Origin of the sequence: Corynebacterium sp. P4-C1, from assembly GCF_030503595.1 — a bacterium.
Classification (GTDB): Bacteria; Actinomycetota; Actinomycetes; order Mycobacteriales; family Mycobacteriaceae; genus Corynebacterium.
The window spans coordinates 1029215-1259900 of record NZ_CP129966.1 but is presented as its reverse complement, the minus strand read 5'-3'; the positions used below and the strand labels follow the sequence as shown (position 1 = coordinate 1259900).

The window sequence follows — 230686 nt, the reverse complement described above, 5'->3', positions numbered from 1 at the left end:
TACGCCGCTAGAACGCCGAGGTGGAGATCTGTCCGTTTTTCAGGAGATTCGACTAGCTTCTCGGCGACATCGGCTAAGTTGCTGCGGACCGGGTCGGACATGTCCACCTCGGTGGCCAGCCAGAGCACCGATTCGACCCTCGAGTCCCAGGGGTCGTCGTGTTGTCCGTCGAGGACGTTAAGAAGGGTTTCTGCGGAGAGGCGCTCCGGCTTTCGCTCCGTGATGTCTGCCGGCAGCTGCAGGGGAGCAGCCGGACCATGCTCTGACCAGTACTCGGCCATCGCCTGGCTATCTAGACCGTTGTCCAGGACTGATTCGGCATCGTCGGGAATGCCTGCGGCGAGCACGCGCAAGAAATGCTCACGCGAGCCTCCTATGCGGTCTTTTGCTTTTGCTGCTTCGGCAACCTTGAGCCCCATTGTCGTGCGCAGCTCTTTGGGCATGAAATTGGACTCCCACTTATGGAAGTTCGGGAACCCGGCCGTGATCAGATGCGCTTCAACAACAGGAGCTCCGCTGGCCGCTGCGAAAGCTTCACCGGGCTCAGGCGACCACGGTTGCGGGCCGTTGTCGCGGAGACGCTCGATGAGGGCGTCGAAGACAGGCTCGAGATCCGTGCGTGACGGCGTGATTTCCCGCCGGTTTTCAAGCTCGAGAGCATGGCCGTCGATGGTGATGGGGTCTCCTCCGTCGGCACGCAGGACCATGAACCTGTTCCCGTAGTGCTGTCCGCCAGGCAACGTCAGCGGCGGGAATTTCGTGTGGATTTCTCGGTAGCGTCCGTTGTCCAACAGCTGGTCGATGATCAGATGCTCAGCCGATAGCAGGTTCGTATCCCGCAGCAGCACCCACAGTTCTTTGAGAGCTTGGGCCTCTTCAAGTGTCCGGCCCGGCATTGCCGCGAGCGCGAGCAATGCGTCGGCGCAGTCGAGCAGCTCCATCCAGTTGTTTTCACTGACCTGCCAGGAATCCGGCTTCGGCGGCAGTTCTCTGTCGGTCAAGCCGAGCCGTGCTGCCCCGTGCCAGACGCTGAGCGCATCAATATCGTCCCACCGGTGGACCATGGCCGAAAGGAGAATGCCATTGTGTTTTTGAATAGCAAGCGTTCTGGTCACAGCAACATCCGGTGATATCCCAACCTCCGGCCATGACTGCGCCAGGGCTGCGGCATGCTGTGCGATAGCGTGGTTCACCACGTAGTCATCGATGTCCAGCAGGTGTCCGACGGTATCGGCCAGATCGCCGTCGACGTGGAGCTTAGTGAAGCGCTTGATCACGATGCGGAGGTCATCGGCGGTGACCTCGCGCAGCTTCGAGCTGACCTCGGGGTCACGGTGCTTAGTGTGGTGCCACCACATCGCGCTATTGAACCCGAGGCCGTAGGAAAGGGTGGGCATGCCATCCGCCGGGTCGATCACCCACGTGCCCTGTCTTGATCTCACTAGAATCCGTGGCTGTCCGTTGGGCAAACGAATGACACCGAAGACCGAGCGGGCGAGTTCGCCCGTCACTGTGAACTCGGTGCCGTCCGCGTCGACAATGAGAGCGAACTCCGGGTCGCCCTTCCGGTTGAAAACCGCATGCCGGTGGTAGCCATCTGCTGTGGAAAACGGGGATTTCTCCGTCTCCTCGCAAACGGGCCGCAACTGGGAGGTGAGAGGATTGAACTCGAGGTCGGGGTGGCGGCGGCACTGCTGATCAAACCAGTCAGGCATCGATTCGCGGCCGAGCGCACCTGTGTCGGGGTCAATCTCGATGAACTTCTCTTCGTCATTGAGCACCCAGAAACGGCCGCCTTCAACGAAGAACTGCCTGATGTTGAAGCTCCATGCGGGCTGGTCTGGGCGTACGACCACATTCTCTCCGAGGAGACGACCGCCGGGAACGGGGACAGAAGCCGTGAGACCTGCAGCGTGAGAGAAATGCGACACCTTGATATCTAACGGTTCACGCGCGCCGGACCAGCTGATTTTGGTCCCGTTGGCGGAACGGTGCCGCGTCACAATAGCGATTTGGCCGTCGGCTTCGGTGACTCCTGCGATCTCTTCACCAGTCCAATTCTGGATCTCGGTGGTGGACTCGCCGACGACAAGAGCGAGCTGTTTGTCGTTGTGCACCACGACTCCGGGCCAGCAGTCTTTCGCTGCGACCCAGTTATTCGGGTCATTTTCGTATTTTTCCCCGTAAGCAACCTCGAATTCAGGCCAACCCAGCTCTTCTGGCAGGCCGCGGCGCAAAGTCTCCGCCAACACTTCGGCGAGGTCTCCGTGGTATGCCCTCACGCGGTCGAGCAGACCTTGGATCTCGGTGTCGTCGACGAATTCGAAGTGACGGACGTAGTCGGTCACCTCGGCCAAACGATCTGCTGTTGGCGGCGCCGACTCCAGGGACTCGATCCGTTCCGTGAGTAGCGCGACCACCACCGGATGGAGGTGCGGGTCGGTGGAGATAACGGTGATCTCGTCGGAGTGCTCAAGCGCTCTTTCGATGCCCTTGAACAGGTATTTCCGCATTTGTTCACTGGCAGCAAGATGGGGTAGTGGAGCCCGATGTTCGTTGCCCGCCCAGGTCTTGAGGTCGATGTAGGCCAGGATAAAATAGTTAGTGAAATCGATGGCCACGTCATGGCTCAGCAACTTCTCCCACGCTTCCGCAGGGATGTTGTCCAACCAACCGTCCGGCACGGCGATAGCTGTGCAGCCGGCGTGCGGAAGAATCTCGTCGAGCAGCGGAGCGAGTTTCTCATTGCTATCCGTGTCCCACATGATGCGAGTGGCTAATCCCAAGACGCGCCGGACGAAATCAGGGTGATCGCCCTGCTTGACGAGCTCGATAGCTCCGCTACTGCGGAGAATATCGATCCAGTCGTCGACTTTGATCTCGTCCGGCGACATCGTCAACAAGTGGGCTTGCAGCGTCTTGTCCTGTTTGGCTGCTTTCCGGATAGCGGTCTTGTAATCCTTCCAGAACTTCTGGTTCGCGCGCTGGATGGAGGGCGCCCGCAGCAGAATTGCGGCCAGGGCAGCTTCCTCGTCGGCGGGTTTCAAACCCGCCGCTTTGGCCAGCTTCGCCAGGTCTTTCTTCATCCCGGAATAGGGAGTCAGCCCGCCGCGGACTCGCTCCAGGCAGAGTGCGCGGAACCGCTCGTATGCCTCAGCAGGTTCCATCCGCTCAGCCAGGTGCGTGGACTCCGCAGTGAATTCCTTCGCGGAGACCGCCCCAGCAAAGGCGAACTCCATCATGACGTCGCGGTGGCGCTCTTCGTCGATAAGCAATGCGTGCCGACGCTCAACCTCGCGCGCCTTCGTGAACATCTGCGATGCGTACGACGTGTTTCCCGCTTCCAAGAAGATGCGGCCGGCTTCTTCCAGAAATGTCGGCAGAAAGTGTGGGACGGCTGCGTCGAGATCGTCTGCGAGCTTGTTGACCTCTGTCTTCACCGCCGCCGGCTTGGACCGTGCCCGGACAGACAGCCGTTTCAAGTCGTCGACGAGATCGAGCGCGACCTGGGCGTTATCGGGGTCGTTGAGGATCGGCCACTCGGGGAAACCGACTGCGCGGCGGCGCACATGTCCGACATGAGTCTGCTCTTCCAGCTCAAGCCCTACCACTCCGAGGGTGGCTTTCTCTGCTTCCAAGAGCGGCTCGGGTGTGAGCCTGACGACGGGGCGGCCAGGCAAAAGTGCGTGCGCGTATGTGGCTGCGGCGAGGGGAAAGGAGCGTTCTCCAGCTTCCTGCGTGATGCCTCCCTGCTCGAGGCGGGTGCGGGTATCACTCATTGTCGCCCTCCTCGATGGTGCGGCCAGCGTGAATGTGCGCGGCCATGCGGACACCCTCGCTGTACGCGACAGGGCCGACCTCGCGTACAGGGAGGATCTCCCCGTCGATCATCCAGAACAGTTCGCCGGTGAACGTTTCCGCTTCGGGGTACTCGTCCGCGCCGATCCAGTAGCGGGCTTCCACCAGCTTGCCGTCTTCGTGGATCCGGGTAGAAGCGAAACCAGCCTTGATATTGAAACCGGCGGATTGGGCACGCGTCGTCGCGAAGCGAGCCTGCTCAAAACGGGCGTTCGCCCATTCGCTCAGGCTTGTCGACGATTCATGCGGCAGCGGATCGGGCATCGAGTACACCGCGCGCTGGAGCTGGTCGAAGCGCTGTTCCACGCCGATATCCGCGGCGAATTCGCGCAGCTCGTGCAGATCATCCAACAGCACCGGGTGCGGGATGAGGATCTCAGCCGCGTCGATGGTGCGGGTTTCGCCGTCCAGGTCCACGATGCCGAGCTTCACCTGGCCGTCCTTGTCGGTCGCGTCACGGAGGAAGCCCGCCTCCGCGCCGCCGTGTGCCTCGCCGGAGTCGTCTACAGGCTGGATGATGAGGTCGCGCAGCCAGGACTGCCACGCTTCGTCCGGCCACACTGCGGCGATGACTTTCGCCGGCACGGGGAGGGAGCGCAGCAGCCACGTCTCTACCTGGGTGCCGCACTCTTCGTCGTGGGTTTTCAGCCAGGTGAGCAGGTTGTCGAGCTCGAGGTATTCCTCGGTCTTTTTCACCTTCGCGGGCACCGACTTCAGCTGTTTGCCTTTGGCATTGCGCGCCCGGATTACACCGTCATCAATGGTCAGGGCGTAGCCGCCGGTCACGTCGATCCAAGTGGGTTCTGCTGGGGCACTCATGCCCGCGAATGTACTCTAAGTCACTTTTTTACGCAGTGGGGCAAAGCTACCGGTGTCTCAAGATCGATGCTGAGGGTGTTGACCTAGATGTGAACCCCCAGAAGGATGTTAACCCCAAAACTTAGTTACCCCAGGTGGCGATTTTTAGGCGGTTTTCGATGACCAGGAGAAACTAAGTTTTGGGGCTAACAACAAGGAATTGGGTGGTTTAGGGGCCGACTCGGCCCCGGCACCGGCCCAGCCGCAGCCTCAGACCCAGCGTCGGGAGCTGCTAGCGCTCCAGCTCGTCGACGATGCGGTTGAAGGTCTCGGACGGGCGCATGACCTTGGTGGTCTTGGCGTCGTCGAACCAGTAGTAGCCGCCGAGGTCGGCGGGGCCGCCCTGGACGTCGAGAAGCTCCTGCAGGATCGTCTCCTCGTTGTCGCGGAGCTCTCCGGCGATCTTCTCGAAGCCCTTCGCCAGCTCAGCGTCGTCGGTCTGCTTCGCCAGCTCATCGGCCCAGTAGCGGGCGATGAAGTAGTGGGAGCCACGGTCGTCGATCTCGCCTGCCTTGCGGGACGGGGAGCGGCCCTCGTCGAGGAAGGTCTCGACGGCGCGGTCCAGGGTGTCGCCCAGGACGCCTGCGCGGGCGTTGTCGTTCTTGTCCTGCTCGTGGCGGAAGGACTCGGTCAGGGCGAGGTACTCGCCGAGGGAATCCCAGCGCAGGTGGTTTTCCTCTTCAACCTGCTGGACGTGCTTCGGGGCGGAGCCACCGGCACCGGTCTCGAACAGGCCGCCGCCGGCCATGAGCGGCACGACGGAGAGCATCTTGGCGGAGGTGCCCAGCTCGAGGATGGGGAAGAGGTCGGTGTTGTAGTCGCGCAGGACGTTACCGGTCACCGAGATGGTGTCCTCGCCGCGGCGGATGCGGTCGACGGTGATCTTGGTGGCCTCTTCCGGGGAGGCGAAGGAGATGTCCAGGCCGTCGGTGTCCATGCCAGCGAGCTGCTTCTCGGCGATCTGCTGGATATTGGTGTCGTGGGCGCGCTTCGGGTCCAACCAGAAGACGGTCTTCATGCCGGACTTGCGGGCGCGGTCGACAGCCAGCTTCACCCAGTCCTCGATGGCGGGGCCGCCGGTGTGGCAGGAGCGCCAGATGTCGCCCTTTTCCACGGTGTGCTCCATCAGGACGGTGCCGTCGGAGGTGACGATCTGCATGGTGCCGTCGAAAGGCATCTTGAAGGTCTTGTCGTGGGAGCCGTACTCCTCGGCCTTCTGCGCCATGAGGCCGACGTTCGGGGAGGTGCCCATGGTGGTCGGGTCGTAGGCGCCATTGGCGCGGCAGTCGTCGATGACAGCCTGGTAGACACCGGCGTAGGAGGAATCCGGGATGACGGCCAGGGTGTCCTCTTCCTGGTCGTCGGCGTTCCACATGTGGCCGGAGGTGCGGATCATCGCCGGCATGGAGGCGTCGACGATGACGTCGGAAGGAACGTGCAGGTTGGTGATGCCCTTGGCGGAGTTGACCTGCGCCAGGGAGGGACCCGCGGCCATGGCGTCGTCGAAGGCCTTGCGGATCTCCTCGCCGTTCTCCAAGTCGGACAGGCCACTGTAGATGGCGCCGAGGCCGCTCTCACCGTCGAGGCCCGCCTCGAGGAGCTCGTCGCCGTACTTGTCGTAGACGTCCTTGAAGAAGGCGCGGACGACGTGGCCGAAGAGGATGGGGTCGGAGACCTTCATCATGGTGGCCTTGAGGTGGACGGAGAAGAGAATGTTCTCTTCCTTGGCGCGCTTGACGGCGTCGAGGAGGAAGGTGTCGAGGGCCTTGACGGACATGAAGGTGCCGTCGATGACGTCGCCGGCGGCGACCTTCACATCGTCGCGGAAGACGCGCTCCTTGTCCTCGCCGACGAGCTTCATCGTCAGAGTGTCGTCTTTGTCCAGGATGACGGACTTCTCGTTGTGGCGGAAGTCGCCGCTTGTCATCGTGGCCACGTTGGTCTTGGAATCAGCGGACCATGCGCCCATAGAGTGCGGGTGCTTGCGGGCGAAGTTCTTCACTGAGCGCGGTGCGCGGCGGTCGGAATTGCCCTGGCGCAGGACCGGGTTGACGGCGGAGCCCTTCACGGCATCGTAACGCGCGCGGATGTCTTCCTGCGTCTTGTTTGTCGGGTTGGCCGGGTAGTCGGGGATGTCGAAGCCGGCGTCCTGCAGTTCCTTGATGGCCTTGCGCAGCTGGACCAGGGAAGCAGAGATATTCGGCAGCTTCACGATGTTGGCTTCGCGCGTTCCGGCCAGGTCGCCGAGCTTGGACAGGTAGTCGGGTACCCGCTGGTCTTCACCGAGGTAGTCGGGGAACTGCGCGAGGATGCGGCCAGCCAGGGAGATGTCGTAGGTCTCCACATCCACGCCTGCGTTGGAGGCGAATGCTTCGACGATCGGTTTGAGGGAGTAGGTAGCTAGAAGCGGGGCTTCGTCCGTTTTGGTCCAGATGATTTTGGCCATGGGTCACCTCAAATAATCAGAATGTTCTATTTCTCAATGTGTCAGCCCACCAGCGTACCCACTTAGCTTTTGGTCCGCCGACTAGGCTCCGCGCACCGCACGGTAAGGTTGGCCCGCATGAGCCTCAATATCGCATCTGTCAACGTCAACGGCATTCGCGCGGCAACGAAGGTCCGCAACGAGAACAATCCGGGCATGCTCGCCTGGTTTGAGGAGACAACGGCTGATGTTGTTCTGATGCAGGAGGTCCGCGCGACGCAGGAGCAGGCGGAGGCCGCGCTCGCGCCCGCCATCGAGCAGGGCTGGCACGTCTATTTCGCGCCGGCCGCGGCGAAGGGGCGTGCGGGAGTGGGCATCGCGTCGCGCACCGAGCTTGACGACGTCCGCGTCGGCATCCCGCAGTTCGAGGATTCCGGCCGCTTCATCGCGGGCACGCTTGACGACGGCACTGTGGTCGCTTCCCTCTACCTTCCCTCCGGAAGCACCGGCACGGAGAAGCAGGACGAGAAGTGGCGCTTCCTGGACCAGTTCGAGCCGCTGCTTGACGAGTGGGCCGAACTGAACAAGGACATGGTAATCGGCGGCGACTGGAATATCTGCCACCGCCGCGAGGACCTGAAGAACTGGAAGGGCAACCAGAAGTCCTCCGGCTTTTTGCCGGGGGAGCGCGCGTTCATGGATTCAGTCTTCGGCTGCTACCCGGATGACGAGGCCCAGGACATCGATTCCAAGAATGAGGCCGGCTTCTTCGGTGCTGTGGACTACGTCAGTGATCTCCGCCGCGCTGCTTGCGCTGAGCCCCGCTGGTTCGATGTGGCTCGCCGCCTGCAGCCCGATGACGCACCGTATACCTGGTGGACCTACCGCGGCCAGGCATTCAACAACAATGCAGGCTGGCGCATCGACTACCAGGCTGTCACCGCCAGCATGCTCGAGCGCGCTCAGCGCACCTGGGTAGAAAAGGCTGCGACGGTGGAGGAGCGCTGGTCCGACCACTCCCCGCTGCTCGTCGAGTACAGCTAGGGGGCTACCGGTTCGCCGCAGCCCCCGGCGAAATGACTGTGAGGCCGCTGCTCTCTGCGGCCTCGGCCATGCGGTGGTCGTACGTCACCATTGTCGTGCAGCCGCCCAGCATCGCGGCGGAGATGTGGATAGCGTCGAGCGACCTGAGATGGTTTCCGGGGAGGGTGCCGGCGTGTTGGAAGGCCAGCCGATCGAGGTCGAAAATCTGAAGGCGGAATAGCAGATCGTTGACCGATGATGCGTCGAGCGAGGCGCGTCTTTGGCGGGCGCGGTTGAGCTCGGTGACGAGCAGCGTCGACGACGTGAGAAGCGGTTTCTCAGTGTCGATGGCCTCGACAAAGGCCGGAGATTCCTCCTCGAACACGAGTAGTTTCATTGCCGCAGATGTGTCCAAGTACCAGGTATCCATGGCGGTTAAAGCCTTTCTTCTCGGAGACCATCGAGCAGTTCTGCGGTGCTGATATCGAGCTTGATCATGTTCTCCGTATTGAAGACCTGCGGCTTCGACGGCGGGGTGTAGGTCAACCGCGAACGGTAGGGGCCACCGAGGCCGGTCAGGCGAGCGACTGGGCGCCCGCGGTTGGTGATGATGAATTCGGCGCCCTGCTCTACCTCGCGGAGGATCCTTCCGCTGTCGTTGCGCAGTTCACGCTGCGGGATTGTGCGCGGCTCAGAAGGGTAGCTGGGGCTGTCGGACTTCGGAGTATGTGGAGTGGATTCGGACGGATCGGACGAGTTGGGAACTGGTGCGGCAGACATGCTACGAGTGTAGCAACAGGGGTGAACCATAAGGAAGGGTTCGTTGGCGGTCCCGGTGGACAGCGCGGGGCCAAGAGACCATGACAGGCGGTGGTTCGCGCGGTCGCTAGACTGTTGCCCATGACTGCTGCTGACAATGCTTCCGCATCCGAATCCCAGAACCAGACCGGCGCACGGACCCAGCGCGTCCTGTCGGGAATCCAGCCGACGGCGGACTCGTACCACCTGGGAAATTACCTCGGTGCGTTGAAACAGTGGATTGACCTGCAGGATGACTTCGAGGCGTTCTACTTCATCCCGGACCTGCACGCGATCACGGTGGAGCAGAACCCTAAGGAGCTGCGCGAGCGCACGTTGAAGGGCGTGGCGCAGCTGATCGCGCTGGGCATCGACCCGGATAAGTCGACGTTGTTCGTCCAGTCGCACGTGCCGGAGCACGCCGAGCTGACGTGGGTGCTGCAGTGCCTGACGGGCTTCGGTGAGGCAAGCCGCATGACGCAGTTCAAGGACAAGTCGGCGAAGCAAGGCCAGGACCGCACGTCGGTGGGCCTGTTCACATACCCGGTGCTCATGGCGGCCGATATTCTGCTGTACTCACCGCAGCTCGTACCGGTGGGCGAGGACCAGCGCCAGCACCTGGAGCTGACGCGCACGCTGGCGGAGCGCTTCAACGGCCGCTACGGAAAGACGTTCGTGGTGCCGGAGGGTTTCATCCCGGAGGGTTCGGCGAAGATCTACGACCTGCAGGACCCGACGTCGAAGATGAGCAAGTCGGGTTCGAACCCGAAGGGCATCATCAACCTGCTCGATGAGCCGAAGACCTCGGCGAAGCGCATCAAGTCGGCGGTGACGGACAACGACGGCGTGATCGCGTTCGACCGAGAGGGCAAGCCGGGCGTGTCCAACCTGCTGGCTATCCAGTCGGCGCTGACGGGCGCGAGCATCGACTCCATCGTCGCCGGTTACGAAGGTCAGGGCTACGGTGCGCTCAAGGGCGATACGGCGGATGCGCTGGAGGCGTTCACCACGCCGTTGCGCGCGCGTTATGACGAGCTGATGGGCGACCGCGCCCAGCTCGAGGACATTCTCGCCCGGGGTGCCGCCCGCGCCCGTGAGATCGCGCAGCTGTTGCTCGCCGACGTCTACGAGAAGACGGGCTTCCTCGCTCCGCGTCGTTAAAGCACGCTTATCGACGGACGCGGAGCGCCCGCCTGCCCCACACCGGCCCGACACCTGCTTCGCCACAACATGGCATTACGGCGCAGGTATCTGGCCGGTGTTTTACGATGTATGGGCAAAACTTAGGAAAGGACTGGATCACACACCATGGCAACGGCCACGTCGCCCCGAGAGGGCTTCACGGATGCGCAAGGCATTGAACGCGCCCACCCGACCCAACAAGATGACGGTGCGATGGAGAAGGTGAAGGAGAAGGCTCCGCCGGTGGCGCACCTGCTGCGCATGAACGAGCGCTTCGGTGAGGAGGGCGGAAACCAGTTCGCAGCCGGCATCACCTATTTCTCTGTCCTGTCGATCTTCCCGCTGGTCATGCTCTTGTTCGCCGGCATCGGCTTCGTTCTGGCCGCTCGCCCGGATTTGATGGACCAGCTTCAGGAGCAGATCACCAACTCCCTGGAGGGTGACACGGGTGGGATGGTCAATGAGATCATCACCACGGCGATCGATCAGCGCGGCGCTGTCGCCGGCATCGGTTTGCTGACGACGCTGTGGTCGGGACTGGGGTGGATGAACCACCTGCGCACCGGTATCTCCGCGATGTGGGCGCTGGATGCCGACGAGGGCGGCAATTTCGTGACCAAGAAGCTGTGGGACCTGGTCGCCCTTATCGGCCTGCTGGTTTTGCTCATCCTCGCTTTCGGCGTGACCGCTGTCGGTTCGTCCAGCCTGACCACCACGGCGATGGAGCACTTCGGCATCGGTAATTTCCCGGGCGCGCGTTTCGTGGTGTGGCTGGCGGGTCTGGTCGCCGGTGTCCTCGCTAACTTCCTGGTGTTCTGGTGGATGGTCGTGTTCATGCCGCGCACCAAGGTGCCGCTGAAGTCGGGCTTCAAGGGTGCCCTGGTCGGTGCAGTGATCTTCGAGCTGATCAAGCAGTTCTCCACCGTGATCATCGGTTCGGCCACGAGCAACCCGGCCGGTGCCTTGTTCGGTCCGATCATCTCCCTGATGGTCGTGCTCTACTTGGTCTGGCGCGTGGTCCTCTACGTCTCCGCGTGGACGGCGACGACGGAGGAGTCCCTGGCTCTGGAGGAGCCAGCGGTTCCGGAACCGGCAGTGATCAATATCCGTGCCGGCGTCAACGATAAGGACAACACCGGCCGCGATATCGGCATCGGTGCTGCCCTGGGCGCTATCGGCGTTGCCGCCGTTTCTTTGCTGACGCGAGACTGAGCCATGTAGCGAGTCCCGCGAGGACGAGCACGCCACCGAAGACGGCGATTCCTTCCCACGGGAGGGTATCGCCGTCTTCGGCGTTTTCACTGGCTTGACCAGCTCTGCTGTTCTTGCCGTCCTGGTCGGGTGCGTCGGTGACGGGGGTGCCGGTGTTGGAGGGGTCGGCGGGGGCGTCGGCAAGCGATGCGACGGCGTCATCCGAGCTGAACCTGTACCCCTCGTGGATGAGGTCCTGTGTCTGCTCCCACGCGCGCCCCTTGTCGATGGTGGTGTCCAGCACCACGGCCATGAGGCGGCGGCCGTCCCGGTCGAGCGCGCCGACGAACGTGTGCTTCGCGTCGTCCGTGTAGCCTGTCTTGCCGCCAATGCCATCCGGGTCGTTGAGGTAGAGCTTGTTGTCGTTGTAGACGTCGAATCCCGGGACATCCTCACCGTCCGGGCCCGGGTAGCCGGGGAACGGGTACATCTCAGTCGCGATGATTTCGCTGAACGTGGGGTTCTTGTACGCCGCGGAGTACGCGATGCCCATATCCCACGCGGATGTTGACATGCCCGGGCCGTCGAGACCGGAGTAGCTCGCGGCGCGGGTGTCCTTCAGGCCCAGCTCGGCGGCTTTGTCGTTGACCTTGCGCAGTGTCTCCTCGTCGCCGCCGAGCTCCTGCGCTAGCGCGTGCGCGGCGTCGTTGCCCGACACCATCAGCAGACCGTGCAGCAGGTCGTCGACGGTGTACTTGCCGTTCGGGCCGAGACCCACCGCGGAGCCTTCCTGGCCGGCGGACTCTTCACTGACGGTGACGACCTTGTCCAGCGGCAGCTCGTCAATCGCCACCAGGGCCAGCAGCACCTTGATGATCGACGCTGGGCGGTAGCGCCCGTGCGGGTCCTTCATCGCGATCACGTCGCCTGTGTCCGCATCCGCGACCAGCCACGAGGTGGCCAGAACCTTATCGCTGACGTTGAAGCCGTCCGGCGCGATGACGCCGCACGGTCCGTCGTACGTGACCGGCAGCGGTGCGGGGGAGCTCGCCCCGGGTGCGACGCGCTCGGAGGTGCTCACGGGCTCCGGCGGCAGTGTGGCATTCGGGCACTGGTCCGTGTTCGGGGCCTCCTCGCGCGGGTCCGGGTAGTGCGGGGCATCCTCGTCGGTGGCCTCTGCCTGGGCGTCAGCGCCGGCTTCGCCGTCGGTTCCGGGCGCTGCTCCTGGTTGGGGGGCCGCGGTGGCGGCGGATTCCGCTTCCTGGGCGGATGTGTGCGGGATTACGGATGCCGGGAGGATTGCGGCGGGGGCGATAGCTGCAGTTAGCGCGAGCGAGAGCGTCTTTTTCATCGTGCGATAAGTCTAGGGCCGCAGTCTTTCAATCGGTTTTCCGACCCGCTCACAATGTGGAAAATGAAGCGTAGCCTTACCTAGAAAATGCCCTCTCACCTGCGGTTAGTTAGTGCTAACTTGCTTGCGGGGTGGGGAATCTTTCGCGTACAACCAAAAACATGAGTGATAAAGAAAACATTGCCGCAACTGATACACGCCCGTCCGGAGCTGCCGGCGCCTCCGGGTACATGAAGCAATCCGATTTCCCGGAGGTCGAAGTTGAGACCCACGGTATGGGGGAGAAGCTGAACCGGCTCCGCGCTGCGGTGCTGGGCGCCAACGACGGTATCGTGTCCACCGCCGCAGTCGTTGTGGGTGTGGCCGGTGCTACGTCGAGCACCCGGGAGATCTTCACCGCTGGCCTGGCTGCCCTCGTCGGCGGCGCGATCTCGATGGCACTGGGCGAATACGTCTCGGTGTCCTCCCAGCGCGATGCGGAGAAGGCAGCCGTTGAAAACGAGCGCGAGCTGCAGGCCAAGGACCCGGAGGCAGAATTCCAGCACCTCGTCCAGGCGTACAAGAACGACGGACTATCCCCGGAGACAGCTGTGGCGGTCGCGCGCGAGCGCACCCAGAAGGATCCGCTGGCGGCCCACCTGGAAGTCCACTACGGCATTGATGAAGCAGACATCGTCAGCCCCTGGTCGGCTGCGATCGCCTCGTTCCTCTCCTTCTTCGTCGGCGCGCTGCTCCCGCTCGCCGCGATCATGCTCGGTGCCGGCACCACCCGCGTCGCGGTGTGCGTCGTGGTCACCCTGATCGCCTTGGCCGTCACTGGCGCCATCTCCGCCAAGCTCGGTGGGGCGAAGCCGGGCAGGGCAGTTGTCCGCCTGGTTGTCGGCGGCGGGCTGGCGCTCGCGGCGACCTTCCTAGTCGGCTCGCTCTTCGGCACCGCGATCGGGTAGCGCTGGGGGCCGCAGTGGTAAGGGTTGGCCGGGGTAGCCCTGGTTGTTAGATCCAGTTGTTAACCCCAAAACTTAGTTATCCCAGGTGGGCGTTTGAGCTCCGTTTCAGCGACCAGGGGAAACTAAGTTTTAGGGTTAACATTTAGGTTTCGGCCCGGCGGCCCTAGAACTTGGAGAAGCGCTTGACCAGAAGCTCCTCGAGCTCGCGCCAGCCGTCGGCCTTGTCGTTGAACGGGGCGGACGGGACGTAACCGGCAGCCTCGGTGGACCCCAGCATGTAGGCGAGGTAGTCCTGCATGCGGGGGTTGGCCAGCAGGTAGGAGTTCAGGGAGTCGTCGTCGGCCCAGTCAGCGGCGTCGGCCATGAGCTCGTAGGCCTTGGACATCTGCTGGGTGTCCACGGCGTCCACGCCCTTCTCGATGTCGGAGGCGATGCCGTTGAGGGAATAGGAGTTGTCTGGGTGGACGGTGACCTCGAGCTCGCCGGCGTTGGCGAGGTTCTGCAGGTCGGTCCAGGTGCTCACGCGGGCGAGCTCGTGGTCGTCGTTGTCGACGATCCAGCGCAGCATGTGCTTTGCGGTGGGGAAGGTGAAGATCTCGCCGAACTTGCCCAGGAACACGGGGGCGTCGCCGATGTAGGTGCGCATGGTGTAGACGCCCTTGCCCTGGACTGTGATCTTGACGGGGTCGATGCCGGCCTCGGCCCAGGCGGAGGAGTCGTAGGGGTCGGCGGCGGCGCGGGCTTCTTCGGCTTCCTTCTCGGCCTTGGCGCGCTGCTCTTCGCGCGCGTCGGTCGCAGCGGCGATGTCGTCCGCGGCGGCCTTCACGCGGCTGGAATCCAGCTCATCGTCCGCGACGAGGCGGACGGCATCATCCAGAGAGGCGACGACGCTTTCCCAGTTGGCCAGCACGGCGCGGCCGACCCCGGACCACTCGTCGAGGCCGGTCTCGCCGGCATAGTGCTCGTGGCCGCGGTGGACGTTGTTGAGGATGGAGTGGGACGCGAAGAAGATGGACGCGTCCTGGGCGCTGGCGACCTCGGCGAGGGAGCGTGCGAGCTGGAACGTGCGGGAGACCGCCGAGACGTTCTCGTGGCTCGGGCGGCCGGCCAGGAAGTGGGGCAGGCCGACGATGTCGTAGGTGTTCTTCTCGCCGGGCACGACGCGGTCGTCGCCGCCGGACTGGAAAGCCTCCCACTTGGGGTGGTCGGCGAGGTCGTGGTCCTTGTAGTCCTCGAGGTAGACCAGCAGTGCCTCGGGGCTGTCGAAGACGAGGACGTCGTCGGCGTCGCCGAGGAATGCCTGCCATTCGGAGCCGCCTTGGCGCCAGGTCGGGGCCCAGAGCGTGTAGTAGTCGCCCTCCGTCAATGAGATCTTCACCGGGAGAATCGCGCGCGTATTCATGGGCATTCACATTACTAAACCCGTGTCTGAAACACCGAGCTAGGCTGTGGGACGCCAGAACCCCTTGAACGGCATACCAATATTGGTGGTGCGCACTGGGTTCATCTGCACCGGGTCGCCAGCTTCGACCATCATTCCGTCGCCGGCGTACATGGCCACGTGCCCAGTCCAGACGACGAGATCGCCGGGCTGCAGATCCTCGTAGCTGACTTGCTGGCCGACGGCCTGGTTCTCGGCGGTGCGCGGGATTTCCACGCCGGCTTGCCGGTAAGCCCAGGAGGTCAGCCCGGAGCAGTCGAAGCCGCCGGGCGCGTTGCCGCCCCACACGTATGGGGTGCCCACCATGGATTTCGCGGCGTCGACGGCGGCGCGCCCGGCCTCGCTGCCACCTGTGGGGGCCGTTTCCGGGGCGGCGGGGGCGCCCGGTGCCTCGGCCGCCGCGGTGTCCAGGGAGGCGGGCTCAGTGGACATGGCCCGGAGCTCTTCTTCAGCGGTTTGCGCACCGGCGGACGGCACGAGGGGCTCGCGGGATACAGCGTCGGCCACCAGGTCGTCGAGACGCTTGACCAGCGGGTCCAGCTCTGTTTCGAGATCTCTCAGGCGCGTGTCGACGTCCCCCAGCGCCCCTCCCGCCAGCACCGCCAGCTCGAGGGCGGCGCCGAACCCGGCGGGGCCGCTAAGCAGACCGGGAATGAGCGGGGCAGCGTCGAGAAGGAATTGCTGCCCGGTGGAGATGATGTCGGTGGCGGCGCCGGCGATGACGGGCGCGGCGTCGGAAAGCACATTCTCGATCTCCCCGCGGTCGGCCGCCAGGTTCTCCGCGGCTGTGAGCAGGCGGTCGGGATCGGCGCCCACGAGGTCGGCGAGGGGTCCGGCTGCGGCGAAATCGGGTGTGGTGCCGATGGTGATTTCCGGTAGGGGAGCAGGCACCGACTCGAGAATGGAGCACAGCACCGGCTCGATCAGCGTGGACCCCGCCGCGGCGAGCAGCGGTAGAAGCCCCAGCTCCAGAGAACTTTCAGGTGAGCTCAGCGCCGCGGTCATGGGAGGACGCCTTGGAAGGTGTGGGCCGCCGCGGCGTCGATAAGCGAGGCCTTGCCGCTGAATACCGTCATGTTGTCCGCCACCCGGCGTGCCTCATCGCCGAGCAGGACCGCTTGGTCGTTGGCGGCGGCGACAGCGCTGGTGACTGCGGAAGCTAGCCCGGCGAGCGGGCCGGACGTCGGCAGAGACGGCAGGGAAGTGGGCGAGAGGGCATCGGCGTCGGCGCGTAGTGAGTCGAGGTCGGTTTCCGTGGCGGCTGTGTCCAAATTCAAAATGTGCATGCCTTATTGGACTGGCCTAACGCCCGTCTGGTTCCATCGGCACGGAAAATTCCGCGATAGCATTGGTGGCTATGGAGATCACGATCATCGACCACCCGCTTGCCCAGGCACGTCTGACCCGCTTGCGCGACGAGCGCACGAACAACTCGGGATTCCGCGCCGCCCTGTCGGACTTGGGGGCGATGCTCGTGTACGAAGCGTCGCGCGACCTCGAGGCGGAGACTTTCGACTGCACGACGCCCGTCGGCACGGCGGAGGGCACGCGGCTGAAGAATCCGCCTATCATTGTGCCGGTGATCCGTGCGGGCTTGGGCCTGGTGGATCCGGCGCTGTCGATGATCCCGGACGCGCAGGTCGGCTTCATCGGTCTCGCGCGTGACGAGACGACCCATGAGCCGGTGCCGTACCTGGAGGCGCTGCCCGACGACCTGTCCGGCCAGCCGGTGTACCTGGTGGATCCGATGCTGGCGACGGGTGGTTCGCTCGTGCACGCCATCGAGTTGCTGACGGCCCGCGGCGCGGACGACATCACTGTGATCTGCGTCGTTTCGGCGCAGCCGGGCGTGGGCCGTTTGGCGGAGATGGGGGTGCCGCTGCGGCTGATCACCGCGGCTGTGGATCCGGCGCTGAACGACGATGCGTACATCGTTCCGGGGTTGGGGGACGCGGGCGACCGTCTGTATGGTCCGAGAAATATTCACCTATAAAAATTTAATTGTGGCAAGGCTCACACCTATGGTCTAACCTCCAACTTAAAAGAAAGCTTAAAAACTTAAGGGGGGACTTGAAGGTGGATGAGGTTTTGCCGTCAACGCACTGGGCGAGTTTCGGATATAGCCTGTCCACGCGCCTGCGGCAACTGCGCGTCATGAGGGGGATCAGCCAGGTCAGGCTGGCTGAGCTGGCGGGGTTGTCGCGCAGTGTGGTGTCCAACTTGGAGCGCAACCAGTCGGGCGGGGCACGCACGTCGGATCCGACGATGAGCACGATTTACCGTCTCTCGTACGCGCTGCGCGTCCCGCCTGCCGTGCTGCTGCCGGCCGCGGGGGAAGAAGTCGGTGGCATGTGCTGGGAGGCAGTCGAACGGGCGGTGGAGAAAAAGGGGCATGGATTGTCCACGAAGCTCTCGTGGCCGGTGCGTCCGGAGGATACGCAGCCTTTCGCCCCGCTGGCGTGAAGGGGCCGGCGCAGAGGATTTTCCGCCCCGACTGTCTGTACAGCTTGGTCTAGTTGTACACTTCTTCGCATAGCGTTAACGCGAAGATGATCGTCGAGAGTGCCCGTCGAGGCGGAAGGGGAGTGCAGCGTGGGGTTAGCGGCTCAGGTGGACGCATGGTTGGCGGCGCACCGCGACGAGGTCATCGGTTGGCGCCGTCATCTGCATTCACATCCGGAGTTGTCCCATGCGGAGATTGAGACAACCCAGTTCATCGCCGGCATCCTGAAAGAGCGGGGGCTCGAGCCGCAGCTCTTCCCCGAGACTGGCCTGTACGTGGACCTGGGGCCGGAAAGCGACGAGCGGCTGGGCTTCCGCGCCGACATCGACGCGCTGCGGGTCGAGGAGGTCTCCGGCCTGCCGTTCGCCTCGCGCACCCCGGGCATTTCGCATTCGTGCGGCCATGACGTGCACACCACGATCTGCCTGGCGCTCGCCTGCGCCCTGTCCGAGATGGACCTCCCGTTCGGCGTGCGCATCATCTTCCAGCCCGCTGAAGAAGTGATGGACGGCGGCGCCCGCGACGTGATCGAGTGGGGCGGACTGAACGGGGTGGCCAGCATCTACGCCGTTCACGCTGAGCCGAAGCTGCGCGTCGGCCAGGTCGGTGTGCGCACCGGCGCAATCACCTCGGCAGCGGACGTGCTGCGTATCGATGTCACCGGCCCCGGCGGCCACACTTCGCGCCCGCACTTGACCTCGGACGTGGTGTACACCCTGGGCAGCCTGGTCACCCAGCTGCCGGGGCTGCTCTCGCGCCGGGTCGACCCGCGCACGGGCACTGTGCTGGTCTTCGGCCAGATCGAGGCCGGGTTCGCGGCGAACGCGGTGCCGAAAACGGGGCGCATCTCCGGCACCATCCGCACGCAGGACATCGGCACGTGGCGCACGTTGGAGCCGCTCATGCACGAGCTTATCGACGCAGTGGTCGCCCCCACCGGCTGCCAGTACGAATTGTCCTACACCCGCGGCGTGCCGCCCGTGATGAACGACGACGTGGCCACCGCGGCCCTGGCCGGCGCCGCGCAGTCGGTGGACCCGCATTCGGTGGTGCAGGCTCCGCAGTCGAGTGGCGGCGAGGATTTCTCCTGGTACCTCGAGCACGTGCCCGGCTCCATGGCCCGTCTCGGCTGCTGGCAGGGCACCGGTCCGAAATTCGATCTGCACCGCGGAGACATCATCGTCGACGAGCGTTGCATCGACGTCGGCGTGCGCCTGTTCGGCTCCCTGGTCGAGCGCTATGAGGGTGGGCTCGCCGAGTCCACCTCGCTCTAAGCTACCCAGCCCAGCTCAGCGCGCGTTCTGGTCTCTACCGGCAGCCCGGTCGGCGGCATGTGTGCCTGGCAGCTACAGTGGTCTTCCGGTAACCCTGCAGACGTGAAGCGCAAAAAGGAGACACGCGTGTCCAAAAAGATCGTGATTATCGGCGGCGGCCCGGGCGGCTACGAGGCGGCACTCGTCGGTAGTTCGTACGGTGCGGACATCACGTTGGTCGAGGATCTCGGTGTCGGCGGCTCCGGCATTCTGCGCGACGTGGTTCCGTCCAAGGGCTTCATCGCAGGCACGAACATCAAGACCGACCTCCGCCGCGCTGATGCCATGGGCCTCAAGCACGGCCTGGGCGATGTGAACCTGTCAGTCCCAGCACTCAACAACCGCGTGGTCGCCCTCGCCTCCGAGCAGTCCCGCGATATCCGCAACCAGGTCCAGCGCGCCGGCGTGCACCTGATCAACGGCCGCGGCCGCTTCGCCGAGAAGCAGGAAGGCCACACCACCCACCGCGTCGAGGTGGAGCACAACGACGGCACGGTGGAGACTATCGACTGCGACATGGTCCTGATCTCTACCGGCGCCTCCCCGCGCGTGCTGCCGAAGGCGAAGCCGGACGGCCGCCGCATCCTGAACTGGCAGCAGATGTACGACCTGATCGAGATGCCGGAGCACCTCGTCGTGGTCGGTTCCGGCGTGACCGGTGCGGAGTTCGTCTCCGCCTACGCTGAGCTGGGCGTGAAGGTGACCATGGTCGGCTCTTCCGACCGCATCCTGCCGCACGACGACGCGGACGCCGCCGACGTGCTGGAGCAGGTCCTGTCCAACCGCGACGTGACCTTGGTGAAGGACGCCCGCGTGGACAGCGTGGACAACACCGGCGACGGCGTCATCGTCCGCACCAACGACGGCCGCGAGATCACCGGCTCCCACTGCCTGATGTCCATCGGTTCCATTCCGAACACGAAGGACCTGCAGCTCGAGTCCCAGGGAGTCGACGTCACCCCGTCCGGCCACATTCACGTCGACCGCGTTTCCCGCACCAACGTCTCCGGCATCTACGCCGCCGGCGACTGCTCCGATCTCATGCCGCTGGCATCCGTCGCCGCGATGCAGGGCCGCATCGCCATGTATCACGCGCTCGGCGAGGGCGTGGAGCCGCTGCGCATCCGTACCGTCGGCAACGCCGTGTTCACCCGCCCGGAGATCGCTGCGGTGGGCATCACGGAGCAGCAGATCCACAACGGTGAGTACTCCGCCGACATCATCAAGCTCGACCTGGCCACCAACCCGCGCGCGAAGATGCGTTCGCTCAAGACCGGTTTTGTGAAGATCTTCGCCCGCAAGGGATCCGGCCAGGTGCTCGGCGGCGTGATCGTCGCCCCGACCGCCTCCGAGCTGATCCTGTCGCTGACCATCGCCGTGACAAACCACCTCACGGTCGAACAGCTGGCCAATTCCATGGCGGTCTACCCGTCCCTGTCCGGCTCCATCACCGAGGCCGCACGCCGCCTGGTGCACAAGACCGACCTGAACTAAGCGCCGAAAAGGCCAGGTAGAGCGGAAATATAAGCTGTATAAACCCCCGGCGAAATATAAAAAGTATAAACTTTCGCCGTAAATAGTCCTCTCGCTGCGGTGGCCCAATTCGTGACAACGTTGACAGGAGGTTTGTCAGAAATGACAAAGAGGGAAAAGGGCCTTAACCTCATATGGCTTCTGGCCCTGTCAATACCTGCTGTAGGTTTGTCATACTCTTGCATCGTTAACGCGGAATCTGGTGTTGGCTCTGCGTTAGGGTTTGTCACTGATGCAATAGTCTTTGGGCCACTATTTTACTTTGTTCCAAAGCATGCGCGAAACGCTCCGAAAGACTTCATGAATAAGTCTTTCCTCGTATTCTTCGTGGCTTACATACCTAGCGTTATTGGGTATTTTAACGGTGGAATCTCATTAGCTTCCCTAATCTACCCAATTATTCTTTACCTTTTTGTCGCTTCGAGCGGGCGACTTCATAGGTGGGCTCGGGAACCTGCAGCGTAGTCATTTGTGCGGCAGATCGCGGAGTGCACTCGGCGCGCTGAGCCGAAAGAGTAGTGGAGGTCACAGGGCCACGGCCACACCCAGCCTTTAGAATCGTTGGGTGGTAATGCACCTATCTATTTTAGGGGAGAAATCCATGACTGGTCCTGACCACACGGCCGGAACCGAATCGGCGCACCTGCCCACATTCAACAAGATTCTTGTCGCCAACCGCGGCGAGATCGCGGTGCGCGCTTTCCGCGCGGCCTTTGAGACGGGAGCAAACACCGTCGCGGTCTACCCCCGCGAGGACCGCCACTCCTTCCACCGTCCGTTCGCGGACGAGGCAGTGCAGATCGGCGACGAGGGACAGCCGGTCCGCGCCTACCTGTCCATCGACGAGATCATCCGCGCCGCCGAGAAGACTGGCGCAGATGCGGTCTACCCGGGCTACGGCTTCCTCTCCGAGCGCGCCGACCTGGCGCGTGCGTGCAAAGAGCGCGGCATCACCTTCATCGGCCCGACCGCAGAGACGCTGGATCTGACCGGCGACAAGGCCGCGGCAGTCCGCGCCGCCGAACAGGCGGGCCTGCCGGTGCTCAAGGACTCCGAGGCCACCACCGATATCGACGAACTGGTCAGCTGGGCGGACGATTTCGAGTTCCCCGTCTTCGTCAAAGCTGTGTCGGGCGGCGGCGGAAGGGGCATGCGCTTCGTCGAAAAGCGGGAGGACCTGAAGAACCTGGCCGCTGAAGCGTCGCGTGAGGCCGAGGCCGCGTTCGGCGATGCGAATGTGTACCTCGAGCGCGCCGTGATCAACCCGCAGCACATCGAGGTGCAGATCCTGGGCGACGCCTCCGGCGATGTCATCCACCTTTTTGAGCGCGACTGCTCCGTGCAGCGCCGCCACCAGAAGGTCGTGGAGATCGCGCCTGCGCAGCACATCACCGAGGAGCAGCGCGAACGGATTTGCAGCGACGCGGTGAATTTCTGCCGCCACATCAACTACCAGGGCGCCGGCACCGTCGAGTTCCTGGTGGATGAGAAGGGCAACCACGTCTTCATCGAGATGAACCCGCGCGTGCAGGTCGAGCACACGGTGACGGAGGAAGTCACCGGCGTGGACATCGTGAAGTCCCAGATGCACATCGCCGCCGGCGCGACGCTGGAGCAGCTGGGCCTGCGCCAGGAGGACGTGACCGTGACCGGCGCCGCACTGCAGTGCCGCATCACCACCGAGGACCCGAACAACGGCTTCCGCCCCGATTCCGGCGTGATCACCGGCTACCGTTCCCCGGGCGGTGCCGGCGTGCGCCTCGACGGCAGCATTTCTGTCGGCGGTGAAATCACCCCGAATTTCGACTCGCTGCTGGTCAAGATGACCTGCCGCGGCAAGGATTTCGAAACTGCTGTGGCGCGTGCCCGCCGCGCGCTCAATGAGTTCTCCGTCAACGGCGTGTCCACCAATATCGGCTTCCTGCGCGCGCTGCTCAGCGAGCCCGACTTCATCAACAAGCGCATCGCCACCAGCTTTATCGCGGACCACCCGCTGCTGCTCGAGGCCCCGGCGGCCCCGGACGAGGCCGGCCGCATCCTCGATTATCTGGCGTGGGTGACGGTGAACCAGCCGAACGGTCCGCGCCCGACGAATATCCGTCCGAGCGAGAAGCTGCCGCCGCTGGACTACGAGTCCACCCCGCGCGGCGCGCGCGACGACCTGCGCGAGTTCGGCCCGCAGAAGTGGGCTGAGAACCTGCGCAACCAGACCGCGCTCGGCGTCACCGACACCTCCTTCCGCGACGCGCACCAGTCCCTGCTGGCCACTCGCGTGCGCACGAACACCCTCGTCGCCGCTGCGAAGCATGTCGGACACCTCACCCCGGAGCTGACCTCCGTCGAGGCGTGGGGCGGCGCCACCTACGACGTGGCCATGCGCTTCCTCCACGAATCGCCGTGGACACGCCTGGAGGAGCTGCGCGACGCGATGCCGAACATGAATATCCAGATGCTGCTGCGCGGCCGCAACACCGTCGGCTACACGCCGTACCCGGATTCCGTGACCACAGCATTCGTGAAGGAAGCGGCGTCCACCGGCGTGGACATCTTCCGCATCTTTGACGCGCTTAACGACGTTTCCCAGATGCGCCCGGCCATCGACGCTGTGCTGGACACCCAGACCACCGTGGCCGAGGTCGCCATGGCGTACTCGGGCAACCTGATGGACCCGGACGAGGACCTGTACACCCTCGACTACTACCTGCGCCTGGCCGACGAGATCGTCGCCACCGGCGCCCACGTCCTGGCGATCAAGGACATGGCGGGCCTGATGCGCCCGGCGGCGGCCGCGAAGCTGGTTTCCGCCCTGCGCGAGCGCTTCGACCTGCCCGTGCACGTGCATACCCACGACACCGCCGGCGGCCAGCTGGCCACCTACCTCGCCGCCGCTAACGCCGGCGCGGACGTGGTGGATGTCGCGTCGGCGCCGCTGGCCGGAACCACCTCGCAGCCGTCCATGTCCGCTCTCGTCGCGGCCTTCGCCAACACCGAGCGCGACACGGGCCTGTCCCTCGAGGCGGTCAGCAACCTCGAGCCGTACTGGGAGGGCGTGCGCCAGCTCTACGCTCCGTTCGAGTCCGGCATCCCGGGCCCGACCGGCCGCGTCTACCGCCACGAGATTCCGGGCGGCCAGCTGTCCAACCTGCGCACGCAGGCCGTGGCGCTGGGCCTGGGCGACCGCTTCGAGCTGATCGAGGACTACTACGCAGCTGTCAACGAGATGCTCGGCCGCCCGACCAAGGTGACCCCGTCCTCCAAGGTCGTCGGCGACTTGGCTCTGCACCTCGTCGGCGCAGGCGTGGACCCGGAGGAGTTCGCGCAGGATCCGCAGAAATTCGATATCCCGGATTCCGTCATCGGCTTCCTCCGCGGCGAGTTGGGCACCCCTCCGGGAGGCTGGCCGGAGCTGCGCGACCGCGCGCTCGGCGGCCGCAAGGAGACCCCGGCACTCACCGAGGTTCCGGAGGATCTGGCGCAGGACTTGCAGTCCGATAACCACCGTGTCCGCCGCGCCGGCCTGGACAAGCTGCTGTTCCCGAAGCAGTACAACGAGTTCCTGGAGCACCGCCGCACCTACGGCTTCACCGACCAGCTCGCCGACAAGACGTTCTTCTACGGCCTCCAGGAGGGCGAGGAGACCATGATCTGGTTCGGCGACTTGGAGAAGCAGCAGACGCCGCTGGTGGTCCGCCTGGATGCAGTGGGCGAGCCGGACGAGAAGGGCATGCGCCGCGTGATCATCAACGTCAACGGTCAGATCCGTCCGGTGATGGTCCGCGACGAGAACGCCGAGTCCTCCGTCGCAGATGTGGAGAAGGCCGATCCGGGCAACCCGAACCACGTGGCCGCCCCGTTCGCCGGTGTCGTCAACATAACCGTCAAGGAAGGCGACACCGTTTCCGCCGGTGACCAGGTCGCGTCCATCGAAGCGATGAAGATGGAGGCATCCATCTCCGCCCCGAAGGACGGCGTGATCGAGCACATCGCCTTCACCCAGGCCACCAAGGTGGAGGGCGGCGACCTCGTCGCGGTGATCCGCTAAGAACCGCGGACGCAGAGCACACAGAAAAGCCGCTGGGTTCCGTCCACCATTGTGGGGGTGCGGAACCTAGCGGCTATGTGTTGTGGAAGGGGGAGTGGGAAGCAGAGCCAGCTACTTGAGAAGCTCTTCCATCTCCTTCATTTCCGCGGTCTGGACGTCGACCATCTCCTGGGCCATCTCGCGCAGCGGGGCATACCCGCCGTTGTCGATCTGGTCCTGCGTCATGGGGATGACATGCTCGTGGTGGTAGTGCATCATCTCCAGGAAGGTGGTGCGAAGCTCGTCGCCTTCCAACGTTGCGAATTCTTCGAGCTCTTCCGGCTGGAACATGCCGTTCGCGATGTGGGTCGAGTGCATCTCCATGTCGTCCTGGATGCCCCACTCGTCGGCCCAGGCGCGCATCTGCTCGTTCTCGCGCTCCTGGCCGTCCTTGATGCGCTGCGCCAGGTCGCGGACCTGCTCGTCGTCGACATCGGATTCGAGCAGCACATCGGACATGTCGATCGCCTGCTGGTGGTGGGGCACCATCATTCCGATGAAGTGGACATCCACCTCATTGTGAGCCCCTTCAGCCTCGTCCCCGCCGCCGCTGAAGGCCCCGCGGAGCGTCGGGCCGAGCGCGGCGATGAGCAGCACGAGCGCGGCGATGACGGCGAGGGCGATGATCCAGGGCTTCCGGTTCGGCCGCGTCAGCTCGTCGGTTTCAGCGTCACGGACATCAAGTCCATTATTGAGTTCTCTGTCTGCCATTGGCATTCCCTTTCAGTGGTTCAGGGTAAGCCTAGCGGTTAGTCCCAGGTAAACGCCACAAAAGTGGGGCAGGCCACTTATCCCTTCACGCCGCCGGCGGTCAGACCGGAGACGATGCGGCGCTGGAAGACCAGCACCATGAGAATGAGCGGCACCGTCACGAGCGAGCCGGCGGCCATGATCGCGGCGTAGGGGTACTCGAAGGCGCTCGGGCCCGAGAAGCGGGCAATGGCTACAGTGACCGGCTCAGTGGCGTTGGTGGACAGCTGGCGGGCGAGCATGAACTCGTTCCACGTCGCGATGAACGCGATGATCGCGGTGGTGAAGATGCCGGGTGCGGCGAGGGGGAGCAGCACCTTGCGGAAGGCCTGTCCACGGGTGGCACCGTCGACACGCGCCGCTTCCTCGAGCTCCCACGGCAACTGGCGCAGGAAGGAGATGAGCGTGTACACCGTGAGTGGCAGAGCGAAGGAGATGTTCGGGATGATCATGGCCCGGTAGGTGCCGATCCACCCGATGTTGCCGAAGAGCTGGAACAGCGGGGTGACAAGCGCGATGCCGGGGAACATCGACGCGGCCAGGATGATGCCGGTGACAATACCCTTGCCTTTGAAATTCAGGCGTGCAAGCGCGTAGCCGGTGAAGATGCCCACCATGACGGCGAGCGCGGTGGTGATCAGGGAGATGATCAGTGAGTTTCCGATCGCCCCCAGGAAGTCGTTGCCCTTGTCGGTGGCCAGCGCGTCGCGGAAATTCTCCAGGGTGACGTGCGTGGGCCACGGGGTGGTGTCGAAGGTGTGGCCCTTATCGCGCAGTGCGGTGACGAGCATCCAGTAGAACGGTGCCAGCCCCCACACGAGAATGAAGATCACTCCGAGGACGTGGCCGATTTTTCCGAGGTTCTTCTTCATCGTGCTGCCTCCGTTACCGCCGCGTCAGCGGTGGCTTTCTCCTTGTTCTTCGCCCGCCGTTTCGCGGCGCGTTTTTCTCTTCTGCTCTGCGTGTCTTCACCGCCGACATCTGCGCCGCCGAAGCGGACCATGAGGAAGGCGACGGCGAAGATGAGCAGGAAGATCAACGTCGACAGCGCGGAGGCGGAGTTGAAGTTGTTCTGGCGCATGTCTTCGACCACCAGCTGGGAGATCGTGGCGGTGGGGGAGTTGGAGGACCCGGAGATCATGATGACCGGAAGGTCGTACATGCGCAGGGCGTCCAGGGTGCGGAAGAGAATCGCCACCATGAGCGTGGGCCGCACCAGCGGCAGAGTGATGCGCGTGAAGCTCTGCCACGCCGATGCGCCGTCCACGCGGGCCGCTTCGTAGACATCCTTCGGGATCATCTGCAGGCCGGCGAGAATCAGCAGGGCGACGAACGGGGTCGTCTTCCACACATCCGCGATGATGACGGCGATGCGCGCCGCCCACGGGTCCGTGGTCCAGGCGATGCTCTGCCCGAGCAGCGAGTTCACGATGCCGTTGGGGGCGAACATGAACTGCCACAGTTTCGCGGTCACAGCAGTCGGGATCGCCCAGGGAATCAGCACCGCCGCGCGCACGAGGGAACGCACGCGGGAGGGGTGGTTCATGATCAGGGCCATCACCATGCCCAGAACAGCCTCGAGCGAGACCGTGACCACCGTGAAGAACAAGGTGATGCCGAGGGCGGGCCAGAAGTCCGTCGCCAGCACGCCGGGCGGGCATTCGCCGACAGTGCCCGTCGGGCTCATGCAGCGGTTCTGGACCCAGTACAGGTAGTTGTCCAGCCCCGCGAAGCCGCCTTCGACGAACACGCCGGTGGCGGGGTCGAGGTGGCGGTTCGCCTGGAAGGACAACCAGATCGCGCGCACGATCGGGTAGCCGATCACGATGGCCAGCACGATCAGTGCGGGCGCGACTAGTGCGTACGCTTTGCCGGAATCGCTGCGGGAGCGTGATTTCTTTGCTGCGGGCTTTGCCCCTCCCGCAGAATCACGCCGCTTGACGACGGTACTCATGAACTCTCCTAACGCTCAGCGCCCAATGCTCTGAGCGCACTTTGCAGCCTAATAATGAATATGGCCGCAGACGGAGTGCAAACCGCTGCGGCCGTGTAGTGTCAGTGCCCTCCCACAGAGATGGGGGTGGGCACTGACGGTATGTGGTTGTTACTGGGCTGCCTGCTTGATCGCCGCAGACATGTCCTTGGTGGCATCGTCGACGCTCTTGCCGGAGGTCAGTGCGGCATAAGCGTTGTCCTGGACGGCCTTAGAGATCGCCGGGTAGAACGGGGAAACCGGACGCGGCTTCGCGTTCTCCAGGGACTCCTTCAGAGCCGGCAGGTACGGCTGCTCCTTGATCAGCTCCTCGTTGTCGTAGATGGAGGAGAGCACCGGCGGGAAGGACGCCTTGGCGAAGGAGAGCTGGTTGTCCTCGCTGATGATGAACTCGATGAAGTCCTTGGCGGTCGCCTTGTGCTTGGAGTTGACGTTGATGCCATTGTTGTAGCCGCCGAGCGTGGACACGCCGACTCCCTTCTCGCCGACGAGCGGCTGGACCTCGAAGTTCAGGCCCTTCTCCACGGCGTTGGCGTACATGTACGGCCAGTTGATGGCCAGGGCTGTGTTGCCCTCGGTGAAGGCCAGGTTGGTCTCCTCCTCGGTGGCCGCAGTGGAGCTCTTGGCGATGGTGCCATCCGCGTAAGCGTCGACAAGCGCCTGAAGGCCGGCCTTCGCCTCAGCGGACTCGACAGTCGGCTGGCCCTGATCGTCGATGACGGTGCCGCCCCAGCCGTTGATGAAGCCCACGGCGTTCACGGTCAGGCCCTCGTACTGCTTGAGCTGGGTGGTCAGGCAGTCGCCCTCGACGGACTTGCAGGCATTCTTGATGTCTTCGAAGGTGTCCGGCTTGGAATCGATCTTGTCCACGTTGCGGAAGAGCAACTGGCCGTTGGTGTTCTGCGGCAGAGCGTAGAGCTTGCCGTTGTAGGTGGCAGATTCGACGGTGGACTGCAGCAGCTTGGAGGTGTCGATGGCGAAGTCGCCCTCGAGCGGTTCGAGCCACTGGTTGGCGGCGAAGTCCGCGGTCCAGACCACGTCGAGAGCCATCACGTCGTAGTCGGAGTTGCCTGCCTGGAGGGACTGCACGAGGGTGTCGCGCTGGTCGTCCGCCTCACCGGCGAGCTCCTTCAGGGTGACCTGCTCATCCGGGTGCTGCTCGTTCCAAGCGTCGATGATCGGGGTCAGCTTGTCGGTGTCGTTGCGGCCCATGGCGAAGGTGATGGGGCCACGCTCGCCAGCACCCTCGGAGGAACCGCCGTTGGAATCGGCGGAATCGCTGGAGCAGGCTGCGAGAGCGGTGGTGGACAGGGCGATGGCGCACAATGCCGCGCCAGCCCGTCGGGTTGCGTGAAGTTTCATGCGTACACCTTTCAGAGTCGGAGGTTTCCTCAATCTTAAAGAATGCGTGCTTAAAAGCGTGGGTAGCGTTAATTTCCCATGAACAATCCTGCGGAAATGCCTGTGTGCCTACCCCCGACCCGGGGGTATTTCTGTCGTTAAAGTCCGGTTTCCCCCACATGTAGGGTGCGTGGTTCGGTGGGATCCAGCATGGCCGGGCACAGAAAAGCCGCCGCCCCGGATGCGGGGAGCGGCGGCAGGTTTCTGGGGCGCGGCGCGCGGCCTGGTCTGCGGTTAGGCCAGGTCGCGGTACATGACGTTCGGGTTCGCCTCGGTGGGGACGAAGCCGAATTTCTCGTAGACGTAGCGTGCGCGCTTGTTCTCCGGCATGACCTCGAGCGCGATGCGCTTTGCGCCCTGGTCGATGGCGAGCTCGCACACGGAGTGCAGGAGCACGGCGCTCAGGCCGTAACCGTGGGAGCGCTCCTCGACGGCGAGAATGAGCTCCGGGACGTCCGGGCCCAGGTTGGCCTCACTGGTCGTGTCGCCTTCTTCCCAGTAGCGCAGCCAGATGCCGCCGGCCGGAGTCCGTTCCTGGTCGTGGGCGATCCAGCCGCCGTCGTGCTCGGGGGACCAATCGTCGACGAATGCCTTCACCTTTTCCTGGCCACAGCCAAGCGGCTTGGACTCGTCCCCGAAAACATCCGCCAAGTAGTGCAGGCGGCGGATGTAGGTGCGGTCCGATTCTGTGGCGGGCTTGAGATTGAATTCCATGAACACCAATTGTAACGAAACGCACAACTTATAGACGTGAGTTATGGGAATCTCACTACCTGTAGATTCTTAAGAAAACTGCCCCCGGTTCGCGTCGCGGGAGCGGCGTTAACCGGGGGCAGTGGTGGGGCAGATTCCTCAGGCGTTTCCGTACCCTATGCCTCGAAGTAAAGCTGCTTGTTCACGAACTCGTCCATGCCCAGCGGGCCGAGCTCGCGGCCGAAGCCGGAGCGCTTCACACCGCCGAAGGGGATCTCCTCGCCTTCACCGGCGGGGGTGTTCACGTTGGCCATGCCGGAGTTGATCTGGCGGGCGACCTTGCGTGCACGCTCGGTGTCCTGGGAAAAGACTGCGCCGCCGAGGCCGTACTGGGTGTCGTTGGCCAGCTCGAGGGCTTCCTCGTCCGAGGAGACCTTGAACACCAGGGCGATCGGGCCGAAGAGCTCCTCGTTGTACACGGAGTTGTCCTTGCCCAGGTCGGTCAGCACTGCCGGTGCGTAGTAGGCGTTCTCGCCCAGGCCGCCGCCTGCGCGCAGGGTCGCGCCCTCCTTGACGGCGCGGGTGACCTGCTCATCGAGACGCTCAGCGGCGTCGCGGGAGGACAGCGGGGCGTAGATGCCGTTCTCGCCGGCCTCATTGGGCGTACCCGGCTTCGCCTGCTCAGCGAGTGCGACCAGCTCGCCGACGAACTCGTCGTAGATGTCCTCCATGACGATCATGCGCTTGTTGCCGTTGCAGACCTGGCCCATGTTGTAGATGCGGGTCTCCCAGGCCAGTTCGGCCGCGGCCTTCACATCGTCGGTGTCCAGCAGCACGTACGGGTCGTTGCCGCCGAGCTCGAGCACAGCCTTCTTCAGGTTCTTGCCGGCGGTCGCGCCGACGGCGGCGCCCGCGCGCTCGGAACCCGTGAGGGAGACACCCTGCACGCGCGGGTCCTCGATCATGGTGGTGATCTGGTCGTGGGAGGCGTACACGTTCTGGTACACGCCCGCCGGAACACCGGCATCCTCGATGATCTTCTGGATCGCGGCGGAGGATTCCGCGCAGATCTCAGCGTGCTTGAGGATGATGGTGTTGCCGTTCATCAAGTTCGGTGCCGCGAAGCGTGCCACCTGGTAGTAGGGGAAGTTCCACGGCATGATGCCCACCAGCGCGCCGAGCGGCAGGTGGCGGATGACGGCGGTGCCGCCGTTGAAGCTCTCGATCTTGCGGTCGGCGGCGAACTCCTCGCCGTTTTTCGCGTAGTAGCGGAAGATGTTGGCGGACAGCTCCACCTCGTCGATGGCGTGGGGGCGGGACTTGCCCATCTCGCGGCCGATGATCTCGACGAGCTCGTCCTGGCGCTCGTCGAAAAGCTCCGCGATGCGCAGGACGTACTTCTTGCGCTCGGCGATGTCCAGTGCGGACCACTCGTTGAAGCCCTTCTCCGATGCGGCGAGAACCTGCTGGATCTCGTCATCGGTGGCGGTGGGGTAGGTCGCGACGACCTCTCCCGTCGCCGGGTTTTCTACTCGGTAGGACATATCTTTGTCAGCCATGTCGTCTCCTTGAAGGCGTTGATTCGGATAAGGATTCGTTGATTTCATTGTGCGCCCGCCAGTGTAGGTACGGGTCCTGTGAACGGCAGCCAGCCAGCTGGCAGGCGACTCAGCCAGCTAGCTAGCTAGATGGTCAGGACCTCGCTGCCGTCCTCGTCGTCCGCGGTGACCCGCGGAAGGGTCTCGTTGCGGAAGAACTCTGGGTGCTTCAGGCGGGTGAACAGCATGAGCACCACGCCGAGGAGCAGAATGCCCATGCCGAGCACGAAGACGGTGCCCAACCCGAAGATCGAGGAGCCCGAACCGTAAGACGGGTCGATGGAATCGAATGCGGTGATGAAGAACATCGCCAGCAGCATCGTTCCGCCGATCAGCGGCAGCAGGAAGCGGAAGATGAATCCGCGGGCCGAGCGGGTGATCTCCTTGCGGAAGAACCACACGCACGCGAATGCGGTGATGCCGTAGTAGAAGCAGATCATCAAGCCCAGAGCGGTGATTGTGTCCCACAGGGCATTCTCCGACGCGATCCTGGTCACGGTATAGAAGCCGCCGGCCGCGACGGCGGAGGCGACGGTGGCCACGCCGGGGGTGTGGAACTTCGGGCTGATGTGCGCGAAGACTGGGGGAAGGGCCTTGTAGAAGCCCATCGCCAGCAGGGTGCGTGCGGGGCCGACCATGGTGGACTGGAGTGAAGCGAAGGAGCTCGCCAGCACCGAGATGGACATGAGGATCGCCCACGGACCCATGACAGGGCCGGCCAGAGCGGCGAAGATAGACTCCTGGTTATCCGGGTTCCCGGCGCCGAGACCGGTGTCGCCGGTGCCCGCCCACGCCACGATCGCGACAGCGGTGAGGATGTAGACGGTGATGACCACCAGGACGGTCAGCGTGGCTGCGCGACCGGGGGTCTTCTCCGGGTCCTTGGTCTCCTCGTTCATGGTCAGCGTCACGTCCCAGCCCCAGAACATGAAGATCGACAGGGAGATGCCGGCGGCCACGGTGGAGAAGTCTCCGATGGTCAGCGGGTTGAACCAGTCGGCCTCGACCGGGTGGAAATCGTATCCGCCGCCGTGGTAGGCGTTCCACAGAGCCATCGACCCGAAGAGCACAAGGGTGAACAGCTGGAGGGCGACAAGGAAGTACTGGAGCTTCTCGGTGGATTCGAGGCCGCGGTAAGAGATGTAGGCCGCGATGGCGAGAAGCAGAATCGTCGTCGGAATATTCACCCACAAATTGCGGGTCAGCTCCGCGAAGGAATCATTTCCGGTGAGCTGCGCTAGCAGGATGTAGAAGAAGTCGACGGCGACGGCCGCCAGGTTCGACAGGACCAGGATGGTCGCCGTGATCAGCCCCCAGCCGCCCATCCAGCCGATCCATGGCCCGAACGCCTTGGTCGCCCAGGTGAACGAGGTACCGGAGTCCGGCACGCGGTTGTTCAGCTCGCGGTAGGCGAATGCGACGAGCAGCATCGGGAAGAACCCGAGCAGCAGGATGGCGGGCACGTGGTCGCCGACCTCCGAAATCGTCGGGCCGAGACCGGATGTCAGGGTGTAGGACGGGGCAATGCAGCTCACGCCGATAACCACGGCACCGAGCAGGCCCACGCGCCCAGCGACCAGGCCTTTTTCGCTTTGCGACGGCTGATGCGCCAGGTCTTCAACCTTTTTACGTCTGCTCATTTGCGGCCTCCCCTGAATCATTCTTCTGGTCCTGCACCGGCGTGATCAGAAGTGGAATCGGCAGCGAGCGCAGCACCTTCGCGGCGCGCGGGCCCATGAAGATGCGGCCGGCGGCCGCGAGCCTTGAGGAACCGGCGAGGAGGATCTCGTCGTCACGCCACTCCAGCTCGGTCGCCGCTTCCGCGACGGTCTTGCCGGTAACGACCTCGGTGGTGGCGGAACCCGCAAAGACGAGTTCCTGCGCCTGCTCCGCGAGGTAGTGGTTGGCGTTGGCTTCGAGGTTCTCCAGCACCTTGTGGTTGACTTCCTGCGTGATCGCGCCTGCGTCCTCCTCCGTGAGGAAGGAGATGAGGCGCAGCTCGCTTTCCGTGTGCTTCGCGATGCGCAGCGCTGTGTCGATCAGCGGGCGGGAGCCGGCCAGGGTGCCGAACATGCAGGAGATCCGGCTGAAGTGCTCCGGCGCTTCGTAGCGTGGCGGGGCGAGGGCGATCGGAATGGACGACGAATGCAGCAGGGCATTCGCCGACGACCCGATGCTGAACCGGCGGAGCAGACCGCCGCCCCGGGTGCCCAGGACGATCGCGTCGCACCCCAGTTCCACGGCTGTCGCGTGCAAGGAATTGGCGGCGTGTGCTCCCGAAACAACCCGGCCGGTGGCAGTGACGTCGTCCGGCACGCGGTCGAGGGCGTCCTCGAGCCATGCGCTGAGCTGCCGGCTGATCACCGTTTCGTGTGCGGTGACGCGCGGGTAGGCGCCCGAGTAGTTCTCCGAGTGGGGAACCACCATGGCGATTTCCAGCTCGGCGTTCCAACTGCGGGCCAGGGCGATGCCCAGGTTGAGTGCGTCGGTGCCGGATGGTGTGGCGAGGTATCCGACGAGAATTCTCGACGGGCCTCTGCTTGCGGAGGTCTGCGGCGGTTGGTTCATTATCACCCCGTTCTAATTGGTGTTCTAATCGTTGCCGAGGATGGCGTTGGCGGCGCGCTCGCCCTGGCGGATGGCGCCGTCGACGTGCTGGTAGCCCTCGTCGGCGATGTCGGAGCACGCGAAGTGGATCGGGCCGACCGGGAGGTTCTGCAGGTGGCCCCAGCGGGACAGGCCGCCCAGGTCGTAGCTGGTGGCGTAAGCGCCGCGGGTCCACTCCTCGGCAGCCATGTCGGAGAGGTAGAACGCGATCGGCTCCATGGTTTCCGGGCCCAGGTACTCGGCCATGGCCGACAGGATGCGCTGCTTGCGCTCCTCCTCCGGCAGGTGCCACATTTCCTCGGCGTAGACGTCGGAGACGAAGCCCACGAGCGTGCCGTAGGTGTCTTCCTCGCCAGCGGCGCCGCCGGCGATGTTCTGGCCGCGGTTGGTGTTGTCGTAGACCTCCTGGACAAGGCGGCCGCCGCCGAAGCCGGTGCCGGACAGGCCCTTCTCGCGCCAGAACGGGGTCTCGTAAATGGCGTGGACCTTGATCACCAGGCCCATGGAGATGTGCTGGTGCGCGATGTGCAGGTCACGCGGCATCGGCGGGACGTAGGAGATGCGGTTGTACAGGTTCGGCGGAACGGCGACGACGACATTCTTGGCGTGGACGGTCACCTGGTCGGAGACGACGGTGACGTCGCCCGGCTTGCCGTTGTCGGGGATGCCGTTGCGCACGTCCGGCTTGACGTTGTTCAGGCTGTCCTCGGTGGACGGATCCGGCTGCGCCCACTGGATCTCGCGGACCGGGGTGCCCAGGAAGACATCGTCGCCGAGCTCGGCGGCGAGAGTCTCGGAGACGGACATCATGCCGCCCTCGACGCGGCGGTCGAGGATGAAGTCCTCGTCCACGAGGTTGGAGAAGGAGCCAGCGGAAGCGGCCATGAGGACCGCTTGCAGGGCGGAGAAGGTGAAGGACGGCTTGGTCAGCATGCCGGAAGCGACGTAGATGGACACGTTGTCGATGGCCTCGACATCGTCGGACTGCTGCTCGAGCCAGTGGCGGAAGGAGATGGAGTCGAGCTCCGCGGCCTTCGGGTGCGCCCACGGCTCCTTGGCGCCGATTTCGGCTGCCAGGTCGTCGAGAATCTTGATCAGCTTGTCCATTTCCGCCTGGGTGCTGTCCGCGGCGGGGAAGACGGGGCCTTCGTACTCGTGGCGCTCACCGTTGGGGGAGAGGTAGATGGACTTACCCTCGCGGTAGCGCTGGAAGGTGGTCAGGCCGAGTTCGTCGACAAGCTCGATGAGGCGGGTCTGGTCCGGGGAGATCCACTGGCCGCCGAGCTCGACGAAGTGGTCCACGCCCTTCTCGTCGCGCACGCGGCCGTTCCAGGTGCGGCCGCCGACGCGGTCGCGGGCCTCGAGGACGGCGACGGACTTGCCGGCCTTGGCCAGGGTGCGTGCGGCCATCAGGCCTGCAGGGCCAGCGCCGACGACGACGACATCGCGCTCGATTTCGGTGTGGGGTGCGCTAGTATTCATGCTTCTGCTCCTGAACTTGAGGCCGGATGGACCCGGCCGTCGTGAGTAATGAACGCCATTCATTAATGGTGTGATTCAGCGTACAGTCCATCGCCGTTTGAAGAAAGAGTCACATGGGTAAAGAACGTGGTCGCCCTACTGAATCGCTGGTCAGCCGCGAAAAAATAGGTTTTGCGGCGCTAACTATTGCCTCCAATCGGGGCTACCAGGCGTTGACGATGGCCGCGGTGGCCCGCGAACTCGGTGTGGCGCCCAGCGCGTTGTACAACCACATCGCAGGCAAGGAAGAGCTGTTGTATTTGCTCCAGGACGCGGTCATGCAGCTTGTCGACGTCGCGCCCCTGAACCGCGCCATCTCCTCCGGCGGCGGGTACCGGGAGGCGCTCGAAGCCTGGGCACGGTCCTACCGCGATGTCTTCGCCGTCCACACCCCGCTGATCCCGGTGATCGCCCTGCAGCCGATCGGCGACTCCCCGCGGGCCCAGGAGATGTACGAGGTCGTCGCCCGCACTGTCGCCGCCGCCGGGTGCCCGCAGGAGCAGGTGATGGAGCGCATCATTGCGCTCGAATCCTTCATCTACGGCTCCGCCTGGGACGCGACAGCGCCGGCGGACCTCTTCGATCCGGCGGCGATCGCCCCGGAGCACACCGCGCTTCGGGCCGCCGCCGATGCGATGCGCGTCCGCGCAGCAAAAAAGGGTCAGCGTGACGCTAACCCTTATGCGGACCAGGCCTTCGCGGCCGGTCTCAGTGAATTGCTGGACGGGATTACCGGCGCCCCGTCCAGCTAGCGGCCCTTAGGCGTTGTTGCGCACTGCCTCAGCCATGACGCGCAGACCGTCGCGGAGCAGCTCCTCCGGGATGGTCAGCGACGGCAGGAGACGCACGACGTTGCCGTCGAGGCCGCAGGTGAGGATGAGCACGCCGGCGGCCTTGCACTCGGCGGCGACCTTGGCGGTGAGCTCGGCGTTCGGCTTGCCGTCCTTGGTCACCAGCTCGACGGCGATCATGGCGCCGCGGCCGCGGATCTCGGCGATCTCGTCCATCTCGGTCAGCGGGTCGAGCTCCTCGTGGATGATGTTGGCGATCTCCTTGGCGCGCAGCGCAAGGTTGTGCTCCTTCATCTCCTCGATCGCGGCGATAGCGGCGGCGCAGGCCACCGGGTTGCCGCCGTAGGTGCCGCCCAGGCCGCCGGCCATCGGGGCGTTCATGATCTCTGCGCGGCCGGTGACGGCGGACAGCGGCATGCCGCCAGCGATGCCCTTGGCAGTGGTGATCAGGTCCGGCTCAATGCCGTCGAAGCTGGAGGCGAACCACTCGCCGGAGCGGCAGAAACCGGCCTGGATCTCGTCGGCGATGAAGACGACGTTGTTTTCGCGGCACCAGTCGACAATGGCGGGCAGGAAGCCCTCGGCCGGCTCGATGAAGCCGCCCTCGCCCTGGATCGGCTCGATGACCACGCAGGCGAGGTTCTCGGCGCCGACGTTCTGCTCGAGGAAGCGGATGGTGCGCTCGGCGGCCTCCGGCCCCTTCAGGCCGTCGCGCAGCGGGTAGGACATCGGCGCGCGGTGCACCTCGCTGGCGAACGGGCCGAAAGTGGACTTGTACGGCTTGTTCTTCGCGGTCATGGCCATGGTCAGGTTGGTGCGGCCGTGGTACGCGTAGTCGAAGACGGCCACGCCGGTCTTACGGGTGTGGGAGCGCGCGATCTTCACGGCGTTCTCCACTGCCTCTGCGCCGGAGTTGAGCAGGACGGTGCGCTTTTCGAAGTCGCCTGGGGTGAGCTCGTTGAGCAGCTCCGCAACCTGCAGGTAGCTCTCGTACGGGCTGACCATGAAGCAGGTGTGGGTGAAGTGGCTGGCGGCCTCGGACACGGCCTCGACGACGCGCTTGTTGGACGCGCCCACGGAGGTCACGGCAATACCGGAGGCGAAGTCGACGAAGGAGTTGCCGTCGGCATCCACGAGCACACCGCCGTCAGCGTCGACGATGTAGCCCGGCAGCCCCGGGCTCATGGCGGAGGCGACGCTGGCTGCGCGGCGCTTGTCGAGCTCGGCACTCTTCGGTCCCGGCAGCTCGGTGTCGATTCGACGGACCTGGGGGAGGCGGTACTCGAGATCCTGCATGGTGCGGGTTCCTTTCCTATCCAATTCGTTGCGGAAATCTGCCCGGATGGGGCAGGGGTTCATGGCTGTAGTATCCGTCGCCCTCCCACCCCTTAAGCAACCGACACTGTGTCCATCTTGTCTGCTGAACTTCTACACTGTGTCTATGAGCAAGGATGCGCTTGACGGCGCCCGTGGCACCCGTAGCGGCCAGGACGAGCTGGACACCACGGTTGAGCTGCTGGATCTCAGTTGGCTCTACGGAATCAGGACGCTGAATCTGGTTCCCGTGGGCGAGCTGCGGCGGGGAAAATTCGAGTCGGTCCAGGCCAGCGAAATCGTGGAGACAGCGGAGTTCTTCCGGCCGTTCTCCATCATCCTCACTCTAGGCCTGCGTGTTCGCCCCGGTGACGGGGAAGGCGTCGCCGCCTACGTCGACCGCCTGAAGGAAGCCGGCGTGGCCGCGCTCGGCTTCGGCACCGGCCTCCAGCACGCCGAGATTCCCGGCACGCTCGTCCAGGCGTGCGCCGACGCGGAACTGCCGCTCTTCGAGGTGCCGCGCGCCACCGCGTTCGCCCTGATCTCCAAGGTGGTGGGGGAGGAGCACGCGCGACTCCAGGCGGTGGCCGCCAACGAGATCCTCGAAGCGGCGGAAGGGCTGAACCGCGCCGCGTGGAACGGCGGTGTCGATGCGCTCGTCGGGCGCACCAGGACCGCAGTGGGAGCCGATGTGCTGATCGGCGACAACACCGGCCGAGTCATTTCCTCGGCACCCGCGAAGCCCACCGAGCGCGCGTTGAAAGCCCTGCACCTAGCCGTCGCCGACAACGGACGCAGCCGCGCCTACCGGGCGGAGAACCGCACCATGATCGTGCAGCGCATGCGGGCCATGGGCGGGAAGTTCTTTGTCGCCGTGGTGGACTCCCCGCACCCGTTGCCGCCGCTCGCCCGCAGTGCGGTGAAGCATTTCGTGGGGTTGGCGGAGATCGTGCTGCGCGACCCGCTGGCGCTACGCAGCGCGGAAACACAGCTGCACGGCTCGGCCCTCGAGATGTTCCTCGAGGGGTCGGAGGCCTCGCCCGGGGCGGCGCGGCTGCTCGACCGCGTTGCGGACGCTGACGGCGCAGTCGTTCCCGTCGCGATCGCCGCCGCGAATAAGGCGGCGTCCAACCGCGCGCTTTCGCGTCTCGACGAAGGGCTCAACCTGCGCCAAAACCCCCTCGCCCACGTGCGTCTCGCCCCCGACGGCTTCGTTTTCCTGTCCCGCCGGGTGGTCACGGAGACGACGGCCGCCGATCTTTTCGGCGGGTTCGGGGCGCGCCTGAGGATCCTTTCCGGCCAGCGGCAACCGTGGCGCGAGCTGAGCCTCGACGATCTCCACGCCTTGCTCGACCGGGCACGGTCGCTGCCGCCCGGCACGGTCGATGAGTACCTTCCGCGCCGCCTCGACTGGGCGGAGGACGCCGGGGTTCAACTCGCCCTCTCACGGCGCTACAAGGAGGTGCTCGCACCGCTTGCCGACGACGACCCGGCCCTCCTTGAGGCCGTGCAGGCCTACCTGGTGCACGGCTGCGAGATCCGCGCTGCCGCCGAGTCCCTGGGTGTGCACCGGCACACGCTGAAAGCGCGCATCGACCGCGCCGAACAGCGCTACGGGCTGCCGCTGGGCGACCCGCTCGGGCGCGCCGAGATTCTCGTGCTGCTCAGCACGTCCCGGCCGGATTGATAGCACACAGCGACCATGTTTTCAATGCCCCAAAACGGGGGCGTGCAGCCGGCGCTGTCTGAGTAGCCTGCGGCGGTATAGCGTTGTTCCAAGAGGAGGCTGGCGTGAACCAGCCGGTTGAATATCAACGAGAAACAAACCACGAAAGGCATGATCATGGCTGATTCCAACGGCAGCGTCGACACCGGCAAGCTGCTTAAGTCCCTGCCCACCGGGCTGTTCATCGGCGGTGAATGGCGCGACGCATCCAGCGGCGAGACCTTCGAGGTGCAGAACCCGGCCACCGGCGAGGTGCTAGCCACGCTCCAGTCCGCGAATAGCGACGATGCAGTCGCGGCTCTCGATGCCGCAGTGAAGGTTCAGAAGGACTGGGCACGTACCCCGGCCCGCGAGCGCAGCGAGATCCTGCGCCGCGCATACGAGTTGGTCACCGAGCGCACCGAGGAATTCGCCGCCCTCATGACCCTGGAAATGGGCAAGCCGCTGGCAGAGGCGCGCGGCGAGGTCAAGTACGGTGCCGAGTACCTGCGGTGGTTCGCCGAGGAGACCGTCCGCCAGTACGGCAGCACCCAGGAGGTGCCGGAGGGCGGCATCCGTATGGTTACCCGCCGCAAGCCGGTCGGCCCGTGCCTGCTGATCACCCCGTGGAACTTCCCGCTGGCCATGGCCACCCGCAAGGTCGCTCCGGCAGTGGCCGCTGGCTGCACGATGGTGCTCAAGCCGGCGGAGCTGACCCCGCTGACCGCCCAGTATTTCGTCCAGACCATGGTCGAGGCTGGCCTGCCGGCCGGCGTCCTCAACGTCGTCTGCGGCACCGACCCGGCTGCGATCTCCGAGCCGCTCATCGCCGACCCGCGCCTGCGCAAGGTGTCCTTCACCGGTTCGACTGCCGTGGGCAAGATCCTCATGAAGCAGGCCGCCGACGGCGTTCTGCGCACCTCGATGGAGCTCGGCGGCAATGCCCCGTTCATCGTCTTCGAGGACGCCGACATCGAGCAGGCGATCGCAGGGGCCATGGCCGCCAAGATGCGCAATATCGGTGAGGCCTGCACCGCGGCCAACCGCTTCCTGGTGCACAAGGACGTCGCCGACGAGTTCACCGCGAAGCTCGTCGAGGCCATGGAGGCCCTCACCGTCGGCAACGGCCTCGACGAGGGCGTCAACGTCGGCCCGCTGATCGAGGAGAAGGCGCGCAAGAACGTCGCCAGCCTGGTCGAGGACGCGAAGCAGAACGGTGCTGAGGTCCTCACCGGCGGCGAGGCAATCGACGGCGATGGCTTCTTCTTCCAGCCGACCGTCCTGCGCGGAGCAAGCACCGATTCCCGCATCTTCCGCGAGGAGATCTTCGGCCCCGTCGCCTCCATCTACGAGTTCTCCGACGAGGCCGAGGCGATCGAGCTGGCTAACTCCACCGAGTACGGCCTGGCCTCCTACATCTTCTCCGAGAACTCGGACCGCATGTGGCGCTTGGCCGACGGCCTGGACTTCGGCATCGTCGGCTTCAACGCCGGTGTCGTCTCCAACGCGGCAGTCCCGTTCGGCGGGGTGAAGCACTCCGGCCTCGGCCGCGAGGGCGGTGCCGAGGGCATCGACGAGTACACCGATGTCCAGTACATCGGCGTCCGCGACCCGTACGCTAACCAGTAGAACCAGCGCGTTCCGCGCAGCTGACGACGCACGGATCGGGGTGACACCTGGGGCACATAGGGCCTCAAGTGTGACCCCGGTCAAGTTGTTGCTACATTCTCGCTATGTCATCAACCACTTCTGGGCACGCGCCGTTGCGCGACGACGAATCTGCCCGTTCCGATGAAGCGGGCCACGCCCTCGGTTTCTGGCAGGGCGTAGCCCTGATCTTCGGCACCAACATTGGCGCCGGAATTCTCTCCCTGCCGTACGCGGCCCGCAACGGCGGCTTCCTCGCTCTAGTGGTGGCGCTCGCGATCGCAGGCACCCTGACTACTATTTCCATGCTCTACGTCGCGGAAGTCTCCCTCCGGACTAAGGAGCCGCTCCAGTTGTCCGGCTTGGCGGAGAAGTACCTGGGCCAGACCGGCCGCTTCCTCGTCTTCACCGCGATCATGGTCAACAGTGTCGGTGCATTGATCGCGTACGCATCCGGCTCCGGCAATCTTATGCACAACCTGTTCAACCTGCCTTCCTTGGTGGGCACCTTGATCTTCTATGCCCTGGGTGCCTTCATCATGTGGAAGGGCCTGCAGGCCACAGGCAAGGTGGAGGGGCTGATCACCAGCGGCATGGCGATCATCATCTTCACGCTGGTGGTGTGGACAATCGCCGGTCCCGGCATTGAGCCCGCGAACCTTTGGGTGCTCAAGCCCTACTTCATCATCCCGATCATGAATCTGGCCGTGTTCACATTCCTGGCCCAGTACGTGGTGCCGGAGATGGCGCGCGGCATGGCAGCCACCAAGCCGGAGATGCTGCCGAAAGCGATCATCGCGGGCATGTGCATCACCGCGTTCACCCTCGCGGCTGTGCCGTTCGCGGCGCTCGGCCTGCTGGGCACCGAGGTGACTGAGGTGGTCACCATCGCCTGGGGCGAGAAACTCGGCACTGCGGCTTACTACATGGCCAACTTGTTCGCGCTGCTGGCCATGTTCACGTCCTTCTTGGCCATCGGCTTCACTGCGATGCGCAACGTGCTGGACATCTTCCACTGGCCGGAACACGGGTGGCAGCGTCTCGCCGCAACCGGACTGACGGTGCTTCCGCCTCTCGTGATCGCCGTGGCGGGCCTTGGCGGCTTCGTCTCCGCGCTGACTTACGCAGGCGGGTTCGCCGGTGCCATCATGTCGGTCGTTCCCGTGTTGCTGCTGCGTCGCGCCCGGGCGAACGGGGATCAGGCTCCGGTGTGGCAGGTGCGCGGAGTAGACAGCACCGTCATCCAGGCGCTCATCATCATCGTCTACGTGGCGGCGTTCATCTACTCGATTATCTCGCTGCTGGGGCTCGTCCCGGCTGGCTGGGCATAAGAAAACCCGGGGGAGGATCTTGAACCCTCCCCGGGCAGCGGTGCGACCCGTACGTCAACCAGTAGTTAGCGGATTTCTAGGAGCACGGCGGTCTTGTTCACCTGATCGCCCTGCTGCACAGCAAGCCCCTTCACGGTGCCGGACTTGTGCGCCTTGACGGGGTTTTCCATCTTCATAGCCTCGAGGACGAGGAGAATATCGCCCTCGTTGACGGTATCGCCCTCGGCGACATTGACCTTGACCACGGTTCCCTGCATCGGCGCGGGAACCGCATCGCCGGACAGGGCGGCACCGGAGGAGCGGCGCTTCTTGGACTTGCGCTTGCCACCGTTGCCGATGACGAGGGAAGCCGGAAGCGCCACCTCGATGCGGCGGCCGTCAATCTCCACGGCGTATGTGCGCTTGGTGCCCGGTTCCTCGCCCTCGTCCTCGTCTTCCTGGTAGGGCGGGATATCAGCGCTGAACTCCTCCTCGATCCAGCGGGTGTAGACGCTGAATCCGTTCTCGTCGCCCACGAACGCCGGGTCCTTCAGCACCGCCTGGTGGAAAGGGATCACGGTGGGCAGGCCTTCGACGACGTACTCGTCGAGGGCGCGCCGGGCGCGCTGAATAGCCTCGTCGCGGGTCTCGCCGGTGACGATCAGCTTGGCCAGCATGGAGTCGAACTGGCCGCCTATGACATTGCCGGTGCGTACGCCGCTGTCCACACGGACACCGGTGCCGGAGGGTTCCAGGTAGCGGGAAATGGTGCCCGGGGCCGGCATGAAGTTCATGCCCGGGTCCTCGCCGTTGATGCGGAATTCGATGGCGTGGCCGCGCGGAGCCGGATCCTCAGTCAGGCGCAGGGGCAGGTCGGATGCGATCCGGAACTGTTCGCGGACCAGGTCGATGCCGGCGGTCTCCTCGGTCACGGGGTGCTCGACCTGCAGGCGGGTGTTGACCTCCAGGAAGGAGATGATGCCCTCCGGGTGCTGCTCATCAGCAGGGCTGACCAAGTACTCGACGGTACCGGCGCCGTAGTAGCCGGCCTCCTTCACAATGGCCTTGGCGGAGGAGTGGATGGCCTCGCGCTGAGCATCAGTCAAGAACGGGGCAGGGGCTTCCTCCACCAGCTTCTGGAAGCGGCGCTGCAGGGTGCAGTCGCGCGTGCCAGCGACGATGGCGTTGCCATGGACGTCGGCAAGCACCTGCGCCTCCACGTGGCGGGCGCGGTCCAGGTAACGCTCGACGAAGCACTCGCCCCGGCCGAATGCCGTGACAGCCTCGCGGGTAGCGGACTCGAAAAGCTCCGGAATCTCCTCGCGTGTGTGGGCGACCTTCATGCCGCGTCCGCCACCGCCGTACGCGGCCTTAATAGCCACGGGAAGGCCGTGCTCGTCGGCGAATGCCACAACCTCGTCGGCGGTGCTGACAGGTTCCTTGGTGCCTGGCGCCATCGGCGCATCGACCTTCTCCGCGATGCGGCGGGCCTCCACCTTGTCGCCCAGCAACGCGATGGCCTCCGGAGACGGGCCGATCCAGGTCAGCCCCTCGTCGATGACGCGGCGGGCGAAGTCGGCGTTCTCCGACAGGAAGCCGTAACCCGGGTGGATCGCGTCGGCACCAGACGCCTTTGCGGCCTCGATGATCTTGTCGAAGTTCAGGTACGAATCAGCCGCGGTATTGCCGCCGAGAGCGAAAGCCTCGTCGGCGAGCTCTACGAACGGGCTGTCCGTGTCCGGCTCGGCGTAGACGGCTACCGACGCAATGCCGGCGTCCTTCGCGGCGCGGATGACGCGCACAGCGATCTCGCCGCGGTTGGCGATGAGAACCTTGGAAATAGTCAAGGGTGACAACACTCTGAACAACGCTTCCTGTCGGTGGGCAATGCAATACAAGACGGTGGCCTGAACACCGCCAAGCCGGTGATCCTACGGGCACATGCTCACACAAGGGTAGAACACTGCACACCCGCGGCAGGGAAGAACACCGCTGCGGGCGTGCAGGAAACCTCGAGCTGGACGTGCCGTGAAGGGCTCCGTTAGTTCTTATCGATCGGCATGCGGACCATGTTTCCCCACTCGTACCAAGAACCGTCGTAAAGGGAGACTTTTTCCAGACCGAGCACGTGGCGGAGGATGTACCACGTGTGGGCGGCGGACTGGCCGTTGCCGGAATATGTGATCACCGGTGCATCGGACGAAATTTCACCGTACGAGGCGGCGATTGCCGCGCGGTCCTTCACCCGGCCGTTGGGGTGCACCGCATCACCCCAGGGATGGTTCACCGCACCCGGAATGTGGCCGTGGCGCAGAACAGGGGAGACGCGCAGGCGGTCCGCTTCCAGATCGGTCTCGGAGCCGGAGAAGAATTCGGGCCCGCGGACGTCGATAAGCAAGCTCTTCTCGTCGCGGTCGCGCACCTCGTCGACGAATGTGCGCCACGGCTTATCCGTGCGCTCAACAACCGGGTAATCCTGCGACGGGTACTCCGGAACTGCGAAGGAAGTGTCGCGCTCCTCGCCCATCCAGGCGTCGCGGCCGCCGTCGAGAATGCGCACGTCCGGGTGGCCGAAAAGCTCGAACACCCACGCCGTGTAGGCCGCCCACCAATTGTTGTGGTCGCCGTAAATGACCACCGTGTCGTCACGGCCGATACCGCGCGCGTTCATCAACTCCGCGAACGCCTCACCATTGATGAAATCACGCACGACCTCGTCGTTGAGGTCCTTGTGCCAATCAATGCGCACCGCGCCCGGGATGTGGCCGATGTCGTACAAGAATGCGTCTTCGTCGGACTCCACCACGCGCAGACCATCAACGCCGAGACGGGCGGACAGCCACGAAGCCGACACGAATTTTTCCGGGTGCGCGAAGTCCTGGAACTGCGGGAACGGATCTGCGGGAATTCCCATGATTAACCTCTGCGAACGTGGTGTTAGGACAATGGACAAAACAATGGCAAAAGCAGGCTGCACAACCCCGTGCAGCCAATCACCTGCCACACTACCTGCGAACCTCTCACGGTCGTGAAGGCACTGTGAGGTTTCGTGTTTGTGAGCTTAATTACTATCCATTTCACTTGCCCGGCATGAGGGTGAGAAAGCCCCTAGTCTGATGAAGGGAACTCTCGGGATTGGAATGAGCGTTCCTCCCGCATTGAAAGCACTGATCTAAAGGGGATTCACCGTGCACAAGGCAATCGTCGTCTTCGAGGTTGAAGGCGGTTCCGACAAGTACTTCGACGGGCACCGCAAGGACACCATGCCCATCGTCAACGCCATCAAGGAAAAGGGCTGGAACGCCGAGGTCGTCTATTTCCGTCCCGAGTGGGCCGATGATCTGTTCAAGTACGTCTCCGAGAACTTCGACGCCTACATCTCCCGCGTCAACCCGGGCAATATCCCGGGCGGCGAGAAGGGCTACTTCGACCTGCTCACCCGCCTTTCCGAGGCCGGCCTGGTGGGCATGTCCACCCCGGAGGAAATGGTCTCCTACGGCGCAAAGGATGCCCTGGTCAAGCTGAACAAGACCGACCTTGTTCCGGAAGACACCGCCGCCTACTACGATGTCGAGTCCTTCCACGACACCTTCCCGACCTCCCTGTCTTACGGTGAGCGCGTGCTGAAGCAGAACCGCGGCTCCACCGGCTCCGGCATCTGGCGCGTCCGCCTTGCCGACGAGTCCCTCGCCGAGTCCGTCGAGCCGGGCAGCGCCCTGCCGCTAGACACCAAGCTGAAGTGCACCGAGGCCGTGGACAACCACACCGAGGACCGCGAGCTGGGTGAGTTCATGGATTTCTGCGACCAGTACATCATCGGCGACAACGGCATGCTCGTGGACATGCGCTTCATGCCGCGCATCGTAGAGGGCGAGATCCGCATCCTCCTCGTCGGCCCGCACCCGGTCTTCGTCGTGCACAAGAAGCCGGCCGAGGGCGGCGACGCATTCTCCGCGACCCTGTTCTCCGGCGCCAAGTACACCTACAACAAGCCGGAGGAGTGGCAGGAGCTCGTCGACATGTTCGCTGAGGCCCGCCCGGTCATCGCCGAAAACCTCGGCGGCGACAACATCCCGCTGATTTGGACTGCCGACTTCATGCTCGCCGACGACGACGAGACCGGCGAGGACACCTACGTCCTCGGCGAGATCAACTGCTCCTGCGTTGGTTTCACCTCCGAGCTGGACATGGGCATCCAGGAAATGGTCGCCCAGGAGGCCATCAGCCGCGTCGAGGCCAAGCACGCCTAAAGCGGCGGCTGGCTGCCGATCGACCCTGCTGGTGCGGTTTAATTCGCGAGAGCCCCAGGCAGGGAATGAACTGCTCCCCTTTAGTTGGACTGAGAAAATCAGTTACCGACTAGTGGGGAGTAGTTTTCATTGAGAGCTCGAAGTTCGCTGAGTGAGCATCAGCCGGATCCCATTCAGGCAACACAGGGAACCGAGTTTCCGGAATTAGATCGAACGCAACGGATGTTGTGGCCACCCCCTGAAAGAATTCAGAGAGAAACATGATCTATGTGGTTTTTGGTGCAGTGGTCGCGCTATTCATCTCCTTATGCATCATGACAATCGGGTACCTAGTCCACCTTTCAGCTAAGCGGAAGGTGCTTTCTCCATACCGTTTCTTAGTCGTGATGGTTTTACTAGCACCCGTTTTTCTGATCTACGACATACTTAGCGATGAGATGTGTAGCGGCCTTTTCAATTATGCGGTCAGCGGTTACTTAATTACCGCAGTCATCATTAGTTCTCTGTGGCGCAGTATTGCGGATGGCCTCAGCGAAGCGCGGGAGTAGGAGCAGTCGCTAGGAGAGGGTGTTTATCCAGAGCTTCCTGCGAGGTATTTATACAATGTGGTCCGCCCGATCCTGAGTCGGCGGGCCACCTCAGCTTTCGGTATACCATCGTCCACCCAACCCGGGCCTGGGTTGCGTCCGTTAGTGTGGTGTAACGCTTGCTGATGGTGGACCCTGTGAAATAGTGGGGCGGCCATCGTCAGTAACCTTTCGACTCAGCTGCTCGTGGGTTTCGTCATGGAAACTCTCCACAGGAATGTCTTTAGTTTTCCAGGGGCGGAAGCTCGTGCGCGAGACGCGTCGGGGGTTCAAAGCTGCTCCCTCATATTCTTTTGAGAAATAGAAAAATGACGTGTTTGCAGCGCTTTAGAGCGCACAAGCGACCAACAATACCGATAAGACGAGCGATTATCCGGCGAGAACCGTAGACTACGTAGAGTCTGACCGCGAAAATTAGCAAAGGATTGCACATGTCTACTCCGTACAACCCTGAGAACTCCTCTAACCCGGAGGACGGCCTGAACCCGTCCAACCCGTCGGGCTCCGACCACTCCACCGGTGCGCACTCCGGCTCCTACGGATCGTCCGACACCTTCGGTTCCTACGGCGCGGGCTCCGCGGGCTCCACCGGTGCCGGCGCATCTGACAGCACCACCTCCTTCGGTGCTCAGAACACCGGCGCCCAGGGCTCCTACGGTGCCGGCGGCTTCGGCTCCGGTGCCCAGGGCTCCTACGGCGCAGGCGGCTTCGGCTCCGGCGCCTCCACCAACGACACGAACTCCGCCACCGGCGGGGCGCACACCGCGGATTCCGCTTCGGGCACCGTCGCTAGCCACGATGCTTCCGGCTTCGGCTCCTACGGCCAGACCGGTCAGCAGGCTGCCTACGGCGACCAGTACGGCCAGCAGCAGTACGGCCAGCAGGCACCGGGTGCACAGGGCACGCAGTACGGCCAGGGCCAGAACCAGGGCTTCGGCGCTTTCCCGCAGGATGCTCCGGTTGCGGGCAAGAAGAACGGCTTCTTCAACGCGCTGTTCGACTTCTCCTTCCGCAACTTCATCACCATTGACTTTGTCAAGGTGCTCTACATCATCTACATCGTATTCGCGGCTCTGATGTGGCTCGGTGGCCTGATCGTGGCCTTCAGCGGCTTCGGCGAGAGTGCGGGCGTCGGCCTTCTGATGCTCTTCGGTTGGCTGATCTTCGGCACCCTGTGGGCGCTGTTCCAAATCGTCATCTCGCGTGTGATGCTCGAGGTGCTGGTGTCCGTGGTCCGCATCGCGCAGAACACCACCGATCTCGTGGATCAGGGCGAAAAGAAATAAGCCCTTTCCGCCTACAGGCGTAAACACGTAGGCGCATCACAACACGCCCCATTCAACGCCCCGGCCTTTCCAGCTCACCTGCAGCTGGTTGGCGGGGCGTTTTGTGTATGCGGGTTTACACTCTATTTCCGTGACGTTTTTCATCCTGCTTATCGTGATCATGCTCGCGGTCATCGCGCTTGCCGAGCCGCTGGGGGAGCGCATCGGCGTGGTTGCGCCGGTGCTGCTTCTGGTGCTCAGTGCGGCGGTGGCGTTCTTGCCGCAAGTGCCGGACGTGGTCGTCGACCCGGAGATCATTCTGCAGCTGATCCTGCCGCCGTTGCTGTTCGCGACAGCGATGCGGATGCCGGTGCACGATTTCCGGCGGAATTTCTCCTCGATTTTCCTGCTTGCTGTGGTGCTGGTGGTGCTCACGGCGGTGTCGGTGGGCTGGGTGATTCACCTGCTGGTTCCCGCTATTCCGCTGCCGATCGCCATCGCGGTGGGCGCGGTGGTCAGTCCGTCGGACGCGGTGGCTGTGGGCATTGTGAAAAAGGCGGGGGTCAACCGGCGCATTATCGCGATTCTGGACGGCGAAGGCCTGATCAACGATGCGTCTGCCCTGGTCACTCTCGGTACGGCGTTGCTGGCGGCGCGCACGAAGGTGACGGCCGGCGAGGTCTTGCTCAACTTCGTGTGGGCGGTCGCCGGCGCAGTTATCGTGGGCTTTTTGGTCGGCCAGTTGGCGATGTTCATGCGCCGGCATGTCCACCATCCGACATCGAACACGGTGCTGTCACTGGCGATCCCGTTTGCGGCATTCCTCCCGGCCGAGGTGATCGGGGCATCGGGGTTGGTCAGCACCGTCGTCGCCGGCCTCGTGGTGGCGCGGAAGGCGGTGGGGGTGCTGGGGCCGTCGATACGCATCTCCGACGCCCAGACGTGGGACACCCTCGGCCTCGTCCTTGAATCCCTCGTGTTCGTGCTGATGGGCTTGCAGATGCCGGAGCTCATCGACGACGCACGGACCTCGGGCTACACGTTCCTGATGTCGTTCGGCGTGGCGATGGCGTGCTGGGCGACGGTGCTGGTGGTGCGCACGGCCGTGGTCATGCCGATGATGTCGGTGATGCGCTCCAACGCGCGGCGCACAGTGCGCCGTATGGAGCGGCTCGACGCGATGGGCAGCCGAATCGAGGAAGCATACGGGGACCCGCGGATGCACGGGGACGAACGCTACCAACGCCGCCTCGACTCGGCGCAGCAGACGCTGGACCGCCGTTACCGCGACGCACGCTATTTCGCGGAGAAATCACTCGGGTTCCGCGCCGGTTCCGTTATCGTCTGGGCCGGCATGCGCGGAGCCATCACACTAGCGGCGGCGCAGACGTTACCGCACGACGCGGAGGGCCGCGGCTTCTTGGTGCTCGTCGCGTTCATCGTCGCGGGAATGTCGCTCATCGTGCAGGGCGGCACGCTCCGATTCCTCGTGGATGCGGTCAACCCGGGCAAGGACGAGCCGAGCTCGTGGGAGGACCGGAAGCATCAGCGCGAAGTTCTCAGCACAGCAGCAGAAGCGGTCGAGGTCCCGGCGGATCTCGAGCGTGCGCTGCGCGCCGGAGGGTTGACCCGGGAAAAGATGCGCACCACACAGGTCCAGGATTTGGTGGGGGCGTTGCGGTCGCCGGGGTACTTCCAGATGGACGGCGGGGCGGACGACATCGATGCGAGCGCGATTCCGCAGCAGCTCGCGGACTACGGCATTGCGCGTGTCAAGGCGCAGCGTGACGCCCTGGTCGCCGAGCGCAACGCCGGGCGTATCGACGCCGACGATTTCTCCCACCTCCTACGCCGCCTAGACGGTACGCAGCTGTCGATTGAGGCGCAGTCGGAGGCATTCATGCGCACGGGATTCATGGGCGGAAACGACCCGCACGAGCGCGATGAGCGCCATGAGCAACAGCTTTAGCGCCACAGCTCGGAGGCGTCCACCCCGAAGGAGTACAGCGCTTTGCGCAGCAGGGGCAGGGAGAGGCCGATGACGCTGGTCTGGTCGCCCTCGATGGAGTCGATGAACCAGCCGCCGAGGGCCTCGAGGGTGAAGGCGCCGGCGCATTCGAGGGGCTCGCCGGAGCGTGCGTAGGCCTCAATGTCGGCGTCGGAGGCGTCGCCGAAGTGGATCCGGGTGGACACGGTGTCCACGACCCATGTTCCGTGGTAGCCGATGGCGTGGCCGGTGACCAGCTCAGCGGTCTGGCCGCGCTGGGCACGCCAACGGCGGATGGTCTCCTCGACGGTGTGGGGCTTGCCCTGAAGCTGGCCGTCCAGCAGCAACATCGAGTCGCAGCCGACCACGATGTCGTCGGGGTATTCGGGTGCCACCACATCGGCTTTCGCGCGGGCGAGCGCGGAGACCACCGCTGCGGGTTCGGCGCCGGAGAGGGATGCGATGATCGCGTCTTCGTCGACGTGCGCCGGGTGCTGGACGGGGTCGACCCCGGCATTGTTCAGGATCATCCGCCGGGATGGCGACTGGGAGGCGAGGACGAGGCGCATGGTGGGAGAAGGGGGCTCAGAACCTAGAACCTAGAACAGGGTCTGGGAGTTGAACGCGGACGGGTTGAACACCACCGGGCCGTGGTCGCGCGGGGTGGGGCGGCCCCACAGGTTGCGGTAGCCGCCGGAGGTGCGGGATTTCGCGGCCTGCTGAAGGTCGGTGAGCACCTGGGTCAAAGCGGCGAGCTCCGCTTCGGTGGGGGTGCCCTTCACCACGGTGAACAGGGGTTGGGACATGAGAGGTGATCTCCTTGCGGTACCGATTTACAGCGGGATGTTGCCGTGCTTCTTTGGCAGGGCGTAGACGACCTTGCGCTCCAGCAGGCGCAGCGCCTCGAGGACCTGCGCGCGGGTCTGGGAGGGCTCGATGACGATGTCGACCAGGCCGCGCTCGGTGGCCACGTACGGTGTCATATTGGCCGCGGCGTATTCGTCGATGTCAACGGAGAGCTGCTCGGCGGCGGTGGTGGCGTCGGCAAGCGCGATCTGCGCTGTCGGCCACGCCAGGACGATGTCCGCGCCCAAGTCCTTGGAGCCCATGGTCACGTACGACGGGCCGATGGCGCGGCGGAGGATCACGGTGATCTTGCCCACCTGTGCCTCGGCGTAGGCGAAAGCGAGGGCCGCGCCATAGCGTGCGGAAGCCAAGTGCTCTTCCTCCTCGGAAGGGAAGAAGCCTGGGGAGTCGACGAACTCGACGATCGGGATGTTGAAGGAGTCGCACACGCGGATGAAGTGGGCGGCCTTCTTCGCCGCGGCGTGGTCGAGGCAGCCGGCGAGGACGCTCGGCTGGTTGGCCACGATGCCCACGGCACGACCGGCGATGTGGGCGAAGCCGGTGACGATGTTGTCGGCGTAGCCGCGGCTCAGCTCAGTCAGACCCTTGTCGGTGACGCGGGTAATGATGTCGCGGACATCGTAGGACTCTGCGTTCGAGTTGGGGATGAAGGTGTCCAGGTCGGCGGTGTCCGGCTCGGTGGTGCTCTCGTTGATGGGGGAGGCCGCGCGGTTGTTCTCCGGTAGGAAGCCGACGAGGTCGCGCACGGTCGACATCGCCTCGAGGTCAGTGGCGACGGTGAGTTGCGCCAGCCCGGTGATCTTGGAGTGCACGTCGGAAGAGCCCAGGGATTTCGGAGTGGCCACGCGCCGGGTCACCTTGGTCACGGCGCTGACGGACGTCAGGTGCATCGTCGCGTCCTTGACCATCACGGTGATGTCGCTGACCGGGACGAGCAGCGCGGGCAGGGAGGCCACTTCGCCGGCCACGACGGAGATCTGCGGCACGACACCGGATGCCTCCGTCGCCTTGCGCAGAATCTTCGCGGACATCGCCGCGGTGACCACGCCCTCCTGCAGGCGCCCACCGGTGGAGTCGTGGATGGCGATGACGGGCACTCCCGTCTTGATCGCCAAGTCGTAGATCTTCAGGATCTTCTCGGCATAAACCTCGCCGATCTGGCCGTCGAAGATGGAGGAGTCGTGGGAGTAGACGGCGACACGGCGGCCGTCGATAAGCCCGTAGCCCGTGACCACGCCGTCGGTGGCGGGCTTGGTGCGCCCCATGCCGTACTCCTCGACGCGGTGGCGCGCCAAGGCGTCGGTTTCGACGAAGCTGTCGTTGTCCAGCAGCGCCTCGACGCGCTGGCGTGCGGTGGAGATCCCCGCCTCGCCCGCGGCACGTGTCGCTTCGCTGCCCATCGGCTCGCGCGATTCAGCGAGCCTGTTGCGCAGGTCCTCGATTTTGCCGGCGGTCGTGGTCAAATCGGGCTTCTTGTCGGTCATAGGCCTCCACTCTACGGGCTACACATCGCATCATCAGGTTCCACACCGCCTATCGGCACCCGCGTCCCCGATGTTTCGCCATGCTTATCGACGCTCGCCGTACGTCCCGAATCCCCGGCCCCGCAGCGGGAGAAACTCAAATTCCAGGGCAAACCGGCGAACGCTATTTTTGCCCGAGATCGAAAGGCGTGAGACCGGAAAGGCTGTTCGGATCGAGCCGCGTGGTGATGCCGATCCTGTTCCACGCGTTGATCGTGACAATCGCCATCAGCAGATTGCGTGCTCCCTTTTCGCCGTGGAAGCGCTCAACGCGGTTCCATAGCTCATCAGGTACGGAGTCCTCGCCGTGGATCTTCGTCACCGCATCGGTGAGTTCTAGTGCCGCACGCTCCTCATCGGTGAAGGCGTCGGGAGTTTCCGTCCAGTTCTCCACACGGCTGATTTTTTCTTCCGTCCAGGCATCCTTCCTGGCATCGCGGCGGTGCATGGCAAGGCAGTACGTGCACTGGTTGATTGCAGAGGCCCGCAACTGCACGAGATGCGAGTAATCCTTGTCCACACGGGCTCGCACGTACGTCTCCATGCCGAGCATGGGCGCGTAGGCGACTTTCGGGATTGGTTTCCGGCTATTCGGTGCCATGCAACAACTCTATGCCTCGCCCAGACCACTCGCAGCAGTCAATTTTCCAGACCAGCCGATGGCCTAGCGGGAAAGCAACGGCAGAAAAGCGCTGTTTGAGGCTACTGCCCGAGCATCTAGTCGTAGTGGCCGAGCATGTACTGGTCTTGTCCGTACCAGTACTGGTTGAAGGCATCCACATCTCCGTCGACTGCTTCGATGTGCCCGTTGTCGTAAGCAAGGGTGACGCTGTTTTCCAGCTTCACGCTGCCCATCAGGTCTTGTTGCCGTTCGTGCCAGTCGAAGCTGATGGTGTCGCCGTCAAGGGAAACGTTGTTGATCTGACGGAATGTGCGCATCTCTCCGTCCGGCTCGCCGTTGATGTAGAAGGCGATGCCCTGCGAAACGGAAGCACCGGTATTCGCCGGGCCGTCCGTACCGCCGCGTCCACCGTAGAAGATGATCCAGCTGACGGGCGCGCACGGGTCGTAGAAGTTGTCGATGTCCTCGATCCAGTAATGGGTGTCATAAGGGTTATCGCCCACCTGGGGCATGCGCCCCGGCGCACTTCCGTCCTCGTACTGCTCCCGCGGGTCCTTCGGCAGGGAGGCGCACTTTTTGTCTTTCTTCGGCTTTTCCGACTTCGATTTCGACTTGGTCTTCTCCGCCGGCGCTTCGTTGGTCACCGTCTCGGTGACGACATCATCGTCTGCACCGTTGTCTGCTGACGGTGCCGACACTGTGCTCATTGCCGGCTGCGACTCGGGCTCCGCAAGGTTCTCGGAGGAACAGCCGGCGGTGAGAGCGGCAACAGCAGCCACAGCTGCCAGGACAGAAGCGCGACGGGATCTCATAGTGTTTGAGTGTAGTGGCCGCGCCGGACCACACGTTTAGTTTCCGTGGCCGAGAACGAATTTCTCCGGGAAGTTCCACCGCTCCAGGAATTTCTCGGTGTCGCCGTCGACGGGGACGAGGGTGCCGTTCTTGGTTTTCAGCGTCACTGTGTAATGGTCGGTGATGCCCGCTGCGGTAGTCTCTCCGCGCTCACCCCAGGAGAAGCTCAGGTTCCCCTCGTCGATCCTGTGCACCTCTTCCATGGCGTCGAAAAGTTTCATCTGCGTGATCGGTTTGCCGTGGACGTAAAAGGCGATGCCGTCGGCGATGGATGCGCCAGTTCCGGCGGGACCCTTCGAGTCGCCGAGGCTGCCGCGGAAAATGATCCAGCTGATCGCCGCGCAGGGGGCGTAGGCGTTCTCCACGTCCTCGATCCAGTACTGGTAGTCGTCAGGGTTATCGCCCGCCTGGGGCATGCGCCCCGGTGCGGAACCGCTGGGGTACTGCTCGCGCGGATCGTTGGGGAGGGCGGCGCAGCCTTCCTTTGGGGTACCCCCGTTTCCATCGTCTCCACCTGTTCCGGCAGTTTCCTGACCGTTCCCGTCCGCCGTGGCTCGCTCGGTCACGGTCTCTGTCACGGCGCCGCCGTCGCCGCCAGCCGTGTCGGCAGTTGGCGAATTGGACGCGGCGGACGGTGGGGGAGCGGGCAGGTCGGGTTCGTCGGAGGAGGCGCAGCCAGCAGCCAGTGCCGCGACGGCTGTCATGCCTGCGATTACTGTCATGCGTGTGTGCTTCATGCCACAAAAGTTAATTGACGGGGCGAGCAAAGTGAACAGCTACATATGCATCGTTATTGCTCTGTCACACAGATGCCCACCGTGGAAAACGTGCCCAAAACACGATAAATATGCAGATTTTGTCATGCATAAAGCGGGATTCAGCGCAGTGCAGGAATAGGGTTTAACTAACTCCGGTGCCCGCATCACGAAAGGCCGACCATGTCCACTGCCTCCGGCACACCTACCCCGAACACGTCCTCCGACAGCACCGACGAGCTGCCGGAGCTGCACAGCGTGGAGCACCTCGAGCAGGCCCGCGACGAGTTCGAGCTCGACCACCTCTCCGACGCCGACCGTGAGCAGTACGAGGAGCAGGTAGCCAGCGACGAAGTCCCCGACGGCACCGTGATGGCCTGGGCCATGACGCTCTTCGGCACCGGTGTTGGCGCGGGCATCCTGTTCCTGCCGCTGGACGCCGGAACATTCGGGTTCTGGCCGCTGCTCATCGCCACCTTCTTCATCGGCCCGCTGGTGTTCTTCTCCCACCGCACCTACGCGCGCATTGTTTCCGGTTCGCCGATGCCCGGCCTGGATGTGCTGCAGGTGGTCACCGCGCTCACGGGACGCAAGAGGGGATTCGTCACTGCATTGGTGTACTGGTTGGCCGTCTACCCGACGGTGCTGATCTACGGCGTGTCCATCACCAACACCATTGACAGCTTCATCGCGAACCAGTTCGGCGGCCCGGAGATCAGCCGCTGGGTGCTCGCGCCGATCTGCGTCGGCATTCTCACCGGTGCGTTCGCGTTCGGGCAGAAGGCGACGCTGGCGATGGCGAACATGCTGGTCTACCCGCTCATCCTGTCACTGGCGGGTGTGTCGTTCTACCTGATCCCGCGGTGGGATATCGCGAGCTTCATGTCCTACGAGTCCGATACCCCACTGTGGCAGTCGCTCCTGCTGCTCCTTCCGGTGCTGGTGTTCTCCTTCAGCCACATGGCGGCGCTGTCCCAGTTCGCCCGCGACGTGCAGAAGAAACACAACGACGATGTGGCCAAGACTGAGAAAGACGTGACCAAGATCGAGCTCATCGCGGTGATCGCCCTGGTGGTCTTCACCATGTTCTTCGTCTGGTCGTGCGCTTTCGCCTTGGGCGCCGACGGCCTGGACGAGGCCGCCGCGCAGAATATCCCGGTGCTGTCCTACCTGGCCAACGAGACCGGCACGCCGCTGATGGCCTGGATGAGCCCCATCGTGGCCATCTGCGCGATCGCGTCCTCCTACTTCGGGCACATGATGGGCACTGAGGAGGGCACCACCTACTTGCTGCGCGTCGCCGCCCCGAATTTCGCCCAGCGCGTCAGTGAAAGAACGATGCGCTGGGTGATCAACGCCTTCATTTTCATCACCGGCACCTTGGTCGCGGTGTTCAACCCGTCGATCATGACGTTGATATCCGTGGTCGGCGGCATCTTCGTGGCCTTCCTGGTGTACATCGTGCCGTCGCTGCTGTTCCGGAAGGCCACCGCGTACAAGCACTACGCCAACCGCCCCGACACCATCTTCGTGGGCGTGATGGGCGTTGTCATCGTCGGCGTGACCATCTGGAACATGGTGCGGTGACCGCGCCGGGTCACCGCGGCGGCGACCCGGCATACCGCGTGAATGCGGGTCAAGGCAGTAGCAGGGTGTGGAACAGCGTCGCCTGCTTGTCGCTGAAGTTGTCGTCGGTCACGGCGACAAGCGGGCGGCGGCCGTCGGCATCACGCGGACCCCAGGCGATGCCCTCGACATTGTCGGGGTGGGGTTTGACGGTGCTGAAGTCGAAGACGAGCTGCTTTGACACGGTGCGCTCGGAACCGGCGAGAGTTTCTTCGCCTAGGACATCGTCAGCGCCGGTGACATCGAGTTTGTAGATCTCTGCCTTGTTCTCGCCGCCAACGCCCAGGTTCTTGAAGAAGCCGCGTTCGAGGAGGTAGAGGTTGTCTTTTTCGTCGGCAAGCAGCGATACTGCGCCGCGTCCGGCGTTGACGCGGGCGACGTACTCTTTCGTCGGCGTGCCGGATTCGAGGTCGTAGAAGGTGACGCGGTTGAGTGAGGAGTGCTTGTCGTCGTTCTTGCGACCGTCTTGTGCCAGTGCGTTCTCTTCGACGGTGACGATGGTGCGGCCGTCGGAAAGCAATGCCATCGCCTCCGGGCCGTTGTTGTCGTAGATGCCTCGCTTCTCCCGTCCGTCGGGGACGTGGTAGGCAGGCGTGTTGATGCGCCGGATCTCCTTGCCGTCTGGGGTGGATTGGATGATCTGCGGCGGGACGACGTCACCCCGCTTGGCTTTGCCTTCGGTGGTCCACAGAAGGTTGCCGTCGGGGAGGACGCGGATCTCCTCGGCGTCGATGTAGTCGGTGTAGGGGGAGCCGTCGGGCTGCGTGAAGTGAAGCTCACCGGCGGGCGTGAACGTCCTCAGGTCGGAAGAGGCGAAGCGGTAAGCGCGGATCGGGCCGTGCTCGTTCTTGTCGTCGGAGATGACAACGTACTCGCCCGGTTTCATCTGGTCGATGCCGCTGAATCCGCCCATTGCCTGATCCGGGCGCACTGGGGTGAAGTCGAAGCGGTTGAGGTACTCGGCCTGCGGGTGTGTCTGCTCACCGGTGGCAGGGGTGCTTTTCAACGGCTCTGAGGAGCCCGAACCGCTCGACAGCCCCTTACCGGTATTGCCGGTCACCGCGTTGACGATGGCGTTGATCACCACTGCGCTGACTGCGCCGAGCGCCGCAAGGGTGCCCAATGCCCCCGCCAGCGCAGCCGCGCCCGTGACCTTCACTCCGTTGATGTCGAATTCCTGGCGCAGCAGGTTCGCCGGATTGTCAGAGCCGGTCCACGCGCTCTCAAGAACACGCACCATGTCGTCCGGGGAGGTGATAACAACGCTTCTCGGCTGCGCCGGCGCGCTGGCGTTTGCCACGGCTGGCACGCCGGCAACAGTAAGCGAGAGGGAGGTGGCAACGGCGACCGCGGCGCGCACCGGGCGGCGGGATGAGGAAAGCGACATGGCGGGGGACTCCTTTGACGGCGGTGGGGCAAGGGGGGAAAGCGTATCCACCCCCATGAAAGCGCACATTCGCGGGCACCGCTCGGTGAACGCAATTCGGCTATTCAGTAGGTGATCCGACTGATCGGGATGTAGAACTTGAACTGTGCGTTTCCGATACCTCACCGCCAGCATCCTTGCTGCCCCGTTCATTCTCGCTGGGTGCGGATCCAGCGACGGCCTCGGCGAACCGGAGCTGACCGAGGTCAGCTCGACCATCAGCACGTCGAGCACGAGCTCGACGACGACTACGAGTTCCACCGTGAGTTCAACCACCACGGTGGAATCCGAGCCAACTGAGAAGGCGATGCCAGCCAAACCGTCGTTCGTCGAATGCTACGAAGACGGCGCTGCGCTCCTGTCGGACGGCAGCATCGTCGCTGACTCAGTGAACTGCGACCTGGGCTCCCCACAGGGAAAGTACCAATGCCCCGGCACTGACTCCTATGTGCCCGACGCCAGTTATTGCGCGCCGGAACAGAACTCTTATGACGCAGACCAAGAGTGCATTGGTCCCGCAGCTGAATGTGGGTACGGATACGACGAGTACGGCAACCGCAACCCGTCATCGGGCGAGCTTCAAGCCCAGTGGGGGTGCCAGCAGGGCTACATCACGGACCCCGACTTGTGCGGCGGTGGCCGATCTCTAGTCCGCACCTCGAGTACGTTGGGGACTCGCTGACCTAGAAAAGAATCAAGGAACGACTGCTGTGAGGAGGCCGCGATGGACGAGCAGGCAAAGCTGGAGCGGGTGTTCGGCTACCGCTTCGGGGATATCTACGGCAACTACGTGGCCAAGGTGGAGCGCAAAGGTCACACAGTTGACGAGCTTGACGACGTGCTCGGGTGGTTCACCGGGCTGAGCCCCGACGAGCTTCACGCCGCTGCTGAGTCCGACCGGAACCTGCGCGATTTCTTCGGTGACGTAACGCTGAACGCGCACGCGGACCTCATTACCGGCAAGGTGTGCGGCGTGCGTGTGGAGGACGTCGACGACGAGCTCATGCGGAAAATTCGCCGAATGGATCTGCTTGTCGACGAGCTCGCCCGCGGTAAGAAGATCACCAGCATCAAGCGGGGCTGAGCCGCCCACCGCGTCACCGTAGTGCCGTATCGGGTCGATGGACCTCTCCCATACGGAACGAACGCACCGAAAAATGGGGTCCGGCAGGAGGATTCGACGGCAGAGCACAATAAAAAGGAACGTTCGCACCGAAATGTCGGACTTGGTGGGTAGGATAAGGCGCTGAGCGAACATTCCGGAACGATCGATCGTTCTGCATACGCAGGCTCCGCGAATTACAGCGCGCGTACGACTTCCGCGAACTGATCCTGGCCGCGGTGACGGAATACCGCAACGGTTCGGCGCCGCGCGGCATCCGGTTCGAGTGCGAGAGCCGAGTTGATCGCATGCAGCGCAGCGGTGGGATCAGCTGCCAGATCGGGTGACAAACCCATGTAGTCCAGCAAGTGGGGCAGATCAACCGTCTCTGCGTCATCGAGAGAAAACTCCTCGAAAACTGCAGCGGGTGCCGGGCGAACGTCGAATTGGTTCGGGGAATACCGCAGCCAAATGCGATCTCCTTCTTCAGCATTTAGCTCGAGAAGGAAGCGGCGGATAGTCGATGTCGATGACTGCTTGAGTTTGTTCACTCGGACGAACTGGTCGCCGAGACGGCTAGCAACGCTTACTTCGCCACCAACGGGCACTTGGTAAATTCCGGCCACTCCGCGTGGAACTTGGAACCCCGAACCACGGAGATGATCGAAGCTGACGGTGAGAAGCATCTCCCAAGCGCCGTCATGCCAGTAGAGGTCACGGTAGTCTTGTGGATCCTCCTGGACGACCTCGTCAGTGCCGGTGGAGAGTGACACCATGCCATCGACCAGATCAAAGTCACTTCCTGCGGCGTAAGCGCGTACAGAGTTCTCACTTACATTGAAATTCGGGGCGTCAGCGATCAAATCCTCCAGGGAGACGCTGCCATTCTCGGAAGCCTTGATGCGGTTTGTGATCCAGGAATTGATAGAAGAAAACTCTTCGCGGTTCCACGCGGCTAAGGCATACAAGTTGTTCCCTGCCCGGACGATGCGGTCATCAACGGCCAATTGATTGGCGAGGGATCGCGGGTTCACCTCAATTCCCAGCGCATCGATGATGTCTTCCACCCCCAGCGGCTCTCCCCTCATGGAGAGCACGCCTACCGCGCGGTCCTGATGGTTAGAAGCGACGATCAGATGCTTACCGTCAGGCAGCAGCAATACACCGGAGAGTTTCTGGAGCCATTCAGAGAACGGTTGTTCACATACGCCGAGAGCATTCGCGACGTCTTCGAGCCTCGTGACATTGGTTTCGTTCGCGCATTCAGCAATCACGTCACGAGCTGTGGTTTCAAAATCTGGCGCCAGCAACCATTCCTCATCGATCGTCCAGAGTTTCCACATGAGGAAGAACTGCTCATACGTGCCGTGGAACGGCTCTGCTGTTGCGGTCAGTTCGGGGAAATCTCGGAGGACTTGTTCACGGCGGGCAATGGGCAGAAACTGAGCTGCCAATTCACTTGCAACCCAGGTGCTAAGCGTTGACGGCGCATCGAAATCCTTCTTTAGTTCTGACTCAAGCTGGCGGATGCGCTCCCGACTAACACCGAAAACCTGCCCAAGTTCATCTAAAGTTGCGTTGCCCATATAGCGTGACGTAACGATTCGATGTTTACGTTCATCGTCTCCGCAGGCGGTCGAGAGTTCATCGGCGCATCGTGCAAACAAAGCGTCCAGAGGTTCGCGTTCATCGAAGCGTGCATCGACGTTCGGCAACACTGCTTTGAGTGCTTGCGGCACCTCGTGGATGCCACTAAGCGCGAGCCATCCTCTCAAGATGTCGATTTCTTCAGCGGGAATGGTCGATTCATTTTCGATCGGCTCAGCTCCGTAGGGGTCACCGAATTCACTCATGTAGTCGTCCATGGTGGCCGATTCCTGTGATTCTGCATCTATGGCAGCAAGAATCACTGCTTCGACCATGCGCTCAAGTCGCTTCACACCGACGCCGGGAAGGTCACGGAGATCCTCAACGGTAGCGGTGAGCATTGGATCGAATCGGTCGGCCCAGATTGCTCCGGCTTTACTCGCACTAGACCCAGAGAGATCAATGATCACATTTCCGGTGAGCACGGGTGAGATCTCTTGCAATTGTGAGGTGGGGAAGTGGTTGATCCACAGTGATGCGATCTCGTTGTTCTGGAGATCGAAGTCGGAAGAATTAGGCAGAATCGTCGACACCCAACTGAATCGGACTGATCGCGGTTCGAGATGCGAAACACCTTCTTCGTTGCTTATGTCGCGATTGGAGGAGTCAGAGTCATTCGTCATCTCCCATTCGGCTAACAGCGAGGCAAAATGTTTTTCACTAATGATTGGAATGCCTAGCTCGTTGGCTCGGCGAGCTTTTCCGCTTCTGGAGTCTGGATTAGCGGCAACAACGAGGACAGTTTTCTTACTCACACCACCTGTTTGCAGTCCGTAAGCGGCAGCGCGTGCTTCCCACGTCTCACGAGGTAGATCCATCGAACCGGTAAGTGCAATTCGGTCGCCTGGCTTGAGCTGGATCCAATTCTCCGGCGATCCAGTCTGAGGGGAGGCAAGCAGCTCGCGCGCAGTGGTCGGACGAACATTTAGTTGTTCGGCCAAGTCGATGAGATCCGACTTTTCAGCATCGGTAATGACACCGTCCATCCATGCTTCGATAGCTACCTGGCGTAGAAAATCCTCGTGGATCTCATTGATGTCCTCGCTGGTTAGCCCTTCAGACTCCGCCGTTAGGGCCAGTTGACTAATTTCCTCGGAGGTGAGTCGCCGATCCGAAAGCGCCTTGCGCAGCAATTCCTGGTAGGAAGAGCCCCCAGTAGAACCACTGGTAGGTAATGATTGGGCGATGCGGGATAGCCACTGTTCGCCTTGTTGGGCTTGAGCGCGGCTAACTAAACGCGGTTGTTTCGTGCTTCCTGGCTCAACCATGAAACTGAGCGGCATACCCGTGAAATGCGCCCCCCATGTCGTGTGGAGCTCCCGCAATAGCTCGGCTGTAGCCATCGCATCAGGTAACGCCGCATGCGGAAGATCGTTCGTCAGGCCTGCAATCGCTAGTGCCTCGGACAGTTTCCCGCGGCCGAGATGCTCTGATGCCAGAACCCGCGTATCTACCCATCTCGCATTGGCAGCGTTGGTAGCGATATTGACACGTTGGAATTCCTTTGTGAGGAACCGCTGCTCGAACGATGCGTTGTGAGCGACTCCAATTCGTCCGTTTAAGAGCTGCGCAACAAGTGGAGCAATCTCTTCCCATGTCGGTGCATCTCGGAGATCAGTCGGGGTCAGTTTATGGACATGACTATTGGAAACATCTCGGTTCGGCTGCACGAGAGTTTCCCACGTCCCTTCCAACTCGAGATCGGGAGACAGAAGTGCAATACCTACCTCAATGATTCGATCCGCTCCACCAAAACCAGTGGTCTCCAGATCAATGACTGCGTATCCGTTGCGCGTGCTCATGCCACCAAAGTAATTCACGTCCCGGACACCGGCAGCGCATCTGTCGAGCGGTTGTGCGAATCCTGAAGCGGGTTAATAGTCCGCCCCAGCGCGCGTTGACCCGTTAGGCGTTCAGCTCAAGTTCTGTGTCGCGTGGGCCTTCTGCAACGACATCCGTGAGTGGTGCTACGCCCCCGTCCTTTTCTAAAGCACCTGCGGCGGGTGCTGGCAAAACGTCGCGACTTGTGGGCATGAACATTCCTCACATGGCGGTGAGCGACAGTACCCTTTGACACATGCCTACTTCTGCACCGTCAACTGCATTCGCACCAGGCCTCATGGTCCGTGTGCGCGATGAGCTGTGGCTAATCACTAGCGTGACCCAGTCTGTCGACGGCTACCTGCTCAAGGTGCGTGGCCTGTCCGATTATGTGCGTGACACCACGGCGAGCTTCTACACAGCGATCGACGATGTAGAGGTCTTCGACCCCGCCAAGGTCGAGGTGGTGCCGGACCACTCGCCGGGCTACCGCACCACGCGTCTGTGGTTGGAGACGACACTGCGCCAAACCCCGGTTCCGCTGTACCAAGCAGAGCTCTCCGTCGCGGAGCAGATGCTCATGGATCCGCTGGATTACCAGCTCACCGCGGTAAAGAAGGCCCTGTCCGACGACAACCTCCGCCCCCGCGTCCTCATCGCCGATGCCGTTGGTCTGGGCAAGACCCTCGAGATCGGCATGATTCTCGCGGAGCTGATCCGCCGCGGCCGCGGGGACCGCATCCTCGTGGTCACACCGAAGCACATCATGGAGCAGTTCCAGCAAGAGATGTGGTCCCGCTTCGCTATTCCGCTGGTCCGCCTCGACTCGGCTGGGATCCAGCGTGTCCGTCGAATCCTGCCGTCGAGCCGGAACCCGTTCACCTACTTTTCCCGCGTGATTGTCTCGATGGACACGCTCAAGAGTCCGAAGTATCGCGCACAGTTGGAAAAGGTCCGCTGGGATGCGGTGGTCATCGACGAAATCCACAACGCCACCAATGTGGGCACGCAGAACAACGAGCTTGCCCGCACTCTGGCCCCGACGACTGAAGCACTCCTCCTCGCATCGGCGACACCGCACAATGGTGATCCCGAGTCCTTCAAGGAGATTCTCCGCTTGCTGGACCCGACGGCAGTCATGCCGGACGGGACGATTGACAAGGATGCGGTGAGGCGACTCCTCATCCGCCGCCACCGGCACAGTGATGAGGTAGCCACAGTGGTGGGGGAGAAGTGGGCCGTCCGGAAAGACCCGCTGAATATCCCGGTGGAAGCATCGAAAGAAGAGAATGCCGTCGCTGCGGAACTTGAAGCTACCTGGATCCACCCGGATGACGGCCAGATCCCAGCGCAGGACCGGCTCTTCCCGTGGACCCTGGTCAAAGCGTTCCTGTCTTCGCCTGCCGCGCTCGAGGAGACGATCTCAAACCGCCTGAAACGCATTCCCACCAGCGAGAAAGTACAGCGGGAGGCGCTCGAGCGACTCCACGAGCTCAACTCCAAGGTCACCCGCCAGAACTCCAACAAGTATGCGGCGCTGATCAATTACCTCACTGAGATCGGCGTGGGCAAGAAGTCCGACACCCGCGCCGTCATTTTTTCCGAGCGCGTCGCCACACTCACCTGGCTCCAGGAGAATCTGACCAAAGACCTCAAGATGCCCAAAGACTCCATCGCAGTCATGCACGGTGGTCTCTCGGACGAGGAGCAGATGAGGCTTGTCGACGAATTCAAGCGCGAGGACTCCAAACTGCGCATCCTGGTCACCGGCGATGTCGCCTCTGAGGGTGTCAACTTGCACACGCTGTGCCACCACTTGGTCCACTACGACATCCCGTGGTCGCTCATTCGTATCCAACAACGCAATGGCCGCATTGACCGCTACGGGCAGACCGAGTCACCTCAGATCACGGCGCTTCTCCTTGACACAGCGCAGGGCGGTTACGTCGGTGAGCTCCACGTGCTGCAAAAGCTCATCGAGCGCGAGCACCAGGCCCACGAGATCCTCGGCGATGTCGGCTCACTCATCGGCCAGCACTCGGTCAAGGGCGAGGAGGATGAGATCCGCAAGATCATTCAGAACCAAGCCGGTTTCGATGAGGTGGTGAAGGCCCCAGAACAGATCGCTGAGGAAACGGCGGAGTCTGAAGAAGACCTCCTTGATCAGTGGATGGCCGGATTCGGTCTTGAACTCGATGAAGACGGAAACTTTGATCCTGCGGCCTCGAACAATGCATTCATCGACACCGCGTCCGCATCCGCGGGCGGGATCCGCGGCAGCCTCTACACTTCTGAGGTCGCCTACTTGGAAGACGCTCTGAGCGAGGCTTTCCGTGGCGCACCGGAAAAGGACCTTGCCGCCAACGGCGTGGGGTATGTGCGCCACCAGAACCAGGTCGCGGAGCTCACCCCGCCGGAAGATCTCCGCCGCCGCCTCGAAGTTCTGCCGCAGGACTATTTGGCCGACCGCAAAGTGCGGGAGTGCTTCCAGCTGGCCACGAACATCGACGTGGGCAACGAGGTCATGCGTCGTGCTCGCACAGGGCAGGACGGATCCACCTGGCCGAAGGCCCACTTCCTGGGCCCGTTGCACCCGGTGACCGATTGGGCCACCGACCGCGCGCTCGCCTCGCTGTCCGCTGGCCAGATCACTGCCATTTCCGGCGACGTCCCCGCACCGACGGTGCTGCTCATGGCGACATTGACCAATAAGCGCGGTCAGGTCGTCTCCCGCGCCTTCGTGGCAATGATGGACGGCATGATCCCGCAGGATGTGCCGGATCCGATCACATGGCTCCGCGGAGTTGGACTGACCGAACGAGCGATCAACCCAGGCACGCTCACTCTGCCTGATAATGCCCAAGAACTAATTGCTCAGTCAGTGCAGGTAGCCAGCGGTCAGCTGCAACCGATGATGTCCGCCGCTCGCGCACATGCGCACGACCGCATCGGGTACTGGGTGCAGCGTGCAGAGAACTGGGACCAGGCGAAAGAAGACGTGACTAAGACCGCCAAGGTCGGCCGCTCGGCATCGCTTATCAGCGAAGAGAAGTCGCTCATCTCCTCACTCGAACCCGACCGCGAACTGATCCGCCCACTCGTACTCATCCTGCCCGCCGACACCAACGCCGAGCCACACGCAGACACCAACTAGGAGACGCACACCAATGGCTGCATACGATTCCATCCTCAATGTCGACGAGTGGATCAGCGACCACTACCTCACCACCGACGAGACCAAAGGCGAGTCCTTCACCAAACGCGTGAAAAACCGCACCAAGGAATGGTCGGAGCTGGAAAACGAAACCGGAACACTCTCGCCTGCTAAGCGCTTCCAGCAGTACCGCGGTGATCTGCAAAAGGCTTTCGCAACAAACGCCAATGCCGACAAGACCGATTCACTGATCCGCACCGCATTCGGGTTCGGCGCGCCAGAGCGTAAGACCTACACGCGCGCCGGCGAAGAGCTGACCTACGACGGCTGGCACGGCAACGCCGGCACCTTGATCGTCGTCAGCGCAGCACTCGCAGCCGACAGCGATGGCGGGGAAGAAAACGGAGCAGACGATAACGCCACCGACGTCACCGAAGATACTCTCATTTCCCTCCCGGTCGCTGGGGGAGTGACCCCGGCGGGTAAGGAATCGCAGCCCATCAAGGTGTCGAAGCTCATCGGTGATCTGTTTCTCTCGCAGGACCCGCCAGAATTCGTCGTGGTCATTGCGGGAACGTGGGTGCTTCTGGCAGAGCGGGAATCGTGGCCGCTTGGCCGCTACCTGGCGGTGAACCTGCAGCTGGCCGTCGAGCGTAACGATGCGAAGAAAGCCGGCGAGCTCGAGCGCATTGCAGTCATCCTCGCCCGGGAAAACCTTGAGCGCGCCGCCGACGGCACCACGTGGTGGGCCGAGACCCGCGAGGAATCTCAGCAGCACGCGGTGAAGGTCTCCGGCGACCTGCGCGACGCGGTGCGCGAATCCATCGAGATCATCGGCAATGACGTGCTGGACCGCCGCCGGGAGCAGGACCTGCCCATCGACACTATCGACGGCAACGAGCTCGCCCGCCAATCTCTGCGCTACCTTTACCGCATCCTCTTCCTGCTCTTTGCGGAGGCTTCCCCGGAACTTGCCATCCTGCCCACCGGCGCACCCGAGTACGTCGATGGCTACGGCCTAGACCGCCTCCGCGACCAGATCCTCAACCCTCCCGTCACCGATAAAGCTCGTCGCGGCACACACCTCTACGACTCGCTGCAGCTCCTTTTCACACAGGTCAACGAGGGCCACGACCCGCTCGAGACACCAAGCGCCGACGCGGATGCGCAGAACGAGGGCCTGAACTTCCGCAACTTGGAAGCAGACTTGTTCAAAAGCGAAGCGACTTCGCTTATCGACGACACCAAGCTCTCCAACGCCGCCCTCACCCAAGTGCTGCAGAACCTCCTTTTGTCCAAGGTCTCAGCCGGCAAGGACCGCGGGTTCATCTCCTATGCCACGCTCGGCGTGACCGAGCTGGGCCAAGTGTATGAGGGCCTGATGTCCTACCACGGTTTCATCGCCCAAGAGGACCTGTACGAGGTCGCGCCGAAGGGCGACGCCTCCAAGGGTTCCTGGGTGCTTCCCACCCACGCCGCTGACACGGTCCCGCAGGACAGCTTCGTCATGGAGACCAAGCAGATGGAGGAAGGCGGCACCTCCAAGGTGCGCCGCGAACACCCGGCTGGCTCGTTCGTGTTCCGCCAGTCCAGCCGCGACCGGGAACGCTCCGCGTCCTTTTACACCCCGCAGGTGCTCACCGAGTTCACCGTGGGACAGGCCATCGAGGTCCTGCAGGAGGAAGGCCGCATCACCTCTTCCGAGGACGTGCTCAGCCTGACCATCTGCGAGCCCGCCATGGGCTCCGGCGCCTTCGCCGTGGAGGCCGCACGCCAACTCGCGGAGCTCTACCTCAAGCTGCGAGAGGACGAACTGGACACCCAGGTCGAACCTGAGCAGCGCACGATCGAACTACAAAAGGTCAAGGCCCACATCGCCCTGCACCAGGTGTACGGCGTGGACCTGAACCCCACCGCGGTGGAGCTCGCCGAGATCTCCCTGTGGCTAGACACCATGACCAGCCAGCTCAAAGCCCCGTGGTTCGGCCTCCACCTGCGGCGCGGTAGCTCACTCATCGGTGCACTGCGCTCCACGTACTCCACAGCCCAGCTGAAGAAGCGCGAGTGGCTCACCGCCGTCCCGCGCCGGGAGTCCGTCCAGAACCTCGCCGAAGCTATCGACGCTGGCGAGCCCCGCGACATCAACGCCGCCGGCCGCATCCACCAGTTCCTCCTGCCTTCTGCCACCTGGGGCGATGCTGCCGACGCGAAGGACCTGAAAGCCCTCGCCGCCGACGAGATCGCCGCCATGAAGACGTGGAAGAAATCCGTCACCGGCAAGGTGCCTACCAAGCAGCAAGCGAAGAAACTGACCAACCTCGCCGCCCGCGTGGAGTCCCTGTGGGCCATCACGCTGTCCAAAATGCGCATTGCGGAAGACCAGATCCGCCGCGATATTGACCTCTGGGGCCGGGACACCGAACACACCGCGAAGAATGTGCGCCGCGAGCAAATCGAGCAAGAATTGCTACACGACGCTGAAGGTGCCTACCTCCGCCTCCGCCTCGTCATGGACGCATGGAACGCGCTGACCTTCTGGCCACTAACCGAAGCGGACCAGTTGCCCGATCTCGACGAGTGGCTCGCCGCACTCACCGACCTCCTCGGCGTGGACACCCAGGCCCGCGACACCAACCAGATCCGCCTGGCCAGCGCCACCAACTGGGACGAACTGGTGGAGCTGGAACGCACCGAGATCGGCCTTTCCGGCGCCCGCGCCGTGGACACTGTGCTTGCGAACCACCCGTGGTTGCGCGTTGTGCAGTCCGTCGCCGCCGACCAAGGCTTCTTCCACTGGGACCTTGACTTCGCGGCCGTCTTCGCTCGCGGCGGCTTCGACCTGCAGGTGGGTAACCCGCCGTGGGTGCGGCCGCGTACGGACCTAGATGCGTTGTATTCCGAGGCAGACCCGTGGTTCTCATTGGCGCACAAGCCTACCCAGGCCGTGAAGAACGAGCGACGTCAGCAACGGAACGACGATGAAGCGACCCGCGAGACGGTTTACCGCGGCCTCAGTGAATCTGTAGCGACAGCCGCGGTACTCACGGACGTCACCCGTTACCCGCACCTCGTCGGCCAACAACCCGATCTCTACCGAGGGTTCATGGAGCGCACGTGGTGCAATGCGTCGGAAGATGGTGTGGCCTCATTTATCCATCCTGAGTCTCACTTCACCGAGAAGAAGGCTGCGCCTCTACGTCGGGGTGCGTACTTGCGTTTGCGACGTCACTGGCAGTTCAACAACGAGCTCAAGTTGTTCGACATCGATAATCACGTCACCTACGGGGTTCATCTTTATGGGCACCTCAGAACCTCCCCGAAGTTCCACAACGCCGCTTCGTTGTACCACCCAGCGACCGTGCAAGAGTCTCTCTCCCACAACGGCGCCGGTGAGCTTCCTGGACTGAAGGATGACTCTGGAAATTGGGACCTACGACCACACCGTGATCGCATTCAGACGGTTAATCTCAATGCGCTTGATGTGTGGCACTCCATTCTTGAGGACGAATCGGTTCCAGCCATCGAATCCCGCATGGTTTACACCGTGAACACCGCAGCAGCGGCTGTGCTCGAGAAGCTTGCTGCTGCGCCGCGCATCCGCGAACTCGGACTTCAGTTCTCCAGGGGATGGGACGAATCCATTGACAAGAAGAAAGGCTACTTCGACACGGGATGGGCGCACCCGGATTCATGGGACGACGTGATCTTCCAAGGGCCGCACCTTGGTGTTGCGACCCCAATGATTAAGCAGCCGAACCCTGGCTTAAAGAGCAACAAAGATTGGTTCGAGATCGATATCGAAGCAATGCCCGCCGATTTCATTCCTGCGACGGCCTACCAGCCTGACCGACTTAAACAATCAGATTACGATTCCGATTACCCGACGTTTCGGTTCGGCGACGAATTGAAATCGGCGAAGAGCTTATTCCGGGTTGCTTGGCGGGAGATGGCAGCTACTACCGGTTTTCGTACTCTGTATCCAGCCTTGATTCCTCCAGGGTCTGCCCATGTGCATGCGGTGAACTCATGCGCAGCGGAATCGAACGAAGGGATAGCTTCGGCTGGGACAGTGATGAGCTCGTTGCTTGCTGACTATGTCGTTCGCTCCGCCGGTTCCGCACATATCCCAAATGCGATCATTCGGGCGATTCCTTTACCTGCCGACAGTCCATTGATGAAGGAGGCTCGGAATCTCTACCTCCGGCTCAACTGCCTCACCGAGGCATATGCGTCTTTGTGGGAGGAGGTGATGGGGGAGGCGTGGGACGTCGATAAGCCTCTGCGAAAGGATGAGGAGCGCCGGACTGCGCAGGTGGAAATTGATGCGATTGTGGCGTTGTCGTTGGGTGTGACGGCCGATGAGTTGTGCATGATTTACCGGACGCAGTTTCCGGTTATGCGGCGTTATGGCCAGGAGGATCGGTTTGATGCGAATGGTCGGAAGGTGCCGAAGGGGATTGTGAAGGCGGACGCGAAGTTGAAGGACGGTGCGGAGTTGTCGGTGGCGGATCGGACGTGGGTGCATCCGCAGTCGGGTGTGGAGTACGTATACGAGTATCCGTTTAGGCAGTTGGACCGGGAGGCGGATATGCGGGAGGCGTATGCGCGGTTTGAGGGGATGGGTTAAACGCCCAGCAAGGAGAGAAGCACGAGCGCATCTGGTTCGTCGAGATCAGTGTTGGGGGCGAGCATCTCGACCTGCACTGTCGAACAAGCGTTCTACAGCGCAGGTCGTTGGTAGCGCGCTGTTGGCTATTATTCGGGACTAGAACGATAACCCAGCGAGCTGAGGTGATTGAGATGGCAGTTGAAATTAAGACCACCAACAACAAGGAACTCTGGGAGAAGAAGCGAGACTATCTCGCCGCTCTCCGCAGGTCTACACGCCAGTCTTCTGCGAGCATTGAAGAACTACGTACGCTCGCCCACTCGGGCATGCTAGATAAGTCCGAACGGGCCCTGTACGACGATTTAAGCGTCGTATTGATGCTGTTGGGTGAGGGACAACTTGAATCTGCGTGACGAGGCTGAGCTGTTTCTCGATGAGGTGAGAAGCACGCTTATAGATGCTCTCCCACTCGCATCTGAAGGGGATATCGAAACGGAGGCGTGGCTTAACGCCGATACGAACATCGTTGTCGGTGAATTTGATGCCCCGGTTATCCACGGTGCCGGTCAGCTCGAAAGCGAAGTTGAAAGCCAAGACTACAGCCAGCTATTCCGCGTCATCGTCCGCTACGAATTAACTTCCGATTCCACCGGCAAGTTCCTCGCCGTGGAAAGAAGCAAATTCGAGCTGCGGGTAGCTACGTCCCCAGGCATTCGGTTTGAATACGAACGGGGGTACACCAGCGCTCCATGCGCCCACATTCATTACTCGGGAGTCACTGGATTGCTGAGTCCGGCTCTAATGCAAAACTTCCAAGGGAAGTCTGGAAACCCGAGGAAGAAAGGACGGCTGGAAGAACTGCACTTACCGGTGGGTGGCAGACGGTTTCGTCCGTCGCTCGAAGAATTCCTTTACTTCGTTATCGCTGAGTGCGGGTTTCGGGGAAAACCGGGCTGGGAGCCGACCTTGCTGCGACGGCGGCAAGAATGGTTGTTCAAGCAAACGGCTGCCGCAGCACGGGACTACCCGGAAGCCGCGGCAAAGTCGCTGGAGGAGCTCGGTTTCTCAGTCACGCCTCCGGCAGGGTTCTCTCCACGAGTGATTGACGCAAAATGGTAGGGAAATCTCGGTCTGAGAAGAGTAGATGATGTCGGAGGAGGTTGTGGGGGAGGCGTGGGGCGTCGATAAGCCTTTGCGTAAGGTTGAGGAGCGGCGTGCTGCGCAGGTGGAGATTGATGTGATTGTGGCGTTGGCGTTGGGGGTGACGGCGGATGAGTAGTGCATGATTTATCGGACGCAGTTTCCGGTGATGCGTCGGTATGACCAGGAGGATCGGTTTGATGCGAATGGTCGGAAGGTCCCGAAGGAGATTGTGAAGGCGGACGCGGCGTTGCGTGAGGGTGAGGAGTTGTCGGTGGCGGATCGGACGTGGGTGCATCCGCAGTCGGCTGTGGAGTACGTCTTTGAGTATCCGTTTAGGCGGTTGGAACGGGAGGCGGATATGCGGGAGGCGTATGCGAGGTTTGAGGGGATGGTGGGGTGAATGATGAGTTCAAATCAATTTGGAGAGAGTACCGATTGCGGTGGATATCATTTCCCTCCCGAGGTGGAGTCTGACCCGCAAGAGCGGTATATGGCTTGCGAGTACTTGTTTCAGGGGGTGTGATGATTTTGAACAGCTGCGAAACGGAAATTGAGGCTTTCAACTTCAGCCGCATGCTCGGCCAATCGGCTGAGAAAGGTTGGAGTGCGGGACAAGCGAGGGTGTCAGGAAGTTTGTGTGTGAGGCTCTGATCTGAAGGAGTTTCACTGATAATGACTGCTGTGTCACCGAAGAAAGGCCATGACCCGGCGAGGGTCAACGAGATCAGCGAGAAGCTGATGGAAAATCCTGAGCTGGCCAGCCTGATCAGCGAGCTGTCGGCCTCTGCTGATGATGCAAGCGACCTGGTTAAAGGCCTGTTGCAGGCATCGATCAACGCTGGTCTGCAGGCGGAGATGGATGCGCATTTGGGCTACGGCCATGCCGACCGTAAGGCGAAGGCCCGGGTGGAAACCGCACAGGAGAGCAATCACCGCAACGGGTCGTACACCAAGACCGTCAATTCTGGGTATGGCGCGTTGGAAGTGACTATGCCGAGGGATCGTGCTGGCACGTTTGTTCCAAAGATGGTGCCGAAGGGATCCCGTCGGCTGACAGAGCTCGACGACATGATTATCTCGTTGTACGCCGGCGGGATGACCGTGCGCGATATTCAGCACCATCTCGCCGGCACCCTGGGGGTGGATATGAGCCCAGATACGATCAGTACCATTACCGATGCGGTGTTGGATGAGGTGCTGATCTGGCAGAACAGGCAACTCGACGAGTTCTACCCAGTGATCTTCCTTGACGCGCTGCGAGTGAAGATCCGCGATGGTCACCGGGTGGTCAACAAAGCCTGCTACATAGCCATCGGTGTGGATATCGACGGCATCAAGCACATTTTAGGATTGTGGATCGCAGACAATGAAGGTGCCGCATTCTGGGCATCAGTCTGCGCAGATTTGGCCAACCGTGGCGTCCAGGACGTGTTCATCGTGTGTTGCGACGGGCTCAAAGGCCTGCCGGAAGCCGTGGAGGCAACCTGGCCGAATTCGATGGTGCAGACCTGCATCGTGCACCTGATTCGAGCTGCGAACCGGTGGGTGTCCTACCAAGACCGCAAACCCGTATCGAGGGCGCTACGTGAGATCTACACGGCCGCCAACGAGGACGCCGCCCGTGCCAGCCTGGATGCTTTCGAGGCCTCAGAGTTGGGCCGTAAATACCCGCAGTCGGTCAAAGTCTGGCGCGACGCCTGGGACCGGTTCGTGCCGTTTTTGCAGTTCCCGCCGGCGGCCCGGCGGGTGCTCTACACCACCAATTCGATCGAATCGCTGAATGCTGAACTGCGTAAAGCTACCCGTAACCGGGGCCAATTCCCGAACGATACCGCGGCGCTGAAGACCCTATGGTTGATGATCTGCAACATCGAAGACAAGCGCGCCGCCCAGCGAGCGAAGAAGGCGAAGCGCGACATCGAATGCAACGGCTATATTGAAGGAGCGAAAGCCAACGGGTGGAAACAAGCCATCAACCAACTAGCCGTGGCGTACCCCGACCGATTCGCGGACTACTTGTAAACCAAACCCCGCACACAAACAATCGGACACTCTCGGACAAGCCAGTTCGAATGCATTGAACGGATTAGTCGAAAATCTAGCTCGACGTAGTGGCTTCGAATTGGTTGCCAGCCGCGTGGGTCAAGGGAAGGTGGACACCCTAAAACCGATGCTCAAGCACGAAGCTCCTTCGAACTCTATTAGCTCTAGATATGGATATGGGGAACAACCGCTTCACACGGACGGTGCTCACCACCGAGACGTTCCGGACTTAATACTTCTCTGGTCAACAAGGCCGAGCCCAGTAACTACAAGGTTGTGGCGACCGGGGACGATTCCGTTCGAGGAAACGCGCGGTATGTTTGCGGTCCGGAACGGAAGAGAAGCGTGGCTTTCTTCAGCATATGACCTCGATGGTGGCCTACGCTTCGATCCGAGCTGCATGAGCCCACTGGATTATTTCGCTAGGCAGCTTGCGCGGCGTTTGTCAGCTCCCCCACCTAATGAGGTGACTGAGTTTCGTTGGGACCGGCCTAATCTAATGTTGCTACTTCGTAACCGGCTGATCCTTCACGGGAGATCACGCGTGGCAGTTGACCAATCATCGAGAGAGATACAACGGGTGATGTTGAGGAAGGTCGTACGATGAACCCCTTTGCAGCCGATGGTTTCTGGAACAAGGCAGTTCTTTTCATCAACCGCGCCATTGAACCAGGCGAAGGACGAAGTGAGGATGAACGAAGGTTCTGGGCAGCGCTCTCCCTTGAGCAAGCCGCAAAGTGGGCTCTGGCAGAGATCTCACCTGCGCTGGTGGTTGATCCCCAGAGGGATGGGGGATCTCAATTGCTTCAAGCCCTAGAACTGAAGGAATCAAACAAAGCAATCACTGCACAAGCCTCCACAATCTTCACTAGGTGTGGGAACGCGCTGCGGCCTTTCAACCGCGAGGAAGCTTTGAAAATCGCGGAGGCTAGGAATGATTATTTACATGGAGCTGGTGTAGACATACTCCTGCTACCCAACCAAACTTGGTGGCCTAGACTCTGGTCTCTTTTTAATGTTCTTCTGCTGTCCGGCCAACGAACATTCGAAGATTTCGTTGGTTTGTTAATGGCAACCGAGATTGAAAAACAGCTCGCGGCAAATAGGCGAAATCTTGAGGTTCATTACGAGGCACTTCTTTCGTCTGCTCAGTCGCGGTACCAACGTCGTCAAAGCGGAATGGCCTCTGTCGGAGAGAATGCTCGGTGGGAAGCCAATAGGAGATGGGTTTCCCGTTCGTACTACGAGACCGAAGCGCAATGTCCGGCGTGTGGGAGTTACGGTACGGTCGGCTCCGATGAAGCTGAGAGTAAAAACTTAAATCTGGAAGACCCGGAGTTTCCCGTGGTAGAGGTTAAGTTTTTACCGGACCGATTCTTTTGCGACGAGTGCTACTTGATATTTGAAGATTACGACTTGATCGAGCTTGCAGGGTTAAACGAGTCGTTCGAAACATTCTCAGATGAGGATCCCGTCGCCTTCCCTGAATACGGAAATGACTGAGGATTGATTTGTCCAGGTCATCGGAGCAATTCCCGGGTGAGCCATGAGTCTCCGGCTCAACTGTCTAACCGAGGCGTATGCCCCATTGTGGGAGGAGTTGATGGGGGAGGCGTGGGGCGTCGATAAGCCGTTGCGTAAGGATGAGGAGCGTCGGGCTGCGCAGGTGGAGATTGATGCGATTGTGGCGTTGTCGTTGGGGGTTACGGCGGATGAGTTGTGCATGATTTATCGGACGCAGTTTCCGGTGATGCGTCGGTATGACCAGGAGGATCGGTTTGATGCGAATGGTCGGAAGGCGCCGAAGGAGATTGTGAAGACTGACGCGGCGTTGCGTGAGTGAGGTTACCACTCGTTTAGTGGACACCCTGTTTGTGCGGATCTTGTGTCCGTAGGAAAGGATGTGCAGCGTGAGTTAGGTTGCGTCCCTTAGTGTGGTGTAACGCTTGCTGATGGTGGGCTCTGGGAGATGCGGGGCGGCCACCGCCAGTTACCCTTCGACTCGACTACCACATCTCACCGAAAGGCGCATGACCGAAGCCGTTCAACACGGCGGAGAAATCGCTAGATGCTTACAATCTTCGGTATGGAAGAAAATGCAAATTTGCGTACCGCCGACGTATTTGTACCTGGCATGGATCCGAAGTACACCTACAATCCAAGAGAAGACGTGGGCTTGGAGGACGCTCTAAAAGAGAAAGTCGATGACGGCGGAGCAATAGTTGTCCTAACAGGGCCTACAAAGAGCGGCAAAACAGTTTTGGCGCGTCGCTGTTTTGAAGATCCAATTTGGATCGACGGCGTGCAAATTGACGGCATCGAAAAGCTGTGGTTGCGATTAGCTGTAGCGACCGGGGTTCGAGTGGTTGATGAGGTTGAAAAGTCTCGTCAAGTAACGAATGAAGTCAAGGGTAGCTTGAATGCGGCCATCGCTGCTGGAGAGGGGGGACGATCTGAAGGTTCCGTGCAGAGTTTCCACGAAAGCCTTCCGATCTCGCTGGAAAACGAGGTGACCAATAGGATTAAAGAAAATAGGTTCACTCTCGTAATTGACGATTTTCATTTCGTTTCTAAAGAGTTGCAAGAGCAGGTAGTTCAAGCGCTGAAACCATTGGTCTATCTAGGTCTCAGGGTTGTCGTTATTGCGATTACTCATCGTTGGAACGATGTATCTGAGGCCGTAGATGATATGGGGGCGAGAATTGAACACGTAATTATCCCTAGGTGGACCCAAGGGGAGCTGGAACAAATCGCTAGCGCTGGTTGCTCAATCTTGAATGTGACTATGCCGACCGATATCAGGCAGAAATTGGCAGCCGAAAGCTTTGGCAGCCCCCACATTATGCAAAAAGCGTGCCGCACGCTTGTTCGCAATGTCAACAAGGTTGAAAAGACCTCACCATTGGAGGAGGAACTTAAGGCTCCGTCGGATTGGGATGAATTTTTCAAGTCGCAGGTATCAATGGATGCAGGGAAATGGGTTAAACGGCTGCTTGATGGGCCCAAAACCAAGGGCACCCCGCGAAAGCTGCGGATGTTGAACAACGGTGAAACCACTGACACGTATGGATTGGTTCTTGCTGGGATTGCCTGTTCTCTTCCAAAACTCGATCTATCGATGAACGAATTGCGGAACAATATTGCCTCAATTACAGCCGACGGCATACCGCGGGCTGACGACATTTCGCGAGTCGCTGGTTTCATTAACGCGATTGCATCCACCAGAATTGGTGAGGAGCAGGAGGTAGAGTTCGATGAGCAATCTGATGAATTCCTCTTGTCGAGCAGTGAGCCCGTAGTGGAGGTCGTTGGACGCGATACTCCTCAGGCGCACATTTATGTCGCGGACCCGTTTTTTGCGTACTTCCTGCGTTGGGGAGACAATGTGTGGAACAACGGAGTGCGGAGTGAGACAGCGGAACTAGAATAAACGAAGTGTAGGAGCACCCTGCTTCCGCGAATAGCTGGCTGAGATGGTTTATTTTGATCGGTTAACCTAGAGCGATGTCTACCCTCATCCCCGTCCACGCATCCGAGCACGTCCTAGGGGGTGTGTCTGAATATCTGGCAACGGCGTTCTCGCTGGCTAATCCGGAGACATCCAATGCGCTGAAGGCGTTCCTTGAAGACACGGAACGCGGCATGTTCCACGGGCCGTATGTGCGGGTGCGGCTCCCCTACGCCCGCGCGATCGGGTGGGACGGGATTCTGGACTGGATGCCGTCGTGGTTCACGCCGTACCACCACCAGGCGGAGGCGTTCCGTAGGCTGCGCAGCCGGGATGAGCATGGGGAGCGCCGCCCGGATCCCACCCTGGTGATCACGGGTACAGGCTCGGGTAAGACGGAGTCCTTCCTGTACCCGGTGTTGGACCACGCGGCGCGTGCCCGGGCGGAGGGGCACACAGGTGTGAAGGCGCTGCTGCTGTACCCGATGAACGCGCTAGCGAATGACCAGGCTGATCGGTTGGCCAAACTGATTACTGATGAGCCGGCGCTGGCGGGGGTCACGGCCGGTATCTTCACCGGTGAGGCCACGGGGAACGTGAAGAAGGTGACAGCGCATTCGCTGATTACTGATCGTGACGAGATGCGCCTGAACCCGCCGGACATCTTGCTCACCAACTACAAGATGTTGGACCAGTTGCTGCTGCGCCCCGAAGACCGGGAGATCTGGCGCAAGTCCGCGACGTCGCTGCAGTACTTGGTGTTGGATGAGTTCCACACCTACGACGGTGCGCAGGGAACCGACGTTGCGCTCCTGCTGCGCCGTCTCGGGTTGATGGTGAAGGAGCACCAGCCGGCGGGCTTCGTGGGCGAGTACGCGTCGAACCCGTTGGGGCGGGTCACGCCGGTGGCCACCTCGGCAACGCTCGGCGGCGACGATGACCGCGCCAAGGTGCTGGAGTTCGCGGGCACCATCTTCGGGGAGGCGTTCACGCCGGATGCGTTGGTGAGCGAAAAGACGCTCACCTACGACGAGTGGACCGAGGAGATCGCGCAGACCTTCGGGCGTGGCGCCGCTGTCCTGCCGCCGGACATCGATGAGCTGCGCGGGATTGTGGACGCGGTCGCGAACGATACCTCCGGGCGCGACCATGCGGACGTGGTGCTGGACATCTTCCGCACGCAGCTATGGGGGCTGGACGCGGGTGCGGACCTCGATGCGACGATCGCGGCGTACGCGGTGCACCCGATCACCAAGGCGCTGCTGGATGGGGATGGCAAAGCTAAGCCACTCATTGAGCACGAGGGCGAAGAGGCGAAGACACTGCCTTCCGCGATGTTCGACCCGATTGTGCTGCGCAGTTTGGGCGAGGACACGGCGCGGGAGTTCGTGACGCACATGCTCACCGCCGTGGCGCACGTGCGCGCGCTCGCAGGCGAGGAGTACGGCTTCGGCGGCAAGCGCCTGCCCGGTGTGGAGACGCACCTGTGGGTGCGTGAAGTCTCCCGTATCGAGCGCGCTGTCACGCCGACGGAAGACGGTCAGGTGTTCCGCTTCGGGGACGATGGACAACTCGGTGCCGACGATGCCGCGGTGTGGCTGCCCGCGATCTACTGCCGTGAGTGCGGTCGCGCCGGGTGGATGACGGCGCTTGAGCCCGGCACCGATGCGGTGGTCTTGGATGGTGGGGCGATCAGGAAGGCGAGTGTCGATAAGCCTGAGCTCCCGCGTCCGCTCATTGATGCCACGAACGAGTACCGCCGCGCGGTCGCCGACGGAGCGGAGCTGAGCGCGTTCGATGATGAGGACGGCAAGCGCGCGCTGATGTGGTTCCACACGTCCACGCGCACGCTGAGCACCACCGAGCCGAGCGAGGAAGCGGGTGCGGAGGGCAGCTCCGTTCCCGTGCTCACATACTCGGGCCTGGGCGCGGAGGACTACGCGCGCGACCAGGTGTGCCCGAACTGCGGGGAGCCGGACGCGGTGCGCTACATCGGCTCGCGCGTGGCCACGCTGTTCTCAGTGGGGCTGTCGAACCTCTTCGGCATGCCCTCGCTTGCCCAGGAGGAGAAGAAGACGCTGGTGTTCGCGGACTCGGTGCAGGACGCAGCGCACCGGGCGGGCTTTGTGCAGTCGCGGGCGCGGGCGTTTGGGATTCGTACGTTGATGCGGGCGGTCGCAGGCACTGAGGAAGTGTCGGTGGCGCAGATGCCGCTACGGATCCTCGAGCGCGCTGATGCCGCAGAGGACCCGCTGCGCGCCCGTTTTGAGCTCTTGCCGCCGGAGATCGCGGATGCGCCCACGTTCATCCCGTTCTGGTCCAAGGACGCGGACGAGAACGCCCGGCGCGAGGCCGCGACTGCGGTGCTGCAACGGTTGGAGCTGGACGCCGCACTGGAGTTCGGGCAGCGCGCGCATCTGCCGCGCTCGCTGGTGTCCACGGGTGTGCTCGCGCCGTCGGTGGCGGTGGATGATGCGGTGTTGGTGGAGGCTGCACGGGAGGCGCTGAAGAGCATTGACGCTGGGCTTTTCGATGTCGTCGATGCGGATGCCGAAGAGGTGCAGCTGCGGTGGATGCGCGGACTGTTGGAGCAGGTGCGCGACCGCGGCGGCGTGTACACGCCGATGTTCGATAGTTACTTGCAGGATGACGCGAACTCGTGGCGCCTGCACAACCGATACGCCAAGGCGCGCGGCATGCGGCGCTTTCCCAAGGGCGGTGCGCCGGAGTTCCCGCGCTCCGGCCCGGCGTTGGACGACAAGGACCGCGGTGTCACCCCGCTGGGTAGCCCGCGTGGGCGCTATGCGCGATGGACGTCGAAGGTGCTGGGGATGTCCACGCACGATGCGGCGCTGGTGCTCACCAACGTTTTCCGCGAGTTGGCTCGGCGCGATGTGGTCATGGCCGTATCCACCGACACCGGTGCCACCATGTACGCCATTGCGCCGCAGCACGTGGCGGTGCGGCGTGAAGAGGAACCGGCGCTGTTGCAGTGTGAGGTGTGCAATGCGACGTTGGGCGCGGATGAGCATGCCCGCGATTTGCTTGATGGTGTGCCGTGCCCTACGCCCGGATGCCCGGGAACGCTCGGCGTGGAGCGGATTGCCGCGAACTACTATTCGCAGCTGTACTCCTCGACCACCCCGCGTGCGATTGTGGCGCGGGAGCACACGGGGTTGATTCCCAAGGAGGAGCGCCTGGCGCTTGAGCGCGCGTTTCGCGGCGGTGGGGACACGAACGAACCCAGCGCGCCGAACGTGCTGGTGGCCACGCCGACGTTGGAGATGGGTATTGATATCGGGGACCTCTCCACCGTCATGCTCGCCTCCCTGCCCAAGTCCGTGTCCTCGTACGTGCAGCGCGTTGGGCGCGCTGGGCGTCTCACCGGCAACTCGCTCGTACTCGCGTTCGTGCAGGGTCGCGGTACCACGCTGCCGAAGCTGAACCAGCCGTTGTCCGTCATCGCGGGCAATGTGGTGCCGCCGGCGGCGTTCCTCTCCGCCACAGAGATCCTGCGCCGCCAAGCCACCGCGTACCTGGTGGACACGCTCGATTTCAACGCGCATGGGTTGCATGCGCAGAGGGCGAGCGATGTGTTCAGCTTCCACAAGGCGTCGCTACTCGATGTCCTGGCGGACGAGATCGGCCAGGGCGTTGAGGCGCGCGTTGAGGCGTTCGGTGCAACTATTGCCGGGTTCGTGGACGAGGCCACTGTGGACGGTGTGCGCGAGTGGGTGTGCGGACAGGGGCCCGATTCGCTCACCGGGGAGATGCAGCGCACCCGCACGCTGTGGGATGGCGAGGTGAAAGAGTTCACTGCGCGCCGGGACACACTGCAGGAGCGGTTGCTCGAACTCGAGGCAAAGGTGGACCCGAACGCGGGTACTGAGAACGCTGACCCGGATTTGGAGCGCGAGAAACGCAGCACCAAGGCGGCCTACAAGCGGATCTCGCGGGATCTCAACTCGATTCTGCTCAATGAGCACTGGATTTCCGCCATGGAGCGCTACGGCCTTCTGCCTAACTTCACGCTGCTGGACGATGCGGTGGAGCTCGCCGTCGTCGTGTCCCAGCTCGACCCCTCCACGATGCAGTTCAACCCGGAGACCTTCGAGCTCTCGCGCGGTGTGTCCTCGGCACTTACAGAACTCGCGCCGGGCAACACCTTCTACGCCCGCGGCATCGCCGCCAAGGTGGACGCGGTTGAGCTTGGCATGAACGGCGCCGATATCGAGCAGTGGCGGTTGTGCCCAGCCTGCTCTTACGGCGAGCAGGTCGATGCTTCGACTCACTCTGGGGCGTGCCCCGAGTGCGGGACCAGCGCCTTTGCCGATAAGGGGCAGATTGTGGACACCGTGCGGATGCGCCGCGTTTCCGCAGAGGTGGACAAAGCACGCGCGCTTATCGACGACTCCCGCGACTCCCGCCACGAACTGCGCTATCACACCGCCTTGAGCTTCTCCGTGCCTGAGGGCGGGCGCGGTGCCCGCTGGTTCCTCTCCCAGGGCTTCGGAGCGGAGTACCTGCGGTACGTGAACCTGAGCTGGTTCAACCTAGGCCGAGGTCCATCGGCGAAGAAGGTGTTTGCGGATAAAGAAATCGACGCACCGCTGTTCACCGTGTGCAACTACTGCGGACACCTCGATTCACAAAATGGCGAGAACTCGAAGTGGGATCACCGCCCGTGGTGCCCGAAGCGCACAGCGCGGGAGGAAGAATCGGTGACGGTGGCGCTGAACCGCACTCTGCAAACCCAGGGTGTGCTGCTGCACGTGCCGGTGCAGTTGACCGCCGGCGACAACTCGACCATTCCCAGCCTCACCGCTGCTATTCGGTTGGGTTTCAAGGAGGTGCTCGGCGGAGATCCGGATCACCTCGGCGTGGTCACGGTGCGAGTGCCGGATCAAAAAGGGGACACAGTCGAGGCGTTGTTGATGCACGACAACGTGCCCGGTGGAACGGGATACCTCTCGCAGTTCGCTTCCCCCGAAGATGTGCATCGCCTGCTCGAGCAGGCCTTCATCCGGGTCAAGGGATGCTCCTGCGCAAGCGATGAACGCCTCGCCTGCCCGGACTGCCTCTTGCCCTACACTCACTGGACCCAGATAGAGGTCACTTCCCGGGCAGCAGCTGAACGTGCCTTGCGCTCCATCCTCGCCGACCAAGATCACCCGGCGCCCGAACTCGACCCCTTGACGGTTTCATGGGAAGCGCAGACTGAGGCACCAGAGCACGATAACGGCTCCCACCTCGAAGTGAAGTTCCGCGAAGTGCTGCGCAAAACGCTGGAAGACCGAGGAGCGACGGTCAAGGACGTGCCGAATGCTGGCCAAGTCGAGTGGCAAATCAGTTTCACCAACGGCGAATCGTGGAAGATGCGCGAGCAGGTGAACAAGGGCTACACCACACCTGACTTCGTATTCACACATCGCACGAATCCTGGAGTTCGTCCAGTTGCTGTGTACACCGATGGTGCAGCGTTCCATATCAGCGAGGCGCACTATCGCTTCCCGGATGACATGGCGAAGCGTAACCGCCTTCACTTCGAAGAATCCTGGCTGCCGTGGAGCGTCACCGATGCAGATATCGAGTGGTTCAAAGCTGAGCAAGATCGGGTAGCGGAGCTGCCATTGTGGGCGCGCGTGAATAGGCATCCGAAGTTCGAAGAATTTGGAACGAACGGATGGAGCTTCCTCAGCTCCTCGCCGGTGACACAGCTATTGGTCTATTTGGCCAACCCGGTGACGAGCATGTACGAGATGTCGGCGAAGGCGCTCTGGCTGCTTCTCAAATCCAAGCTGCACCCGGAGAAAACCCCCAATGGGCCACGGCTCACGTTCAACAAACAAATCCACGTCGGCGGTTCCGTCACTGGAGGGCAGTTCCACGCGAAGCGGTTCTACGTCGATGCATCAACGGCTGGTTCCGTCACCGAGGGCAATTGGCGGGACTTCCTGCGCTTCGCCAATATTCTGTGGCTAGCGGATTCCGCGGTCACCATTGCCACCTCCGAATTCGATGAGGCCCCGGCAGCTCAAACCACGCCGGAAGTTCCGGCAGACGCGTCCATTACCGCGGACAGCGCTGAACTTCCTGCTGTATGGACGGATGCCATTGAGGAATTCGAAGACGAATCTTCCGTCGTAGCGGCACTTCGACTGCTCGCACGTGCGGGAGCAGAAACCACCGAGGAGATCGGCGAAGAGGTGGGCAGCCTACCCACCGCAGTAGCCTGGCCCGACCGAAAGATTGCGCTGCTGATCGACCGCGACGATTCCTACACCAACGCCGAAAACAGATTGCGGCAAGACGGCTGGACGCTCCTGTACCCGGATACACTCGATGAGCAAACAATTCCGGCGGCGTTGTTGGGTAAGGAGTGAGGAAGATGGTGACTTTCAGCTTTTACAGCGGGCTGAAACTTGACGGTGCGTTGTACAAGCCGGTGATGAACTTCCTGCAGAAGCTTGCGGAAGACCCGGCCAATCCGTCACTTCGGATCAAGACTCTCAACAACGCCGTGGACAGGCGCGTGCGCACCGGACGCGTCAACGACCAATTCCGGGCAGTTCTCTTCGAGATCAAAGATGCAGAGACGCACCACTTCGTGCTCGTGGACGTCGATTCCCACGATGAAGGCAACGCAAAAGCAAAGCGCCTTGATCCGGCTCGATTGCGCTTGACCGTCAACCCGGTCAACGGCCTCACCCAGCTCATCGAGGAAGAGGCTCCTTCGTCCATGAGCGCCGGATCCACTGGTGAGTCCGAGTCTGAGCGCAAGGCCAAAGCCGCAACCGAAGCGGCACGACAGTTGGCTGCCCAACAGCAATCCGAGGCCGCGTCACTGTCGGAGAAGGCGGGGGTGAACGCGGAGGTCGTCGATAAGCGAATGCCCGCGCCGCGCGTCGAGATGGAGCGAAACGGCTACACCCCGGAGAGCTTGTACAAGGAGCTCGGTGTCGATCAAACTCTCGCAGAGGCTGTGTGGCGCGCCGAATCCGAAGACGAGCTTCAATTGCTTCTCGACGCCCGACCCACCTGGGAACACGACGCCATACTCGGCCTCGTTGCCGGCTACACCGTGGAGCAGGTCCGAGAGTCTCTCGGGTTGGAGAAGCTTGAACCTCAGGAAAGCGCCGTTGACGAAGACGCGCGTTTGCTGGCCGGTCTGCGCCACCCCGCAGCAGAGCTCGATTTCGCCTACGTGGATGACGTGGACACCGATTCCTTGCGGGCAGTCATCGAAGCTGGCTCCTTCGACCAGTGGCGCGTGTATATCCACCCGGAGCAGCGCCGCATGGCGGAGGGGGCACGCAGCGGATCTTCACGCGTGTTCGGCGGAGCAGGCACAGGCAAGACCGTGGTGGCTGTACATCGCGCGAATAACCTCGCACGACGGGCCGTGCCGAACCAGGAACCAGGCGAGCGGGCGCCACGTGTGTTGTTGACAACATTCACCAAGGGGTTAGCCCAAGGGTTGAAATCACAACTCAACGCTTTGAACTCGCGCTATCCCGAGGCTGCGAACCCGGGTGAGGACGGCATTTGGGTGGACAACGTGGATGCAGTCGTCCGTCAGGTGCTTACGTTGGCCTCTCCGGCAGAGACGGAAGCAGCGACGGAACGTGTGCTCGGGGTGCCAGCCTCGCGGGTGCGTCCGTATTTGGAACGCGACGCTGATCAGGTGTGGGAGACCGCGCTTGAGTCTGCCAGCAATGAATTGCCAAGGACGATTGCGAACCGAATGTTCCTGCAACAGGAGTATGAAGGTATCGTCCTTGCGGGAAGAATCACCTCCCAGGCGGAGTATTTGAAGGTGGCACGCACTGGGCGTGGCACCCCGTTGAGCCGCAAGCAGCGCAAACTCGTGTGGGCTGTCATCGAATCAGTCATGCAAACACAGGCTGTGGACGGGCAGCTGTTTTGGCCCACCATGTCCGCTGTCGGTGCCGAAGTGCTCAACGTGCGTTATGAAAACGGTGGTGGTTCACTCTTCGACCATGTTGTTGTGGACGAGGCGCAGGATTTCAATGCCGGGCACTGGCGTTTTCTCCGCGCATGTGTCGCTGAAGGCCCCAACGATATCTTCATCGCGGAAGATTCCCACCAGCGTATCTACGGTCAGCCGCTGACACTGTCCCGCTTCGGAATCTCCACGCGTGGTCGCGCATCCAGCAGACTCACGCTGAACTACCGTACGACCAAAGAGAACCTGGAGTACGCGCTGCAAATCCTGGTGGGTGAGGAGGGGCTTTCCTACCTCGATGCCGAGGGAGAGACCGATTCCGTTGCCGGCTACCGTTCAGCCCGAACCGGTCCGCGACCCTACCTTGTCCGTGTGGGATCTGAAGATCAAGAATTCGATGTGGCAGAGCACTTCATCTCGCAGTGGATGGATTCCGACCGTGACGTCCATATCGGTGTCATGTGCCGCACACGCGGCCAGATCTCTCGCGTGGTCTCAGGTCTAGCCGACAAAGGCATTGACGCTGTAGCTACACGCAATGCCGAGCGCGCATCACACGAGCAGGTGTCCGTTATGACGATGCACGGTGCTAAGGGTATGGAGTTCACCCACGTTCTCCTCATGGGGGTCGGTAAAGAGCTCATGCCCCTGCGGTTCCGGTTGAAGGATCTCTCCGAAGAGGATGCCCGCGAAGCTCTGCAACGGGACCGGTCGCTGCTTTACGTCGCTGCTTCGCGTGCCCGTGACGAGCTTGTCATTACCGCGACTGGCGAACCGTCGGAGCTGCTGCCCGAGTCGGGAAGTGGCGCTGAGTCTTGATGAACCGCTCGAACAAAGATCCGACATAGTGGCGTCCGATGTCGTGCGCGCAGCATAGGATCCGAACTGTTGCTTCCAAAACTGAAGAAGGACGGATGATGAAGCGGATTATCGGTGCCACCTTGGCTAGTTGTGTTCTTTTCCTCGCGGGATGTTCGGACAGCGCGGACCACGCAGAGGAAACCGCAACTCAGGAAACGACTACCGAAGAAACCAATCCAGAGTTTGCACAGATCGGTGACACAATTCCGGTGGATTGCGCGGGCAATGAATGCTCGGGGGAACTGAAGGTCGAAAAGATCCAGCTCGGTGGTGAGTGCGAAGTACCGCTACTTGCGGAGGACGCGCCTGAAGGAATGCAGCTGGTTCAGATCAATGGCGTTCTTACCGCTACGAAGGAAGTGACCGACGACACCGGTGCCGAGCTTGGGGTGTTTCCCGAGACGCCAGTTGCCTGGGATTCTGAGGATTTCAAGACGACAGCTGAATGGGCAGAATTCTGTGATATCCCACAACAGCAGGAGATATGGAATTTCCTCCCTGCGAAAATGGGCGAGAAAGTGAGGATCTACGGTTCCTATCTCATCCCGCAGGGCGCGAAGGAACTCGGAATTGCTAATTCAAAATTCGATCTCTCGAAGGTAGAAAAGCCTGAAGATCAGTCGGCTTCGGAACCGACTTCCAAGAAGACCACGGAGAAGTCAGCGCAGCCGATTGAGGAGACTACCGTTGATCAGCCGTCAGCTGCTCCGGCTGAATCTGAAGATGACCCAGTCGTCGGCTACACCGAGGCGCCGGGTCAGGAGGAGCCGCATGTGATGGAAAAGCAGATCGCTTCTTGTGGTGACCCGAGCATCCACGAGACTGGCACGACCTTCTTCACCGATGGAACCAGCGGCTGGACTCAGAACTGTGCCAATCAGATGATGTAGTTGCCGGTCAATATGAAACCGCAGGGACTCCGCAGTGCGGAGTCCCTTTTTCCTTGCACTCGGTCATATTCAGTGCCACCGCTCCTGGTGCTCAGCGTGGGTGGACAGGTAGGCGCCGGGGTTGAAGATTTCGTCGTAGTAGTCGGTGTCGAGGTGCTGGGCTTGGAGGTAGTTCATGATCCAGACAGTGGGGATGGTGCCGGGGAATTTGCCGAAGGTCTCCCAGATGTAGGTGGCCTGGAGCTTCATCAGTTCGGTGAAGCGCTCGTCGGGCTTGGCGGCCTGGGAACGGATGGCGCGGCTTTCCGTCCACGGGCCCGGGGTGTCGGGGTGGAAGGGGCCGCCGGGGCCGTACTTGCGCTCGAAGAAGGCTTCGACGGCGTCGGCCATCGTGTCGTAGTAGGGCGGGCGGTAAGTCTCGAAGACGTCCTTTCTGCCGATGGCGTCGGGAAGCGGCCACCGCTCGTCCTCTTCGACATCGAAGCCGAGGCCCGGAACGTCGTCGCGCCCGGAGCCGCCGAGGAACGTGAGCCGGTCGATGCCGTCGAAGCTCCACCCGCCGAGGCCGAGCGCGCCGAGGACGAGGTGGCCGAGCAGGGTGGAAGACATCAACTCCGCAGTGGCTTCCGTCTGGGAGTACTGCTCGAGGAAGGAGAGGGGCAGGGGATCGTCGACACGCGCGATGTCGCCGAACTCCTTGATGCCGGGGATCTCGCGGCCGTTGATGTCGTCGTAAATGACGTATTTGTTGCGGGCGAAGAATGCGAGGTTGGCGAGAGTGTGCTGCGCCAGATCGGACACCGGCGCGATGAGCAGTGATCCGGGGTGGTTGGCGATCCAGGTGTTGTGCCCCTCCAGGTAAGGCTCTTCGCGGGGGATGTGGAGGCGTTCGTCGCTAAGCTTGCGCACTCGGCGCAGGACGGAGTTGAGGCGCGCTTCGGTGAAGCCCTCGTTCTCGTTGAAGGGGACTTCCGGAGTGGCGTCGCGCGTGGACAGTGCGTAGGTGCCGGTCTCGTCGGTGAAGAAGAAGTCCGCGATGTGGAAGCCTGCCGCCGACGGGAAAGTGCGGCCAGCGGCACTGCCCGAATAGTCCGGCAGCTTCGGCGCGTAGCCGGGGTGGTGCGTGATGCTGTGGTGCCAGCCCGTCACGCCCGCGACGGTGGCCAGCACGATCGCGCGCTCCAGATCGTTGAGCGGTTGGATGTCGTGCTTGCTCTTGTACGCCAGCGGGCCGGCCGGCACATGGCCTCCTAGAGGGAAGCGGCGGGACCGGCGCCCGTTGATAGCGTCCAGAAGCGGAAATTCGGCTAAGCGGTCGAGGTTTTCGCGGTCTTTATCGGTCAGTTTGATCAGCGGCACATCAGTCATGAAAGTAGACCTTTCAGTCTGGATTGGTTTACTGGTTCTGACTTTCAGGCTATGTGTGCTGCTTGTTTGTGGATAGGGTTTAGATTCAAGGCGCCCTGCAAACTGTAGACCGTTCGGTCTCCGGTGTTGTGCGATGAGAGGGGGCTGAGTTAAACCGTGAGCTGAGAAAAATCGGGGTCATCGAAGTTGTGGCGTGTGCGGTGCTGGTGGCTCTCTTCGTCCCGCACCTCTTTGACGTATTCGTCTGTCATCTCGGGGATCTCGCCACTGTAGTAGCGGTCGTGTTCAATTCGCGCTGACATGAGCAGGTGGAATGCTCCCGATTCGTCGGGGAAGGTGTCTTCACTGCCGCTTCGAGTTCGGGGTTGATCTCCATCAACCATGGTGTCTTCCTCCAGCCATCCGGGTCCTGGATTGTCCAGAGGTGCGCGTAGTACAGGTAGTTATATCCCTTGCTACGCTTTTCGATCTCTTCGAGGTACTCGCCCAAGTACCAGTCGATTGTGGCCTTGCGGGCTTCCTCCTCGATGAGGGGGCCTTCAATGATTTCGGCGATCGGCCAGGAATCGATGCCGGCTGCCTCGTACTCCTCCTGCTTGCATTTCTTGCCGTGCTCGGCGCGCTCTTTCCACTCCTTGTTCATGAATGCGTGTGTGTCGGTGATGTCATGTTCCGGGGTGTAGGGGTTTCAGGTCTTCATGACCTTTTCAACAAAGTCGTACTCGATCATCTTCAGTTCCTTCCTGCCGTGAAGCGGTTGAGAATTGATGACGTCTACGACGCTATTGAGCGGGGCAACCACGAAAATTCTTCTGTCGAACGAAGTGTCGATACGCGGAACATTTTTCCTGCTAGTCGGTTTCGTGCGGACATCATCGGCGGGCAGGGCTTGGGTGGAGGGTGAAGATTGCTGCGATGGCGATGGGGAAAAACAGCTCATTCCGGTGTGCTCCTGTGCTGATTGCGGTTTCGGAGTAGTCATATCAGTAGCTCGCAGCCGCCACTAGGCCGGAACCGGCAGGAAATGCGATCGTTCGTCGGGGTGGCTAGTCCATCTGCAGAACCGTGCGCAGCTCCGCGAAGGGTGCGGGGCAGACCTCGTGGGTGACGGTTTTTCCGCGTCGGGTTTTGGTGAGTAGGCCGGCGTCGGTGAGCTTCTTCAGGTGGTGGGAGACCGTGGGTTGGCTCAGTCCGGATTGCTCGGCGAGTTCGGAGACGCTGATGGGGCCGCAGCCGTCTTCCGCGAGCTGGGAGAGGAGACGTAGGCGTGCCGGGTCGGCGAGCACCTTGAAGAGCTGGGCGTAGCGGTCGGTTTCCTCGTTGGTGAGTGGACCGGCGCTCAGCGAACAGCACGCTGTTGGATCTGCTGCTGGTGGGATGTTCGGGGCGACCATGATTCTCACTCTCTCATATTGACAGGTATCGATAATAGCATTACCTTTCGTATTGATAGTCGTCGATACGAAAGGTGGGCAATGTCCGACCCAGTTGCCGCGCGGGAACCTGCGCGCATGTCATTTCTCGACCGATTTCTCCCTGTGTGGATCATCCTGGCGATGGCGCTGGGGCTTGGGCTGGGGAACTGGTTCCCGGGCTTGAGCGGTGCGTTGCAGAGCATGGAGGTCGGAAGGATCTCCCTGCCGATCGCGCTGGGTCTGCTGGTGATGATGTACCCGCCGTTGGCGAAGGTGCGCTACGACAAGACGAAGGAGATCGCCACCGATAAGCGGCTGATGGTGGTCTCTATCATCCTCAACTGGGTCGTCGGCCCGGCTGTGATGTTCGCGCTGGCCTGGATCTTCCTCGCCGACGAGCCGGAGCTACGCACCGGCCTGATCATCGTGGGCCTGGCGCGCTGCATCGCCATGGTGCTGGTGTGGTCGGACCTGTCGTGCGCCGACCGTGAAGCCACGGCGGTGCTCGTAGCGATCAATTCGGTCTTCCAGGTGCTCATGTTCGGTGTGCTGGGCTGGTTCTACCTGCAGATCCTGCCCAATTGGCTGGGGTTGTCCACCACGTCGGTGAACTTCTCCTTCTGGGCCATCGTGTCCTCGGTCCTGGTCTTCCTGGGCATCCCGCTGCTTGCCGGTGTGCTTTCGCGCATCATCGGGGAGAAGACCAAGGGGCGTACCTGGTACGAAGAGAAATACCTCCCGGCGATCTCCCCATTGGCGCTGGTTGGATTGCTGTACACGATCGTGCTGCTGTTCTCCCTCCAGGGCGAGCAAATCATCGCCCGGCCGTGGACGGTTGCGCGGGTGGCGGTGCCGCTGCTGATCTACTTCGTGGGCATGTTCGCCCTTGGCCTGATCGTGTCCAAGGCATCGGGAATGGGATACGCGCAGTCCGCGTCGGTGGCGTTCACCGCGGCGGGCAATAATTTCGAACTGGCGATTGCGGTGGCAATCGGCACCTTCGGCGCGGAATCGGCGCAGGCGCTCGCAGGCACCATCGGTCCGTTGATCGAGATTCCGGTGCTCGTCGGGCTCGTTTACGTCATGCGCGGCCTCGGCCCGAAGTTGTTCGCCGGCGACCCGACGCTGCCGGAACGGCAGTCGTCCCTGGCAGGCGTATCCGCGTAAAAAGGAGCACATGATGCCAACTACTCCGAAGATCCTGTTCGTCTGCGTCCGCAACGGCGGCAAATCCCAAATGGCTGCCGCGCTCGCGGAAAAGCACGCGGGAGACAAGCTCGAGATCCACTCCGCCGGAACCGAGCCGGGAACGTCGATCAACGCCGAATCGGCGGCGTCGCTGGAAGAAGTCGGCGCGGATATGTCAGGCGGCCACCCGAAAGCCATCGACCCGGAGCTCCTGCGCGCCGCAGACCGCGTGGTGGTCATCGGTGAGGAGGCGCAGTTGGAGCTTCCCGACGATGCGCGCGGGACTCTCGAGCGGTGGGTGACGGACGAGCCGTCGACACGCGGCATCGAGGGCATGGAGCGCATGCGTTTGGTGCGCGATGACATTGACGCGAGAGTCCGCGCACTCGTTGATGACGTGCTCGGGAACGACTAGTTTCCCTGCCGACGCAATCCCTGCCAGGTATTCCTCGGCGTTGCGCGGATCTCCTCTGAAGGGTGCGGCTCCCTTTTGATCTTCGGGTATCCCGGGACCGGCTTGTCGGAGAGTTGAATGACCCCGTGGGGGAAATCGTCGGCGAACACCACATCAGTCCATCCGACTGGGGCTGATCCATAGAACTCAACGGAGTTGTCGCGGGTATCCACGATCGCGGGGCCGTGGCCGAGGACTACGAACTCGGGTTCAGTGTCGAACTCCGGGCACCAGTAGCCGACGACGAGAAAGTCCTTCTACCACTGCGCCTCAGGCAGGAAGCCAGGCCAATTGACATTCGCTTCTTGGAGCGCCTGAATGATGGCCTGTTTTTCTTCGTCTGTCAGGTCGGGCAGTGGCATGGGTGTTTCCCTCGTCTCGGTTCCTTGAACTCACTCTTCCACACGCTCGGGGCATTAGAGACGGACGATGTCCACCCCGGACCACTTTTCGGCCAGGTACTCCGCAGCCACGATGCGGTGGCAGGTGGAGGGGTCGGCCTCGGAGCACAGCAAGGCCGCGTGGTCGAAAGTGGCCTTGGTGGGCATCTCCCGGTCGTCGAATTGTGCGCGGAGCTTGTCCGCGAACTCGTCGAAAGGCAGGCCCTCCTTGCGGTAGGCGTGCATGAGCTCCTCACTCGGTGCGAGTTCCAGAACGTGCTCGTAATCGATGTCAGCGATGGTTGCGAGGAACCACGCGAGATCGTCTTTCTTGGTGAAGCCGGCGAGCTGATTCGTGTTGTGCCGCCGGATGTCCACCACCCGCTTCACACCGTTTTCGCGCAGCAGGTCAAAGAACTCTTCCGCGCTCTTCTGCGAATACCCGATGGTGAAAAGCTTCATGTCCGACATGGCGCCCAGTGTAGGTCTGGTGGTGTGTCTGCGGTGCTTCTGCGGAGTTCTTGCGGAGTGGATGCAAAACCGCAGGGACTCCGCAGTGCGGAGTCGGCTCAGGAATCGTCGTCGGGCAAATCTTCGGTGGCCAGGCTCGGAATCGGTTCGTCGGCAAGCTTGACGCGTCCTTGCGGGTAGTCGTCAGCTGCGAACCATGCGGGACGTCCGTCGAGGGTTGAGCCGAAGAAGTTCACCGAGTAGTCGCGCGTGTCCACAATGACAGGGCCGGGGCCGTCGAGCTGGTAACCAGGAAACTCGTCCATCACGGGGCTCCAGTACTCGGTCACGACATAGGGGCCGTAACGTTCCGCATGATTGTTGAAGCCGGGGTAATCCATAACGTCGTTGGACTCTTGAAGCGCTCGGATGACTAAGAGCTTTTCTTCTTTACTCATGCGTGGCGGGGCCATTGCATTCTCCTTGGCTGCAGGGTGTTTCTGTAGCCGCTGTCCCATTTCACCTCGACATCGTTGTTGCGAGAAGAGGAACGGAGATTCGATTCAGCGCAGGTGATTTATAAAACCGCAGGGACTCCGCAGTGCGGAGTCGGTGCAGTAGTGGTTGCCGTTGAACTTCCTGAGTGCGGTGGTGACGGTGCACGCCTTGGTTCGATGTCTCGATATTCTGGTGCGCATGACAGTTCAGGACATTGCCCGCATCCAGTCCGAGATCGCCGAGTGGTGGAGCGACGTTCGCTTCGTCGAATCGGCGACGTCGACGAACACGGAGCTGCTGGCGTCGGGCGCGCCGGGGCACGTGCTCATCGCCGACCGGCAAACCGGTGGCAAGGGGCGGCTCGGGCGCGTGTGGGAGGCGCCCGCAGGGGCGAGCCTGCTCATGAGCGTCGCCGTGGAACTCACGCACACGGACGATCTCGGCTTGGTGTCGCTGGCCGCGGGCCTGGCCGTGACGGATGTGGTGCCCACCGCGCAGCTGAAATGGCCCAACGACGTGCTCCTGAACGGCAAGAAATTCGTCGGGATCCTCGGGGAGATCGACACCCAGGCCACCCCGCCGCTGCTCGTTGTGGGCATGGGAGTGAACATCGCCTGGCGGGCAGAAGACCTGCCCACGGATTGGTCCACGGCGCTCAACCTTGAGGGCGTGGACGTCGACTGGGACGAATTCGCCGTCGACCTGCTGGGTGCGCTCGGCACACGCCTTGCGCAGTGGCGCGACCGGGACGAAGCGCTTCTCGACGACTACCGCGCTGTGTCGGCCACCATCGGTCAGACGGTGCGCCTGGACACGGTGGACGGGATCGTTGAGGGGGTGGCGGGGGACGTCGACAAGCACGGCGCGATCGTCGTCGACGGAACCAGCTACTCGACTGGCGACGTGACGCACCTGCGCCCCACCGATTAATGTTTGGCCCGTGGCAAAGATCAAGCTCGGTAGGGGAGAAGTCGTCCTGGCGGACATGGCGCCGCCGCTGCGCGGCGCGATCTATCCCTTCCTCGAGCTGATCATCGCGACCGCCCTGTCCTGGATGCTCATCGGGTGGATGGATGCCGCCGCCGTCGACGCAGGCATCCGCAACGCCGTCGTGGGCATCTGGTTCCTCATCGTCATCTGGCGCTTCTTCTGGCCGCTCATCCGCCAACAACGCCAGCGCTTCGTGGTGACCAACAAGCGCGTCATGTATCTCCCCGGCGGCCGCGGGCGCACAGAATCCATCCCGCTCATGCAGATCCGCAACGTGCGCCGGCGCCGCGGCGGCATCGACATCGGCATCCTGGGCTACGGCGAGCCCGTGCATTTCCCCAACGTGGGCAGGGCGCGGCGCGTGGAGGCCCTGATCGTCGAGCAGCTGCGGTAGCGGCACCGCTGTCATAGCGGCACCTCTGTTACTGCGGGTGCTCCTCGCTGTAGCGCAGCAGGGTCTCCGCGACGAGCGTGGCCCCGAGCTCGGCCTCGTCGCGCAGCTGCGCATCGGAGTACTCAACCCCTTTAATGATCCGGTGCTCGGCGTTGATGACGGTCCCGCCCGGCTGCTCCGCGCGGAAGACCACCGGCCACAGCGCACGGTTGTTGAAGTCGCTTATCCAGTTGAGGTCCTCCCCTGCGGACTGGCGCGCCTGGATCATCCCGCCGATCCCGATGTTCTGGTCCTGGTCCACGATGTAGACCGGAACCCCGTTCACCTCGGTCAGCAGGCCACCGGTGGACAGCGGCGAGCAGCTGAAGCCCAGCGCGGAAAGCGCTTCCCCGATGGATTCGACGGAAGCTTCGCGCAGTACCGGTTTCTTCTTTCCGAACAATCCCATGGCTCTACTCCGTTCCTTTAAGCAGTGATTCGATCTGGTCGAGGGCGTTGAAGCCGACCTGCAAGCTTGCGTCGATAAGCGTGTCTAGCTGTGATTGGGACACGCCCTGGGTGAAGTTGAAATGGTTGCGGAAAACGACTGTCGGGCGATCCTCGATGACGTTGGGTACTACTTTGCCGAAGGCGAGGTTGTCGTTCATCGCGTTAATGGCGATCATGGCTGCCGGCATGGCGTCGTCGGCGACTGTCATGTGGGACTGGATGCGGATGGTGAAGTAGTCGCCGTCGGGAACGAAGAAGACGGTGCCTTGCGGAAAGTCCGCGCCCCAGTCGCCGTTGTCCTCCGCGGCAGCGATCTGCAACGTGTCCAAAGCGCTGACGAGCATGCGTGTGGAGAAAGCGGTGATGTCTGTGTTTGAACTCATTGTGCTCCTTGTGGCTTGGTGCGGGCGGGCGGACGTCAGCTCTTCACCTCTGTGGTGTGAATCTGCTCGTCGATATCGTCCGGGGAGAGGTTGCCTGCGGCGAAGTCAGCGGTGAGCGGCAGGTGCAGCTCCATGTCGGTGCCGGGGCACAGCTCGATCACCGCGTCGTCGACCGTGTAGTCGAGCACGTGGCCGCCCGACGTGCGCTCCTCGTCGATGAAATGCACGTGGCAGCCCGGGATGCCGATGCCCTTCGCGTACTTCGGGGTGCGGAAGCCCCCGATGATGCCGCGGACGTCATTGAATGTGATCTCCTTGTCGTCGCCCACCGCGTCACGCATCGGCGGGTACGGCTTGGATTGCTTCGTCACCGTGCGGGTGACAACGCTGCTGAACGTGCCCGTGATGCGCACCGCGTGGAAGTAGTTGCCCGAAGGCTCCAGGTCGTCGATGAATTTGGACAGCTCAGCGCGTTTCATGCCCTTCGGGGCTGGCTCCACGATCTTCGGCACGAAGTTGGTCACCTGCGCGAACGGGCTTTTCTGCTCCAGGTCGGCGATGGTCGCGGTGCCGTCGCTACGCAGCTGGTAGCAGGTGCCGTCAAGAATGATCATCTCCCCGTCCAGTCCGTCGAAGGTGCCCAGGCCGAAATTGCCCTTGGACAGGATCTGCCCGATGGTCATCTCCCCGTCGTAGATTCCGTCGAGTAGCGCGGACATCAGCGAATTCTGGAAAACGGTGTGGCGGCTGAAAGCGTTCATGTGGCCGATGGTAGCTATCTCCGGTGCCCGGGCACGTGCGGCGGGGCGTCGATAAGCGACGTGCGGCAGGCGCTGCTGCGGCGGAGTGCGGCGCGGGCGGGGACTGTGACGGCTAATGGTGGGGCGTGCCTGCTTGTTCACTACAGTGGGCAACCGTGAGTAACGCACAAAGAGATGCCCAGGGAATGCCGATCATCGCGGTGATCGGAGACGGCCAGCTGGCCCGCATGATGCACACGGAGGCGATCGAGCTCGGGCTCGCGCCGCGCGTGCTGGCGGGATCCGAGGACGCGTCGGCGGCGCAGGTCTTCGGCGACGTGCGCATCGGCGACTACACCGATCTGGACGACCTGAAGGCGGTCGTGGAGGGGGCCGCGGCAGCCACCTTCGACCACGAGCACGTGCCTAACGAGTACCTCGATGAGCTGATCGCCGCCGGCGTGAGCGTGCAGCCGCAGCCGCGCGCGCTGATCTACGCGCAGGACAAGCTGGCCCAGCGCCGCAAAATGAAGGAGATCGGTGCGCCGGTGCCCGAATTCGCGCCGATCGAGTCAGCCACCGACGCCGGTGAGTTCTTCGATTCCGTCGACGGCGAGATGTGCCTGAAGGCCACCCGCGGCGGCTACGACGGCCACGGTGTGTGGTTCCCGGGCACGCGCGAGGAAGCGGAAGAGCTCGTAGCGGAGCTCCTGGGGAACGGCACCCCGCTGTACGCCGAGCGCAAGGTCGATTTCGGCCGCGAGCTCTCCGCCATGGTCGCGCGCACCCCGTCCGGCGAGGTCCGCGCCTGGCCGGTCGTGGAGTCCCGCCAACGCGACGGCATCTGCGTTGAAGCGATCGCGCCCGCGCCGGGCATGTCCGACGAGCAGGCCGAGTACTGCCGCGAGCTGGCCATGAAGATTGCCACCGAGCTGGATGTCACCGGCGTACTGGCGGTGGAGCTTTTCGAGTGCGCGGATGAGGAAAAGAGCGTGATCGTCAACGAACTCGCCATGCGCCCGCACAACACGGGCCACTGGACGCAGAACGGTTGCGTGACCAGCCAGTTCGAGCAGCACCTCCGTGCGGTCTTGGACTGGCCGCTGGGGTCCGTCGACACGACCGCGCCAGTCACCGTCATGGTGAACACCTTGGGCGCGGACACCGAGCCGTCGGAGCCGATGGAAGAACGCGTCGTCGAGGTCATGCGCCGCTACCCGGACGCCAAGGTCCACCTCTACGGTAAGGGCCACCGCCCGGGCCGCAAGATGGGGCACGTCAATGTCTCCGGCACGGACTTAGACACCGTGCTGGAGCGCGCCACCGCGGCGGCGGACATCATTGTCAATGGCAGTGGTGCTGCTGGCGGTGCTGGCGGCGGGCAAGAATAGGACATTGCAGGACACATAAGGAGCGCACATGGAACCGCAGGTAGGAATCATCATGGGGTCCGACTCGGACTGGGACACTGTCGCACCGGCGGCGGAGATTCTCGCCGAGTTCGGCATCCGCTTCGAGGTCGGGGTGGTCTCGGCGCACCGCACCCCGGAGAAGATGCTCGCGTACGCCAAAGGCGCGCACGGGCGTGGCCTGCAGGTCATCATTGCCTGCGCCGGCGGCGCGGCGCACCTGCCGGGCATGGTCGCGGCGGCGACCCCGCTGCCGGTCATCGGCATTCCTCGCGCGCTGAAGGACCTAGACGGGCTTGACTCGCTGCTGTCCATCGTGCAAATGCCGGGTGGGGTGCCCGTGGCCACCGTGTCCATCGGCGGCGCGAAGAATGCCGGCCTACTCGCGGCGCGCATCCTCGGCTCCTCCGAACCGGAGATCCAGCGCCGCATGGTCGACTACCAGGAGAACATGGCCCGAGAGGTCGAGCGCAAGGATGAGGCGCTGCGCGAGCGCCTGCTCGGCGGCGGTGAGTAGCAGCCCCAGCCCCGTGGTGGTGCTCGGGGCACGCATTATCGACGGCCGCCCGTCGCGCATGCTCGAAGCACGCTTGACGACGGCACTGGCACTGGCGCACCGCCACCCGCAGGCCCCCGTCGTGGTGACGGGGCAGGGAGAGTCGGACGTGATGGCGCGGTGGCTCATTGAGCGTGGTGTGCCGGCCTCCCGGATCGTGGAGGAGCCCCGGGCGACGTCGACGAACGAGAACCTGGAGAATTCCCGCGCGCTGTTCCCGTCAGTGGCACGGTTGACCGTGGTCACCAACGGCTTCCACGTTGCGCGCACCAAAGTGTGGGCGGCGCACCTGGGTGTGCCCGTCACGGTCGTGGCCGCACCGACCCCGAAGAAATCGCGGTTGAAGAACTACGCCCGGGAGGTCGTTGCGGTGCCGCACTCCGCGGCGCGTGTCGTGTGGCGCAAGCTCGTGCGCCGGTGGTTTGGCCGCTAGGCCAACCGTTTGGTCACCTTCTCCGCCTCGGCGATCTGCCTGATGCGCTCGGCGGAGGCGACCCCCGCGATGACGACCACGGAACCGCCCGCGGCGAGGGTGGCCATTACGGTGGTGTCGAAATCCTCGCGCGTGCGCCAACCCGGAATGAGAATGCGCTCGGCTGTTTTGCTGGTGCTGGCATTGGCGCTGGTGCTCGTGCCTGGCGCAGCAGCCCAGTCGGCGAGGTCGGGGGACTGGCCGTAGTACTGGTCGCCGTAGAAGCGGACGGTGGGGCCGAAGTCGACCACGCCGGGCGGCAGCGTGCCGCCGGTCTCCGTCACACCACGGCCGAACGGGTCGTCCGAGACCGCCACGACATCTGCGGACCTCGGCCAGTTGCCCACCTCGTCAACGCTGGTGAAGACCAGCTGCGGGTCGTTGCCGTTGTCCGCGGACTCCTTCGTGTTGAAGGTGAGGCCGGCGTTGTAGATGCCGATGGGCAGCACCGCCGCCTGCCAGGACAGGGGGAGGTCCACCACGATGCGCGGCGCGGCGGCAGGGTCGTCGAGCTCGAATTCCTCGACGAGCATATTGGCGATCTTGTTGGCCCAGTTATCCAGTGTCACACCGGAGAATTCCATGCGCGTTCCGGCGGACTCGTCGTAGACGGTCAAGCGCGGGCTGGCAGGGTCGGTGGACAGGATCGGGGCGAGCAAGCTCATAGCGCCCCATGGTAGGGAAAACCCGGCGGGCGGGTTTTCGGCCGGGAAGGGAGCGCGGCTAGTTCAGCTAGTTCACGCAGCGGGGGCCGGAACCGCCGGCGTTGAACTCGGGGCCGACCTCGGCGGCGCCGAAGTCCTCGCCCGGGGTGCCCACGGTGTCCTCCTGCGTGACATCCTGGGGTGCCTCATCGGCGCCGGGGCCGGTGTAGTCGTCCGCGGTGACAACGATCAGGGAGCCGGGTTCGAGCGACTCGTTGACGGTCACGGGCAGGCCGCCGAGCAGCTCCGCTAAGGCCGTGGCGGCCGGGTCGTCGGCGGAGGCGGCGACAACTTGCGAGGAATCGTAGACACCCGGGGTGGAGTTGCCCACGCTCTCAATGGTGAGCTGCTTTTCTTTGAGGAACTCGGAGACGGCACCGGCCATGCCGGCGCTGCTGCCGGCGTTGAGCACGGTGAGGGTTGTGCTGGACAACTCAGCCGGGATGGCTGCGTCAACGGGGTCGCCGGAGCCCCCGGGGTTGTCGGCGTCAGTGTTCTTGGCACCGGGGTTCTCGCCTTCGGCCTGCTGCTGCTCGCGGGCGAGTTCGTCCATGAAGTCGTGGACCTGCTGCGGGTCGACGGTGATGATGGATTCGCCGTAGTCGCCCACACCGTTGACGGAGGTGACCGGGATGGTGGAGAAGGAGACGTTGCCGGCCGCCAAGTCGGACATCTGGCTGAGCAGAGCCATGACGTTCCAGCCGGAATCGACGTTGACGGAGCGCTCCACCGCGTTGGACAGCTCGCGCAGCTTCGCCGGGTTAGACAGGGTGCCGGCCGAGATCGCCTCATTGACCAGGGAGGCCATGAAGACCTGCTGGCGCACGATGCGGTCCAGGTCACCGCGGGGCAAATCGTGGCGCTGGCGGACGAACGCCAGAGCCTGGGTACCGTCCAGGGTCGAGCGGCCAGCCGGGAATTTCGCGCCGGAGAGCGGCTCGTCGACTTCCGCGTTGAGGCAGACCTCCACGCCGCCCACAGCGTCGGTCAGAAGGACGAAGCCGAGGAGACCGACCTGCGCATAGTGGTCGACTTCGACGCCGGTGAGGTCGGCGACGGCGTCGATAAGCCCCTGCTGCGCGGCTTGGGCGACTTTCTCCTCGAGCTCCTTGCCTTCCTTCTCCCCGTCGGCGAGAAGCTCTTTGCGCTTGGCATTCGCGTACTGGCCGTACACGCCGTTGATCTTCGTGTTGCCGTACGTCGAATCGTGGATGTATGTGTCGCGCGGGATGGACACGGCGGTGGCCCGGGAGCCGTCGTTGGGCACGCGGATGACCATGATGGTGTCCGTGTTCAGCTCGCCGTCGGCCTCCCCGGCGTTCAGGCGCGCCAACTCGTCCTCGCTCAGCGGGTTTCCTTGGGCATCCGTGCGCGAATCGGAGCCGACGAGGAGGATATCCACCGCACCGTCCGAGCCGTCGAGCTCGTCGTCGGACAGGGACAGATCGGACGAAGAGAGGTTCCCGCCGAGCCGGCCCACGGAGTAGTAGCCCAGGCCGGAGATGAGGATCACCAGGGCGGACAGGACTGCCAGGGTCGTCTTCAACGCCGGGTGCCCGGACTGGCTGATGTCCCGCACACGCGACGGGGCCGGCTGGATATCGCGCACCGGCCGGTATTTCTCGCTCACGGAAAACTGCCCCTTTTGATCGTCCGCTTTGTTCTCCGGCGCGCGGGCGCACACTGCCGCGCTGGCGGCCCGGCAGGAACAGCGCGCGGAGAAACGTTCACATTAGGTGGAAAGTATAGTGCACGACCCCGCGCGCGCCGGGATCCAGCAGCGCGGGACGGCGGTAAGCTGCCATACTGTGAGTACGACTTTTGGACGAGACTCCGCGGCGGCGGGGAATGATGCCCCGTTGGCTGTGGTCACCGTGACGTTCTCGCCGGGGAAGCACCTGGCGGGGCTCGTCGATACGCTCGGCGGCGCGACCGCGCGCGACACGCTGATGATCTGCGCGGACAACGGCTCCACCGACGGCGTGCCGCAGGCGATGGCCGCCCGGCGCGGGGATGTGGAGTTCATGCCCACCGGTGGGAACATCGGCTACGGTGCGGCGATCAATGCCGCCGCCCGGCATCTGGCCGCCGCGCGTCGCGCAGGGGAGATCGACGACGAGTACTTCCTCATCGTCAACCCCGACGTGGAATTCAGCCCGGGCTCCCTCGATGCCCTGCTGGACTGCGCCGCCGGTCACCCGCGCGCCGGTGCCGTCGGCCCGCGGATCGAGGAGCTCGACGGCACCGCGTACCCGTCCGCGCGGGAAGTGCCCACGCTCGTCACCGGCATCGGGCATGCAGTGCTCTACCCGGTGTGGCCGGGCAACCCCTTCAGTAAGGCGTACAAGGCCGGGGAGAACCTCGCTACCGTGCGCCCTGCGGGCTGGTTGTCCGGCTCCTGCCTGCTTGTGCGCTGGGATGCCTTCGATGCCATCGGCGGATTCGACGAGCGCTACTTCATGTACTTCGAGGACATCGACTTCGGCGACCGTCTCTCCCGTGCCGGCTGGGACAACATCTTCTGCCCAGATTCCGTGATCTTCCACGACCAGGGCCACTCCGCCAAAAAGCACTCGCGCGTGACCGTGCCTGCGCACCACCATTCCGCCTACCGTTTCCAGGCTGACCGCCACCCGCACCTGTGGCAGACCCCCATCCGCGCCGTTTTGTGGCTGGGACTCAAAGCCCGCGCGGTGATCGCCCGGGCGTGCGGCTGACGAAACTGTGAATTCCGGGGAAGTTCTACGACACGCCCCAGCCGCCCATGCCCCGTCAAAGCCCGCCTAGTCGCGCGTGAGGGGTTAGGTTAAGGCGCGAACACTTTCAACCGCTGACAGAAAGGCCACGCCATCATGGCATCTCAGCCATCCACGGTAGACCCCTCTCAGATCGACGCTGTTGTGCTCGTGGGCGGGCAGGGGACAAGGCTGCGCCCGCTGACGGTGTCCACGCCGAAGCCGATGCTGCCCACCGCCGGCTACCCGTTCCTGGCTCACCTGCTGGCGCGCATCAAGGCCGCGGGGATCCGGCACGTGGTCATGGGCACCTCGTACAAGGCGGAGGTCTTCGAGGAATACTTCGGCGACGGCTCCGAGATGGGCCTGGAGATCGAGTACGTCGTTGAGGAAGAGGCCCTGGGCACCGGCGGCGCGATCCGCAACGTGGAGTCCCACCTGCGCTACGACACCGCCATGATCTTCAACGGCGACGTGCTCTCCGGCGCGGACCTGGGCGGGATCCTGGAAACGCACCAGCACAACGAGGCGGACGTGACGCTGCATTTGGTGCGCGTGCCGGATCCGAGCCAGTTCGGTTCTGTGCCCACTGCCGCCGACGGCCGCGTCGAGGCCTTCCTGGAGAAGACGGAGGCGCCGCCGACCGACCAGATCAACGCTGGCTGCTACGTCTTCGAGCGTGACGTGATCCGTTCGATCCCGGCCGGCCGGGTTGTCTCCGTCGAGCGCGAGACCTTCCCTGGCCTGCTCAAGTCCGGCGCCCGCGTTTACGGCCACGTGGACACGAGCTACTGGCGCGACATGGGCCGCCCGTCCGATTTCGTGCAGGGCTCCTCGGACCTCGTCCGCGGCATTGCGCCGTCCCCGCTGTTGGAGGGGCGCACGGGCGAGGCGCTTATCGACGAATCCGCCGGCGTCGCCGGCGGGGCCATCTTGGTCGGCGGCACTTCTGTGGGCCGCGGGTCCACGATCGGTGCCGGCTGCCGCCTCGACGACTGTGTGGTCTTCGACGGCGTGACCATCGAGCCGGGGGCGATGATCCGCGATTCCATCATCGCCTCCGGCACCCGCATCGGTGCGAATGCCCGCATCCAGGACTGCGTGATCGGCGACGGCGTGAGCATCGGCGCACGCTGCGAGCTACAGGGCGGGATGCGTGTGTGGCCGGGCGTGGATATCCCGGATCTGGGAGTGCGTTTTTCGCCCGACGCGTAGCGACACGCCGGGGAACCAGGGGATTAGTTGCCACCCGAAACGGTCGCTACTACATGTAGTACCCCCGCTGGCTACCCCCGCTACGGTTGTGTTGTGACTCGTGTGACTCATGTTGCGAGTGACGGCCGAAACCCGCATTAATGCCCAGCGAAGCGATTGTTTTGTCCCGCTTCGTGTTGACGCTATTTAGTGCGCGAGGGTTGAATCACATTAGTGTAATCAGCGGCGGCCACGAGGTGCGGTGCTGACGGCATTGAACTTTGGCGGGCATTGGCAATAGGTGCCACGACAGCAAAACGGCGACAAACAAGACTCAGGAAGGGGACGGCGTGGAAGACATGGTTTCAGGCGCCACTCTCCGCGGCGCGGCTGCGGGCGGAATGACCCTCGACGAACTGTTCGGCACCGTCGAGCAGGAGTGGCAGGACCAAGCCCTGTGCGCTCAGACCGATCCGGAGGCATTCTTCCCCGAGAAGGGTGGCTCCACGCGCGAGGCGAAGCGCATCTGCCAGGCCTGCGCAGTGCGCGATGAATGCTTGGAGTACGCGCTCGAGCACGATGAGCGATTCGGCATTTGGGGCGGTCTCTCCGACCGTGAGCGCCGCCGCCTGCGCAAGCAGATCGGCTAACGCTCAGCGGGGGCGGAGAGCGCGGATCAGTACTGGAAGCTCGGGTCGATATCCCGCGGATCCAGATTCAGATAATGCGCCACGAGTGCCGTGAGCACCATGGTGAGTAATTCTGCGCGCTCGACTGCGTTGACAGCGCGCTGCTCGACCGGCATCCGGAAAACCACGATGCGTGCGCGGGTCGGGTTTCCGGCGCGGTCCACGCCCGCCTGAAGCACGCGGCCTAGGGGGACGGGGCCGTCGGCGAAGATCTCATCCGGCATGATCATGTCGGAACTCAACCGCATGCGCGGAATCGTGTCTACCGCCAGGTCCACGCCAGCGAGCTGGTGCAAGAAGCGGTTGTGCAGAGGGGCGTACGCGTCGAGCACTGCCCGGTCGAAGTCCATGGAGCGGCTGCGGTAGCGGGGCACGGCCACCGGCATGACGGGGCCGCGCACACCGCGGCCGTGGCGGTCGCGGCGCAGCGGCAGTCGTGCGTGGTCGGCGTTCGTCGTCGCGTCGTTCATAGCTATCAATGTAGGACTGCGCGCCGTGCGGGTGAGCGGGGACGCGCCGCGCGTCGCGAGCCAAAATTTAAACCTTGGGTTTAGACTATTGCCCCGTGAGTACCTTCCGTCGTTGCTGTCGCCCCGGCTGTGGCCGCCCCGCCATCGCCACGCTCGTCTACGCGTACTCCGAAAAAACCGCCATCGTCGGCCCGCTCGCACCGTCGCCGGACCCGCACGCCTGGGACCTGTGCCAGCGGCACTCCGAGCACATCACCGCACCAGTCGGGTGGGAGATGGTGCGCATCGACAACATCGAGCTGTCCGACGAAGAGGAGATCACCGCCCTGGCGCAGGCCGTCAGCGAGGCAGGGCGCGTGACCACGGGCCTGGTGGACACAACCCAGGACCCCATCGAATTCGACAACGAGCGCGACTTCACCAACCCGGACACGTCCAACCACCCCGTCTACCGCACCAAGCGCGTCGGCGAGCACCTCGCCGAGCATAAGGCGGCCCGCCGCGCCCACCTGAGCGTCGTGCCGGATCCGGACACCGAACCGGACACCGAACAGGGTGCTGAGTCCTGACGCTGGGTACTCACGCTGGATCCTGAAGCGCCTTTAAGTGATCGCTGTCAGCGTTCGCGGGTGCGGCCCTTTGGGTCACGAGGACGTTTAAGATCGGTTGGCATGACTGAACAAGCGTCACAGCCCACCAACACCCGCACACGCTCACGCGAGGATGTGGAGGCCGCGATCAAGGCCTACGACATCCGCGGGGTCGTCGAACCGGCGGACAAGGCCACTGTCGACGAGGACTTCGTCTTCGATGCCGGCGCCGCATTCGCCTCCATCCTGCGCGGGGAAGGGGAGACCACCGTCGCTGTGGGCCACGACATGCGCCCGTCCTCCCCGGCGCTCGCCGCCGCATTCGGCCGCGGCGTGGTCAGCCAGGGCGTGGACGTGATCGAGCTCGGCCTGACATCCACCGACGAGCTGTATTTCGCCGCCGGCGTGATCGGCTGCGCGGGCGCAATGTTCACCGCGTCCCACAACCCGGCCCAGTACAACGGCATCAAGCTGTGCCGGACCGGCGCTACCCCGGTCTCCCAGGACAGCGGCTTGGCGGAGATCACCGACATGCTTATCGACGGCGTGCCGGCCTTCGACGGCGAGCCGGGCTCGGTGAGCCAGCGCGACATTCTGGGCGACTACGCGAACTTCCTGCGCGAGCTCGTCCCGGTCCCCTCCGACCGCGCACTGGTGGTGGCGGTCGACGCCGCCAACGGCATGGCCGGCCACACTGTCCCGGCCGTGCTGGGTGAGGAGGACAACCTAGATGTCCGTCCGCTCTACTTCGAGCTCGACGGGACGTTCCCGAACCACGAGGCCAACCCGCTGGACCCGAAGAACCTGGTGGACCTGCAGGACTTCGTCGTCAAGCAGAATGCGGACATCGGCCTCGCCTTCGACGGCGACGCGGACCGCTGCTTCGTCGTCGACGAGAACGGCGACCCGGTCTCCCCGTCGGCGATCACCGCGCTGGTGGCTGAGCGCACGCTGGAGTCCTCGCCGGGCGCGACGATCATCTACAACGCGATCACTTCTCAGGCCGTTCCGGAGCTGATCGCCCAGCACGGCGGCACCGCGGTGCGTACCCGCGTCGGCCACTCCTACATCAAGGCGGAGATGGCGGACAAGGGCGCGCTGTTCGGTGGCGAGCACTCCGCGCACTACTACTTCGCCGAGTTCTTCAACGCGGACTCCGGCATGGTCGCCGCACTGCACGTGCTCGCGGCCCTCGCCGAGCAGGACAAACCGCTGAGCGAGCTGATGGCGCAGTACAACCGCTACGCCGCCTCCGGCGAGGTCAACTCCGAGGTCGCCGACCAGAAGGCGACGATGGAGAAGGTCGTCGAGGCCTTCGCCGACCGCACGGAGAGCGTCGACCGCCTCGACGGCGTGACCGTCTCCCTGAAGGGCACCAAGGCGTGGTTCAACGTCCGCGCCTCCAACACCGAGCCGTTGCTCCGCCTCAACGTCGAGGCGGAGACCCAGGACGAGGTCGACGCACTCGTGGACGAGGTCCTGGGCATCATCCGCGGGTAGGGAGCGCACGCCATGGCTACGGACCGGAGCTATTACGACGGCGCCGCCGACTACGACGCGGACGCGGTGCGCTTCTTCGACATCGCCCATGAAGGTGCCCACGTCCGCGCAGTGGCGCAGGCTGCCGGGATACTCGAGCGTCTGCAGGGCTCTTCGCCGCGCAGCGTGGTCGTGCTGGCCACCGACGCGATCTCCGAAGCCGCGGCCGAGTGCGCGGTGGCGCTGGTGGAATTCGACCGTGCGCCCGTGATGGTCACCCGGCGTGTGCCTGATTTCGTCGGCGCCCTCGATGTGGTGGTGCTGGTCGGCGACGCCCCCGATGCGGAAACCTCAGTGCGCCAGGTCTCGGCGGTGGCCGGACGCGGTGCTGAGGTGATCCTCGCCGGCCCCGCCGGCGGGCCCGTGGTGGAGGACGCCCCGCGCGGCGCCGTGGTGCTGCCCGCGCCACCGACCGCGGACGGGGCGTCCCCGCTGCGCACCATCGCCGCAGTGATCGGGGTGTGCGGTGCACTTTCGGGCACGAGCGCGCTTGTCGACGGCGTGGCCGATGCCGTCGACGAGGAGCTCCGCCAACTCTCCCCGGAGCGCGAGGTGACGGTGAACCTGGCGCGCCAGCTGCGCGAATTCAGCGAAGGCGCCCGGATAATCCACACCGGCTACACTGCCGCCGGCGCCGCCGTCGCCCGGCTCGTCGCAGCACTGTGGTCCGCCCGCGGAATTCCCAGCGGCTTCGTCGGCAGAGAGGATCTCGGCCCCGCACTGGAGGCCGCCGCCGGCAGTGGCGCCGGTGCGGGTAACTCTGCTGGGGGAGCCGACGATATCTTCTATGACCCCTTCATTGACGGGCCGCCAGCCCAAGTGCCGGTGAAGACCGTGGTGTGGGGTCAGCGCGAGCCCCACCTGCCCGGCGCCCGGGCAGAATATGTGGGGGAGGCCGAAGACGGGGCCGGCGGGGACCTCGCCGCGGCACTGCGCCTGATCGTGCGCGGACTGGCGGCGACGGCGCTGCACGCGGACTGACCGCGGGCTCGAGACTACAGACCACAGACGTACCCGATGAACCCGAAGAACCCGAAGCGGACGCACGAAGAGAAGAGGCGAGAAACGTGGAGCTGCTCACCCCGGCGATGCAGACGTATCCGTGGGGATCGAGAACCCTTCTAGCGGAGTTGCGCGGGGAGGAATCCCCGTCGGCGGCGCCGCAGGCCGAACTGTGGTTCGGTGCCCATCCGGCGGCACCGGCCACGGTCGGGGGAGTGGGGCTGGACGAAGTCATCGCGGACGACCCCGCCGACGCGCTCGGTGCAGCAGTTCGCGGCGAATTCGGCGACACCCTGCCGTTTCTGCTGAAGATTCTCGCCGCCGACGGCCCGCTTTCCATCCAGGCGCACCCCACCGCGGCGCAAGCCCGCGCCGGTTTTGAAGGGGAGAACGCGGCCGGCATCGCGCTCGATGCCGCGGAACGGAACTACAAAGACCCCAACCACAAGCCAGAGCTGCTCGTCGCCCTGACCCGGTTCAAGGCCCTGGCCGGGCTGCGGCCGGCGCGGCAGACGCTCGAGTTCTTCGAATACCTCGACTGCCCGGAGCTGACCCGGTACTCGGCGATGCTCCACTCGGACAACGAGGAAGAGGGGCTGCGCGCCTTGTTCACCACCTGGATTTCCCTGCCACGCGCCAAGCGGGTGGAAGTGATCGAGGGGGTGAAGGGGAGCGTCGACAAGCGTTCCTTTGCCGGCGTCCCCAGCTGGATGGGCCAGGCCGCGCGCTGCTTCGTGGAATTGTCGGAGGTCTACCCCAGCGATGTCGGTGTGCTGGCGTCGCTGCTGCTCAACTACGTGGAACTTGCACCCGGTGAGGCGCTGTACTTGGGTGCCGGGCGGCTGCACGCCTACGTGGGAGGGATGGCCGTGGAGATCATGGCTAACTCGGATAACGTGCTCCGCGGCGGGCTGACCACCAAGCACGTCGACGTTCCTGAACTGGTGCGCATCACGGACTTCTCCACGCTGCTCGATCCGCGGGTGGACGCCCGGGTGCGCGACGGCGTGTGCGAATTCGACGTGCCCGCCCGCGATTTCCGGCTCACCCGTTACGAGCTTGCCGCCGGGGACGGATTCGACGCGGACTGCTCCGGCCCGGCGATTGTGCTGTGCACATCGGGTTGCGTCACGTGCGGTCCGCTTGAATTGGGCCCGAGTGAGGCGGCGTGGATTCCCGCTTCCGACCCGGATGCGCGCGTGGCAGCGGGTCTGGCCGACAGTGCCGACGGGGCGGGCGCGGAGGTGTTCTACGCGCGGGTGACTTCGCGCTAGCTTTCGGGCTGCTCGGCGGCGGCCTCGGTGCCGACCGGGGCATTGTCCTGCCCGGTGTTCGGCGCCGGAGCTTCCTCGCCCGCGGCCTGGCCCTTCCCGTCCGGAATTCCGGGCACGCGCGTGGAAGCGGAGAACGGATCCTCGGGGCGCTTCTTCGGCTGCGCGTCGCCGCCGGCAGCCTCCCGGGCCGCATCGAGGGCCTCCCTACCGGACTGCAGCGCTTCCTCGACGATCTCAGAGCCACTCTGCAGCTCGGCCTCGGTGTTCGGCTTCGGTGCCTGTTCACTGTTGTGCGCTTGGCCGGTCGGGGACGGACGGGAGGGCTCCTGCGGCTCCGGCGGGACAACCGTCGGCGATGTTGCACGCGGTGCCTCGCCCGGTGCGGTGGACTTGGCGGAGCCGCCGGAATTCGGCTGCTGGGTCTGCGCCGGGGCAGAGCTGTGCGCGTTCTGCGGAGCAGGTGACGCGTTCGTCGGGCGGTAATAGGATGCCTCTTGGGTGCCGCCTTGGTTGCCGTCCAAGTTCGCGTTCGGCGGGGCCAGCGGATCGTTCACGGCGCCGGCGGACTGGCCGTCGCCGCTGTCTGCGCTCCCCGCCGCAGTGTCACTGTCGGGGTTCTCAGTGGAGGACATCCCGGAGCTGGAGGACTCCGGCGAGGACGTCTGATTCGAGCTCGAGTCGGCCGCGGCGACCGGCTGGCCGGCGAACTCCGTTTCCTGGCTGTGAATATTCACGCCCGAATCGGAGACCTTCCACACCAGCAGGCCGACGACGACGGCCAAGGACAGGCCGGAGACCAAGTAAATGGCGAAGCGACGGTTAGTCAATTCCATTTCCGGCATCTCCTTCCCCTATCCGGCAGCGGGTTGCGCTACCGCACGTGGCTGTCCTGTGTGATCCTCATGTGGCGGTTATAGCAACTCATATAACAACTCGGTAACAAGCTATCAGGGATTCGGCGGATGCACCACCCCCAATTCCTCAAATTTGTGCGCGGGCCCCTCCGCGGTGGTATTTGTGACGCGCCCCACCCCGGGGGCCGTCCAGTCCCCGCCGAGCGCGGGTTCCGAGCGCGGCTTCGCTGCCGGCTCATGGTGGACATCCGGCCAGCGAGACAGTAGAAGTGGACCTGACTGGAACAAGCACCCAGAAAACCACTGGACACGCAGGACGAGCCGGAAGGAGAACGGCGTGAGCACCTGGGACATGGCCATCTTCAATGAGGATGCCAACGTCGATTTCCTCGACGACATCGCGGACCTCGACCACGAGGACATGGTGGAAGCAGTGCGCGACGCGTGCCTGCTGGCCATGGACAAGGACAACGCCACCGAGGAAGAACTCTTGAACGGCCAGGCCGCGGCCACCATCGCCGCAATCTGGGCGGGAGCGCCGTTCAGTGCCGGCGAGACAGCCGACACGTACCCGTTCCTGCGCACCGCCGCGGCCGACGTGGACGAGAAACTCGTCGAGGCCGCGGTGGCCATCCTCGAAGACGTCGACTCCGAGCAGGATGTCGACCAGTTCATCGAGGCCTTGTCCTGAGCCGTGCGGCTTAACCGCTTAAGCTAGCTACCGTATCCGGTCCGGCGCAGATCCGGGCCGATTGAGCGCCGCCGACAACGGCGCACCAACGACCACCAACACCTCGACTGCGTGCCAAGCGGCGCGCCACCAAGGAGAAAGAGTTCATGAACCAGGACGCCAGCCAGGACTTCAAGGTCGCCGAACTGTCGCTGCACGAGGCAGGCCGAAAGCAGATCGATCTGGCCGAGCACGAGATGCCGGGCCTGATGCAGCTGCGCCGTGAATACGCCGAGGAGCAGCCGCTGGCTGGTGCCCGCATTGCCGGCGCGATCCACATGACCACCCAGACTGCGGTGCTCATCGAGACCCTGACGGCGCTCGGGGCCGAGGTGCGCTGGGCGTCCTGCAACATCTTCTCCACCGAGGACCCGGCGGCGGCCGCCATCGTGGTGGGCAAGGACGGCACCCCGGAGGATCCGAAGGGCGTGCCCGTGTTCGCGTGGAAGGGCGAGACCCTCGACGAGTACTGGTGGTGCATGAAGCAGATCTTCAGCTGGGGCGAGCGCGACGGCGCGAAGATCTACCCGAACATGATTCTCGACGACGGCGGTGACGCCACCATGGCCGTGATCAAGGGTGCGGAATTCGAGAACGCGGGCGCGGTCCCGTCGGCGTCCGACACCGACTCGGACGAGCAGGTCGCCTTCTTCGCCATGCTGCGCGAGACGCTGGCGGAGGACGCTTCCAAGTGGACCGAGACCGCCAAGAACGTCAAGGGCGTGACCGAGGAGACCACCACGGGTGTCCACCGCCTGTACCACTTCGCCAACGAAGGCACCCTGCCGTTCCCGGCGATGAACGTCAACGACGCGGTGACCAAGTCCAAGTTCGACAACCGTTACGGCACCCGCCACTCCGTCATCGACGGCCTCAACCGCGGCACCGACATGCTCATCGGCGGCAAGAAAGCGCTCGTCTGCGGCTACGGCGATGTGGGCAAGGGCGTCGCCGAGGCCCTCGACGGCCAGGGCGCGGTCGTGTCCGTCACCGAGGCCGACCCGATCAACGCGCTGCAGGCGCTCATGGACGGCTACAACGTCGTCACCGTCGACGACGCGATCGCGGACGCGGACATCATCATCACCGCCACCGGCAACTTGGGCATCATCACCTTCGACGACATGCTCAAGATGAAGGACCACGCCGTTCTGGGCAATATCGGCCACTTCGACAACGAGATCGACATGGCCTCCCTGCTGCACCGCGAGGACGTCACCCGCCTGAACATCAAGCCGCAGGTCGACCTGTTCACCCTGCCCAGCGGAAATTCCATCATCGTGCTCTCCGAGGGGCGCCTGCTCAACCTGGGCAACGCCACCGGCCATCCGTCGTTCGTGATGTCCAACTCGTTTGCCGATCAGACCATCGCGCAGATCGAGCTGTACACGAACAACAGCCAGTACGAGAACCAGGTGTACCGCCTGCCGAAGATCCTCGACGAGAAGGTGGCACGCATCCACGTCGAAGGTCTCGGCGGCACCCTGACGGAGCTGACCAAGGAACAGGCCGAGTACATCGGCGTTGACGTCGCCGGCCCGTTCAAGCCCGAGCACTACCGCTACTAAGCCTGCGCCGCCATGATCATTGCTCTCGAAGGGATCGACGGAGCGGGCAAGCACACACTGGTCCAGAAGCTGATCCGCGAACTAGCGGCCGCCGACGGGATCGACAGTGTGGCGACCATGTCGTTTCCGCGCTACAACGAGTCCCTCCACGCCCAGCTCGCCGCTGACGCGCTGCACGGGAAAATGGGTGATCTCACCGAATCCGCCCACGGCATGGCAGTCATGTTCGCCCTCGACCGGTACGGGGCGAAAGAGGAGTTGGGGCTCTGGGCAGCGTCGATAAGCGATGTGCTCCTGCTCGACCGCTATGTCGCCTCGAATGCGGCGTACACGTCGGCGCGCACGGGGCGTATCGACGACCGCGCGTGGGTCGCCGAGCTCGAATTCGACCGGCTCGGCCTGCCACGGCCGGACCTGCAAGTCCTCGTGGACACCGCGCCGGAGACCGCCCGCGAACGCGCCGCGAAACGCGAAAGCCTCGACGCCTCGCGCACCCGCGACCGCTACGAACGCGACACCAGCCTGCAGGACGCGACGTTCGCCGCCTACGAGGACATGGCGCGCACCAGCTGGGAGGGCCGGTGGATCCGCGCGACCGAGGCAGCACCTATCATTCAAGCTGTAAAGGCCCATTAGGGTCCACCCGCCAGCTAACGTGTGCGGTAACGCAACGCAGCAAGGAGCACCGAGATACCGATGATGCCCAAGATCCTCGTCGTGGACGATGACCCCGCCATCTCCGAGATGCTGACAATTGTGCTGGAGGCGGAGGGATTCGAAGCCAAGCCTGTCGTCGACGGGCTCGAGGCCATCCCCGCTTTCCGCAGCTACCAGCCGGACCTGATCCTGCTGGACCTGATGCTGCCGGGCATGAGCGGCGTGGACATCTGCAAGGAGATCCGCAAGGAATCCAACCTGCCGATCGTCATGCTCACCGCCAAGACGGACACCGTCGACGTTGTTCTGGGCCTCGAATCCGGCGCGGACGACTACATCACCAAGCCGTTCAAGCCGCGCGAGCTCATCGCACGCATCCGCGCGCGCCTGCGCCAGACCAACGAGGAGCCTAGCGAGATCCTGGAGATCGGGGACCTCACCATCGATGTGCCGCAGCACATCGTCACCCGCGGCGAGACCGAGATCAACCTCACCCCGCTCGAATTCGACCTGCTGGTGGAGCTGGCGCGTAAGCCGCAGCAGGTGCACACCCGCGAGGAACTCCTCGAATCGGTGTGGGGCTACCGAAACGCTTCCGACACCCGCTTGGTCAACGTCCATGTGCAGCGCCTGCGCTCTAAGATCGAGCATGACCCGGAAAACCCCGAGATCGTCCTCACTGTGCGCGGCGTGGGCTACAAGACTGGACGGTCGGGGGTGTAACAGACCCTGGCTACCTCACTCAGACGGGCCAGGGAGAGCCTTGGCCAGCGGTGGCGGACCTCGCTGCAGGTCCGGTTCGTGGGCACAGTGCTCATCGTTTCCGCAATCGTCATGGGCGTGCTCGCCTTGGCGCTCGCCTCAGTGGTGACGCAGCGCCTGGTCAACCTGAAGGTCGAGAACGCCCAGAATGACCTCGAGCGCGTCCGCGCCACGGTCGAGGAGCAGCTGCGCAACACTTCAGCCTCCGGCGCATCGCCGCAGAGTCGCCTGAACACCGCCCGCGCGGCCCTGGCGCAGCGCTCCCAGCAGGACCAGCCCGCCGCCGGCGCCTACGAGCCCGTGCTGGTGCTGCCGCAGAGCAACGGGATGATCACTTCGCCGGAGGATTTCACTATTCCGCCGCGGCTCGTGGAATTCGTCGGGCAGAGTCAGGTGGCCTACCAGTTCAACCCCGTCAACAGCGGGGGACGGATTTACGACGCCCTGATCATCGGCACCCCGACGAATTCCGATATTGAGGGGCTGCAGCTCTACCTGGTCATGGACATGCAGTCCGAGCGCCAGACACTCGCGCTCATGCGGGGCCTCCTCACCTCCGCCGGCATCGTGGTCGTCGTCCTGCTCGTGGGCATCGCATGGCTGTCCTCGCAGCAGCTGGTTGCCCCGGTGAGGTCCGCCTCGCGCATCGCGGAGCGCCTCGCCGCCGGCCACCTGCGTGAGCGCATGGCTGTCGAGGGTGAGGACGAGATGGCGCGCCTGGCCCTGTCCTTCAACGACATGGCCGACAACCTGTCCAGCAAGATCACCCAGCTGGAGGAGTACGGCGACCTGCAGCGGCAGTTCACCTCCGATGTCTCCCACGAGCTGCGCACACCGCTGACCACCGTGCGCATGGCCGCCGACATGATCGCCGGAGACGAGGAAAACCTGGAGCCGCACACCCAGCGCGCCTCCCAGCTGATGATCCGCGAGCTCGACCGCTTCGAGGCCCTGCTCGCAGACCTGCTGGAGATTTCACGCCACGACGCCGGCGTGGCCGACCTGTCCTCCGCCACCATGGACGCGCGCTCGCCGGTCGAGTCCGCGTGGGCCCAGACATCCGTGCTGGCCGAGGAACTCGATGTCGCCGTCGAATTCGACATGCCCGATGAACCGGTGCAGATGGTCGGCGATGCCCGCCGGATCGAGCGCATCGTGCGCAACCTGCTGGCCAACGCCATCGACCACTCCGAGGGCAACCCCGTCTGCGTTGAGCTCGCCGCCAGCGACGATGCCGTGGCCATCACTGTCACCGACGGCGGCGTGGGCTTGAAACCGGGGCAGGAGGAACTGGTGTTCAACCGGTTCTGGCGCGCCGACTCCTCCCGCAAGCGCCACTCCGGCGGCACCGGCTTGGGTTTGGCCATCGCACGCGAGGATGCCCAGCTGCACCACGGCACCCTCGATGCCGCCGGCACCGCCGGTGTCGGCTCCCAGTTCCGCCTCGTGCTGCCGCGCGATCCGGAGGTCGGTTTCACCAAGGCGCCGCTGCCGCTGCGCGCTCCCGGCGCGCCCGAGGACCAACCCGCGCTGGAGCTCGTGCACACCAACCGCCATGAGGAGCCGGAGTCTCCGGAGATACCGCAGGACCCCGAATCCGCGGGCACGGCCGAAGCGGAGGAGCCGCACGGTGCTGAAGCCGCCGCCCCGGATGAAAAGGAGCGCGAGCAATGATGGGTTCCCGTCGACCGTTGAAGAGGAACACGGCGCGCGCTGTGGCGTCGCTGTTCTCCGCCGTGGCGCTGTTCTCCGCCGCGGGATGTGCCACGCTGCCCACGAGTACCGAGCCGCATGTGATCGAGACTTTCGAGGGCCGGCCGGATCCGCAGTTGGATTTGGAGCCGACGAAGGACGCGGAGCCGGACCTGCTGCTGCGCGAGTTCTTCGCCGCTTCCGCCAACCCGTCGGTCAACTACGAGGCCGCGCGCCGGTACCTCACTCAGCCGATGGGCCAGGCGTGGGAGCCGAGCGAGGACATCCTCGTCCTGGACACATTCGAGTTGACCTCCCGCCCCATGACGGATCAGGAGAAGCGCTCGTACCAGGTGGAGGGCCGCATCATCGGCCGTCTCGGCCCGGGCGGCGTCTTCCACCCCGAGAACCAGCTGTACCAGGCCACGATGGAGCTCGTCTTAGAGGACGGCCAGTGGCGCATCGAGAGCTTGCCTAACGACGTCGTCGTGGACCGCATCGAGCTGCGCAACCACTACGAGCCCCGCAACGTCTACTTCTACGATTCCACAGGGCAAGCCTTAGCCCCCGACCGCCGTTGGGTCTACTCCGCAGGGGTCTCGCGGGAGGACGCGATGCTCAACATGCTCATCGAAGGGCCGTCGAACGTCATTGCCCCGGCAGTGACCAACGCCGCTGCGTCCGATTTGACCTACACTGGCTCCAACGACGGCGTGTACCGCTTCACCGGAGGTGCGGACACCGACGACAAGACCCGCGCACGTTTCGCAGCGCAGGTGGTGTGGACCCTCGCCTCCGCCGGCGTGCCGGGGCCCTACCCGGTCACCCTCAACGGCGTGCCGCTGGTGGGGGAGAAGACCGAACTGACCACCGACGAGTTCCGGGACCTCGACCCAGTCAAGACACGCGATGGTGGACCGGAGCTGTACACCCTCAGCGACGGCGCAGTGACAAGCCTGTCCAACCTCGGTGACGGTGAAGAACCCGTCGTGGAGCCCGTCGAATCCTTCAAGGAGCTAGGCAGCATCTCGTCCGTGGACATCGGGGACAAAGGTAACTACGCCGCCGTGAGCAACGTCAGCGACAACGAGCAGGCCCTGATCCTCGGAGTCGTGGACAGCGGCAGCAAGGAAGTCCAGCGCGCCGGGAGCTTCACCCGCCCCACGCTGGAACCGGACCACGCTTCCGCGTGGGTCGTCGCCGACGGCAAGGGCGTCATTCGCGCGGAGCGCTCCACCGCGACCGAAGAAGTGAATGTGAGCAGCGTCCAGGTGGAGCTGCCGGAGGACGTAGACGGGGAGATCACGGTCCTGCGGTTGTCCAGCAGTGGCGCGCGCGTGGCCATGATCGTCGACGGCCATCTCGTTGTCGGTGTGGTGGAGCGGCGCGAGAACGGACAGCGTGCGGTTGTCAACACCGCCAAATACGCGGAGTCGGAACTCGGCGGCGCCGCGGTGAGCGTGGACTGGCAGCCGGACGGCTCGTTGCTCGTGGGCACGTCCGCCACCCAACGCCCAATCGTCCGTGTGGAGCAGGACGGGTCCACGGTGACGGCGTTGCCGTCTGGGAATGTCGGCGGCCCGGTGGTCGCGGTCGCCGCCACCGCAGACATGATGTACATCACCGATTCGAAGGTGCTGATGCGCATGCCGCTGCCCACGAGGGACTCGCTGAACTGGCGTGAGGTCCCCGGCCAGCAAGGTGTGCGCGCCGCACCGGTTGTGCCGCGGCCGTGATCGCCGAACTGCTCTTCCCGCGCCAGTGCGCCGGATGCCGTGCACCCGGGCAGAAACTCTGCGGGCGCTGCCGGAAGCAGCTCGCGTCGCCGCCCTTCCGTGTCTCCCCGCGCGTTCCGGTCCACGCTCCGGTGTACGCGCTGGGGACGTATTCCGATCCGCACCGCGGAGTGATCCTGGCGATGAAGGAGCGCAACAACCTCGCCGTCCGCCGCGACATCGGCGCCGTGCTCGGTGCCGCGCTGTCTCACCTCGAGGCGGCGGGGGAGCTGCCGAACCGCACAGCGCTGGTGCCGGCCCCGACGCGGCCGTCGTCGGCCCGCTCCCGCGGCGGCGACCCAGTGGCCGCGGTCTGCGGCTTTTCCGGCCGCCGGGTGCACAACGTGCTGCGCCTAGCGGAGGGGACACCTGACCAGGGCGGGCTCGATGAAGCCGGCCGCAGGCGCAACCTCGAAGGCAATGTCTTCCTCGGAGGAGTTCCGCGCGGCCCCGTGGTCGTGGTCGATGATGTGGTGACGACGGGGGCGACGCTCCAAGCGAGCGTCGAAAAGCTGCTTGCTCGGGGTGCCGACGTGCGGGCGTGCCTCGTTCTCGCCGCCGCCTAGAAGACGCGTTACTAACGTGTGAACTCATGGAAACGGGCGAATGAAAGGCGGTATAATTCTAAGTAGAGCGAGCCATCGCGTTCGACGTGTCCGACCAGAAGGAGGAAAGCAGATGACCTCTGCAAACGAGCACAACAACGAAGCCCTGAGCCCCAACGCGCAGGTGACCATCACGGGCCGAAACGTCGAAGTCCCGGAGCACTTCCAGGAGCGCGTGAACGGGAAGCTGGCCAAGATCGAGAAGCTTGACCCGACGCTGACCTTCTTCCACGTCGAGCTGCAGCACGAGCCGAACCCGCGCCGTGAAGCGCAGGCTAACCGCATCCAGATCACCGCCACCGGCAAGGGCCACCTCGCCCGCGCCGAGGCCAAGGAAGACAGCTTCTACGCTGCACTCGAATCCGCGGTGGGCAAGATGGAGCGCTCCCTGCGTAAGGTGAAGGTCCGCCGCGAGATCTCCATGGGCGGCCACCGCAAGCCGAAGTCCACCGGCCAGATCGCGGCCGAGCTCGCCGCTGAGGCTGAGCAGGCCCGCGCGGCACAGGAGCAGGAGGCGACGGCTGACCCGTACGCGGGCCAGATCGAAGAGCAGCTTCCGGGCCAGGTCGTGCGCACCAAGGAGCACCCGGCCACCCCGATGAGCGTCGATGACGCCCTGTCCGAGATGGAGCTGGTGGGTCACGATTTCTACCTGTTCATCAACTCTGAGAACGACCGTCCGTCCGTGGTGTACCGCCGCCACGCATACGACTATGGCTTGATCACCCTGGTCCCCGAGGAGGGCAACGCCGAGTAGGTGACTGGCCGCGGGGGAGCCGAGCCGTTCCTCCGCTGAACTTTCCGCCCGTTTTCCCGTGCGCGATGCCGGGAAACGGGCTCCGGCATTTTCACAGCCGACTAGCAGGACAACAGCACGCCTGAAAGTGGTTCTGAATCCGTGCGTGCGTACAATGGCGGTTTGAATAACGAGCAGGGCTGTCTCTTTTTTCTTCATTGCAGTTCTCCGCTCGCGACAGATGTATCCAACGGGTAAAGGAAGCACAACGTGTTCGGACTGTCCAAGCTGCTGCGCGCCGGCGAAGGCCGCACAGTCAAGCGCCTTTCCAAGATCGCGGACGACGTTCTCGCCCTCGAGGACGAATACGCCGCGTTGACTGACGACGAGCTCAAGGCGAAGACCGCCGAGTTCAAGGAGGCGCTCGCGTCGGGCAAGAGCATGGACGACATCCTTCTCGACGCGTTCGCCACCGCCCGTGAGGCGTCGTGGCGCGTGCTGGGGCAGAAGCACTACAAGGTCCAGATCATGGGTGGTGCCGCGCTGCACTTCGGTTCCGTCGCCGAGATGAAGACCGGTGAGGGCAAGACCCTGACCTCCGTGCTGCCCGCGTACCTCAACGGCCTCGAAGGCAAGGGCGTTCACATTGTCACGGTGAACGACTACCTGGCCAAGCGCGACGCGGAGATGATGGGCCGCGTCCACCGCTTCCTGGGACTCGAGGTCGGCGTGATCCTGTCCGAGATGCGCCCGCCGGAGCGCAAACAGGCCTACAGGGCCGACATCACCTACGGCACGAACAACGAGCTGGGCTTCGACTACCTGCGCGACAACATGACCAAGTCGGTCGACGACATGGTGCAGCGCGGCCACAACTACGCCATCGTCGACGAGGTCGACTCGATTCTTATCGACGAAGCCCGTACCCCGCTCATCATTTCCGGCCCGGTCGACGGCTCCAGCCAGTTCTACACCGTGTTCGCCCAGCTCGCCCCGCGCATGCGCGAGGGTATCCACTACGAGGTGGACACGCGCAAGCGCACCGTCGGTGTCTCCGAGGAGGGCGTGGAATTCGTCGAGGACCAGCTCGGCATCGACAACCTGTACGCGCCGGAGAACTCCCAGCTGGTGAGCTACCTCAACAACGCGCTGAAAGCGAAGGAACTCTTCGAGCGCGACAAGGACTACATCATCCGCAAGGGCGAGGTTCTCATCGTCGACTCCTTCACCGGCCGCATTCTGCCGGGCCGCCGCTACAACGAGGGCATGCACCAGGCCATCGAGGCCAAAGAGGGCGTGGAGATCAAGAACGAGAACCAGACCCTCGCCACGGTCACACTGCAGAACTACTTCCGCCTCTACGACAAGCTCGCCGGCATGACCGGTACCGCCGAGACCGAGGCGGCCGAGCTGAACCAGATCTACAAGCTCGGTGTCGTGGCGATCCCGCCGAACAAGCCGAACATCCGCCAGGACAAGGACGACCTGATCTACAAGACCCAGGAAGCCAAGTTCGCCGCGGTGGCGGAAGACATCGCCGAGCACGTGGAGAAGGGGCAGCCGGTTCTGGTGGGCACCACCTCCGTGGAGCGCTCGGAGTACCTGTCCCAGCTGCTGACCCGCAAGCACATCAAGCACAACGTCCTCAACGCGAAGCAGCACGAGGAAGAGGGCCGCATCATCGCCGAGGCGGGCCTGCCGGGCAACGTCACCGTGTCCACGAACATGGCCGGCCGCGGCACCGACATTGTGCTGGGCGGCAACCCCGAAGTCCTGCTCGACGCGAAACTCCAGGAGCAGGGCCTCGACCCCTTCGAGGACGAAGAGGCGTACCAGGAAGCGTGGGACGAGCAGCTGCCGAAGGCGAAGGAGCGCTCCAGGGAACTCGGCGACCAGGTGCGTGAGGCCGGCGGCCTCTACGTCATCGGCACCGAGCGCCACGAGTCCCGCCGCATCGATAACCAGCTGCGCGGCCGCTCCGGCCGTCAGGGTGATCCGGGTGAGACCCGTTTCTACCTCTCCATGCGCGACGACTTGATGGTCCGCTTCGTTGGCGCGTCCATGGAGAACATGATGAACCGCCTCAACGTCCCGGATGATGTCCCGATCGAGGCGGGCATGGTCTCCCGTTCCATCAAGGGCGCCCAGTCTCAGGTGGAGAACCAGAACTTCGAGACCCGCAAGAACGTCCTCAAATACGACGAGGTGCTCAACGAGCAGCGCAAGGTCGTCTACCGCGAGCGCCTGGAGATCCTGAAGTCGAAGGACATCAAGGACCAGATCCGCAGCATGATCGACGACACCATCGGCGCGTACGTTGACGGCGCCACCTTCGACGGCTACGTCGAGGACTGGGACCTCGAGGAGCTGTGGAATGCACTCGACTCGCTGTACGGGCCGACGATCACTCCGCAAGAGCTTATCGACGGCTCCGAGTACGGCTCCCCGGGCGAGCTCACCTCCAGCCAGCTGCGCCAGGCCGTGCTTGACGACGCCCACAGCTCCTACGACAAGCTCGAGGAGAACGTCGTCGCCATCGGCGGCGAAGCCCAGATGCGCAATGTGGAGCGCATGGTGATTCTGCCGATCATCGACACCAAGTGGCGCGAGCACCTCTACGAGATGGATTACCTCAAGGAGGGCATCGGCCTGCGCGCGATGGCTCAGCGCGATCCGCTGGTCGAGTATCAGAAGGAAGGCGGCGACATGTTCAATGCCATGAACGATGGCGTGAAGGAAGAGACGGTCCGCCAGCTGTTCATGCTGCGCAAGCAGTTCGATCAGCAGGAGCAGCCGGAGAGCGGCACCGCGCAGGCGTAGTCCCGGCTGGAGTCCGGCTACAGGCTCGTGTCCTTCACAGAACCCGGAAGGACACGAGCCTGTTCGCGTTGACGCGGGCGACCCAGGCGTAGCGCTCGCCCTCGGACTCGGCTGTGCCGTAGTACTCCTGGCCGCGCCTCCGGCTGCTGGACACCTGCACAATGCCCGGCGGCAGCCCGCCGGTGCGGCGGGCGCGCACATAGGTGCGCACCATCGGGGCGAATGCGCGCTTCTGCAGCGTCTTGATGTCCCGGATGCCGAATGCGGCGTCGAGCGCCATGCGGATCAGCGGGGAGAACGTCGGTGTGTCGCCGGACGGCCCGATGAACGGTGCCGGTGGGGCGGCGCGGTTGTCCGGGGCGGGCAGTAGCACCTTCAGGTGCGTGTGGCCGGGGACTGGGTAATACGTGTTCAAGTGGAGGCCTCCGTTGTGCAGGCGGCCGGCGAGCGTGTCGCGGCCGCTCACCCCGGGGGCGGACGCGGCGTGGGCTAGGTAGTATTGTGCCAGGATTCGGACTGGTTGTCCGGAAAAATCGGTCACCCGGTGTCTACTTCAGTAGACACCGGGTGGGCAGCGAAGAACGAAACGAGGAAACGGGGTCGTTGATGCAGGGTTTGATCATTGATTACGTCGGGGTGCTCGACGCGGACGCGGAGGACATCAAGCGCTGGCACACACTGCTAGCGGAGCTCAAGGCCCACGACGTCAAGACTGCGATCCTGTCGAATGACCCGGGCGGGCCCGACGCTGACCAGATCCGTGAGTGGGAATTCCGCGGCCACGTCGACGCTGTCGTGCTCTCCGGTGAGATCGGCGCGGAGAAGCCGGAAAAAGCGGCGTTCCAGGCGGCGGCCGATGCCCTCGGGCTGACGCTGGAGGAGTGCACCATGATCGACGACGACATCCTCAACGTCCGCGGGGCAGTCGAGGCCGGCCTGATCGGCATCTTGCACACTGCATTCGACCGCACCGCCGTCGAGATCCAGTCCCTGTTCGGCATCGAGGGCGAGTTCTAGTGCGCGTCTACATTCCCGCCACGTTCGCGATGCTCAAGGAACTCGACGCGGACGGCACCGTCCACGCCCGCGGCGGCTGGGGCTTTGCCGCCACGCCGGCTCTCACCGAGTTCTTCACCTCCGGCGACGAAGAGGAGATCGAGGCCGTCGCGTTCGACGATGCCGCGCTCGCTTCCCTCCGCCTGTTGGCCATCGGCGATGAGCCGGACTTCCCGCACCGCCGCGTGGTCATCTCCGCCGATGTCGAGGCCGCCGCGGAACCGGAAATGGGGGAGTCCGTGGTCAAGCTCTCCGTTCCCGTCTCCCTCGAGGATGTCGCCGCAATCCACGTGGACATCGCCGACGCAGAGGAGGCCACGAAGCGGGCCACCGAGCTTATCGACGCTGCCGATCTCGGCGACCAGGACGCCGAGCTCGCCGTGGGCGATGCGCAGGACAACTACTTGGCCTTCTACGATCCGACTGAGCTGCCGTTCCTCGTCGAGCTGCTGTAACTGTGCTGACCAGTTGGTGAATCCTGAGATGGGAGCCCTGTTCCTGCAGACTGTGGGGGCTGGTGGCGTTGGCTGAGCGCGACGTTGGCATGTACGCCTACGACTGGGAATTCATGCGCTGACGAGCAAGCTGACAGAGCAGTGCGGCCGCAGCAACGGCCGCCGCGGAACCGCACAGCATTGCCGGTGTCGCATGTGCAGCGACCAACAGTGAGCCAATGACCGCACCCAGGGCCGAGCCCAAATAGTTGGCCGACGCATTCGCAGCCACAGCCGTAGCACCATCAGAAGGATTCGTTTGCAGCAGCACATGCTGCTGGGGTGCGAGAGAAGCCCAGCCGCACAGCCCCCAGACGAACAGACTGACCACCACGATCCCAGGGACCTGCCCCAGAGTCATACCGATTAGCGCACAGGTGAGGCCAGCGAGGATGACAACGCTCAGTCGCAGCGGATTACACCTGTCTACGAAACGCCCGATGCCCAACGCTCCGACCGCACCGCCGAGCCCCCAAACCCAGATCGCCATGGTCTGATGCGAGGCAAGGCTTCCCGCGGACAGTACGACGGTCAGGTAGGTGTAGAGCCCTAGAGAAGCGCAGCCGGTCAGTAGCGTCACCATGACCGTGAGGAGATTCTTCGGGCGGGCGATGGACCTCAATCGGTCTGCAGCACCAGACGCCGCGATTGTTGGCAGTTCCCCGCCGCGCAGTGTTATTCCTGCGAGTGCAGTGCCACCGATGGCCACGATCAACAGGATCGCGGCACGCCAACCCCACCGCTGCGCCAGCGCTAGGCCGATCGGCACTCCGAACACAGTACCCACTGCCAAACCGGCAAGTACCAAAGCCAATGCACGCCCCCGACGATCCTGCCCTACGAGCTCTGCGGCAACTGCGGACGACAGTGGCGAGTACACGCCCGCTGCCGCTCCAGCCGCCACACGAGATCCCAGGAAAAGCCACACTGTCGGCGACAGAGCTGTAGCCAAGTTCGCAACTGTGAACACCAGTAAAGCGGTAATCAGACTACGCCGTGACCGTTGTCCGGCCCGCCCGGCCAGCAGAGGTCCAGCGACCGCGTAGGAGCCCGTGAAAGCCGCAACACCCAGTCCGACAGTTGCTTCCCGCGCACTCAACGATGAGGCGATGGCAGGCAGTAGACCAGCGACGACGTAGGCATCCAGGCCGAGCGCGACGCTCCCCAACACGAAGGGCCACAGCCGACTCATCATTCCTTACCCACCTCGGAACCTGCGTTGGCGATAACAGCTGCGAGCACACCGGGGAACAACTGGTCCAGATCGTCGCGCCGCAACCGAATCAGGCACGCGCGTCCCTCGCCCCGGGTCCACGTCACTCCTGCTTCACGCAGCATGCGCGTGTGGTAGGTCAGCGTCGACCGAGGAAGATCGTCCGCGAGCCCGCGGCTGTCGTGCTCCTGCCCGTCGGCAAGCCGGCGGATCATCTCCAGCCGGGTGGGGTCGCTCAATGCGGCTAGCACCTTGGCCAAAGTGATTTCGTCGGATTTCGGGTGCTGGTACTCGCGTGGTGACATTGAACCTCCTTGAATCGTGCAGTAATTCCTGCATCATAACCGTGCAAGAATTACTGCACAAACATGAAGGCTTCCTGAGCCTCAATCAACGGCTCCAGTTGGTGGATCTAGCTGGCTTAATGCCAGTCACTAGTCATAGGTCGTTTCGTTGATCCGCAGCGCCACGAGCAGGCGCCGCACCGCTTGCACGCGCCGTCCGATGACGGAATCTGGGTCGAATTCGTCCCATACGCATTCCGGATCTGCTGGCGGGCCGGCGTGTGTGCAACCGCGTGGGCAGCGCTCGGCCGCTTCCGCCAGGTCGGGGAAAGGTGCGATGACGTCGTCCGGTGAGACGTGCGCCAGCCCGAAGGAGCGGATGCCTGGGGTGTCGATGATCCAGCCGTGGCTTTCCGGCAATGCCAGCGCCACCGACTGCGTGGAGGTGTGCCGTCCCTTGCCCACGCCGGAGACCTCGCCGGTCTCCCGGTTAGCATCCGGAACGATACGGTTGACCAGCGTCGATTTGCCCACGCCGGAGTGGCCGATGACGGCGGAGAGGCGGCCGTCGATACGCTTTAGCAAAGTCGTGAGGTCGTCGTCGATGCCCGTGCGCAGCACCTCCACATCGAGGTCGGCCAGCTCCTTCTCGAACTCGCCTGGGTCCGCCAAATCAGACTTGGTCAGGCACACCACCGGGGTGACTCCGCCGACGAAGGCGGCGACGAGAGCGCGTTCCACGAAGCCGGTGCGCGGCGGGGGATCGGCCACGGCGCAGACGATGAGCAGGACCTCCGCGTTCGCCACCACAATGCGCTCGTACGGGTCCGTGTCGTCGGCTGTGCGGCGGAGCTCCGAGGTGCGCTCCTGACGCTTCACAATGCGCGCCAGCGTGTCCTTCTTGCCGCTGGTGTCGCCCACGACCCCGACGCGGTCACCGACCTCGATCGAGGTGCGGCCCAATTCACGGGCGCGCATGCACACCACCCGGGTGCCGTCCTCCAGCACGACGCCCCAGCGGCCGCGGTCCTTGGTGATCACCAGGCCCACCACGGCGTCCTTGTGCTTCGGGCGGTCCTTCGACCGCGGGCGCGACCCCTTGCCGGGGCGGACCTTCACGTCCGACTCGTCGTAGCTGGAGAAGTCCCGTCCGCCGCGCCTAGCCATGCAGCATGTCCGTCCACATCGTTTCAAAGCCGGGCAGCGTCTTCGCCGTCGTGCCGATGTCTTCGACCTCCACGCCCTCGGTGGTCAGTCCGATGATCGCACCGGCGGTGGCCATGCGGTGGTCGGCGTAGGAGTGCCAGGTGCCGCCGTGGAGTGCGGCGGGGGTGATGCGGAGGCCGTCGGGCAGCTCTTCGCACTGGCCGCCGAGTCCCGTGATCTCCGCGGTGAGGGCCGCCAGACGGTCAGTCTCGTGGCCGCGCAGGTGCGCGATGCCGGTCAGCTCGCTCGGGGTGCTCGCCTGCGTGGCCAGCGCGGCGACGGTGGGGGTGAGTTCGCCGATATCGCTCATGTTCAGCGCGATGCCCGTCAGCCCGCCCGGTGCGGGACCGGTGACCGTGAGAGTGTTGTCGGTACCGTCGCCGTCCAGGCGGACCTCGCAGCCCATGTGCTCGAGGATCTCCCGGATGACGTCGCCGGCCTGGTTCGTCGAGGACGGCCAGTGCGGCACGCTCACCGTTCCGCCGGTCACCGCCGCGGCGGCGAGGAAGGGGGTGGCATTGGACAGGTCCGGCTCAACCACCCAGGTGCCTCCCTTGATCGGGCCCGGGTGCACGGTCCACTCGGTGGGGCTCGACTCAACCCGCACACCGGCGCTGCGCACCATCTCCACCGTCATCTCGATGTGCGGTGCGGACGGCAGCCGCTCACCGGTGTGGACGATGTGCAGGCCGTTGCGGAAGCGTGCGCCCGCGAGCAGCAGGGCCGAGACGAATTGCGAGCTTGACGACGCATCCATCTCAATCCTCCCGCCTTCCGCCGACCCCGTGCCGTTGACGGTGTAGGGCAGCGAGTCGCCCTCCACGTCCACGCCTGCGTCGCGCAGAGCATCCAGCACCGTTGCGACGGGGCGCACCCGCGCCTGCTCATCGCCATCGACATGGACCGCGCCCTCCGCGAACGCTGCGACCGCCGGAATGAAGCGCATGACCGTGCCGGCCAGCCCGCAATCGATCGTGGTGCTGCCGGTGAGCTCACCCGGAGTTGCGGTGAGGCGGTCGCCCTCGGCGGTGAATTCCACGCCCATCGCCTCCAGCGCGCCCTGCATCAAATCCGTGTCGCGGGAGCGCAGAGCGCCCACCAGTGTGCTCGGACCACTAGCCAAAGCTGCGAGAACATACGCCCGGTTAGTGATGGACTTCGAGCCGGGCACCACCACAGTGCTGGTGAACGGTTCGGGGTGGAACGGCGCTGGCCACAATTGCGTCATGCGGGCCATCCTACCGAGGCAATCCCCGGCATAATGGAAAGGCATGTGCGGACGTTTCGTTCTCTTCACCACCGGCGACGACCTCATCAACGCTGTGGGTTCACTACCCGGCATCACCGAGGTCCTTGCACCCGACGGCACACCGCCGCCGCGCTACAACATTGGACCCACGCAGCAGGTTCCACTCATCCGCTTCAACAATGCCGAAGCGCAGATCGACTCCGCCCGCTGGGGTCTTTTGCCTACGTGGAAGAAAGACGAGACGGGCCCGCCGCTGTTCAACGCCCGCGGCGAGACGGTCGCCGAGAAGCCGTCGTTCCGTTCCGCCTTCGCATCCCGCCGGGGCCTGATGGTGCTGGACGGCTACTACGAGTGGCTGCAGAACGATTCAGGCGGAGCAGGCAAGAAGAAGCAGCCGTATTTCGTGCGGCCTGAAAGCGGTCTGTTCTACGCTGCGGCGTTGTGGGACACCGGCCTGGACAAACTGTCCACCACCATGGTCACCACCGACGCCACGGACAATATGTCGTGGCTGCACCACCGCCTGCCGCTCTTTCTCCTGCCCGAGGAAGTGGAGCAGTGGGTGCACGGCACCCCGGACGAGGCTCTCGAACTCGTGCACCCCTCCCGCGCGGCGCAAACACTGCAGTGGCGGCCGGCCGCCCAGGAAGTGGGCAATATCCGCAACGAATACGCCGAACTCACCGGCGACGGCCCCATGACGGACAAGCCCGCTGGGGTAGGAGACGGGCAGGCTAACTAACCGCGATGTCGGCGAATTCTGCACTGCATAGTTGCGCGAGGTCCACCGGGGACATCGCGATGGACAGGCCACGCTGACCCGCGGAGACGGTGATGGTGCCCGTGTGGGCGACGGAGGCGTCGATAAGCGTGGGCAACTGCTGTTTCGTGCCCAGCGGCGAGATTCCTCCCACGATGTATCCGGTGAGGCGCTGTGCCGCCTTCGGCTCCGCCATCTCCGCGTTCTTCCAGCCCAGCGCCTTCGCCGCGTGCTTGAGCGAGAGGTGCCCGGCGACGGGGACGCAGCACACCGCGTAGTCGCGCTCGTGGTGGATGACCAGCGTCTTCAACGTCGCTGCCGCGTCCAGCCCCAACTCCTCGACCGCGTGCTCACCGAAATGGTCCGTGCCCGCCGTGTAGCTGAGCACCTCGTGCTCCACGCCCGCGTTCTGCACGATTTCCAACGCCTGAGTCTTCGCTGCCATAGGCACCAAGCCTAGTCCCGCACGATCGCCGCTAAGATGGCACCCATGGCCGAAACCGATCTCGAACAGCGCTTCAACGAGGAGGCGATGCCGCTGCTGGACCAGCTCTACGGCGGCGCGCTGCGCATGACGCGCAACCCGCAAGATGCCGAAGACCTGGTGCAGGAGACCTACCTCAAGGCCTACAAAGCGTTCGACTCCTTCAGGGAAGGCACGAACCTCAAGGCGTGGCTGTACCGGATTATGACGAACACGTACATCAACTCGTACCGGAAGAAGCAACGCCGCCCGATCGAGACCTCCGCCGAGGACGTGACCGACCGCCAGCTGTACACGACCAGCTCCCACGACTCGACCGGCCTGCAATCCGCGGAGGTCGAGGCCCTGAAGAATCTGCCCGACACACAGATCGCGGAAGCCATGAACTCGCTGAGCGACGACTACCGCATGGTCGTCTACTACGCCGATGTCGAAGGCCTCGCGTACAAAGAAATCGCCGAGGTGATGGACATTCCCCTCGGCACCGTCATGTCCCGCCTCCACCGGGGAAGAAAACAGCTCCGCGAGCTGTTGAAAGATGTGGCGAATGAACAAGGCATTGGTCTGGAGGAGCAGAAATAATGGGCGACTGCAACATCGAACCAGCACGGGCACACGCACTACTCTGCGAATATTTCGACGCAGACACCCCCGTCGAGCGCGTCGCCGAAATCCGCGAGATCATCCAGACCTGCCCTGAAAGCTTCGCCTGGCTCAAATCGGAAACGGAGATCCGCCAGATCGTCCGCCGGTGCAACTGCCAGGACCAGGCTCCCGAAGGTCTGCGCCAGCGGATCGTGCAGTCCATCTCCATCAGCTACCGGCAGTATGAATAATTCGCTCCCTCCCGTGAAAGCGGGTGGCGCGGGTGTTGGGGGAGAATAAACAGGCAAAACAAAACTCCTCTCCGCCGGTTGTTTCCCGGTGGAGAGGAGTTTCTCGCTTTGCCTAACTCTTAGGAGTTGGGGCGCTTGCCGCGGTTAGCGCTCTTCTTGCGGCGGTCCTTGCGCTTACGACCACGCTTGCTCATAACGACCTCCTTGGGCCAAAGATACGGAACTGAAACTAACTGTCAGTCCACTTTATCGGGGACCGGCCCGGCAGCGGTAATTGGTCCGCTCATGCACTCGGCCGGCCGGCGGCGGTGGATGCTATTTACGCGGAGACGCGCTGACGGTTGCGCTGCTTGTTGCGGCGCTTAAGGGCGCGGCGCTCCTCCTCGGACAGGCCACCCCAGACGCCGGCGTCCTGGCCGGTCTCCAGAGCCCACTTCAGGCACTGGGAGGTGACGGGGCAGCGGTGGCACACAAGCTTGGCCTGTGCGATCTGGGACAGTGCGGGGCCGGAGTTACCGACCGGGAAGAACAATTCCGGGTCTTCGTCGCGGCAGATTGCTTCGTGGCGCCAATCCATGGTGATCAGTCTCCTTCTAGGTCTTTGAGGTCTTCGAGATCGTTGAGATCTCAGTGGTTCGGATGTCGTGAAATGTCATGAAGCGTGCACACCACTAGCAAGCCCGTCGATAAGCGCAGGAATGCTTCGCGCATGGCAGCGCGACAAGAAAACCTGGCTTAAATCAGGGTTTGCGCAAGCAGGCGATTTCCGGTTGCGAACGGGCGGTGTTCCCGGTGGCTTCGGGACCCGTCTTCCGTTTACCGGAAGTTAACTCCGTGGTGGCTTGGGGTTAGCGGCTAGGTAACTAGCTCGTTGTTTTTGCTACCCGAGAATAATGGCACGTTTACATACATTGCGCTAGGGGTAAACGCCAAATTGTGACGCGAATCATATAATTTCCCGGATTTTTAATGGAAACGGGGGCTGGGCTGTTGGCCGGAGGGGTTCCTTACCACCCGTCGGACCTACTGTGAACTGGGCATTTTGTTCAGTCAAGTGAGATGTGACCAGACCCACTACGTCAAATCGCGTCTATGTGCGATACCCGGTCCGCGCCGGTTCGGCGCGCAATAACGCCGTTCAAGGCGGTGGCTTTAGGATGAAAGCGTGAATGCGAACGCCCCGGAACCGAAGAAGAACCTGCCCAGCCCTGAGGATGCCCGCGCCACGGCGGCAGCGCCCGCGCCAATGAAGGCGGCGGCCGTGATGGCCGTGCTCGAAGGCATTGTGGCGATCGGCTACGGCATTTACCTCGCCGTCGAGCAGGTCACAACGGGTGCCGACGAATCCCTCGTCCAATCCGACACCTCCGCCTTTGCCTTGGTCGGCGTGGGCACCGCGCTGTTCATACTGTGCACATTCGGGCCCATGGCCTACGGCGGCATCAATATCCTGCGCGGCAACCAATGGGGGCGCAGCATCATCGTGTTCATGAACGTGCTGCTGCTCGGCATCGCCTTCTACATGTTTAGCGGAGGCGCGACTCTGCTCGGCGCGGTCACTCTTCTCGCTGCCGCGATCACGCTCGTGTGCGCGCTCCACCCCGTGTCCACAGAGTGGGCCACCGCCGCGTTCGACGCGCGACGCGGGAAGTAAGGCTGATTGGCCCCAGGTATAAGGCTGGTTGGCCCCAGATGTCTGCGGGCTGGTGAATCTGTTTGCAAACGCGATATGCGTGACTGGCTATAGTTCCTGCTCACGGCGTTTTCGATCTTGCCCTTCCGGGGCGATCATGCAAACAGATTCACCAGCTGTGTCTCCCGGTGGCTCGCGGTCCCCTGGCGGCTCTGGTGGCTCGCAGCGGCTCCTGGCTCACGGAGCGGAAGGGAGCTACTGCACGAGGTCGAGGACCGCGATGTCGGTGCCGCGCTTCTCCACGACGGTGGCGCCGGCGGAGGCGATCGAGACCGGGCCGGTGTGGCCGTTCCGATTGACGGGGATGACGCGGTCGATGGACTTGGTTTCCCAGTTCGCCACGGCGATTCCCTGGGCGGTGGGGTAAACCAGCCGGTCGCCAGCACCGAAGCCGGTGCCCAAGGCATCGGCGAAGATGGTGGTCACCGCGAGGGTATCCGGGTCGAGCAGCATGAGGTTCTTGCCGTCGTAGTAGCTCATGTGGTGCGGCAGGTCGGCGATCTGGGGGTTGGCGATGCCGGTGGGGGAGTCGGCGAGCAGATCGCTCTGGGGGACCGCGGAGCTGGCGAGCTCTTTGCCGTCCTGGTTGAAGGAGGTGACCTGGGACGAGCCCGGGTCGTAGACGGCGGCGGCTTCTTGGCCGACGGCGACAAGGTAGGAGCCCTCGCTGATCTCCACGGACTCGTAAAGCTCAGGCTTTCGGGAATCCTCCGGGGCGGCCTTCTGCATGCGCAGCCACGCACCGTCGTCGCAGACCTCGGTGAGAGCAAAGAACTCCGTGCGCGTCATCGCGGAGGTGATGCGGCAGCCGGGGTTCGGCTGGAACTCGGGCTCCTGGGGCGCTTCCACCTCGCCGTACTCGGCGGTGCGCACCAAATCGGAGCGCCAGATCTCGGTGCGCGACGGGGCGACGGTGCCCACGCGGTCGTTGGAGGAGATGACCTCGACCTCGTCCGGGGCGACCGAGGAGCGGGTGTGGGAGTACTGGCCGGTGGTCGCCTTGATGGCCACCACGTCGCCACAACCGACATTGGTGCGGTAGACGGCCACGACATCGTCCCACGCCTCAGCCATGCCGCACAGTTCCGCGCCGCGCTTGTAGGTCCACTGCTCCTTCCCGTCGGGGGTGGAGCCGGTGATCGTGCGGCTGTCCTTGTCGTATGTCACGATGCGGCCGGCGACGGTGAGGGGGCGGGGGTCGGGGGAGTCGTCGTGAAGCGTGGCTCCCTCCTGCAGTGACTGCGGGGCGATGGCGAGCACGCCGCCGTTCGGCAGTTCCTCAGCGGCGGGCGTGAGCTTGTCCTGGCGGATCGGCGCGGTGAAGAACGCGATGAGCAGGGCTAGAACCGCCACGGCGGCGATTACGCCGGTGGCAATGAGGTCGCCGCGGGTGCGGCGCAGCGGAGCTTTGCTCATCGCCGCTTCCTCCTTGAATTAGAACGGGAACGGGACGGCCGTTTGCCGGAACGGCCGCGGCTCTCGCGCTGGGGGCCGGACTTTTTGCGCGTGCCGTGCACGCTGCGGGCGGGGCCGACGGTGGAACTTGCGCTGTCGGGAATGCCGAGGGCCTCGCGCAGCTCGGGCGAGGTGGAAAACCAGGTGGGGGGCTCGGGGGTGTCGAGGGAGAGCTCGTCGCTGATCAGCTTCCACTTGGCACCTTCGTCGAAGCCGACGAGGGTGACTGCGGTGCCGGTGCGGCCCGCGCGCCCGGTTCGGCCGATGCGGTGAACGTACGTCATCGGGTCGTCCGGGGTCTGGTAGTTGATCACGTGGGTGACGTCGTCCACGTCGATGCCGCGGGCGGCGACATCGGTGGCGACGAGAATCTCCACATCGCCGTGGCGGAAGGCGTCCAGGGAGCGCTCGCGGGCCTCCTGGCCCAGGTCGCCGTGCACGGAGCCGACGGCGAAACCACGGCCGGCCAGGTCCTCGGCAACTTCGGCCGCGGTGCGCTTGGTGCGGGTGAAGATGATGGTCTTGCCACGGCCGCTGGCCTGCAGGATCCGGACAGTGACCTCTGGTTTATCCATCTTATGCGAGCAGAACACGACCTGTTTGGTGGTGTCGTGGACCTGGGAGGATTCAGTGGCCTCGGCGCGGATGTGCAGAGGTTTGTTCATCATCGAGCGGGCGAGGGTGAGGATCTGGCCGGGCATGGTCGCCGAAAAGAGCATGGTCTGGAGCGGCTGGTTCAGCGCGCCCCACAGCTTCTGGATGTCGGGCAGGAAGCCTAAGTCGAGCATCTCGTCGGCTTCGTCGAGGACGAGGATGGCCACCTGGCTCAAGTCCAGGTCGCCGCGCTGGTGCAGGTCCAGAAGACGGCCAGGGGTGCCGACTACGACATCGACCCCGTCGTGGAGGGCATCGAGTTGTTCGTCGTAGGGGCGGCCGCCGTAGATCGTCGATAAGCGGACGGGCGTGTTCTTCGCCGCGAGCGTGAGGTCCTCGCCCACTTGGACGGCGAGCTCGCGCGTGGGAGTAATGACCAAGGCGCGCGGGGTCCCGTCGAGCTCGGCGATGTCCGCGTCGTCGAAGACGCGATCGAGCAGCGGAACGCCGAAAGCGAGAGTCTTGCCCATGCCGGTGCGGGCCTGGCCGATCAAATCGCGGCCGGTCAACGCGATCGGGAGGGTGAGCTCCTGGATGGAGAAAACTCGCTCGATTCCATTGTCTGCGAGCGCCCCGACGAGCTCCGCGGCAACGCCGAGCTCGGCGAACGTCGGCGGCTGCGGTGGCTGCTGTACGGAACGATCGGGCACGTGAACATCTTAACCACCCCTCGTTACAATATGACCAACGCCGGCAACGGCACTGTGTCCAATGGGCGGTGATCAGAGGATTAGACGCCCGGCGGACGATGAACCGACGCATTAATGCAGAAGAAATAGAGATAAGGACGGCACGCATGGAAATCAAGATCGGTCTGGCGGACTCCCACCGCGAACTCTCCATCACCTCCACCAAGGAGCAGGACGAGCTACTCGGCGAAATCACCTCGGCGATTGAGTCGGGCGCGCCCACGGTGGCCCTCGACGACGAGCGGGGAATGAAGTACGTCGTGCGCACCGAGCGCATCCTCTACGTGGAATTGGGTAACTCCAGCCCGCGTGCTGTCGGCTTCTCCGCCTAGCCCCGCGATAGATTGAGGGACATGACCTACCACCCGGACGGCCGTATGGACGGCGCGCATCACCCCGCCCAAGGCCACAGAAAGGCCCAGCGTTCCGAGCTCGGTCGTTTCGTGGACACATATGGGTGGCGCGCGTACGCCATTCCTGTCCTGGTTGTGGTGACGGCCCTCGTGATCTGGAGCATCGTCAACACACCGGAGGGCGAGACAGTCGGGGCGACGTCGCGTGCGCCGCAAGGCACGCAGGTCAACGGCGATTCGTCGCGCGAGACGGTGCCGGATATGCCGGAAGGCAAAGTGGCCATGACCGAGCTGCCGCCGGGCGGCCCTTTCACGGAGCAGGGCAAGGGTACCTACCGCCCCGTCGGCTCGCTGGGCATGACGGCCGGTGAAGGCAAGGAAAAGGTCGTGCGCTTTTCCACCGAGGTGGAGGACGGTATCGACACCAGCAGCTTCGGCGGCGACGATTCTTTCGCCGCGCTTGTCGACGCCACGTTGTCCGATCCCCGGGGCTGGACGAATGACCCGAAATTCCGCTTCGAGCATGTCTCCGCCAGCGACAACCCGGATCTGCGCATCCAGCTCACATCCGTGGGCACGACCCGCGAGACCTGCGGCAATGACCTCGGGCTGGAGACCTCCTGCCGGATTTTCACCGAGAAGGACGGCGACCGGGTGATCATCAACGAGTCCCGCTGGGTGCGCGGCGCGGCACCGTACAACGGTGATTTGGGGATGTACCGCCAGTACCTGATCAACCACGAGGTCGGCCACGCCCTGGGCTACGCCGCGCATGAGCCGTGCGACGGCGACGGCAATCTGGGGCCCGTGATGATGCAGCAGACCCTCAGCCTGAACAACAAGGAGCTGTTCGAACTCGCGCCGGAAGAAGTCTACCCGGACAACGAGGACACCTGCCGCGCCAACCCATGGCCGTATCCGCGTCCGACGCAGGTCTAGGAGGTGCACTGTTGGGGATCCCGGGTCATGTGCTGACATCATTCCAAGCCGACGAAGCCCAGGCGCAGCCACTCGGCCCCGAGTGGGGCAACGGTGTGCGCTTCGGTCGGATCGTCATTTCCGCGGCGTTCCGGCACGCCGCCTGGTCGTCGAAGATGCGGGAGAAAGTCACCGTGCCCGGTGTGCGCGTCGCCCGCCCGGTGCGCGCCACCGACGGCCGCTTCACCGTTGCGGGCTACCACGCCACGGATTTCGTGGAGGGCGAGCCGGGGCACCGCGTGGATGAGGCGGTCGCCGCGGCGCTGCGCTTCGACGACACCATGGCGCATTTCCCGGTCCCCGCCCTCGACCGCGACGACCCGTGGGCGCGCGCGGACCGCGCCGCTTGGTCGGGCCACCAGCTTCCAGGGAAGAAACTGCAGGTCGTGCACGCTGATTTCCTCGGTTGCTGCCTGTTCGCCGGCTCGCTGCCGCCCGCGTTGACGGACTTCGTCCCTGCCGCGGCTGCGCGGCCTCACGGTTACAGCGCGGCGCTGGCGCTTATCGACGGCCTCCTTGCCGACGCCGTCGATGACGCCGTGCTGGGCAGGTGGTCCCATATCCCGGACTTGGCCTACATGTGCGAGCGCGCGCTGGATTACCGTGCGGCGCTGAACACCGAATTCGGCGATCCTTCGAACATTAGTGCGAAAATTGAGCGGGTGCGCGGCCTGCTCGTGTCCGGGGCGGATGCCACACTGTAGGGCATGACACAGACCCAAGACACCCACGTGGCAGGTGTGACGCTACCGCCGCACCCGCAGGCTTACCTGGTCGGCCGGGAACGTGTCGTGGCCGACCGCGAATGGCCGGTTGAGCTGCCCGTCCGCGGCACATGGAAAGTCACCGGCAAGGCCGGCTCCGGCGTGACCAGCTTTCTCATCGACACTGCGGTGGAGCGGATCCGCGCCGGGGCCGATCCCGCTGGTGTGGTGCTCCTGACCGCCTCCAAGGAATCGGGTGCGCGCGTGAGGGCGGAGCTGTCCGACCGGCTCGCAGTGTCCGGCTTCGTCGCCGATGAGCCGATCGTGCGCTCCATCCACTCGCTCGCCTTCGCACTGGTGCGTCTGGGTGATCCGGCTGCGGAGGAGAACCCGGCTGACGCAGAGCCGATCCGGTTGATCTCCGGCGCTGAGCAAGACTTCGCCATCCGCGAGCTCCTTCAGGGCCACGCCACGGACGGTGGAGGAACCTGGCCGGCGGAGCTGCGCCCGGCACTGCCGATGGTGGGTTTTGCCCGCCAGTTGCGCGACTTTCTGCTCCGCGCGGTTGAGCGGACGCTCACCCCGGACGATCTGCGCACGATGGGGAAGCGCCACGGTATTCCGGTGTGGTCGGCCGCCGGCGATTTCCTGGCCGAATACCAGGACGTCATGGCCCTGTACGGCGCCCGCAGCTATTCCGCCTCCGAGCTGGTCGCGCACGCGGTGCGTGCTCCGCTGCCGAAGACGTGGCACACGGTCATCGTTGACGACGCCCAGCACCTGGATCCGGCGTCGGGCCAGTTGGTAGAGCAGCTCGCCGAAGGCGCTGAGCTCACCGTCATCGGCGGCGACGAGGAACAGTCCGTCTTCCGCTTCCGCGGCGCCTCACCGCTGTTCTTCCGCGGCTTGGGTTCCAGCGGCGGCGGTATTGGTGCCGGCGCTGGAACCCAGGTCATCGATCTGGGGGCGACGAAGCGCAACCCCAGCGCGGAGGCGGTCATCGCGCCGAGTTCGGCGGTGAATAACGCCGCGGTGGTGGACCGTCTGCGCCGCTGGCACCTCGAGGACGGACTCGCCTGGCGCGATATGGGCGTCGTTGTGCGCTCGGTGGGCATGATTGAGCCGCTGCGCCGCGCGCTGCTCCAGGCGGGCGTGCCCGTTGCCGTGAACCCGACCGATGTCGTGCTGGCGGAGCAACGCATCGTTGCCGCCATGCTACTCGGACTCAAGGCACTGACGGGCCAGCTGAGCATGGCGCAGTGGCGGGAGCTGCTGCTCGGTCCCGTCGGCGGCACAGATCCCGTCACGCTGCGCCGTCTCCTGCGCGGCCTGCGTCGGTGGCGGCCGGACTCGCGCGCGGAAGTGACGCTGTCAGAGCTGCTCGCGCAGGAGGAGGACCTGCCTGATTTCGGCTCCACGCTCACGGACCGCGAGCTGCAGATTCTGAACCGGATCCGGGACGTGCTCGATGCCGGCCGGGCAGCGTTGGCGGAAGGCGGCAGCGTCGAGGAGGTGCTGTGGGCGATCTGGTCGGCGACGAAACTGGCGGACAGCCTCATGGCCATCGCACTGCGCGGTGGAGCGGCCGGCTCACAGGCTGACCGGGACTTGGATGCGATGATGGCACTGTTCGACGCGGCGGGGGACTTCACCGAGCGCCGCCCCAGCGCCACGGTGGAATCCTTCATCGCCCACATCGAAGAGCAGGAGCTGCCCACCGGCGTGCGCGACCGGCGCACCGCCACCCCGGATGCGGTGCCCTTGCTGACCGCCCACGGCGCCGCCGGACGGGAATTCGCGCGCGTCATCGTGTCGGGTGTGCAGGAGCTGTCCTGGCCGACGCTCAGCGAGACGGGCACGCTCATGCGGCAGGAGGACTTGGTCGACCTGGTCGACGAGGGCATTGACCCGGCCACGCCGGTCTCCCACATCGCGGACCGCTTGAAGGAGGAGCGTCACCTGTTCCACATGGCGGTCAGCCGCGCCACCGACCGCATCGTCGTCACTGCGGTGCATTCGGAGGAGGGCGACGAGGTGGTGGAACCGTCGCGCTTCATCGCCGAATTCGCCGCCGACTACGGCATCGTGCCCCAGGAGATCGCGGCTGTTCCCGTCCCTGCGCAAGAGCTCGTGAGTGCGGAGGCGGCCGCGGAGGCCGCCCCGGCACTCTTCGACAGCGTGGGCGGGGATAGTGAGGAGTTGCGTTCCGACGCCGGTGCAGTCCGCGTGCTGGCAGTGGAGGACATTGTCGCGGAACTGCGCCGCGCGCTCACCGACGGTGACTCGAGCGAGCAGACGCGGCTGCAGGCGGCGCGGCAGTTGGCGCGTCTGGCGGACGCCGGCATCGCCGCGGCGGATCCGGGGCAGTGGTGGGGGACGACGGAGCCATCGATAAGCGAGCCGCTCCCGCGGCCCGCCCGCCTGTCGCCTTCGCGCATCGAGGGCCTGCTGAAATGCCCGATGAGCGGGGTGCTCGAACGCGAGATCGCGCCCGCGGCGAATGACGCGATGACGCGCGGCACGCTGATCCACTACTTCTTCGAGGCGCTCGGCAACGGCGTCGACCGTGACCTTGCGCGCGCCGACACGATCGAGGCGTACCGCGCACTGTTCAGTGTCCCGCCGTGGAAGGAAGCGAACGATCTGGCCGAATTCACCACTGTGCTGGACCGGTGCGAACAGTGGATCGACTCCACCCGCGGGACCTTCTCGCAGCTCGGCGTGGAGGTGCCCGTCCACGTGGAAGTCGTGCCAGGGCTGGCCATCGGAGGCCGCATCGACCGGCTGGAACGCGAAGGCGATGCCGACGGCGACGGGCCGGTGCAGATTGTCGACCTGAAGACCGGGAAGTCAGCGACCCCGCTGAAGGAGGCCGAGGAACACCCGCAGCTGCTCAGCTACCAGCTGGCGTTGAGCCGCGGAGTGTGGCGCGACGGGGCCGTGGTCACCGCAGGGGACGGCGAGAAGCCGCTGGACGTCGGCGGCGGAATCCTGTTCTTCCCCGCGGCGAAAGCCAAGAAACCGACCGTGCGCACGCAGTCGCCGAAGGATTCCGGGCAGCTCGCTGAATTCGCGGAGCTGATCAGTCCGCTCATCGACGAGATGACGGGCCCGGAGCTGCGCGCAGTGACCGGCGACCACTGCGCGTTCTGCCAACTGAAATCCATCTGCCCGGCACAGCCTGAAGGAGAGGTGACCACCCGTGGCTAGCACTCCCGTCCCGCCCACGACGCTGTGGCGCTACATGGGCGAGAAATTCATGCCCACCGACCAGCAGGCCGCCGTCATCGGCGCCGAACCGGGCCCGTTGCTCGTTGTCGCCGGCGCCGGCGCCGGAAAGACCGAGACCATGGCCTCGCGCGTGGTGTGGCTCGTGGCCAACGGCTACGTCCGGCCCGAAGAAGTTCTCGGCCTGACCTTCACCAGGAAGGCTGCGCAGGAGCTGGGCAAGCGCATCCGCACCCGGCTGGAGAAGCTCGCGGTCGACGAGCAAGTGGTCCGCCGCCTTGACCCGACGGGGAATCTAGCGGAATCGTTGACCGCGATCGCGCCGACGGTGTCCACCTACGACTCCTACGCGGGCAACCTGATCCGCGAATACGGCCTACTCGTGCCCGTCGAGCCGGATGCGCGCCTGATCACCGACGCAGAGCTCCACTCGATCGCCTGGGAGGTGGTCAACGACCACGGCGGCAAGCTGCTCCACGGGGTGGCCGAAAACCCGGCCATAGACACGGTGGTGGACACTCTGCTGCAGCTGGTCACCAACATGGGCAACGAGCTCTTCCCGCACGAACGCATCGCGGAGGAAACCGAGGCGTTCCTGGACAACCTGGCTAGCCTCCCGCGCGGTAAAGGGCAGGTAGAGACTTACAACAAGACGGTGCAGGGGTGGGCCGACCACCAGCAGCTCCGCCGCGCCTACGCGGATCTTGCCCTGGAGCTCGGCCGCGAACTACGCGAGCGCGGCGTGGTCACCTTCAACGAGCAGATGTCCGTGGCGGCGCAGATGGCCGCCGACCATCCGGGTGTGGGCGCCTCCCAGCGGGACCGTTTCCGCGTGATCATGCTCGACGAATACCAGGACACCTCCCACGCCCAGCGCGTGCTGCTGCGCAGCCTGTTCGGGGAGAACCGGGACGACCCGTCCCGCCACGCCCACCCGCTCACCGTCACCGTGGTGGGCGACCCGATGCAAGCCATTTACGGCTGGCGCGGAGCCACCGCTGCGAACTTGGCCGCCTTCGTCGACGACTTCCCGCTGCCGGACGGTTCTCCCGCACCGAAGACGCAGTTGACCACCTCGTGGCGCAATCCGCCGGAGGTGCTGGCCACAGCAAATTCTGTTTCCGCCGCGGTGTTGGGCACCCCGGAGGGCAGTCAGCGCGCCGTGGAGCCGCTGACCTCGAAACCCGACGCGCAGCCGGGCGTCGTCGAGCTGGGTTTCTACGCCACCGAGGACGAGGAGATAGCCGTCGTCGCCGACATGCTGGCCGAGGATTATCACGGGCGCGTCGACGCTGGCAGGGAAGTCTCCTCGGCTGCGCTGGTGCGCAAGAACAGGCATTCCGCGGCCATCGCAGAGGCTCTGGAGGAGCGCGGCGTGCCCTACGAGATCGTGGGCACCGCCGGTCTGCTCACCGTGCCCGAAGTGGCGGACACTGTCGCGGTGGCGCGCATGCTTGTGCACCCGCAGGACTCGGCCGCCGCGTTGCGCATCCTCGCCGGCCCCGCGTGCGGTCTGGGTTTGAAGGACATTTCCGCGCTGGCCGGCCGTGCGGTGAATCTGGCCGGCGAGCGGCGTGCGAATGCCGTCGACGAGCTGCCCGCGGACACCGACCCGCGCGAGCGCCTGCAGGTGCAGCTGGCGGAGCTGATCGAGAACGCCGAGAACGCGGTGGGGGAGAACGAGCGCAGCGTGGGCCTCGGCGACGCGGTGGCCGATCTGGGTGAGCCCGAGCGCTATTCACCGGAGGGGCTGCTGCGCTTGCAAGCCCTGGCCGCGAAGCTGCGCGCCCTGCGCACCCGCAGTCTGGGCAAACGCCTGCCGGACCTGTTCGACGACCTCGTGGCCACCTTCGGCATCCGCACCGAAGTCCTTGCGCGCCCGTCGCAGACGGGCACCGTCCACCTGGATAAATTCGCAGAGACCGTCGCCGCCTACCCGGGCGCCGATATTGAGGGCTTCCTGTCCTACCTGGACTTGGCCGCCGAGCATGAGGACGGCCTCGAACCCGGTTCCGTGAGCACCAGCGGCGACCGGGTGCAGATCCTCACCGCTCACAAAGCGAAGGGCCTGGAGTGGGACACTGTCGCCGTTGTGCACGCGGACACCCAGACCTACAGCGTCACCACCGAGACTTTTCTCAGCCAGGTCAAGCACGTCCCAGACGATGATTACGACGTGTTTAGTGCCGCTGAAGACCGCTCCGAATTCCAGAAGCTCTCCGAAGAGTACAAAAAGGCCAAGAAGGCCGAGCTCGAGGAAGAAGCGGCACGCTTGTTCTACGTCGCGGTTACCCGCGCGGCAGAAAGGCTCATGGTCACCGGCTCCGCCATCGTGCCTGACCGTGAAAGGCAGGCCGAGCCCTACGCGCACTTCCGTGCCCTGCGCGACGTGCTCATGCACCCCGAAGGCACACCCGCGGCGGAGGTCCTGCACTGGTGGGAGGGCGGCGAGTCCGGGGAGGACGCACCGACTGCGACCCGCGAAGGCCTGTGGCCCCACTACTCGGCCGAGCCCGCGACAGTGGCAGCGGCAGAGACGGTCCGCGCCGCACGCGGAGAACTGCCCGCGCTGGCGGACGGTGAGCTGTACTCCCTGTGGGAGCGCGACACAGAGGCACTCATCGAGGAGCACAAAGCCGCGGAGCGGCCCGCTGTGCCCGTGGTCATGCCGGCCACGCTGACCGCCTCCGACATCGTCGCCTTGCGTGCTGACCCGGAGCAGTTCGCCCGCCGCGCGCGCCGCCCGGTGCCGTTCAAACCGAACGCCTACGCCAAGCGCGGCACCGCCTTCCACGAATGGATCGAGGGGTTCTTCGGGGCGCGTCCCCTGCTGGACGACGATGAGCTGCCCGGCAACCTCGAGCCGGACGTGGATGCCGAGACCCTGGCGCGGCTGAAGGAGAATTTCTCCGCCAGCCAGTGGGCCACCCGCACTCCCGCCCACATCGAGCACCCCTTTGAAATCGATCTGGGGACATCCACGGTGCGTGGGCGCATCGACGCCGTTTTCGAGGACCCCGACGGGTGGACCATCGTGGACTGGAAGACCGGCAGCAAGCCCCAGGCGGCGGAGATGCGCGCAGCGAAACTGCAGCTAGCGGTCTACCGCGAGGCGTGGCGCCGCATCGCCGCCGACGGCAAGCCCATTCGCGCCGTCTTCTTCTACGTCCGCACCGGTGAGGACTTCTCGCCCACTGACCTGCCTGAACGCGGGGAGCTGGAGGGCTTGCTGCAACGAGCGGCTCCGGCCAGTTTAGAGTCGTGATATGGCGCTTTCGTTTGGTCCGCGGATTTCATTCCGCAGCAGGCTGCGCGGTGAGGAACTCACCGCGCTTCCTGACCATGCGCTCATCAACGTCATCCGCCTCCCGCAGGCGGCGCGGAGCACTCCGTGGGCGCTGATCAGCCGCCGCTTCGTGTACGCGATCCTCCTCGTGGTCATCGTCGCCGTGATCGTGTGGATGGATAAGGACGCGTACTCCGAGCCGTTGACATTCATCGACGCCGTGTACTACTCGGCCGTGTCGCTCTCGACCACCGGCTACGGCGATATTACCCCGGTGACTCAATCTTCCAGGTTGGTCAACATCTTCATTGTCACTCCGTTGCGCGTGGCGTTCCTGATGCTGCTCGTCGGCACAACGCTGTCCGTGCTCACGGAGGATTCCCGTAGGACGCTGCAACTTCAACGGTGGAGGAAAACCGTGCGCAACCACACCATCATCATCGGTTACGGCACCAAGGGCAGGTCCGCTGTCGAGGCATTGCTTGCCGACGGCATGTCGCCCTCCAATATCGTCGTCATCGATGCCAGCAACGAAGCCCTCGTCCACGCGGAGAACCGGGGGCTGGTGTGCGTCCACGGCAACGCCACCAAATCAGACGTGCTGAAGATTGCCGGTGTCAGCCGCGCCCGGTCCGTGGTGGTCGCACCGTCCTCGGATGACACCGCTGTGCTGGTCACGTTGTCGGTGCGCGAGATCAACCCGGGCGTGAACATCGTCGCTTCGGTGCGCGAAGCTGAGAACCAGCACCTGCTGGAGCAGTCGGGCGCGGACTCGGTGGTCATCTCCTCGGAAACAGCCGGACGCCTGCTCGGCATCGCAACCTCCACCCCGACCGTGGTGGCCATGATGGAGGACCTGCTCAGCCCCAACGCCGGATTCACGGTCTCCGAGCGTATGGTCCTCGACGACGAAGTGGGAGCGAACCCGCGCCACCTCGCCGACATCGTCTTGGGTGTGGTCCGCTCCGGCGAGCTCTACCGCCTCGATTCCCCGGAGGCGGAGACCGTCGAGCCGGGCGACAAGCTCCTGTACATCCGCTACGCCGAGGAGACCCCGGACGACCTGTCCGAGGCCGCCCGTTCGCAAGAGGATGATTAATACGTGATCGATCTCGACCAGCTCGACGAAGACCAGCGAGTCGCCGCCACCGCGCCACGGGGGCCGGTGTGCATTCTCGCCGGCGCGGGAACCGGTAAGACCCGCACCATCACCTACCGCATTGCGCACCTGATCGACCAGGGCTTCGTCGTGCCGCAAAAGGTCCTGGCCGTCACCTTCACCTCCCGCGCGGCGGGGGAGATGCGCGACCGCCTGCGCACGATGGGCATCGGCGGTGTCCAGGCCCGCACGTTCCACGCGGCGGCACTGCGCCAGCTTCGGTATTTCTGGCCGCAGGTGGCGGGCGACCTGCCGTGGACACTGATCGACAACAAATTCCCGCTCGTCGCCCGCGCCACCCGCACCGTCGGCCTGGAACCGGACAAAGAGCTCGTGCGCGACCTCCTCGGCGAGATTGAGTGGGCCAAGGCCTCCCTGATCACACCGGAGGGCTACGCCGGCGCGATTGAGAATTCCCACCGCGAGCCGCCAGCAGCGGCGGAGAAAGTCGCGGCCGTGTACAAGCGCTACGAGGAAGCCAAGACCAGCCCGGAGGGCATGGCGCTCGATTTCGACGACTTGTTGCTGCACGTCGCCGGCGCGCTGGAGAATGCCCCGGCCGTTGCCGAGGAATTCCGCAACCAGTACCAGACCTTCGTCGTGGACGAGTACCAGGACGTCACCCCGCTGCAGCAGCGGGTGCTGGAGGGCTGGCTCGGTCAGCGCGACGACCTCACTGTGGTGGGCGACGCCAACCAGACGATTTACTCCTTCACCGGCGCGACGCCGGATTACCTGCTGAATTTCTCCCGCACGTACCCGCACGGCACCGTGGTGAAGTTGCAGCGGGACTACCGTTCCACACCCGAGGTCACCGACCTGGCCAACACCGTCATCTCCAAGGCCACGGGCAGGGAAGCGGGCACCCGCCTGGAATTGCAGGGCATGCGCGATCCAGGGCCGGAGCCGACATTCGCCTCCTACCCGGACGAGCCTTCGGAGGCGCGCGATGTCGCCGCCCAGATCAAGAAACTCATCGCCGCGGGAACCCCCGCCCGCGAGATCGCCGTGCTCTACCGCATCAACGCGCAGTCGGCGGTGTTCGAGCAGGCGCTTTCCGATGCCGGCGTGGTCTACCAAGTCCGGGGCGGCGAAGGCTTTTTCACCCGGCCCGAAATCCGCGAGGCGATCAACGTGCTCGTCTCCGCCACCCGCCGCAACGACTTGCCCGACGACCCAGTGGCGGTGGCCAAGGCGGCGTTCGCGCCGCTGGGCCTGTCGGCCACCGAGCCAGAGGGCGCCCGCCAGCGCGAGCGGTGGCAGACACTCAACGCATTGGTGGAGCTCATCGCCGACATTGTCCGCACCGGCGAGGCCACCGACTTGCCCGGGGTGCTGGGGTCCCTGCGCCAGCGCGCGGAAGCGAAGCAGCCCCCGGCTGTCGACGGCGTGACGCTGGCCAGCCTCCACGCCGCGAAGGGCTTGGAGTGGGATGCGGTCTTCCTCGCCGGACTGGTGGAGAAGACCCTGCCGATCTCGCACGCCATCAAGGCCGGCGACGATCAGATCGAGGAGGAGCGCCGCTTGTTCTACGTGGGCATCACCCGTGCCCGCGAGCACCTACACCTGTCGTGGTCGCTGGCCCGGCAGGAGGGTGGCCGAGCTTCCCGCGAGCGCTCCCGCTTCCTCGACGGTATCGCCCCGCAGCTGGATGTGGAGGCCGCGCCAGAGCGGCTGAAACGCTCCAAGCGGTGCCGCGTGTGCGGCAATCAGCTCGCCACCCCGGCGGAGAAGAGCCTCGGCCGCCATGAGGACTGCGAACCGACCTACAATGAAGCCGCATTCTTGGCGCTGAAACAGTGGCGTCTCGAGGTCGCGCGCGAAGCTCAGCATCCGCCGTACATGGTGTTCACGGACGCGACGCTGCTCTCGGTTGTGGAGGCGATGCCCGCCAGCGAAGGCGAGCTGCTGGACATCTCCGGGATCGGGCCAGCCAAGCTCGAGCAGTACGGCGAGGACCTGCTCGCTGTGCTCGAGGATTATCGCTAGCAGCAGGTCAGATTTCCTGCGCGGCGCACACCGGGCACTGCGGGTGCGGGGCCATGTCCACGTCCACGACGGGTTGCGAACCGAGCGGGTCCACCACGGCGGCCCAGCCAATGCCCGGAGTTTCCGCGATGACCCCGGGCGGGTCGGGCATGCCGCACAGCCGTCTGACCACGACTGCGGCAGCGGCGGCACCGACTGCGGCCACGACGGGATCCATCGTTGCGGGCTGCTGCGTTAGCGCGGCGGAGGTGTGGTGGAAGTGCTCGTCCCGGTCCTGCAGATGCATGTAGGCGCACATGGCGCAGGCGTAGCGGCCGTCCCGGGCCACCGGGCCGACGATCACCCGCGAGTCGTAGGAGAGCACCGGTACAAGCCAGCCGCTGTGGCGTTTGAGCGCCCGGCCGTGCGTCAAGTATTCGTGCGCGCGGTCCACCACGACCACAGGAACGCCGTCTTGCCGCTCCATGAAGTCCGCGGTGTCCTCGTTGGTCAGCGGGATGCGCACCATAGCCCCGCAGGCGTTGAGCACCCGCGTGATCTCCCGTGCTAACAGCGACGTCCCCAGCACTGCCACCGCCGCCGGCTCGGCGGGGACGAGGATGCGGTAGGACCACAAATCGTCGATAAGCGTGCGCGCGGATGTCGTGTCCACGCGGCACTCGCCGACGAGCCTGTCTTTCAGCGTGCCGACGGTCAGCGGCCAATCTGTGCCCCCGAGTGCCCTGCTGAGTACGGGCGCGAGCGGTGTCTCCACGACTCCGCTGCGTGTCGCGTCCACACCGAATTGCACGGCATCCTCCCCGCGGGCAAGTACGCGCACCCCGTGGCCGAGCGTGACTAGTGTTGAATCGTCCAGCAAAATTTCCACCCCCGACCGCCACTATTCCAGCGGCAGAGAGCATCCGCACCCATGCAACGTCCATTTCAAACGACATCCGGCGGCGGGCAATGGCCGCCCGAAGGCGTGGAGGTGATCCGTTCGGCGCGCAGGACACGCACGGTGCAGGCACGCCACGCGGGGGACAAGATCGTGGTGCGCATTCCCGCGCGGTTTTCCGCAGCGGAGGAACGTGAGGCCGTCGGGGAGATTCTGGCGAAACTGTCCCGGCGCACGACCTCGCACGCGGTTTCGGACGAGGACCTGCTCGCGCGCGCAGAAAAGCTGAACAAGCAGGTCCTCGACGGCAAAGCTAATATCGGTTCCGTGCGGTGGGCGAGCAACCACAACACTCAGTGGGGGTCGTGCACAATTTCAACCGGCGACATCCGGATCAGCGACCGGCTTCGCGACGTGCCCGACTGGGTCGTCGACGCCGTTGTCGTGCACGAGCTGGTGCACACTTTCATTCCTGGCCACGGGCCGGAGTTCTGGGAGTGGGCCGACCGAGTGCCCCGCGCTGAACGCGCGAAAGGCTACCTGGAGGCGTACCAGCGTTTCGGGCCGGCTTAGTCGCCGTCTCCGTCGTCTCGGTCGTTCTTGTTGCCCTGCTCTCGGTCCTTGTCGGTGGGGCGGTCGTCTTCGCTCGGGCCGGTCTCGTTGGCGAGCATTTCCTCGAGCTTGGCGATCTCCTCATCGAACTGCGCATCCGGAGTGTCGTCGAGCAGCGTGTCAATGAACGCGGCCGGGTTGTCCAAGTGCTCCGCAGTAGGCAGGAAGTCCGGGTGGTCCCACACCTTGTCGCGGCGGTCGACGCCGACGGCGTTGGTGGCGCGGCGCCACAGATCCGCCGCCTCATTTGTCTTCGGGGTGCCCAGCTCAATGCCGACGATGTTGTTGAATGCGTGTTCGGCCGAACCGCCGGTGGCGCGGCGTCGCGCCCACGACTCGGTCAGCGCCGCGGTGGAGGGGATGCGCTCGCCGAGTGCATCCTCCACGACGACCTCGACCCAGCCCTCCACGAGTGCCAGCAGCGTTTCCAGACGGGACGCGGCAGCGGCGTTGCGGGAGGTCACGCGCGGGGACATGTCCATGTCCTGCATGCCGCTCATCGCCTCCTGGATCTTGGCCGGGTCGCCGGACTCCAAGTCGAGGTTGCGGATCTGCTCCTCGATGTGGGAAGTGTCCAGCTCGAGGCCCACCGAGTACTCCTCCACGGAGGAGACGATGCGCTCCACCAGCCACGGCACGTGCGTGAACAGGCGCTGGCGTGCCGCCTCACGGGCGGAGATGTACACGAGCACCTCTTGACCGGGGATGGACAGCTGGTCCGAAATCGGCTCGATATTCTTCGGCACAATTCCGATCACGCCGCTCGGTGCGACGGGCAGCCCGAAGTCGTTGCCGGTCAGAGCCTGGTTGGCCAGGTCACCGAGCGCCTGGCCTAGCTTCGCGCCGAAGTTCATGGAGTTGAAGTGGCCGAGCATCTGCGTGATCGGCCCGAAGATCTCGCGGGCCTGTTCCGGCATCGCGTCGAGCTGGGCACGGTCCATGTGTTCGGCCACAGGGCTGACCAGGCGCTTCCAAGTGGGCAAGGTGTTGGTCAGCCATTCGTCGGCGCTCCACGCCTCCGGCCGAGCGCCCGAATCGGGCAACGCGGAAGCGTCGTCCAGCCAGAGGTTGGCCAGGCGGGTCGACTCGCTGACTGCCGTGCGGTCGTTCGCGGTCACGCCCTTCGGCTCCTTGATGCCGCGGCGCGCGGTGCGCAGCGCCACGTCGTAATTCACCGGATCCTGCTTCGGCTTGCCGTCTTCCTGGCCCGGCTGACCGGGTTGGCCCTGCTGGCCCATGCCGGAGAGCATTTCGCCGAATTGACCGAGGATGTCGCCCAGGTTGCCGCTGAAGTTCGCGCCGCCGCCGTTGCCGAAGGCGAAACCGAACTGGCCGAACGGGTTGGACTGGTCGCCGCCGCGGCCGTTGCCGTCGCCGCGCCCATCATTTTCGCGGTCGCGGTCGCGATCACGGTCGCGATCGTTGTCGTCGTCTCCGTCGTGGTTGGGGAAAGAAAACCCGAATCCGTTAACCATGGTGGCAAGCCTACCGGCGGGTATCGGGGCAGGTCCACGAATTACCGGGGCAGGGAGCAACGCTGAGAGCGAACACGCGCCATGTAGGCTTTACACCCGTGGAAAAACCCGCAGCAAAGCAGACCGACGTCCAGCGCACCCGCCGCCGCGCCCTCATCTGGGGCGGCGTGCCGCTCGCGCTTATGGCACTGATGCTGATGGTGGGGGGAATCCCGGGCACACCAGTCAAGCTGACAGTACCGTTCGCCGCGGAAGGTCCGGGCCCGACCTTCAACACTTTGTCGGAGGTGGAGGGCACCCCGGTCGTGGAGATCGAGGGCGGCGAGCTCGACGAGACGTCCGGCTCGCTCGACATGACCACTGTCTCGGTGCGCACCAACATGACGATGGGGCAGGCGCTGAGCCGCTGGCTGGTCTCCGGCGACACGCTCGTGCCCATCGACCAGATCATGCCGCGTGATATGACCGACGAGCAGATGCGCGAGCACAACGAGGCATCGTTCGTCGCCTCCGAGTCCGCCGCGACGGTCGCCGCGATGAAGCATTTGGGTGAGCCGACGAAGATCATCGTCCACGACGTAGTCGAGGGCACCGCCGCCGCCGGAGAGATCGAGGCGGGGGACACCATCACCGCCGTCGACGGGGAAGAGGTCACCGAGCCGCAGCAGGTCCAGGACAAAATCCGCGCCAAGAACCCGGGCGACGAGGTCACCGTCACCTACACGCGCGGTGAGGCGGCCGGTAAAGAAGCCACGGTGGAGCTGGGGGAGAACCCCGAAGACAAGGAGCTGCCCCTGCTGGGCATCACCATGACCTCGGAGCCGGCCGGCGACATCCACGTCACCTACAACCTTAAAGACGTCGGCGGCCCAAGCGCAGGCATGATCTTCTCTCTCGCCGTGATCGACAAACTCTCGCCCGGCGAGCTCAACGGCGGCCGCAACGTCGCGGGCACCGGCACCATCGCGGAAGACGGCAGCGTCGGCCCGATCGGCGGCATCACCCACAAGCTCGAGGCCGCGCGCGACGGCGGCGCCGAGCTCTTCCTGGCCCCCGAGAAGAATTGCGCCGAGGCACGCAAGGTGGACAGTGGCGGCATGGTCGTCGCGAAGGTGGCCACGCTTGACGACGCAATCTCCGCCATGCACTCCTTCTCCACCGGCGAACCGGTACAGACCTGCGAAGCGGACTGATTCAGCGGCGCCCCGCCGGTTAAGGCTTCTTAGCTTTAGGGGCGGGGTTCTGACGTGCTGGCGCTGGAACCCGAGCTGTCCGCCCCACCCTTGCGCTCCGCGAGACCGAGTTCGTAGATCCTCTCGCGGGGGTCCTCCACCTCAGAAGACATCATCTGCTGCAGCACGGTGCCCTCGGCCACATCCACCACGGTGATCACGGCGGTGCGCCCGATCATGCTCCAGCCGACGAGCTTGTCCTCGGTTTCCTCCACGATCGTGGAGCTCTTCAGCCCCTCCAGCACATTCGCGGTGTCCTTGGCCATCGGTTCGGACTCGAAGAACTGGAATTGGCCGATGTCTTTACCGCTGCAGTCGTAGGAGTGGCGCAGGCTGGTCTCGGTGCAGGTGTCCAAGGCGTCGAAAAGCGATTCAGGCGCGAGCGACACGAACGTCTCCCGGACTTCCTCCAGCTTGTCGCCGCCGCCTCCGCCGAGCCAGCGCCCGCTTGTCGACGTCGCCGTGGTCTCAGAAGTCCCAGTCTCCCCAGTCGTCTCCGTCTGAGCCGGAGATTCCCCGCTCGCGTCCGGCTCACTTGTTTCCGCTGCCGTTTCAGTGTTCTGCGGTGCTGTCTCGGACGGTCCGGCCGGTTTCTCATCCTTCGACGAGCACGAGGACAGGCCGAGCGCGAGCGCGAGTGCGACGGGCACGCATGCGCGGCGGGTGAACGTGGGGGACAGCACGGCGGGACAGACTCCTTCAATCGACGGGCCCGGAGGCGTGTGAAGCTTCCTTTGGTTCTAGTCTATTTCTTCATTTTCCAAGCTGTAACGCAGCGCCCCAAGCACAGCCGGGGCCACCCCCGGGCCGCCGCGCAGCTGGATATCGTCCTGTGCGAACGGGCCGGCCTCCTCCAGCTCCTCCTCCGTCGGGCGCAGCTGCAGCAAGGTCTGCTCGATGCCCTCTTCGCGCAGCACACCTGAGAACAGCCGCGCCGGACGCGCCTCATCTGCGGAGGCACCGGCGGTGTCTTTGAACATGATTTCCTGGGCGAGCACCAGCCCCGCGATCTCCTCGGGCCACACGAGGCGCGTGAGGTAGTCGCCGAGCTCGTCCGAGCCGGGCTGGATGTGCTCCGGCATGTCCTCCTGGACGATCAAGGTCAGCGGCGAATCTGCCTCTTCCTCGAGCGATGCCAGCTGGTCCGCAACCAATTCTGTGGGTACCAGCGCGAACAGCGTGGGAGAGGCGTCCCAGCCTTCAGCGTGGACGAACTCCACAGCTTCCATCATGGCCTTGTTCAGAGCCTGCTGGGGGCGTTGTAACTGCGGCAAGAGGGAACCCTTCTGGTCTTTTAGGCGTTAAGCAATTTAGTGTAAGAGCTTAATAGCTCACTGCCAGAGAAAACGCTACAGACCGTATAAGGAGCAGGATTTTGGCCACGCGGCTTAACCGCCCCCGTCCGAAACCGGGGAAATCCTCGAATAAATTCGTGACCATCATGGCGGTCATCGCCCTGGTGCTCTTCCTCGTTCCGATCCTGGTCGGTTTCTACACCGACTTCCGCTGGTTCGGCGAGCTGGATTACCGAGGGGTGTTCACGAAAACCATCATCGCCCGTGTCGTCCTGTTCGTGATCTTCGGTGCAGTCGGCGCCGCGGTCACCTGGGCCGCCGCCTTTTTCGCGTGGCGCGGACGCGATAGCGACGGCGACTTCGCGTCGCTGGGCGACCCGAACTCCCCGATGACGATCAACCGGGCGGCCATCCGGTCCGGCATCCGCCCGCTGCTGGTGTGGGTGCCTGTCGCGGTCGGCCTGGTCAGCGGTCTGCTGGGGCAGAGCACCTGGCGCACCTTCCTCCTGTGGGTCAATTCCGAATCCTTCGGCACGACTGACGCCCAGTTCGGCCGCGACCTCGGTTTTTACGCTTTCGCCCTGCCAGGACTGACCACCATCGTCAGCGTCCTGTCGATGCTCCTCGTCATCGCGTTTCTCGTCGGCTTGGTCGGCCACTACCTGCTCGGCGGCATCCGCATCGCCAGCCAGGCCGCCGGCACCAAGGGGCGTATCTCCCGTCCGGCGCTGATCCAGCTCGCCGTCACCGCGGGCCTGTGGATGCTCGTCAAGGCCCTCGATTACTGGCTGCAGCGCTACAGCCTCCTGTTCGACCGCAACGACATCTTCACGGGTGCGTCTTACACCGGCATCAACGCGCAGCTGCCGGCGAAGATCATCCTCATGATCATCGCCGTCCTTGTCGCCGCCGCGTTCTTCGCTTCCGTGGTGTTCAGGGACTTGCGTGTGCCCGTCATGGCCACCGTGCTGATGGTGCTGTCCTCTCTGGTCATCGGCCAGGCGTGGCCGGCCCTGCTGCAGCAGTTCTCTGTCAACCCGAACCGCCAGGAGCGGGAGGCGGATTACATCGCCCGCAATATCGAGGCCACCCGCGAGGCATACGGGCTCACCGACGACAAAGTCACCTACGAGAACAATTGGGGCGCGGAGAAAACTGACGACAGTGAGGTTGGCAACGACTCCGCCACCATTTCGAATATCCGCCTGCTGGACCCAGATATCCTCGGCCCGACCTTCACCCAGAACCAGCAGCTGAAGAATTTCTACGGCTTCCCGGACAGTCTGGCCATGGACCGCTACACGGTTGACGGCGAGCTGCGCGACTATGTCGTGGCTGCCCGCGAGCTGAACCCGAACGCCCTGCAGGAGAACCAGAAGGACTGGCTCAACCGTCACACCGTGTACACCCACGGCAACGGCTTCGTCGCGGCGCAGGCGAGCATCGTCGACGAGGCAGCCCAGGACGCAGGTTCCACCCGCGGCGGCCTCCCTGTCTTCACAGTCTCGGACCTGCAGGCGAACCAGAACGCCGCGGAGAAAAAGGACGCGGAAGACCTGGGTATCCGCGTCGACCAGCCGCGCGTCTACTACGGTCCGGTCATCGCTTCGGCGGGCGACGGCCTCGACTACGCCGTTGTCGGCGATGTGGGCCAGGGCCCGCTCGAGTACGACACCGACGGCACCCAGTTCACCTACGACGGTGAAGGCGGAGTGGGGATCGGCAACTGGATCGACCGCATCGCGTACGCAATCAAGTACCAGGAGCTCAACCTCATCCTGTCCGACCGCGTCGGCGGCGATTCCCGCATCCTGTACGACCGCGACCCGCGCCAGCGTGTGGAGAAGGTCGCTCCGTGGCTGACCACCGACCAGCAGACCTACCCGGCAGTCGTGGACGGCCGCATCAAGTGGGTCGTCGACGGCTACACCACCTTGTCGGCGCTGCCGTATTCCACGCGCACCTCCCTGCAGTCCACTACCGTGGACGCACTCAATCCGGAGGGCACCGACCAACGCCTGGTGAACAATGAGGTCGGCTACATCCGCAACTCCGTCAAGGCCACCGTCGACGCCTACGACGGCAGCGTGGACCTCTACGCCTTCGACGAGGAGGACCCGGTTCTCAAGGCATGGATGGGCGCCTTCCCGGGCACCGTCCACCCGTCCTCGGAAATCTCCGACGACTTGCGCGAGCACCTGCGCTACCCAGAAGATCTGTTCAAGGTGCAGCGTGAATTGCTGGCCCGCTATCACGTGTCTGATCCGGGTGTGTTCTTCAACAACGACGCTTTCTGGTCCGTCCCGAACGACCCCACGGCGCCGGAGGGCCGCAACGAGCTGAACCAGCCGCCGTACTACGTGGTTGCAGCTGACCCGAAGACGAAGAACCCGTCCTTCCAGCTGATCACCCCGTACCGCGGCCTGGACCGCGAGTTCCTCTCCGCCCACATGGCTGTCTCGTCGGACGCGGACAACTACGGCCACATCACCGTCCGCGTCCTGCCGACGAACACGCAGACCCGCGGCCCGAAGCAGGCCCAGGATGCCCTGATGTCCTCCGACCAGGTCGCCCGTGACCGCACCCTGTGGGAGGGCTCCAACGACCTGAAAAACGGCAACCTGCTCACCCTGCCTGTCGGCAACGGCGAGATCCTCTACGTCGAGCCGATCTACTCGCAGCGCAAGGACCAGGCCTCCGCCTTCCCGAAGCTGCTGCGCGTGCTCGTCTTCTACAAGGACCGCGTCGGCTACGCCCCGACCGTCTCCCAGGCTCTGAGCCAGGTGGGCATTGATGCCAAGGAAGCCCAGGACATCAGCATCGCCGGCGAAGGCGTGCCCGACCCTGCGGCCGAGCCTAAGGACGGGGAGCAGTCGGCTGAGGAGAACAAGGCCGAGGGCTCCACGGGCGCTCCCGCCGGCGACAAGGACGGCGCCCTCAAGGAGATCGACGACGCACTCCGCGGCATCGAAGGCGCCCGTGACGGCTCCTTCGAGGAATACGGCCGCGCCCTGGACAAGCTCGACCGCGCCGTGGAGAACTACCAGAAGCTCCAGTAGCGCGGTAGAAACACGGTGAACACCGGGTGAACAATCCTCTGGCCCGCAACCGCGGGACCAGGGGATTTGGTCTTTCATGTCCCCGTGCGTATAGTTAACGCCGTTGCCGATCACGGCAGCAGGCGAGAAGTCGCCCGACGCGGGGTGGAGCAGCTCGGTAGCTCGCTGGGCTCATAACCCAGAGGTCGTTGGTTCGAATCCAGCCCCCGCTACTAAGATAAGGCCCCTACCAGTGCAAATGCTGGTAGGGGCCTTCTTCATTTTGTGAGCGGATCACCATTTGGTGCACTAGCTGGTGCACTAGGGTCAAAATCCTGCACCAAACGGAACTGCGACGCTCCAACGAAGCGGCGCAGGTTTTCGGGGCATTGCTTAGTGATTGCGAGGTCGGCGGCAACGAAGGAACGCCACGGGAGCCGGCAGTTCGGGGGGTCTGCCTATCTCGGGGGGTGAGACTGCTCAACCGTGGCGTTCGGGAGAAAGCTTATTGAGGGCGGCAAGTCCGTCAGCGCAGTAGCCAGGACACTCAACGTCTCGCGGCCGACGATCTATCGCGCTCTCAAGCGCATCGAAGCCGACGCTTAGGCACAGGCTGCGTCGCTAGCGCTCGCACCCGGCGAGAAGGCATCAGGCTGCGCTAGCGACGCCCAGCGCACAAAGGCACTGCACTGCTGGGATACGCCTGCGACCGGCAGAGCCGGACCGAATACGGGATTGACCGTGTACACCCCGTATTCGTGCAAAGGAGCACTGCCATGTCCACTCATTCCCACACGCTTGCATCTCACGGCGAGATCCTCGCGAACCTCCCCGGCATCCTCGGGTTTTACCCGAACAACTCGCTGATCCTCGCGTTCTTCGTCGACGACGAGGGCGTCGACACCGTCCGCCTCGGCCCGGTCGCACGGTTCGACCTGGACGAGGCCGTGGAGAAGCTCACCGACAGCCGCGAGCGGTTCGCAGCGTGGGTCAACCACCTGGAACTCGACGCTGTTATCGCGTACATGATCAGCGATGACATTGCACAGCCGGTCTTCGACGAGACGGCCACGTACCTCACCAGCGGGGCAGTGCACCTACCGCCGCTGCTCGGGGTGGTGCAGTTGCCCGAGATCGTCACCGGGGCTGCGTGGTGGTCTGTGTACCAGCATCCGTTCATTGACGAGCCGCGCCACGGTGTTGTCGGCGAGGTCGCCGCATCGGCGGCGCTTAAGCAGATGCTAGAGCACACCGGCGAGCTGCCGGAGCCGAGCAAAGACGACATCGAGGCACGGTTGAACAGCACCGATCACGGCATCGACGCTGCCGAGCACGCCGACATCATCGAAGACGCGCTGGCGTATGTCCCGCCCATGTTCTCCGACATGCTGCAGCGTGAGTATGAGCAGGCGGCGGGGATGACCCAGCCGAGCATTCGTGCTGTTCGGTCTGCGTTGAAATGCTTCACCACGCCGCGCTTGCGAGACACGCTGCTTGCGGCACTGCTCGATGACCCGCAGGCTGGCCTTGCGTTCATAGAGCAGGTTATGCGCGCTGTCCCGACCAGCTGGCCGGGGATGCGTGCGCAGCTCACCGCCACTGTTGCCGTGCTCGCCCACGCCACCGGCCAACCGGGGCTAGCTGGCGTGGCTGCGCAGCGAGCCACCGAGATCGGGCCGAAGGAGAACTTCGCCTCGCTGGTGGCCAAGCTGACCGACATCGGCCAAGGCGAGCGGATGGTTGAACTCGTCCGCGAGGGCGCCGAGAAGACCCGCACGATCTTGTTCACCGAGTAGCACCACACACCCCGTTGCAGCGATGCAACGGGGTTTCTTTTTCTCGCGGGGCCGTGGCTTGCGAAGACAGATACCTCAACGAGACAGGGGAGCGACCCCTAGACAGCAGAGCTGTCTCCAACAGACGGATTGACCATCAATCCGAACAAGGAGGCACCTGATGCGCGACTTCATCCACACCGACCTGGAACTGCTCTACCAGCTCGCCGACGGCATCGACGGCGAGGACGCCGATCCGGGCGCAGCGCAAGAACTGCGCGACCTAGAGGCGGCAGGCACACCGCTGCCCTGGGCAGTGCTGTAACGACAGCGCAACCACCCCGCAGCAGCAAAGCCGCTGCTTAAGTACCCAAATTGCACGGCAATTCACACCCACTCACGTAAGGAGAACCACCATGTCCAACCCCTTCAACAACGGCACCATCGTCGGCAACGCAGCTCGCGCACCGAAGCTGTTCGAGCACGCAAACGGTGGCGCGACGGTGAAGCTCAGCGTCTATGCGCGCAACACCTTCAAGAACAAGGCCACCGGCAAGGTTGAGTCCGAGATCGTGGAGCTGACCGGCTACGTCCAGGACGCGAAGAACCCCGGCGTGTTCGGCTGCATCGGCTCCGGCGATCGCGTCGCGGTGAGCTACTCGCTGAAAACCGACGTCTACACCGACAAGGACGGTGTGAAGCACTACCCGCTGGTCGCACGCATCGACACGGTGCAGTTGATTGATTCCAAGAAGGAGTCCGCGGCCCGAGCAGCCCGTCGCGGAGGCGAGGCGGCGAACGCAGCGCTCGCAGACGCTGAACAAGCACCGTTCTAGTTACAACAACACCCCGCAGGTTTCCCTGCGGGGTTATTTTTCTCTTCAAAATACTAGATCCGCCGAGGTCGTGGTCGACCCATACATCGATTCGTACAGTTCCCGTGTCGCTGAGATGGGATTCATCCAACCTTGCCCCCGGAAGAGCGATTCATCCAACCTTGCCCCCGGAAGAGCCCAGTGCAGGTTGTCGACCACCTGTGGGAGCTCCTGGGCCTACAAGACCAGGTACCCGTTACGACTCCCAGAAATACAAGATCTGACCCCTGCGAATGTCGCCCCGGACCTTGAGACCGTCGGTCCCCATTTCAGGTGCTGTTGCAAAGTTGGGGGGAGAGCAGCGAAGACTCAGTTTCTCATTCCCTGATGGCCGCTGCGTGTGGGCGTTCTCAGGCCGTCTCGAAGACCCGGTTGACGATCACCGCGTCCGGGTTCGGTTGCCCGTAGACAAACATCGTGCCTTGCCCTTTCCGCAATGAGTGCATCGCCTCCACAGCGCTACATGGAGACGAGAACGCCGTTGGGATGCGAAAGTAGCTACGTCTGTTTGATGGTCCAGGAGATCGACGGGCCTGCCGATTGGAGATGTGATCTGATCAGATCAGCAGATCAGACACAATCTACTGTTTCAGTTGCATGGGGCGGTCGAAGAGGTTGTCTTCTGCCTCGTGCTTGTGTTGCGAGGGTGAGTGTGGCGAGAACGGCGAAGGCTGCTCCGATCCACATGGCTGCGGAGGGATCGTCACCGGCTCGGCCGATGGCGAGCGCGCCGATTGCTGATCCCAGGGCGACGCCCATGGTAATGAGGGAGGTGTGCACCGTGCTGACCATGTTCCCGGTTCCTCCGATTTCGGCGACGCGGGCGACCAGGGCGGGGTTCATCGGCACTCCGGCGACGCCTACGATGAGCACCATGGCCAGCACGAGCGGCTGTGCGTTGCTGAAGGCTCCAAGGAGCGCGAGTGAGATGAATAGCAGTGTGTGTCCGATGCGCAGGATGCCGATGGCGTGCTGGTCGGCGAACTTGCCGACGATGAGGTTGCCGATGAAGGACACGATCCCGTAGGCGAGCAGGATCAGGGTCGTCGTATTCGTCGCGAAGCCGGCGTTCTGTTCCAGCAGCGGGGTGAAGTAGGAGAAGCCGGCAAAGGCTGCGCCGATGGTCAGCAGGCTGACCAGGTATCTGGACCAGAGTTTCGGCGAGCGCAGCTTGCGCAGGTCCTGTGCGGCGGCTTCCTGGGTGGCGGCTTCAGGGGCGGGCAGGGTGAGCAGGCTGATGAGGAACACGGCGAAGGCCGCGATGCCTAGGATGTAGAAGCTGGACTGCCAGCCCCAGCGGGCCGCGAGGAAGTGCGACAGCGGCAGGCCGATGACGGTTCCGATCATGATGCCGCCGAGCACGATGGACACTGCTTCGCCGATCTTCTCCGGACTCGGGGCCAGTCGGGCGCTGTAGGACACGGCGATGCCATAGGCGGCGCCGGAGAGGCATCCGGTCAGGACGCGAAGCAGTGCCAGCCACCAGAACTCGTGGATCAGCGGGACCAGGACCTCCAGCGCGGCATAGGTTCCGATGACGATCAACAGCGAGGCTTTGGGTGGGCGATGCCGCAGGAGGTACACCAGCAGCGGGCCTCCGAGCGCCATGCCGAGCGCGTACAAAGTGACCACCGTCCCGACCTGGCCGGTCGAGACGCCCAGGTCTGCGGCGATCTGCGGCATCATCCCCGCGGTCTGGAACTCGCTCATGACCACCACCATGATCGTGAGCATCAGTACGTACAGGTATTTCTTCATTGCCCGGTCTCCAATCTGGATTCTCTAGTACAAAATAAAGGTGCAGGTGAGCCCGACAGCTCACGGATTTCTCAGTAGTGGCGTATCAAGGTGTCAGGGCACTGAGGCCGAGTGCGACGATCCGCCGCAGTTCCTCGGGTGCGGAGCCGGCCTGTGCCATGACGCGAATCCCTGAGATCAGGGTGACGACCAGCAGTGCGGTGTCCCGAGCGTCCAGGTCCGGCCGGAGGCTGCCGTCGAACCTGCCGGCCCTGACGGCGTGCTCCAGCATCGCGAGCTGGCGTCCCAGTGCACGGTCGAGGATGCGGGCGACGCGCGGGTCCTGACTGCCGCGGTCCGGCGTCATGCGTGTCGTCACGACCATGCACCCGGCCGCGTGCCCTTCAGTGGACGCCTCGTACTCCTCGGCGATCATGAGATTCAGAACACCGCTCACGCGTGCGAAGCCATCCAGTTCGGCATCGGCGAGCACCGCCTCCTGACTCTCACCAGTGACCTCGACATAGCGCTCCAGTGCTCGAACGAACAGCTCATCCTTGGAGTCGAAGGCGTTGTACAGGCTGCTCCGCCGCACCCCGGCCGCCGCGCACAACTGCTCAGTCGACGTGTCCGCGAATCCACGCACCCTGAACTGCGCGGCCGCGGCATCCAGCACCGTCGCCTCGTCAAACGTTCGTGGTCTACCCATGTCCGCGATGCTAGCAGTTAATGGACTATGGAGTACAAAACAAACACAGGCCGCGACCGACGCAGCGTTGACTGGTGCAGCCGTTGTTGAATGGGCTGCCCGCATGACGCGCACCTGGCTCGTATAGGTGCTGTTGCAAAGTTGGGGGGGAGAGCAGCTTCTTCGACCTCCTCCGATGGTGCTTCATCACACAATGATTCTAAACTTCAGGTGTAACTGGCTCCTGTAGGTGACTGATGATGGTGGCAGCAACTACGAGCGCTGCGGCACCGAAGACTCCACCGGCGACCGCGACGGCTGTGTGGAAGCCTGTGAGGAACGCTCCACTGGCGACCATTTCGCCGAGGACTGCGACGCCGACGACGCTGCCGGTCTGGCGGGCGGCATTGATGACTCCTCCTGCGATGCCGACATGTTCCGGCGGGGCCGAGGCCACTGCGGCCGAGGTCGCGGCCGGCATCGCGAAGGCCATCCCGAATCCAGCCGTGAAGGTCAACACCGCGACCACCACGTAAGGGGTTTCTGCGGTGAGCAGCACGAGGCTGCTGAAGCCGATCGTGCCGACTACCAGGCCGGTGAGCATGGTGGGGAACGCGCCCCACCGGGCGACGGCACGGCCGCCCAGCGGTGACGCGACCACGGCGCTGCACGCCTGTGGTGCCAGCGCGAGGCCTGCCAGCCACGGCTCGTATCCCAGGTACTGCTGGAAGAAGAGGGAGAGCACGAAGAGTTGTCCGAAGAAGCTGATGTTGAGCGCGAGCCCTACCATTGCGGCCACGGAGAACCGGGCACGAGTGAACAAGGCCATCGGCAGCATCGGGTCCGGGTGTCGTCGCTCTGCGATGATGAACAGGGCGAGGAAGACGCCCCCGGCGATCAGCACGGCTACCTGCCAGGGTGACCATCCGTGTTCGCCTGCGGTGATGACTGCATAGGTTACTGCCACCAGCGTGAGCACGGAGAGCACCTGTCCGGGTAGGTCCACCCGTCTCGCGCGACTGCCCGTGAGCGCGGGAATTGCCCACAAGGTGAGCAGACAGCCGATAGCGACGATGGGGAGGTTGACCCAGAACACCGCCCGCCACCCGATCGTCGACACCAGCGCTCCGCCCAGGACCGGTCCGATCGCGGCGGCAACACCTCCTGCGCCGCCCCACAGCCCGATGGCGCGTGCTCGTTCCTTCGGATCGTCGTACACAGCCGACAGCAATGCCAGAGAGCCCGGCACGATCGCTGCCGCGCCCACGCCCTGGACGGCGCGACCAGCGACGAGGAACCCGCCTGTGGGAGCGAGGGCGCACACGGCCGAGAGCACAGCAAAGACCACCAGGCCAGCGAGGTAAACCCTGCGGGCCCCGAGACGGTCGCATGCGGCCCCAGCTGTGAGAAGGAACGCGGCGAACACGAGGGTGTAAGCGTCGACGACCCACTGCAGTGAGCCCACCGTCATGTCGAGGTCAGTGCCGATCTCGGCGAGGGCGACATTGACGATGGTCGTATCGAGCATGACGATGAAGAAACCGAGGAGGGTCGCGACCAGCGCCGTGCGCCGATGCGCGGTCATACGCGAGACTCCAGCGAAGCCTCGGCGGGCGGGTGGCCGAAGTAGGTGCACTTGTAGAAGTCCTCATCGTAGTGCCCGCGTAGCCGTTGGCGGTCCCCGTTCATCGCGATCGCTCCCTTCGTCTCCTGATGCAATGAATCTGGTGAGTTCAAACTACGCCTGCGATTGTTCGGTCGTCACCGAACAGTTCCGGGTGCACACTGGAGACATGGTTGCGCGCGTGTTTCCTGAAGCGGTCCCGGATATCTCGACAGTCGCGTCGGCTCTGGCTGACTCGTCGCGGGCGGCCATGTGTGCTGCGCTCATGGACGGGCGGGCCTGGACGGTTGGTGAACTGGGCAGGTACGCGGGCCTGGCCCGGTCGACGGCGAGCGAGCATGTTGACGTGCTCGTCACCCACGGTCTCGTCCACGACATTCGGCAGGGCCGGCACCGCTACATTCGCCTGGCCGGGGAAGACATCGCACGAGTGGTCGAGAGCCTTGGCGTGGTCGCCCGCTCGCCCCTGCCCACTCCTCACAGCCTCAGCGCGTCACGGGCGAATGCGAACCTACGTGAAGGCCGCACCTGTTATCAGCACCTCGCCGGTAAGCTCGGGGTGCGCCTGGCTGAACAACTGGAAGAGCACGAGTTCATCGACTCGCACTGTCAGGTCACTAATCAAGGTCATCGCTTGTTCATGCAGTGGGGTGTGCCCCCGAAGATGCTCGACACGGGCAGGTCGTGCATGGACTCCACCGAACGCCGCTTCCACCTCGCCGGCCCTCTCGGCACGGGAATCTGCAAGACTCTGCTGGATAAGGAATGGCTTTCCCGCAGGGGTCGTACCCGGGCCGTGCGTCTCACTCCCGCCGGGCGGGCAGCGCTCAACGACGCGGGGATCTCCCTCAATTGACCGATAGCCGTCCCTGAGGGCTTCAGTCGTTCTTTGGCACCGGCGTGACCTTTCGGACGATCGAAAGCCGGTCGGAACAGGATGAGAGTTCCTGGCAAGGGTTGAACGGATCAAATTCGCGCGATCCTGGACGATCCGCCTGGGGATAACGAAGCATTTGGTCAAGAATATGAGGCAGCCAATCGCTTCAGGGAGACTGCCTCACATCAGCGATCGCAAACCCCGTCAACTGCCGCGAATAGCAGTCGATAACCGTGGCCAGGTACATATTCGACCCGTCCGCGATCGGCAGGTACGTGATGTCGCCGACGTAGACCGCGTTCGGCCTGTCCGCAGTGAACCGGCGTTGCAGCAGATCCGGAAACCTCGGGGCCCGTTTACTCGACGTCGTCGTTTTCACCCGGCGTTTCCTGGTGAAACCAAAAAGGCCCATCTGCCGCATCAGCCGGGCGGTGCGCTTGTGATTGAGACGGCCGCCCTTGCCCCGGTCGTTGACGGGATCGGAGTTGATCGCCGCAGTCACTCGTTTCGCGCCGTAGCAGCCGTTCTCGGCGTTGAAGGTGGCCTTGATCTGCGCTCCCAGCACCGCGTCATCGACGAGGCGTTGCCGGCGGGCAGGGGCAGCTGATTTCCAGGCGTAGTAAGAGGACCGATTGATTTTCAGGACCTGGCATAACCGCTTGACCTCGTAGAGGTCTCGATGGTCGTCAACGAACCGGAAGCGGTTCACCAGTTCGTCTCTTCCGCGAAATACTTGGCCGCCTTACGAAGGATTTCTCGTTCCTCGCGGAGTTTGGCGTTTTCGCGTTCCAGTACGCGGATGCGCTCGGCGTCCGACAGTCCTGAGGCAGCGGTGGCGGAGTCCGACGCGGCGATGAGGCTGGCGACTTTCTCACCGTTGGCATTGGTTTTGGTGCGTGTGCCGAAGGCATCGAGCCAGCTGCGCAGCGAGTTGCGGTTGACCCCGAGATCGGAGGCGATCGCGTTGATCGTTGCTCCGGGAGTCGACTCGTACAACGAGACTGCGTCACGCTTGAACCGCTCGGTGTAGGTCTTGCGTGGCATGGTGGAAAGGTACCTCACTTCCCCAGCGACATGCTGGTTTCAGCGTGTCCACCACCAGGGGGTCAGGTCCGGGTCTGCGTATTAGCGAAGCGCTTGCGCTCACTCGTGAGGACGCGACTGTCACGCAAGACTCACTCGCGGTGACGGTGCAGGCAGAACACTCCAAGACTCACCGGGGGCGAACCGTACCGATGCTTGATGCGCGGTGCGAGAAATTCTGGCTAGAGCGAATCAAGACAATCGGCCCCGGCGATCCGCTCCTTCCGGCACCGGGGGGCAAGCACTCGCACTGGCGGACGGATAACACAGTCAAGGCGTGTGCGGCGCTTTACAAAGACATTGGCGTCCAACTCGAAGACCCGGCCGTTTCTTCCATGAGATCACACGCGTGGCGCACGGTGCTCAACAACCGCGCAATCGCTCGCGGAGTTCCCGCCGAGATCCGAAGCGCCTTCTTTGGGCACACCGAAGTGATGAACGCTCGAAACTACACGGACCTCACCGACGTTTCGGCCATGCAGTCAGTGCTTGCGGGTGGTGCACTAGATGGTGCACTAGAGGGATGATTCTGGATGTTTCTAAATGGCTCTAAATGATCTAAAACGCGCCTAAACTGCATGGTCAGAATCGAATAACACCAGTTAGGTTCGAATGTAATCCGATAACCCAGAGGTCGTTGGTTCGAATCCAGCCCCCGCTACCAATGTCCTCAGTCGCGACATCGTTGACAGATCAGTCGCGACATGGTGGACAAACCGGTGTCTTGGTTTTTATTTTTCCAAGGCGCCGGTTTTGGTTTTCAGGTCAGTGGGGGTTGGCCTTTTCGCCAGTAGGCTTTTTGGTAATTGCGGGATGTGTCGATGTAGTGCTCGGCGATGGGTTCGCCGGTTTCTTTTAGTGATGTTGTGATGTGGTTGTCGGTGATGACCATCAGGACTTCTTCGCCGTAGTAGGCGCGTCCGATTCCTAGGCTGTAGAGCCTGCCGGCGTAGCGGATGGTGACTTTGCCGCTGGGGGCGACGACATCGTTGCGGACGCGCCATTCTTCTTCGGGGGTGTGGTTGGGTTCGGCCTTGGGTCCTGTTGTGTATGCCTGTTGTGGGGTGCGCCGCCCAAGTGATCTGTGGGGGCGTTCGGTGTTGTAGTAGGCGGCGAATTCGTTGAGTTGTCGTTGAAGGTGGGGGATGGTTTCGGCGGGTGGTTGGGCGTTGATCCAGCGTTTGAGTGTTTGGTGGAAGCGTTCGATTTTGCCTTGAGTTTGTGGGTGTCCTGGCCGGCCGTTTTTCTGTTGGATGCAGTTGTCGGTGAGGACTTTCTCAAAAGCGTTGCGGCCGCCTTTTCGTCCGGCTAACCGGGCGGTGAACACCAGCCCGTTGTCAGTGAGCGTGGATGCCGGTGGGCCGTAGGTGTCGATGAGGCGTTGGAGTTCTGCTGCGACTGCTGGGCCTGTAAATGCTGGCCGGGCGGTGATTGATAGCAGGTAGCGGGAGTGGTCGTCGATGAAGTCGAGGACTTCTACGCGTCTGCCGTCGATGAGGAAGAGGTAGGTGATGTCGGCTTGCCAGCATTCGTTGGGCATGGCGGCTTCAAACCTGATGTAGGAGCTGCGTGGTTTCTTTTGTGGTTGCGGGTCGACGAGTCCGGCGTCAGTGATGATGCGGCGGATCGTTGATGTTGACGGGGTGCGAAGCCCCTGCCTGTCTAGGTGGAAGGCGATGGTGTCTGGGCCTGCGTCGAGTCCTGCTTTGGTGAGTTCTTTGCGCATGTCGATGATGTAGTTGCGCAAGCTGTCCGGCACGGCATTTGGGTGGGTGTGCGGTGCGCGGGATTTCGGGGCGATGGCCTCTGCGCCGCCGGCGTCGAACTCGGCAAGAATCTTGTAGACGCGCTGGCGGGAGATGCCGAAGCGTTTGGCGACTTTGATGACTGGTTCACCTTGATCACGGACGGCTTTGACGATGGCAAGGTTGCGGTTCGGGCTGTTCATTTGTCAACGATGTCCCGACTGATCCCCGCATCGGCACCAGACGCGCGGGGGTAGCGGAAGGTGCCAACGATGTCGCGACTGAGGTGTCAACCATCACCCCAGAATGTTTCCGCCCCCTAAGTGTCAACCATGTCGCGACTGACCTGTCAACCATCAGGAATGATGTCCCAGGCACGCCGTGTCAACTATGTCATGACTTCAGACACAGCCCCCGCTACCAACTTAGGACCCCCTACCCGGTGTTTAACCGGGTAGGGGGTCCCTCTGTCTGCGGCGGAGATGCCGGCTGCCGTTCTAGAGCTCCGGCGACACCAGAATCTTCACGGCAGTCTCGTTGTGGTTGATCAGGGTGTCGAACCCTTCATCCACCACACCGTCGAAGCCGATCTTGCTGGTAATGAACGGCCTGAGATCGACCTTGCCGGATTCGAGCAATTTGATGGTCTCCGGGTGGTCGTGGGCGTAGCCGATGATGCCGCGCAGGGTCAGTTCCTTCATCACCAGCGCATGGATGTCGAGCTCGGCCTTTTTGGACCAGATGGACACGACGACGAGGGTGCCCTGTAGCTTGAGGCAGTCGACGAGCTGATCAAGCACGACGTTGACGGAGGTGCACTCGAATGCGACATCGGCCCCGTTACCGTCGGTGATTTTCTGGATCGCTTCCTTGAGGTCCTGCGATGACGGGTCGACTGTGTGGTCGGCCACGCCGGCTTCGACCGCTTTTTGGCGCCGAAGCTCGGAGAGTTCTGAGATCACGACGGTGCACCCGTAGGCTTTGGCCACTGCTGCGGTGAGCAAACCAATCGGGCCAGCGCCGCCGATCAGTGCAACGTCACCTTCCTTTGCACAGGAGGCGACGAAAGCGTGGTGGGCGACGGACAACGGTTCGATCAGCGCAGCCTCGTCGAGCGGGATGCCTTTGTCGATCGGGTGCACCCAGCGTCGCTGCACTGCGACCTGTTCCGACAGGCCGCCGCCGCCACCAGCCAGACCGATGAAGTTGACGTCGGGGTGGAGGTTGTAGGGGCCCGGTTTCTTCGGGTCCACGTCGTCAGGCAGAACGTAGGGCTCGACGACGACGTGCTGACCCACCTGGAGGTCATCGACACCCTCGCCCAGGGCCGAAACTACGCCGGAAAACTCGTGGCCGAGCGTGACCGGCATTTCTTCGCCAGTCACCGGGTGCGGGTTTCCCTTATCCGGGACGAAGATTGGGCCGTCGAGGTACTCGTGGAGATCGGTGCCGCAGATGCCGCACCATGCGATGTCGATGAGGACCTCGCCCGGGCCTGCAGCAGGAGCGTCAATTTCTTCGACACGGATGTCTTTCTGTCCGTGATAGCGAACTGCTCGCATAGGAAAATCCTTTCAAAATGGAATAAACCCAACTTTAGTTTGAAATTTCCAATACGGGCGAATCTGTGCAGTTACTCACATGGGCACAGTGTTCCGCCACGCCTTTCCGGGGGGAGCCTCCGGGCTAGCGCGCCCGTAATTTCACGCCTGGGGCCGGTGCCGCTGAGCGGATGCCCGACGTGGCCTTCACCGGAAGCCCGTGCAAAAGTCACCGCATCGATCTGGTGCGGGTAGCGAGGGATGGTGAGAAGTGTCTTCCTTCGCCCAGGCGATCATCTGGTGAGCGAGCACATCCGGGCTCGACGGATCGAATTTGTTCTGGAACCAGTACTCGAACGTTGCTGACTCACGGGTGTAGTTGATGATGCCGTAGCCGAGGTCGGCCCACTCCATGTACTGGACCGGCAAGTTCATTCCCAAGAGTCCTTGCTCGGCGACACGGGTCGCGGAGATCACTCCGGGGGAGCCGATGCGCATTGGTCCGGCGATGAGGTCGTCGGCGCCACCTCGGCCCATGGAAGTGGGGGCGAATTCGACACCGGCGGAAAGCTGGCGCTTATTCTTGACGGCGAAATTTCCAGTGGTCAGGCGGACTGCAGGTTGCGTCCCTTAGTGTGGTGTAACGCTTTCTGATGGTGGGCCCTGGGAGATACAAGGGCGGCCACCGTCAGTAACCTTTCGACTCAACTACCACATCTCACCGAAAGGCACATGACGATGACCGCTGCTCCGCATTCTATCGACCCTGCAACCTATCTGGACGATCTGCTGGAACCGGCCTCCCCGGATCTGTTGCGCCAGATGCTGCAAGGGTTTATCAACCAGATCCTCTCCGCCCAAGCCGACACCGTCTGCGGGGCCGAGTACGGCGTCGCTTCTACCGAGCGGGTCAACCACCGCAACGGGTATCGCTACCGCGACCTTGATACCCGTGTGGGCACTATCGATGTCGCAGTGCCGAAACTGCGCCACGGAGCATTCTTCCCAGACTGGCTGTTAGAGCGCCGCTTACGGGCCGAACGCGCTTTATCGACAGTGATCGCGACCTGCTACCTCAAACGGGTTTCCACCCGCAGGATGAATGACCTTGTGGCAACCCTTGGGATTGCAAATATGTCGAAATCTCACGTCTCGCGCATGTCGGAAAAACTCGATGAGATGGTCACAAACTTCAAAAACCGCCCACTCGATCCCGGTGGGTACGCCTACCTGTCGTGTGACGCGCTCACGATCAAAGTCCGCGAAGGCGGCCGGGTGGTCAAATGCTTCGTGCTGCTTGCCACCGGAGTCAACGCCGACGGCTACCGCGAAATGCTCGGCATGCATGTCGCCACTGCGGAATCCAACGCATCGTGGAAAGGCTTCTTCCAGGACTTAAAAGCCCGCGGGCTTCGTGGTGTCTTCCTTGTCACCAGTGACGCCCACGAAGGCATCCAGCACGCCATCTCCGAAGTGCTTCCTGATGCATCCTGGCAGCTCGCCGCACCCACTGTGCGAAAAACCTCTACGAAAAGGTCCCGAAAACACAATTGCCGATGGTCTCTGCGATGTTCCAGACAATCTTCCAGCAACTTGACGCCGCATCCACCTGGGGAGAAGCCCGCGAGGTAGTCGATTTGCTGGAGCCGAAATTCAGGTGGATCGCTGCCTATCTGGAGGAATCACTCGATGAGGTGTTGGCGTTTACCGCAGCCCCGAAACCAGTCTGGACAAAAATCTGGTCGAACAACCCCACCGAGCGGTTAAACCGGGAGATCCGCCGGCGCACCGACGTCGTCGGCATCTTCCCGAACCGCGAATCCATCATCCGGCTCGTCGGCCCTGTCCTAGCCGAGCAGCACGACGATTGGATCCAGCAAAAACGCTACATGTCACTATCTACACTCGAACACACCAACCAACTCATGCACCACCCAGGAGATGATCACGGCGACAAACACCAGCTAACCGCCTAACCAAATCCCGAACTCAATACCGAGCCGAAAGCTAGACGGCTACACCACTACCCGGGACTTGACCGGAAGGAACCCAAAACAGCCTACGTCACATAGGAAAATGAGGCTTCATTCTCTTTAGAAGTCCATTCTGAGGTCGAGATACTGTATCGGGGCGGTCCTTTGAGGCGTTGTTGGATTCGGTTGTTCTGAAAAAGGGCTGCTCCCCCATCAGCAGGCAACTAACGGGGGAGCAGTGCAGAGAACGTAGATTAACAGTCTTAAACGGTAGATTGTCCGGGAAGTTCAGGCCGGATCACTTTGCCCATCGGGTTTCGCGGGAAATCGGCCACAAAGAATACATCTCTCGGTGCATGAGCATCTGAAAGACCAGCCGTCACGATTCGTCGCACTTCCACGTCGTCGAGTTCGTTTGCGGTTACCCCGTCCTCACGAATTACGTAGGCTCGCAGAGCTTGCCCATAGTGAGGATCTGAGACACCATGAACATGGACATCGTCAATCCTTTCGTCCCGAACGAGGAGATCCTCAATCTCCGAAGGGAAGATTTTCTCGCCATACTGTGTGATTACAAGGTCATCTGCTCGACCTTTAACGTAAAGCCGATTACCGCGTCGATAGCCGCGATCACCCATTCGCAAAAGATTGTTGTTGGTCTTGATCTCGATTGAAGGGTCAGTGTAGCCAACAAACATATCGTATGCGCCGGCGAAAATTTCGCCGATTTCACCGTCCGGTAGAAGAGTGCCGTCGTCATCACGAATTTCGATAACTGAACCGGGGTGAATAGTGCCTGTGAGTGTCGGATCTGCGGCTAGCTCGTCAGCATCGGAGATGGCTAACCCTGAGGTCTCGGTTGACCCGTAGCAGTTGTGGAAAACTTTTCCGAACTTCTCATTTACTTTCTCGACCTCGTATGAGGTTAGTGGGCTACCGGAAGAAGTGATGAATTCTAGACCGTCTACTCGGTCGGTTGCGTTCCGGTCGAGGTGAGCGATCATCTCTCGTAAACGAGAGGCTGAACTGATCCAAGCATTGATGTCGTATTTTTCGAACTGTTCAAGAGCTTTAGAAGAATCGAAGTTCCGCTGCGTAACGATTGTTGAACCGGTGAAGATGCACATGAGCATATTGCCCCACCCGTAAAAGTGGAACAGCACCCCGGTTAATAGAACGGACATACCTCTCCGCCACGGGACGGTTCCAAGCAGGGGTCCGATCCCTTGGGGGGACTTCAGCTGCCTTCGGATTACACCCTTAGGCATGCCCGTCGTTCCTGATGTCATTACCACATGCTGTGACTTAGTAGGTTTTTCAGGTAGAAGATCGAGATCTGTGGAACCGCTCTCGATGACCTGGTCCATTGTAAGGGCATCTGCTGGAAGCATTCCGGGGTCGTCGATATGCCCGATGATGACGGTGCAATTCTCTTTGGTCTTGTCGGTGAGCCGGTCGTAGAAACTCTGATCGACAATGAGGGTTTCCACCTCGTGGAATTCTAGAACCCGTTCGATCTGGGGTCCAGAACTATTAGCGTTGATCATGAAGATGTGATAGCCGACGAACTGGCGGGCGCACAGTGGGAAAATGGAAGCACGACCATTCAAAGCCAAGACGGCTAGGTTACCTCCATCGCGGACCCCATTTTGCATCAAACCAGTAGCCAGCCGTACCACACGGTCATAGAACTCGTAGTAGGTCAGCTCTCCGTCGTCATCTACAAGCCCCAGGCGTTCTGGATGACGCCGAGCGGTGTTGGCAAGGCCGCCGCTTTCAAGCGAGCCAAAACGCTTAATGGTTCTAGCATCTGCTTTGACTTCGGCGACAGAGCCGAGCTCGAAGATGTTGTTCTTTCGGATGACTTTCAAGAAGTAGAAAAATTGACGTATGATTTCCTTTTTTGGTACCCCGTGGTCGGTATCTGGGTGAAGAGTGTATTTAGACATGTGCGCTTCCTTTCAGTAGCGGGGTGTGCTCGATTAGGTGAATGCCTCTGTTACATAAGTAAAGAGTTCCTGCTCCATATTTCTGACTTCTGCAGCAGCCTGTTGCTCATTGAAGCCTCGGTGCTCCGAGATTATCTTTGCGAAAGTCTTACGGACCGCTGGGGCCATCCGCTTGGCATCTCCGCAAACGAGGGTCTTCGCTCCTTTCTCGAGAAGATTGAACACATCATTGCGATCCGAATAGAGGCGGTCCTGAACATACTTAATGTCCGTACCGCTTTCGCTTCGACTGTGGTGACGTGAGAACGCGGTGCGAACATCGATTACACCATCCTTCTCCCACTCATGGAGTTCCTCGCTATATAGGAAGTCGGATTCGGGGCCGTGGCAGCCATAGAAAAACAAAGATTTAGCTGGTGTGATGCCTTCATTGTGGCAACGTGTTGCACGTTCCTCGATGAATGCACGGAGAGGGGCGATCCCAGTACCAGCGCCGATAAGAATCATTGGTATGGATGGATCTGGCTCCACTTGGAAATGTTTATTTCCGGGCACTACCGAAACCAAGATCTTAGAACCGGCCTGCTGTTTCGCTAAATAATTGGAAGAAACGCCAGTGAAGGTTCCACGGCCTGACCATGCAGGAGATTCGATGCGGGAGAAGGTCAAAGAAGGCTTTGTCGGTTCACCGAGAGCAGACGACGAGATTGAGTAGCGACGAGCTCGGAGCGGCTCAAGCATTGAAATGAACTGGCCGAAGGTGAAGTCTACAGATCGGAAAGTTTCGAGGAAATCTAGGAGCGAGGTCCGCTTCTCGAGCAGCTCGTTGTAAGTTTCGGTTTCAGCGAGTTGCGATAGTTGAGCTTTTTCGGGTGGGCATTGACACTGTGCAACTGCTAGATCCAGGTGCCGCTTGCTCAACGGTGTTGCAAGCTCAACGTAGTTTTCAAGTAGATCATTAATTGTCAATACTTGGTCTATGGGCAGGAACGTGGAGCAACCGGAAAGCTTTATGCGATCTTCCCCTGCTAATTGGAAATGGTCCAACACGCGGTTGACACCGGATGACGAGTTCTTCGGAAGTACCTCTAAGTAATCGCCTGTCGAGTATGAAATCCCTTCAGGAAGTTCAAGAACAGCCTTGAATTTCTCGTTCATGGTCCCATCAACGTCTGTGGATAGCTTTTGAACGCTGGTGACTACTGCTTCGACGAATGGGCCGTCTGTCTCGGCTACCAACATATTCTGACGCCCAGCATCAACTACTGTGACCTCGACGAAGTCTGACTTGCTGTGATCATCGAACGAAAGATCGAGATCGGCTGCGAGTTTTGACCAAAGTCGTTTTGACCAAGATTCGAAGTCGGCGAAATAGTCTCCCTTCATGTCAATTACACCGCGATCAATCAATCGTATGGCTCCGCGAGATTCCATGGCCTCGTCGATCTCGGCTGGAACGCGTTGGAACGTCTCTGCCCAGTCTGAGTTACCGCTGCCAAGCACAGCAAATTTCACACCTGTTAGTGACGGTGTTTCCTTGCCTGTTATCCAATTGAAGAAACGCTTTGCATTATCCGGGGGGAGACCTTCATATGAGCTGGTAGCTACGATTGCAATGTCGCCCCCCTGCAGAGAATTGACGGCATCATCGAGATCAGACATGTCGACTTCGAAGCCTTGTGTTTTGGCAAAAGCCGCTAATTCTTCAGCGTGACTACGAGAGGTTCCGGCGTTAGAACCTACGAGCAGGCGCAGCTTATACCCGTTCGGAGGAGCATCGACCTTTGTGATTGGTGTCTCTACTGTCGTGGGAGCGTCAGCGTGAGGCTCGTCGTAGCGCTTGGGTCCGAGGTACGGATATTCTTCCCTCGGTTGGATAGTGACGAACAGGTCTTTCGGTTTCGAAGTTAGGCCGTCAAGCATTTCCAGTTCATAGCTTGGAGTTGCGAAGTTGAAATCCAAGTGTTGAACAATCAACGCAAGCATCATGGTGGCTTCTTGGAGCGCGAAGAAGCGGCCGAGACACGATCGTTGCCCATTTCCAAATGGTTTCCACGCATTATGAGGTATTAATTTGGCATTCTCAGGATCGAACCGTTCCGGTCTGAACTCTTCGGGATTATCCCATACGGCCGGATCACGATGCATGTGTCCGAGGAGAACCAACAGCGTGTCTCCAGGGTTGACAGTTACAGGGGTTCCTCCTGTGCCACCGTTCTCACCAATCGTCGTAGTTTCAAAAGGTGTCACTGCATATGCCGGAGCAGTGGGGTACTTCCTTAGACCTTCACGAAGTACTTGATCAATGTAGTTTAGATCTTTGAGATCTTCATATTGAGGGAATCTACCGTTGAGGACCGAATCGGTGTTTTCGCGTGCCTTGGTTAAGACTCGGGGATTACGCATCAATTCGTAGAGAACGAAACTGAGCAGCCCAGAAGTTGTCTCGTGGCCTGCAATTAGAAACGTAATCAACTGATAGCGTAGGTTTTCGTCGGTCAGACGCTCCCCAGTCTCAGGATCGGTTGCATTCATCATGACATCGAGAACGTCTTCATAGCCCTCTGGGCTAGGATTCCTTCGTCGTTCCCTAATCAAACTATCGACGGTGTCCTGCATGACCGAGACATCGTTCTTGAACTGGTGATTGCCAATAAGACCAAGAGTCTTCTGAATCTTCAAAGCATGGGCTCGCTTGCCGGCATGATTCAAGCCACGACCCATTGCGTCGATAAAGGGGTGAAAGCCTTCTGTATAGAATGAATTGAAGCGAAATGTAAATGAGCAGAGCGCAATGGTGTCGAGCGTCAATCTAGTGAAGTCACCAGCGACATCAATTTCTTCATCGGCTCGTGCTCTCGACCACTTAAGCATAAGCTGGTCTGCGATGTCTGCCATGCGGTGGTACATTCCGCGCAGAGCAACTGGGCTGAAAGCGGGCATAAGAATTCGATGTGCTTTACCCCACTCCGGATCGTCGAACTCGGCGGTAAAAAGGCCGTTACCAGAGAATCCGCTTACTTCTTGGAGGGCGGGGTGGACGACCTTATGAAAACGGGTTTCATCTGAGAGCTCATCGACCAAGGCGAAAGAGGTCACCACGTAGAACGGTGCAGAGCCGGGTATCTCTTGTCGATAAAAACGCCCGTGTTTTTCAGCCAATCGCGTTCCGGACTGAACGATGTTGCGTGGATCGAGTGAATAGGCGGTTCCGATTAGCGGGTACGATTTCGGCCCGGGGATAGCGGTGTCAGGGTTAACGCTCGATGAGCCCAGCCTAGGGCGTTCGGAGGTTTTGGACATCATGATGATTCCTTAGACCGTTAGAAAGTCGCTAATGGATTCTAGAATTTAGGTAGAGCGTTAACGGCTACCTGAAATGAAAGTTCTAAAGATTGCTTAACGCTTGGCCAGGCGTTAAGAGTTCTCCCCCAAAAATTTTCGATGGTTGGAAAACCGGTGAGGTGTATCAGTGGAGTGGTCAACGGATACTCCCTGATAAGCATAAGGGCGAATTCGGGTGTCATGTGTATCAATCTTTCTGTATCTAGCTGCCTACGCAGAGGGGGATGGACTGGTTAACTGAAGTATGTTTCAGTAATGCGCTTAGCGTAGTAGACGTGTCCGGCATCGGTTAGGTGGCCTGCGAGCTTGTGTGAGGCATCGTCTGCAATGGAAGCGCCGTAACGGCCCGGATCGTTCGAGCAACCATTCTTTCCGCTTTCTACGGAAATTTCGGCAACCATGTCAAGAAACTCGCTATTCGTATCAGCGGCAGCTCGTCGCTGCTGCTCGCGAACTTCGTCTTGGTAGTAGGCTACCAACGGAAAGTACCAGTGACTGGTAACGTTTAAAAGATTAGATCCACAGGTGTGGTTGAAACCATCTGTCTCATCGGGAATCCCGAGGATGATCACCTTGGCGCTAGGCGCGGTTTCCTTGATGCGATTAATTGCTCCCACCATTGCCTCGTTGAAGCGTTTCATCCGTTGTTCCTGGGTGGTTTTTGAAGGGAAGTTACTGGGCTGGTAGGTGTCGTTCACGCCAGCGCTGATGGTGACCAGCCGGGTATTGGAATCAAGACTGCCATCCCTGATGGCTCGTTCAACTTGCTGACGAACTGTGTCATGTGGAATCGAATCATTTTCCGTAGGTTCTACATAAGCAGTGGCACCGGGGCACGAGTAGTCTTCTAGGCGCAGACCGGTGCTTCGCGCGGCCTGAGCTGCAAAATTGTTGGGGTCCTGCGCACAAAAACCTTCTCGGGTCGTCGGCCATTGTATCGAGGGGTTCTTCAGCTTCGCTCGGTAGACGGTGACATCCAAGGCGGTCGGATTTGCAGCTACTGAGTCGCCAAAGCTGACGTAGCTTTCCTTGACGTGGCTATTGACTGGTGGGGCCGGCTCTAATTCTTCAAGCTGGGGAACGTTAGGCGCAGGAAGCGAAGGAACTTGAGGAAGGTTAGGCGCGGGAAGGTTAGGGACTTGGGGAACGTTAGGCGCGGGAAGCGAAGGAACTTGAGGAAGGTTAGGCGCGGGAAGGTTAGGGACTTGGGGAACGTTAGGCGCGGGAAGGTTAGGGACTTGGGGAAGGTTAGGAGCGACGGGTGCCGAGAGTTCAGGCAGATTAGGCGCAGCATCGGCAACTGGGAGCATAGCGCCACAGGCCAATGCGGTCAGGAGAGTAGCACCAAATTTATAAAACCTCATGTGTTCCTTTCCGGCGATATTCGTGTCGCCTAGTTATACTTAAGCCCTCCAAAGGGTTTCCGAACATAGTAGCTCATCCAGATCCAGCCGTCATCTTTTCGCAACTCAGCCGTCATCTTTTTGCAACTTTAGTCATATCTGGCCAACAGGTGACATACAGAGTTTTGCTATCTTTGAAGGGAATCTCGCCTTAAAATTCAACAGATGGAACAGGTGGAACGAAGGGAGCTTGCATGACTTCGCCATTGCGCATCTTCAGAATCTTCCTCCGCCTCGGCTGCACCTCGTTCGGCGGGCCGACGGCGCACCTGGGGTATTTCCGCGACGAATTCGTGGAGAAGCGGAAGTGGTTTTCGGACAAGCAGTACGCCGACCTGGTGGCGCTGTGCCAATTCCTGCCCGGGCCGGCGTCGAGCCAGGTGGGTATGGCGATCGGCCTGCAGCGCGCCGGGTACCTGGGCATGTTCCTGGCGTGGGTGGGCTTCACGCTGCCGTCGGTGCTGCTCATGGTGGCGTTCGCGCTGGGCGTCGCGCAGTTGGGCGATATCAGCGAGGCAGGCTGGCTGCTCGGTCTGAAGGCTGCGGCTGTCGCTGTCGTGGCGCAGGCTGTGTACGGCATGACGAAGAACCTGGTCACCGGCAAGATTCACGCCGCGATCGCCGTGGCTGCGCTGGTGCTCGTTCTGCTCGTGCCGCACCCGCTCATCCAGGTCGGGGCGATCGTGCTCGGCATTGTTGCCGGTCTGGCGTTCCTGCGCGTCAAGAAGGAGGCGGACGACCAGCCCCAGGCTGAAAGCGGGTCGCGCACCTTCGGCATCGTCTGCCTGGTGCTGTTCTTCGCGTTGCTGTTTGTGCTTCCGCTGGTGGCGAGGCTGATCGGCACGACCGGCGCGGATATTTTCGACACCTTCTACCGCGCGGGCGCCCTCGTCTTCGGCGGCGGCCACGTGGTGCTGCCGCTGCTGGAGACCGTCACGGTCGGCCCCGGGCTCGTGGACCACGACACCTTCCTCGCCGGCTACGGCGCCGCCCAGGCCATGCCGGGCCCGCTGTTCACTTTCGCGTCCTTCCTCGGTGCGAGTGCGCAGGGCATGAACTGGGCGTTGGGGGGCGACGATTGCCACCGTCGCGATCTTCTTGCCCGCCGCGCTGCTGGTCCTCGGCGCCATGCCGTTCTGGGAGCGGATCCGCCGGATGCCGCGCGCGGGTGCTGCCCTGGCTGGTGCGAATGCCGCGGTGGTGGGCATTCTCGGCGCGGCGCTGTACACCCCGGTCTTCACTTCCGGCATCACGGGCGTGGCCACGCTGTCCATCGCCGTGGTCTGCTATGCGGCGCTGACCTCGTGGAAGGTTCCGCCGTGGGCCGTGGTCATCGGCGCGGCGCTCGTCGGCTGGGTGGTGCTCTAGGCTGGCGGTATGAACCCGCTGTTTTCACTCTCCGATACCCCGCACTGGGAGCTTCCCGGCTTCCACCAGACGTTCAAGCCGGGCGAACTCACAGTCGGACTGACCCTGCCCATCGAGGAGGACGCTGAGGAGAACCCCGTCGACAGCCTGGACAACCAGCTGGGCCTCATCCGTAAGGCGGAGGCCGGGGGAGTGGCCGCGATCTGGGTGCGCGACATTCCGCTCCGCGTCGAGACCTTCGGCGATGTCGGCCAGGTCTACGACCCGTGGATGTACCTGAGCTATCTCGCCGCGCACACGGAGACCATCGCCCTGGGCACCGCGGCGATCGTCGTGCCGTTCCAGCACCCGCTGCTCATGGCCAAGCGCGCAGGCACTATCGACCGGCTCAGCGGCGGCCGCTTCCTCTTCGGTGTGGCCACGGGCGACCGCCCTGAGGAGTTCCCCGCGTTCGGCCAGGACAAAGGCATGCGCGACGAAGAGTTCCGCGAAAGAATCGACGCTTATCGACGAGCCACACACACCTCCCACACCCCCATCCGCTGGTCCGGCGGCCGGATGGGCGGTGCCGATGTCGTCCCCAAGCCTCGGGCCCGTGAGGTGCCGCTGCTCGCCACCGGTTCCTGCCAGCAGACCCTCGAGTGGCGCGCCGAGCACGCGCACGGCTGGCTGATGTACCACAAGGGCTTGGAGGTCCAGCGCCAGAACGTGCGCAACTGGAACGCCGCGGTGGCCGACTGGGCCGCCCGAGAAGGGGTGGCCGGGACCCCGGCGGCGTTCAAGCCTTTCGCGGAATCGTTGTGGCTCGACCTGCACGAGGACCCGGACGCTCCCGCCAGCGGCGGTAGTTTCGGCTACCGTCTCGGTCGCAATGCCCTGGTCCAGCTGCTGCGCTCGCAGCGCGATGTGGGCATCAGCCACGTCATGGTGAATTTCCGCTCCAGCAAGCGCTCCGCTGAGGACCAGCTCGATGAACTGATCGAGTACGTCATCCCCGCGCTGCGCCGCTAGGAGTCGTGCGGCCGCTCAGCCAGTTCCAGCTATGTGGATCCAGCTAATCGGCCTCAAACCCGCTGATAGCTGGATCCAGGTAGCTGGATTTGTGAGCTCTGATGCCGGTGCCCAAAGGCGGGCCGGCACCGGCATCAGTCAGGACAGCGAAATCTCCGCTAGCACCGTGCCGGAGGGCTTCTCCGCGCCGGCGGCGACTTCCTCAGTGACCAGCACGGAGGCGGTCCCGCCGGGCAGCGGCATCCACACATCGTCGTGGGATTCCTGGCCGATGACACCGGCGGATTCCATTGCGCCGTCGTCCATGACGGCCCAGACTTGGGCGCCCATGCCGTCATCAAGCGTGGGCTGGCCGTTGACCATGGCGCCGCCTTTGCCCATGTCGGAGCTGGCGACGACATCGAGCGTGGCACCCATCGCATCGGCCTGGCCCTGGCGGGCGTCATCGGCCTCCATGACGGCATGCATCTCGTCGACACCCTGGGCGGAGTAGGACTCCGAGGAGTTCTCTTCGGTGAACTGCGTAACGGTGACTCCGCCGCCGACGAGCAGCACGACGGCAGCGGCGGCTGCGGCGAGCTTCCTGCCGGAGCTGTTCCTCCTGCGCTCCCGGGCGGTGTCGAGGTCGGTGACCTGCTCGGCGGCATCGATACGCGCCATGATGGAGTCCTTGAGCTCCGGCGGCGGCGCGACCGGCGTGGCGGCGGAGTTGAGGAGGTCCTCGAGATCTTTGTCCATCACAGGCCTCCTTTCACTGTCACGGCCTTGCGCAGCTTCTGCAGTCCGTCGCGCACCCGTGTTTTCGCGGTTCCGAGTGCGACGCCGGTGGCGTCGGCGATCTCCTGGTGGGAGAGCTCCCCGAAGTACGCCAGCATGAGGGCGCTCCGGTGTGGTTCCCCGATTGAGTCGATGAGTTCTTGCAGCTCTTCAGACTCTAGTCGCTGCTGGGCTTCGTCTTCTGCGGCGACGACCCACGTGGTGAGCTGCCGGTTGAAGTCTTCGGTGTCGCGGGCCTGTGCGCTGCGCCAACTGCGCAGCCGGTCGATGGCCCGGGACTTAGTCAGGCGCAGAATCCACGCCTTCGCGCTGCCGCGTGCCGGGTCGAAAGTGTGGGCGTTTTGCCACACCTCCACGAACACTTCTTGGGTGACCTCTTCAGCTTGTGCCCGGTCGCGCAGAATGTGGGTGGCTAGACCGAGAACTTGCGGGGCCAGAACGTCGTAAAGCTCGGCGAAGGCGGCTTTATCGCCTGCGCGGACGCTAGTGAGAAGACGGTCTGGATCCACAAATTCCAAATCTAACACCGTGGGCACGGACTACTTGGATTCTTCCATCATTTTGTCGTCCATCTTCTCCTCGCTCATCATGGCCTCGGACGAGGGCGTCATGGACTCGCTCATCATGGCGCTGGACGACGGGGTCATGGAACCGTCCATCTTGCCGTCCGTCTCCTCGGTGTCGTTGCAGGCGACAAGTCCGGTGGCTGCGATGGCGATGGCGCCGGCGGCGGTGATGGTGCGGTTGATAGACATGGTTTCTCCTTCACATTGTCGGTTTCGCAGGCGCAGTTTTCTGGCCTGTCATAGGGAACTACGGAGCACCCCGGTACGGCGGATTGGACGGGGGCAGAAATTTTTTCGGCCAATCCGATTGGTGGGGTTTCTCCGTAGTGCTGGGTGACGGATAGGAAACCGGAAGTAAGGAAAACTTATGTTCAGCGTGATTCTTGTCGGACTGGTTGGCGGGGTGATCACGGCCTTGTCGCCGTGTATCTTGCCGGTGTTGCCAGTGGTGCTCGGGGTCAGCGTCGGGCGTAGACCGTCACAGGTGGTTGCGGGCTTGGCACTTAGCTTTGCGACGATCGCCCTTCTCGGCTCCCTCCTCCTCAGCGCCCTGCATCTGCCGCAGTCGGTGCTGCGCTGGACGGGCGTTGTGCTGCTTGCCCTGGTCGGAGCGGGCATGATCTACCCGCCTTTGGGGGAGCTGCTGCAGAAGCCGTTCGACGCTCTGCCGCGGCCCACATCACTGACGCAGAAGACACGGAACAAAGGCGGCTTCCTCATCGGTTTGGCCTTGGGCGCGGTGTATGTGCCGTGCGCGGGTCCGGTGCTTGCCGCTGTCACGGTGGCGGGCAGTACCGGCAAGATCGGGTGGAGCACGGTCGTGCTCACAGCCGCATTCGCTATCGGGTCGGCGCTGCCGTTGTTCTTTTTCGCCTTGGCGGGAAACAAGATCGGGGACAAGGTCGATGCGGTGCAGCGCCACCGCAAGGCCGTCGGCGTGGTCATTCTTGTGTTCACCGTGGCGTTGGCTCTCGACGCCCCGGCCAAAATCCAACGCGCTTTGCCGAACTGGACCCAGTCGCTGTCCAGTGATTTCGAGAATTCCGACCTGGCCAACGACGCATTGAGCAAGGTCGGGCCGAGCGGCGGCGGTTCGTTGGAGCAGTGCCGCCGCGCGGACAGCCGCGAGCTGCAGGATTGCGGTCCGGCGCCCGAGTTCGCGGGGTTGGCGAACTGGATCAACACCCCCGCGCCCGACCACGGACCGACCCCGCAGGACGGCGGTGTGACCCTCGTGGACTTTTGGGCCTACGCCTGCATCAATTGTCAGCGTGCGGGGGAGCACATCACCAAGCTTTACGACGCCTACCGCAACGCGGGCCTCACCGTCATCGGCGTCCATTCACCCGAGTACGGCTTCGAACACGATCTGGGCAATGTCCGCGCCGCGGTGGAGAAAGAAGGCATCCACTACCCGGTGGCGCAGGACAACGACTTCGCCACGTGGCGGGATTTCAATAACCGCTACTGGCCTGCACGCTACTTGGTGGACAAGGACGGAAATGTCCGCCAGATCGTCGAAGGGGAAGGCTCATACGCCGAGACGGAGAAACTCATTCGCCAGCTCCTGAAGGACGCCGACCCGGATGTGCAGCTTCCCGAGCCCGTGGAGGGCAACGATGCCTCCGACGGCACCAAGGGCCGCAACCCAGAGACCTACCTGGGCACCGCGCGTGCCGAATACACCCGGCAGCGCGGTTACACCGACGGCGAGCGCGATTTCGGGGAGCTTCCCGCTCCGGAGCGCGGCATGTTTTCCCTGAGCGGCAAGTGGAAACTCGAGGAGGAATCGGTGCAGTCCGAGGGCGGCCACCTCGACGTCAACGTCTACGCCAAGTGGGTCCAGCTAGTCGTCAGCGGTGAGGGCGAAGTCGACGTCGCGTACCCGGATGGCTCAACGAAGACTTTCCCAGTCACGGATGGGACACTCGACCTGCTGAAAGATGAAACGCCCACCGAGGGTGTGCTGCGCATTAATCCCTCAGCAGGCGTGAAGTTGTACTCGCTGACATTCGGCTAGTCGCAGCGGGGCGGCAGCCGCTAGCCCGCGACGACCTTGTCCAGTGCCTCGGAGAAGCGCTGGACCGCACCGTCGACATCTGCCCACTTGTCCAGGCCGAACAGGCCGATGCGGAAGGTGGAGAAGCCTTCGGGCTCGCCGATCTGCAGGGGAACGCCGGACGCGATCTGGATGCCGGCCTGCTTGAAGGCAGCGCCGGAAGCCTGCTCCGGGCTGTCGGCGTACATGACCACGATGGAGGTGGCTTCGAATCCCGGTGCGGCGACGGAGGCGAAGCCCTTGTCGGCAAGTACCTTCCGCACCTTGGTGCCCAGCTCAACTTGACGCTCCGTGAGCGCGGAAAGGCTGACTTCCTGGGCTTCCTTCATCAGCTCGAGGTTGCGCTCGATGGTGTCGGTGGGAACGGTGGCGTGGTATGCGGCGGAGCCGTTGACGTAGCCCTCGGAGATGGCGGTCCACTTGGCCAGGTCCATGGCGAAGCTGTCGGAGGTCGTGTTGTCCAGCTCCGCGCGGGCGGCTTCGGAGAACATGACGTAGCCGGTGGACGGGGAGCCGGACCAGCCTTTTTGCGGGGCGGAGATGAGGATGTCCACGCCGGTGGCCTCCATGTCGACCCATTTGGTGCCGGCGGCGACGCAGTCGAGGACCATGAGGCCGCCGACCTCGTGGGCGGCGTCGGCAAGCGCGCTCACGTACTCAGCGGGAAGCTCGAGGCCCGCAGCGGTTTCCACGTGAGCTGCGAAGACGACGGCGGGGCGCTCGGTCCGGATCTGCTCGACAGCGTCCTCGATTGCGGGCGGGGCGTAAGCGGGGCGGTCACCGTCGGAGACGGGCTCCGCGTTGAGCACGGTGACCTTCCCGGCGATGCCGGATGCGTCGAAAATTTGGGTCCAGCGGTGGGAGAAATTACCGGTGCGGATGACCAGTGCATCTTTGCCGCGGACGAACTGGCGGGCGACGGATTCCATGGCGAAGGTGCCGCCGCCGGGCACGACGGCCACGGATTTCGCGTTGTAGGTGTCCCGCAGGATCGTCTGCAGGTCCTGCATGATGCCGATGAACTTGGCGGACATGTGGTTCAGCGAACGGTCGCTGAACACTGCCGAGTATTCGAGCAGGCCGTCGGGGTCGATCTCGTGTCGGGGGAGTTTCGTGGAAGCGTTGTCTGTCATGCCCTCACGCTATCCGTTTTCTCCTACGATGGTGGGCGCTTACCGCGAAAAGGAGAGAACTATGGGTCGTTGGATCATCGCCATCATCGGAGCTGTCGTCGGCGCGTTGCTCACCGGCTTCATCCTGGGCCAGCTGGGTGTAACGGGCATCCTCTACACGATTTTGGTGCTCGTTGGCTCGGCCGTCTGCTCGTCGCTCGCGGGCACGCTGGCCAACCGCATCAACCGCTAGAGCGCGTTCACGCCGCCAGGCAAGCTCGTCAGGGTCATGCCGCGCTGGGCGGCATGGGCGGCATGCTTATCGACGAACCCTTGAGACCTCTTCCCCGACGCGCAGTACACCACCACGTCGGTGCCCTCGGGGAGAGAGTCTATGAAGTCGTCGCCGAGCTGGGGGTTCTCCTTTAACCGGGAGGTCGGGATGTGTTCGCTGGTGGCGGCTGAGATGTCTTTGAGGGCTTTTTCGTGTTCCTCGCGCACGTCGAGTGCGACTGCCGCGCCCGTGGCGACTGCGTCGAGTAACTCCGAGTTGTCCGCGGCCGGGACGGCGCAGGCTGCGGCCTCGTAGTCGCTGAACGCGGTGACGAGTTCGCGGCCCGGGTCGTGCCGCACGGTGAAGCTGCGGATCTGCGTGGTCAGGGCGTCGTACATGTGGAGTGCGCCCACCGGTGCGTCGCCAACGCCCGTGAGGAATTTGATGACCTCGGTGGCCATGAGTCCGCCGACCACGCTGGTGGTCACGCCGAGCACGCCGGCGGTGGCGCAGTCGGGAACTGAGTCCGCGTCGGGCTGGTCGGGGTAGAGGTCGCGCATTCCTACACCGTCTTCCGGCGCGCCGGGGCCAGACCACCATAGCGCCACATCGCCCCGGTAGCGCAGCACCGAACCCCATACCAGGGGAGTGCCGGTGATCTCCGCGGCATCGGCCGCCATGAATTTGGTGGTGAAGGTGTCGGACCCGTCGATGAGCACGTCTACGCCGTCGAGCAGTTCAACGGCGTTCGAGGAGTCCATGCGGCCGTCGATGGTGGTCACCTCGATGCCGGGCTGCAGTTCGCGCAGGCGTTCTGCCGCCACGTCCACTTTCTTGCGGCCCACATCGGATGCCCCGAAGAGAATCTGGCGGTGAATATTAGTGAGGTCGACGACGTCGTCGTCGATAAGCGAAATATGCCCGACTCCCGTGGCGGCGAGCGTCTGCATCACGGGACAGCCGAGCCCTCCTGCGCCGATGACCAGCACGTTTGCTCTGTGGAGCGCTTCTTGCTGCTGTGGCCCGAATCCGGGCAGGTTCATTTGGCGTGCGGTTCGGCGTAGTTCTTGCTCCGGAAGAGAAATCACACCCCTTAACCTTAATGTCCTAAACTTTTTCAGGATAGTGACCGCCCACCTAGACAATTGGGGCAGATTCCCATGCGCAAATTTCGCGCCGATCCACTGATTTTCTACACCGCTGTCGGATTCATCGTCGCCTTCGTGGCTCTCACTATCGGTTTCGGTGAGCGTGCCCGCGACCTGTACTCCACGGTGTCCGCCTGGATGATGGACAATTTCGCCTGGCTGTACATCGGCGGCGTGTCCGCAGTGTTCGTCTTCCTCATCGTCCTGTTCGTGTCCCGCTTCGGCAACTACCGCCTCGGCGACGACGATGAGCCCGAGTACTCCCTGCCAGTGTGGTTCTCCATGCTGTTCGCCGCCGGCATGGGTGCGACGCTGCTGTTCTGGGGTGCCGCTGAGCCGCTGCACCACGCGTACAACCCGCCTCGCGGCGGTTACGAGCGGATGAGCGAGGAGGCCATCCGCCAAGCGTTCGAGTTCACCTACTACCACTTCGGTATCCACATGTGGGTGATCTTCACGTTGCCGGGCCTGGCCATGGGCTACTTCATCTACAAGCGCAAGATGCCCGCCCGCTACTCGTCGATGTTCTCGCCGCTGCTCGGCTCGAAAGTGTACGAGTGGCCGGGCAAACTTCTCGACGCCATCGGCATCATCGGCACCGTCTTCGGCCTCGCCGTCTCCGTCGGCTTGGGCGTGCTGCAGATCAGCGCCGGCATGAACATTCTCTGGGGCGTTCCTCTGGTGACGTGGGTGGAACTGGCCGTGATCATCTTCATCACCACCTGCGCCTCGATCTCCGTGGCTACGGGGCTGGACAAGGGTGTGAAGCTGCTGTCGAACCTGAACATCATCGGCTCGATTGTGCTGCTGGTATTCCTCTTCATCGTCGGCCCGACGTTGAAGATCATCGAGCACCTCACCGAGTCCTTCGGTTTCTACGTCGCGTCCCTGCCGGAGCTGATGTTCTGGGTGGACGCCAACAACGACAATCCGGGGTGGCACGCCACGTGGACTGCGTTCTACTGGGCGTGGACGATTTGTTGGTCGCCGTATGTGGGCATGTTCTTTGCCCGCATTTCCCGCGGCCGCACCGTGCGCCAGTTCATCGCGGGCACGATCTTGCTGCCTACCATTTTCGACATCGTGTGGTTCGCCACCTTCGGCCGCACCGCGATCGAGGTCGAGCAGAACGACCCCGGTGTGCTCACCGGCCCTGTGGTCGAGGACGGGGACACCCCGCAAGCTCTGTTCACCCTGTTGGAGCAGTACCCGCTGTACTTCGTCAGCGGCGCCGTGGCGCTGGCGGTGATCGTGTTCTACTTCGTCACCTCGATCGACTCCGCTGCCTTGGTGATGGACATGTTCACCACCGGTGAGGAGGAAGTCACACCGAAGTACTACCGGGTGGCGTGGGCCGTCGCGGTCGGAATCGTGACAGCGGCGCTGCTGTTCATCAACGATTCCGGCATCCAGGCGCTGCAGGAAGTGGTGATCATCATCGCCCTGCCGTTCTTCATCGTCTACTTCGTCATGATGTTCTCGTTGGTGAAGGCGATGAGTGACGATTCCGCCGCCGAGCGCCGTTTCCGTTCCCGCCGTTGGGAGAAGACTGATACGGCCGAGAAGTACGAGGAAGCCGAGGCGAAGCCCGCGCCGGGTTACGACGAGGAGGGCAACGAGATCGATCGCCCCGAGCTTGAGTACGACCACGAGGAAGGCTCCTGGCGCCTCACTGAGAACATCATCACCGAGGCGAAGGCAGACGATGAGACCGTCGATGCCTCGGTGCCGGAGGGCACCGAGGTCATCATCGAGCAGCAGGTCAAGCCGCCCGAGCGCGGTTAATTAGAGCGAGAACAGGACAGAGTTCACGCCGCCGGCGCGGATGACCGCTGGCTTCATGAAGTCGATCACGTAGAGGTCACCGGTGAAATCCGGGATGACCACGCGGCTGCCGTAGGTGTGGATCTGCAGCGGTTGGAGGTGCATCGGCGGCTGCTCGAAGCCCTGGTTCCAGCACTTGGTGCCCGCCCAGTTGCGCTGGATGGACACCGCTGGGATCAGCTGTCCCGCCGGATTGCACTGCGGTTGGGATTTGCGTGCGCGGTCGCTCACGCAGAGGGTCTCACCGTTGTACAGGGCACAACGGACGGAGCCGTCGGCGTTAGACACGAACTTCGGGTCTGCCGCCGCCACCGGCGCGAGACCAGCAGTGGTCAGGCCGGCGGCCAGGGCAGCGGAGGCGAGGACGGCGGATGTGCGTTTCACGGCTGGACTCTTTGACATGCGGATTCATTGTGTGTGACTGACGTCACTTATGGTTTTATCAGGCTCCAGCCAAGCTTTCGAGAGCTAAAGTACTTGATCTGCCCAGCTCGCCAATCCCTCGAAACTGGAGGAGGCGACAGCGTGCTCGCGCTTCGGGATGCGCCCGGCACTCCGCGCGAGCATTCCGCCTTCGACAGCCAGGCGCATGGCGCGGGCCATGGCTTCTGGGTCCTGGCAGCGGTTGACGGCGCTGGCCAGCAGCACACCGGAGCAGCCGAGCTCCATCGCGAGCGCGGCGTCGGAGGCGGTGCCCACGCCCGCGTCGATGAGGATGGGCACGTCTGCGCGGGAGCAGATCAGCTCGATATTGTGCGGGTTCAAGATGCCCAGTCCGGTGCCGATGGGGGAGCCCAGCGGCATGACTGCGGCAGCACCCAAGTCTTCCAGCTTCTTTGCTGCCACCGGGTCGTCGGAGGTGTAGGCGAGGACGGTGAAGCCTTCGTCGATAAGCATCTCGCACGCGTCTACTGTTTCCACCACATCTGGCAGCAGAGTGCGGTCGTCGGCGATGACCTCGAGTTTCACCCAGTCGGTGCCCAGCGCCTCACGCGCGAGTTTCGCGGTAATGACGGCATCGCGCGCGGTGCGGCAGCCGGCGGTATTCGGCAGCGGAGCGATATCAAGCCTGTTCAGGAGGTCGAAGACGGACTCGCCGCCCGACTGCTGCTGCGCGGCGAACCGCCTCATCGCCACGGTGGTCAGCTCCGTGCCGGAGGCGACGAGCGCCTTTTCCAGCATGTCCTGGGAGCTGGCGCCGCCGGTGCCCATGATCAGGTGGGAATTGAATTGCTTGCCAGCGATCTCCAGCATGTTTAGCCTCCCTGCACGGCGGTGAGGATGTCGACGGTGGCGCCGTCGGTAAGCTGCGTTTTCTCCCACTCAGACTTCGGCACGACATCCCCGTTGAGCGCGACAGCGGTACCTGCTGGGACCTCACCGAGGCGCTCGCGCAGGAGTCCGGCGACGTCCTCCGCCCCCGTCGTGACCTTTTCATCGTTGACGATCAGCTGCATTAGTTCCTCCTTGAATGACGCAGGGGATCACACGCCTCCAACTCTACGGGCGGTTCGACGCCCTCGACGAGCGCGGCCCCGCACTTCGCGCCCATGGCGGCGAGCAGGATGCCGTGGCGGAAATAGCCGGTGGAAACGACGACGCGGTCGTTCACGCGGCCGAGGTACGGCAGGTCATCCGGCGAGCCGGGGCGCGCACCGACGTGGGTTTCAACGAAGTCGCACTCCTCGATGCCGGGCACGATCTCGCTGCCGTCGCGCAGCAGTTGCAGCACCCCGCCTGCCTGGGGCTCGGCACGGTCGTCCTCACGCGTCGTCGCGCCCACAGTTAGCGTGCAGTCCTCGCGCGGGATGAGGTAGATCGGCCGGTCCTCGACGAATCCGCGGATCACGTGGTTGATCAGCGGCCGTTGGTGCTCCGGCACGCGCAGTTCCACCATGTCGCCGTAGACCGGGCGCAGCTTCAGCGGATTTTCGCCCTCAAACCAGCCGGTCGTTTCGCGCGCGCCGAGCCCGTTGGCCAGCAGGACCTGGTCTGCATCGACGTCGGCCACATCGCGCACAGCCTCCGCCACGAACTCGACTCCAGCATTGGAGCACGCCTCCTGCAGGGCGGCCGCGAAGAGCCGCGGGCGGACTTGGTGGTCGCCGGGGATGTGCACGGCACCGCTTATCGACGGTGCCAGCGCCCCCTCCAATTTCCGCGCCTCCCGCGTGGTGATGCGCTCCGTGGTCATTCCGTGCAGTTCCTGGTACTCCTGCAGCTCCTCGAGGTGCGTCTTGTCCGCGCGGTCCTTCGCCACCACCAGCGTTCCGTCGGTGCGGTAGCCGGTGGGGGAGTCGGTGTACTTCGCGGTCAGCTCGATCAGCTCCGGGTACCACTTTCCGGCGGCGATCATCAGCGGGAACAGCGGGTCCTGCTTGTACACCACCTCCGCCGCTGGGGCGAGCATCCCGCCCGCGTGCCAGGTCGCGCCGCTGGCGGGCGCCGGGTCGTATACCGTGACGGAGTGGCCGCCGTCGGCGAGACGAAGCGCCGTCGATAAGCCGATAATGCCCCCGCCGATCACTGCTACCTTCATGCTTTCCTTCTTTGCTGAAATTTGTCGATCGCCCACCAACCGAGCGGCATGAACGCGACCGCGATGATCCAGTAGATCAACCAGAAGCTTCCCGCAAGGCCCGTTACCGCGATCATCGCCGCCAAGATCACGATGGTGACCGTGCAGGCGGTTGTGCAGCGGATGAGGTTATCGCGAGAGGGGCGGTTGAATCCTTCGCCGCTAATGTCTGACGAGCCGCGCCACTTGAGGTCCATCGCCTGAATGAGGTCCTTGCCGAAGATGATCGAGAACACTACATAAAACGCCCCGAATGCGTGGAAGAAATTCGCGTAATTCATCTCCGCCACGCTCCAGAACGTGTAGACGAGCAACGCGAAGTCGATGAGGGGCGTCGTGGCTAAGAGCGCGATTCCCGCTTTCGGGAGCTTGAGCGCGTAGCGCAGAATCATCCCGCCGAACAGGCAGAGCCAGAACGCGATCTCCGCGAGAATGATGGCAAGGATCATGTCTTCGACCATACGCGCCTCGTGGATATCGAAATTCCTTTAGCGTGGGTAGGGCAACCGATTTGAAAAAGGAGAGATTATGTTCACCCGTTCCCGTGAAGATGTCGAGACTGTTGAGTGGGGTGGCGGCACCTCCGAGCGCCTGCTGACCGCAAAGGACAATATGGGCTACGCCGTTGCTCACACCGTCGTCCGTGCCGGCACCGAGTCCAAGCTGCAGTACCGCAACCACCTCGAGGCCTGCTACTGCATCGGCGGCTCCGGCGAGGTCGAGGACACCGAGGGCAATGTGTACCCGATCACCCCGGGCACCATTTACGTTCTCGACGAGCACGACGCCCACTACCTGCGCGGCGGCAAGGACGAGGACCTGATCCTAGTCTCCGTGTTCAACCCGGCGATCACCGGTGATGAGAAGCACACCCTGTCCGAAGACGGATTCAGCAGCTACTAAGTCTGTCTCCTAAGAGATAAGCTGGGGCAGTGACTGCCGACAGAATCCGCCGCGCCGTTCTCATCGTCGCGCTGCTCAACCTTGCTTATTTCTTCGTCGAGTTCTCGGCCGCTGTGGCCATCGGCTCGGCATCCCTGTTCGCGGATTCCGCGGACTTCCTCGAAGACACCGCGATCAACCTGCTGGTGTTCTTCGCTGTGGCGTGGCCAGCAGCCCGGCGCCGGACAGCTGGTTCGGTGCTGGCTGCCCTCATCCTCATCCCGGCGATCGCCGCGATCGTGACCGTCGTGCTCAAGATCATGAGCCCGGAGCCACCCTCGCCTGAGGGGCTGACCGGTGTGGCGCTCGGCGCGCTCGTGGTCAACCTGATCTGCGCTGTGATTTTGCTCCGCCTGCGCAACGAGGGGTCCTCGCTAGCCACCGGTGCGTGGCTCGCTGCGCGCAACGACGCGTTGGCCAACATCCTCATCATCGTCGCCGGCCTGCTCACCTTCGTGTGGGCGACTGCCTGGTTCGACATCATCGTCGGCGCGATCATCGCGATCGTGAACCTTTCCGCCGCCAAGGAAGTGTGGGAAGAGTCCCGCGAAGAGCACGACTCCGTCGAGGAAGCGTTCGCCGATATGGAGGAATGCTAGACCCTCACCGCATGAAGTGATGTAGGACACATATCCTCGATTTTGGGAGGGCAGATGTCCACCGTCACTGCACGAAAAAGAAATCCGGCTGGATCGGTCCCGGCCTGCTGATCAGCGCTTCATTCATTGGACCGGGAACTGTCACCACTGCCACGACTACAGGTGCGGACTTCGGGTTCGCGCTGGCGTGGGCCATCGTGTTCTCCATCATTGCGACGATTGTTCTCCAGGAGATGTCGGCCCGCCTGGGCTTGACGGGCGAGATGAGTACCGGCGAGGCCATGCGCGCGACCTTTCAATCGCCCGCAGCCAAAATCGCCATGATCGCCCTGATCGTCACAGCGATCGGCATCGGTGGCGCGGCCTATGCGGGTGGCGACACCACCGGCACGGCGCTAGCGCTCAGTGGTGTGACCGGCCTGCCCGTCCCTGTCCTGTCCGGCATTATCGCCGCTGTGATCGTCCTTGTCCTGCTCACTGGGAGCTACAAAATCATCGAGGCATTCATGTCGGTGCTGGTGGTCATCCTCATGGGCATTTTCCTTGTCACGGCAGTGGCGGTGAAGCCGGACATTGGCGCGATGCTCCACGGCATGTTCGTCCCCGGCATTCCCGGCGGTGCCGCAGTCACCGCGGTCGCCTTGGTGGGCACCACCGTTGTCTCGTACAACGTCTTTCTGCATTCCAATTTGGTGCGGGAGAAATGGGGGACTGAGCCTCAGAGCCTCGCGCTGAAGAAGGCCCGCGTCGACAATGCTGTCTCCATCACTGTGGGCGGAGTGATCACCCTCGCCATCCTCACCACCGCCGCGACAGTCATGTTCAGTCAGGGGCTGACCGCTGAATCCGCCGCGGATATGGCCGAGCCTTTGCGCCCCATGCTTGGCGACGCCGCACCCTGGGTCCTTGCTATCGGCCTTTTCGCCGCGGGCATGACCTCCGCAGTTGCCGGACCCCTTGGGGCGGCGTACGCCATTTGCGGTGTCATGGGCTGGACCAGCGACCTGAAAGACACAAAGTTCCGGGCCATTTACCTCACTGTCGTCATCGTCGGCGCCGTCATTGCGGTCACCGGCGTGAACCCGATCCAGGTGATCGTCCTCGCCCAGGCCGCCAACGGCAGCCTCCTGCCTGTTGTCGCTTTCTTTCTCCTCTACACCATGAACAACAAGAAGCTGCTCGGCGAGCATGCCAACGGGCTGGCCACGAATATCGCTGGCGGCCTGATCTTCCTGATCACGGTTGTGCTCGGCGGCTTGTCTCTGTTCGGCTTGTTTTAGGTGCGGTTCAGAAATCCGCAGGAACTCCGCAGTGCGGAGTCGGGGCGAGCTTGGGGTTCGGGCGCTAGGGGCATTAGGAGGCGCTAGAGAGGCTGGTGCCGATGGGCGCCCCGGAAAACCCCAGGAACTCCGCAGTGCGGAGTTTATCCACATGCTAAGTCGAAAACATGTTCTAGTGTGTCCGGGGCGTTGTGTATGGTCCGTTCAAAAGAATCAGACAACGGCAATGGGGGATGATGCTGGAAATGCGAGACGAAACTGAACTCGGGCACGGGGAGCTGGCGGAGGATATTGTTTACGCCTACCGGTCGATGATGCGTTCGAAGTCCGGGTTGTTAGAGATGATCGGGGAATTCGACCGCCGGGCTCTCGCGGAGAAATGCGGGTCCTCGAGCACTGCGACCTGGCTGATGCGCCGGTTGGGACTGTCGGAATCGTCGGCGCACGAGTACGTGCATGTGGCGCGGCAGTTGCAGAATTTTCCGTATCTGGCGGAGATGTTCGCGGCGGGGAACGTGAGCTACTCGGCGCTGCGGCTGGCTCTCAAATACCTTACCCCGGAAAATGAGGTCGAGGTTGTGGAAAAGGCTATGAAGCTGGGACACAACGGCTTGGCCTGCGCGCTGGCTGGGCGCGGGAAGAACAGCGCAGAAGGAGCCAAAAGAGACTTCTATCTCCGGGTGAAAAGGGACGAAGACGGGTGCCTGAGATTCTGGGGCAGGGTGAATCCTGTGGATGGGGAGAGCTTCTGCGCTGCTTTGAAGATCGGGCATCTGAGTTTCGCAGCTGGCAAGGAGGAGCTCAGTGGCATCGTCGGCGAAGACGGATACGTTGAGCAGGAAAAACTGGATGCACTCGTCCGGTCGAAGGAAGAGGAGGAAGAGAAAGTACAGGCGAAGAAAGACGTCTCGGGCTTCGGCTTGCCGACGGGGCGTGCGATGGTCCACGCGCTGATGGGCATGGTCAACATGGTCAGGTCGAAGCCGCGGAGTACGCTCCGCGCGCCGGGCGCGCAGGTCAGTGTGATGGCAACGCTGGATGGCCGGGCGTATCTACCCAATAATGCGGGTGCTGCGTCGAAGGGGCTGGAGAACCTCGTGGCGAATGCGCTCGTGCGCCTGGACACGGTGGATGACCGCGGAATGATCATCAACGCAGGCCGCTCGACGCGTTTGGCTACGGACGGTCAGATTCGGTCGCTACTGGCCATGTGGAGTGGGCAGTGCGCGATGCCGGGGTGCACGCACACGCGGTTCATGGAATTCCATCATATGGAGGAATGGGCCAACGGCGGGTTGACGGACATGGAGAACCTCATCCCGCTGTGCTCCGCGTGCCACTCGCTGGTCACTGAGGGCTACGCCCAGGTCACCCGCCACGGCGACGAGATCGTGTTCGACTTCGGGGATGGCAGCCGCTACGTGTCATACAACCACTCGTTGCCAGTCAGGAATGACCTTTACATGATGCCGGAGGTGGAGAAACGTGGATGCGCCGACAGCTTCGCGAGTTAGGGGCGGCCGCGGTCGACGGCGGCGACGACGCGCTCAACGTAGTCGCGCGGATCCTCGGCGTTCATGATGCCACGGACGATGGCCACGCCGTCGACGCCGGTGCGGGCGAGATCTTCGGCGTCGTCTGCGGTCACATCGCCAATGGCGACGACTGGGACACGGGAGGCCTCGACCAGGGCGGGGTAGCCCTCAAGCCCCAAGGGCGCGCGGCCGGAGTCCTTTGTCGGGGTATCGCGGAAAGGACCGGCACCGATGTAGTCGATGACGTCAGCGTAATCGTTGGCGGCCTGGACAAGCTCGAGGGTGCCTGTGGTCAAGCCGATGACGGCATCGGGGCCGAGAAGTTCACGGGCGATGCGCGGGTTCAGGTCGTCTTGGCCGATGTGGACTCCGGCGACGCCGTGGGGTTTAAGGGCGAGGGCGACGTCGACGCGGTCGTCGATAAGCACGCGCGCATCCGGGTTGACCTCGTGCACGGCGGTGACCACGGACAAGGCGAGATCGTGAAGGTCGCGGGCGCTGATGGGTTTGCTGCGCACCTGGATGATTCCGGCGCCGCCTTGGGCAGCCGCGCGGGCGGTCTCCACAATGTGGTCGGGCGCGCCAGCGCCGGTGACGAAGTAACAGCGGAGGTCCAGATCACTCATGTGCGCCATTGTAGAGAGGGGCTCGTGGTGTACGGTTTGTCTATTCACGTCCACTGGGAGAAGGGATGCCCACCATGAAGCTCCGGGCCTTGGCCGCCGCGGCGTTGAGCGCTCTAGCCGCGCTGACGGTGACGATCGCGCCGCAGGCTAACGCGCAGACCGATCCGAACTACCAGTGGCGCAACGACCCAGCGTCGAAGGTGTTGGCGGGCAAGCCTTTCGCGGGCAGCGTCCTGCACCGAGTGCCGGGCTCGTTCTTCGACGCGCAGCGTGCGAATCCGGGCGCGAAGAATGCGGCGTCGCGGGGGCGGGCGCTGTACGGCGCTGGTGCCCCGATCTACGTGGGCATGTACGGCATGTGCACGGTCGCGGCAGTGGGCACGGACAGCGCGGGACGACGCGTGGCGCTCACAGCGGGGCACTGCGGCAACATCGGTGATCAGGTGGTGTCGGCGGATTCCTTCGCGGCGGGCCCGACCGGCCGGATCGCGCGCAAGAACGGTGCCCTCGACTACGCGGTGATCGAGCTCGGCCCGCGTGCGGACCTGACGGCCAGCTACAACGGGACGACGATCCGCTCCACGGGCGGCGCGACGCGCACCGGCGACACGCTGTGCAAGAACGGCTACGCCTCGGGCGTGACCTGCGGGGTCAACTGGATCGCGGACGGCGCGCGCCAGCAGTCGCAGGTGTGCGCGATGGCGGGGGATTCGGGCGCGCCGCTCTACTCCGGCACCCGCCTGGTGGGGCTGGTCAACGGAAGCTCCATCCCGCGTTTCGCCAACCTGCAGTGCGTTAGCCCGCTCCAGGGGCCGGTTCATGCGCCGACTGTGTCGACGAATATCGATGCGATCATCGCGGACCTCAACACTGCGCCTGGAGTGGGCAACGGCTTCCGCCTCGCGGGCTAGGCCAACCGGCTGAGCACCTCGTCGTGCAGCAGGCCGTTGGTGGCTATGGCATCGCCGCCGTGGGGGCCGTCCTCGCCAGCCAGCGAGGTGAAGCGGCCGCCGGCCTCAGTTACGAGGACGGACAGGGCGGCCAAGTCCCACAGGGAAACTTCGGGCTCGGCGGCGATATCCACGGCGCCCTCAGCGACGAGGCAGTAGGAGAAGAAATCGCCGTAGCCGCGGAGACGCCACACGTCGTCGGTGAGCGCGATCAGCTGGTCCCGCAAGCCGCGGTCGCGCCAGCCGCTCAAGGACGAGATGCTAATCGACGCATCTCCCAGCCCCTTCACACCCGAGACCCCCAACCGGGTGACGCCACCGTCGGCGAATGTGCGCCACGCGCCGGTGCCCTCGCTCGCGTACCAGCGGCGGGTGAGGGCTGGGGCACTGACCACGCCGACGACGGGTTTGCCGTCCTCGAGCAGGGAGATCAGCGTGGCCCACACAGGCACGCCGCGGACGAAATTCTTCGTTCCGTCGATCGGGTCGATGACCCACTGGCGGCCAGAGAACTGCACATCGCCGCCGAATTCCTCCCCAAGCACGCTATCTGCGGGGCGGGTGGTGCCCAGCTTGTCGCGCAGAGCGCTCTCCACCGCGATGTCGGCGTCGGAGACAGGGGTCATGTCGGGCTTGGTATCGACTTTCAGGTCGGCGGACTCGAAGCGTTCCAAGGTGACCGTGTCAGCGAGGTCCGCGAGCTCGAGGGCCAGGGCGAGGTCGTCAGAGTAGTTAGCCATGCTGCTCAAGCTTAGCCAGCACATCGTCGACGAGCTGGCGGTTTCCCGCTACACACCAGGTGACTCCGCCGGCGTCGGCCTTGACGGCCTTCCCGCCTGCAGCTTCCACCAGCGCTTTTCCGGGCAGCCAGTCCCAGTCCGCCACGGAGTGCTGCAGCCAGCCGCCGATGCCGCCGGAGGCGACGGTGGCCAGGTCGATGGAACCGGCGCCGAACATGCGCACAGTGGCGGCGTGGTTCGCGACGCTCAGCCACGCCCCGCGGATGGCTTCGTTCGTCATCGAGGTGGGGTGGAGGTAGGTGGCGAGTGCGAGGTGGGGCAGCGGAGCGTCGGCAAGCTGTTCAAGCTCGCGGCCGTTCCGTGTCGCTGTGCCGTTGTCGGCGATCCACGTCGTGGCCAGCGCAGGGCGGTGAATCGCGCTGGTGAGAATGCGGGCAGGGTTGCTGGCATCGCCATCGACGAGCGCGAGCGCGGAGCAGAAGTAGTCGGAGCCCGAGGCGAAGTTATAGGTGCCGTCCACCGGGTCGATCACCCACGTGCGCCCGCTTTGCGACACCTTCGCCGCTCCCTCTTCGCCCACGATGCCGTCCTCGGGGCGGAGCGCCTCCAGCACGCCGGCGACGAATTCCTCGGCGGCCATGTCGGCGTTGGTGACCACATCGGACACAGACGTCTTCTGGCCTGTGTCGAGGCCCTCGTCGCGCATGCTTAGCGCCAGACCCCCGGCAGTTTCGACGAGGGCGCGGGCGAGCTCGGAATCAGTATCTTCTCGGTGGGAATCAATGAAAGCTGCGGTAGACACAGCCGCCATTATTCCTGAACGTAGACATTCGAGCCGAGCTTGTGGAATTCCTTGGCCATCTCGCGTTCGCCGCGGCGGTAATCCGTGCCGCCGGCGAAACTCGGAATGCCTAGGTCCGCGATGAGCTTCTTGTTCTTGTCGTCCAAGGCTTCGTCGATCGCGCCGCCGAATTCATCGCGGATGTCCTGGCTGATGCGCATCGAGCAGAACTTGGGTCCGCACATGGAGCAGAAGTGGGCGGTCTTCGCGGGCTCCGCCGGCAGCGTCTCGTCGTGGTACGCCTGGGCGGTCTCTGGGTCGAGGGAAAGGGCGAACTGGTCGTGCCAGCGGAATTCGAAACGCGCCTTGCTCATCGCGTCGTCCCAGTCGCGTGCGCCCGGGTGGCCCTTCGCCACATCGGCGGCGTGGGCGGCGACCTTGTAGGTGATCACGCCCGTCTTCACATCGTCCTTGTTCGGCAGGCCGAGGTGCTCCTTCGGGGTGACGTAGCAGAGCATCGCGGTGCCGCCCATGGCGATATTCGCCGCGCCGATGGCGGACGTGATGTGGTCGTAGCCCGGTGCGATATCGGTGACCAGGGGGCCGAGAGTGTAGAACGGGGCGCCGCCGCACCATTCCTCTTCTTTCTCGTTGTTGACCTGGATCATGTTCAGTGGGACGTGGCCGGGTCCCTCGATCATCACCTGGACATCGTGGTCCCAGGCGCGCTTGCACAGCTCGCCGATGGTTTTCAGCTCCGCGAACTGGGCGGCGTCGTTGGCGTCGGCGACGGAGCCGGGGCGGAGGCCGTCGCCAAGCGAGAATGCGATGTCGTACTGGGCGAAGATCTCGCACAGCTCGTCGAAATTCTCGTAGAGGAACGACTCTTTGTGGTGGGCTAGGCACCAGCCGGCCATGATCGAGCCGCCGCGGGAGACGATGCCGGTGACGCGTTTCGACGTCAGCGGGACGTACGGCAGCCGCACCCCCGCGTGCACCGTCATGTAGTCCACGCCCTGCTCGGCCTGTTCAATGACGGTGTCGCGGAAGATCTCCCACGTCAGGTCTTCGGCGACACCGCCCACCTTCTCCAGCGCCTGGTAGATCGGCACGGTGCCGATGGGGACAGGCGAGTTGCGCAGGATCCACTCGCGGGTGGTGTGGATGTCGTTGCCGGTGGACAGGTCCATGACGGTGTCCGCGCCCCAGCGGGTGGCCCAGCGCAGCTTGTCCACCTCCTCGCGGATGGACGAGGTGACGGCGGAATTACCGATGTTGGCGTTAATCTTGGTCAAGAACGCGTTGCCGATGATCATCGGCTCGGATTCCGGGTGGTTGATGTTGTTCGGGATGATCGCGCGGCCGGCGGCGACCTCTTCACGGACCTTCTCCGGGTCGCAGTGCTCGCGCAGCGCCACGAATTTCATCTCGGGGGTGATCACGCCGTTGCGGGCATACGCCATCTGGGTGACGCGCTTGCCGCTCTTCGCGCGTAGCGTCGGGCGGGTCGCGCCGCGCCACTCCTCGCTGGCCTCCCCGCGTTTCATTGCGCGTGTGCCGTCGTCCTCGAGGTTGCGGGCGCGGCCCTCGTATTCCTCGATGTCGTCGCGCTCGGCGATCCATTCGCTTCGCAGAGCAGGCAAGCCTTCCTCCGGCTCGGCCCACGGGCCGCGCGTGCGGTAGATGCGGAACGGCTCGTTCGGGCCAGTCGGGGAGTCATCCAGCTCAATCGCAGTTTCTGGAACTTCGAGCCCGTCCTGGACAATCGGGGCGTACGAGTGCTTCGGGTGGATTTCTTCAGCGTAAATATCAGCCATGAGCTGCTCCTTACTTCCTTCGCTGGTGCTAGCCAGACAGGTTCGGACGGTGCTCGCACGGCTCAATATCAGTGCGATCTCAGCCCGCTGCCGCGGGCGCCCGTGTGGGTGCGTCCCACAGTGTAGGTGCTCGGGCGGCGGTATGAAGGTGTTTTGGAGATCTCCACTAGACTTCGCACCTATGCAGCCAGAGACCAGCAACCGGATCCAGTCCCTCGAGTCCACCCTGACCACCATCGAGTCGGTCATGGACTTAGACGAGATGGATTCGCGCGCCCGCGAGCTGGAGCAGCAAGCCGCCGACCCCAGTTTGTGGGACGACCCCGACCACGCGCAGCAGGTGACAACCGAGCTGTCCAACGTGCAGGCGAAGCTGCGCAAAGTCACTGGGCTGCGCCAGCGTCTCGACGACCTGCCGGTCATGTACGAACTCGCGGAAGAGGAGGGCGACGCATCGCTTGCCGACGATGAGTTGGCCGAACTCGAAACCCAGATCTCCTCGCTGGAGGTGACGACGATGCTGTCGGGGGAGTACGACGAGCGCGAGGCTGTGGTGAATATCCGTTCCGGTGCCGGCGGTGTCGATGCGGCGGATTGGGCGGAGATGCTCATGCGCATGTACACCCGCTGGGCCGAGAAAAACGGCCACAAGGTCGATGTCTACGATATTTCCTACGCCGAGGAAGCCGGCATCAAGTCGGCCACCTTCGTCGTCCACGGGGAGTACATGTACGGCCAGCTCTCCGTGGAGCAGGGCGCGCACCGCCTCGTGCGTATCTCGCCCTTCGACAACCAGGGCCGCCGCCAGACCTCCTTCGCCGAGGTTGAGGTCCTGCCTGTGGTGGAGCAGACCGACCACATCGACATCCCAGACTCCGACATCCGCGTCGATGTCTACCGGTCCTCCGGACCCGGCGGCCAGTCCGTGAACACCACCGACTCGGCGGTGCGTATCACCCACGTGCCCACCGGCATCGTGGTCACGTGCCAGAACGAGAAATCCCAGATCCAGAACAAGGCTTCGGCCATGAACGTTCTGCAGTCCAAGCTGCTGGAGAAGAAACGCCAAGAAGAAAAGGCGGAGCTGGACGCCCTCGGCGCCGGCGGCAACGCCAGCTGGGGCAACCAGATGCGCTCCTACGTTCTGCACCCGTACCAAATGGTCAAGGACCTGCGCACCAACTATGAAGTGGGCGACCCGCAGAAGGTGCTCGACGGAGATATCGACGGTTTCCTCGAGTCAGGCATCCGCTGGCGGATGGCGGAGCAGCAGGGCGAAGAATCCTAAAATCCTGAACGCCACCTGAATCACCTGCGGTTTCCGCGGTTGGGATTTCCATACGGCCAACGTCTGTCACTAGAGTGGCGCGTGTGATCACTTTCTCGAATGTGACAAAGGTCTATCCGACGTCGACGCGGCCGGCTCTCGACGATGTCTCGCTGACGATTGAGAACGGCGAGTTCGTCTTCCTGATCGGCCCGTCGGGCTCGGGCAAGTCGTCGTTTTTGGAGCTGCTCATCCGCGAGGAGAACGTGACCAGCGGGGACATCCACTTCGGTGACTTCCACGTCAATGCGCTGAAAGGCAAGGAGGTGAACAAGCTCCGCCAGTCCATCGGCTACGTCTTCCAGGACTTCCGGCTGCTGCCCAAACTGAACGTGTACGACAACGTCGCGTTCGCGCTCGAGGTGATCGGCAAGCCGAAAGCGAAAATCCAGAAGCTCGTGCCGGAGGCCCTGGAGATCGTCGGTTTGGACGCGAAAGCCAACCGCATGCCGAACGAGCTGTCCGGCGGCGAGCAGCAGCGCGTGGCCATCGCGCGCGCGTTCGTGGACCGTCCACACCTTCTGCTTGCCGACGAGCCCACCGGCAACCTCGACCCCTCCACCGCCGACGACATCATGGCGCTGCTTGCCCGCATCAACCGCATGGGCACGACCGTGATCATGTCCACGCACAACGCGCGCGCCGTCAACGACATGCGCCAACGCGTGATCGAACTGCAGCTGGGCAAAGTCGTCCGCGACGAGAGCCACGGCGTCTACGGAACAATGGGGGCTTAGAACATGAACTGGAATTTCATCTTCCGCGAGGGTTTCCGCGGTCTCGGCCGCAACCTCACCATGACGATCGCGCTGATCATCACCACGGCGTTGTCCCTGGCGCTGGTGGGTGCGGGCATTCTCATGTCCAAAGTCACCAGTGAGACAAAGGACCTGTACCTGGACCGCGTCGAAGTGATGGTGGAGCTGGATGAGAAGGTGTCGGCGGAGGACAAGGACTGTTCGTCGGAAAGCTGCGCAGAAGTGCGCGACAAGCTGCAGGCGGACGACCGTGTGGAATCCGTGACTTTCCGCAACCGCGAACAGTCCTACGAGCGTTTCGTGGAGCTGTTCCAGGAATCTGATCCTGCGCTGGTGCAGGAGACATCAAAGGACTCGATGCCGGCGGCGCTGCACGTCCGACTTGAGGACCCGACGAATACCGAGCCCATCGACGCGGTGCGCGACATGCCGCAGGTGTCCTATGTCGCCGACCAAGCCAGCGATGTGCGCGGAGTGGCGGATTCGCTCGACTCTTTCCGCAACGCGACATTCATTATCGCCGCGGCGCAGGCGCTAGCCGCGGCGTTCCTCATCGCCAACATGGTGCAGCTCGCCGCGTACAGCCGCCGCGAGGAAATCGGCATTATGCGCATGGTGGGCGCGACCCGCTGGTTCACACAGGCGCCGTTCATCCTCGAGGCGCTGGTCTCCGTGTTCATCGGCGCAGTGATCTCCACCCTCGGTGTGTGGGCGATAAAGTCGCAGATCGTCGACCCGATGCTGGCGGGTGTGTACGAGAACTTGCTCATAGCGAAGCTTTCCGACGGCGCCGTGTGGACCGTCATGCCGCTCGTCGGCCTCGTCGCGCTTCTTGCTTCAGGCCTGGTCGCTCAGGTAGCGTTGCGCTCTTACGTGCGGAAATAGGAGGTCAAGTCATGGCGAAGAAAAAGAAGAAGGAAGGGCCGGGTGTCATCGCGTCCAACCGCAAGGCTCGCCACGACTACACCATCCTGGACACATACGAGGCCGGCGTCGTTCTGCAGGGAACCGAAATCAAGTCTCTGCGTGACGGAAAGGCATCGCTCGTCGAGGCGTACGCCACTATCGACGACGGCGAGGTTTGGCTCCGCAACCTCCACATCCCCGAATACTCGATGGGGTCGTGGACGAACCACTCGCCGCGGCGTACCCGCAAGCTCCTGCTGCACCGCCGTGAGATCGACACCCTCGAAGGCAAAGTCCGCGACGGCAACCGGACTCTCGTCCCGCTGAAGCTCTACCTCAAAGATGGCCTGGTCAAGGTCGAACTTGGTCTCGCCCAGGGTAAGCAGGACTATGATCGCCGCCAGGACATCAAGAAACGCACCGAGGACCGCGAAATCGCCCGCGAACTCGGCCGCAAATTCAAGGGGATCAAAGCATGAAAACCGCACTCATCACCGGTGCTTCCCGCGGTATCGGCCGCGCTATTGCCGAGGAGCTGGGCAAAGACCATCACATCCTGGTGGGGGCGTCGAAGGACGCGAGCGCAGTCGTCGATAAGCTGCCCAGCGCTGAGCCGTTCGAGGTCGATCTGCGCGACGAGCGCGCGATCGCCGAAGCCGCGCGCAAGATCGAGAATGTCGACGTCGTCGTCCACGCCGCGGGTGTGCTGCACAAGGCGCCGTTCGGCGAGCTCGACGCCGAACAGTGGCGTGAGACCATGGACGTGAACGTGCTCGCGCCAGTCACGCTCACGCGCGAGCTTCTGCCTGCTTTACGACGCTCCCGTGGGCTCGTCATCACCATCAACTCCGGCGCCGGCTTCCACGGTGTTGAGGAGAACACCGCGTACTGTGCCTCCAAATTCGCGTTGCGCGGATTCACTGATGCCCTGCGCCTGGAAGAGAAAGGACAGGTCAGGGTCACGTCGATCCACCCGGGACGCACCGACACTGACATGCTCGCCGACCCGAAGCACGGCGACCGCCCGAAGATGGATCCGGTCAACGTCGCGCGGGCCGTCCGTCTCGCCGTGGATGTGGATCCTGATACGGTCGTTGAATTCCTGCGCGTCGCACCTGCTTGACGGGCGTTGTTGATCAGCGCTAGAGTTAATTCTCCTGCGGTTGCAACGCATGTTCCCGCCGCAGGAAGCGAAGGGGATGATGTGGTTTCGACTTCGCTGACTAAACCAGGGGAAGCGTGCCGGTGCAGGCTGGAGACCACCGATTCAAGCGTCGCAGCACCTGATAAACGCAGAGAAGAACTCTCAGCGTGACTACGCCCTCGCTGCCTAAGTAGCGACCGCGTGTCTGTCAGGCCGGGCTCGCTCCCGACCCGGATCCTGGCATCGACTAGGGAGCTTGCCCTCTCGCCGTGCCGGTGAGGCGCGGAGGGGACATCTTTCACCGGCTGGGCCCGTCATCCGGACATGTTCGCCTGATCCGGAGGGCCGAGTAGAGATTCTGTGCGGACTGCGCACGGAGAAGCCCTGGTGCAGTGGCGAAGGACCCGGGTTCAATTCCCGGCATCTCCACAAACGGTGAAACCGCTGGTCAGATTTTGGCCGGCGGTTTCGTCGTTTCTGCATCTGCGAATCCGACTAGGATTCACACCCGTATGAAGAGTCAAACTGGCAGGCGGGCTGCCAAGCACACGTCCCGCACCGCGTTGCTGCTGGCGGCAGCGCTGCTCCCGAGCCTTACGGCCTGCGCCCCTGACGATGATGCTGCGCCGGCGAGTGGCGCCGGCACAGACACCACGCAGACCGTGGCCGACACGCCCGCGCAGGAGGAAACCGTCGAGATTGAGGACAACGACGGGGCGAAGACGGTGCCGAAGGCACCGGAGAAAGTCTTCGCTCACGACGCTCGATCCCGGGAACTCCTAAAAGCCCTCGGTGTTGATGTGCAGGAGGGGACTGACGGCAAAGCTGATTTGATTATCGCCGGCGACGCGGACAGCGCCGCCGCAGCCAAGGAGGGTACGGACGTCCCCGTCGTCGACATCACCCCGCGCGACGGCATTCCGCTGGACTGGGAGATGGTGCGCCAGGCCCAGGTGCTAGGCAAGGTCTTCGGTTGTGAAGCGGAAGCGGCGAAGCTCGACGAGGAGTTCTCCGAAGCCCGGGGTCGAGTGATCGAGGCACGCTCGGAGAAGTGGACCTTCGCTGCCATAACGGCGGACCAAGGGACACTTCACGTGCAGGCGGCCGACGGAGATGCGTTGTGGAAGCCAGTCTTCGCGATGCTCGAGCTCACTCCGGCGTTGAAGCCCGGGGACGCCGCCGATATTCCCGCGCTGGTCAAAGCGGAGCCGACCTTCCTCTTCGCCACCGACGCTCGTCCGGACCTCGCTGCTGAGGGGTATGCGCCGCCGATGCGTCTGATCGCGCAGAACGAAGAGCTTAAAGGGACCAAACCGGTGGAGAAGGGGCGCGTCTATGTTGCGCCCTTGAATGCGCAGGACACAGCCTCGATTGTCACGTACACGCGCATGTTCAACGAATTAGCGGATCAATGGGACTCCATGAGTTGAACGTTTCTGCTATGTCGATATTTGCGCAGGTAGAAAGGCGCATTTGCGTTCTGCAACCACTTAGGGTTAATGTTTTGATTCGTCGCCGCGAGACGTTAAGAGCCGGTTAACGGTTCTGAACAGAAGGTGGCGGCGAGAAAAAATCGATATTGCGACGGAGTTGACATCAGATGTCAGCGCAGAGTAATATCAAACAAGCCTCTACGGCAGAAGGACGAAAGTTCTGAAGCCGAGTGTGCGTGTGTTGTGTGAGAACTCGATAGTGTGCCAATGATTTTTGTTTGGTTGGTTTGTGTGGCTGATGCGCTTTTTTGGTGTGTGCTGGTCGGATGATGCCTGAACCATTGATGGGGTGTTGTTCGTCTGGTTGGTTGCATGACTGATTGGATTTTTGTTGTTGTCTTTTCTCCTCGTCGGAGGGGCAGCAATGGTTGATGAACCTTTTTTGGGTTTGTTTTTGTAATTTTTGGATTGCCAGGCCGCATGCTGTGTTGGTGTGTGGTGTGGTTTGTTTTGGTTGGGTTTTGGGCTTTTCACGGCTCAGTAATCTTTTACTGATTGATGCTCGCTTTTTTGGTGGGTGTTTTTGTGGAGAGTTTGATCCTGGCTCAGGATGAACGCTGGCGGCGTGCTTAACACATGCAAGTCGAACGGAAAGGCCCTTGCTTGCAGGGGTACTCGAGTGGCGAACGGGTGAGTAACACGTGGGTGATCTGCCCTGCACTTCGGGATAAGCCTGGGAAACTGGGTCTAATACCGGATAGGACCATCGTTTAGTGTCGGTGGTGGAAAGTTTTTTCGGTGTGGGATGAGCTCGCGGCCTATCAGCTTGTTGGTGGGGTAATGGCCTACCAAGGCGTCGACGGGTAGCCGGCCTGAGAGGGTGTACGGCCACATTGGGACTGAGATACGGCCCAGACTCCTACGGGAGGCAGCAGTGGGGAATATTGCACAATGGGCGCAAGCCTGATGCAGCGACGCCGCGTGGGGGATGACGGCCTTCGGGTTGTAAACTCCTTTCGTCAGGGACGAAGCGAAAGTGACGGTACCTGGATAAGAAGCACCGGCTAACTACGTGCCAGCAGCCGCGGTAATACGTAGGGTGCGAGCGTTGTCCGGAATTACTGGGCGTAAAGAGCTCGTAGGTGGTTTGTCGCGTCGTTTGTGGAATACCGCAGCTTAACTGCGGGGTTGCAGGCGATACGGGCATAACTTGAGTGCTGTAGGGGAGACTGGAATTCCTGGTGTAGCGGTGGAATGCGCAGATATCAGGAGGAACACCGATGGCGAAGGCAGGTCTCTGGGCAGTAACTGACGCTGAGGAGCGAAAGCATGGGTAGCGAACAGGATTAGATACCCTGGTAGTCCATGCCGTAAACGGTGGGCGCTAGGTGTGAGTCCCTTCCACGGGGTTCGTGCCGTAGCTAACGCATTAAGCGCCCCGCCTGGGGAGTACGGCCGCAAGGCTAAAACTCAAAGGAATTGACGGGGGCCCGCACAAGCGGCGGAGCATGTGGATTAATTCGATGCAACGCGAAGAACCTTACCTGGGCTTGACATACACCGGATCGCTGCAGAGATGTAGTTTCCCTTGTGGCTGGTGTACAGGTGGTGCATGGTTGTCGTCAGCTCGTGTCGTGAGATGTTGGGTTAAGTCCCGCAACGAGCGCAACCCTTGTCTTATGTTGCCAGCATTTGGTTGGGGACTCATGAGAGACTGCCGGGGTTAACTCGGAGGAAGGTGGGGATGACGTCAAATCATCATGCCCCTTATGTCCAGGGCTTCACACATGCTACAATGGTCGGTACAACGCGCAGCGACACTGTGAGGTGGAGCTAATCGCTGAAAGCCGGTCTTAGTTCGGATTGGGGTCTGCAACTCGACCCCATGAAGTCGGAGTCGCTAGTAATCGCAGATCAGCAACGCTGCGGTGAATACGTTCCCGGGCCTTGTACACACCGCCCGTCACGTCATGAAAGTTGGTAACACCCGAAGCCAGTGGCCCAAACGTGTTAGGGAGCTGTCGAAGGTGGGATTGGCGATTGGGACGAAGTCGTAACAAGGTAGCCGTACCGGAAGGTGCGGCTGGATCACCTCCTTTCTAAGGAGCTTTTTGTGTGGTTTACAGTTGTAGGCCCATTTTTTGTTGGTTGAGTGCCCGTGTGTGGTGCTGCTGACGTTTTTTTGATAAATCCAGGTGGATGCACACCGCGCGCGTGGATGCGTGTGTGGGGTGTGTTGGTTGCATGAACCTGTTGTGGCTGAGCAAAAAATGGTGATTGTTGGTGCACTGTTGGGTGTCTGGGGCAGCACATGGTGCCCGCACTGTATGCGTTTGTGTGTGGTGTGGGTGGTTGTTCCTGGTTGGCTCACTGGTTGCTGGCTGGTCGTTGTGGCTGGTTGGTGGTGGTGGGTGTGGTGTGTGAGAACTGTATAGTGGACGCGAGCATCTTGTTTTTTTGTTTGTGTGTGTTTTTTGATTGTTTGTGTGTTGGGTTATTCGTGTGTGTGTTTGTTGTTCAAGGGCGCATGGTGGATGCCTTGGCATGCTGAGCCGATGAAGGACGTGTGAGACTGCGTTAAGCCTCGGGGAGTTGTCAACAAAGCGTTGATCCGAGGGTGTCCGAATGGGGAAACCTGGCCGTGGTTATGTGCGGTTACCTGTTAGTGAATGCATAGCTGGCAGGGGGTGACGCCGGGAAGTGAAACATCTCAGTACCGGCAGGAGAGGAAAATAATAATGATTCTGCTAGTAGCGGCGAGCGAACGTGGATGAGGCTAAACCGTGTGCGTGTGATACCTGGCAGGGGTTGCGTGTGCGGTGTTGTGGGGTGTAGCTGGTCGTGTTCTGCCAGATACGTCTGCGTGGTGTGTGTGTAAGCGGAAGTGGTCTGGGATGGCCCACCGGAGTAGGTGAGAGTCCTGTACGCGAATGCGCATGTGCCTGTGGTGGCTATGTTTGCCCCGAGTAGCAGCGGGCTCGTGGAATCTGCTGTGAATCAGCCGGGACCACCCGGTAAGCCTAAATACTCAGTGTGACCGATAGTGGATAAGTACCGTGAGGGAATGGTGAAAAGTACCCCGGGAGGGGAGTGAAATAGTTCCTGAAACTGTGTGCCTACAATCCGTCAGAGCACCTCAAAGTGTGTGATGGCGTGCCTTTTGAAGAATGAGCCTGCGAGTCAGCGGCATGTCGCGAGGTTAACCCGTGTGGGGTAGTCGTAGCGAAAGCGAATGCTAATTGTGTGTTTTTAGTGGCATGTCCTGGACCCGAAGCGGGGTGATCTACCCATGGCCAGTGTGAAGCAGCTGTAAGAGGTTGTGGAGGCGCGAACCCACGTAGGTTGAAAACTGCGGGGATGAGCTGTGGGTAGGGGTGAAAGGCCAATCAAACTCCGTGATAGCTGGTTCTCCCCGAAATGCATTTAGGTGCAGCGTCGCGTAGGTGTGCCGGAGGTAGAGCTACTGGTTGGTTGAGCGGGACTATCATCTTAGCAATGTCAGCCAAACTCCGAATGCCGGTTACATGTGTGCGCGGCAGTGAGACTGTGGGGGATAAGCTTCATAGTCGAGAGGGAAACAGCCCAGATCGCCGGTTAAGGCCCCTAAGGGTGTACTAAGTGGAAAAGGATGTGTAATCGCGAAGACAGCCAGGAGGTTGGCTTAGAAGCAGCCACCCTTGAAAGAGTGCGTAATAGCTCACTGGTCGAGTGGTTGCGCGCCGACAATTCAGTGGGGCTCAAGTACACCGCCGAAGCCGCGGCAGTATTTTTGTACTGGGTAGGGGAGCGTCGTATGTGGGGTGAAGCACGATCGTAAGGGCGTGTGGACTGCATGCGAGTGAGAATGCAGGCATGAGTAACGAATGATACGTGAGAATCGTATCCGCCGAATGACTAAGGGTTCCTGGGTCAAGTTCGTCTTCCCAGGGTGAGTCGGGTCCTAAGGCGAGGCCGACAGGCGTAGTCGATGGTCAACGGGTTGATATTCCCGTACCCGTATACATGCGCCCAATGATGAACCGGTGATACTAACCACCCTGACCATCTGCCAAGGTGATCTTTGATCATCAGGTGGGTGTGATGCGTGGGGCCTGATCTGTAGTAGTCAAGTGATGGGGTGACACAGATTGGTAGCTACGCCACTTAGTGGATTGTGGTGCAAGCGTGCGGCACGGCACCTAGTTAAATGCGGGTGCCAAGTGTGCGAGGCGTGATGCGTAACCCGAATGGGGTGATGGTAGTGATCCTATGCTGTCGAGAAAAGCCTCTAGCGATGTATGTGTACGGCCCGTACCCGAAACCGACACAGGTAGTCAAGTAGAACATACTCAGGCGGTCGGGTGAACTGTGGTTAAGGAACTCGGCAAATTGCCCCCGTAACTTCGGGAGAAGGGGGGCCACAACCGGTGATCCACCCATGCGTTGGTGAGCTGGTTGGGGTCGCAGAAAAGAGAGGGAAGCGACTGTTTATCAAAAACACAGGTCCGTGCGAAGACGGTTAAGTTGATGTATACGGACTGACGCCTGCCCGGTGCTGGAAGGTTAAGAGGACCTGTTAGGACTTTGTGTTCGAAGCGGAGAATTTAAGCCCCAGTAAACGGCGGTGGTAACTATAACCATCCTAAGGTAGCGAAATTCCTTGTCGGGTAAGTTCCGACCTGCACGAATGGCGTAACGACTTCCCTGCTGTCTCAACCACAGGCCCGGTGAAATTGCACTACGAGTAAAGATGCTCGTTTCGCGCGGCAGGACGAAAAGACCCCGGGACCTTCACTATAGCTTGGTATTGGTGTTTACTGCGGTTTGTGTAGCATAGGTGGGAGACTGTGAAGCGCTCACGCTAGTGGGTGTGGAGTCGGCACGTGAAATACCACTCTGACCGTAGTGGATGTCTTAACCTTGGCCCATGATCTGGGTTGGGGACAGTGCCTGGTGGGTAGTTTAACTGGGGCGGTTGCCTCCCAAAGAGTAACGGAGGCGCCCAAAGGTTCCCTCAGCCTGGTTGGCAATCAGGTGTTTAGAGTGTAAGTGCACAAGGGAGCTTGACTGCGAGACTTACTAGTCGAGCAGGGACGAAAGTCGGGACTAGTGATCCGGCACCTACTTGTGGATGTGGTGTCGCTCAACGGATAAAAGGTACCCCGGGGATAACAGGCTGATCTTCCCCAAGAGTCCATATCGACGGGATGGTTTGGCACCTCGATGTCGGCTCGTCGCATCCTGGGGCTGGAGTAGGTCCCAAGGGTTGGGCTGTTCGCCCATTAAAGCGGCACGCGAGCTGGGTTCAGAACGTCGTGAGACAGTTCGGTCTCTATCCGCCGCGCGCGCAGAAACTTGAGAAAGGCTGTCCCCAGTACGAGAGGACCGGGACGGACGTACCTCTGGTGTGCCAGTTGTTCCGCCAGGAGCACCGCTGGTTGGCTACGTACGGAAGGGATAACCGCTGAAAGCATCTAAGCGGGAAGCCTGTTTCAAGATGAGGTTTCATAGGTTCCCTATAGACGATGGGGTTGATAGGCCAGATCTGGACGCACCGCAATGTGCGAAGGTGACTGGTACTAATACACCAACCAACAAACACCAATAGTTGAACCCACCACGACAAATAATCGTCGGGAACACAACAACAAACAACAACAACAAAAAATGCCGCGTCCACTATGCAGTATCTGACACACCACACACCACCTGCGTGTGTGTGGCCAACACCCAGAAAACTACATACACCCGCAACACCACCATGTTGCGACCATGACAGACACCCCAATAGGTGTGTCGGTGGTTGATAGCGGTGGGGAAACGCCCGGTCCCATTCCGAACCCGGAAGCTAAGCCCACCCGCGCTGATGGTACTGCACCCGGGAGGGTGTGGGAGAGTAAGTTACCGCCGACCAAAAACTTCATTTCACGCGGTGTCCCTCGAGGAATAGAATCCTCAAGGGGCACCGCTTTTTTATTTTTCATCGTGCGGTTGAGCTTTTGATTTGAGGAGTTGGATACTTGATGACTGTTCTTTCTGGCGTTTTGCTGTTCGCCATGGGGATTATGGCCGGCATCATTAATTCAGCCGTCGGATCCGGCTCGCTGCTCACGCTCCCAGTTCTTCTTGCGATGGGTGTTCCGCCCGGAGTGGCGGTGCGCACCAACACCATCGGTATGATGTTCGGTTCCTTCGGTTCCGCCTGGGGCTTCCGCAAAGAGACGAAGCGGGAACTGCCGTTCCTCGGGCCGCTGGTCACCGCGACCGTCATCGGTGCGGCAGCCGGCTCTTTGCTGCTGCTGTTTACTCCGTCGTCCGCGCTGGATTGGGTCATCCCGATCTTGATCGTCGTCGCGTTGATCCTGGTGATCTTCCAGCAGCGCTTTGTTCAGGCGTTCTCTAAATCCCAAGTCGTCACTGAAGGTCAAGGCGACGGGGTGATTGGTGAGCCCTACAGACGGCCCGGCCTCGTTGGGGCGATGGGGCTGGCTTCGATGTACGGAGGCTTCTTCACTGCGGCTCAGGGCGTTTTGTACATGGCCATCATGGGTGTAGGAACCGGCCACCCGTTCAAGGCCGTGAATCCGGTTAAGAATTTCCTGTCCGCGATTGTCAACTCTGTCGCAGCACTGGTCTACCTCATCGCCTTCCTGTTCTTCGGGGCAGAGGTGCTGTGGATCGGTGTCCTGGTGCTGGCCGTAGGAAGCTTGATCGGAGGACTTGTTGGTGCGCGCATCGCGAAGAAACTGTCCAATAAGTTCCTGAAGGGGCTCATTGTTTTCGTGGCTGTGACCGCGCTGATCCGCCAGTTCATTTAGCAGTCACGGCAAGTGGGTTCGCCGCGCGTTAGAGGACGAGCAGGTTCATGGGGGTGGCTTTGACGTCGTCAAGCTTGGCGAGTGACTTGTCGAGCATGTGCCACTGTTCCTGGGGGATCTCGGTGCGTGCGCGCTTGAGGATGGCCTGGTCTGTCGTCGCCCACGCGATGGGCATGGGTGTGACTTCCTGCCAGTGGTCCTTGTCGCGTGTGGTGCGGCGCCCGCCGACCGCGAGGGACGGAACCTTCGTTCCAACAGTGGGCTCGTCAATGCCGGGGATGTTCGAGACCGTGCGTAGCGCAGCCGCGTACCTCGGCGTGAGTGATTCGTCGACGTTGGTGTTCACGAGCGCCATCAGCACCATGTCGCGGGGGTTCACTTCGGCGATCACGGCGGGGGCGAGCGGGTAACGGTCGTAGAGCTCCTGTGCGCCGCCGACAGAACGGGGCACCATGAGGCCCACAATGAGCATCACGATGCCGAACGGTACGAGGCCGATGACCCCGAACCAGCCCCACGCTGAATTGTCCGGCGTCAGCGTCCACAACAGCACTGCGGCCACCACGCAGATGACGAACAGGCTGATGCCCGAGATCGTCACCTTGCGTGTATCGCGGAGCATCTCGTTGTGCTTCTTAGCGAATTCTTCGTCGACGTCGAAATGAAAGCGCTTCATAGCAAACTATTTTAAAGGTCCGCCGCGTCTACCAGCCGGTAGGCGTAGCCTTGTTCGGCGAGGAAGCGCTGGCGGTGCATCGCGTACTCGGCATCGAGAGTGTCGCGTGCGACAACGGTGTAGAACAGCGCTTCAGCACCGTCGGCCTTGGGGCGCAGCAACCGCCCGAGGCGCTGTGCCTCCTCCTGGCGCGAGCCGAATGTCCCGGAGACCTGTATGCCCACTGCGGCTTCCGGCAGGTCGATGGAGAAATTCGCCACCTTCGACACGATGAGAGTCTGGATCTGACCGTTCCGGAACGCGTCGAAGGTGGTTTCGCGCTTCTTGGTGGAGGTTTTGCCGTCGATAAGCGGGGCGCCAGTGCGCGCGGCGATGTCCTCGAGCTGCTCGATGAAAGCGCCGATGATCAACGTTTGCTGCTTTTTATGCTGGGCAAGCAGCTTATCGACGATCGCCAGCTTCCCCTCGCTGCACGCCGCGATGCGGTAGCGCTCGCGGGTCTCCGCGGTGGCATACATCATGCGCTCGTCTTCGGTGAGCGTGGTGCGCACCTCGACGCATTCGGCAGTGGCGATGTAGCCGGCCATCTCGAGCTCTTTCCACGGTGTGTCGTAGCGTTTCGGGCCGATCAGCGAGAAGACGTCCTCTTCGCGGCCGTCCTCGCGGACGAGGGTGGCGGTGAGCCCCAGGCGGCGGCGCGACTGGAGGTCGGCGGCCATGCGGAAGACGGGGGCGGGAAGCAGGTGGACTTCGTCGTAGATGATCAGACCCCAGTCGCGGGAGTCGAAGAGCTCGAGAGCTTTGTACTCGCCCTTCGTTTTGCGCGTGACCACCTGGTAGGTGGCGATCGTGACGGGGCGGATCTCTTTGCGCTCGCCGGAGTATTCGCCGATCTCTTCGGGCGTCAGCGTGGTGCGGCGCAGGAGTTCGTCGCGCCACTGCCGGCCAGCGACGGTGTTGGTGACCAGGATCAGCGTGGTCGTTTGCGCCTGCGCCATGGAGGCTGCGCCGACGATGGTCTTGCCAGCGCCGCAGGGCAGTACCACCACGCCGGAACCGCCCTCCCAGAACGACTCGGTGGCGTACTGCTGATAATCGCGTAGCTCCCAGCCGTCGTGGTTGAGCGCGATTGGGTGGGACTCGCCGTCGACATAGCCGGCGCGGTCGTCCACAGGCCAGCCGAGCTTGGTCAACTCCTGCTTGATGAGGCCGCGTTCGGAGGGGTGGACGGGGGCGGTGGTGTCATCGATAAGTGCGCCAAGCATGGGCGCGATCTTCTTGTGCCGGGAGATCTCGGTGAGGATAGCGGCGTCGTCCGCCTCGATGATGAGACCGTGCGCCGGGTGTTTGAGCAGGCGCACGCGGCCGTAGCGGGCCATCGTCTCGGCAACGTCGATGAGCAGAGCCTGCGGAACGGGGAAGCGGGAGTAGCGCTCCAGCACGTCCACGGCCTGCTCCGCATCGAATCCTGCGGCGCGTGCATTCCACAACGCTAGGGGAGTGATGCGGTACGTGTGCACGTGCTCCGGCGCGCGCTCGAGCTCCGCGTACGGTGCGAGCGCCGCGCGAGCGGCCCCCGCGTCCGGGTGCGCGACATCAAGGAGGACAGTCTTGTCCGATTGAACAATGAGTGGACCGTCACCTAAAGGCATGGGGGCGATTATGCCTGTTTAGGGCATGAAATCCTAACTCCGCAGCGCCTCCGACCACTTGGTGGTCTTGCCGTTGTTGAGGATCGAGCGGCGGTAGATGCGGGCGGTGACCCAGATAGTCAGGAGAGTCGCGACTGTGGCGATGGCAAGCGATCCCGCCAGCTGGAGGGCCGTGAAGTTGCCGGCGGCGTAGGTAAGGGGAGCGGCGAAGATGGACACCGGTGGAACCCAGCTGGCCACCTGCATCCAGGTGGCGTCGGTGTTCATCCAGCCGAAGCCCGGGATGTACGCGCTGGCGATGATCAGCAGAAGAACGGGCATCTGGGTGGATTGCAGGTCCTCGGTGCGCTGCACCATCGCCCCGGCGGCGGCGTACAGGCTGGCGAAGAAGACCATGGCCAGGATGTACGCGAGGAGCATGACGGGGAGGATCGACCATGCGATGTCGACGCCGTCGAGCAGCCCGGTGACATTCAGGGCGATGGCCGCGGCGGCGATGAGGACTGCTGTGGACACGAAGCCGAAGACCAGGTTGCCCAGGATTTTTCTGGCGAGGAAGTCGAGTGGGCGCACGGTGGCGAGGATGAGCTCGACGACGCGGGAGGACTTCTCCTCCGCCACGCGGCTGCCCACCTGGGCGGCGAAGGTGACCACCATGAAGACGATGGCCATCAACAGGATGAACGCGGTGAGCAGCTTGATGAAGTCCTGCTCCGATTCGGCTTCACTCTTGCCGGAATCGAGGTCCGCGATATCCACCGGGACCACCTCGACATTCGGGCTCGCCGCGGCGAATTTTTCAGGGGAAATCCCGAGTTTCTCCAGCGCCGCGGCCTGAGTGTGAGCGTCAGCGATGCTGTTGATGTCGGCCACAACCTCGGGTTTAGGGGAGCCGTCGCTGACGACCTGCCAGGTATCGCCTTCCACGACGAGGGCCGTGTCCACCTCGCCGTCGCGCACGAGCTGCTCTGCTTCGGCGCGGTCGGTGGCCGTGCGCGGTTCGAAGGTGGTGCCCTCCAGCGCACGATTGTCCATTCCGACGACAGCGATGGTCGTGGCGGCCTCTCCGGAGTCGTCCTTGTCTTTCTGCCACGCCGCGAAACCGATCAGGCCGACAGTGGCGAGCAGCATGATCAGGAGGGTGATGATCACGGATTTCTTGGCGAACAGGATCTGGATTTCCCGCTTCGCGGTGGTCGTGATCGTGTGCAGGGGAGAGTACGTGTCGTGGGTGGTCATTACTTCACAACTTCCTTGAACAGGTCGGTCAGGTCGGGGACAACGCGGGAGAATTCGTGGACATCGCCTGCGGTGAGGGCGGCGTGCAGGATGCGCTGGTCGTCACCGGTGGAGGTGGTCTCGAGGACGACATGGTTCGGGGCGTCGTCGATAAGCGCAGTGCCTTCTGGGTACCAGCCGCGGGCGGTGGTGCCGACCTTGTAGCGGACGGGGCCTTGGCTGCGCAGCTCGTCGACGGTGCCTTCGGCGACCATGCGGCCGCGGGTGACAATGCCGACGCGGTCGCAGAGACGCTGGACGAGGTCGAGCTGGTGGGAGGAGAAAACCACGGGAACGCCGTTGGCCGCGCGGTCGCTGAGCATGGTGCTCATGACATCGACTGCGACGGGGTCGAGGCCGGAGAACGGCTCGTCGAGGATGAGAATGTCTGGGTCGTGGATGAGGCTGGCGGCGAGCTGGACACGCTGCTGGTTGCCCAAAGAGAGGTCGTCGAGTTTGTCGTTCAGACGCTCGCCGAGGCTGAGTTCTTCGAGCAGTTCCGTGCCGCGCTGCTTCGCGGCGGCCTTGTCCACACCGTGGAGCTGAGCCAAAAAGACCAGCTGGTCGAGGATCTTCTCTTTGCCGTACAGGCCGCGCTCTTCGGGCATGTAGCCGATGCGGCGCCGCGTGGCGTCGTCAAGCGGGGCGCCGTTGAGGAGCACCTCGCCGGAATCCGCCTCGAGCACGCCGAGCGCGATGCGCATGGTGGTGGACTTGCCGGCACCGTTCGAACCGACGAAGCCGTAGAGCTCGCCGTCGCCGACGGTGAAACTCATGCCGTCGAGAGCGTGTGTTTCGCCGAAGCGTTTGTGCAGGTCTCTAATTTCAAGAGTGGTCATTTTCAGGCCTCCTTGCGGTTGAACGTGATGGCGTAGCCGATCATGGGCAGCGGGTGGACGATGAGGAATGTGAACAACATGAAATAGCCAGCGGCCATGAGCGCTGTGCTGTCGGACGCGTCCCGCAGGCTCCCCGCGAGCAGGAAGGCGAAGCCCCCGAAGCAGGTGAGCACAGAGAACGCTTTCAGCGCCCGTTTGCGCCAGGTGTCCAGAACGCTGCGCTCGTACTCGTCGAGTTGATCCTCGGGCACTGTATCTTTGCGGCCGTTCGTCTCGCGGATCCGCGACCAGGCGACCATGCTGACCAGCACGAAAACGATGGACGCGAAGTAGATCCAGGTAATCCCCAGCAGCAGCTGGAGTGTCGTGCACGCGATGATTGCGAGCAGGCAGATGAAGAAGACGGCGATGAGTGTCTTTGTCCGTGTGTTGCGGTCTAAGCGGTTCATTTCGGGTACAGCTCCTTCGACATTGGGGCGAACTCGGTGCGGGAGAACACGGCCTCGACGGGGAGGTCGAATATTTCGCAGATGCGGAATGCGAGGTCGAGGCTAGGGGAGTGGTCGCCGCGTTCGAGAGCGCCGATTGTCTGCGGGTTCACGTCGATGAGTTCTGCGAGTTGGGCGCGCGACATGTCGCGCTCCGCACGCAGGACGCGAACCCGGTTGTGAATCGGGATCTTCGGTAATTTCTTCGGTGACACACAAATGAGTGTTGTATAAACCCAACAATCTGTCAATGGGAAGGACGGAAAAAATTTCGGGACCGGCATGGGGATAGCATGAGGTTATGACTGCGACAATCACATCCCCAGCTGCGCACCTAGTCCGCGAATTAGGTTCCGACCAGACGATTTCCACCCGCCAGATCGACCGCATCAAGTACGCGCACGACGCGTCGCATTTCCTCTACACCCCGCAGGTGGTGGCGGAAGCCCGCAACGCGGATGACGTGGCCGCCGCCTTCCGCGCCTCAGCCACCTCTGGGGCCCCAGTGGTGCTGCGTGCGGGCGGCACGTCGCTGTCCGGGCAGGCCGGCGGCGGGGGCATGCTTGTCGACGTGCGCAAGCACTTCCGCGGCGTCGAAGTCCTGGACGGAGGCAAGCGTGTGCGTGTGCAGCCGGGGTCGACGGTGCGCCAGGTCAACGCACACCTGGCCCCCTACGGCCGCAAGCTGGGGCCGGACCCGGCCTCCGAAGGTGCGGCGACACTGGGCGGCGTGATCTCCAACAACTCCTCGGGCATGGCGTGCGGCACGCAGTACAACACCTACAACACTCTCGAATCCCTGACCTTCGTGCTGCCGTCGGGCACCGTCATCAACACCGCTCACCCGGACGCAGAGGCCCAGTTCGTGCGGGAAGAGCCGGAGCTCGTGGACAAACTCGAGCAGCTGAAACGCCGCGTGCGCGGCAACGCAGAATCCGTGAAGAAGATCGAACAGCACTTCGCGCTGAAGAACACGATGGGCTACTCCCTCAACGCCTTTCTGGATTACGAGTCCCCGCTGGACATTTTCACGCACCTGCTGGTCGCTTCCGAGGGAACGCTGGCGTTCATCGCCGAGGCGGTCCTGCGCACCGTCGAGGTACCGAAGCTGAAGACCACCACCATCGCCGTGTACCCCACGATCGACGCGGCGACGCGCTCCCTGCCGGCGCTCTTCGATTCCCACGCGGCGACGCTCGAGCTCATGGACTCGCGCTCGATCGCGGTGGGCCGCGGCTTCGACTCCGTGCCGGAGCAGATCACCGGCTTCGAGCTCGATGCCCAGGCCGCGCTGCTGATCGAGTACCACGCCGATGAGGAAGAGCAGCTGCGCGAATACGAGCGCGCCGGGGCGAAACTGCTCGAGGAACTGGACCTGGAAACTCCCGCGGCGTTCTCGACGGATCCGAAGCAGGCTGCGAAGGCGTGGGCCTTCCGCAAGGGCCTCTACGCCCAAGTCGCCGAAGCGCGCCCGTCCGGCACGACGGCACTGCTCGAGGACATCGCCGTCCCCGTCGCCGACTTGGCCGACACATGCGGCGGGCTGCAACAGCTTTTCGACGAATACTCCTACGACGATGCCGTCATCTTCGGCCACGCCAAAGACGGCAACATCCACTTCCTCATCACCGACCGCTTTGAGGGCGATGAGAACCTAGGCCGCTACGACGGCTTCAACGAAGCGATGGTCGACCTAGTGCTCGGTGCCGGCGGCAACCTCAAGGCCGAGCACGGCACCGGACGCGTCATGGCGCCGTACGTGCGCCGCCAGTACGGCGATGAGCTGTACGGCGTCATGGTGGAGATCAAGCGCGCCGCCGACCCTCGCGGAGTCATGAACCCGGGCGTGATCATCACCGACGACGAGCGCGAGCACATGAAGAATTTCAAGCTCAACCCGCAGGTGGAAGACGAGATTGACCCGTGCGTGGAGTGCGGCTACTGCGAGCCGGTGTGCCCGTCGCGCGACCTGACGATGACGCCGCGCCAGCGCATCGTCGTCCGCCGCGCCCGCGCCCAGGCGCTCAAGGACGGCGACACTGAGCTGGTCAAGCACATCGACGCCGAGTACCAGTACGAGGGCATCGACACCTGTGCCGTCGACTCCATGTGCGTGACGGCGTGTCCGGTGGGAATCGACACCGGCAAGTTCATCAAATCTCTGCGCCGCGGCCAGGCCGGTGCCGTCGAATCAGCTGGATGGGCCGCCGCGGCGAAGGCGTGGGGCCCGGGAAACAAGTTGGCTTCCACCGCGCTGACCGGTGCCTACTACATGCCCACCTCCCTGGTGCAGAAAGTCACGGGCGTCGCCCGCGCACTCGCCGGCGACGACACCGTGCCGGACTACCGCCCGGAGCTGACCAGGGGCGGGGCGTCGCGCGCCAAGACCTTCGGTACCCGTATCGGCGACCCGTCCGCAGAACCGGTCGGCGTCTTCGTTCCGGCCTGCGTGAACTCCATGTTCGGCCCGCAGGGCGACGGCATCGGCGCGTCCGCTGCATTCGCGAAGCTGGTTGAGCGCGCCGGGCTGTCGCTTGTTGTCCCGGAGGGGATCGACGGCATGTGCTGCGGCACCCCGTGGGCGTCGAAGGGCATGGCCACCGGCCACGACATCATGCAGCGCCGCGTCAACGACGAGCTCATCGCCGCCACCGACGGGGGGCGCTTGCCGGTCATCGTCGACGCCACCAGCTGCACCCACGGTTTCCAAGACATGGCCGAGACCATCGGCATCACCGTCATCGACGCCGTCGCCTTCGTTAACGACGAGGTGGTGGACAAGCTCACCGTGAACAGCAAGGTTGACTCCATCACGCTTCATCCGACGTGCTCCGCGAAGCATCTTTCGCTTATCGACGCTCTCAGCCAGGTCGCTTCCGCCGCCGCCGAGGAGGTGCACGTGCCGCCGGAGTGGAACTGCTGCGGCTATGCCGGCGACCGAGGCATGCTCCACCCGGAGCTCACCGAGGCCGCAACCAAGCGCGAAGCCGAGGAAGTCGCGGAATTGGGCGCGCAGTGCCACGCCTCCTCCAACCGCACCTGCGAGCTCGGTATGACGGCCGCCACCGGCAAGGATTACGAGCACGTCCTGGAAATCCTGGAGCGGGTCAGCCGTTAGGCCAGCACCACTTTTGTGATACGCGGCAGGGCGATGCGCACGACCGAGTCGGTGGCCGCGACATGGGCGTCGACCTGGCCGGCGGTGACCGACAACGGCAGCGCCGTGAGCGTCTGGCCGCGCCCGTTCTTGTCCACGTAGCCGAGTGTGACCTGCCGCTTGCCGCGCGCCGCGGCGCGCAGCATCTCAATAGTGTCGCCGGTCGTGGGTGCTTCCGCTTGGGAATCGCCGGAGCGCAAGTGCGAGATGATCCGTTCGGCCTGTTCCTCGCTCACAGCAGTCGGCCGCAGCAGGTGCGACGGTGTGGCGGGAACGAGCGCCGGCTCAGGGGCCATGTTCAGCTGGACCCCGGACTCGTCCTCGGCGGTGGGCTGGAGTCCAGCTTTACGGAGCGCGTCCATGAGTTTCGGGAGCGCTAGCTGAGACACCGCCACTGTCGGCGCGAGCGGGCGGATCAGGCCGCCGAGTTTTTCCGCCGCTGCCGTGATCAGTGAGGGATCCGCGCTGCGGAGATAGCTCATGGCCGCGCCAGCCCGGATGGAGCCGTGCGTGCGGGCAGTGTCGTCGACGAGGAACGTGATGCCCTGCGGCACCTCGCCTACGACATGCCGCTCAAGCCAGGCGTGGATCTCATCGGCGGTGAGGCCGGAATCCAGGCCACGGCGCACTGCCGCGTCGGACACGCGCCACACACTGGCGACGCCGGGGGATTCTAGATCGGCGATGCGCTCCAGGAATGCGCCCATGTCCGGCTCCAGCGGGCCGGGAGCGAGCACCGTCATGTCGGCCTGCGCAATGAGCGTGTCCACGGGCGGCGGAACTAGCGCACGGGTGGTGGCGGCGGTGTCGTCACCGGCGAGAAGCGCCGTGAGCGGGGAAGACGCAGCTGACGTGGAGTCGAGCGCACCGACGAAGCGGGCTTCGTCGACCACAGTCTCGATGAAGCCCGGAGGCAGCTGGGAGGCGGCCAGCGGGGCGTGGAAGAAGAGGTCGTGCGGGTCGCCGTTGTGGCGAAGCACGGTGAGTCGTGCGCCGCGTGCGTCGGGGGAGTGCATCTCCGGGGAGAGCAGTTTCTCCTCCAGATCTGTGCGCCACGGCGAGGCCGCCCAGCCGGTAAGCAAGATGGCCCACTGGTCGGGCAGGGTCGCGTCCAGCCAGGTGAGTGCGTCTTTGGTGGCGGCGAGCACGTCTGTGTCCTCCACGTTGCCGCGCCCGATCAGACCGGCGGATTCGCCGATGGTGATGAGCAGGCTTGGATCGAAGCCCAGCTCTTTGTCCATCTTCGTGCGCGCCCGCACCCCGACGGAGCCGTCCTTGTTGAGCGGCACGGATTCTGCGAGGAGCAGCGTGATCAGCTGGCGGAGCTGCCGCACGGCATCTAAACCCTGCGTCGCAGCTGCGGTGTCGACTGCGTCCTGGTCGACTTGTTGCTCTTCTGGGGGCGTCATGGGGAAGGTCCGCGGCGGCTGGCCGCGGAGCACGTCGCGCACCGGACGAGGGAGGCGGACGGTGTTGGCGTTGACGCGGACGAGCAGCTCCTTGGCGATCAATTTCGCGATGGGGGAGTCCGGGTCGGCGTCCGGAGCGGCGGCCCTCGTGGTGCCCACGCCACCGTTCGCGGCGAGAGTATCCAATACTTTGCGCTCGGGGGCGGGGAGCTCGGCGACGAGCTGCTCCACGTAGTCGGGGACCGGATCGGTCACCCGCCAACCCGATGGGACCGCGCTGAGTACCCCCGGTGCGATGCGCAAACCGTTGTCGGGCCCGAAGACCAACGCGAGCGTGCGGAGGTTCTCCACTTGCCCGGCCGCGGCCTCTTCAGAAGCGTCATAGGGCTCGAATTCTGCGCCGGCATCGGTGAGACGTTCAAGAAGGGCCAGGTCCGGGGCGGTGAGGCGTCGTAAAGCGCGTGCTGTCGAACCGGGAAGCGTGAGGCGCGCAGCGAGCGAACTCAGCTGCGGCGGGGCAGGAAAGAATACGTCGGGGCGCGCGGCGATGAGCGCGCGGAGGGCATCGTCGTCGAAAGCGGTGAGCGATTGGGCGAAGGAAGTCATTGCGGGGGTGAGTTTACGTGCGTTTTGCGCGTTGACGTGAAAGAATAAGGTTTATGGCTAAAGACCTCGAGAACATCACCCTGATCAACCCGGCGTGGCCTGCGCACACCCCGGGTAACGGACACCCGGTGACGGAGATTTCCTCCAAGCTCACGGGTGCCAACAGCCCCTTCGGCAACGAGCTGATCCTGCCCCGCCCGTGGGAGGAGACTGGCTACGTGCACAACTCTCTGCGCATCAACACCGCGCAGTAGATCCGCGTCGCGGCGCACATACCGCGCACCGTCCCGTGTTGGGAGGTGCGCGGTTTTACTTTCATTGGCAGTAATAGACAGAGCTGTATTCTAACTTCTAGGTCTATATAGACTGATTGGTTCACTGGTTGTAGACTTCCCGGTGTTTAGAGAACTCGATAGATTCACTGGAGGTTTCCATGGTTGTGACCGGCATGGCGGTCGGTGTGGCGCTCGGCATCGTGATGCAGCGCGGTCGAAGGTGACGCTGGACCAGTCCTGGTATCGCAAGCCGCTGCACCCCGTGCACTGCCGGCGCTGGCATCGGCTTGCTCGGCGTGCTGGCATGGCCTCTGTCGGCGGCGACCGGCCGAAACGACGGCCTGGGCATCACCACCCCGTCCGCCCACCTGATGAGCTACATCACCACCGGTGAGAGTAAGTTCCTCAACTGGGGAACCCTCCTTGTGCTCGGCATTCTGGTCGGCTCCTATATTGCCGCGAAGGTCTCCGGTGAATTCCGTGTCCGCGTTCCGGATGCCGTCACCTCCGTCCGCGCCATCTTCGGCGGCATCGGAATGGGCGTCGGCGCCTCCCTGGCCGGCGGCTGCACCGTCGGCAACGGCATGGTCCAGACGTCGTTGTTCAGCTACCAGGGCTGGGTCGCGCTGGCGTTCATTGCGCTCGGCGTCTACGTCGGTGCGAAGCGGTGGCTGAAGCCGTCCGGCGTGAAACAGGGAACTGCCGACGCGGGCGTGTACACCACCGACGAGTCGATCAGCGCACCTGAGCTCGCCGGAGCGGTCAGCGAAGAGGCTCCTGCCGCTCCTGCAGCGAAGTTCAACATCGTCTCCGCTTCCGCCGGCGTCGGCCTGAAAACGAAGCCGAAGCAGGCCACGAGCGCGCGTCCGCTGGGCAACGGGCGTTACGCCCTGGACACTCTCGGTGCGGTGTGCCCGTTCCCGCTCATCGAGGCGAAGCAGGCCATGGCCGAGCTTGAGCCGGGTGAAGAGCTCGTCATCGACTTCGACTGCACCCAGGCCACCGAGTCCATCCCGCAGTGGGCCGCTGACAACGGCCACGGTGTGAAGGACTTCGTGCAGAAGCAGGATGCGGGCTGGCAGATCACGGTCGTAAAGTAGACTGGGCTGCCGCACCTTGACCAAACTGAAAGGGCGCTCTTCCCCGCGGGTGGGGGAGAGCGCCCTTTTTGGCGTTTAGCTCTCAGGTGGAGGCTTAGCCGTTTAGCCCATGTACTGCGTCTTCAGGTCGGAGACGTAGTTGTTGAAGTCGGACTGGGCAGCGGCCGCGATGGCGGCTGTGTCGCCTGCGAGAACAGCGTCGACGAGCGCCTTGTTGGCGGTGTAGAAGGCGTTGTAGTCGTTGCGGTTGGCCTTGTAGGTTGCGGTGACCTGGGGCGGGACGGCGATGCCGCGGTTGTTCAGCTCGCGGGTGATGGAGTTGTACACGGCGTCGACCTCGAGCTCAGCGCTCTTCTTGGCGGTCGTCTTCTGGGCGGCGGGCTTCGCTGCCGGAGCTGCCGCCGGCTTCGGGGCCGGCTTGTTGGCGGAGGCGTTGCGCGGGGTCGGAGCGGAATTCAGGCCCAGACGCGCGGAGCATGCCGGCCATGCGCCCCAGCCCTGCTTAGCGAGGGTGCGCTCAGCGACAGCGATCTGCTGCTCGCGGGTGGCCTGGTGCGGCAGGGGAGCGAACTCGTTGCCGCCGTATGCGCGCCACGTGCCGGCGTTGAACTGCAGGCCGCCGTAGTAGCCGTTACCGGTGTTGATGTTCCAGTTGCCGCCGGCCTCGCACTGCGCGAGACGGTCCCAGTCGGAATCCGGGGCGGCGGAGGCCATCGGGCTGATCAGAGCGGTGGTGGCCAGAGCTGCGGTAGCGCCAGCGACTGCCTTGGTGGTCAGGTTGCGGTTCTGCTTGCTGTGACGTCCCATGCGGGTGTGTTTCCTCTCTTGTTGTACGTCTGCGAGGTGAGCTGTCGGGTTCAGGCTGAGGTCGTGGTCGCCTGGCCGCGCTCGGCGGCTTCACCCCGAGCGGATCTCTCCGCGGTGCACGGTTTTTCACGTGCGGGTGGGTCCCCCGCTTTTGTCCTATGAACTTGTGTACCTTGGGCAATTCTGCGAATTTCTGTTCGCTTTTGCTCCGCCAGCCGGACAAAACTGAACGTGGCTGGCGGCGTTTAAGGTCACGCCCGTGTTCGGGGCATGGCCAAAACTGTATCTGTTTATAACGATTGCGTCACGTTACCGACACGAATTGTGAAACATGTGAAAGATGTGACTTCGAGGCATTGACAGATCGAAGTCTTCACCTGCGAAAAAGGCATTTTTAGTGACGTGCGGCACACTTGCTGTGTTGGGCGTGTCGGATTTGCCGGCTAGGCCGTGCACGCGACGCGCGCTAGACTGTACTCTTTGAATTCTTTCGACTATCGGTGGTGAACACGCATGCCAGTAGGAAAAGTGAAGTGGTTTGATGCCGACAAGGGCTTCGGCTTCGCTTCCAACCCGGGGGACGAGGATGTCTACGTGGGCAAGAACGTCCTGCCCGACGGAGTGGACGAGCTCTTCCCGGGCCAGCGGATCGAATTCGATTTCGCCGCCGGCCGCCGCGGCCCCCAAGCGCTGCGCGTGAAGGTCCTCGACGAGCCGCGCCGCCGCCCGGTGCACCGCCGCAAGCCCGAGGAACTGGCCAGCATGCTCGCAGACGTGATGTCCATGCTCGAAACGCAGGTACAGCCGGCGCTCGACGCGGGCCGCTACCCGGAGCGCAAGGAATCCCGCCAGATCGCGGAGATTCTGCGCGCCGTGGCCAAGGAGCTCGACGTCTAGTCCAGCCCTAACTATTCAGCCTCCGTCGTGAACGCCCATGTGGTCACGACGGGGGTTTCTTCGCCTTCACCGTCCTTGCCGACAAGGAGAGTGGACACCTCGATGACCACAAGCCCGGTGTCGTTGCCGTCCTTCTGTGCGGTCACGGGAATGTCCACGTCGGTAGCCTCGCCGGGAGTGAAGGTGCGCTCGGTGTTGGCCGCCGGATCGTCGTAAATGCTGAGCACCGACCACTGCTGCTGGCCGACCTCCTTCGGCACAGTGATGCGGACGGACTCGGCGCCGGCGGCGTCGATACGCGCCACCTCGCCCTCCGGGCACTGCGCGCCGAACTCGCACACGCTGAACGGCGTGGCTGAGACATCTGTGTCCCCGGCGGCCGCGGTGACCTCGATCTGGTCTGGCGGGGTGGCGGGGCGGGACTGCTGCCAGGTCAAGAAGAAATACAGGCCGGCGACAATGGCCACGACCGCGACGGCGATGAGGGTCACCGTCAGGGCAGTGCTCGATTTTCCGGTTGTGCCGTTCACGTTGCTGTCCTTCTTGCTTTCCGCCATGCTTGAACAGTCTAGCGGCGGGGCGTGCTATTCCGGTTCGAAGGTGACCTGGTACATGTCCGGCCAGCGCTTGCCAGTCAAGTAGAACTCGCCGTCGGTGCCCGGGATGCGCGCGATCCCGTTCAGCACATGGTTCGGGTCGGGGGTGGCGTTGTTGGGGAGACCGGATGCGTCGATAAGCGCTTCCACCGCTCCCGATTCTGCGTTGATGCGCACGATATCCGTCGTGGTGAACACGTTGGCGTAAATGTCGTCACCGACGCACTCAAGCTCGTTGATGCCCGTGACGGGGGAACCCTGGTCCGTGACGGTGAAACGGCCGCGCTCTTCGAGCGTCTCCGGGTCCATGCGGCGAAGCTCGTCGGTGCCGTCGGAGAAAATCACCTCGCCGGCGTCCTCCCGGTAGCACAGCCCCCACCCTTCACCCGTGAACGTCGTGCGGTCGAGCTCGTCGAGTGTTTCCGCGTCGCGCTTGATCGCGGTGTTGTTCTGCCAGGTCAGCTGCCACACATGGTCGCGCACGCGCGTGATCCCCTCGCCGAAGAATTCCGGTTCGAGATCCTTGCTCGCCCCCTGCACGCCGTCGGCCGTGGTGCGGTAGATCCGCGACTGGCCCTGCATGCCGGTGGCCACGTAGAGCGTGCCGTCGGGCGCGACTTCGAGTCCCTGGGTGAAGCTCGTGGCGTCGAAAGGGTAAGTCCCGACGATTTTCGCCGTCAGCTTCTCCGGCTCCCCGGAAGCCGCAGGTGCTCCGGTGATGGAGCTGCTGGTGCTGCCTCCGGAATCCGTGGGGCTGCACGCGGCCAGGAGGGACAGCAGCGCCACAGCGGAGACTGTGGAGACGGCGGGCACGGAAGAAAAGTGCGCGGCGGTGTCGGGAAGTCGAGCCATACGGTCTATCTTGCAACAGCGTCAGCCATAATAGTGAGCGTGCCCCGGAGAAGAAGCGAGAAGAAAGCAGGACCCTTGCTCGGCGACCGCGCCGTGACGATCGCGCGCGACGCTCTGCTCGAGCTCGACCAAGGTGAAGTCGGCGACCACATCGGCGTGTTCGGTTTGAACGCGAATGTGGCCACCCACCGCTTCAAGGCGGATGTTCCCGGCTACTCCGGGTGGGAGTGGAACGCGGTGGTCGCGTGCGCGACGGGCTCGGACCACATCACGGTCAACGAGGTCGCGCTTGTGCCCGCGCCAACGGGCGATGCTCTGCAGGCGCCCGATTGGGTTCCGTACACCGAACGTCTGCGCCCCGGCGATCTCGGGCCAGGCGATGTGATGGAGCCGGCTCCCGACGATGAGCGCCTGACGGACGACTCCTTCTCAAAAGACGCGGTTGTCTTCATCGGCCGGGAGACCAACCAGTACCTCACCACGACGGGCCTCAAGAACGCGAAGCAGCGGTGGCGCCGCGGCGAATTCGGCCCGAATTCTGAGCACGCCTCCAAGGCGGCGCTGCAGTGCCGCACGTGTGCTTTCTATATTCCGGCGGCGGAACCCGTGGGGAAGAACTTCGGCATTTGCGCGAACGAATACTCCGCGGACGGCCACGTCGTTTCCGCTGTGTACGGGTGCGGCGCGCACTCGGAGACCAAGATCGACAGCGAGGACGCGACACCGCGCAGCGAGCTTTACGACGACGAGAAGCCCCTCTACTGACCCCCGCCCCGGATTCCTTGTGGGAGTCCACCATTTTGTTTTTTATGCTGTGAGTGGGACGCTATTGCCGTTGTTGACATGCAAACGTCAGGGGAATCACAGTGAGTGACACGACGCAAACGTCCGGTTCCACCAAGGTGGCCGAGACGAAGAACGAAGCAGGCCAGGCCTCCGGTCTGGACCGGTTCTTCCACATTTCCGAACGCGGCTCGACTGTTGGCCGCGAAGTGCGTGCGGGTGTGGTCACGTTCTTCGCGATGGCCTACATTGTTCTGCTCAACCCGCTGATCCTGGGGACGGGCGAGGACTCCGCGGGCACTGTCCTGGGCATCCCGCAGGTCGCCACCGCGACCGCGCTGGTCGCCGGCATCATGTGCATCCTGTTCGGTGCGATCGCCAATTACCCGTTCGGCATCGCCGCCGGCTTGGGCATCAACACCCTCGTCGCCGTCACACTTGTCGGCACCGAGGGGCTGACCTGGCCTGAGGCGATGGGCCTTGTGGTCATCGACGGCATCATCATCGTCATTCTCGCGGTCTCCGGCTTCCGTACCGCTGTCTTCCGGGCGATCCCGCCCTCAATGAAGGCCGCGATCGGTGTGGGCATCGGCATGTTCATTTCCTTGATCGGCTTCGTCGACTCCGGCTTTGTCCGCCGCATCCCGGATGCCGCGATGACCACTGTCCCGGTCCAGCTGGGCATCAACGGTTCCATCGCGTCCTGGCCGACGCTGGTGTTCATCCTCGGTCTGTTCATCTGCGGCTTCATGGTCGCCCGCCAGACCCCGGGCGGGCTGTTCATCGGCATCGTGATCAACACCGTCATCGCCATGATCGTCGAGGCGGCCACCGGTGCAGGATCCTCCGCCGATAATGGCCCGACGGGCTGGAACCTCGCGGTTCCGAGCCTCCCGGATTCCTTCGGTGGCGTTCCGGACCTGTCCATCGTGGGCAAGGTGGACATCATCGGGGCGTTCACCCATATCGGTGTCGTGACCGCCTCGCTGCTGGTCTTCACGCTCGTGCTGGCGAATTTCTTCGACGCCATGGGCACCATGACGGCGCTCGGACGTCAGGCCGGCCTCAACAATGAGCGGGGCGAGCTGCCGGACATGAAGAAGGCGCTCGTTGTCGAGGGCCTCGGCGCTGTCGTCGGTGGGGCGGGTTCCGCCTCGTCGGCGACGGTCTACGTCGATTCCTCGGCGGGCATCGCAGACGGCGCACGCACCGGCCTGGCCAACATCGTTACCGGCCTGCTGTTCCTAGCGGCGATGTTCTTCACTCCGCTCTACGAGATCGTGCCCATCGAGGCCGCTGCCCCGGTGCTGGTCATTGTCGGTGCCCTGATGATGATGCAGATCACCGAGATCGACTGGACGCAGTTCCACATCGCCTTGCCGTCCTTCCTGACCATCGTGGCCATGCCGTTCACGTACTCCATCGCCGACGGCATCGGCATCGGCTTCATCACCTTCGCAGTCTTCTCCGTCTTCGCGGGCAAGGCGAAGGAGGTCCACTGGATCATGTGGCTGATTTCCGCCCTGTTCGTGGTGTTCTTCGCCATGGACCCGATCATGGCCGCGGTTTCCTAACCCCATGATCCACATCACCGACTCGGCCGATCCGCGCCTCGACGATGTCCGCGACCTCAAGACGATGGACAACGCCAAGGGGCTCGTGTTCGGCGAAGGGCCGCTCGTCGGCGGGCGGGTGATCGATTCGCGCTATCCGCTGCGGTGCGTCGTCGGATTCGAGAAGAAACTCACCACTTTCTTCGCCCAGCGGGAGGAAGCGGGTCTGCCGCCTGTCGACGTCCCGGTCTACGTGGTCACCCGCGAACTGCTGGCCGACGTTGCCGGATACGACATGCACCGCGGAATCATTGCGGTGGCCGACCGCGCCCCGGAGCGGTCCGTCGACGAACTCATGGACGCGCGCACCCTCGTCGTTCTCGAGGGAGTGGGGGACCACGAGAATATCGGCTCGATTTTCCGCAACGCCGCCGGCATGGGCATCGACGGTGTGCTCCTCGGGGCGGGCACCGCTGATCCGCTCTACCGCCGCAGCGTGCGCGTGTCCATGGGGCATGTGCTGCGCCTGCCGTTCGCGCATCTCGACGGAACCGTGACCACCTGGCAGCGTTCCCTCGAGCAGCTCCGCGAGGCGGGATTCCACTTGGTCTCCCTCACGCCGGACGAGCGTGCGGAGCATCTCGCGGACGCGCTTATCGACGCCACCGGCGCTCCCCACAAGAAGGTCGCCCTCCTTGTCGGCGGCGAAGGACCCGGACTGACGGAGCACGCCATGCGCGCAACCGACATCCGCGCCCGCATACCGATGGCCAACGGCACCGATTCCCTGAACGTGGCCACCTCGGCGGCCATCGCGTTCTACGAGCGCGACAGGTCGTTTTCCCGCTAGCGGCTAACGGTCCGAGTGCCGGATTTTCTCCACCACGGTGTCCTTCAGGTCGCGCCAGCGGCGGGTCAGATCCCGGCCGATGCGTCGGGCGGCAGCCGCTGAGGCCTCGGCGAGCTGGGCGAATTCCCCACCCTGGTCCTCGTCGCCGGTCTCCTCGTAGTCGTCGTAATCCGCGCTCGGGCTGGAGAACTTAGCGGCGACCTCCGCGACATCCTTCGTGGGTTGCTTCCGTGGTTCCACCTTCGGTTCCGGGCGTCCGTCCACCGCGTACCCCACCACGTTGATATCGGGCCCGGAAGGAGAGACGTCCACGCCCAACCATGCGCTCTCAGCCGCGTGCATGAGATCCACCGGTTCAAACGGCAGGGAAATGCCGCCGATTTGCTCGGCGCGCTCGCCTGCCCAGAAGGGGGCCTCGAAAGGCTCGGGCAGGCCCAGATCTTCTATCAGAGCCGTGCGGGTGGCGCACAGGCTGCGGGTGGCAGTCTCATCTGTGAAGTGCGCGAATCCGCCGTAACCGGTGCCGTCGCCGATGCCTTCGGCGAAAACGTAGACGTCGTCGGCCGGAATGGCCGTGAGCAGGTCGGGGGAGACGTCCGAGAGTTTTCCGCACTCCTCGATGAATGTCTGCAGCACTGCCACGCCGGGGTAGCCGGCAATGTAAAACTCGGCCCGCGAGGGCTTCGTGGAGCGGTTCAGCGGGAACTGCCCGATCGGGGTGATGGGCCAACGAGGGTTGAGCTGGGAGAGCAGCTTTCGGCCGAAGCCCCGGTCGGCTTTTGGCTCAGCCTCGAGCACGGCGGCGGGGTTTGTCGCGCCGACGTACCAGAATGTGACTACCGCTGGGAAGCTCATGGCAATGATCCTCGTCCTGGGCCCGCAGTACTATTTCGGGCGTTTCGTGTTCGTGCGCACACCGAGCAGGACATCTTCCCAATGCGGGGTGACGGCCTTGCGGCGGCGCTTTTGCGGTTTGTCTTCTGCATCAGGATTCTGCAGGAACTCGCCCTCGGCGAAGACATTCGGGCGGGTCTGCGACGTGGACTGGTCCTCGTCCGCGTTCTGCTCACCATCCTCGACCTCGCGCACCTGGTGCACCATGTGTCCGTCGTGGCCCTGCTCCAGCTCCTGATCCGGCTCGTACCCGTTGTGCGCGGACAGCGAGCGGACCGGCTGGGCGAAGGACGGGTCGATGAGGTCCGCGGCGACCGGGTCGCGCGGCTCGGTGGTGGCGGGGCTGCCCATGGAGCGGCGGAAGAACCATTCGGCGCTGTGCTCTTGGAGGCCTGCCTGCCATGTCACGCGCACAACCCACGGTTCGCCGGCTTCGCGCACGGCGTCCCAGGTGGCCTCGGACAGTGCGTGTCCGCGGGCGGCGAAGGCCAGTGCCAGCACCTCGAAAAGTGTGTCGGGCGCAGTGCCGTCGGCGCGGACCGGGTGCGACTGCTTCGCGGCCTCGGCCACTTGGGCGCGCTCGAGCAGCACCGGGTGCGCATAAGGCTCGATGCGGCTTTCCGCCACACCCATTTCCCCGGCCAACGTTGCGGCGTCTGCCCCGGCCCGGATGCGGGCCTGAATCTCGTTCGGGCGCAGCGACAGGGGAGTGGAGAACAGCGGGTCCGGTTCCACCGGGGTGCGGACCGGCTCCTCCCGTTCAGGTTCCTCCACCTGCATTTCCGGGGCGGCGGGTTCGGAGGCCTCGGTCGTTTCGGCGGGCTCCTCGGATTCGGCGGGCTCCGCTGGCTTTTCGGTTTCTGCGGAGCCTTCCGCTTCCTCCGGCTCGGGATCGTTGCCCGAGTAGACGGTGAAAGTGGGGCGGGAAGGTTCGTCGACAAGCTCGGCGTCGACGAGCTCGTAGTCGTCGCTGGAGTTGTCGAAGGCGTCGGTGTAGCCGCCGCCGGAATAATCGCGCTCGGCTTCGAACAGTACGGGGGCCGGATCGCCTGCCTCGCGGAGGTCGGCGCGGGGGATGCGGAACCGTTCACCGTCTTCGGTGCGCAGCACCCAGACGGTATCCGTCGATTCTTCTGCAACTACAAAGAGCTCGCGCATCCCCAACTCCTTACACCGGTGTCATTCACAGACACACTTTAACTGATGGAAGAGCCGGAACCCGGTTACTTCACGCCGACTCCCTGACTCAACAGGAAGTCGATCGCGCCGGTCAGCTTGGTCACATCCTCGGTGTCGATGGCCGGGAACATGCCGATGCGCAGCTGGTTGCGGCCAAGCTTGCGGTACGGCTCGGTGTCGACGACACCGTTGGCGCGCAACGCCTTCGCCACCTCAGCCGCGTCGATGGCATCGTCGAAATCGATCGTGCCCACGACGTAGGAGCGCTTGTCGGGGTCCGCGACGAACGGAGTCGCGTGCTCGTGGCTTTCCGCCCAGGAGTACAGGGCCTGCGAATTAGCGCGGGTGCGCTCGACCATCCCGGCGAGTCCACCGTTCTCGTTCATCCACTTGACCTGGTCTGCGAGCATCAACAGCGTGCCCACGGCCGGGGTGTTGTACGTCTGGTTCTTCCGGGAATTGTCCACCGCCGTCTGCAGATCCAGGAAGGCCGGGATGAAACGGCCGGATTCGTTGATCTTGGCGATGCGCTCGATCGCGGCCGGGCTCATCGCGGCCAACCACAGGCCGCCGTCGGAGGCGAAGGATTTTTGCGGGGAGAAGTAGTAAGCATCCGTCTGGGAGATATCGACGGGCAGGCCGCCGGCGCCGGACGTGGCGTCGATAAGCACGAGCGCGTCGGTGTCCGGGCGGGTGACCGGAACCATCGTGCCGGTAGATGTCTCATTGTGCGCCCACGCGACGACATCCGCGTCAGTGCTGTCGAGCGCGGCCGGTTCCGGCGCGGTGCCGGGCTCCGACTCGACGACCACAGGCTCCTCCAGCCACGGGGCCAGCTTGGACGCCTTGGCGAACTTGGAGGAGAACTCGCCGTACGTCAGATGCGCCGACTTGTTCTCGATCAGGCCGAACGTCGCCGCGTCCCAGAACGCGGTGGCGCCGCCCAGCGAGAGCACGATCTCGTACCCGTCAGGCAGGGAGAACAGGTCGGCCAGCCCCTCGCGGACGTGGCCGACCAGGTTCTTCACCTCCGGCTGGCGGTGGGAGGTGCCCATGACGGTGACCGCACCCTTGCTCAGCGCCTCGATCTGGGAGGGGCGCACCTTGGACGGGCCGCAGCCGAAACGGCCGTCGCCGGGAGCGAATTCTGCGGGCAGTGCGGGGTAGTCAGTCATGGAAGGCACCTTCTTCTCGTCATCCTTGTCATTGCACGTGTCAATCCGGTATTCCGTTCACCTTAACTGAAACAGCCCTCCCGTCATGTGGAATCAAGCGACCGGTTAGGCAATGGGGTCTGTGGTGAGTCTTGCGTGCACGAAACAGTGTCGCGGTTGTCACATCTGCTGATAGAGTTGTCTCATGTCAATTTCGGCGCATGCTTATGTGCACCGGCGACTCACGCTGTTAACGGAGGTCGCACCGGAGCCGGGCCTGCGCCGCCCAACGACTCTGTGAAAGGTTCACTGTGGCTTCTGATAATCAGGACAAAGCGGTACTTCATTACCCCGGCGGCGAATATGAGATGGATCTCATCCGTGCCACCGAGGGCAACGACGGCTTCGTCCTAGGCAACCTCCTAGGCGAGACCGGCCTGGTCACCTTCGATCCGGGGTATGTCTCCACCGGTTCGACCGAGTCCAAGATCACCTACATCGACGGCGACCAGGGCATCCTGCGCTACCGCGGCTACGACATCGCCGACCTGGCGAACAAGGCCACCTTCAACGAGGTCTCCTACCTGCTCATCAACGGTGAGCTGCCGAGCACGGAGCAGCTCGAGGCCTTCAACAACAACATCCGCCACCACACCCTGCTGGACGAGGATTTCAAGGCCGCGTTTAACGTCTTCCCGCGCGACGCGCACCCGATGGCTGTGCTCGCTTCCTCGGTGAACATTCTTTCCGCCTACTACCAGGACCAGCTGGACCCGCTGAACGAGGAGCAGCTGGACAAGGCCACCGTACGCCTGATGGCTAAGGTGCCCATGCTCGCGGCGTACGCCTACCGCGCATCCCAGGGCAAGCCGTACATGTACCCGAACAACGCCCTGAACCCGCGGGAGAACTTCCTGCGCATGATGTTCGGCTACCCGACTGAGCCGTACGAGGTCGATCCGGTCGTGGTCAACGCCCTGGATAAGCTGCTCATCCTACACGCCGACCACGAGCAGAACTGCTCCACCTCGACGGTCCGCATGATCGCCTCCGCGCAGGCGAACATGTTCGTCTCCATCGCCGGCGGCATCAACGCCCTGGCCGGTCCGCTGCACGGCGGCGCTAACCAGGCTGTCCTGGAAATGCTCGAGGACATCCAGCAGAACAACGGCGGTGACGCCTCCGACTTCATGAACCGCGTGAAGAACAAGGAGAAGGGTGTCCGCCTAATGGGCTTCGGCCACCGCGTGTACAAGAACTACGATCCGCGCGCCGCGATCGTGAAGGAGTCCGCGCACGAGGTTCTCCAGCACCTCGGCGGCGACAGTCTGCTCGACCTGGCGATGGAGCTCGAGGAGATCGCTCTCAACGACGACTACTTCATCGAGCGCAAGCTGTACCCGAACGTGGACTTCTACACCGGCCTGATCTACCGCGCGATGGGCTTCCCGACGGACTTCTTCACCGTCCTGTTCGCCATCGGCCGTCTCCCGGGCTGGATCGCACACTACCGTGAGCAGCTGGCGATGAACTCCAAGATCAACCGCCCGCGCCAGATCTACACCGGCGAAACGCAGCGCGAGTTCGTTCCGCGCGACCAGCGGTAACGCCGCCTAGGGGAGGCAGGTGCAAAGTCTCCCGAGACCTCACGCGATTCCGCCGAATGGAGAAACCGCCCCTATAATGGCCCGGTAATCTTTTCGACGGTGTCGCGTTTTTGCGTGGGGGACGTATCTTGCCCTCCATGTTTCCGGCACCGAATGTCAAGGAGAATCTTTTTATGGACAAGCCGACCATCGACGTACCCAATGCGCCGGCACCCACGGACCTCGTGATCGAAGACCTCGTCATCGGGGAGGGCGAAGAAGCGCAAGCTGGTGGCATGGTCAAGGTCCACTACCTGGGTGTGGATTACAAGACCGGTGATGAGTTCGACAGTTCGTGGGACCGCGGCGAAGCAGCCGAGTTCCCGCTCGCCGGCCTCATCGAGGGCTGGCAGGAAGGCATCCCGGGCATGAAGGTCGGCGGCCGCCGCCAGCTGACCATCCCGCCGGAGAAGGCCTACGGCCCGGCGGGTGGCGGGCACCCGCTGTCCGGCCGCACCCTGATCTTCGTCATCGATTTGCTCGAGGCGAATTAAATGGCGGCCGCTGAGTTTTTCACGCTGAACAGCGGCGCCACCATGCCCCGGCTGGGGCTGGGCACGTACAAGCTCGACGGGCCCGCATCCGACACGGTCGCGCTCGTCCGCCGGGCGGTTGAAGTTGGCTACCGCCACTTCGACACCGCATCGCTGTACGGCAACGAGGAAGCAGTCGGGCAAGCGCTTAACGACGCAATCCGCGCCGGCGACGTCTCCCGCGAAGACCTTTTTGTCACCTCGAAGGTGTGGAACGACGATCAGCCGCGCGCTGCTGAGGCTTTCGGTGAATCCCTGAAGCGGATGGGGCTGGAATACCTGGACCTGTTCATGGTGCACTGGCCGTGGCCGCAAAACGGCACGTTCGTCGACGCC

General features: G+C 63.2%; 195 protein-coding genes, 1 tRNA gene, 3 rRNA genes, 1 other RNA gene, 5 pseudogenes and 2 riboswitches (2 of these 207 cut by a window edge). Of the genes and pseudogenes, 110 read left to right on the top strand and 95 right to left on the bottom strand.

What is annotated here, in order from left to right; genetic code table 11:
* The 3 genes from QYR03_RS05925 to QYR03_RS05915 all read right to left on the bottom strand — a co-directional run.
* Window positions 1–3779: the 5' portion of a hypothetical protein gene (locus QYR03_RS05925; protein WP_259849888.1), read on the bottom strand. Its footprint begins 766 nt before the window's first position; 3779 of the gene's 4545 nt are visible here — the first part of the coding sequence; the start codon lies at window positions 3777–3779; its stop codon lies beyond the left edge, outside the window.
* Complete coding sequence (locus QYR03_RS05920; RefSeq protein WP_259849884.1) at window positions 3772–4677, bottom strand: DUF4132 domain-containing protein; 906 nt, start codon at window positions 4675–4677, stop codon at window positions 3772–3774. Before QYR03_RS05920 ends, QYR03_RS05925 begins: the two co-directional genes overlap by 8 nt.
* A gap of 271 nt (window positions 4678–4948) precedes the next feature.
* Window positions 4949–7162: an NADP-dependent isocitrate dehydrogenase gene (locus QYR03_RS05915; protein ID WP_259849883.1), complete on the bottom strand. Its 2214-nt coding sequence runs from the start codon at window positions 7160–7162 to the stop codon at window positions 4949–4951.
* A 117-nt stretch (window positions 7163–7279) separates the two neighbouring features.
* On the opposite strand from QYR03_RS05915, the gene QYR03_RS05910 reads away from it, so the two are divergent.
* Window positions 7280–8185 carry an exodeoxyribonuclease III gene (locus QYR03_RS05910; protein ID WP_259849881.1) on the top strand — a complete coding sequence of 302 codons (906 nt, stop codon included), beginning with the start codon at window positions 7280–7282 and terminating at the stop codon, window positions 8183–8185.
* Between the two features lie 4 nt (window positions 8186–8189).
* On the opposite strand, the gene QYR03_RS05905 is transcribed toward QYR03_RS05910, so the two are convergent.
* On the bottom strand, window positions 8190–8594 hold the full coding sequence (locus QYR03_RS05905) for a type II toxin-antitoxin system VapC family toxin (protein WP_259849879.1): 405 nt from the start codon (window positions 8592–8594) through the stop codon (window positions 8190–8192).
* Window positions 8595–8599: 5 nt separating this feature from the next.
* Window positions 8600–8944: a type II toxin-antitoxin system Phd/YefM family antitoxin gene (locus QYR03_RS05900; RefSeq protein WP_259849878.1), complete on the bottom strand. Its 345-nt coding sequence runs from the start codon at window positions 8942–8944 to the stop codon at window positions 8600–8602.
* Between the two features lie 120 nt (window positions 8945–9064).
* Here QYR03_RS05900 and trpS point away from each other — a divergent pair, with 120 nt between their 5' ends.
* Both trpS and QYR03_RS05890 read left to right on the top strand, forming a co-directional pair.
* Window positions 9065–10123, top strand: coding sequence for a tryptophan--tRNA ligase (gene trpS, locus QYR03_RS05895; protein ID WP_259849876.1), 1059 nt, complete (start codon window positions 9065–9067; stop codon window positions 10121–10123).
* 147 nt (window positions 10124–10270) lie between these two features.
* Complete coding sequence (locus tag QYR03_RS05890) at window positions 10271–11356, top strand: YhjD/YihY/BrkB family envelope integrity protein (protein ID WP_301713159.1); 1086 nt, start codon at window positions 10271–10273, stop codon at window positions 11354–11356.
* On the opposite strand, the gene QYR03_RS05885 is transcribed toward QYR03_RS05890, so the two are convergent.
* Complete coding sequence (locus QYR03_RS05885; protein WP_301713158.1) at window positions 11316–12686, bottom strand: D-alanyl-D-alanine carboxypeptidase family protein; 1371 nt, start codon at window positions 12684–12686, stop codon at window positions 11316–11318. The two genes, QYR03_RS05890 and QYR03_RS05885, sit on opposite strands and share 41 nt — an antisense overlap.
* A gap of 275 nt (window positions 12687–12961) precedes the next feature.
* Between QYR03_RS05885 and QYR03_RS05880 the strand changes: the two genes are divergently transcribed.
* Window positions 12962–13633, top strand: a complete 672-nt coding sequence (locus QYR03_RS05880; protein ID WP_301713162.1) for a VIT family protein — start codon at window positions 12962–12964, stop codon at window positions 13631–13633.
* Window positions 13634–13796: 163 nt separating this feature from the next.
* Here QYR03_RS05880 and QYR03_RS05875 read toward each other — a convergent pair whose 3' ends face one another.
* The 3 genes from QYR03_RS05875 to QYR03_RS05865 are packed head-to-tail and all read right to left on the bottom strand — an operon-like array spanning window position 13797 to window position 16360.
* Window positions 13797–15035, bottom strand: a complete 1239-nt coding sequence (locus tag QYR03_RS05875) for a hypothetical protein (protein ID WP_301713157.1) — start codon at window positions 15033–15035, stop codon at window positions 13797–13799.
* Window positions 15036–15074: 39 nt separating this feature from the next.
* On the bottom strand, window positions 15075–16079 hold the full coding sequence (locus tag QYR03_RS05870) for a C40 family peptidase (RefSeq protein ID WP_301713156.1): 1005 nt from the start codon (window positions 16077–16079) through the stop codon (window positions 15075–15077).
* The gene (locus tag QYR03_RS05865; protein WP_301713155.1) at window positions 16076–16360 is read right to left on the bottom strand and encodes a hypothetical protein; all 285 of its coding nucleotides are present in this window, start codon (window positions 16358–16360) and stop codon (window positions 16076–16078) included. The genes QYR03_RS05870 and QYR03_RS05865 overlap by 4 nt, the downstream gene beginning before the upstream one ends.
* Before the next feature lie 71 nt (window positions 16361–16431).
* On the opposite strand from QYR03_RS05865, the gene upp reads away from it, so the two are divergent.
* From upp to QYR03_RS05840, 5 genes are all read left to right on the top strand, one after another.
* Complete coding sequence (upp, locus tag QYR03_RS05860) at window positions 16432–17067, top strand: uracil phosphoribosyltransferase (RefSeq protein ID WP_301713154.1); 636 nt, start codon at window positions 16432–16434, stop codon at window positions 17065–17067.
* 83 nt (window positions 17068–17150) lie between these two features.
* Window positions 17151–17537 carry a helix-turn-helix domain-containing protein gene (locus QYR03_RS05855; RefSeq protein WP_301713161.1) on the top strand — a complete coding sequence of 129 codons (387 nt, stop codon included), beginning with the start codon at window positions 17151–17153 and terminating at the stop codon, window positions 17535–17537.
* Window positions 17538–17666: 129 nt separating this feature from the next.
* Window positions 17667–18851: an amidohydrolase gene (locus tag QYR03_RS05850; RefSeq protein ID WP_301713153.1), complete on the top strand. Its 1185-nt coding sequence runs from the start codon at window positions 17667–17669 to the stop codon at window positions 18849–18851.
* 126 nt (window positions 18852–18977) lie between these two features.
* Window positions 18978–20384 (top strand): NAD(P)H-quinone dehydrogenase, encoded by a 1407-nt coding sequence (locus tag QYR03_RS05845; RefSeq protein ID WP_301713152.1) that lies wholly within the window; start codon window positions 18978–18980, stop codon window positions 20382–20384.
* 640 nt (window positions 20385–21024) lie between these two features.
* Window positions 21025–24465 (top strand): pyruvate carboxylase, encoded by a 3441-nt coding sequence (locus tag QYR03_RS05840; RefSeq protein WP_301713151.1) that lies wholly within the window; start codon window positions 21025–21027, stop codon window positions 24463–24465.
* A 111-nt stretch (window positions 24466–24576) separates the two neighbouring features.
* Here the strand turns inward: QYR03_RS05840 and QYR03_RS05835 are convergent, their stop codons facing one another.
* From QYR03_RS05835 to QYR03_RS05795, 9 genes are all read right to left on the bottom strand, one after another.
* Window positions 24577–25215 carry a DUF305 domain-containing protein gene (locus tag QYR03_RS05835; RefSeq protein WP_259849846.1) on the bottom strand — a complete coding sequence of 213 codons (639 nt, stop codon included), beginning with the start codon at window positions 25213–25215 and terminating at the stop codon, window positions 24577–24579.
* A 77-nt stretch (window positions 25216–25292) separates the two neighbouring features.
* Complete coding sequence (locus QYR03_RS05830) at window positions 25293–26126, bottom strand: carbohydrate ABC transporter permease (protein WP_259849845.1); 834 nt, start codon at window positions 26124–26126, stop codon at window positions 25293–25295.
* Complete coding sequence (locus QYR03_RS05825; RefSeq protein WP_259849843.1) at window positions 26123–27208, bottom strand: carbohydrate ABC transporter permease; 1086 nt, start codon at window positions 27206–27208, stop codon at window positions 26123–26125. Before QYR03_RS05825 ends, QYR03_RS05830 begins: the two co-directional genes overlap by 4 nt.
* Before the next feature lie 150 nt (window positions 27209–27358).
* A complete protein-coding gene (locus QYR03_RS05820; protein ID WP_259849841.1) occupies window positions 27359–28609 on the bottom strand; it encodes an ABC transporter substrate-binding protein in 1251 nt (416 codons plus the stop codon).
* 273 nt (window positions 28610–28882) lie between these two features.
* Window positions 28883–29362: a GNAT family N-acetyltransferase gene (locus tag QYR03_RS05815; RefSeq protein ID WP_259849839.1), complete on the bottom strand. Its 480-nt coding sequence runs from the start codon at window positions 29360–29362 to the stop codon at window positions 28883–28885.
* Window positions 29363–29517: 155 nt separating this feature from the next.
* Entirely contained in the window at window positions 29518–30900 is a 1383-nt protein-coding gene (locus QYR03_RS05810) for an NAD-dependent succinate-semialdehyde dehydrogenase (protein ID WP_301713150.1), read from the bottom strand.
* Between the two features lie 125 nt (window positions 30901–31025).
* The gene (locus QYR03_RS05805) at window positions 31026–32579 is read right to left on the bottom strand and encodes an APC family permease (RefSeq protein ID WP_259849836.1); all 1554 of its coding nucleotides are present in this window, start codon (window positions 32577–32579) and stop codon (window positions 31026–31028) included.
* Window positions 32566–33507, bottom strand: a complete 942-nt coding sequence (locus QYR03_RS05800; protein ID WP_259849834.1) for a universal stress protein — start codon at window positions 33505–33507, stop codon at window positions 32566–32568. Before QYR03_RS05800 ends, QYR03_RS05805 begins: the two co-directional genes overlap by 14 nt.
* A 24-nt stretch (window positions 33508–33531) precedes the next feature.
* A complete protein-coding gene (locus QYR03_RS05795) occupies window positions 33532–35028 on the bottom strand; it encodes an NAD(P)/FAD-dependent oxidoreductase (protein ID WP_301713149.1) in 1497 nt (498 codons plus the stop codon).
* A gap of 113 nt (window positions 35029–35141) precedes the next feature.
* Here QYR03_RS05795 and QYR03_RS05790 point away from each other — a divergent pair, with 113 nt between their 5' ends.
* On the top strand, window positions 35142–35819 hold the full coding sequence (locus QYR03_RS05790; protein ID WP_259849829.1) for a TetR/AcrR family transcriptional regulator: 678 nt from the start codon (window positions 35142–35144) through the stop codon (window positions 35817–35819).
* A 6-nt stretch (window positions 35820–35825) separates the two neighbouring features.
* Here QYR03_RS05790 and gabT read toward each other — a convergent pair whose 3' ends face one another.
* A complete protein-coding gene (gene gabT / locus QYR03_RS05785; RefSeq protein ID WP_259849827.1) occupies window positions 35826–37154 on the bottom strand; it encodes a 4-aminobutyrate--2-oxoglutarate transaminase in 1329 nt (442 codons plus the stop codon).
* 145 nt (window positions 37155–37299) lie between these two features.
* On the opposite strand from gabT, the gene QYR03_RS05780 reads away from it, so the two are divergent.
* The 3 genes from QYR03_RS05780 to QYR03_RS05770 all read left to right on the top strand — a co-directional run bounded on the left by QYR03_RS05780 (window position 37300) and on the right by QYR03_RS05770 (window position 41855).
* Entirely contained in the window at window positions 37300–38859 is a 1560-nt protein-coding gene (locus QYR03_RS05780) for a PucR family transcriptional regulator ligand-binding domain-containing protein (RefSeq protein ID WP_301713148.1), read from the top strand.
* Between the two features lie 150 nt (window positions 38860–39009).
* Window positions 39010–40506 (top strand): NAD-dependent succinate-semialdehyde dehydrogenase, encoded by a 1497-nt coding sequence (locus QYR03_RS05775; protein ID WP_301713147.1) that lies wholly within the window; start codon window positions 39010–39012, stop codon window positions 40504–40506.
* A 104-nt stretch (window positions 40507–40610) separates the two neighbouring features.
* A complete protein-coding gene (locus QYR03_RS05770) occupies window positions 40611–41855 on the top strand; it encodes an amino acid permease (RefSeq protein ID WP_301713146.1) in 1245 nt (414 codons plus the stop codon).
* A 65-nt stretch (window positions 41856–41920) separates the two neighbouring features.
* On the opposite strand, the gene QYR03_RS05765 is transcribed toward QYR03_RS05770, so the two are convergent.
* Window positions 41921–43681 carry an acetyl/propionyl/methylcrotonyl-CoA carboxylase subunit alpha gene (locus QYR03_RS05765; RefSeq protein WP_301713145.1) on the bottom strand — a complete coding sequence of 587 codons (1761 nt, stop codon included), beginning with the start codon at window positions 43679–43681 and terminating at the stop codon, window positions 41921–41923.
* Window positions 43682–43875: 194 nt separating this feature from the next.
* Window positions 43876–44748 (bottom strand): sulfurtransferase, encoded by an 873-nt coding sequence (locus tag QYR03_RS05760; protein WP_301713144.1) that lies wholly within the window; start codon window positions 44746–44748, stop codon window positions 43876–43878.
* Between the two features lie 274 nt (window positions 44749–45022).
* Between QYR03_RS05760 and QYR03_RS05755 the strand changes: the two genes are divergently transcribed.
* Window positions 45023–46084, top strand: a complete 1062-nt coding sequence (locus tag QYR03_RS05755; protein ID WP_301713143.1) for a Cj0069 family protein — start codon at window positions 45023–45025, stop codon at window positions 46082–46084.
* A gap of 571 nt (window positions 46085–46655) precedes the next feature.
* Here QYR03_RS05755 and QYR03_RS05750 read toward each other — a convergent pair.
* A complete protein-coding gene (locus tag QYR03_RS05750) occupies window positions 46656–46829 on the bottom strand; it encodes a helix-turn-helix domain-containing protein (protein WP_301713142.1) in 174 nt (57 codons plus the stop codon).
* 273 nt (window positions 46830–47102) lie between these two features.
* Here QYR03_RS05750 and QYR03_RS05745 point away from each other — a divergent pair, with 273 nt between their 5' ends.
* Window positions 47103–47957, top strand: coding sequence for a DUF4282 domain-containing protein (locus QYR03_RS05745; RefSeq protein ID WP_301713141.1), 855 nt, complete (start codon window positions 47103–47105; stop codon window positions 47955–47957).
* Between the two features lie 130 nt (window positions 47958–48087).
* A complete protein-coding gene (locus QYR03_RS05740) occupies window positions 48088–49905 on the top strand; it encodes a sodium:proton antiporter (protein ID WP_301713140.1) in 1818 nt (605 codons plus the stop codon).
* Here QYR03_RS05740 and QYR03_RS05735 read toward each other — a convergent pair.
* The 6 genes from QYR03_RS05735 to QYR03_RS05710 form a co-directional block, all read right to left on the bottom strand.
* Complete coding sequence (locus tag QYR03_RS05735; protein WP_301713139.1) at window positions 49902–50492, bottom strand: nucleoside triphosphate pyrophosphatase; 591 nt, start codon at window positions 50490–50492, stop codon at window positions 49902–49904. The two genes, QYR03_RS05740 and QYR03_RS05735, sit on opposite strands and share 4 nt — an antisense overlap.
* Window positions 50493–50522: 30 nt before the next feature.
* On the bottom strand, window positions 50523–50729 hold the full coding sequence (locus QYR03_RS05730; protein WP_259849787.1) for an acyl-CoA carboxylase subunit epsilon: 207 nt from the start codon (window positions 50727–50729) through the stop codon (window positions 50523–50525).
* 27 nt (window positions 50730–50756) lie between these two features.
* Window positions 50757–52274, bottom strand: a complete 1518-nt coding sequence (locus tag QYR03_RS05725; protein WP_301713138.1) for an acyl-CoA carboxylase subunit beta — start codon at window positions 52272–52274, stop codon at window positions 50757–50759.
* A 163-nt stretch (window positions 52275–52437) separates the two neighbouring features.
* Window positions 52438–52914 (bottom strand): carboxymuconolactone decarboxylase family protein, encoded by a 477-nt coding sequence (locus QYR03_RS05720; RefSeq protein WP_259849783.1) that lies wholly within the window; start codon window positions 52912–52914, stop codon window positions 52438–52440.
* Window positions 52915–53030: 116 nt separating this feature from the next.
* Complete coding sequence (locus tag QYR03_RS05715) at window positions 53031–53747, bottom strand: hypothetical protein (protein ID WP_301713137.1); 717 nt, start codon at window positions 53745–53747, stop codon at window positions 53031–53033.
* 36 nt (window positions 53748–53783) lie between these two features.
* Window positions 53784–54524, bottom strand: a complete 741-nt coding sequence (locus QYR03_RS05710; protein ID WP_259849776.1) for a hypothetical protein — start codon at window positions 54522–54524, stop codon at window positions 53784–53786.
* A gap of 201 nt (window positions 54525–54725) precedes the next feature.
* Between QYR03_RS05710 and QYR03_RS05705 the strand changes: the two genes are divergently transcribed.
* On the top strand, window positions 54726–56129 hold the full coding sequence (locus tag QYR03_RS05705; protein ID WP_259849770.1) for an amino acid permease: 1404 nt from the start codon (window positions 54726–54728) through the stop codon (window positions 56127–56129).
* Window positions 56130–56178: 49 nt separating this feature from the next.
* Here the strand turns inward: QYR03_RS05705 and QYR03_RS05700 are convergent, their stop codons facing one another.
* Entirely contained in the window at window positions 56179–57555 is a 1377-nt protein-coding gene (locus tag QYR03_RS05700) for an esterase-like activity of phytase family protein (RefSeq protein ID WP_301713136.1), read from the bottom strand.
* Between the two features lie 145 nt (window positions 57556–57700).
* On the opposite strand from QYR03_RS05700, the gene QYR03_RS05695 reads away from it, so the two are divergent.
* A complete protein-coding gene (locus QYR03_RS05695; RefSeq protein ID WP_301713135.1) occupies window positions 57701–58276 on the top strand; it encodes a hypothetical protein in 576 nt (191 codons plus the stop codon).
* Between the two features lie 42 nt (window positions 58277–58318).
* Window positions 58319–58678, top strand: a complete 360-nt coding sequence (locus tag QYR03_RS05690) for a DUF2200 family protein (RefSeq protein ID WP_301713134.1) — start codon at window positions 58319–58321, stop codon at window positions 58676–58678.
* Window positions 58679–58893: 215 nt separating this feature from the next.
* Here QYR03_RS05690 and QYR03_RS05685 read toward each other — a convergent pair whose 3' ends face one another.
* Window positions 58894–62145 (bottom strand): exonuclease domain-containing protein, encoded by a 3252-nt coding sequence (locus QYR03_RS05685; RefSeq protein ID WP_301713133.1) that lies wholly within the window; start codon window positions 62143–62145, stop codon window positions 58894–58896.
* Between the two features lie 275 nt (window positions 62146–62420).
* Between QYR03_RS05685 and QYR03_RS05680 the strand changes: the two genes are divergently transcribed.
* The 13 genes from QYR03_RS05680 (at window position 62421) to QYR03_RS05620 (ending at window position 86278) form a co-directional block, all read left to right on the top strand.
* Window positions 62421–65318, top strand: coding sequence for a DEAD/DEAH box helicase (locus QYR03_RS05680; protein WP_301713132.1), 2898 nt, complete (start codon window positions 62421–62423; stop codon window positions 65316–65318).
* 13 nt (window positions 65319–65331) lie between these two features.
* Window positions 65332–69945 (top strand): DNA methyltransferase, encoded by a 4614-nt coding sequence (locus QYR03_RS05675; protein ID WP_301713131.1) that lies wholly within the window; start codon window positions 65332–65334, stop codon window positions 69943–69945.
* A 173-nt stretch (window positions 69946–70118) separates the two neighbouring features.
* Complete coding sequence (locus tag QYR03_RS05670) at window positions 70119–70340, top strand: hypothetical protein (RefSeq protein ID WP_301713130.1); 222 nt, start codon at window positions 70119–70121, stop codon at window positions 70338–70340.
* A complete protein-coding gene (locus tag QYR03_RS05665; protein ID WP_296145996.1) occupies window positions 70327–71046 on the top strand; it encodes a hypothetical protein in 720 nt (239 codons plus the stop codon). Before QYR03_RS05670 ends, QYR03_RS05665 begins: the two co-directional genes overlap by 14 nt.
* Window positions 71047–71071: 25 nt before the next feature.
* Window positions 71072–71206 carry a hypothetical protein gene (locus QYR03_RS05660; protein WP_301713129.1) on the top strand — a complete coding sequence of 45 codons (135 nt, stop codon included), beginning with the start codon at window positions 71072–71074 and terminating at the stop codon, window positions 71204–71206.
* A 3-nt stretch (window positions 71207–71209) separates the two neighbouring features.
* Entirely contained in the window at window positions 71210–71470 is a 261-nt protein-coding gene (locus tag QYR03_RS05655) for a hypothetical protein (RefSeq protein WP_301713128.1), read from the top strand.
* A gap of 272 nt (window positions 71471–71742) precedes the next feature.
* Window positions 71743–73092, top strand: a complete 1350-nt coding sequence (locus QYR03_RS05650; protein ID WP_301713562.1) for an IS256 family transposase — start codon at window positions 71743–71745, stop codon at window positions 73090–73092.
* Window positions 73093–73716: 624 nt separating this feature from the next.
* Window positions 73717–74616, top strand: coding sequence for a hypothetical protein (locus tag QYR03_RS05645; protein WP_301713214.1), 900 nt, complete (start codon window positions 73717–73719; stop codon window positions 74614–74616).
* A 43-nt stretch (window positions 74617–74659) separates the two neighbouring features.
* Window positions 74660–74956, top strand: a complete 297-nt coding sequence (locus tag QYR03_RS05640; RefSeq protein WP_301978419.1) for a hypothetical protein — start codon at window positions 74660–74662, stop codon at window positions 74954–74956.
* A gap of 243 nt (window positions 74957–75199) precedes the next feature.
* Window positions 75200–76543, top strand: coding sequence for an NB-ARC domain-containing protein (locus QYR03_RS05635; protein WP_301713215.1), 1344 nt, complete (start codon window positions 75200–75202; stop codon window positions 76541–76543).
* A gap of 74 nt (window positions 76544–76617) precedes the next feature.
* Complete coding sequence (locus QYR03_RS05630; RefSeq protein WP_301713216.1) at window positions 76618–82944, top strand: DEAD/DEAH box helicase; 6327 nt, start codon at window positions 76618–76620, stop codon at window positions 82942–82944.
* Window positions 82945–82949: 5 nt separating this feature from the next.
* Window positions 82950–85346 (top strand): 3'-5' exonuclease, encoded by a 2397-nt coding sequence (locus QYR03_RS05625; protein WP_301713217.1) that lies wholly within the window; start codon window positions 82950–82952, stop codon window positions 85344–85346.
* A 95-nt stretch (window positions 85347–85441) separates the two neighbouring features.
* Window positions 85442–86278 (top strand): hypothetical protein, encoded by an 837-nt coding sequence (locus tag QYR03_RS05620; protein WP_301713218.1) that lies wholly within the window; start codon window positions 85442–85444, stop codon window positions 86276–86278.
* 69 nt (window positions 86279–86347) lie between these two features.
* Here QYR03_RS05620 and QYR03_RS05615 read toward each other — a convergent pair whose 3' ends face one another.
* The 4 genes from QYR03_RS05615 to QYR03_RS05600 all read right to left on the bottom strand — a co-directional run bounded on the left by QYR03_RS05615 (window position 86348) and on the right by QYR03_RS05600 (window position 89040).
* Complete coding sequence (locus QYR03_RS05615; RefSeq protein ID WP_301713269.1) at window positions 86348–87637, bottom strand: hypothetical protein; 1290 nt, start codon at window positions 87635–87637, stop codon at window positions 86348–86350.
* Window positions 87638–87893: 256 nt separating this feature from the next.
* The gene (locus QYR03_RS05610) at window positions 87894–88289 is read right to left on the bottom strand and encodes a hypothetical protein (RefSeq protein WP_301713219.1); all 396 of its coding nucleotides are present in this window, start codon (window positions 88287–88289) and stop codon (window positions 87894–87896) included.
* 45 nt (window positions 88290–88334) lie between these two features.
* Complete coding sequence (locus QYR03_RS05605; protein WP_301713220.1) at window positions 88335–88628, bottom strand: hypothetical protein; 294 nt, start codon at window positions 88626–88628, stop codon at window positions 88335–88337.
* Between the two features lie 64 nt (window positions 88629–88692).
* Window positions 88693–89040, bottom strand: a complete 348-nt coding sequence (locus tag QYR03_RS05600) for a helix-turn-helix transcriptional regulator (protein ID WP_301713221.1) — start codon at window positions 89038–89040, stop codon at window positions 88693–88695.
* 81 nt (window positions 89041–89121) lie between these two features.
* Here QYR03_RS05600 and arsB point away from each other — a divergent pair, with 81 nt between their 5' ends.
* Both arsB and QYR03_RS05590 read left to right on the top strand, forming a co-directional pair.
* Entirely contained in the window at window positions 89122–90228 is a 1107-nt protein-coding gene (gene arsB / locus QYR03_RS05595) for an ACR3 family arsenite efflux transporter (protein ID WP_301713222.1), read from the top strand.
* A gap of 13 nt (window positions 90229–90241) precedes the next feature.
* Window positions 90242–90664: a low molecular weight phosphatase family protein gene (locus QYR03_RS05590; protein WP_301713270.1), complete on the top strand. Its 423-nt coding sequence runs from the start codon at window positions 90242–90244 to the stop codon at window positions 90662–90664.
* A 455-nt stretch (window positions 90665–91119) separates the two neighbouring features.
* Here QYR03_RS05590 and QYR03_RS05585 read toward each other — a convergent pair whose 3' ends face one another.
* Together QYR03_RS05585 and QYR03_RS05580 are read right to left on the bottom strand one after the other, a co-directional pair.
* Window positions 91120–91554 (bottom strand): DUF488 family protein, encoded by a 435-nt coding sequence (locus QYR03_RS05585; RefSeq protein WP_301713223.1) that lies wholly within the window; start codon window positions 91552–91554, stop codon window positions 91120–91122.
* Window positions 91555–91652: 98 nt separating this feature from the next.
* Window positions 91653–92006 carry a hypothetical protein gene (locus tag QYR03_RS05580; protein ID WP_301713224.1) on the bottom strand — a complete coding sequence of 118 codons (354 nt, stop codon included), beginning with the start codon at window positions 92004–92006 and terminating at the stop codon, window positions 91653–91655.
* Between the two features lie 223 nt (window positions 92007–92229).
* Here QYR03_RS05580 and QYR03_RS05575 point away from each other — a divergent pair, with 223 nt between their 5' ends.
* Both QYR03_RS05575 and QYR03_RS05570 read left to right on the top strand, forming a co-directional pair.
* Window positions 92230–92961: a biotin--[acetyl-CoA-carboxylase] ligase gene (locus QYR03_RS05575; RefSeq protein ID WP_301713225.1), complete on the top strand. Its 732-nt coding sequence runs from the start codon at window positions 92230–92232 to the stop codon at window positions 92959–92961.
* Between the two features lie 10 nt (window positions 92962–92971).
* Window positions 92972–93415 carry a hypothetical protein gene (locus tag QYR03_RS05570; protein WP_301713226.1) on the top strand — a complete coding sequence of 148 codons (444 nt, stop codon included), beginning with the start codon at window positions 92972–92974 and terminating at the stop codon, window positions 93413–93415.
* Window positions 93416–93443: 28 nt separating this feature from the next.
* On the opposite strand, the gene QYR03_RS05565 is transcribed toward QYR03_RS05570, so the two are convergent.
* From QYR03_RS05565 to budA, 3 genes are read right to left on the bottom strand one after another with little or no spacing between them, the layout of a single operon-like run.
* Window positions 93444–93863, bottom strand: coding sequence for a hypothetical protein (locus tag QYR03_RS05565; RefSeq protein ID WP_301713227.1), 420 nt, complete (start codon window positions 93861–93863; stop codon window positions 93444–93446).
* Between the two features lie 4 nt (window positions 93864–93867).
* Window positions 93868–94287, bottom strand: a complete 420-nt coding sequence (locus QYR03_RS05560) for a YbjN domain-containing protein (RefSeq protein WP_301713228.1) — start codon at window positions 94285–94287, stop codon at window positions 93868–93870.
* A 35-nt stretch (window positions 94288–94322) separates the two neighbouring features.
* A complete protein-coding gene (gene budA, locus QYR03_RS05555) occupies window positions 94323–95048 on the bottom strand; it encodes an acetolactate decarboxylase (protein WP_301713229.1) in 726 nt (241 codons plus the stop codon).
* A gap of 185 nt (window positions 95049–95233) precedes the next feature.
* Between budA and QYR03_RS05550 the strand changes: the two genes are divergently transcribed.
* The 3 genes from QYR03_RS05550 to QYR03_RS05540 are packed head-to-tail and all read left to right on the top strand — an operon-like array spanning window position 95234 to window position 97425.
* Window positions 95234–96418 (top strand): 5-(carboxyamino)imidazole ribonucleotide synthase, encoded by a 1185-nt coding sequence (locus tag QYR03_RS05550; RefSeq protein ID WP_301979009.1) that lies wholly within the window; start codon window positions 95234–95236, stop codon window positions 96416–96418.
* A gap of 28 nt (window positions 96419–96446) precedes the next feature.
* Entirely contained in the window at window positions 96447–96953 is a 507-nt protein-coding gene (purE, locus tag QYR03_RS05545) for a 5-(carboxyamino)imidazole ribonucleotide mutase (protein ID WP_301713231.1), read from the top strand.
* 58 nt (window positions 96954–97011) lie between these two features.
* Window positions 97012–97425 carry a YdcF family protein gene (locus QYR03_RS05540; RefSeq protein WP_301979007.1) on the top strand — a complete coding sequence of 138 codons (414 nt, stop codon included), beginning with the start codon at window positions 97012–97014 and terminating at the stop codon, window positions 97423–97425.
* Here the strand turns inward: QYR03_RS05540 and QYR03_RS05535 are convergent.
* Both QYR03_RS05535 and QYR03_RS05530 read right to left on the bottom strand, forming a co-directional pair.
* Window positions 97422–98129, bottom strand: a complete 708-nt coding sequence (locus tag QYR03_RS05535) for a TIGR03089 family protein (RefSeq protein WP_301713233.1) — start codon at window positions 98127–98129, stop codon at window positions 97422–97424. The two genes, QYR03_RS05540 and QYR03_RS05535, sit on opposite strands and share 4 nt — an antisense overlap.
* A gap of 67 nt (window positions 98130–98196) precedes the next feature.
* Window positions 98197–99798, bottom strand: a complete 1602-nt coding sequence (locus tag QYR03_RS05530; protein WP_301713234.1) for an LCP family protein — start codon at window positions 99796–99798, stop codon at window positions 98197–98199.
* Between the two features lie 178 nt (window positions 99799–99976).
* Between QYR03_RS05530 and QYR03_RS05525 the strand changes: the two genes are divergently transcribed.
* From QYR03_RS05525 to QYR03_RS05515, 3 genes are all read left to right on the top strand, one after another.
* Window positions 99977–100885, top strand: a complete 909-nt coding sequence (locus QYR03_RS05525; protein ID WP_301713235.1) for a glycosyltransferase family 2 protein — start codon at window positions 99977–99979, stop codon at window positions 100883–100885.
* A gap of 135 nt (window positions 100886–101020) precedes the next feature.
* Entirely contained in the window at window positions 101021–102118 is a 1098-nt protein-coding gene (locus QYR03_RS05520; RefSeq protein ID WP_301713236.1) for an NDP-sugar synthase, read from the top strand.
* 329 nt (window positions 102119–102447) lie between these two features.
* Entirely contained in the window at window positions 102448–102747 is a 300-nt protein-coding gene (locus QYR03_RS05515; protein WP_076599791.1) for a WhiB family transcriptional regulator, read from the top strand.
* 26 nt (window positions 102748–102773) lie between these two features.
* Here the strand turns inward: QYR03_RS05515 and QYR03_RS05510 are convergent, their stop codons facing one another.
* Window positions 102774–103256, bottom strand: coding sequence for a metallopeptidase family protein (locus tag QYR03_RS05510; protein WP_301713237.1), 483 nt, complete (start codon window positions 103254–103256; stop codon window positions 102774–102776).
* Window positions 103257–103351: 95 nt separating this feature from the next.
* Between QYR03_RS05510 and QYR03_RS05505 the strand changes: the two genes are divergently transcribed.
* The 4 genes from QYR03_RS05505 to manA all read left to right on the top strand — a co-directional run bounded on the left by QYR03_RS05505 (window position 103352) and on the right by manA (window position 107661).
* Complete coding sequence (locus QYR03_RS05505; RefSeq protein ID WP_301713238.1) at window positions 103352–103825, top strand: DUF3499 domain-containing protein; 474 nt, start codon at window positions 103352–103354, stop codon at window positions 103823–103825.
* A gap of 102 nt (window positions 103826–103927) precedes the next feature.
* Window positions 103928–105346, top strand: a complete 1419-nt coding sequence (locus QYR03_RS05500; protein ID WP_259849674.1) for a phosphomannomutase/phosphoglucomutase — start codon at window positions 103928–103930, stop codon at window positions 105344–105346.
* Window positions 105347–105358: 12 nt separating this feature from the next.
* Entirely contained in the window at window positions 105359–106366 is a 1008-nt protein-coding gene (locus QYR03_RS05495) for a hypothetical protein (protein WP_301713239.1), read from the top strand.
* 86 nt (window positions 106367–106452) lie between these two features.
* Window positions 106453–107661, top strand: coding sequence for a mannose-6-phosphate isomerase, class I (gene manA / locus QYR03_RS05490; RefSeq protein ID WP_301713240.1), 1209 nt, complete (start codon window positions 106453–106455; stop codon window positions 107659–107661).
* On the opposite strand, the gene QYR03_RS05485 is transcribed toward manA, so the two are convergent.
* The gene (locus QYR03_RS05485; protein WP_301713241.1) at window positions 107658–108494 is read right to left on the bottom strand and encodes a hypothetical protein; all 837 of its coding nucleotides are present in this window, start codon (window positions 108492–108494) and stop codon (window positions 107658–107660) included. The two genes, manA and QYR03_RS05485, sit on opposite strands and share 4 nt — an antisense overlap.
* A gap of 358 nt (window positions 108495–108852) precedes the next feature.
* Here QYR03_RS05485 and QYR03_RS05480 point away from each other — a divergent pair, with 358 nt between their 5' ends.
* From QYR03_RS05480 to secA, 9 genes are all read left to right on the top strand, one after another.
* Window positions 108853–109206, top strand: a complete 354-nt coding sequence (locus QYR03_RS05480) for a DUF4259 domain-containing protein (protein ID WP_301713242.1) — start codon at window positions 108853–108855, stop codon at window positions 109204–109206.
* Window positions 109207–109352: 146 nt separating this feature from the next.
* A complete protein-coding gene (gene ahcY / locus QYR03_RS05475) occupies window positions 109353–110813 on the top strand; it encodes an adenosylhomocysteinase (RefSeq protein ID WP_301713243.1) in 1461 nt (486 codons plus the stop codon).
* Window positions 110814–110825: 12 nt separating this feature from the next.
* Window positions 110826–111449, top strand: coding sequence for a dTMP kinase (locus QYR03_RS05470; protein WP_301713244.1), 624 nt, complete (start codon window positions 110826–110828; stop codon window positions 111447–111449).
* A 60-nt stretch (window positions 111450–111509) separates the two neighbouring features.
* Window positions 111510–112193 carry an MtrAB system response regulator MtrA gene (gene mtrA / locus QYR03_RS05465; protein ID WP_301713245.1) on the top strand — a complete coding sequence of 228 codons (684 nt, stop codon included), beginning with the start codon at window positions 111510–111512 and terminating at the stop codon, window positions 112191–112193.
* Between the two features lie 111 nt (window positions 112194–112304).
* Window positions 112305–113906 carry an MtrAB system histidine kinase MtrB gene (mtrB, locus tag QYR03_RS05460; protein ID WP_301979005.1) on the top strand — a complete coding sequence of 534 codons (1602 nt, stop codon included), beginning with the start codon at window positions 112305–112307 and terminating at the stop codon, window positions 113904–113906.
* A complete protein-coding gene (locus QYR03_RS05455; RefSeq protein WP_301713246.1) occupies window positions 113903–115660 on the top strand; it encodes an LpqB family beta-propeller domain-containing protein in 1758 nt (585 codons plus the stop codon). Before mtrB ends, QYR03_RS05455 begins: the two co-directional genes overlap by 4 nt.
* A complete protein-coding gene (locus QYR03_RS05450; protein ID WP_259849634.1) occupies window positions 115657–116265 on the top strand; it encodes a ComF family protein in 609 nt (202 codons plus the stop codon). The genes QYR03_RS05455 and QYR03_RS05450 overlap by 4 nt, the downstream gene beginning before the upstream one ends.
* Window positions 116266–116377: 112 nt before the next feature.
* Window positions 116378–117061 carry a ribosome-associated translation inhibitor RaiA gene (gene raiA / locus QYR03_RS05445; protein WP_301713247.1) on the top strand — a complete coding sequence of 228 codons (684 nt, stop codon included), beginning with the start codon at window positions 116378–116380 and terminating at the stop codon, window positions 117059–117061.
* 249 nt (window positions 117062–117310) lie between these two features.
* Window positions 117311–119860, top strand: coding sequence for a preprotein translocase subunit SecA (gene secA, locus QYR03_RS05440; protein WP_301713248.1), 2550 nt, complete (start codon window positions 117311–117313; stop codon window positions 119858–119860).
* 34 nt (window positions 119861–119894) lie between these two features.
* On the opposite strand, the gene QYR03_RS05435 is transcribed toward secA, so the two are convergent.
* On the bottom strand, window positions 119895–120401 hold the full coding sequence (locus QYR03_RS05435; RefSeq protein WP_301713249.1) for a hypothetical protein: 507 nt from the start codon (window positions 120399–120401) through the stop codon (window positions 119895–119897).
* Between the two features lie 65 nt (window positions 120402–120466).
* Between QYR03_RS05435 and QYR03_RS05430 the strand changes: the two genes are divergently transcribed.
* Both QYR03_RS05430 and QYR03_RS05425 read left to right on the top strand, forming a co-directional pair.
* Window positions 120467–120877, top strand: a complete 411-nt coding sequence (locus QYR03_RS05430) for an HAD-IA family hydrolase (protein ID WP_301713250.1) — start codon at window positions 120467–120469, stop codon at window positions 120875–120877.
* On the top strand, window positions 120877–121371 hold the full coding sequence (locus QYR03_RS05425; protein WP_301713251.1) for a hypothetical protein: 495 nt from the start codon (window positions 120877–120879) through the stop codon (window positions 121369–121371). The genes QYR03_RS05430 and QYR03_RS05425 overlap by 1 nt, the downstream gene beginning before the upstream one ends.
* A gap of 97 nt (window positions 121372–121468) precedes the next feature.
* Here the strand turns inward: QYR03_RS05425 and QYR03_RS05420 are convergent, their stop codons facing one another.
* From QYR03_RS05420 to aroA, 4 genes are all read right to left on the bottom strand, one after another.
* A complete protein-coding gene (locus QYR03_RS05420; protein ID WP_301713272.1) occupies window positions 121469–122602 on the bottom strand; it encodes an MFS transporter in 1134 nt (377 codons plus the stop codon).
* Window positions 122602–122928 (bottom strand): helix-turn-helix transcriptional regulator, encoded by a 327-nt coding sequence (locus tag QYR03_RS05415; protein ID WP_301713252.1) that lies wholly within the window; start codon window positions 122926–122928, stop codon window positions 122602–122604. The genes QYR03_RS05420 and QYR03_RS05415 overlap by 1 nt, the downstream gene beginning before the upstream one ends.
* 129 nt (window positions 122929–123057) lie before the next feature.
* On the bottom strand, window positions 123058–124074 hold the full coding sequence (gene rsgA, locus QYR03_RS05410; RefSeq protein ID WP_301713253.1) for a ribosome small subunit-dependent GTPase A: 1017 nt from the start codon (window positions 124072–124074) through the stop codon (window positions 123058–123060).
* Window positions 124067–125341, bottom strand: coding sequence for a 3-phosphoshikimate 1-carboxyvinyltransferase (aroA, locus tag QYR03_RS05405; protein ID WP_301713254.1), 1275 nt, complete (start codon window positions 125339–125341; stop codon window positions 124067–124069). The genes rsgA and aroA overlap by 8 nt, the downstream gene beginning before the upstream one ends.
* Window positions 125342–125384: 43 nt before the next feature.
* On the opposite strand from aroA, the gene QYR03_RS05400 reads away from it, so the two are divergent.
* A complete protein-coding gene (locus QYR03_RS05400; protein WP_301713255.1) occupies window positions 125385–126104 on the top strand; it encodes an SOS response-associated peptidase in 720 nt (239 codons plus the stop codon).
* On the opposite strand, the gene ybaK is transcribed toward QYR03_RS05400, so the two are convergent.
* Window positions 126097–126567 carry a Cys-tRNA(Pro) deacylase gene (gene ybaK / locus QYR03_RS05395; RefSeq protein WP_259849601.1) on the bottom strand — a complete coding sequence of 157 codons (471 nt, stop codon included), beginning with the start codon at window positions 126565–126567 and terminating at the stop codon, window positions 126097–126099. The genes QYR03_RS05400 and ybaK overlap by 8 nt on opposite strands.
* Before the next feature lie 45 nt (window positions 126568–126612).
* On the opposite strand from ybaK, the gene QYR03_RS05390 reads away from it, so the two are divergent.
* Both QYR03_RS05390 and QYR03_RS05385 read left to right on the top strand, forming a co-directional pair.
* Complete coding sequence (locus QYR03_RS05390; protein ID WP_259849599.1) at window positions 126613–127188, top strand: sigma-70 family RNA polymerase sigma factor; 576 nt, start codon at window positions 126613–126615, stop codon at window positions 127186–127188.
* Window positions 127188–127442: an anti-sigma factor gene (locus tag QYR03_RS05385; RefSeq protein ID WP_259849597.1), complete on the top strand. Its 255-nt coding sequence runs from the start codon at window positions 127188–127190 to the stop codon at window positions 127440–127442. Before QYR03_RS05390 ends, QYR03_RS05385 begins: the two co-directional genes overlap by 1 nt.
* Before the next feature lie 319 nt (window positions 127443–127761).
* Here QYR03_RS05385 and QYR03_RS05380 read toward each other — a convergent pair whose 3' ends face one another.
* Window positions 127762–128019, bottom strand: a complete 258-nt coding sequence (locus QYR03_RS05380; RefSeq protein ID WP_076599812.1) for a WhiB family transcriptional regulator — start codon at window positions 128017–128019, stop codon at window positions 127762–127764.
* A gap of 588 nt (window positions 128020–128607) precedes the next feature.
* Between QYR03_RS05380 and QYR03_RS05375 the strand changes: the two genes are divergently transcribed.
* On the top strand, window positions 128608–129096 hold the full coding sequence (locus QYR03_RS05375; RefSeq protein ID WP_301713256.1) for a hypothetical protein: 489 nt from the start codon (window positions 128608–128610) through the stop codon (window positions 129094–129096).
* Between the two features lie 234 nt (window positions 129097–129330).
* Here QYR03_RS05375 and QYR03_RS05370 read toward each other — a convergent pair whose 3' ends face one another.
* Both QYR03_RS05370 and QYR03_RS05365 read right to left on the bottom strand, forming a co-directional pair.
* Window positions 129331–130551 carry a hypothetical protein gene (locus tag QYR03_RS05370; protein WP_301713257.1) on the bottom strand — a complete coding sequence of 407 codons (1221 nt, stop codon included), beginning with the start codon at window positions 130549–130551 and terminating at the stop codon, window positions 129331–129333.
* Complete coding sequence (locus QYR03_RS05365; RefSeq protein ID WP_301713258.1) at window positions 130548–131894, bottom strand: DEAD/DEAH box helicase; 1347 nt, start codon at window positions 131892–131894, stop codon at window positions 130548–130550. The genes QYR03_RS05370 and QYR03_RS05365 overlap by 4 nt, the downstream gene beginning before the upstream one ends.
* 146 nt (window positions 131895–132040) lie before the next feature.
* Between QYR03_RS05365 and QYR03_RS05360 the strand changes: the two genes are divergently transcribed.
* The 7 genes from QYR03_RS05360 to QYR03_RS05330 are packed head-to-tail and all read left to right on the top strand — an operon-like array spanning window position 132041 to window position 143630.
* A complete protein-coding gene (locus QYR03_RS05360) occupies window positions 132041–132265 on the top strand; it encodes a DUF3107 domain-containing protein (RefSeq protein WP_259849583.1) in 225 nt (74 codons plus the stop codon).
* Window positions 132266–132286: 21 nt separating this feature from the next.
* Window positions 132287–133225, top strand: a complete 939-nt coding sequence (locus QYR03_RS05355) for a DUF3152 domain-containing protein (RefSeq protein WP_301713259.1) — start codon at window positions 132287–132289, stop codon at window positions 133223–133225.
* 11 nt (window positions 133226–133236) lie between these two features.
* Window positions 133237–133968 (top strand): hypothetical protein, encoded by a 732-nt coding sequence (locus QYR03_RS05350; protein ID WP_301713260.1) that lies wholly within the window; start codon window positions 133237–133239, stop codon window positions 133966–133968.
* Between the two features lie 3 nt (window positions 133969–133971).
* Window positions 133972–137178, top strand: coding sequence for an ATP-dependent DNA helicase (locus QYR03_RS05345; RefSeq protein WP_301713261.1), 3207 nt, complete (start codon window positions 133972–133974; stop codon window positions 137176–137178).
* Between the two features lie 34 nt (window positions 137179–137212).
* Entirely contained in the window at window positions 137213–140461 is a 3249-nt protein-coding gene (locus QYR03_RS05340) for an ATP-dependent helicase (protein ID WP_301713273.1), read from the top strand.
* Window position 140462: 1 nt separating this feature from the next.
* The gene (locus QYR03_RS05335; protein WP_259849561.1) at window positions 140463–141581 is read left to right on the top strand and encodes a TrkA family potassium uptake protein; all 1119 of its coding nucleotides are present in this window, start codon (window positions 140463–140465) and stop codon (window positions 141579–141581) included.
* 3 nt (window positions 141582–141584) lie between these two features.
* Window positions 141585–143630 carry an ATP-dependent DNA helicase UvrD2 gene (locus QYR03_RS05330; protein ID WP_259849559.1) on the top strand — a complete coding sequence of 682 codons (2046 nt, stop codon included), beginning with the start codon at window positions 141585–141587 and terminating at the stop codon, window positions 143628–143630.
* 7 nt (window positions 143631–143637) lie between these two features.
* Here QYR03_RS05330 and QYR03_RS05325 read toward each other — a convergent pair whose 3' ends face one another.
* The gene (locus tag QYR03_RS05325) at window positions 143638–144498 is read right to left on the bottom strand and encodes a hypothetical protein (protein ID WP_259849556.1); all 861 of its coding nucleotides are present in this window, start codon (window positions 144496–144498) and stop codon (window positions 143638–143640) included.
* Between the two features lie 42 nt (window positions 144499–144540).
* On the opposite strand from QYR03_RS05325, the gene QYR03_RS05320 reads away from it, so the two are divergent.
* Window positions 144541–145080 (top strand): M48 family metallopeptidase, encoded by a 540-nt coding sequence (locus tag QYR03_RS05320; RefSeq protein ID WP_259849555.1) that lies wholly within the window; start codon window positions 144541–144543, stop codon window positions 145078–145080.
* On the opposite strand, the gene QYR03_RS05315 is transcribed toward QYR03_RS05320, so the two are convergent.
* Window positions 145077–146594, bottom strand: coding sequence for a zinc-dependent metalloprotease (locus QYR03_RS05315; RefSeq protein WP_259849553.1), 1518 nt, complete (start codon window positions 146592–146594; stop codon window positions 145077–145079). The genes QYR03_RS05320 and QYR03_RS05315 overlap by 4 nt on opposite strands.
* A gap of 182 nt (window positions 146595–146776) precedes the next feature.
* Between QYR03_RS05315 and QYR03_RS05310 the strand changes: the two genes are divergently transcribed.
* Complete coding sequence (locus tag QYR03_RS05310) at window positions 146777–147787, top strand: PDZ domain-containing protein (RefSeq protein WP_259850041.1); 1011 nt, start codon at window positions 146777–146779, stop codon at window positions 147785–147787.
* A gap of 35 nt (window positions 147788–147822) precedes the next feature.
* Here the strand turns inward: QYR03_RS05310 and QYR03_RS05305 are convergent, their stop codons facing one another.
* Both QYR03_RS05305 and QYR03_RS05300 read right to left on the bottom strand, forming a co-directional pair.
* Window positions 147823–148509 carry a hypothetical protein gene (locus tag QYR03_RS05305; RefSeq protein ID WP_259849552.1) on the bottom strand — a complete coding sequence of 229 codons (687 nt, stop codon included), beginning with the start codon at window positions 148507–148509 and terminating at the stop codon, window positions 147823–147825.
* A 57-nt stretch (window positions 148510–148566) separates the two neighbouring features.
* On the bottom strand, window positions 148567–149100 hold the full coding sequence (locus QYR03_RS05300; protein WP_259849550.1) for a PPA1309 family protein: 534 nt from the start codon (window positions 149098–149100) through the stop codon (window positions 148567–148569).
* Window positions 149101–149267: 167 nt separating this feature from the next.
* Here QYR03_RS05300 and QYR03_RS05295 point away from each other — a divergent pair, with 167 nt between their 5' ends.
* The 6 genes from QYR03_RS05295 (at window position 149268) to QYR03_RS05270 (ending at window position 154770) form a co-directional block, all read left to right on the top strand.
* Entirely contained in the window at window positions 149268–152180 is a 2913-nt protein-coding gene (locus tag QYR03_RS05295) for a UPF0182 family protein (RefSeq protein ID WP_301979001.1), read from the top strand.
* 138 nt (window positions 152181–152318) lie between these two features.
* Window positions 152319–152392 (top strand) — tRNA-Met (locus QYR03_RS05290).
* A 253-nt stretch (window positions 152393–152645) separates the two neighbouring features.
* A complete protein-coding gene (locus QYR03_RS05285) occupies window positions 152646–152765 on the top strand; it encodes a helix-turn-helix domain-containing protein (RefSeq protein ID WP_083583987.1) in 120 nt (39 codons plus the stop codon).
* A 170-nt stretch (window positions 152766–152935) separates the two neighbouring features.
* The gene (locus tag QYR03_RS05280; protein WP_301713263.1) at window positions 152936–153955 is read left to right on the top strand and encodes a DUF4192 domain-containing protein; all 1020 of its coding nucleotides are present in this window, start codon (window positions 152936–152938) and stop codon (window positions 153953–153955) included.
* Window positions 153956–154115: 160 nt separating this feature from the next.
* Window positions 154116–154259: a hypothetical protein gene (locus QYR03_RS05275; RefSeq protein ID WP_005291046.1), complete on the top strand. Its 144-nt coding sequence runs from the start codon at window positions 154116–154118 to the stop codon at window positions 154257–154259.
* 91 nt (window positions 154260–154350) lie between these two features.
* Window positions 154351–154770 (top strand): single-stranded DNA-binding protein, encoded by a 420-nt coding sequence (locus tag QYR03_RS05270; protein ID WP_301713264.1) that lies wholly within the window; start codon window positions 154351–154353, stop codon window positions 154768–154770.
* A gap of 389 nt (window positions 154771–155159) precedes the next feature.
* On the opposite strand, the pseudogene QYR03_RS05265 reads toward QYR03_RS05270, so the two are convergent.
* The 4 genes and pseudogenes from QYR03_RS05265 to QYR03_RS05250 all read right to left on the bottom strand — a co-directional run.
* Window positions 155160–155264 (bottom strand): annotated as a pseudogene (locus tag QYR03_RS05265) (IS6 family transposase); the annotation flags it as partial.
* 115 nt (window positions 155265–155379) lie between these two features.
* On the bottom strand, window positions 155380–156567 hold the full coding sequence (locus QYR03_RS05260; RefSeq protein ID WP_301713266.1) for an MFS transporter: 1188 nt from the start codon (window positions 156565–156567) through the stop codon (window positions 155380–155382).
* 85 nt (window positions 156568–156652) lie between these two features.
* A complete protein-coding gene (locus QYR03_RS05255; RefSeq protein WP_042529878.1) occupies window positions 156653–157255 on the bottom strand; it encodes a TetR/AcrR family transcriptional regulator in 603 nt (200 codons plus the stop codon).
* 199 nt (window positions 157256–157454) lie between these two features.
* Window positions 157455–158819 carry an MFS transporter gene (locus QYR03_RS05250; RefSeq protein WP_301713267.1) on the bottom strand — a complete coding sequence of 455 codons (1365 nt, stop codon included), beginning with the start codon at window positions 158817–158819 and terminating at the stop codon, window positions 157455–157457.
* 133 nt (window positions 158820–158952) lie between these two features.
* Here QYR03_RS05250 and QYR03_RS05245 point away from each other — a divergent pair, with 133 nt between their 5' ends.
* Window positions 158953–159714, top strand: a complete 762-nt coding sequence (locus tag QYR03_RS05245; protein WP_269507746.1) for a helix-turn-helix transcriptional regulator — start codon at window positions 158953–158955, stop codon at window positions 159712–159714.
* Window positions 159715–159919: 205 nt separating this feature from the next.
* On the opposite strand, the pseudogene QYR03_RS05240 reads toward QYR03_RS05245, so the two are convergent.
* Window positions 159920–160779 (bottom strand): annotated as a pseudogene (locus QYR03_RS05240) (IS3 family transposase); the annotation flags it as partial.
* Between QYR03_RS05240 and QYR03_RS05235 the strand changes: the two are divergent.
* Window positions 160773–161345, top strand: a complete 573-nt coding sequence (locus QYR03_RS05235) for a site-specific integrase (RefSeq protein ID WP_367657544.1) — start codon at window positions 160773–160775, stop codon at window positions 161343–161345. The pseudogene QYR03_RS05240 and the gene QYR03_RS05235 sit on opposite strands and share 7 nt — an antisense overlap.
* A 233-nt stretch (window positions 161346–161578) precedes the next feature.
* Here the strand turns inward: QYR03_RS05235 and QYR03_RS05230 are convergent, their stop codons facing one another.
* The 3 genes from QYR03_RS05230 to QYR03_RS05220 form a co-directional block, all read right to left on the bottom strand.
* Window positions 161579–162766 carry an IS481 family transposase gene (locus QYR03_RS05230; protein WP_301713561.1) on the bottom strand — a complete coding sequence of 396 codons (1188 nt, stop codon included), beginning with the start codon at window positions 162764–162766 and terminating at the stop codon, window positions 161579–161581.
* Between the two features lie 294 nt (window positions 162767–163060).
* Window positions 163061–164125 carry a 2,3-butanediol dehydrogenase gene (locus QYR03_RS05225; protein ID WP_301713458.1) on the bottom strand — a complete coding sequence of 355 codons (1065 nt, stop codon included), beginning with the start codon at window positions 164123–164125 and terminating at the stop codon, window positions 163061–163063.
* 186 nt (window positions 164126–164311) lie between these two features.
* Window positions 164312–164641: a hypothetical protein gene (locus QYR03_RS05220; RefSeq protein ID WP_301713457.1), complete on the bottom strand. Its 330-nt coding sequence runs from the start codon at window positions 164639–164641 to the stop codon at window positions 164312–164314.
* A gap of 201 nt (window positions 164642–164842) precedes the next feature.
* On the opposite strand from QYR03_RS05220, the pseudogene QYR03_RS05215 reads away from it, so the two are divergent.
* Window positions 164843–166080 (top strand): annotated as a pseudogene (locus QYR03_RS05215) (IS256 family transposase).
* 260 nt (window positions 166081–166340) lie between these two features.
* On the opposite strand, the gene QYR03_RS05210 reads toward QYR03_RS05215, so the two are convergent.
* From QYR03_RS05210 to QYR03_RS05200, 3 genes are all read right to left on the bottom strand, one after another.
* Window positions 166341–168026, bottom strand: a complete 1686-nt coding sequence (locus QYR03_RS05210) for an AMP-binding protein (protein WP_301713456.1) — start codon at window positions 168024–168026, stop codon at window positions 166341–166343.
* 33 nt (window positions 168027–168059) lie between these two features.
* A complete protein-coding gene (locus QYR03_RS05205; protein WP_301713455.1) occupies window positions 168060–171332 on the bottom strand; it encodes a bifunctional cytochrome P450/NADPH--P450 reductase in 3273 nt (1090 codons plus the stop codon).
* Between the two features lie 272 nt (window positions 171333–171604).
* Window positions 171605–172735, bottom strand: coding sequence for a GDSL-type esterase/lipase family protein (locus tag QYR03_RS05200; protein ID WP_301713454.1), 1131 nt, complete (start codon window positions 172733–172735; stop codon window positions 171605–171607).
* 233 nt (window positions 172736–172968) lie between these two features.
* Between QYR03_RS05200 and chrA the strand changes: the two are divergent.
* Window positions 172969–174142: pseudogene (gene chrA / locus QYR03_RS05195) on the top strand (chromate efflux transporter).
* A gap of 9 nt (window positions 174143–174151) precedes the next feature.
* The gene (locus tag QYR03_RS05190; RefSeq protein ID WP_301713453.1) at window positions 174152–175153 is read left to right on the top strand and encodes an LLM class oxidoreductase; all 1002 of its coding nucleotides are present in this window, start codon (window positions 174152–174154) and stop codon (window positions 175151–175153) included.
* A 138-nt stretch (window positions 175154–175291) separates the two neighbouring features.
* Here QYR03_RS05190 and QYR03_RS05185 read toward each other — a convergent pair whose 3' ends face one another.
* From QYR03_RS05185 to QYR03_RS05175, 3 genes are read right to left on the bottom strand one after another with little or no spacing between them, the layout of a single operon-like run.
* On the bottom strand, window positions 175292–175891 hold the full coding sequence (locus QYR03_RS05185; RefSeq protein WP_301713460.1) for an anti-sigma factor: 600 nt from the start codon (window positions 175889–175891) through the stop codon (window positions 175292–175294).
* Window positions 175891–176439 carry a sigma-70 family RNA polymerase sigma factor gene (locus QYR03_RS05180; RefSeq protein WP_301713452.1) on the bottom strand — a complete coding sequence of 183 codons (549 nt, stop codon included), beginning with the start codon at window positions 176437–176439 and terminating at the stop codon, window positions 175891–175893. Before QYR03_RS05180 ends, QYR03_RS05185 begins: the two co-directional genes overlap by 1 nt.
* A gap of 30 nt (window positions 176440–176469) precedes the next feature.
* Entirely contained in the window at window positions 176470–176685 is a 216-nt protein-coding gene (locus tag QYR03_RS05175) for a hypothetical protein (RefSeq protein WP_301713451.1), read from the bottom strand.
* A gap of 178 nt (window positions 176686–176863) precedes the next feature.
* Here QYR03_RS05175 and QYR03_RS05170 point away from each other — a divergent pair, with 178 nt between their 5' ends.
* Entirely contained in the window at window positions 176864–178516 is a 1653-nt protein-coding gene (locus QYR03_RS05170) for a cytochrome c biogenesis protein CcdA (RefSeq protein ID WP_301713450.1), read from the top strand.
* 20 nt (window positions 178517–178536) lie between these two features.
* Here QYR03_RS05170 and QYR03_RS05165 read toward each other — a convergent pair whose 3' ends face one another.
* A complete protein-coding gene (locus QYR03_RS05165; RefSeq protein WP_301713449.1) occupies window positions 178537–179688 on the bottom strand; it encodes an aminotransferase class V-fold PLP-dependent enzyme in 1152 nt (383 codons plus the stop codon).
* Between the two features lie 61 nt (window positions 179689–179749).
* Between QYR03_RS05165 and QYR03_RS05160 the strand changes: the two genes are divergently transcribed.
* Entirely contained in the window at window positions 179750–179920 is a 171-nt protein-coding gene (locus QYR03_RS05160; protein ID WP_259851794.1) for a glycerol dehydrogenase, read from the top strand.
* On the opposite strand, the gene QYR03_RS05155 is transcribed toward QYR03_RS05160, so the two are convergent.
* On the bottom strand, window positions 179917–181029 hold the full coding sequence (locus tag QYR03_RS05155; protein WP_301713448.1) for a ThiF family adenylyltransferase: 1113 nt from the start codon (window positions 181027–181029) through the stop codon (window positions 179917–179919). The genes QYR03_RS05160 and QYR03_RS05155 overlap by 4 nt on opposite strands.
* Window positions 181030–181101: 72 nt before the next feature.
* Between QYR03_RS05155 and QYR03_RS05150 the strand changes: the two genes are divergently transcribed.
* Complete coding sequence (locus QYR03_RS05150) at window positions 181102–182874, top strand: BCCT family transporter (protein ID WP_301713447.1); 1773 nt, start codon at window positions 181102–181104, stop codon at window positions 182872–182874.
* Here the strand turns inward: QYR03_RS05150 and QYR03_RS05145 are convergent, their stop codons facing one another.
* The 5 genes from QYR03_RS05145 to QYR03_RS05125 form a co-directional block, all read right to left on the bottom strand.
* Entirely contained in the window at window positions 182875–183315 is a 441-nt protein-coding gene (locus QYR03_RS05145; RefSeq protein ID WP_301978939.1) for a hypothetical protein, read from the bottom strand.
* 66 nt (window positions 183316–183381) lie between these two features.
* On the bottom strand, window positions 183382–184167 hold the full coding sequence (locus tag QYR03_RS05140) for a thiazole synthase (protein ID WP_301713446.1): 786 nt from the start codon (window positions 184165–184167) through the stop codon (window positions 183382–183384).
* 2 nt (window positions 184168–184169) lie between these two features.
* Window positions 184170–184370 (bottom strand): sulfur carrier protein ThiS, encoded by a 201-nt coding sequence (thiS, locus tag QYR03_RS05135; RefSeq protein WP_259851789.1) that lies wholly within the window; start codon window positions 184368–184370, stop codon window positions 184170–184172.
* Entirely contained in the window at window positions 184370–185452 is a 1083-nt protein-coding gene (gene thiO, locus QYR03_RS05130; protein WP_259851788.1) for a glycine oxidase ThiO, read from the bottom strand. Before thiO ends, thiS begins: the two co-directional genes overlap by 1 nt.
* Window positions 185449–185940 carry a hypothetical protein gene (locus QYR03_RS05125; RefSeq protein WP_259851787.1) on the bottom strand — a complete coding sequence of 164 codons (492 nt, stop codon included), beginning with the start codon at window positions 185938–185940 and terminating at the stop codon, window positions 185449–185451. Before QYR03_RS05125 ends, thiO begins: the two co-directional genes overlap by 4 nt.
* Before the next feature lie 79 nt (window positions 185941–186019).
* Here QYR03_RS05125 and QYR03_RS05120 point away from each other — a divergent pair, with 79 nt between their 5' ends.
* The 4 genes from QYR03_RS05120 (at window position 186020) to QYR03_RS05105 (ending at window position 189826) form a co-directional block, all read left to right on the top strand.
* On the top strand, window positions 186020–186394 hold the full coding sequence (locus QYR03_RS05120) for an ectoine synthase (RefSeq protein WP_259851786.1): 375 nt from the start codon (window positions 186020–186022) through the stop codon (window positions 186392–186394).
* 29 nt (window positions 186395–186423) lie between these two features.
* Window positions 186424–187032, top strand: a complete 609-nt coding sequence (locus tag QYR03_RS05115) for a cation transporter (protein ID WP_259851785.1) — start codon at window positions 186424–186426, stop codon at window positions 187030–187032.
* A 32-nt stretch (window positions 187033–187064) separates the two neighbouring features.
* On the top strand, window positions 187065–188312 hold the full coding sequence (locus QYR03_RS05110; RefSeq protein WP_301713459.1) for an Nramp family divalent metal transporter: 1248 nt from the start codon (window positions 187065–187067) through the stop codon (window positions 188310–188312).
* A 245-nt stretch (window positions 188313–188557) separates the two neighbouring features.
* Complete coding sequence (locus QYR03_RS05105) at window positions 188558–189826, top strand: HNH endonuclease signature motif containing protein (RefSeq protein WP_259851784.1); 1269 nt, start codon at window positions 188558–188560, stop codon at window positions 189824–189826.
* Here the strand turns inward: QYR03_RS05105 and QYR03_RS05100 are convergent.
* Window positions 189823–190473, bottom strand: a complete 651-nt coding sequence (locus QYR03_RS05100) for a thiamine phosphate synthase (RefSeq protein WP_259851783.1) — start codon at window positions 190471–190473, stop codon at window positions 189823–189825. The two genes, QYR03_RS05105 and QYR03_RS05100, sit on opposite strands and share 4 nt — an antisense overlap.
* Before the next feature lie 74 nt (window positions 190474–190547).
* On the opposite strand from QYR03_RS05100, the gene QYR03_RS05095 reads away from it, so the two are divergent.
* A complete protein-coding gene (locus QYR03_RS05095; protein WP_259851782.1) occupies window positions 190548–191384 on the top strand; it encodes a S1 family peptidase in 837 nt (278 codons plus the stop codon).
* Here the strand turns inward: QYR03_RS05095 and hisN are convergent.
* The 3 genes from hisN to thiC form a co-directional block, all read right to left on the bottom strand.
* The gene (gene hisN, locus QYR03_RS05090; RefSeq protein ID WP_259851781.1) at window positions 191381–192163 is read right to left on the bottom strand and encodes a histidinol-phosphatase; all 783 of its coding nucleotides are present in this window, start codon (window positions 192161–192163) and stop codon (window positions 191381–191383) included. The genes QYR03_RS05095 and hisN overlap by 4 nt on opposite strands.
* Window positions 192156–192974 carry an inositol monophosphatase family protein gene (locus QYR03_RS05085; RefSeq protein WP_301713445.1) on the bottom strand — a complete coding sequence of 273 codons (819 nt, stop codon included), beginning with the start codon at window positions 192972–192974 and terminating at the stop codon, window positions 192156–192158. Before QYR03_RS05085 ends, hisN begins: the two co-directional genes overlap by 8 nt.
* Window positions 192974–194761, bottom strand: a complete 1788-nt coding sequence (gene thiC / locus QYR03_RS05080; protein ID WP_301713444.1) for a phosphomethylpyrimidine synthase ThiC — start codon at window positions 194759–194761, stop codon at window positions 192974–192976. Before thiC ends, QYR03_RS05085 begins: the two co-directional genes overlap by 1 nt.
* Window positions 194759–194875: riboswitch (TPP riboswitch) on the bottom strand. Its footprint overlaps the gene before it by 3 nt.
* A 67-nt stretch (window positions 194876–194942) precedes the next feature.
* On the opposite strand from thiC, the gene prfB reads away from it, so the two are divergent.
* The 7 genes from prfB to QYR03_RS05045 all read left to right on the top strand — a co-directional run bounded on the left by prfB (window position 194943) and on the right by QYR03_RS05045 (window position 200326).
* Entirely contained in the window at window positions 194943–196049 is a 1107-nt protein-coding gene (gene prfB, locus QYR03_RS05075) for a peptide chain release factor 2 (RefSeq protein ID WP_301713443.1), read from the top strand.
* A gap of 83 nt (window positions 196050–196132) precedes the next feature.
* Window positions 196133–196825 (top strand): cell division ATP-binding protein FtsE, encoded by a 693-nt coding sequence (gene ftsE, locus QYR03_RS05070; RefSeq protein WP_259851777.1) that lies wholly within the window; start codon window positions 196133–196135, stop codon window positions 196823–196825.
* Between the two features lie 3 nt (window positions 196826–196828).
* Window positions 196829–197731 carry a permease-like cell division protein FtsX gene (gene ftsX, locus QYR03_RS05065; RefSeq protein WP_301713442.1) on the top strand — a complete coding sequence of 301 codons (903 nt, stop codon included), beginning with the start codon at window positions 196829–196831 and terminating at the stop codon, window positions 197729–197731.
* Between the two features lie 11 nt (window positions 197732–197742).
* On the top strand, window positions 197743–198231 hold the full coding sequence (gene smpB / locus QYR03_RS05060; RefSeq protein WP_301713441.1) for an SsrA-binding protein SmpB: 489 nt from the start codon (window positions 197743–197745) through the stop codon (window positions 198229–198231).
* Entirely contained in the window at window positions 198228–198875 is a 648-nt protein-coding gene (locus QYR03_RS05055) for an SDR family oxidoreductase (protein WP_301713440.1), read from the top strand. The genes smpB and QYR03_RS05055 overlap by 4 nt, the downstream gene beginning before the upstream one ends.
* 72 nt (window positions 198876–198947) lie before the next feature.
* Window positions 198948–199328: a transfer-messenger RNA gene (ssrA, locus tag QYR03_RS05050) on the top strand.
* Window positions 199329–199408: 80 nt separating this feature from the next.
* Complete coding sequence (locus QYR03_RS05045) at window positions 199409–200326, top strand: hypothetical protein (RefSeq protein ID WP_301713439.1); 918 nt, start codon at window positions 199409–199411, stop codon at window positions 200324–200326.
* Between the two features lie 201 nt (window positions 200327–200527).
* Here the strand turns inward: QYR03_RS05045 and QYR03_RS05040 are convergent, their stop codons facing one another.
* On the bottom strand, window positions 200528–200863 hold the full coding sequence (locus tag QYR03_RS05040) for a hypothetical protein (RefSeq protein WP_301978935.1): 336 nt from the start codon (window positions 200861–200863) through the stop codon (window positions 200528–200530).
* A 48-nt stretch (window positions 200864–200911) separates the two neighbouring features.
* Here QYR03_RS05040 and QYR03_RS05035 point away from each other — a divergent pair.
* From QYR03_RS05035 to QYR03_RS05020, 4 genes are all read left to right on the top strand, one after another.
* Window positions 200912–202428 (top strand): 16S ribosomal RNA (locus tag QYR03_RS05035).
* A 408-nt stretch (window positions 202429–202836) separates the two neighbouring features.
* Window positions 202837–205911: ribosomal RNA gene (locus tag QYR03_RS05030) — 23S ribosomal RNA — on the top strand.
* Window positions 205912–206103: 192 nt separating this feature from the next.
* Window positions 206104–206221 (top strand): 5S ribosomal RNA (gene rrf / locus QYR03_RS05025).
* Together the 16S, 23S and 5S rRNA genes form the textbook arrangement of a ribosomal RNA operon.
* 110 nt (window positions 206222–206331) lie before the next feature.
* On the top strand, window positions 206332–207126 hold the full coding sequence (locus tag QYR03_RS05020) for a sulfite exporter TauE/SafE family protein (protein ID WP_301713361.1): 795 nt from the start codon (window positions 206332–206334) through the stop codon (window positions 207124–207126).
* Window positions 207127–207154: 28 nt separating this feature from the next.
* On the opposite strand, the gene QYR03_RS05015 is transcribed toward QYR03_RS05020, so the two are convergent.
* Genes QYR03_RS05015 through QYR03_RS04990 form a run of 6 tightly spaced genes read right to left on the bottom strand, consistent with a single transcriptional unit; the run spans window position 207155 to window position 212274 of the window.
* A complete protein-coding gene (locus QYR03_RS05015) occupies window positions 207155–207802 on the bottom strand; it encodes a DUF3239 domain-containing protein (protein ID WP_301713360.1) in 648 nt (215 codons plus the stop codon).
* Between the two features lie 11 nt (window positions 207803–207813).
* The gene (locus QYR03_RS05010; protein ID WP_301713359.1) at window positions 207814–209454 is read right to left on the bottom strand and encodes a DNA repair helicase XPB; all 1641 of its coding nucleotides are present in this window, start codon (window positions 209452–209454) and stop codon (window positions 207814–207816) included.
* Between the two features lie 33 nt (window positions 209455–209487).
* Window positions 209488–210693, bottom strand: coding sequence for an ABC transporter permease (locus QYR03_RS05005; protein ID WP_301713358.1), 1206 nt, complete (start codon window positions 210691–210693; stop codon window positions 209488–209490).
* Window positions 210693–211571, bottom strand: coding sequence for an ABC transporter ATP-binding protein (locus tag QYR03_RS05000; protein WP_301713357.1), 879 nt, complete (start codon window positions 211569–211571; stop codon window positions 210693–210695). Before QYR03_RS05000 ends, QYR03_RS05005 begins: the two co-directional genes overlap by 1 nt.
* A 2-nt stretch (window positions 211572–211573) precedes the next feature.
* A complete protein-coding gene (locus QYR03_RS04995; RefSeq protein ID WP_301713356.1) occupies window positions 211574–212020 on the bottom strand; it encodes a hypothetical protein in 447 nt (148 codons plus the stop codon).
* On the bottom strand, window positions 212017–212274 hold the full coding sequence (locus tag QYR03_RS04990) for a helix-turn-helix transcriptional regulator (RefSeq protein WP_259851876.1): 258 nt from the start codon (window positions 212272–212274) through the stop codon (window positions 212017–212019). The genes QYR03_RS04995 and QYR03_RS04990 overlap by 4 nt, the downstream gene beginning before the upstream one ends.
* An 86-nt stretch (window positions 212275–212360) precedes the next feature.
* Between QYR03_RS04990 and QYR03_RS04985 the strand changes: the two genes are divergently transcribed.
* Window positions 212361–215177, top strand: a complete 2817-nt coding sequence (locus tag QYR03_RS04985; protein ID WP_301713355.1) for an FAD-binding and (Fe-S)-binding domain-containing protein — start codon at window positions 212361–212363, stop codon at window positions 215175–215177.
* Here QYR03_RS04985 and QYR03_RS04980 read toward each other — a convergent pair.
* Window positions 215174–217231, bottom strand: a complete 2058-nt coding sequence (locus tag QYR03_RS04980) for a helicase-associated domain-containing protein (protein WP_301713354.1) — start codon at window positions 217229–217231, stop codon at window positions 215174–215176. The genes QYR03_RS04985 and QYR03_RS04980 overlap by 4 nt on opposite strands.
* Window positions 217232–217284: 53 nt before the next feature.
* On the opposite strand from QYR03_RS04980, the gene QYR03_RS04975 reads away from it, so the two are divergent.
* Together QYR03_RS04975 and QYR03_RS04970 are read left to right on the top strand one after the other, a co-directional pair.
* Window positions 217285–217485, top strand: coding sequence for a hypothetical protein (locus tag QYR03_RS04975; RefSeq protein WP_301713353.1), 201 nt, complete (start codon window positions 217285–217287; stop codon window positions 217483–217485).
* Between the two features lie 287 nt (window positions 217486–217772).
* Window positions 217773–218606, top strand: a pseudogene (locus tag QYR03_RS04970) (YeeE/YedE thiosulfate transporter family protein); the annotation flags it as partial.
* 102 nt (window positions 218607–218708) lie between these two features.
* Here the strand turns inward: QYR03_RS04970 and QYR03_RS04965 are convergent.
* Window positions 218709–219413, bottom strand: coding sequence for a resuscitation-promoting factor Rpf1 domain-containing protein (locus QYR03_RS04965; protein WP_301713352.1), 705 nt, complete (start codon window positions 219411–219413; stop codon window positions 218709–218711).
* Window positions 219414–219421: 8 nt separating this feature from the next.
* Window positions 219422–219595, bottom strand: a riboswitch (cyclic di-AMP (ydaO/yuaA leader).
* Window positions 219596–219926: 331 nt separating this feature from the next.
* On the opposite strand from QYR03_RS04965, the gene QYR03_RS04960 reads away from it, so the two are divergent.
* Window positions 219927–220310, top strand: coding sequence for a cold-shock protein (locus tag QYR03_RS04960; protein ID WP_301713351.1), 384 nt, complete (start codon window positions 219927–219929; stop codon window positions 220308–220310).
* Between the two features lie 11 nt (window positions 220311–220321).
* On the opposite strand, the gene QYR03_RS04955 is transcribed toward QYR03_RS04960, so the two are convergent.
* Together QYR03_RS04955 and QYR03_RS04950 are read right to left on the bottom strand one after the other, a co-directional pair.
* Entirely contained in the window at window positions 220322–220867 is a 546-nt protein-coding gene (locus QYR03_RS04955) for a DUF2771 domain-containing protein (protein WP_301713350.1), read from the bottom strand.
* Between the two features lie 27 nt (window positions 220868–220894).
* Window positions 220895–221758, bottom strand: a complete 864-nt coding sequence (locus tag QYR03_RS04950) for a glutaminyl-peptide cyclotransferase (protein WP_301713349.1) — start codon at window positions 221756–221758, stop codon at window positions 220895–220897.
* Between the two features lie 39 nt (window positions 221759–221797).
* On the opposite strand from QYR03_RS04950, the gene QYR03_RS04945 reads away from it, so the two are divergent.
* The 3 genes from QYR03_RS04945 (at window position 221798) to QYR03_RS04935 (ending at window position 224944) form a co-directional block, all read left to right on the top strand.
* Window positions 221798–222523, top strand: a complete 726-nt coding sequence (locus tag QYR03_RS04945) for a DUF3027 domain-containing protein (protein WP_301713348.1) — start codon at window positions 221798–221800, stop codon at window positions 222521–222523.
* Window positions 222524–222660: 137 nt separating this feature from the next.
* Window positions 222661–224115: an NCS2 family permease gene (locus QYR03_RS04940; RefSeq protein WP_301713364.1), complete on the top strand. Its 1455-nt coding sequence runs from the start codon at window positions 222661–222663 to the stop codon at window positions 224113–224115.
* Window positions 224116–224119: 4 nt separating this feature from the next.
* Window positions 224120–224944 (top strand): RNA methyltransferase, encoded by an 825-nt coding sequence (locus QYR03_RS04935; protein WP_301713347.1) that lies wholly within the window; start codon window positions 224120–224122, stop codon window positions 224942–224944.
* A gap of 3 nt (window positions 224945–224947) precedes the next feature.
* On the opposite strand, the gene QYR03_RS04930 is transcribed toward QYR03_RS04935, so the two are convergent.
* The 3 genes from QYR03_RS04930 to serC form a co-directional block, all read right to left on the bottom strand.
* The gene (locus tag QYR03_RS04930; RefSeq protein ID WP_301713346.1) at window positions 224948–225799 is read right to left on the bottom strand and encodes a hypothetical protein; all 852 of its coding nucleotides are present in this window, start codon (window positions 225797–225799) and stop codon (window positions 224948–224950) included.
* 30 nt (window positions 225800–225829) lie between these two features.
* Window positions 225830–226996 carry a septation protein SepH gene (gene sepH / locus QYR03_RS04925; protein ID WP_301713345.1) on the bottom strand — a complete coding sequence of 389 codons (1167 nt, stop codon included), beginning with the start codon at window positions 226994–226996 and terminating at the stop codon, window positions 225830–225832.
* Between the two features lie 65 nt (window positions 226997–227061).
* Window positions 227062–228192 carry a phosphoserine transaminase gene (gene serC, locus QYR03_RS04920; protein WP_301713344.1) on the bottom strand — a complete coding sequence of 377 codons (1131 nt, stop codon included), beginning with the start codon at window positions 228190–228192 and terminating at the stop codon, window positions 227062–227064.
* Window positions 228193–228482: 290 nt separating this feature from the next.
* On the opposite strand from serC, the gene QYR03_RS04915 reads away from it, so the two are divergent.
* The 3 genes from QYR03_RS04915 to QYR03_RS04905 form a co-directional block, all read left to right on the top strand.
* The gene (locus tag QYR03_RS04915) at window positions 228483–229778 is read left to right on the top strand and encodes a citrate synthase (protein ID WP_301713343.1); all 1296 of its coding nucleotides are present in this window, start codon (window positions 228483–228485) and stop codon (window positions 229776–229778) included.
* A gap of 173 nt (window positions 229779–229951) precedes the next feature.
* The gene (locus QYR03_RS04910) at window positions 229952–230311 is read left to right on the top strand and encodes an FKBP-type peptidyl-prolyl cis-trans isomerase (RefSeq protein WP_301713342.1); all 360 of its coding nucleotides are present in this window, start codon (window positions 229952–229954) and stop codon (window positions 230309–230311) included.
* Window positions 230312–230686: the 5' portion of an aldo/keto reductase gene (locus QYR03_RS04905; protein WP_301713341.1), read on the top strand. It continues 462 nt past the right edge of the window; the window shows 375 of its 837 coding nt (coding positions 1–375); it begins with the start codon at window positions 230312–230314; the stop codon falls past the right edge of the window.

Excerpts from the sequence above, each read along its gene's own strand:
- QYR03_RS05190 (WP_301713453.1), top strand. The coding sequence starts at position 174,152 with ATGAACCCGCTGTTTTCACTCTCCGATACCCCGCACTGGGAGCTTCCC.
- QYR03_RS05720 (WP_259849783.1), bottom strand. The coding sequence starts at position 52,914 with ATGGCACCGAATAGCCGGAAACCAATCCCGAAAGTCGCCTACGCGCCC.
- thiO (WP_259851788.1), bottom strand. The coding sequence starts at position 185,452 with ATGAAGGTAGCAGTGATCGGCGGGGGCATTATCGGCTTATCGACGGCG.
- QYR03_RS05585 (WP_301713223.1), bottom strand. The coding sequence starts at position 91,554 with ATGTCGGACATGAAGCTTTTCACCATCGGGTATTCGCAGAAGAGCGCG.
- QYR03_RS04960 (WP_301713351.1), top strand. The coding sequence starts at position 219,927 with ATGCCAGTAGGAAAAGTGAAGTGGTTTGATGCCGACAAGGGCTTCGGC.
- QYR03_RS05865 (WP_301713155.1), bottom strand. The coding sequence starts at position 16,360 with ATGCACATTTTGAATTTGGACACAGCCGCCACGGAAACCGACCTCGAC.
- QYR03_RS05575 (WP_301713225.1), top strand. The coding sequence starts at position 92,230 with ATGACAGTTCAGGACATTGCCCGCATCCAGTCCGAGATCGCCGAGTGG.
- QYR03_RS05200 (WP_301713454.1), bottom strand. The coding sequence starts at position 172,735 with ATGAGGTTTTATAAATTTGGTGCTACTCTCCTGACCGCATTGGCCTGT.
- gabT (WP_259849827.1), bottom strand. The coding sequence starts at position 37,154 with ATGCAGGATCTCGAGTACCGCCTCCCCCAGGTCCGTCGAATCGACACC.
- QYR03_RS04910 (WP_301713342.1), top strand. The coding sequence starts at position 229,952 with ATGGACAAGCCGACCATCGACGTACCCAATGCGCCGGCACCCACGGAC.
- QYR03_RS05400 (WP_301713255.1), top strand. The coding sequence starts at position 125,385 with ATGTGCGGACGTTTCGTTCTCTTCACCACCGGCGACGACCTCATCAAC.
- budA (WP_301713229.1), bottom strand. The coding sequence starts at position 95,048 with ATGAACGCTTTCAGCCGCCACACCGTTTTCCAGAATTCGCTGATGTCC.
- QYR03_RS05370 (WP_301713257.1), bottom strand. The coding sequence starts at position 130,551 with ATGAGCAAAGCTCCGCTGCGCCGCACCCGCGGCGACCTCATTGCCACC.
- arsB (WP_301713222.1), top strand. The coding sequence starts at position 89,122 with ATGTCCGACCCAGTTGCCGCGCGGGAACCTGCGCGCATGTCATTTCTC.
- QYR03_RS05800 (WP_259849834.1), bottom strand. The coding sequence starts at position 33,507 with ATGAACCAACCGCCGCAGACCTCCGCAAGCAGAGGCCCGTCGAGAATT.
- QYR03_RS05915 (WP_259849883.1), bottom strand. The coding sequence starts at position 7,162 with ATGGCCAAAATCATCTGGACCAAAACGGACGAAGCCCCGCTTCTAGCT.
- QYR03_RS05225 (WP_301713458.1), bottom strand. The coding sequence starts at position 164,125 with ATGCGAGCAGTTCGCTATCACGGACAGAAAGACATCCGTGTCGAAGAA.
- QYR03_RS05910 (WP_259849881.1), top strand. The coding sequence starts at position 7,280 with ATGAGCCTCAATATCGCATCTGTCAACGTCAACGGCATTCGCGCGGCA.
- QYR03_RS05245 (WP_269507746.1), top strand. The coding sequence starts at position 158,953 with ATGAATCTGGTGAGTTCAAACTACGCCTGCGATTGTTCGGTCGTCACC.
- QYR03_RS05795 (WP_301713149.1), bottom strand. The coding sequence starts at position 35,028 with ATGAATACTAGCGCACCCCACACCGAAATCGAGCGCGATGTCGTCGTC.
- QYR03_RS04985 (WP_301713355.1), top strand. The coding sequence starts at position 212,361 with ATGACTGCGACAATCACATCCCCAGCTGCGCACCTAGTCCGCGAATTA.
- QYR03_RS05165 (WP_301713449.1), bottom strand. The coding sequence starts at position 179,688 with ATGACAGACAACGCTTCCACGAAACTCCCCCGACACGAGATCGACCCC.
- QYR03_RS05105 (WP_259851784.1), top strand. The coding sequence starts at position 188,558 with ATGCGAGACGAAACTGAACTCGGGCACGGGGAGCTGGCGGAGGATATT.
- QYR03_RS05510 (WP_301713237.1), bottom strand. The coding sequence starts at position 103,256 with ATGAACGACGCGACGACGAACGCCGACCACGCACGACTGCCGCTGCGC.
- QYR03_RS05590 (WP_301713270.1), top strand. The coding sequence starts at position 90,242 with ATGCCAACTACTCCGAAGATCCTGTTCGTCTGCGTCCGCAACGGCGGC.
- QYR03_RS05890 (WP_301713159.1), top strand. The coding sequence starts at position 10,271 with ATGGCAACGGCCACGTCGCCCCGAGAGGGCTTCACGGATGCGCAAGGC.
- aroA (WP_301713254.1), bottom strand. The coding sequence starts at position 125,341 with ATGACGCAATTGTGGCCAGCGCCGTTCCACCCCGAACCGTTCACCAGC.
- QYR03_RS05630 (WP_301713216.1), top strand. The coding sequence starts at position 76,618 with ATGTCTACCCTCATCCCCGTCCACGCATCCGAGCACGTCCTAGGGGGT.
- QYR03_RS05125 (WP_259851787.1), bottom strand. The coding sequence starts at position 185,940 with ATGATCCTTGCCATCATTCTCGCGGAGATCGCGTTCTGGCTCTGCCTG.
- QYR03_RS04980 (WP_301713354.1), bottom strand. The coding sequence starts at position 217,231 with ATGACTTCCTTCGCCCAATCGCTCACCGCTTTCGACGACGATGCCCTC.
- QYR03_RS05055 (WP_301713440.1), top strand. The coding sequence starts at position 198,228 with ATGAAAACCGCACTCATCACCGGTGCTTCCCGCGGTATCGGCCGCGCT.
- QYR03_RS05345 (WP_301713261.1), top strand. The coding sequence starts at position 133,972 with ATGACACAGACCCAAGACACCCACGTGGCAGGTGTGACGCTACCGCCG.
- QYR03_RS04995 (WP_301713356.1), bottom strand. The coding sequence starts at position 212,020 with ATGAACCGCTTAGACCGCAACACACGGACAAAGACACTCATCGCCGTC.
- QYR03_RS05725 (WP_301713138.1), bottom strand. The coding sequence starts at position 52,274 with ATGACCGACAAGAAGCCCGATTTGACCACGACCGCCGGCAAAATCGAG.
- QYR03_RS05710 (WP_259849776.1), bottom strand. The coding sequence starts at position 54,524 with ATGAAGCACACACGCATGACAGTAATCGCAGGCATGACAGCCGTCGCG.
- QYR03_RS05835 (WP_259849846.1), bottom strand. The coding sequence starts at position 25,215 with ATGGCAGACAGAGAACTCAATAATGGACTTGATGTCCGTGACGCTGAA.
- QYR03_RS05685 (WP_301713133.1), bottom strand. The coding sequence starts at position 62,145 with ATGAGCACGCGCAACGGATACGCAGTCATTGATCTGGAGACCACTGGT.
- QYR03_RS05645 (WP_301713214.1), top strand. The coding sequence starts at position 73,717 with ATGAACCCCTTTGCAGCCGATGGTTTCTGGAACAAGGCAGTTCTTTTC.
- QYR03_RS05715 (WP_301713137.1), bottom strand. The coding sequence starts at position 53,747 with ATGAGATCCCGTCGCGCTTCTGTCCTGGCAGCTGTGGCTGCTGTTGCC.
- QYR03_RS04930 (WP_301713346.1), bottom strand. The coding sequence starts at position 225,799 with ATGAGCTTCCCAGCGGTAGTCACATTCTGGTACGTCGGCGCGACAAAC.
- QYR03_RS05815 (WP_259849839.1), bottom strand. The coding sequence starts at position 29,362 with ATGGAATTCAATCTCAAGCCCGCCACAGAATCGGACCGCACCTACATC.
- QYR03_RS05640 (WP_301978419.1), top strand. The coding sequence starts at position 74,660 with ATGAGTCTCCGGCTCAACTGTCTAACCGAGGCGTATGCCCCATTGTGG.
- QYR03_RS05320 (WP_259849555.1), top strand. The coding sequence starts at position 144,541 with ATGCAACGTCCATTTCAAACGACATCCGGCGGCGGGCAATGGCCGCCC.
- QYR03_RS05700 (WP_301713136.1), bottom strand. The coding sequence starts at position 57,555 with ATGTCGCTTTCCTCATCCCGCCGCCCGGTGCGCGCCGCGGTCGCCGTT.
- ybaK (WP_259849601.1), bottom strand. The coding sequence starts at position 126,567 with ATGGCAGCGAAGACTCAGGCGTTGGAAATCGTGCAGAACGCGGGCGTG.
- QYR03_RS05920 (WP_259849884.1), bottom strand. The coding sequence starts at position 4,677 with ATGAGTGCCCCAGCAGAACCCACTTGGATCGACGTGACCGGCGGCTAC.
- QYR03_RS05825 (WP_259849843.1), bottom strand. The coding sequence starts at position 27,208 with ATGAGTACCGTCGTCAAGCGGCGTGATTCTGCGGGAGGGGCAAAGCCC.
- QYR03_RS05520 (WP_301713236.1), top strand. The coding sequence starts at position 101,021 with ATGGCATCTCAGCCATCCACGGTAGACCCCTCTCAGATCGACGCTGTT.
- thiS (WP_259851789.1), bottom strand. The coding sequence starts at position 184,370 with ATGCAGCTGATCGTCAACGATGAAAAGGTCACGACGGGGGCGGAGGAC.
- QYR03_RS05250 (WP_301713267.1), bottom strand. The coding sequence starts at position 158,819 with ATGACCGCGCATCGGCGCACGGCGCTGGTCGCGACCCTCCTCGGTTTC.
- QYR03_RS05205 (WP_301713455.1), bottom strand. The coding sequence starts at position 171,332 with ATGATGTCCAAAACCTCCGAACGCCCTAGGCTGGGCTCATCGAGCGTT.
- QYR03_RS05315 (WP_259849553.1), bottom strand. The coding sequence starts at position 146,594 with ATGGTTAACGGATTCGGGTTTTCTTTCCCCAACCACGACGGAGACGAC.
- trpS (WP_259849876.1), top strand. The coding sequence starts at position 9,065 with ATGACTGCTGCTGACAATGCTTCCGCATCCGAATCCCAGAACCAGACC.
- QYR03_RS05100 (WP_259851783.1), bottom strand. The coding sequence starts at position 190,473 with ATGAGTGATCTGGACCTCCGCTGTTACTTCGTCACCGGCGCTGGCGCG.
- QYR03_RS05675 (WP_301713131.1), top strand. The coding sequence starts at position 65,332 with ATGGCTGCATACGATTCCATCCTCAATGTCGACGAGTGGATCAGCGAC.
- hisN (WP_259851781.1), bottom strand. The coding sequence starts at position 192,163 with ATGGCTAACTACTCTGACGACCTCGCCCTGGCCCTCGAGCTCGCGGAC.
- QYR03_RS05085 (WP_301713445.1), bottom strand. The coding sequence starts at position 192,974 with ATGGCGGCTGTGTCTACCGCAGCTTTCATTGATTCCCACCGAGAAGAT.
- QYR03_RS05745 (WP_301713141.1), top strand. The coding sequence starts at position 47,103 with ATGTCTACTCCGTACAACCCTGAGAACTCCTCTAACCCGGAGGACGGC.
- QYR03_RS05880 (WP_301713162.1), top strand. The coding sequence starts at position 12,962 with ATGGGGGAGAAGCTGAACCGGCTCCGCGCTGCGGTGCTGGGCGCCAAC.
- QYR03_RS05840 (WP_301713151.1), top strand. The coding sequence starts at position 21,025 with ATGACTGGTCCTGACCACACGGCCGGAACCGAATCGGCGCACCTGCCC.
- smpB (WP_301713441.1), top strand. The coding sequence starts at position 197,743 with ATGGCGAAGAAAAAGAAGAAGGAAGGGCCGGGTGTCATCGCGTCCAAC.
- QYR03_RS05535 (WP_301713233.1), bottom strand. The coding sequence starts at position 98,129 with ATGAGCTTGCTCGCCCCGATCCTGTCCACCGACCCTGCCAGCCCGCGC.
- QYR03_RS05390 (WP_259849599.1), top strand. The coding sequence starts at position 126,613 with ATGGCCGAAACCGATCTCGAACAGCGCTTCAACGAGGAGGCGATGCCG.
- QYR03_RS05000 (WP_301713357.1), bottom strand. The coding sequence starts at position 211,571 with ATGACCACTCTTGAAATTAGAGACCTGCACAAACGCTTCGGCGAAACA.
- QYR03_RS05810 (WP_301713150.1), bottom strand. The coding sequence starts at position 30,900 with ATGGCTGACAAAGATATGTCCTACCGAGTAGAAAACCCGGCGACGGGA.
- QYR03_RS05670 (WP_301713130.1), top strand. The coding sequence starts at position 70,119 with ATGGCAGTTGAAATTAAGACCACCAACAACAAGGAACTCTGGGAGAAG.
- prfB (WP_301713443.1), top strand. The coding sequence starts at position 194,943 with ATGCAGCCAGAGACCAGCAACCGGATCCAGTCCCTCGAGTCCACCCTG.
- QYR03_RS05335 (WP_259849561.1), top strand. The coding sequence starts at position 140,463 with ATGGCGCTTTCGTTTGGTCCGCGGATTTCATTCCGCAGCAGGCTGCGC.
- QYR03_RS05775 (WP_301713147.1), top strand. The coding sequence starts at position 39,010 with ATGATCATGGCTGATTCCAACGGCAGCGTCGACACCGGCAAGCTGCTT.
- QYR03_RS04975 (WP_301713353.1), top strand. The coding sequence starts at position 217,285 with ATGGCTAAAGACCTCGAGAACATCACCCTGATCAACCCGGCGTGGCCT.
- QYR03_RS05020 (WP_301713361.1), top strand. The coding sequence starts at position 206,332 with ATGACTGTTCTTTCTGGCGTTTTGCTGTTCGCCATGGGGATTATGGCC.
- upp (WP_301713154.1), top strand. The coding sequence starts at position 16,432 with ATGGAGATCACGATCATCGACCACCCGCTTGCCCAGGCACGTCTGACC.
- QYR03_RS05185 (WP_301713460.1), bottom strand. The coding sequence starts at position 175,891 with ATGGACAAAGATCTCGAGGACCTCCTCAACTCCGCCGCCACGCCGGTC.
- QYR03_RS05255 (WP_042529878.1), bottom strand. The coding sequence starts at position 157,255 with ATGGGTAGACCACGAACGTTTGACGAGGCGACGGTGCTGGATGCCGCG.
- ahcY (WP_301713243.1), top strand. The coding sequence starts at position 109,353 with ATGAACCAGGACGCCAGCCAGGACTTCAAGGTCGCCGAACTGTCGCTG.
- QYR03_RS05805 (WP_259849836.1), bottom strand. The coding sequence starts at position 32,579 with ATGAGCAGACGTAAAAAGGTTGAAGACCTGGCGCATCAGCCGTCGCAA.
- QYR03_RS05005 (WP_301713358.1), bottom strand. The coding sequence starts at position 210,693 with ATGACCACCCACGACACGTACTCTCCCCTGCACACGATCACGACCACC.
- QYR03_RS05655 (WP_301713128.1), top strand. The coding sequence starts at position 71,210 with ATGATTTATCGGACGCAGTTTCCGGTGATGCGTCGGTATGACCAGGAG.
- QYR03_RS05120 (WP_259851786.1), top strand. The coding sequence starts at position 186,020 with ATGTTCACCCGTTCCCGTGAAGATGTCGAGACTGTTGAGTGGGGTGGC.
- QYR03_RS05360 (WP_259849583.1), top strand. The coding sequence starts at position 132,041 with ATGGAAATCAAGATCGGTCTGGCGGACTCCCACCGCGAACTCTCCATC.
- QYR03_RS05885 (WP_301713158.1), bottom strand. The coding sequence starts at position 12,686 with ATGAAAAAGACGCTCTCGCTCGCGCTAACTGCAGCTATCGCCCCCGCC.
- QYR03_RS05455 (WP_301713246.1), top strand. The coding sequence starts at position 113,903 with ATGATGGGTTCCCGTCGACCGTTGAAGAGGAACACGGCGCGCGCTGTG.
- QYR03_RS05780 (WP_301713148.1), top strand. The coding sequence starts at position 37,300 with ATGAGCAAGGATGCGCTTGACGGCGCCCGTGGCACCCGTAGCGGCCAG.
- QYR03_RS05660 (WP_301713129.1), top strand. The coding sequence starts at position 71,072 with ATGATGTCGGAGGAGGTTGTGGGGGAGGCGTGGGGCGTCGATAAGCCT.
- QYR03_RS05690 (WP_301713134.1), top strand. The coding sequence starts at position 58,319 with ATGGACGAGCAGGCAAAGCTGGAGCGGGTGTTCGGCTACCGCTTCGGG.
- QYR03_RS05150 (WP_301713447.1), top strand. The coding sequence starts at position 181,102 with ATGCGCAAATTTCGCGCCGATCCACTGATTTTCTACACCGCTGTCGGA.
- QYR03_RS05230 (WP_301713561.1), bottom strand. The coding sequence starts at position 162,766 with ATGAACAGCCCGAACCGCAACCTTGCCATCGTCAAAGCCGTCCGTGAT.
- QYR03_RS05900 (WP_259849878.1), bottom strand. The coding sequence starts at position 8,944 with ATGTCTGCCGCACCAGTTCCCAACTCGTCCGATCCGTCCGAATCCACT.
- QYR03_RS05310 (WP_259850041.1), top strand. The coding sequence starts at position 146,777 with ATGGCACTGATGCTGATGGTGGGGGGAATCCCGGGCACACCAGTCAAG.
- QYR03_RS04955 (WP_301713350.1), bottom strand. The coding sequence starts at position 220,867 with ATGGCGGAAAGCAAGAAGGACAGCAACGTGAACGGCACAACCGGAAAA.
- QYR03_RS05140 (WP_301713446.1), bottom strand. The coding sequence starts at position 184,167 with ATGCTGGAGATCGCTGGCAAGCAATTCAATTCCCACCTGATCATGGGC.
- QYR03_RS05760 (WP_301713144.1), bottom strand. The coding sequence starts at position 44,748 with ATGGGAATTCCCGCAGATCCGTTCCCGCAGTTCCAGGACTTCGCGCAC.
- QYR03_RS05875 (WP_301713157.1), bottom strand. The coding sequence starts at position 15,035 with ATGAATACGCGCGCGATTCTCCCGGTGAAGATCTCATTGACGGAGGGC.
- QYR03_RS05385 (WP_259849597.1), top strand. The coding sequence starts at position 127,188 with ATGGGCGACTGCAACATCGAACCAGCACGGGCACACGCACTACTCTGC.
- QYR03_RS05820 (WP_259849841.1), bottom strand. The coding sequence starts at position 28,609 with ATGAAACTTCACGCAACCCGACGGGCTGGCGCGGCATTGTGCGCCATC.
- ftsX (WP_301713442.1), top strand. The coding sequence starts at position 196,829 with ATGAACTGGAATTTCATCTTCCGCGAGGGTTTCCGCGGTCTCGGCCGC.
- QYR03_RS05495 (WP_301713239.1), top strand. The coding sequence starts at position 105,359 with ATGGCTACGGACCGGAGCTATTACGACGGCGCCGCCGACTACGACGCG.
- QYR03_RS05095 (WP_259851782.1), top strand. The coding sequence starts at position 190,548 with ATGAAGCTCCGGGCCTTGGCCGCCGCGGCGTTGAGCGCTCTAGCCGCG.
- QYR03_RS05705 (WP_259849770.1), top strand. The coding sequence starts at position 54,726 with ATGTCCACTGCCTCCGGCACACCTACCCCGAACACGTCCTCCGACAGC.
- raiA (WP_301713247.1), top strand. The coding sequence starts at position 116,378 with ATGACCTCTGCAAACGAGCACAACAACGAAGCCCTGAGCCCCAACGCG.
- QYR03_RS05610 (WP_301713219.1), bottom strand. The coding sequence starts at position 88,289 with ATGAACAAGGAGTGGAAAGAGCGCGCCGAGCACGGCAAGAAATGCAAG.
- QYR03_RS05730 (WP_259849787.1), bottom strand. The coding sequence starts at position 50,729 with ATGTCCCAACCCCTGTTCACCGTGGTGAAGGGCACCCCCACCGAAGCG.
- QYR03_RS05580 (WP_301713224.1), bottom strand. The coding sequence starts at position 92,006 with ATGGCCCCGCCACGCATGAGTAAAGAAGAAAAGCTCTTAGTCATCCGA.
- QYR03_RS05210 (WP_301713456.1), bottom strand. The coding sequence starts at position 168,026 with ATGTCTAAATACACTCTTCACCCAGATACCGACCACGGGGTACCAAAA.
- QYR03_RS05420 (WP_301713272.1), bottom strand. The coding sequence starts at position 122,602 with ATGAGTCGGCTGTGGCCCTTCGTGTTGGGGAGCGTCGCGCTCGGCCTG.
- QYR03_RS05620 (WP_301713218.1), top strand. The coding sequence starts at position 85,442 with ATGATGAAGCGGATTATCGGTGCCACCTTGGCTAGTTGTGTTCTTTTC.
- thiC (WP_301713444.1), bottom strand. The coding sequence starts at position 194,761 with ATGGCTGATATTTACGCTGAAGAAATCCACCCGAAGCACTCGTACGCC.
- QYR03_RS05160 (WP_259851794.1), top strand. The coding sequence starts at position 179,750 with ATGGGTCGTTGGATCATCGCCATCATCGGAGCTGTCGTCGGCGCGTTG.
- purE (WP_301713231.1), top strand. The coding sequence starts at position 96,447 with ATGGAACCGCAGGTAGGAATCATCATGGGGTCCGACTCGGACTGGGAC.
- QYR03_RS05735 (WP_301713139.1), bottom strand. The coding sequence starts at position 50,492 with ATGCGCCTCGTCCTCGCCTCCCAGTCGCCATCCCGGCGGATGATCCTG.
- QYR03_RS05625 (WP_301713217.1), top strand. The coding sequence starts at position 82,950 with ATGGTGACTTTCAGCTTTTACAGCGGGCTGAAACTTGACGGTGCGTTG.
- QYR03_RS05015 (WP_301713360.1), bottom strand. The coding sequence starts at position 207,802 with ATGAAGCGCTTTCATTTCGACGTCGACGAAGAATTCGCTAAGAAGCAC.
- QYR03_RS05415 (WP_301713252.1), bottom strand. The coding sequence starts at position 122,928 with ATGTCACCACGCGAGTACCAGCACCCGAAATCCGACGAAATCACTTTG.
- QYR03_RS05175 (WP_301713451.1), bottom strand. The coding sequence starts at position 176,685 with ATGTCTATCAACCGCACCATCACCGCCGCCGGCGCCATCGCCATCGCA.
- QYR03_RS04935 (WP_301713347.1), top strand. The coding sequence starts at position 224,120 with ATGATCCACATCACCGACTCGGCCGATCCGCGCCTCGACGATGTCCGC.
- QYR03_RS04950 (WP_301713349.1), bottom strand. The coding sequence starts at position 221,758 with ATGGCTCGACTTCCCGACACCGCCGCGCACTTTTCTTCCGTGCCCGCC.
- QYR03_RS05295 (WP_301979001.1), top strand. The coding sequence starts at position 149,268 with ATGGCGGTCATCGCCCTGGTGCTCTTCCTCGTTCCGATCCTGGTCGGT.
- QYR03_RS05870 (WP_301713156.1), bottom strand. The coding sequence starts at position 16,079 with ATGACCGCGGCGCTGAGCTCACCTGAAAGTTCTCTGGAGCTGGGGCTT.
- QYR03_RS05355 (WP_301713259.1), top strand. The coding sequence starts at position 132,287 with ATGACCTACCACCCGGACGGCCGTATGGACGGCGCGCATCACCCCGCC.
- mtrA (WP_301713245.1), top strand. The coding sequence starts at position 111,510 with ATGATGCCCAAGATCCTCGTCGTGGACGATGACCCCGCCATCTCCGAG.
- QYR03_RS05485 (WP_301713241.1), bottom strand. The coding sequence starts at position 108,494 with ATGGAATTGACTAACCGTCGCTTCGCCATTTACTTGGTCTCCGGCCTG.
- QYR03_RS05560 (WP_301713228.1), bottom strand. The coding sequence starts at position 94,287 with ATGAGTTCAAACACAGACATCACCGCTTTCTCCACACGCATGCTCGTC.
- QYR03_RS05380 (WP_076599812.1), bottom strand. The coding sequence starts at position 128,019 with ATGGATTGGCGCCACGAAGCAATCTGCCGCGACGAAGACCCGGAATTG.
- QYR03_RS05220 (WP_301713457.1), bottom strand. The coding sequence starts at position 164,641 with ATGGGCCGAGGTGGCGCCGACGACCTCATCGCCGGACCAATGCGCATC.
- QYR03_RS05500 (WP_259849674.1), top strand. The coding sequence starts at position 103,928 with ATGACTGAACAAGCGTCACAGCCCACCAACACCCGCACACGCTCACGC.
- QYR03_RS05905 (WP_259849879.1), bottom strand. The coding sequence starts at position 8,594 with ATGGATACCTGGTACTTGGACACATCTGCGGCAATGAAACTACTCGTG.
- QYR03_RS05010 (WP_301713359.1), bottom strand. The coding sequence starts at position 209,454 with ATGCCTTTAGGTGACGGTCCACTCATTGTTCAATCGGACAAGACTGTC.
- QYR03_RS05635 (WP_301713215.1), top strand. The coding sequence starts at position 75,200 with ATGGAAGAAAATGCAAATTTGCGTACCGCCGACGTATTTGTACCTGGC.
- QYR03_RS05270 (WP_301713264.1), top strand. The coding sequence starts at position 154,351 with ATGTCCAACCCCTTCAACAACGGCACCATCGTCGGCAACGCAGCTCGC.
- QYR03_RS05650 (WP_301713562.1), top strand. The coding sequence starts at position 71,743 with ATGACTGCTGTGTCACCGAAGAAAGGCCATGACCCGGCGAGGGTCAAC.
- QYR03_RS05260 (WP_301713266.1), bottom strand. The coding sequence starts at position 156,567 with ATGAAGAAATACCTGTACGTACTGATGCTCACGATCATGGTGGTGGTC.
- QYR03_RS05750 (WP_301713142.1), bottom strand. The coding sequence starts at position 46,829 with ATGGCCGCCCCACTATTTCACAGGGTCCACCATCAGCAAGCGTTACAC.
- QYR03_RS05430 (WP_301713250.1), top strand. The coding sequence starts at position 120,467 with ATGCAGGGTTTGATCATTGATTACGTCGGGGTGCTCGACGCGGACGCG.
- QYR03_RS05790 (WP_259849829.1), top strand. The coding sequence starts at position 35,142 with ATGGGTAAAGAACGTGGTCGCCCTACTGAATCGCTGGTCAGCCGCGAA.
- QYR03_RS05540 (WP_301979007.1), top strand. The coding sequence starts at position 97,012 with ATGCTCGAAGCACGCTTGACGACGGCACTGGCACTGGCGCACCGCCAC.
- sepH (WP_301713345.1), bottom strand. The coding sequence starts at position 226,996 with ATGCGCGAGCTCTTTGTAGTTGCAGAAGAATCGACGGATACCGTCTGG.
- QYR03_RS05470 (WP_301713244.1), top strand. The coding sequence starts at position 110,826 with ATGATCATTGCTCTCGAAGGGATCGACGGAGCGGGCAAGCACACACTG.
- QYR03_RS05830 (WP_259849845.1), bottom strand. The coding sequence starts at position 26,126 with ATGAAGAAGAACCTCGGAAAAATCGGCCACGTCCTCGGAGTGATCTTC.
- QYR03_RS04965 (WP_301713352.1), bottom strand. The coding sequence starts at position 219,413 with ATGGGACGTCACAGCAAGCAGAACCGCAACCTGACCACCAAGGCAGTC.
- QYR03_RS05680 (WP_301713132.1), top strand. The coding sequence starts at position 62,421 with ATGCCTACTTCTGCACCGTCAACTGCATTCGCACCAGGCCTCATGGTC.
- QYR03_RS05605 (WP_301713220.1), bottom strand. The coding sequence starts at position 88,628 with ATGACTACTCCGAAACCGCAATCAGCACAGGAGCACACCGGAATGAGC.
- QYR03_RS05170 (WP_301713450.1), top strand. The coding sequence starts at position 176,864 with ATGTTCAGCGTGATTCTTGTCGGACTGGTTGGCGGGGTGATCACGGCC.
- QYR03_RS05600 (WP_301713221.1), bottom strand. The coding sequence starts at position 89,040 with ATGGTCGCCCCGAACATCCCACCAGCAGCAGATCCAACAGCGTGCTGT.
- QYR03_RS05145 (WP_301978939.1), bottom strand. The coding sequence starts at position 183,315 with ATGTCAAAGAGTCCAGCCGTGAAACGCACATCCGCCGTCCTCGCCTCC.
- QYR03_RS05770 (WP_301713146.1), top strand. The coding sequence starts at position 40,611 with ATGTCATCAACCACTTCTGGGCACGCGCCGTTGCGCGACGACGAATCT.
- QYR03_RS05280 (WP_301713263.1), top strand. The coding sequence starts at position 152,936 with ATGTCCACTCATTCCCACACGCTTGCATCTCACGGCGAGATCCTCGCG.
- QYR03_RS05340 (WP_301713273.1), top strand. The coding sequence starts at position 137,213 with ATGGGCGAGAAATTCATGCCCACCGACCAGCAGGCCGCCGTCATCGGC.
- QYR03_RS05275 (WP_005291046.1), top strand. The coding sequence starts at position 154,116 with ATGCGCGACTTCATCCACACCGACCTGGAACTGCTCTACCAGCTCGCC.
- QYR03_RS05565 (WP_301713227.1), bottom strand. The coding sequence starts at position 93,863 with ATGGGATTGTTCGGAAAGAAGAAACCGGTACTGCGCGAAGCTTCCGTC.
- serC (WP_301713344.1), bottom strand. The coding sequence starts at position 228,192 with ATGACTGACTACCCCGCACTGCCCGCAGAATTCGCTCCCGGCGACGGC.
- QYR03_RS05550 (WP_301979009.1), top strand. The coding sequence starts at position 95,234 with ATGCCGATCATCGCGGTGATCGGAGACGGCCAGCTGGCCCGCATGATG.
- QYR03_RS05045 (WP_301713439.1), top strand. The coding sequence starts at position 199,409 with ATGAAGAGTCAAACTGGCAGGCGGGCTGCCAAGCACACGTCCCGCACC.
- mtrB (WP_301979005.1), top strand. The coding sequence starts at position 112,305 with ATGGGCGTGCTCGCCTTGGCGCTCGCCTCAGTGGTGACGCAGCGCCTG.
- rsgA (WP_301713253.1), bottom strand. The coding sequence starts at position 124,074 with ATGGCTAGGCGCGGCGGACGGGACTTCTCCAGCTACGACGAGTCGGAC.